This is a genomic window from Klebsiella sp. P1927, from assembly GCF_018204675.1.
GTDB classification, from domain to species: domain Bacteria; phylum Pseudomonadota; class Gammaproteobacteria; order Enterobacterales; family Enterobacteriaceae; genus Klebsiella; species Klebsiella pneumoniae.
On sequence record NZ_CP073377.1, the window covers coordinates 3786487 to 4013948 of the forward strand.

219 protein-coding genes, 1 tRNA gene, 1 other RNA gene, 3 pseudogenes and 1 other annotated feature (2 of these 225 only partly in view) are annotated in these 227462 nt (G+C 57.8%); of the genes and pseudogenes, 98 read left to right on the forward strand and 126 right to left on the reverse strand.

What is annotated here, in order from left to right:
- The 3 genes from KB892_RS19115 to KB892_RS19125 all read left to right on the forward strand — a co-directional run.
- Positions 1 to 940: the 3' portion of an ABC transporter substrate-binding protein gene (locus KB892_RS19115; RefSeq protein ID WP_004151804.1), read on the forward strand. 179 nt of this gene lie to the left of the window's left edge; only the last 940 of its 1119 coding nucleotides appear in the window; its start codon lies off the left edge, out of view; it ends in the stop codon at positions 938 to 940.
- A 61-nt stretch (positions 941 to 1001) separates the two neighbouring features.
- Positions 1002 to 2030: a FecCD family ABC transporter permease gene (locus KB892_RS19120; protein WP_004217904.1), complete on the forward strand. Its 1029-nt coding sequence runs from the start codon at positions 1002 to 1004 to the stop codon at positions 2028 to 2030.
- Positions 2027 to 2824, forward strand: coding sequence for an ABC transporter ATP-binding protein (locus KB892_RS19125; RefSeq protein WP_002892698.1), 798 nt, complete (start codon positions 2027 to 2029; stop codon positions 2822 to 2824). The genes KB892_RS19120 and KB892_RS19125 overlap by 4 nt, the downstream gene beginning before the upstream one ends.
- A gap of 40 nt (positions 2825 to 2864) precedes the next feature.
- On the opposite strand, the gene KB892_RS19130 is transcribed toward KB892_RS19125, so the two are convergent.
- The 3 genes from KB892_RS19130 to KB892_RS19140 form a co-directional block, all read right to left on the reverse strand.
- The gene (locus KB892_RS19130; protein WP_002892697.1) at positions 2865 to 4007 is read right to left on the reverse strand and encodes an HlyD family secretion protein; all 1143 of its coding nucleotides are present in this window, start codon (positions 4005 to 4007) and stop codon (positions 2865 to 2867) included.
- Positions 4007 to 4351: a DUF3302 domain-containing protein gene (locus KB892_RS19135; protein ID WP_002892695.1), complete on the reverse strand. Its 345-nt coding sequence runs from the start codon at positions 4349 to 4351 to the stop codon at positions 4007 to 4009. The genes KB892_RS19130 and KB892_RS19135 overlap by 1 nt, the downstream gene beginning before the upstream one ends.
- 135 nt (positions 4352 to 4486) lie before the next feature.
- Positions 4487 to 5128 carry a helix-turn-helix domain-containing protein gene (locus KB892_RS19140; RefSeq protein WP_004151802.1) on the reverse strand — a complete coding sequence of 214 codons (642 nt, stop codon included), beginning with the start codon at positions 5126 to 5128 and terminating at the stop codon, positions 4487 to 4489.
- 238 nt (positions 5129 to 5366) lie between these two features.
- On the opposite strand from KB892_RS19140, the gene KB892_RS19145 reads away from it, so the two are divergent.
- The 4 genes from KB892_RS19145 to KB892_RS19160 all read left to right on the forward strand — a co-directional run bounded on the left by KB892_RS19145 (position 5367) and on the right by KB892_RS19160 (position 10847).
- The gene (locus tag KB892_RS19145; protein WP_004151801.1) at positions 5367 to 6290 is read left to right on the forward strand and encodes an aminoimidazole riboside kinase; all 924 of its coding nucleotides are present in this window, start codon (positions 5367 to 5369) and stop codon (positions 6288 to 6290) included.
- A gap of 164 nt (positions 6291 to 6454) precedes the next feature.
- On the forward strand, positions 6455 to 7972 hold the full coding sequence (locus KB892_RS19150) for a carbohydrate porin (RefSeq protein ID WP_004147437.1): 1518 nt from the start codon (positions 6455 to 6457) through the stop codon (positions 7970 to 7972).
- Between the two features lie 104 nt (positions 7973 to 8076).
- Positions 8077 to 9447: a sucrose-specific PTS transporter subunit IIBC gene (locus tag KB892_RS19155; protein WP_002892640.1), complete on the forward strand. Its 1371-nt coding sequence runs from the start codon at positions 8077 to 8079 to the stop codon at positions 9445 to 9447.
- The gene (locus tag KB892_RS19160; protein WP_004199626.1) at positions 9447 to 10847 is read left to right on the forward strand and encodes a sucrose-6-phosphate hydrolase; all 1401 of its coding nucleotides are present in this window, start codon (positions 9447 to 9449) and stop codon (positions 10845 to 10847) included. The genes KB892_RS19155 and KB892_RS19160 overlap by 1 nt, the downstream gene beginning before the upstream one ends.
- A gap of 261 nt (positions 10848 to 11108) precedes the next feature.
- Here KB892_RS19160 and KB892_RS19165 read toward each other — a convergent pair whose 3' ends face one another.
- Positions 11109 to 12371 carry an IS1380-like element ISEcp1 family transposase gene (locus tag KB892_RS19165; RefSeq protein ID WP_000608644.1) on the reverse strand — a complete coding sequence of 421 codons (1263 nt, stop codon included), beginning with the start codon at positions 12369 to 12371 and terminating at the stop codon, positions 11109 to 11111.
- 187 nt (positions 12372 to 12558) lie between these two features.
- On the opposite strand from KB892_RS19165, the gene KB892_RS19170 reads away from it, so the two are divergent.
- Positions 12559 to 13542, forward strand: coding sequence for a LacI family DNA-binding transcriptional regulator (locus KB892_RS19170; protein ID WP_096753170.1), 984 nt, complete (start codon positions 12559 to 12561; stop codon positions 13540 to 13542).
- Positions 13543 to 13589: 47 nt separating this feature from the next.
- On the opposite strand, the gene KB892_RS19175 is transcribed toward KB892_RS19170, so the two are convergent.
- The 5 genes from KB892_RS19175 to KB892_RS19195 all read right to left on the reverse strand — a co-directional run bounded on the left by KB892_RS19175 (position 13590) and on the right by KB892_RS19195 (position 19313).
- The gene (locus tag KB892_RS19175) at positions 13590 to 14198 is read right to left on the reverse strand and encodes a hypothetical protein (RefSeq protein WP_004151798.1); all 609 of its coding nucleotides are present in this window, start codon (positions 14196 to 14198) and stop codon (positions 13590 to 13592) included.
- A gap of 183 nt (positions 14199 to 14381) precedes the next feature.
- Positions 14382 to 15404 carry an ABC transporter permease gene (locus KB892_RS19180; protein WP_170932064.1) on the reverse strand — a complete coding sequence of 341 codons (1023 nt, stop codon included), beginning with the start codon at positions 15402 to 15404 and terminating at the stop codon, positions 14382 to 14384.
- 19 nt (positions 15405 to 15423) lie between these two features.
- Complete coding sequence (locus KB892_RS19185) at positions 15424 to 16908, reverse strand: sugar ABC transporter ATP-binding protein (protein WP_004142660.1); 1485 nt, start codon at positions 16906 to 16908, stop codon at positions 15424 to 15426.
- 32 nt (positions 16909 to 16940) lie between these two features.
- A complete protein-coding gene (locus tag KB892_RS19190) occupies positions 16941 to 17864 on the reverse strand; it encodes a sugar ABC transporter substrate-binding protein (protein WP_002892597.1) in 924 nt (307 codons plus the stop codon).
- A 429-nt stretch (positions 17865 to 18293) separates the two neighbouring features.
- Positions 18294 to 19313, reverse strand: a complete 1020-nt coding sequence (locus tag KB892_RS19195; protein WP_004151797.1) for a LacI family DNA-binding transcriptional regulator — start codon at positions 19311 to 19313, stop codon at positions 18294 to 18296.
- A 101-nt stretch (positions 19314 to 19414) separates the two neighbouring features.
- Here KB892_RS19195 and KB892_RS19200 point away from each other — a divergent pair, with 101 nt between their 5' ends.
- Positions 19415 to 20422, forward strand: coding sequence for a Gfo/Idh/MocA family oxidoreductase (locus KB892_RS19200; RefSeq protein WP_002892558.1), 1008 nt, complete (start codon positions 19415 to 19417; stop codon positions 20420 to 20422).
- Between the two features lie 523 nt (positions 20423 to 20945).
- Here the strand turns inward: KB892_RS19200 and KB892_RS19205 are convergent.
- Genes KB892_RS19205 through iolE form a run of 3 tightly spaced genes read right to left on the reverse strand, consistent with a single transcriptional unit; the run spans position 20946 to position 24076 of the window.
- The gene (locus tag KB892_RS19205) at positions 20946 to 21977 is read right to left on the reverse strand and encodes a Gfo/Idh/MocA family protein (RefSeq protein ID WP_002892501.1); all 1032 of its coding nucleotides are present in this window, start codon (positions 21975 to 21977) and stop codon (positions 20946 to 20948) included.
- A 9-nt stretch (positions 21978 to 21986) separates the two neighbouring features.
- The gene (locus tag KB892_RS19210) at positions 21987 to 23159 is read right to left on the reverse strand and encodes a Gfo/Idh/MocA family protein (RefSeq protein ID WP_004151796.1); all 1173 of its coding nucleotides are present in this window, start codon (positions 23157 to 23159) and stop codon (positions 21987 to 21989) included.
- Positions 23156 to 24076, reverse strand: a complete 921-nt coding sequence (gene iolE / locus KB892_RS19215) for a myo-inosose-2 dehydratase (protein WP_002892496.1) — start codon at positions 24074 to 24076, stop codon at positions 23156 to 23158. Before iolE ends, KB892_RS19210 begins: the two co-directional genes overlap by 4 nt.
- A 571-nt stretch (positions 24077 to 24647) precedes the next feature.
- Between iolE and KB892_RS19220 the strand changes: the two genes are divergently transcribed.
- Positions 24648 to 25073 (forward strand): hypothetical protein, encoded by a 426-nt coding sequence (locus KB892_RS19220; RefSeq protein ID WP_002892494.1) that lies wholly within the window; start codon positions 24648 to 24650, stop codon positions 25071 to 25073.
- 76 nt (positions 25074 to 25149) lie between these two features.
- On the opposite strand, the gene lysS is transcribed toward KB892_RS19220, so the two are convergent.
- From lysS to KB892_RS19255, 7 genes are all read right to left on the reverse strand, one after another.
- Positions 25150 to 26667: a lysine--tRNA ligase gene (gene lysS / locus KB892_RS19225; RefSeq protein ID WP_002892491.1), complete on the reverse strand. Its 1518-nt coding sequence runs from the start codon at positions 26665 to 26667 to the stop codon at positions 25150 to 25152.
- 331 nt (positions 26668 to 26998) lie between these two features.
- The gene (gene dtpD, locus KB892_RS19230; protein ID WP_004151795.1) at positions 26999 to 28474 is read right to left on the reverse strand and encodes a dipeptide permease DtpD; all 1476 of its coding nucleotides are present in this window, start codon (positions 28472 to 28474) and stop codon (positions 26999 to 27001) included.
- A gap of 59 nt (positions 28475 to 28533) precedes the next feature.
- On the reverse strand, positions 28534 to 30681 hold the full coding sequence (gene cadA / locus KB892_RS19235) for a lysine decarboxylase CadA (protein ID WP_062955045.1): 2148 nt from the start codon (positions 30679 to 30681) through the stop codon (positions 28534 to 28536).
- Between the two features lie 82 nt (positions 30682 to 30763).
- Positions 30764 to 32098, reverse strand: a complete 1335-nt coding sequence (gene cadB / locus KB892_RS19240; protein ID WP_002892484.1) for a cadaverine/lysine antiporter — start codon at positions 32096 to 32098, stop codon at positions 30764 to 30766.
- Positions 32099 to 32463: 365 nt separating this feature from the next.
- A complete protein-coding gene (gene cadC, locus KB892_RS19245; protein WP_004151794.1) occupies positions 32464 to 34032 on the reverse strand; it encodes a lysine decarboxylation/transport transcriptional activator CadC in 1569 nt (522 codons plus the stop codon).
- A gap of 292 nt (positions 34033 to 34324) precedes the next feature.
- A complete protein-coding gene (locus tag KB892_RS19250; RefSeq protein ID WP_002892402.1) occupies positions 34325 to 34597 on the reverse strand; it encodes a YdgH/BhsA/McbA family protein in 273 nt (90 codons plus the stop codon).
- A gap of 100 nt (positions 34598 to 34697) precedes the next feature.
- The gene (locus KB892_RS19255) at positions 34698 to 35618 is read right to left on the reverse strand and encodes a Kdo(2)-lipid IV(A) acyltransferase (protein WP_002892400.1); all 921 of its coding nucleotides are present in this window, start codon (positions 35616 to 35618) and stop codon (positions 34698 to 34700) included.
- 510 nt (positions 35619 to 36128) lie between these two features.
- Here KB892_RS19255 and KB892_RS19260 point away from each other — a divergent pair.
- A complete protein-coding gene (locus KB892_RS19260) occupies positions 36129 to 36995 on the forward strand; it encodes a GNAT family N-acetyltransferase (RefSeq protein WP_002892397.1) in 867 nt (288 codons plus the stop codon).
- A 22-nt stretch (positions 36996 to 37017) separates the two neighbouring features.
- Here the strand turns inward: KB892_RS19260 and KB892_RS19265 are convergent, their stop codons facing one another.
- From KB892_RS19265 to KB892_RS19280, 4 genes are read right to left on the reverse strand one after another with little or no spacing between them, the layout of a single operon-like run.
- The gene (locus tag KB892_RS19265; RefSeq protein ID WP_002892389.1) at positions 37018 to 38043 is read right to left on the reverse strand and encodes a fimbrial protein; all 1026 of its coding nucleotides are present in this window, start codon (positions 38041 to 38043) and stop codon (positions 37018 to 37020) included.
- A 1-nt stretch (position 38044) separates the two neighbouring features.
- The gene (locus KB892_RS19270; protein ID WP_002892386.1) at positions 38045 to 40480 is read right to left on the reverse strand and encodes a fimbria/pilus outer membrane usher protein; all 2436 of its coding nucleotides are present in this window, start codon (positions 40478 to 40480) and stop codon (positions 38045 to 38047) included.
- A 10-nt stretch (positions 40481 to 40490) separates the two neighbouring features.
- Positions 40491 to 41186, reverse strand: a complete 696-nt coding sequence (locus KB892_RS19275) for a fimbrial biogenesis chaperone (protein WP_002892383.1) — start codon at positions 41184 to 41186, stop codon at positions 40491 to 40493.
- Between the two features lie 58 nt (positions 41187 to 41244).
- Positions 41245 to 41805 (reverse strand): fimbrial protein, encoded by a 561-nt coding sequence (locus KB892_RS19280; RefSeq protein ID WP_004151792.1) that lies wholly within the window; start codon positions 41803 to 41805, stop codon positions 41245 to 41247.
- 471 nt (positions 41806 to 42276) lie between these two features.
- Between KB892_RS19280 and KB892_RS19285 the strand changes: the two genes are divergently transcribed.
- Positions 42277 to 42939 carry a LuxR C-terminal-related transcriptional regulator gene (locus tag KB892_RS19285; protein WP_002892378.1) on the forward strand — a complete coding sequence of 221 codons (663 nt, stop codon included), beginning with the start codon at positions 42277 to 42279 and terminating at the stop codon, positions 42937 to 42939.
- On the forward strand, positions 42917 to 43222 hold the full coding sequence (locus KB892_RS19290) for a hypothetical protein (protein WP_002892375.1): 306 nt from the start codon (positions 42917 to 42919) through the stop codon (positions 43220 to 43222). The genes KB892_RS19285 and KB892_RS19290 overlap by 23 nt, the downstream gene beginning before the upstream one ends.
- Positions 43223 to 43274: 52 nt before the next feature.
- On the opposite strand, the gene KB892_RS19295 is transcribed toward KB892_RS19290, so the two are convergent.
- Positions 43275 to 44579: a citrate synthase gene (locus KB892_RS19295; RefSeq protein ID WP_004198770.1), complete on the reverse strand. Its 1305-nt coding sequence runs from the start codon at positions 44577 to 44579 to the stop codon at positions 43275 to 43277.
- A 45-nt stretch (positions 44580 to 44624) separates the two neighbouring features.
- A complete protein-coding gene (locus tag KB892_RS19300) occupies positions 44625 to 44765 on the reverse strand; it encodes a hypothetical protein (protein ID WP_004142684.1) in 141 nt (46 codons plus the stop codon).
- Between the two features lie 324 nt (positions 44766 to 45089).
- On the opposite strand from KB892_RS19300, the gene KB892_RS19305 reads away from it, so the two are divergent.
- Complete coding sequence (locus tag KB892_RS19305; RefSeq protein ID WP_002892370.1) at positions 45090 to 45260, forward strand: hypothetical protein; 171 nt, start codon at positions 45090 to 45092, stop codon at positions 45258 to 45260.
- Positions 45261 to 45338: 78 nt separating this feature from the next.
- Here the strand turns inward: KB892_RS19305 and uraH are convergent, their stop codons facing one another.
- Together uraH and KB892_RS19315 are read right to left on the reverse strand one after the other, a co-directional pair.
- Positions 45339 to 45740: a hydroxyisourate hydrolase gene (uraH, locus tag KB892_RS19310; protein ID WP_002892366.1), complete on the reverse strand. Its 402-nt coding sequence runs from the start codon at positions 45738 to 45740 to the stop codon at positions 45339 to 45341.
- A gap of 395 nt (positions 45741 to 46135) precedes the next feature.
- Positions 46136 to 46429, reverse strand: coding sequence for a hypothetical protein (locus KB892_RS19315; protein WP_002892360.1), 294 nt, complete (start codon positions 46427 to 46429; stop codon positions 46136 to 46138).
- A 298-nt stretch (positions 46430 to 46727) separates the two neighbouring features.
- Here KB892_RS19315 and KB892_RS31225 point away from each other — a divergent pair.
- A pseudogene (locus KB892_RS31225) lies at positions 46728 to 46872 on the forward strand (integrase); the annotation flags it as partial.
- A 19-nt stretch (positions 46873 to 46891) separates the two neighbouring features.
- On the opposite strand, the gene KB892_RS19320 reads toward KB892_RS31225, so the two are convergent.
- Positions 46892 to 46968, reverse strand: a tRNA-Arg gene (locus KB892_RS19320).
- Positions 46969 to 47306: 338 nt separating this feature from the next.
- Between KB892_RS19320 and folD the strand changes: the two genes are divergently transcribed.
- Together folD and ybcJ are read left to right on the forward strand one after the other, a co-directional pair.
- Entirely contained in the window at positions 47307 to 48173 is an 867-nt protein-coding gene (gene folD, locus KB892_RS19325) for a bifunctional methylenetetrahydrofolate dehydrogenase/methenyltetrahydrofolate cyclohydrolase FolD (protein ID WP_004143017.1), read from the forward strand.
- Position 48174: 1 nt separating this feature from the next.
- Positions 48175 to 48387: a ribosome-associated protein YbcJ gene (ybcJ, locus tag KB892_RS19330; RefSeq protein ID WP_004143016.1), complete on the forward strand. Its 213-nt coding sequence runs from the start codon at positions 48175 to 48177 to the stop codon at positions 48385 to 48387.
- 45 nt (positions 48388 to 48432) lie between these two features.
- Here the strand turns inward: ybcJ and cysS are convergent, their stop codons facing one another.
- Positions 48433 to 49818 (reverse strand): cysteine--tRNA ligase, encoded by a 1386-nt coding sequence (gene cysS, locus KB892_RS19335; protein ID WP_004143010.1) that lies wholly within the window; start codon positions 49816 to 49818, stop codon positions 48433 to 48435.
- 175 nt (positions 49819 to 49993) lie between these two features.
- Here cysS and ppiB point away from each other — a divergent pair, with 175 nt between their 5' ends.
- The 6 genes from ppiB (at position 49994) to mnmH (ending at position 54518) form a co-directional block, all read left to right on the forward strand.
- A complete protein-coding gene (ppiB, locus tag KB892_RS19340) occupies positions 49994 to 50488 on the forward strand; it encodes a peptidylprolyl isomerase B (RefSeq protein WP_004151319.1) in 495 nt (164 codons plus the stop codon).
- 3 nt (positions 50489 to 50491) lie between these two features.
- On the forward strand, positions 50492 to 51214 hold the full coding sequence (gene lpxH, locus KB892_RS19345; protein ID WP_004151320.1) for a UDP-2,3-diacylglucosamine diphosphatase: 723 nt from the start codon (positions 50492 to 50494) through the stop codon (positions 51212 to 51214).
- Positions 51215 to 51321: 107 nt separating this feature from the next.
- Positions 51322 to 51660, forward strand: a complete 339-nt coding sequence (locus KB892_RS19350; RefSeq protein ID WP_004151321.1) for a hypothetical protein — start codon at positions 51322 to 51324, stop codon at positions 51658 to 51660.
- A gap of 96 nt (positions 51661 to 51756) precedes the next feature.
- A complete protein-coding gene (purE, locus tag KB892_RS19355) occupies positions 51757 to 52266 on the forward strand; it encodes a 5-(carboxyamino)imidazole ribonucleotide mutase (protein ID WP_004151322.1) in 510 nt (169 codons plus the stop codon).
- Complete coding sequence (gene purK, locus KB892_RS19360) at positions 52263 to 53330, forward strand: 5-(carboxyamino)imidazole ribonucleotide synthase (RefSeq protein ID WP_004143002.1); 1068 nt, start codon at positions 52263 to 52265, stop codon at positions 53328 to 53330. The genes purE and purK overlap by 4 nt, the downstream gene beginning before the upstream one ends.
- A 111-nt stretch (positions 53331 to 53441) precedes the next feature.
- Positions 53442 to 54518: a tRNA 2-selenouridine(34) synthase MnmH gene (gene mnmH / locus KB892_RS19365; protein ID WP_004151323.1), complete on the forward strand. Its 1077-nt coding sequence runs from the start codon at positions 53442 to 53444 to the stop codon at positions 54516 to 54518.
- 107 nt (positions 54519 to 54625) lie between these two features.
- Here mnmH and KB892_RS19370 read toward each other — a convergent pair whose 3' ends face one another.
- Positions 54626 to 55771, reverse strand: a complete 1146-nt coding sequence (locus KB892_RS19370) for a porin (RefSeq protein ID WP_004142997.1) — start codon at positions 55769 to 55771, stop codon at positions 54626 to 54628.
- 91 nt (positions 55772 to 55862) lie between these two features.
- On the opposite strand from KB892_RS19370, the gene KB892_RS19375 reads away from it, so the two are divergent.
- Entirely contained in the window at positions 55863 to 55976 is a 114-nt protein-coding gene (locus tag KB892_RS19375) for a hypothetical protein (RefSeq protein WP_004219504.1), read from the forward strand.
- On the opposite strand, the gene ybbP is transcribed toward KB892_RS19375, so the two are convergent.
- Both ybbP and ybbA read right to left on the reverse strand, forming a co-directional pair.
- Positions 55953 to 58367 (reverse strand): putative ABC transporter permease subunit YbbP, encoded by a 2415-nt coding sequence (ybbP, locus tag KB892_RS19380; protein WP_004147400.1) that lies wholly within the window; start codon positions 58365 to 58367, stop codon positions 55953 to 55955. The genes KB892_RS19375 and ybbP overlap by 24 nt on opposite strands.
- Positions 58364 to 59050: a putative ABC transporter ATP-binding protein YbbA gene (ybbA, locus tag KB892_RS19385; RefSeq protein ID WP_004151324.1), complete on the reverse strand. Its 687-nt coding sequence runs from the start codon at positions 59048 to 59050 to the stop codon at positions 58364 to 58366. Before ybbA ends, ybbP begins: the two co-directional genes overlap by 4 nt.
- Between ybbA and tesA the strand changes: the two genes are divergently transcribed.
- The 3 genes from tesA to KB892_RS19400 are packed head-to-tail and all read left to right on the forward strand — an operon-like array spanning position 59021 to position 61356.
- Positions 59021 to 59644 (forward strand): multifunctional acyl-CoA thioesterase I/protease I/lysophospholipase L1, encoded by a 624-nt coding sequence (tesA, locus tag KB892_RS19390; RefSeq protein ID WP_004196998.1) that lies wholly within the window; start codon positions 59021 to 59023, stop codon positions 59642 to 59644. The two genes, ybbA and tesA, sit on opposite strands and share 30 nt — an antisense overlap.
- Complete coding sequence (locus KB892_RS19395) at positions 59634 to 60443, forward strand: SDR family oxidoreductase (RefSeq protein ID WP_004221682.1); 810 nt, start codon at positions 59634 to 59636, stop codon at positions 60441 to 60443. Before tesA ends, KB892_RS19395 begins: the two co-directional genes overlap by 11 nt.
- Before the next feature lie 58 nt (positions 60444 to 60501).
- Positions 60502 to 61356 (forward strand): co-chaperone YbbN, encoded by an 855-nt coding sequence (locus tag KB892_RS19400; protein ID WP_002892263.1) that lies wholly within the window; start codon positions 60502 to 60504, stop codon positions 61354 to 61356.
- Positions 61357 to 61463: 107 nt separating this feature from the next.
- Here the strand turns inward: KB892_RS19400 and fetB are convergent, their stop codons facing one another.
- A complete protein-coding gene (fetB, locus tag KB892_RS19405; RefSeq protein ID WP_002892262.1) occupies positions 61464 to 62246 on the reverse strand; it encodes an iron efflux ABC transporter permease subunit FetB in 783 nt (260 codons plus the stop codon).
- Positions 62233 to 62910: an iron efflux ABC transporter ATP-binding subunit FetA gene (fetA, locus tag KB892_RS19410; RefSeq protein ID WP_002892260.1), complete on the reverse strand. Its 678-nt coding sequence runs from the start codon at positions 62908 to 62910 to the stop codon at positions 62233 to 62235. Before fetA ends, fetB begins: the two co-directional genes overlap by 14 nt.
- Positions 62911 to 63050: 140 nt before the next feature.
- On the opposite strand from fetA, the gene KB892_RS19415 reads away from it, so the two are divergent.
- Together KB892_RS19415 and KB892_RS19420 are read left to right on the forward strand one after the other, a co-directional pair.
- Entirely contained in the window at positions 63051 to 63968 is a 918-nt protein-coding gene (locus KB892_RS19415; protein WP_002892258.1) for an SPFH domain-containing protein, read from the forward strand.
- Positions 63965 to 64423, forward strand: coding sequence for an NfeD family protein (locus tag KB892_RS19420; RefSeq protein ID WP_004151325.1), 459 nt, complete (start codon positions 63965 to 63967; stop codon positions 64421 to 64423). The genes KB892_RS19415 and KB892_RS19420 overlap by 4 nt, the downstream gene beginning before the upstream one ends.
- On the opposite strand, the gene cueR is transcribed toward KB892_RS19420, so the two are convergent.
- Entirely contained in the window at positions 64420 to 64830 is a 411-nt protein-coding gene (cueR, locus tag KB892_RS19425; RefSeq protein ID WP_002892208.1) for a Cu(I)-responsive transcriptional regulator, read from the reverse strand. The genes KB892_RS19420 and cueR overlap by 4 nt on opposite strands.
- Positions 64831 to 64936: 106 nt before the next feature.
- Here cueR and copA point away from each other — a divergent pair, with 106 nt between their 5' ends.
- The 3 genes from copA to ybaK all read left to right on the forward strand — a co-directional run bounded on the left by copA (position 64937) and on the right by ybaK (position 69046).
- Positions 64937 to 67438: a copper-exporting P-type ATPase CopA gene (gene copA, locus KB892_RS19430; protein WP_004151326.1), complete on the forward strand. Its 2502-nt coding sequence runs from the start codon at positions 64937 to 64939 to the stop codon at positions 67436 to 67438.
- A 131-nt stretch (positions 67439 to 67569) separates the two neighbouring features.
- Positions 67570 to 68364: a TraB/GumN family protein gene (locus KB892_RS19435; RefSeq protein WP_004151327.1), complete on the forward strand. Its 795-nt coding sequence runs from the start codon at positions 67570 to 67572 to the stop codon at positions 68362 to 68364.
- 202 nt (positions 68365 to 68566) lie between these two features.
- Positions 68567 to 69046 carry a Cys-tRNA(Pro)/Cys-tRNA(Cys) deacylase YbaK gene (ybaK, locus tag KB892_RS19440; RefSeq protein ID WP_002892205.1) on the forward strand — a complete coding sequence of 160 codons (480 nt, stop codon included), beginning with the start codon at positions 68567 to 68569 and terminating at the stop codon, positions 69044 to 69046.
- A 105-nt stretch (positions 69047 to 69151) separates the two neighbouring features.
- On the opposite strand, the gene ushA is transcribed toward ybaK, so the two are convergent.
- Positions 69152 to 70804, reverse strand: coding sequence for a bifunctional UDP-sugar hydrolase/5'-nucleotidase UshA (gene ushA / locus KB892_RS19445; RefSeq protein ID WP_002892203.1), 1653 nt, complete (start codon positions 70802 to 70804; stop codon positions 69152 to 69154).
- A 295-nt stretch (positions 70805 to 71099) separates the two neighbouring features.
- Here ushA and KB892_RS19450 point away from each other — a divergent pair, with 295 nt between their 5' ends.
- Both KB892_RS19450 and ybaL read left to right on the forward strand, forming a co-directional pair.
- Positions 71100 to 72320, forward strand: a complete 1221-nt coding sequence (locus tag KB892_RS19450) for an MFS transporter (RefSeq protein ID WP_002892200.1) — start codon at positions 71100 to 71102, stop codon at positions 72318 to 72320.
- Positions 72321 to 72545: 225 nt separating this feature from the next.
- Positions 72546 to 74222 (forward strand): YbaL family putative K(+) efflux transporter, encoded by a 1677-nt coding sequence (gene ybaL, locus KB892_RS19455; protein ID WP_002892195.1) that lies wholly within the window; start codon positions 72546 to 72548, stop codon positions 74220 to 74222.
- Between the two features lie 35 nt (positions 74223 to 74257).
- Here ybaL and KB892_RS19460 read toward each other — a convergent pair whose 3' ends face one another.
- The 9 genes from KB892_RS19460 to KB892_RS19500 form a co-directional block, all read right to left on the reverse strand.
- Positions 74258 to 75562, reverse strand: a complete 1305-nt coding sequence (locus KB892_RS19460; RefSeq protein ID WP_002892192.1) for an inosine/guanosine kinase — start codon at positions 75560 to 75562, stop codon at positions 74258 to 74260.
- Positions 75563 to 75625: 63 nt separating this feature from the next.
- Complete coding sequence (hemH, locus tag KB892_RS19465) at positions 75626 to 76588, reverse strand: ferrochelatase (protein WP_206659706.1); 963 nt, start codon at positions 76586 to 76588, stop codon at positions 75626 to 75628.
- A gap of 128 nt (positions 76589 to 76716) precedes the next feature.
- Entirely contained in the window at positions 76717 to 77361 is a 645-nt protein-coding gene (gene adk, locus KB892_RS19470) for an adenylate kinase (protein ID WP_002892184.1), read from the reverse strand.
- A 222-nt stretch (positions 77362 to 77583) separates the two neighbouring features.
- On the reverse strand, positions 77584 to 79458 hold the full coding sequence (gene htpG, locus KB892_RS19475) for a molecular chaperone HtpG (protein ID WP_002892181.1): 1875 nt from the start codon (positions 79456 to 79458) through the stop codon (positions 77584 to 77586).
- 111 nt (positions 79459 to 79569) lie between these two features.
- Positions 79570 to 80175 carry a recombination mediator RecR gene (gene recR, locus KB892_RS19480; RefSeq protein ID WP_002892177.1) on the reverse strand — a complete coding sequence of 202 codons (606 nt, stop codon included), beginning with the start codon at positions 80173 to 80175 and terminating at the stop codon, positions 79570 to 79572.
- Positions 80175 to 80507 carry a YbaB/EbfC family nucleoid-associated protein gene (locus KB892_RS19485; RefSeq protein WP_002892173.1) on the reverse strand — a complete coding sequence of 111 codons (333 nt, stop codon included), beginning with the start codon at positions 80505 to 80507 and terminating at the stop codon, positions 80175 to 80177. The genes recR and KB892_RS19485 overlap by 1 nt, the downstream gene beginning before the upstream one ends.
- A 57-nt stretch (positions 80508 to 80564) precedes the next feature.
- Entirely contained in the window at positions 80565 to 82472 is a 1908-nt protein-coding gene (dnaX, locus tag KB892_RS19490; protein WP_004151328.1) for a DNA polymerase III subunit gamma/tau, read from the reverse strand.
- Positions 81168 to 81232 (reverse strand) — a sequence feature (DnaX frameshifting element). It overlaps the preceding gene by 65 nt.
- 92 nt (positions 82473 to 82564) lie before the next feature.
- Positions 82565 to 83116 carry an adenine phosphoribosyltransferase gene (gene apt / locus KB892_RS19495; RefSeq protein WP_002892145.1) on the reverse strand — a complete coding sequence of 184 codons (552 nt, stop codon included), beginning with the start codon at positions 83114 to 83116 and terminating at the stop codon, positions 82565 to 82567.
- 150 nt (positions 83117 to 83266) lie between these two features.
- Complete coding sequence (locus KB892_RS19500) at positions 83267 to 83644, reverse strand: DUF454 family protein (protein WP_002892144.1); 378 nt, start codon at positions 83642 to 83644, stop codon at positions 83267 to 83269.
- A gap of 69 nt (positions 83645 to 83713) precedes the next feature.
- Here KB892_RS19500 and priC point away from each other — a divergent pair, with 69 nt between their 5' ends.
- From priC to KB892_RS19515, 3 genes are all read left to right on the forward strand, one after another.
- Positions 83714 to 84241: a primosomal replication protein N'' gene (gene priC, locus KB892_RS19505; RefSeq protein ID WP_002892142.1), complete on the forward strand. Its 528-nt coding sequence runs from the start codon at positions 83714 to 83716 to the stop codon at positions 84239 to 84241.
- 12 nt (positions 84242 to 84253) lie between these two features.
- Positions 84254 to 84427, forward strand: coding sequence for a pleiotropic regulatory protein RsmS (gene rsmS, locus KB892_RS19510; RefSeq protein WP_002892136.1), 174 nt, complete (start codon positions 84254 to 84256; stop codon positions 84425 to 84427).
- Between the two features lie 67 nt (positions 84428 to 84494).
- A complete protein-coding gene (locus KB892_RS19515; protein WP_002892131.1) occupies positions 84495 to 85394 on the forward strand; it encodes an Rpn family recombination-promoting nuclease/putative transposase in 900 nt (299 codons plus the stop codon).
- Between the two features lie 35 nt (positions 85395 to 85429).
- On the opposite strand, the gene mscK is transcribed toward KB892_RS19515, so the two are convergent.
- The 5 genes and pseudogenes from mscK to acrR (KB892_RS19535) all read right to left on the reverse strand — a co-directional run.
- Complete coding sequence (mscK, locus tag KB892_RS19520; protein WP_004151329.1) at positions 85430 to 88777, reverse strand: mechanosensitive channel MscK; 3348 nt, start codon at positions 88775 to 88777, stop codon at positions 85430 to 85432.
- A 129-nt stretch (positions 88778 to 88906) separates the two neighbouring features.
- Positions 88907 to 89281 (reverse strand): annotated as a pseudogene (gene acrR, locus KB892_RS19525) (multidrug efflux transporter transcriptional repressor AcrR); the annotation flags it as partial.
- Positions 89265 to 89447, reverse strand: coding sequence for a hypothetical protein (locus KB892_RS31545; protein WP_119569651.1), 183 nt, complete (start codon positions 89445 to 89447; stop codon positions 89265 to 89267). The pseudogene acrR (KB892_RS19525) and the gene KB892_RS31545, both read right to left, overlap by 17 nt.
- Positions 89429 to 90409 (reverse strand): IS5-like element ISKpn26 family transposase, encoded by a 981-nt coding sequence (locus KB892_RS19530; RefSeq protein ID WP_000019445.1) that lies wholly within the window; start codon positions 90407 to 90409, stop codon positions 89429 to 89431. Before KB892_RS19530 ends, KB892_RS31545 begins: the two co-directional genes overlap by 19 nt.
- 69 nt (positions 90410 to 90478) lie before the next feature.
- A pseudogene (acrR, locus tag KB892_RS19535) lies at positions 90479 to 90757 on the reverse strand (multidrug efflux transporter transcriptional repressor AcrR); the annotation flags it as partial.
- Between the two features lie 142 nt (positions 90758 to 90899).
- Between acrR (KB892_RS19535) and acrA the strand changes: the two are divergent.
- The 5 genes from acrA (at position 90900) to maa (ending at position 97092) form a co-directional block, all read left to right on the forward strand.
- The gene (gene acrA / locus KB892_RS19540; protein ID WP_002892072.1) at positions 90900 to 92093 is read left to right on the forward strand and encodes a multidrug efflux RND transporter periplasmic adaptor subunit AcrA; all 1194 of its coding nucleotides are present in this window, start codon (positions 90900 to 90902) and stop codon (positions 92091 to 92093) included.
- Between the two features lie 22 nt (positions 92094 to 92115).
- Positions 92116 to 95262 carry a multidrug efflux RND transporter permease subunit AcrB gene (gene acrB / locus KB892_RS19545; RefSeq protein ID WP_020326861.1) on the forward strand — a complete coding sequence of 1049 codons (3147 nt, stop codon included), beginning with the start codon at positions 92116 to 92118 and terminating at the stop codon, positions 95260 to 95262.
- A 485-nt stretch (positions 95263 to 95747) separates the two neighbouring features.
- On the forward strand, positions 95748 to 96122 hold the full coding sequence (tomB, locus tag KB892_RS19550) for an Hha toxicity modulator TomB (protein ID WP_002892066.1): 375 nt from the start codon (positions 95748 to 95750) through the stop codon (positions 96120 to 96122).
- Positions 96123 to 96148: 26 nt separating this feature from the next.
- On the forward strand, positions 96149 to 96367 hold the full coding sequence (locus KB892_RS19555; protein ID WP_002892050.1) for an HHA domain-containing protein: 219 nt from the start codon (positions 96149 to 96151) through the stop codon (positions 96365 to 96367).
- A gap of 158 nt (positions 96368 to 96525) precedes the next feature.
- Positions 96526 to 97092 (forward strand): maltose O-acetyltransferase, encoded by a 567-nt coding sequence (gene maa, locus KB892_RS19560; RefSeq protein ID WP_002892030.1) that lies wholly within the window; start codon positions 96526 to 96528, stop codon positions 97090 to 97092.
- Here maa and KB892_RS19565 read toward each other — a convergent pair.
- Positions 97064 to 97204, reverse strand: a complete 141-nt coding sequence (locus tag KB892_RS19565; RefSeq protein ID WP_004147370.1) for a hypothetical protein — start codon at positions 97202 to 97204, stop codon at positions 97064 to 97066. The genes maa and KB892_RS19565 overlap by 29 nt on opposite strands.
- Positions 97205 to 97224: 20 nt before the next feature.
- On the opposite strand from KB892_RS19565, the gene KB892_RS19570 reads away from it, so the two are divergent.
- The gene (locus KB892_RS19570) at positions 97225 to 97695 is read left to right on the forward strand and encodes a YlaC family protein (RefSeq protein ID WP_002892026.1); all 471 of its coding nucleotides are present in this window, start codon (positions 97225 to 97227) and stop codon (positions 97693 to 97695) included.
- Here the strand turns inward: KB892_RS19570 and KB892_RS19575 are convergent.
- The gene (locus KB892_RS19575; protein WP_002892023.1) at positions 97670 to 99121 is read right to left on the reverse strand and encodes a MocR-like pyridoxine biosynthesis transcription factor PdxR; all 1452 of its coding nucleotides are present in this window, start codon (positions 99119 to 99121) and stop codon (positions 97670 to 97672) included. The two genes, KB892_RS19570 and KB892_RS19575, sit on opposite strands and share 26 nt — an antisense overlap.
- A 100-nt stretch (positions 99122 to 99221) precedes the next feature.
- Between KB892_RS19575 and KB892_RS19580 the strand changes: the two genes are divergently transcribed.
- Positions 99222 to 99920 carry a GNAT family N-acetyltransferase gene (locus KB892_RS19580; RefSeq protein ID WP_002892021.1) on the forward strand — a complete coding sequence of 233 codons (699 nt, stop codon included), beginning with the start codon at positions 99222 to 99224 and terminating at the stop codon, positions 99918 to 99920.
- Here KB892_RS19580 and ykgO read toward each other — a convergent pair.
- From ykgO to KB892_RS19595, 3 genes are all read right to left on the reverse strand, one after another.
- Positions 99917 to 100057, reverse strand: a complete 141-nt coding sequence (gene ykgO, locus KB892_RS19585; RefSeq protein ID WP_002892018.1) for a type B 50S ribosomal protein L36 — start codon at positions 100055 to 100057, stop codon at positions 99917 to 99919. The two genes, KB892_RS19580 and ykgO, sit on opposite strands and share 4 nt — an antisense overlap.
- The gene (locus KB892_RS19590; protein WP_002892011.1) at positions 100057 to 100320 is read right to left on the reverse strand and encodes a type B 50S ribosomal protein L31; all 264 of its coding nucleotides are present in this window, start codon (positions 100318 to 100320) and stop codon (positions 100057 to 100059) included. Before KB892_RS19590 ends, ykgO begins: the two co-directional genes overlap by 1 nt.
- A gap of 115 nt (positions 100321 to 100435) precedes the next feature.
- Entirely contained in the window at positions 100436 to 101506 is a 1071-nt protein-coding gene (locus KB892_RS19595) for a LacI family DNA-binding transcriptional regulator (RefSeq protein ID WP_002892007.1), read from the reverse strand.
- 270 nt (positions 101507 to 101776) lie between these two features.
- Here KB892_RS19595 and KB892_RS19600 point away from each other — a divergent pair, with 270 nt between their 5' ends.
- Complete coding sequence (locus tag KB892_RS19600; protein WP_002892005.1) at positions 101777 to 103048, forward strand: maltoporin; 1272 nt, start codon at positions 101777 to 101779, stop codon at positions 103046 to 103048.
- Between the two features lie 136 nt (positions 103049 to 103184).
- On the opposite strand, the gene KB892_RS19605 is transcribed toward KB892_RS19600, so the two are convergent.
- From KB892_RS19605 to KB892_RS19630, 6 genes are all read right to left on the reverse strand, one after another.
- Complete coding sequence (locus KB892_RS19605; RefSeq protein WP_002892003.1) at positions 103185 to 103499, reverse strand: glucose PTS transporter subunit EIIB; 315 nt, start codon at positions 103497 to 103499, stop codon at positions 103185 to 103187.
- Between the two features lie 64 nt (positions 103500 to 103563).
- Entirely contained in the window at positions 103564 to 105621 is a 2058-nt protein-coding gene (locus tag KB892_RS19610; protein WP_002892001.1) for a beta-galactosidase, read from the reverse strand.
- Positions 105622 to 105652: 31 nt separating this feature from the next.
- Positions 105653 to 106855: a glycoside hydrolase family 53 protein gene (locus KB892_RS19615; protein WP_002891998.1), complete on the reverse strand. Its 1203-nt coding sequence runs from the start codon at positions 106853 to 106855 to the stop codon at positions 105653 to 105655.
- A 4-nt stretch (positions 106856 to 106859) separates the two neighbouring features.
- Entirely contained in the window at positions 106860 to 107711 is an 852-nt protein-coding gene (locus tag KB892_RS19620; RefSeq protein WP_000079398.1) for a sugar ABC transporter permease, read from the reverse strand.
- 10 nt (positions 107712 to 107721) lie between these two features.
- Complete coding sequence (locus KB892_RS19625; protein ID WP_094890057.1) at positions 107722 to 108921, reverse strand: carbohydrate ABC transporter permease; 1200 nt, start codon at positions 108919 to 108921, stop codon at positions 107722 to 107724.
- 62 nt (positions 108922 to 108983) lie between these two features.
- On the reverse strand, positions 108984 to 110216 hold the full coding sequence (locus tag KB892_RS19630) for a maltodextrin ABC transporter substrate-binding protein (RefSeq protein ID WP_002891991.1): 1233 nt from the start codon (positions 110214 to 110216) through the stop codon (positions 108984 to 108986).
- Positions 110217 to 110572: 356 nt separating this feature from the next.
- Between KB892_RS19630 and KB892_RS19635 the strand changes: the two genes are divergently transcribed.
- Entirely contained in the window at positions 110573 to 111682 is a 1110-nt protein-coding gene (locus tag KB892_RS19635) for an ABC transporter ATP-binding protein (protein ID WP_002891989.1), read from the forward strand.
- A 233-nt stretch (positions 111683 to 111915) separates the two neighbouring features.
- Positions 111916 to 113475 carry an EAL domain-containing protein gene (locus tag KB892_RS19640; RefSeq protein ID WP_004199600.1) on the forward strand — a complete coding sequence of 520 codons (1560 nt, stop codon included), beginning with the start codon at positions 111916 to 111918 and terminating at the stop codon, positions 113473 to 113475.
- Positions 113476 to 113509: 34 nt separating this feature from the next.
- Here KB892_RS19640 and KB892_RS19645 read toward each other — a convergent pair whose 3' ends face one another.
- Positions 113510 to 113782: a metal/formaldehyde-sensitive transcriptional repressor gene (locus tag KB892_RS19645; protein WP_002891985.1), complete on the reverse strand. Its 273-nt coding sequence runs from the start codon at positions 113780 to 113782 to the stop codon at positions 113510 to 113512.
- 164 nt (positions 113783 to 113946) lie between these two features.
- On the opposite strand from KB892_RS19645, the gene KB892_RS19650 reads away from it, so the two are divergent.
- Entirely contained in the window at positions 113947 to 114828 is an 882-nt protein-coding gene (locus tag KB892_RS19650; RefSeq protein WP_004151333.1) for a nickel/cobalt efflux protein RcnA, read from the forward strand.
- Between the two features lie 44 nt (positions 114829 to 114872).
- Here KB892_RS19650 and KB892_RS19655 read toward each other — a convergent pair whose 3' ends face one another.
- Entirely contained in the window at positions 114873 to 115487 is a 615-nt protein-coding gene (locus KB892_RS19655; protein ID WP_002891981.1) for a membrane protein YczE, read from the reverse strand.
- A gap of 88 nt (positions 115488 to 115575) precedes the next feature.
- Between KB892_RS19655 and KB892_RS19660 the strand changes: the two genes are divergently transcribed.
- Positions 115576 to 117003, forward strand: coding sequence for a MocR-like transcription factor YczR (locus tag KB892_RS19660; RefSeq protein WP_002891980.1), 1428 nt, complete (start codon positions 115576 to 115578; stop codon positions 117001 to 117003).
- 134 nt (positions 117004 to 117137) lie between these two features.
- Here KB892_RS19660 and KB892_RS19665 read toward each other — a convergent pair whose 3' ends face one another.
- The 3 genes from KB892_RS19665 to ffs form a co-directional block, all read right to left on the reverse strand.
- Complete coding sequence (locus KB892_RS19665) at positions 117138 to 117353, reverse strand: hypothetical protein (RefSeq protein ID WP_004142688.1); 216 nt, start codon at positions 117351 to 117353, stop codon at positions 117138 to 117140.
- Positions 117350 to 117607: a hypothetical protein gene (locus tag KB892_RS19670; RefSeq protein WP_002891977.1), complete on the reverse strand. Its 258-nt coding sequence runs from the start codon at positions 117605 to 117607 to the stop codon at positions 117350 to 117352. Before KB892_RS19670 ends, KB892_RS19665 begins: the two co-directional genes overlap by 4 nt.
- Before the next feature lie 309 nt (positions 117608 to 117916).
- Positions 117917 to 118013: signal recognition particle sRNA small type (gene ffs, locus KB892_RS19675), an RNA gene on the reverse strand.
- A gap of 240 nt (positions 118014 to 118253) precedes the next feature.
- Here ffs and KB892_RS19680 point away from each other — a divergent pair.
- Together KB892_RS19680 and KB892_RS19685 are read left to right on the forward strand one after the other, a co-directional pair.
- Positions 118254 to 118661, forward strand: coding sequence for a dTDP-glucose pyrophosphorylase (locus KB892_RS19680; protein ID WP_004178755.1), 408 nt, complete (start codon positions 118254 to 118256; stop codon positions 118659 to 118661).
- 67 nt (positions 118662 to 118728) lie between these two features.
- Positions 118729 to 119040, forward strand: coding sequence for an MGMT family protein (locus KB892_RS19685; RefSeq protein WP_004142687.1), 312 nt, complete (start codon positions 118729 to 118731; stop codon positions 119038 to 119040).
- A gap of 37 nt (positions 119041 to 119077) precedes the next feature.
- On the opposite strand, the gene KB892_RS19690 is transcribed toward KB892_RS19685, so the two are convergent.
- On the reverse strand, positions 119078 to 119569 hold the full coding sequence (locus KB892_RS19690; RefSeq protein WP_002891903.1) for a YbaY family lipoprotein: 492 nt from the start codon (positions 119567 to 119569) through the stop codon (positions 119078 to 119080).
- Positions 119570 to 119785: 216 nt separating this feature from the next.
- Between KB892_RS19690 and tesB the strand changes: the two genes are divergently transcribed.
- Entirely contained in the window at positions 119786 to 120649 is an 864-nt protein-coding gene (gene tesB, locus KB892_RS19695; protein WP_002891899.1) for an acyl-CoA thioesterase II, read from the forward strand.
- A 54-nt stretch (positions 120650 to 120703) separates the two neighbouring features.
- Here tesB and amtB read toward each other — a convergent pair whose 3' ends face one another.
- The 5 genes from amtB to KB892_RS19720 form a co-directional block, all read right to left on the reverse strand.
- On the reverse strand, positions 120704 to 121990 hold the full coding sequence (gene amtB, locus KB892_RS19700; RefSeq protein WP_004152876.1) for an ammonium transporter AmtB: 1287 nt from the start codon (positions 121988 to 121990) through the stop codon (positions 120704 to 120706).
- Between the two features lie 33 nt (positions 121991 to 122023).
- Positions 122024 to 122362 carry a P-II family nitrogen regulator gene (gene glnK, locus KB892_RS19705; RefSeq protein ID WP_002891893.1) on the reverse strand — a complete coding sequence of 113 codons (339 nt, stop codon included), beginning with the start codon at positions 122360 to 122362 and terminating at the stop codon, positions 122024 to 122026.
- Between the two features lie 243 nt (positions 122363 to 122605).
- Complete coding sequence (locus KB892_RS19710) at positions 122606 to 124384, reverse strand: SmdB family multidrug efflux ABC transporter permease/ATP-binding protein (protein WP_002891880.1); 1779 nt, start codon at positions 124382 to 124384, stop codon at positions 122606 to 122608.
- The gene (locus KB892_RS19715; protein WP_002891876.1) at positions 124377 to 126149 is read right to left on the reverse strand and encodes a SmdA family multidrug ABC transporter permease/ATP-binding protein; all 1773 of its coding nucleotides are present in this window, start codon (positions 126147 to 126149) and stop codon (positions 124377 to 124379) included. The genes KB892_RS19710 and KB892_RS19715 overlap by 8 nt, the downstream gene beginning before the upstream one ends.
- Before the next feature lie 43 nt (positions 126150 to 126192).
- The gene (locus tag KB892_RS19720) at positions 126193 to 126651 is read right to left on the reverse strand and encodes an Lrp/AsnC family transcriptional regulator (protein ID WP_002891873.1); all 459 of its coding nucleotides are present in this window, start codon (positions 126649 to 126651) and stop codon (positions 126193 to 126195) included.
- Positions 126652 to 126766: 115 nt separating this feature from the next.
- On the opposite strand from KB892_RS19720, the gene KB892_RS19725 reads away from it, so the two are divergent.
- Positions 126767 to 127819 carry a PLP-dependent cysteine synthase family protein gene (locus KB892_RS19725; protein ID WP_002891871.1) on the forward strand — a complete coding sequence of 351 codons (1053 nt, stop codon included), beginning with the start codon at positions 126767 to 126769 and terminating at the stop codon, positions 127817 to 127819.
- Between the two features lie 44 nt (positions 127820 to 127863).
- On the opposite strand, the gene cof is transcribed toward KB892_RS19725, so the two are convergent.
- Positions 127864 to 128682 (reverse strand): HMP-PP phosphatase, encoded by an 819-nt coding sequence (gene cof, locus KB892_RS19730; protein WP_004151335.1) that lies wholly within the window; start codon positions 128680 to 128682, stop codon positions 127864 to 127866.
- 127 nt (positions 128683 to 128809) lie between these two features.
- Between cof and KB892_RS19735 the strand changes: the two genes are divergently transcribed.
- Entirely contained in the window at positions 128810 to 130510 is a 1701-nt protein-coding gene (locus tag KB892_RS19735; RefSeq protein ID WP_002891866.1) for an SgrR family transcriptional regulator, read from the forward strand.
- 66 nt (positions 130511 to 130576) lie between these two features.
- Positions 130577 to 131278, forward strand: coding sequence for a 7-cyano-7-deazaguanine synthase QueC (queC, locus tag KB892_RS19740; protein WP_002891863.1), 702 nt, complete (start codon positions 130577 to 130579; stop codon positions 131276 to 131278).
- A 111-nt stretch (positions 131279 to 131389) separates the two neighbouring features.
- On the opposite strand, the gene KB892_RS19745 is transcribed toward queC, so the two are convergent.
- From KB892_RS19745 to bolA, 9 genes are all read right to left on the reverse strand, one after another.
- Positions 131390 to 131791, reverse strand: a complete 402-nt coding sequence (locus KB892_RS19745) for a YbgC/FadM family acyl-CoA thioesterase (protein WP_002891860.1) — start codon at positions 131789 to 131791, stop codon at positions 131390 to 131392.
- Positions 131792 to 131902: 111 nt separating this feature from the next.
- Positions 131903 to 132271: a helix-hairpin-helix domain-containing protein gene (locus KB892_RS19750; RefSeq protein WP_002891859.1), complete on the reverse strand. Its 369-nt coding sequence runs from the start codon at positions 132269 to 132271 to the stop codon at positions 131903 to 131905.
- A 148-nt stretch (positions 132272 to 132419) separates the two neighbouring features.
- Entirely contained in the window at positions 132420 to 134294 is a 1875-nt protein-coding gene (gene ppiD, locus KB892_RS19755; RefSeq protein WP_002891856.1) for a peptidylprolyl isomerase, read from the reverse strand.
- A 214-nt stretch (positions 134295 to 134508) separates the two neighbouring features.
- Complete coding sequence (hupB, locus tag KB892_RS19760; protein ID WP_002444653.1) at positions 134509 to 134781, reverse strand: nucleoid-associated protein HU-beta; 273 nt, start codon at positions 134779 to 134781, stop codon at positions 134509 to 134511.
- 209 nt (positions 134782 to 134990) lie between these two features.
- Positions 134991 to 137345, reverse strand: a complete 2355-nt coding sequence (lon, locus tag KB892_RS19765; RefSeq protein WP_004151336.1) for an endopeptidase La — start codon at positions 137343 to 137345, stop codon at positions 134991 to 134993.
- A 183-nt stretch (positions 137346 to 137528) separates the two neighbouring features.
- Positions 137529 to 138803, reverse strand: coding sequence for an ATP-dependent protease ATP-binding subunit ClpX (clpX, locus tag KB892_RS19770; RefSeq protein ID WP_002891807.1), 1275 nt, complete (start codon positions 138801 to 138803; stop codon positions 137529 to 137531).
- Positions 138804 to 139053: 250 nt separating this feature from the next.
- A complete protein-coding gene (gene clpP / locus KB892_RS19775) occupies positions 139054 to 139677 on the reverse strand; it encodes an ATP-dependent Clp endopeptidase proteolytic subunit ClpP (RefSeq protein WP_002891804.1) in 624 nt (207 codons plus the stop codon).
- 309 nt (positions 139678 to 139986) lie between these two features.
- Positions 139987 to 141285: a trigger factor gene (gene tig, locus KB892_RS19780; RefSeq protein WP_004151337.1), complete on the reverse strand. Its 1299-nt coding sequence runs from the start codon at positions 141283 to 141285 to the stop codon at positions 139987 to 139989.
- A gap of 345 nt (positions 141286 to 141630) precedes the next feature.
- The gene (gene bolA, locus KB892_RS19785) at positions 141631 to 141948 is read right to left on the reverse strand and encodes a transcriptional regulator BolA (RefSeq protein WP_002891649.1); all 318 of its coding nucleotides are present in this window, start codon (positions 141946 to 141948) and stop codon (positions 141631 to 141633) included.
- 302 nt (positions 141949 to 142250) lie between these two features.
- On the opposite strand from bolA, the gene KB892_RS19790 reads away from it, so the two are divergent.
- From KB892_RS19790 to KB892_RS19825, 8 genes are all read left to right on the forward strand, one after another.
- On the forward strand, positions 142251 to 142829 hold the full coding sequence (locus KB892_RS19790) for a lipoprotein (RefSeq protein ID WP_002891647.1): 579 nt from the start codon (positions 142251 to 142253) through the stop codon (positions 142827 to 142829).
- A 43-nt stretch (positions 142830 to 142872) separates the two neighbouring features.
- Positions 142873 to 144348: a muropeptide MFS transporter AmpG gene (ampG, locus tag KB892_RS19795; RefSeq protein WP_002891644.1), complete on the forward strand. Its 1476-nt coding sequence runs from the start codon at positions 142873 to 142875 to the stop codon at positions 144346 to 144348.
- Positions 144349 to 144827: 479 nt separating this feature from the next.
- Positions 144828 to 145772, forward strand: a complete 945-nt coding sequence (gene cyoA, locus KB892_RS19800) for a cytochrome o ubiquinol oxidase subunit II (protein WP_002891641.1) — start codon at positions 144828 to 144830, stop codon at positions 145770 to 145772.
- 19 nt (positions 145773 to 145791) lie between these two features.
- A complete protein-coding gene (gene cyoB / locus KB892_RS19805; RefSeq protein ID WP_002891638.1) occupies positions 145792 to 147783 on the forward strand; it encodes a cytochrome o ubiquinol oxidase subunit I in 1992 nt (663 codons plus the stop codon).
- Positions 147773 to 148384, forward strand: a complete 612-nt coding sequence (locus tag KB892_RS19810) for a cytochrome o ubiquinol oxidase subunit III (protein WP_002891635.1) — start codon at positions 147773 to 147775, stop codon at positions 148382 to 148384. The genes cyoB and KB892_RS19810 overlap by 11 nt, the downstream gene beginning before the upstream one ends.
- Positions 148384 to 148713 carry a cytochrome o ubiquinol oxidase subunit IV gene (locus KB892_RS19815; protein WP_002891634.1) on the forward strand — a complete coding sequence of 110 codons (330 nt, stop codon included), beginning with the start codon at positions 148384 to 148386 and terminating at the stop codon, positions 148711 to 148713. Before KB892_RS19810 ends, KB892_RS19815 begins: the two co-directional genes overlap by 1 nt.
- Positions 148714 to 148724: 11 nt before the next feature.
- Entirely contained in the window at positions 148725 to 149612 is an 888-nt protein-coding gene (gene cyoE / locus KB892_RS19820) for a heme o synthase (protein ID WP_002891629.1), read from the forward strand.
- Positions 149613 to 149861: 249 nt separating this feature from the next.
- Positions 149862 to 150194 (forward strand): hypothetical protein, encoded by a 333-nt coding sequence (locus tag KB892_RS19825; RefSeq protein ID WP_002891626.1) that lies wholly within the window; start codon positions 149862 to 149864, stop codon positions 150192 to 150194.
- Between the two features lie 39 nt (positions 150195 to 150233).
- Here the strand turns inward: KB892_RS19825 and KB892_RS19830 are convergent, their stop codons facing one another.
- Positions 150234 to 150992 carry an IclR family transcriptional regulator domain-containing protein gene (locus KB892_RS19830; protein WP_002891624.1) on the reverse strand — a complete coding sequence of 253 codons (759 nt, stop codon included), beginning with the start codon at positions 150990 to 150992 and terminating at the stop codon, positions 150234 to 150236.
- A gap of 152 nt (positions 150993 to 151144) precedes the next feature.
- On the opposite strand from KB892_RS19830, the gene KB892_RS19835 reads away from it, so the two are divergent.
- The 8 genes from KB892_RS19835 (at position 151145) to KB892_RS19870 (ending at position 160966) form a co-directional block, all read left to right on the forward strand.
- The gene (locus KB892_RS19835) at positions 151145 to 151966 is read left to right on the forward strand and encodes a shikimate dehydrogenase family protein (RefSeq protein ID WP_002891619.1); all 822 of its coding nucleotides are present in this window, start codon (positions 151145 to 151147) and stop codon (positions 151964 to 151966) included.
- Positions 151963 to 153639, forward strand: coding sequence for an FAD-dependent oxidoreductase (locus KB892_RS19840; protein ID WP_004151338.1), 1677 nt, complete (start codon positions 151963 to 151965; stop codon positions 153637 to 153639). Before KB892_RS19835 ends, KB892_RS19840 begins: the two co-directional genes overlap by 4 nt.
- 13 nt (positions 153640 to 153652) lie before the next feature.
- Positions 153653 to 153973 carry an NIPSNAP family protein gene (locus tag KB892_RS19845; RefSeq protein WP_002891541.1) on the forward strand — a complete coding sequence of 107 codons (321 nt, stop codon included), beginning with the start codon at positions 153653 to 153655 and terminating at the stop codon, positions 153971 to 153973.
- Between the two features lie 10 nt (positions 153974 to 153983).
- On the forward strand, positions 153984 to 155681 hold the full coding sequence (locus tag KB892_RS19850) for an FAD-dependent oxidoreductase (RefSeq protein ID WP_004151339.1): 1698 nt from the start codon (positions 153984 to 153986) through the stop codon (positions 155679 to 155681).
- Positions 155682 to 155738: 57 nt separating this feature from the next.
- Complete coding sequence (locus tag KB892_RS19855) at positions 155739 to 156557, forward strand: sugar phosphate isomerase/epimerase family protein (protein ID WP_002891476.1); 819 nt, start codon at positions 155739 to 155741, stop codon at positions 156555 to 156557.
- 10 nt (positions 156558 to 156567) lie between these two features.
- Positions 156568 to 157932, forward strand: a complete 1365-nt coding sequence (locus KB892_RS19860; protein WP_002891473.1) for an MFS transporter — start codon at positions 156568 to 156570, stop codon at positions 157930 to 157932.
- Positions 157933 to 158263: 331 nt separating this feature from the next.
- Positions 158264 to 159442 carry a Gfo/Idh/MocA family protein gene (locus KB892_RS19865; RefSeq protein WP_002891468.1) on the forward strand — a complete coding sequence of 393 codons (1179 nt, stop codon included), beginning with the start codon at positions 158264 to 158266 and terminating at the stop codon, positions 159440 to 159442.
- A gap of 159 nt (positions 159443 to 159601) precedes the next feature.
- Positions 159602 to 160966 carry an MFS transporter gene (locus KB892_RS19870; RefSeq protein ID WP_004144660.1) on the forward strand — a complete coding sequence of 455 codons (1365 nt, stop codon included), beginning with the start codon at positions 159602 to 159604 and terminating at the stop codon, positions 160964 to 160966.
- A gap of 42 nt (positions 160967 to 161008) precedes the next feature.
- Here KB892_RS19870 and KB892_RS19875 read toward each other — a convergent pair whose 3' ends face one another.
- A complete protein-coding gene (locus KB892_RS19875; protein WP_002891465.1) occupies positions 161009 to 161500 on the reverse strand; it encodes a YajQ family cyclic di-GMP-binding protein in 492 nt (163 codons plus the stop codon).
- 191 nt (positions 161501 to 161691) lie between these two features.
- On the opposite strand from KB892_RS19875, the gene panE reads away from it, so the two are divergent.
- Genes panE through KB892_RS19890 form a run of 3 tightly spaced genes read left to right on the forward strand, consistent with a single transcriptional unit; the run spans position 161692 to position 163686 of the window.
- Entirely contained in the window at positions 161692 to 162603 is a 912-nt protein-coding gene (panE, locus tag KB892_RS19880; protein WP_002891462.1) for a 2-dehydropantoate 2-reductase, read from the forward strand.
- Positions 162566 to 163159 carry a protein deglycase YajL gene (gene yajL / locus KB892_RS19885; protein ID WP_002891460.1) on the forward strand — a complete coding sequence of 198 codons (594 nt, stop codon included), beginning with the start codon at positions 162566 to 162568 and terminating at the stop codon, positions 163157 to 163159. Before panE ends, yajL begins: the two co-directional genes overlap by 38 nt.
- A gap of 50 nt (positions 163160 to 163209) precedes the next feature.
- The gene (locus tag KB892_RS19890) at positions 163210 to 163686 is read left to right on the forward strand and encodes an SRPBCC family protein (protein ID WP_002891457.1); all 477 of its coding nucleotides are present in this window, start codon (positions 163210 to 163212) and stop codon (positions 163684 to 163686) included.
- A 66-nt stretch (positions 163687 to 163752) separates the two neighbouring features.
- Here KB892_RS19890 and thiI read toward each other — a convergent pair whose 3' ends face one another.
- Complete coding sequence (gene thiI, locus KB892_RS19895; protein WP_004151340.1) at positions 163753 to 165201, reverse strand: tRNA uracil 4-sulfurtransferase ThiI; 1449 nt, start codon at positions 165199 to 165201, stop codon at positions 163753 to 163755.
- 181 nt (positions 165202 to 165382) lie between these two features.
- Between thiI and xseB the strand changes: the two genes are divergently transcribed.
- The 4 genes from xseB to KB892_RS19915 are packed head-to-tail and all read left to right on the forward strand — an operon-like array spanning position 165383 to position 169441.
- Positions 165383 to 165625 carry an exodeoxyribonuclease VII small subunit gene (xseB, locus tag KB892_RS19900; protein WP_002891398.1) on the forward strand — a complete coding sequence of 81 codons (243 nt, stop codon included), beginning with the start codon at positions 165383 to 165385 and terminating at the stop codon, positions 165623 to 165625.
- Positions 165626 to 166525: a (2E,6E)-farnesyl diphosphate synthase gene (gene ispA, locus KB892_RS19905; RefSeq protein WP_004144656.1), complete on the forward strand. Its 900-nt coding sequence runs from the start codon at positions 165626 to 165628 to the stop codon at positions 166523 to 166525.
- Positions 166526 to 166543: 18 nt separating this feature from the next.
- The gene (dxs, locus tag KB892_RS19910) at positions 166544 to 168406 is read left to right on the forward strand and encodes a 1-deoxy-D-xylulose-5-phosphate synthase (protein WP_002891360.1); all 1863 of its coding nucleotides are present in this window, start codon (positions 166544 to 166546) and stop codon (positions 168404 to 168406) included.
- 60 nt (positions 168407 to 168466) lie between these two features.
- Complete coding sequence (locus KB892_RS19915; protein ID WP_002891359.1) at positions 168467 to 169441, forward strand: aldo/keto reductase; 975 nt, start codon at positions 168467 to 168469, stop codon at positions 169439 to 169441.
- A gap of 45 nt (positions 169442 to 169486) precedes the next feature.
- On the opposite strand, the gene pgpA is transcribed toward KB892_RS19915, so the two are convergent.
- The 6 genes from pgpA to nrdR form a co-directional block, all read right to left on the reverse strand.
- Positions 169487 to 169954 carry a phosphatidylglycerophosphatase A gene (pgpA, locus tag KB892_RS19920; protein WP_002891358.1) on the reverse strand — a complete coding sequence of 156 codons (468 nt, stop codon included), beginning with the start codon at positions 169952 to 169954 and terminating at the stop codon, positions 169487 to 169489.
- Positions 169955 to 169982: 28 nt separating this feature from the next.
- The gene (gene thiL / locus KB892_RS19925; RefSeq protein WP_002891357.1) at positions 169983 to 170954 is read right to left on the reverse strand and encodes a thiamine-phosphate kinase; all 972 of its coding nucleotides are present in this window, start codon (positions 170952 to 170954) and stop codon (positions 169983 to 169985) included.
- A gap of 71 nt (positions 170955 to 171025) precedes the next feature.
- Positions 171026 to 171445: a transcription antitermination factor NusB gene (nusB, locus tag KB892_RS19930; protein WP_002891356.1), complete on the reverse strand. Its 420-nt coding sequence runs from the start codon at positions 171443 to 171445 to the stop codon at positions 171026 to 171028.
- A 19-nt stretch (positions 171446 to 171464) separates the two neighbouring features.
- Positions 171465 to 171935, reverse strand: coding sequence for a 6,7-dimethyl-8-ribityllumazine synthase (gene ribE, locus KB892_RS19935; RefSeq protein ID WP_001021161.1), 471 nt, complete (start codon positions 171933 to 171935; stop codon positions 171465 to 171467).
- A gap of 87 nt (positions 171936 to 172022) precedes the next feature.
- The gene (gene ribD / locus KB892_RS19940; RefSeq protein ID WP_002890420.1) at positions 172023 to 173126 is read right to left on the reverse strand and encodes a bifunctional diaminohydroxyphosphoribosylaminopyrimidine deaminase/5-amino-6-(5-phosphoribosylamino)uracil reductase RibD; all 1104 of its coding nucleotides are present in this window, start codon (positions 173124 to 173126) and stop codon (positions 172023 to 172025) included.
- Between the two features lie 3 nt (positions 173127 to 173129).
- The gene (gene nrdR, locus KB892_RS19945; protein ID WP_002890417.1) at positions 173130 to 173579 is read right to left on the reverse strand and encodes a transcriptional regulator NrdR; all 450 of its coding nucleotides are present in this window, start codon (positions 173577 to 173579) and stop codon (positions 173130 to 173132) included.
- 147 nt (positions 173580 to 173726) lie between these two features.
- On the opposite strand from nrdR, the gene KB892_RS19950 reads away from it, so the two are divergent.
- On the forward strand, positions 173727 to 174266 hold the full coding sequence (locus tag KB892_RS19950) for a SadB/YajI family lipoprotein (protein WP_002890414.1): 540 nt from the start codon (positions 173727 to 173729) through the stop codon (positions 174264 to 174266).
- A 298-nt stretch (positions 174267 to 174564) separates the two neighbouring features.
- Positions 174565 to 175449 carry a nucleoside-specific channel-forming protein Tsx gene (locus KB892_RS19955; RefSeq protein ID WP_002890412.1) on the forward strand — a complete coding sequence of 295 codons (885 nt, stop codon included), beginning with the start codon at positions 174565 to 174567 and terminating at the stop codon, positions 175447 to 175449.
- Positions 175450 to 175503: 54 nt separating this feature from the next.
- On the opposite strand, the gene KB892_RS19960 is transcribed toward KB892_RS19955, so the two are convergent.
- The 8 genes from KB892_RS19960 to KB892_RS19995 all read right to left on the reverse strand — a co-directional run bounded on the left by KB892_RS19960 (position 175504) and on the right by KB892_RS19995 (position 182417).
- Positions 175504 to 176199, reverse strand: a complete 696-nt coding sequence (locus KB892_RS19960; protein WP_002890405.1) for a helix-turn-helix transcriptional regulator — start codon at positions 176197 to 176199, stop codon at positions 175504 to 175506.
- A 23-nt stretch (positions 176200 to 176222) separates the two neighbouring features.
- Entirely contained in the window at positions 176223 to 176588 is a 366-nt protein-coding gene (locus tag KB892_RS19965; RefSeq protein ID WP_002890404.1) for a VOC family protein, read from the reverse strand.
- Between the two features lie 136 nt (positions 176589 to 176724).
- A complete protein-coding gene (secF, locus tag KB892_RS19970) occupies positions 176725 to 177696 on the reverse strand; it encodes a protein translocase subunit SecF (RefSeq protein WP_002890403.1) in 972 nt (323 codons plus the stop codon).
- A 10-nt stretch (positions 177697 to 177706) separates the two neighbouring features.
- Positions 177707 to 179554, reverse strand: a complete 1848-nt coding sequence (secD, locus tag KB892_RS19975; protein ID WP_002890400.1) for a protein translocase subunit SecD — start codon at positions 179552 to 179554, stop codon at positions 177707 to 177709.
- A 26-nt stretch (positions 179555 to 179580) separates the two neighbouring features.
- On the reverse strand, positions 179581 to 179913 hold the full coding sequence (yajC, locus tag KB892_RS19980; RefSeq protein ID WP_002890398.1) for a preprotein translocase subunit YajC: 333 nt from the start codon (positions 179911 to 179913) through the stop codon (positions 179581 to 179583).
- Positions 179914 to 179935: 22 nt separating this feature from the next.
- Complete coding sequence (gene tgt, locus KB892_RS19985) at positions 179936 to 181063, reverse strand: tRNA guanosine(34) transglycosylase Tgt (RefSeq protein WP_002890395.1); 1128 nt, start codon at positions 181061 to 181063, stop codon at positions 179936 to 179938.
- 108 nt (positions 181064 to 181171) lie between these two features.
- Positions 181172 to 182236 (reverse strand): tRNA preQ1(34) S-adenosylmethionine ribosyltransferase-isomerase QueA, encoded by a 1065-nt coding sequence (gene queA, locus KB892_RS19990; RefSeq protein WP_002890390.1) that lies wholly within the window; start codon positions 182234 to 182236, stop codon positions 181172 to 181174.
- A gap of 64 nt (positions 182237 to 182300) precedes the next feature.
- Positions 182301 to 182417 carry a hypothetical protein gene (locus KB892_RS19995; protein ID WP_004218831.1) on the reverse strand — a complete coding sequence of 39 codons (117 nt, stop codon included), beginning with the start codon at positions 182415 to 182417 and terminating at the stop codon, positions 182301 to 182303.
- Positions 182418 to 182491: 74 nt separating this feature from the next.
- Between KB892_RS19995 and acpH the strand changes: the two genes are divergently transcribed.
- Both acpH and KB892_RS20005 read left to right on the forward strand, forming a co-directional pair.
- A complete protein-coding gene (gene acpH, locus KB892_RS20000) occupies positions 182492 to 183073 on the forward strand; it encodes an ACP phosphodiesterase (protein ID WP_002890388.1) in 582 nt (193 codons plus the stop codon).
- Between the two features lie 127 nt (positions 183074 to 183200).
- The gene (locus KB892_RS20005) at positions 183201 to 183803 is read left to right on the forward strand and encodes a peroxiredoxin (protein WP_002890386.1); all 603 of its coding nucleotides are present in this window, start codon (positions 183201 to 183203) and stop codon (positions 183801 to 183803) included.
- A gap of 123 nt (positions 183804 to 183926) precedes the next feature.
- On the opposite strand, the gene KB892_RS20010 is transcribed toward KB892_RS20005, so the two are convergent.
- Positions 183927 to 184094 (reverse strand): hypothetical protein, encoded by a 168-nt coding sequence (locus KB892_RS20010; RefSeq protein WP_004151344.1) that lies wholly within the window; start codon positions 184092 to 184094, stop codon positions 183927 to 183929.
- Positions 184095 to 184149: 55 nt separating this feature from the next.
- Between KB892_RS20010 and KB892_RS20015 the strand changes: the two genes are divergently transcribed.
- From KB892_RS20015 to fba, 5 genes are all read left to right on the forward strand, one after another.
- The gene (locus tag KB892_RS20015; RefSeq protein WP_002890380.1) at positions 184150 to 184593 is read left to right on the forward strand and encodes a PTS sugar transporter subunit IIA; all 444 of its coding nucleotides are present in this window, start codon (positions 184150 to 184152) and stop codon (positions 184591 to 184593) included.
- Positions 184594 to 184598: 5 nt separating this feature from the next.
- A complete protein-coding gene (locus tag KB892_RS20020) occupies positions 184599 to 184886 on the forward strand; it encodes a PTS sugar transporter subunit IIB (RefSeq protein WP_002890376.1) in 288 nt (95 codons plus the stop codon).
- A 20-nt stretch (positions 184887 to 184906) separates the two neighbouring features.
- Positions 184907 to 186298, forward strand: coding sequence for a PTS ascorbate transporter subunit IIC (locus tag KB892_RS20025; protein WP_004151345.1), 1392 nt, complete (start codon positions 184907 to 184909; stop codon positions 186296 to 186298).
- A 65-nt stretch (positions 186299 to 186363) separates the two neighbouring features.
- The gene (locus KB892_RS20030) at positions 186364 to 187326 is read left to right on the forward strand and encodes a carbohydrate kinase family protein (RefSeq protein ID WP_002890372.1); all 963 of its coding nucleotides are present in this window, start codon (positions 186364 to 186366) and stop codon (positions 187324 to 187326) included.
- Between the two features lie 35 nt (positions 187327 to 187361).
- Positions 187362 to 188216, forward strand: a complete 855-nt coding sequence (gene fba / locus KB892_RS20035) for a class II fructose-1,6-bisphosphate aldolase (RefSeq protein ID WP_004218830.1) — start codon at positions 187362 to 187364, stop codon at positions 188214 to 188216.
- Between the two features lie 58 nt (positions 188217 to 188274).
- Here fba and KB892_RS20040 read toward each other — a convergent pair whose 3' ends face one another.
- The 3 genes from KB892_RS20040 to KB892_RS20050 all read right to left on the reverse strand — a co-directional run bounded on the left by KB892_RS20040 (position 188275) and on the right by KB892_RS20050 (position 191541).
- Positions 188275 to 190143: an amidohydrolase gene (locus tag KB892_RS20040; protein WP_002890368.1), complete on the reverse strand. Its 1869-nt coding sequence runs from the start codon at positions 190141 to 190143 to the stop codon at positions 188275 to 188277.
- A gap of 24 nt (positions 190144 to 190167) precedes the next feature.
- The gene (locus KB892_RS20045) at positions 190168 to 190713 is read right to left on the reverse strand and encodes an antibiotic biosynthesis monooxygenase (protein ID WP_002890365.1); all 546 of its coding nucleotides are present in this window, start codon (positions 190711 to 190713) and stop codon (positions 190168 to 190170) included.
- A gap of 186 nt (positions 190714 to 190899) precedes the next feature.
- On the reverse strand, positions 190900 to 191541 hold the full coding sequence (locus KB892_RS20050) for a hydrolase (protein ID WP_002890357.1): 642 nt from the start codon (positions 191539 to 191541) through the stop codon (positions 190900 to 190902).
- 266 nt (positions 191542 to 191807) lie between these two features.
- On the opposite strand from KB892_RS20050, the gene KB892_RS20055 reads away from it, so the two are divergent.
- A complete protein-coding gene (locus KB892_RS20055; RefSeq protein ID WP_002890353.1) occupies positions 191808 to 192710 on the forward strand; it encodes a LysR substrate-binding domain-containing protein in 903 nt (300 codons plus the stop codon).
- Here KB892_RS20055 and malZ read toward each other — a convergent pair.
- The 5 genes from malZ to phoB form a co-directional block, all read right to left on the reverse strand.
- A complete protein-coding gene (gene malZ / locus KB892_RS20060; RefSeq protein WP_002890351.1) occupies positions 192707 to 194524 on the reverse strand; it encodes a maltodextrin glucosidase in 1818 nt (605 codons plus the stop codon). The two genes, KB892_RS20055 and malZ, sit on opposite strands and share 4 nt — an antisense overlap.
- A gap of 151 nt (positions 194525 to 194675) precedes the next feature.
- The gene (gene proY / locus KB892_RS20065; protein ID WP_002890348.1) at positions 194676 to 196049 is read right to left on the reverse strand and encodes a proline-specific permease ProY; all 1374 of its coding nucleotides are present in this window, start codon (positions 196047 to 196049) and stop codon (positions 194676 to 194678) included.
- An 86-nt stretch (positions 196050 to 196135) separates the two neighbouring features.
- A complete protein-coding gene (gene brnQ / locus KB892_RS20070) occupies positions 196136 to 197455 on the reverse strand; it encodes a branched-chain amino acid transporter carrier protein BrnQ (RefSeq protein ID WP_002890345.1) in 1320 nt (439 codons plus the stop codon).
- A 413-nt stretch (positions 197456 to 197868) separates the two neighbouring features.
- Positions 197869 to 199164, reverse strand: a complete 1296-nt coding sequence (phoR, locus tag KB892_RS20075) for a phosphate regulon sensor histidine kinase PhoR (RefSeq protein WP_002890344.1) — start codon at positions 199162 to 199164, stop codon at positions 197869 to 197871.
- Between the two features lie 21 nt (positions 199165 to 199185).
- Complete coding sequence (phoB, locus tag KB892_RS20080; protein ID WP_002890343.1) at positions 199186 to 199875, reverse strand: phosphate response regulator transcription factor PhoB; 690 nt, start codon at positions 199873 to 199875, stop codon at positions 199186 to 199188.
- 182 nt (positions 199876 to 200057) lie between these two features.
- On the opposite strand from phoB, the gene sbcD reads away from it, so the two are divergent.
- Both sbcD and sbcC read left to right on the forward strand, forming a co-directional pair.
- Positions 200058 to 201263 (forward strand): exonuclease subunit SbcD, encoded by a 1206-nt coding sequence (gene sbcD / locus KB892_RS20085; RefSeq protein WP_002890342.1) that lies wholly within the window; start codon positions 200058 to 200060, stop codon positions 201261 to 201263.
- Positions 201260 to 204397 (forward strand): exonuclease subunit SbcC, encoded by a 3138-nt coding sequence (gene sbcC / locus KB892_RS20090; RefSeq protein WP_004151346.1) that lies wholly within the window; start codon positions 201260 to 201262, stop codon positions 204395 to 204397. Before sbcD ends, sbcC begins: the two co-directional genes overlap by 4 nt.
- Before the next feature lie 73 nt (positions 204398 to 204470).
- Here the strand turns inward: sbcC and mak are convergent, their stop codons facing one another.
- Positions 204471 to 205385 carry a fructokinase gene (mak, locus tag KB892_RS20095; RefSeq protein ID WP_002890286.1) on the reverse strand — a complete coding sequence of 305 codons (915 nt, stop codon included), beginning with the start codon at positions 205383 to 205385 and terminating at the stop codon, positions 204471 to 204473.
- A gap of 91 nt (positions 205386 to 205476) precedes the next feature.
- On the opposite strand from mak, the gene rdgC reads away from it, so the two are divergent.
- Complete coding sequence (rdgC, locus tag KB892_RS20100) at positions 205477 to 206388, forward strand: recombination-associated protein RdgC (protein WP_002890285.1); 912 nt, start codon at positions 205477 to 205479, stop codon at positions 206386 to 206388.
- Between the two features lie 71 nt (positions 206389 to 206459).
- Here the strand turns inward: rdgC and ppnP are convergent, their stop codons facing one another.
- The 4 genes from ppnP to aroL all read right to left on the reverse strand — a co-directional run bounded on the left by ppnP (position 206460) and on the right by aroL (position 208549).
- The gene (gene ppnP / locus KB892_RS20105) at positions 206460 to 206744 is read right to left on the reverse strand and encodes a pyrimidine/purine nucleoside phosphorylase (protein ID WP_002890284.1); all 285 of its coding nucleotides are present in this window, start codon (positions 206742 to 206744) and stop codon (positions 206460 to 206462) included.
- Positions 206745 to 206821: 77 nt separating this feature from the next.
- Positions 206822 to 207502: an AroM family protein gene (locus KB892_RS20110; protein ID WP_004144619.1), complete on the reverse strand. Its 681-nt coding sequence runs from the start codon at positions 207500 to 207502 to the stop codon at positions 206822 to 206824.
- A 250-nt stretch (positions 207503 to 207752) separates the two neighbouring features.
- Positions 207753 to 207944, reverse strand: coding sequence for a YaiA family protein (locus KB892_RS20115; protein WP_002890278.1), 192 nt, complete (start codon positions 207942 to 207944; stop codon positions 207753 to 207755).
- Positions 207945 to 208015: 71 nt separating this feature from the next.
- Positions 208016 to 208549, reverse strand: coding sequence for a shikimate kinase AroL (gene aroL, locus KB892_RS20120; RefSeq protein ID WP_002890276.1), 534 nt, complete (start codon positions 208547 to 208549; stop codon positions 208016 to 208018).
- A 328-nt stretch (positions 208550 to 208877) separates the two neighbouring features.
- On the opposite strand from aroL, the gene KB892_RS20125 reads away from it, so the two are divergent.
- Positions 208878 to 209588 (forward strand): DUF2076 domain-containing protein, encoded by a 711-nt coding sequence (locus KB892_RS20125; RefSeq protein ID WP_002890273.1) that lies wholly within the window; start codon positions 208878 to 208880, stop codon positions 209586 to 209588.
- Here KB892_RS20125 and KB892_RS20130 read toward each other — a convergent pair.
- Entirely contained in the window at positions 209585 to 210043 is a 459-nt protein-coding gene (locus KB892_RS20130; RefSeq protein ID WP_002890230.1) for a YaiI/YqxD family protein, read from the reverse strand. The two genes, KB892_RS20125 and KB892_RS20130, sit on opposite strands and share 4 nt — an antisense overlap.
- Positions 210044 to 210159: 116 nt before the next feature.
- On the opposite strand from KB892_RS20130, the gene proC reads away from it, so the two are divergent.
- Positions 210160 to 210969 carry a pyrroline-5-carboxylate reductase gene (proC, locus tag KB892_RS20135; RefSeq protein WP_002890227.1) on the forward strand — a complete coding sequence of 270 codons (810 nt, stop codon included), beginning with the start codon at positions 210160 to 210162 and terminating at the stop codon, positions 210967 to 210969.
- Positions 210970 to 211036: 67 nt separating this feature from the next.
- On the opposite strand, the gene KB892_RS20140 is transcribed toward proC, so the two are convergent.
- The 5 genes from KB892_RS20140 to KB892_RS20160 all read right to left on the reverse strand — a co-directional run bounded on the left by KB892_RS20140 (position 211037) and on the right by KB892_RS20160 (position 215577).
- A complete protein-coding gene (locus KB892_RS20140) occupies positions 211037 to 211354 on the reverse strand; it encodes a PsiF family protein (RefSeq protein ID WP_002890225.1) in 318 nt (105 codons plus the stop codon).
- Positions 211355 to 211445: 91 nt separating this feature from the next.
- Positions 211446 to 212876, reverse strand: coding sequence for an alkaline phosphatase (phoA, locus tag KB892_RS20145; RefSeq protein ID WP_004232385.1), 1431 nt, complete (start codon positions 212874 to 212876; stop codon positions 211446 to 211448).
- An 89-nt stretch (positions 212877 to 212965) separates the two neighbouring features.
- Positions 212966 to 213226 carry an anti-adapter protein IraP gene (gene iraP / locus KB892_RS20150; protein WP_002890221.1) on the reverse strand — a complete coding sequence of 87 codons (261 nt, stop codon included), beginning with the start codon at positions 213224 to 213226 and terminating at the stop codon, positions 212966 to 212968.
- A 298-nt stretch (positions 213227 to 213524) separates the two neighbouring features.
- Positions 213525 to 214724, reverse strand: coding sequence for a multidrug efflux MFS transporter (locus tag KB892_RS20155; protein ID WP_002890219.1), 1200 nt, complete (start codon positions 214722 to 214724; stop codon positions 213525 to 213527).
- Positions 214725 to 214893: 169 nt separating this feature from the next.
- The gene (locus KB892_RS20160; protein ID WP_004151347.1) at positions 214894 to 215577 is read right to left on the reverse strand and encodes an extensin-like domain-containing protein; all 684 of its coding nucleotides are present in this window, start codon (positions 215575 to 215577) and stop codon (positions 214894 to 214896) included.
- 99 nt (positions 215578 to 215676) lie between these two features.
- Here KB892_RS20160 and ddlA point away from each other — a divergent pair, with 99 nt between their 5' ends.
- Positions 215677 to 216774 carry a D-alanine--D-alanine ligase gene (ddlA, locus tag KB892_RS20165; protein ID WP_004151348.1) on the forward strand — a complete coding sequence of 366 codons (1098 nt, stop codon included), beginning with the start codon at positions 215677 to 215679 and terminating at the stop codon, positions 216772 to 216774.
- 32 nt (positions 216775 to 216806) lie between these two features.
- Here ddlA and KB892_RS20170 read toward each other — a convergent pair whose 3' ends face one another.
- Entirely contained in the window at positions 216807 to 217010 is a 204-nt protein-coding gene (locus KB892_RS20170; RefSeq protein ID WP_002890215.1) for a DUF2754 family protein, read from the reverse strand.
- A gap of 252 nt (positions 217011 to 217262) precedes the next feature.
- On the opposite strand from KB892_RS20170, the gene KB892_RS20175 reads away from it, so the two are divergent.
- Complete coding sequence (locus tag KB892_RS20175) at positions 217263 to 217565, forward strand: YaiY family protein (RefSeq protein WP_002890210.1); 303 nt, start codon at positions 217263 to 217265, stop codon at positions 217563 to 217565.
- On the opposite strand, the gene KB892_RS20180 is transcribed toward KB892_RS20175, so the two are convergent.
- The 3 genes from KB892_RS20180 to KB892_RS20190 form a co-directional block, all read right to left on the reverse strand.
- On the reverse strand, positions 217562 to 218668 hold the full coding sequence (locus KB892_RS20180) for a DUF1615 domain-containing protein (protein ID WP_002890207.1): 1107 nt from the start codon (positions 218666 to 218668) through the stop codon (positions 217562 to 217564). The genes KB892_RS20175 and KB892_RS20180 overlap by 4 nt on opposite strands.
- Positions 218669 to 218686: 18 nt before the next feature.
- Positions 218687 to 219907: a peptide antibiotic transporter SbmA gene (sbmA, locus tag KB892_RS20185; RefSeq protein ID WP_002890204.1), complete on the reverse strand. Its 1221-nt coding sequence runs from the start codon at positions 219905 to 219907 to the stop codon at positions 218687 to 218689.
- Between the two features lie 117 nt (positions 219908 to 220024).
- Positions 220025 to 220537, reverse strand: coding sequence for an isochorismatase family protein (locus tag KB892_RS20190; protein ID WP_004151349.1), 513 nt, complete (start codon positions 220535 to 220537; stop codon positions 220025 to 220027).
- 218 nt (positions 220538 to 220755) lie between these two features.
- Here KB892_RS20190 and ampH point away from each other — a divergent pair, with 218 nt between their 5' ends.
- The 3 genes from ampH to KB892_RS20205 all read left to right on the forward strand — a co-directional run bounded on the left by ampH (position 220756) and on the right by KB892_RS20205 (position 225044).
- Positions 220756 to 221916 (forward strand): D-alanyl-D-alanine-carboxypeptidase/endopeptidase AmpH, encoded by a 1161-nt coding sequence (gene ampH / locus KB892_RS20195; protein ID WP_004151350.1) that lies wholly within the window; start codon positions 220756 to 220758, stop codon positions 221914 to 221916.
- A 106-nt stretch (positions 221917 to 222022) separates the two neighbouring features.
- Entirely contained in the window at positions 222023 to 222997 is a 975-nt protein-coding gene (gene hemB / locus KB892_RS20200; RefSeq protein WP_002890201.1) for a porphobilinogen synthase, read from the forward strand.
- Positions 222998 to 223325: 328 nt separating this feature from the next.
- The gene (locus tag KB892_RS20205; protein ID WP_004151351.1) at positions 223326 to 225044 is read left to right on the forward strand and encodes a bifunctional ornithine lipid synthase OlsF; all 1719 of its coding nucleotides are present in this window, start codon (positions 223326 to 223328) and stop codon (positions 225042 to 225044) included.
- Between the two features lie 155 nt (positions 225045 to 225199).
- Here the strand turns inward: KB892_RS20205 and tauD are convergent, their stop codons facing one another.
- The 3 genes in view from tauD to tauB are tightly spaced (each overlapping or abutting the next) and all read right to left on the reverse strand, a layout consistent with a single transcriptional unit that may run on beyond the window.
- Complete coding sequence (tauD, locus tag KB892_RS20210) at positions 225200 to 226051, reverse strand: taurine dioxygenase (protein ID WP_002890197.1); 852 nt, start codon at positions 226049 to 226051, stop codon at positions 225200 to 225202.
- Complete coding sequence (gene tauC / locus KB892_RS20215; RefSeq protein ID WP_002890196.1) at positions 226048 to 226875, reverse strand: taurine ABC transporter permease TauC; 828 nt, start codon at positions 226873 to 226875, stop codon at positions 226048 to 226050. The genes tauD and tauC overlap by 4 nt, the downstream gene beginning before the upstream one ends.
- Positions 226872 to 227462, reverse strand: the 3' portion of a protein-coding gene (gene tauB / locus KB892_RS20220) for a taurine ABC transporter ATP-binding subunit (protein WP_002890194.1). 177 nt of this gene lie beyond the right edge of the window; only the last 591 of its 768 coding nucleotides appear in the window; the start codon falls outside the window, past its right edge; it ends in the stop codon at positions 226872 to 226874. The genes tauC and tauB overlap by 4 nt, the downstream gene beginning before the upstream one ends.

Consider the following 227462-nt stretch of genomic DNA (forward strand, 5'->3'; position numbering starts at 1 on the left):
GCTGGACCGGGACAATCCGTTTAAACGGCTGGTGGCATGGAATAATCTGGCGAAAAAGCAGGATGTTGCCACCTGGCAGATGCTGAAAACGACGTGGCCCCAGTCGGCCACGATCCTTGACATGGGCTTCAGCGATAAAGGGAACGTCGATCTTGAAAGCGTCATCGCCCGTCAGCCGGATCTGATGATCGCCCAGCTGCGCGCCAGGCCAGCGCTGATGGAGAGCGGCGTCATCGACAAGCTCAGCGCCCTGCACGTTCCGGTGCTGTTTGTCGACTATGAGATCGCCCCGGCGAAAGATACCGCCCCCAGCATCGACCTGCTGGGCAAAGTCCTTAACCGCGAGAGCCAGGCCAAAGCCTTTACCGATTACTATCGTCAGCAGCTGCAGTCGATTCGCCAGAAGACCGCGACCATCACGCCGAAGGCCAACGTCTTCGTGGAAGCGCTGGCCGGCAACAGCGACGCCTGCTGCTTTACCCACGGCCACAGCGGCTGGGGCGGGCTGGTGGAGGCGGTCGGGGCGAACAATATCGGTTCGCAGCTGCTGCCGGGCGCCTCCGGGTTCGTTTCGCTGGAGAAAATCATCAGCATGAAGCCCGACGCCTGGATCATGACCGGCTCGAAGCGCGGCAACAGCCAGGTGTTGCCCCTGGGTTATGCGGTTAAGCCAGAGGCGGTGAAGGCCCAGGCGCAGACGCTGCTGGCGCGGCCTGGGGTCAGCCAGATCCCGGCGGTACAGGAAAAGCGGGCCTATGGCGTTTATCACCACTTCTATAACCACCCGTGGAATATTGTCGGCATGGAATACCTGGCGAAAGATATCTACCCGCAGGCCTTCGGCGATCTCAACCCGGATGAGACGTACCATTATATCGTGCGCCATTTCACCGACCTGCCGGACCAACCGTTCGTCTTCTCCTGGCAGCAGAGCGAGTAAATACAGCATGCGTTTAACCTCCGACTCCGTGCTCGACGGGCTGCCCGCCGGGACCTCTGGCATGATGAATGATTATCGCCGTATCGTGCGTCGCCGTCTGCTGCTGATCCTCCTGCTGGCGCTGTTGATTGTCGCGTCGCTGCTGCTCGATTTTATGCTCGGCCCCTCCGGTCTGCCGCTGCAGAGCCTGTGGCAGACGTTAACCGATCCGGCCAGCGCCGATCCGGGCACGCGCGCCATCGTCTGGGATATCCGCCTGCCCTATGCGGTGATGGCGATTATCGTCGGTCTGGCGCTGGGACTGGCCGGCGCCGAAATGCAGACCATCCTCAATAACCCGCTGGCCAGCCCGTTTACCCTCGGCGTCTCCTCGGCTGCGGCGTTTGGCGCCGCGCTGGCGATTGTGCTCGGTATTGGCCTGCCCGGTATTCCCGGCCAGTGGTTTATCTCGGCCAACGCCTTTATCTTCGCCCTGCTGGCGGCCCTGCTGCTGGACGGCATCACCCGCTGGACCCAGGTGGCCACCTCCGGCGTCATTCTGTTCGGCATCGCGCTGGTCTTTACCTTTAACGCTCTGGTCTCGATGCTGCAGTTCATCGCCAACGAAGACACGCTGCAGGGGCTGGTGTTCTGGACCATGGGCAGCATCGATCGCGCCTCCTGGAGCAAAGTCGCCATCCTGCTGGTCGCCCTGGCGCTGGTGATGCCCCTGTCGCTGCGCAGCGCGTGGAAGCTGACCGCCCTGCGGTTGGGCGAGGACCGGGCCATCAGCTTTGGCATTAACGTTCGCCGTCTGCGCCTGACCACGCTGCTGCGGATCAGCATTCTGTCAGCGCTTTCGGTGGCCTTTGTCGGGCCAATCGGCTTTATCGGCCTGGTGGCGCCGCATATTGCGCGGATGCTCTTCGGCGAAGACCATCGCTTTTACCTGCCCGCCAGCGCGCTGATCGGCGCCCTGGTGCTCTCCCTGGCCTCCATCGCCTCGAAAAACCTGATCCCGGGGGCCATTATTCCGGTGGGGATCGTCACTTCCCTGGTCGGGGTCCCGTTCTTTTTGAGCATCATTTTACGTCATCGGGGGCAGGTATGAGCGACCAGACATTATCCGGGCTGTCGCTGTCTCACTTCAGCGCCGGCTACCCCAGACGCAAGGTGATCGAGAACCTGACGGTTCCCCATCTGCCGCGAGGGAAAATCACCGCGCTGCTGGGGCCAAACGGCAGCGGTAAATCAACGTTAATGCGGGCGATGGCGGGTCTGGGCCCCTGCCGCGGCGAGCTGCTGCTGGAGGGGGAAAATCTGCTGACGCAGCCGTTCTCACGTCGCGCAGAGCAGGTGGTCTATCTTCCGCAGACGCTGCCCGCCGGCGTGCATCTGCATGTGCTGGAGTCGATTATCGTTGCCCAGCGCGCCGCCGGAGGACGCCACAGTCCGCAGCGCCAGGAGGAAGTGATGGCGCTGCTGCGACAGCTGGGGATTGCCCATCTGGCGATGAGCTACCTCGATCAGCTCTCCGGCGGGCAAAAGCAGCTGGTGGGTCTCGCCCAGTCGCTGATCCGCCAGCCGCGCCTGCTGCTGCTCGACGAACCGCTCAGCGCCCTTGACCTCAACTACCAGTTTCACGTGATGGATCTGGTGCGCCGGGAGACCCGGCGGCGCAACATCGTGACCCTGGTGGTGGTGCACGACATCAATATTGCCCTGCGTCACGCCGACCACGTGCTGATGCTCAAGGCGGGCCAGCTGCTCGGCGACGGCACCCCGGCCGCGGTCATCACCCCCGAGACTCTGGCGGCCGTCTATGGGGTGCGCGGGCGTATTGAACCCTGTTCGCAGGGGGTGCGGCAGGTGATTATTGACGGCCTGGTGGACAGCGAGGCCTGACCGCGGCGCGGGGCGGTTCGTCCGCCCCGCGCCCGCCGGCTTAGTGATCGAGATAGATATAGTTTTCCCAGCTTTTCATACGGATCAGGATCTTCCTGATCAGCGACAGCTCTTTCAGATGATCCGAGTAGACCGCCGCCTCGAGGGTGGCCCCCTGCGGCAGAGCGTATTCGGCAAAACGCGGATCGGTCACCTTCAGCACCACCAGCGCCCGGCCATGGGTATTGAGCGCGTCTGTGGTCAGCAGTTTGCCCTGCCCCTGGAACTGGCTCTCGCCAATCGCCGGCAGCACGTCGGCCACTTCTCCGCGAAAGACGGTGCCCGGGATAGCCGGAAACATCAGCTCCGCGGGCTCGCCTTTGTGCAGACGCTGCAGGGCGTTCTGGCGAAATGCCGCGACGTACTCCCGCGAGGCGGCGCCCTCCACCGGCACAAAGGTCATCAGCGGGATCATCCCCAGCGCAGTGGACATGGTGCCCGGCCGTAAGCCGACGGTACTGACATAGCCATCCTCCGGGGCGCGGACGACGGTGTTCTCCAGCTGAAACTGCGCCTTTTGCAGCTGCGCCAGCAGGGAGGCCACGGTGGTGTTTTTGCCCTTCACCACCGAGTCCAGCGCATTACGCGCCTGAACCACCTTTGCCTGAGCCGCGCTGACGCTGGCTTCATCGGCTTTCCACGTCTGCAGACGGGTATCAACCATTTGATCGGAGAAGGCGCCCTGGGCATGGCCCTCCCGATAGCGGGCATACTCTCGCCGCGACTGGTCACGCTGGGCCACCGCTCTGCTCAGCTCGGCCTGCGCCTGGCTTAACGCCGCGTTTAAGGAGAGCGCATCCTGACTGGCAGCTTTTATCTGCGCCTGCAGATCGTCCACTTTCGCCTGGAACGGCGTCGGGTCGAGGGTAAACAGCACATCGCCCTTATGCAGCATCTGGTTAGGCTTCACCGGTACGCTCTGCACCCGGCCGCGTACCTGCGACACAATCGGCACGGTGCGAAACACCTGGTTACCGACGTCGGTATAAGGGAAGTTGTAGTTCATCCCGAAGATCACCGCGCCAATCAGGGCGATACCGCCGAGCACCGCCGTCGGCACGGTCCACTTATTGAGCGGGATGCGAAAAACTTTAAACACCACGATGCATAGCGCGGCGTAGGTCAGCAACATTAACGTTTCCATTATTTTGCCTCCTTCGCTTTCAGAACGTCCACCTCGCGCTGGACCTGTTCCAGCTGCTGGACCACCGTTTCCAGACGCTGATGCAGCGCCTGCTGCTCGTCGGCAATGTGGCGCATCCCCCATCCGCGGTCTTCGCGCCACAGCGTCGCCCAGATCCATAACAAGGGCCACAGCGCGTGGAGGGTAAATAAGCTGACCCAACCGGCATAATGAATCGCATCCTGATGAGGATGACGCCGCTCTTTGGCGATTTCATAAGGAATATCGTGAATAACAATCACGCCATAAAAAAGTATTAAGGCCACGGCGATCAGAATGGCCAGCGCCACATAGTCCAGGGTCATAAAATAACTCCAGAGTGCAAGGTTAAATAAATAAAACAGCCAGATTCAGGCGTAACGGGGCCGGGGGAAAAAGCGCGCTTAGCGCTTTCCCTGGCGGTAATAGCAACGTGATGGCGTGAATCTGCCGAATCGGATTTAGAATTTCTCAGGAATATGACGGTCGATGGAGATCAGCTTGCCTTTTTTCACCGTGATATATCCCCCCTCGCGCAGCGCGGCCAGCACCTGGTACACATAGCTGCGCGAGAGATTGGTTCGTTTAATAATAAATGCCGACAGGCTCTCATGCTGACCCCCATCAATTTCGCCGCGATATAAATAGCGCGACAGCATCGATTTAATGGTCTGAAAGCTGGTCTGGCTGCCGCGTTCATAGTGGGCATCAAGGGCAAATATGCCCATATAGGCCAGGATCGTGGTCAGCTCTTGCATATAGCCCGGCGACGAATGAAAGAATATTCGCTCAAAATCGCTGGCGGTTATTTTCGCCAGCTGGCACTCGCCCAGACACTGATAATAGAGCGCGACCGACGGACAATAATGTTCCAGTAATCCTAACGGCATATGCGCGATAACAATCCCGACCAGGTTCTGCTCATCGCCAAAGGCCAATGTCATTTGCCCCTGCAGCAGAAAGTAGAGATAGCCCGGCTGCGGAATAAAGCCCTGGTCTTTGCCCAAACTCAGCGTTTCACTGCAGGCGATCACCGCCGGCAGATGCGTAGTCAGCGTCAGCTTCTGGTACCGATCGTAAATATCGCCAAAACTGGGGTTCATCGCGCTACGCACTCCTTTACCTTTGGCCACCGCGGCGGGGCTAACCGCGACCTGGTGAACTATACCTAAGCGGGTGGGGAAGGAAAAGTCCAGATCTGGAGTGGCGAAATATTCCGCCTGGCTCACATTTTTTACCCTCGCCTCCCTGTTTCGTGACCCAATCGTTCCGCTTACCGGTGGGCTGTGCTTTAATGAGCTAAACCGGTTTAATAAAGTTTAGCTTAGAGGAGCTTGTCGTATGAATGGAAAAATCTGGGTACTCGGCGATGCGGTCGTCGATCTCCTGCCCGATGGAGAGGGCCGCCTGCTGCAATGCCCCGGCGGCGCGCCGGCCAACGTGGCGGTCGGTGTGGCGCGGCTCGGCGGTGACAGCGGGTTTATCGGCCGCGTCGGCGACGATCCCTTCGGCCGTTTTATGCTTCACACCCTGGCGCAGGAGCAAGTGGATGTGAACTATATGCGCCTCGATGCGGCGCAGCGCACCTCCACGGTGGTGGTCGATCTCGATAGCCACGGGGAGCGCACCTTTACCTTTATGGTCCGTCCGAGCGCCGACCTGTTCCTTCAGCCCGAGGATCTCCCGCCGTTTGCCGCCGGTCAGTGGCTGCACGTCTGCTCCATCGCTCTCAGCGCGGAGCCGAGCCGCAGCACGACATTCGCGGCGATGGAGGCGATAAAGCGCGCCGGGGGCTATGTCAGCTTCGACCCCAATATCCGCAGCGACCTGTGGCAGGATCCGCAGGACCTTCGCGACTGTCTCGACCGGGCGCTGGCCCTCGCCGACGCCATAAAACTTTCGGAAGAGGAGCTGGCGTTTATCATCGGCAGCGACGACATCGTCAGCGGCATCGCCCGGCTGAACGCCCGCTTCCAGCCGACGCTACTGCTGGTGACCCAGGGTAAAGCGGGGGTACAGGCCGCCCTGCGCGGGCAGGTTAGCCACTTCCCTGCCCGCCCGGTGGTGGCCGTCGATACCACCGGCGCCGGCGATGCCTTTGTCGCCGGGCTACTCGCCGGCCTCGCCGCCCACGGTATCCCGGACAACCTCGCAGCCCTGGCTCCCGACCTCGCGCTGGCGCAAACCTGCGGCGCGCTGGCCACCACCGCCAAAGGCGCCATGACCGCCCTGCCCTACAGGGACGATCTTCAGCGCTCGCTGTGATCCCCTTGGGCCGGTTAACGGCCCACTTTGCTGGCGACATCACAATTCTTAAACCGGTTTAGCAATTTTTATTTTCACCGCGTTACCGACATGTTTACCATATCAACTAAACCGGTTTAGCAAACATTAGCACACTCACTGATTTACCTTTGGATGTCACCAACATGTATAAAAAACGGAAGTTAGCCATTCTTATTGCTTTGCTAACCGGCACCGCCGCCGCCCATGGGCAGACAGACCTGAACAGCATTGAAGCGCGTCTCGCCGCCCTGGAAAAACGCCTGCAGGACGCCGAGACCCGCGCCAGCACTGCCGAAAGCCGCGCCGCCTCAGCGGAGCAGAAAGTTCAGCAGTTAACCCAGCAGCAGCAGCAAACCCAGGCCACCACCCAGCAGGTGGCCAGGCGCACCACTCAACTGGAAGAAAAAGCCGAACGGCCCGGCGGCTTTGAGTTCCACGGCTATGCGCGTTCCGGGGTGATCATGAACGACTCGGCCGCCAGTACCAAATCCGGCGCTTATATGACCCCCGCCGGGGAGACCGGCGGCGCCATTGGTCGCCTGGGCAACCAGGCCGACACCTATGTGGAAATGAACCTCGAACATAAACAGACCCTGGACAACGGGGCGACCACCCGTTTCAAAGTGATGGTGGCCGACGGACAGACCACTTATAACGACTGGACGGCAAGCAGCAGCGATCTGAACGTGCGCCAGGCGTTCGTCGAGCTGGGCAACCTGCCGACCTTCGAAGGCCCGTTCAAAGGCTCGACCCTGTGGGCCGGGAAACGCTTTGACCGCGACAACTTCGACATCCACTGGATTGACTCGGATGTGGTGTTCCTCGCCGGGACCGGCGGCGGGATCTACGACGTGAAATGGAACGACAGCCTGCGCAGCAACTTCTCGTTATACGGCCGCAACTTTGGCGATATCGCCGACAGCAGCAACAGCGTGCAGAACTATATCGTCAGCATGAATAACTTTGCCGGCCCGGTGCAGATGATGGTCAGCGGGATGCGGGCGAAAGATAATGACGACCGCCAGGACGCGAACGGCAATCTGGTGAAAGGCGATGCCGCTAACACCGGGGTTCATGCCCTGCTGGGCCTGCACAATGAGAGCTTCTATGGCCTGCGCGACGGGACCAGCAAAACGGCCCTGCTGTACGGCCACGGGCTGGGCGCCGAGGTTAAAGGCATCGGCTCCGACGGCGCGCTGCGCCCGGGGGCCAATACCTGGCGCTTCGCCAGCTATGGCACCACGCCGCTGAGCGATCGCTGGTTTATTGCCCCGGCCGTGCTGGCGCAGAGCAGTAAAGATCGTTATGTCGATGGCGACAGCTATCAGTGGGCCACCCTCAACCTGCGTCTGATTCAGGAAGTGACGCAGAACTTCGCCCTCGCCTGGGAGGGCAGCTATCAGTACATGGATCTGCAGCCTGAAGGCTACAACGATCGCCATGCGGTCAATGGCAGCTTCTACAAGCTGACCTTCGCCCCGACCTTCAAGGTGGGCAGCATCGGCGACTTCTTCTCGCGGCCGGAGATCCGCTTCTATACATCGTGGATGGACTGGAGCAAAAAACTGGACAACTACGCCAACGATGACGCGTTAGGCAGCAACGGATTCAAATCGGGCGGCGAATGGTCGTTCGGTATGCAAATGGAGACCTGGTTCTGACGGCCACCGGGGCGACAGGGTAAATAACACATAAATATAAGGTTCGCGGCGCCTGCCACGGCTGGCGCCGCCCACGCCATATCATCATGCATTTAGAGGGTACTATGGATTTTGAACAGATTTCCCGCTCACTGCTTCCCCTGCTGGGCGGCAAGGAAAATATCGCCAGCGCCGCGCACTGCGCCACCCGCCTGCGGCTGGTGCTGGTCGACGACGCGCTCGCCGATCAGCAGGCGATTGGCAAAATCGACGGGGTGAAAGGCTGCTTTCGCAATGCCGGACAGATGCAGATCATCTTCGGCACCGGGGTGGTCAATAAAGTCTATGCCGCCTTTATCCAGGCCGCAGGCATCAGCGAATCGAGCAAATCCGAAGCCGCCGACCTGGCGGCGAAAAAGCTGAACCCGTTCCAGCGCATCGCCCGCCTGCTGTCCAACATCTTCGTGCCGATTATTCCGGCCATCGTCGCCTCCGGCCTGCTGATGGGCCTGCTGGGGATGGTGAAAACCTACGGTTGGGTCGACCCGAGCAACGCTCTCTATATCATGCTGGATATGTGCAGTTCGGCGGCGTTTATCATTCTGCCGATCCTGATCGGCTTTACCGCCGCACGCGAATTTGGCGGTAACCCCTATCTGGGCGCGACCCTCGGCGGGATCCTCACCCATCCGGCGCTGACCAACGCCTGGGGCGTCGCCGCCGGCTTCCATACCATGAATTTCTTCGGCATCGAAGTGGCGATGATCGGTTACCAGGGCACCGTCTTCCCGGTGCTGCTGGCGGTGTGGTTTATGAGCATGGTCGAGAAGCGGCTGCGCCGCGTGATCCCTGACGCGCTGGACCTGATCCTCACTCCGTTCCTGACGGTGATTATCTCCGGCTTTATCGCCCTGCTGCTGATCGGCCCGGCCGGTCGCGCGCTCGGCGACGGCATTTCGTTTATCCTCAGCACGCTTATCAGCCACGCCGGCTGGCTGGCGGGCCTGCTGTTCGGCGGCCTCTATTCGGTGATCGTCATTACCGGTATCCATCACAGCTTCCATGCCATCGAAGCCGGACTGCTGGGCAACCCATCGATTGGCGTCAACTTCCTGCTGCCGATCTGGGCGATGGCCAACGTCGCCCAGGGCGGCGCCTGCTTTGCGGTGTGGTTTAAAACCAAAGATGCCAAAATAAAAGCCATCACCCTGCCGTCGGCGTTTTCGGCGATGCTGGGGATCACCGAGGCGGCAATCTTCGGGATTAACCTGCGCTTTGTGAAACCGTTTATCGCCGCGCTGGTGGGCGGTGCCGCCGGCGGCGCCTGGGTGGTGTCGATGCACGTCTACATGACCGCGGTAGGCCTGACGGCGATCCCGGGGATGGCTATCGTGCAGGCCAGCTCGCTGCTGAACTACATTATCGGAATGGCGATCGCCTTCGCCGTGGCCTTCGCGCTCTCTCTGACGCTGAAATACAAAACGGACGCTGAATAATGTCATTACCGTCACGTCTGCCTGCGATCCTGCAGGCCGTTATGCAGGGCCAGCCGCAGGCGCTGGCCGACAGCCATTATCCGCAATGGCATCTGGCGCCGGTCAACGGACTGCTGAACGATCCTAACGGCTTTTGCCAGGTCGCCGGGCGTTACCACCTGTTTTATCAGTGGAACCCGCTCGCCTGCGACCATACCTATAAGTGCTGGGGACACTGGAGCTCTGCCGATCTGCTGCACTGGCGGCACGAACCTATCGCCCTGATGCCGGATGAAGAGTATGACCGCAACGGCTGCTACTCTGGCAGCGCGGTCGAGTTCGAGGGTGCCCTGACTCTGTGCTACACCGGCAACGTGAAATTCCCCGACGGCGGGCGCACCGCCTGGCAATGTCTGGCGACCGAGAATGCCGATGGCACCTTCCGCAAGCTGGGGCCGGTGCTGCCGCTGCCAGAAGGCTATACCGGCCATGTGCGCGACCCTAAAGTGTGGCGGCAGGACGGGCGCTGGTACATGGTTCTTGGGGCGCAGGATGTGCAACAGCGCGGCAAAGTGCTGCTGTTTACCGCCAGCGACCTGCGGGAGTGGCGCCTGGTGGGCGAGATCGCCGGGCACGACGTGAACGGCCTGGCGAACGCCGGCTACATGTGGGAGTGCCCGGATCTCTTTCCGCTGGCGGACACCCACCTGCTGATCTGCTGCCCGCAGGGGCTGGCCCGCGAAGCGCAGCGCTTTCTCAATACCTATCCGGCGGTGTGGATGGCAGGCCGCTTCGACGCCGAACGCGGGATCTTCGACCACGGCCCGCTGCACGAGCTGGACAGCGGATTTGAGTTCTACGCGCCGCAGACCATGCAGGCCGACGATGGCCGCCGCCTGCTGGTCGGCTGGATGGGCGTCCCCGACGGGGACGAGATGCATCAGCCCACCCGCGCGCAGGGCTGGATCCATCAGATGACCTGCGTGCGTGAGCTGGAGTGGCAGGCTGGCACTCTGTATCAGCGTCCGCTGCGCGAGCTGGTCGCCCTGCGCGGGGAAGCCCAGGGCTGGTGCGGACAGACCCTGCCCCTCGCCCCGATGGAGCTGGCCTTTGACATCGCCCCCAACAGCACGCTGGGGCTGGACTTTGCCGGCGCCCTGCAGCTCACCGTCAATCGCGACGGTCTGCGTCTGTCGCGCCGCGGCCTGCAGACGGCGGAGATGCATCACCGCTACTGGCGCGGCGAGGCGCGCCGCCTGCGGATCTTTATCGACCGCTCCAGCGTAGAGATTTTCATCAACGATGGCGAAGGGGTGATGAGCAGCCGCTTCTTCCCGGGCTATCCGGGGCAGCTCATCTTCAGCGGTGCGACGCCGGTGGCATTCTGCCGCTGGCTGCTGCGGCCATGCATGGTAGAATAAGCGTTTTGCTTTCAGGCTCCCGGGTGCTGATGAAAACCAAACGCGTAACTATCACCTAAATTCCACGTGTGTTTTTTATTAGCTTCAAAAATCACTATTTCACGAAGAATTTAGACTGCTTCTCACACATTGTAACATTATTTACAACCACCTTTCAATCATTTTTGATAAATCATTGATTTCATCTTTGCTGCAATGATACTTAATAAACTCTGCAAGTTATCCACAGAGCAACACTCAATTTTATTGATGATATTCTTATTATACCAGACATTTTTCATACACTCCCTTGTACGGATAGTTTTCCGACAACTTCATGATTACATATCTTGCGGTTTTGATTATTTTTGCTGCAAGAAATACATACTTCAAACGAAAGGTCTTTATTTGCTGTCTGTATTCTGAAGAGTCCAAGGAATCAAACTTGAACAACAAAAATAGGTTATATGAAAGCATCATCATTTGAAACACGGCTTCATTCGCCCAAAATGACTTTAGCAAGAGATGACCCACCGCCATGTCGTATTTGGCTTCTTTGATATAGTTTTCAGCATTACCACGCTTTTCATAGTATATAACTACTTTTTCAGAAAGCAAGGTAGTATTTGTTACAAAGAAAAAGTAGTCGTATTCGGAACCTTCTAAAAGTGATAATTGTGCTCTTTCTTTTTCTGGTTTCAGTACGCGAGATACGACAAATCTTCTGTCTTTTTCCCATTTAACTAATTTTGTATACAGTTCTGTAGTTTCTCTACCTTCTTCTCCTTTAACGAATACAATTGATGAATTCGTTGCTTGTGAGGTGAGTGTAGAATAACTTTTGGCTTTAATTAAATATTTGCATCCAAGAGATTCTATCGTTTCGATAATTTTTTCATCAAAGTAGCCACTATCCATTCGAAATAAAATTTCTAAATCGTCTGATTTGATGTTAGCAACAATTTCTTTGATCATTTCCGCAGCACCGTTTGCAGTGTAAGTATTGCCACTTCTTACAAATCCGGTAACATATGCTTTTAATTCGTCGCAAAATGCAAATTGGATATTGTAGCATCGGTTTCCCAGTTTCTTAGGATTATATCCTTTTGACGCACCTTCTTGATGACCTTCTACGTTAATTACACTACTATCAATATCAATCGTAATGGATGTCAATTTACTTTTAGTGAGCAGTTTTTTAAAGACTTTAAAATTAATGTCTCTAAACATTTGGGTTGTCTTGAAGTTGAAGTTTCCTAGAAACCGTGACACTGTTTCAGGTTCTTTTACGGAAATATCAAACTCGTTGACGAGGGGATCATTTTGAAGTAGCTTTAGACGTTCTAACTTATCAATGCCAATGAAGTGACCGCAGAGCATGGTCTTTATATGATTCATCTTGATTTTATTTGTTGAGTCATTATCAAATACGAGGTCATTTTCAATAAAATCAAAAATCCCATTGCTTTTTGCATTCTCAAGGAGCAGAAAAAGACCTGCATTTGATGTTAGATTCTTAGCTTTGAAATCAATTTTATTAATCATAATTAGAACCCCTTTTTACTACTTTTCTTACTATTATTTTACCATATATCGAGTCATAAAAGCTGATAATTTAACATATTTTTGAGCACTTTTCTTTCACCCAATGGGTGAAAGCTGAATTTCGAAGGAATGCATATTTATCAAGGCTTTGATTATGCTTTTTGAAGTACTGACGTAGAATCTAGGTATCAAAGATATCGCCGAACTGGCGGGCGTCTCCAAAGCGACCGCCAGCCTGGTACTCAACGGTCGTGGTAAAGAGCTGCGCGTGGCGCAGGAGACGCGCGAGCGCGTACTGGCGATCGCTCGCGAACAGCACTATCAGCCGAGCATTCACGCGCGCTCGCTGCGCGATAACCGCAGCCATACCATTGGTCTGGTGGTGCCGGAGATCACCAACTACGGGTTTGCCGTTTTCTCCCACGAGCTTGAGACGCTCTGCCGGGAAGCCGGCGTGCAGCTGCTTATCTCCTGCACCGACGAAAACCCAGGCCAGGAGAGCGTGGTGGTCAATAACATGATCGCCCGCCAGGTCGACGGCCTGATAGTCGCCTCTTGTATGCACAGCGATGCCGACTATCAGAAACTCAGCGAACAGCTGCCGGTGGTGCTGTTTGACCGCTTCCCCAGCGACAGCGCCCTGCCGCTGGTGATGACCGACTCGGTCACCCCAACGGCCGAGCTGATCTCCCGTATCGCGCCTCAGCATGCGGACGAGTTCTGGTTTCTCGGCGGCCAGCCGCGGCTGTCGCCGTCGCGCGACCGGCTGGCGGGGTTCACCCAGGGCCTGGCCCAGGCGGGGATCACGCTGCGCCCTGAGTGGGTGATCAACGGCAACTACCACCCCAGCTCCGGCTATGAGATGTTCGCGGCGCTCTGCGCGCGGCTGGGGCGTCCGCCGAAGGCGCTCTTCACCGCGGCCTGCGGGCTGCTCGAAGGGGTGCTGCGCTATATGAGCCAGCATCATCTGCTGGATTCCAATATTCATCTCGCCAGCTTCGACGATCACTATCTGTATGATTCGCTTTCCCTGCGCATTGATACCGTGCAGCAGGATAATCGCCAGCTGGCCTGGCACTGCTACGATCTGCTCAGCCAGCTGATCGACGGTCAGGCCCCGGAGCCGCTTCAGCGCTACCTGCCCGCCACCCTGCAGATTCGCCATCCCTGACGGCGCGGTTGGCAATTAGCGTTTTCGCCTGGCGCGCGCCGCCTGCCTCAGCGCCAGCAGCGCGCTGGCGAGCACCCGCCAAGGCCGATCGTTACCGGCCAGCGGTAAGCCACCAGCAACGAGGGCAATCCACCATCCGGCGCCAGCATCACCAGATTCCAGCCCGCCAGCCCCGCGTTGCCGTTCAGCGCCCGGCTTAACATCCTTTGATGCGGGGCGAATGGCTGAATGGTCTGGTAGTGGCTGCCGAACAGCGGGGGCTGCATCTCTCGCGGGAACTGCGCCTGCACTTGGGCCAGCACGCTGGCCGGCAGCGCGTGCGATGCCGCCAGCAGATGCCCGTCGCCATTCACCAGCAGCAGCTGATAATGCCGCTCCTGGGCGAGGGTCTGGAGAGCGGCGCGCATCGCCGCCAGCGGCCAGGTCGCTTCCCGCTGCGGCGCCGGAATGTTCATCCGCCGCTCAAGGCGTTCCGCCACCCACTGCGCATCCTCCTCCAGCTGGCGGATCTGCCTCTCACGGAAAACCTCTCTGGCCGGCAAATTCATGCCCCGACCGAGCGCCAGGATCGCCAGCCCCGCGAGCAGCGTGACGATAAGGCCCCTTTTTCCCGCTAGCCAGCGCGGCGAGAATTTGCCAAAGGATGGTGTATTCATACGACTCCAGAAACCGCAGGCCACGCGTGGCCCCTGACGAATGGGCAACGGAAGTGGCGAAACTGTACAGGATGCGCAGCGCGGGCAAAACAGACAGGCGGAGCCTGGCGGGGAGTATTTTGTTTATTTCTGGACAGGACGGGCGGCAACGGCATCCTTCGCCGTTGCCGCCCGTTGATAAGATTAGTGTTTTTTCCGGTTGCGACGCATATCGATGGTTACCGCCGCAACGATAATGATGCCTTTAATAATATCCTGCACATAGGCATCGACGCCGACAAAGCTAAAACCGCTTTTGATCAGGCCAAGGATCATCGCGCCAATCAGGGTGCCGGTAATGCGCCCCACTCCGCCCATTAAGCTGCTGCCGCCGATCACCGCGGCGGCAATAGCGTCCAGCTCGTAGGACATCCCCATGCTCGACTGGCCGCTGCTGACGCGCGCCGCCAGCACCACCCCCGCCAGCCCGGAGAGCGCCCCGGCGATGGTGTAGACGATCACCAGATATTTATTCACATTGATGCCGGACACTTTGGCCGAGGTCATGTTGCCGCCGATGGCATACACATATTTGCCATACCGGGTATGCTTCAGCGCAATGTGAAACACGGCGGCGATCACGAAGAAGATAATCACCGGCATCGCACCCTGGCCTATCGCCGTAAAGCTGTCGGAGAGGAAGCTGATCGGGTTGCCCTGAGTGTAATACTGCGCCAGACCGCGCGCCGAAACCATCATCCCGAGGGTGGCGATAAACGGCGGGATACCGGTCCGCGTCACCAGGAAACCGTTGGTCAGGCCGCACAGCAGGCCGACGCCGATCCCCGCGCAAATGGGGATCACCGCCGGCAGGTTGACCAGCGCCGGGAACATTGGCGACAGGCTATCGGAGGTTTGCGCCAGGCTGGCCGCCACCACCGCCGCAAGGGCAATAACCGAGCCGGAGGAGAGGTCAATCCCGGTGGTGATGATCACCTGGGTGACGCCCACGGCGATGATGCCGATAATCGCCACCTGCAGCACAATCAGCACCAGCCGGTTGGTATTGAGCAGGAACGACTGGTCGCGAACATACCAGCCGGCGATTTCAAAGGTCAGGGCAATCACCAGCATCACCACAAAGATGCCGGTATCTTTCGGCATTTTATGCCGCAAATTAGCGAAGAAGGAGGAACCCTCGCTGGCCGGAGCCGCCGTTAATTTCATATTACTCATTCTCTGTGCCTCAATGGGATGCCAACGACAAAATGGTTTCCTGGTCGGCTTCGTCTTTTTCCAGGATGCCGGTGATACGACCTTCATGCATCACCATGACCCGATCGCTCATGCCAAGGATTTCCGGCAGTTCAGAGGAGACCATAATCACCGCCACCCCCCGATTCGCCAGTTCACTGATAAGATGATAAATCTCCGCCTTCGCCCCGACGTCGATACCGCGGGTCGGCTCATCGAGAATTAAGATTTTCGGTTGCGCTAACAGCCAGCGCGCAATCAGGACTTTTTGCTGATTCCCCCCGCTGAGGTTATTAATAATTTGATCCATCGTCGGCGTTTTAATATTGAGCCGGCGTATTTGCTCCATGCAGTCTTCGGCCATTTTCACGTGCTGGACAAAACCGCTCTTGCCGATATATTCCGGCATTTTGACGATACTCATATTTTCCAGCACCGACAGCACCAGAAACAGGCCCGACTTTTTCCGGTCTTCGGTTAATAATGCCATCCCCTTTTCAATCGCCACGGAGGGGGAATCGATGGTCACCGGCGCCCCGTCGATCAGCACTTCGCCGCTGTCGAAGCGCTCCATACCGAACAGGCTTTCCATCACCTCGCTGCGCCCGGCGCCCACCAGCCCGGCCACGCCCAGGATTTCGCCACGGCGTACGCTAAAGCTGACGTCATGGAACACGCCCTGACGCGTCAGGTTGCGCACCGTCAGCACCTCTTCGCCGATGGTGTTATTAAATTTCGGAAACAGCTGGGTTAATTCGCGGCCCACCATCTGGGTGATCAGCGACTGCCGGGTAAATTCGGTGGTGTTTTTGCTCCCTACCCAGGTGCCGTCGCGAAAGACGCTGATCTCATCGGTGATGGCAAAGATCTCATCCATTTTGTGGCTGATATAGATGATCGCTTTACCCTGGGCGCGCAGGTCGCGGATGATGGTGAACAGGTGAGCCACCTCGCCTTCGGTCAGCGCCGAGGTGGGCTCATCCATGATCACGATATCCGCGTTCCATGAAACCGCTTTGGCAATCTCCACCATCTGCTGGGCGGCGATGCTCAGGTCGCCCACCAGCCGGTCAGCGGTTAAGCGGATATTGAGCTTATCCAGCAGCGCCTGGGTCTGGCGGGTCAGCTGGCCGTGGTCGACAAAGCCGTATTTCATCGGCTCGCGCCCCAGCCAGATATTCTCCGCCACCGTCATATGCGGCACCAGATTGAGCTCCTGGTGGATCATCGAGATCCCCGAGCGCAGCGCATCCATGGTGTCGGTAAACTCCACCGGCTCCCCTTTCACGCGAATCGACCCTTTATCGGGGCGATAGATACCGATCAGGCATTTCATCAGCGTGGATTTACCGGCGCCGTTCTCGCCCATCAGGGCATGCACCGTTCCCGGACGCACGCGCAATGAGACATTATCGAGCGCCTTCACGCCGGGGAAGAACTTACTGATACCTTCGGCTTCAAGGGCAAAAGCGTTCATACATCCACCTCCGTACCACAGGTTGGCCAGGACTATTTCTGATTACGGTTGGTAAATTCAGCCATGTTCTCTTTGGTGATCAGCTGATACGGCACGTCGATGATTTTTTCCACTTTCTCGCCGTTCGCCAGCTTGATGGCCGCGTCTACTGCGCCTTCACCCTGGCCTTTCGCATCCTGGAAGATGGTGGCGATCATCTTGCCGCTCTTCAGCATCTGCAGGGCATCCGGGGTGCCATCCACGCCGGCGATGAGAATATGGTTCGGGTTTTTGCCCAGCGCCTGCAGGGCGCCGATCGCCATTTCATCGTTGTTGGAGGCGATGGCCTGGATATCCTCACCGCTGGTCATCCAGTTGCTGACCACATCCACTGCGTCATTGCGGGTAAATTTCGCGGTCTGCTTCTGGACGATTTTGATGTTCGGGTATTTCGCTACCACCTCTTCCACCCCTTTGGTGCGGTCGCGAGTGGATTCATTCGCCAGGTCGCCGAGCAGGATCGCCACATTGCCCTTACCGTTCATCGCTTTCGCCAGCGCTTCCATCTGCAGACGGCCGGCGAGAATGGAGTCCGATCCCACATAGGCCATCTTGTCGGTCAGCTCCGCCTGCGGACGGCGGTTCACAAACACCAGCGGGATCCCGGCTTTGGTGGCCTGATCCATGATCGGTTTCACCGCGTTGGTATCCACCGGGTTGACGATAATGGCGTCCACCCCCTGGCCGATAAAGTTCTGTACCTGCTGCAGCTGCTGGGAGACATCCCCTTTCGCGTCCTCGATCTGCGATTTAACGCCATCTTTTTTCATCTCTTTTTGCATCGAGGTACGCAGGATCGTCAGGAAGTTATCGTCAAACAGCGCCATCGAGACGCCAATGGAGACATCTTTTGCCATAACCACCGCAGGCAGCATGCAGGCTAACAAAGAGGCAACAATCGTTTTCTTAATATTCATAGTTGATCCTTGATTTTGTAGGTACGCCGGTGAATGAAACAAAATGAAAAATTAATTTCAGTTACGTTGCGACAAATGTCTGCTGGTATATCGACGACGCTGCGGCACCTCTCGCACTCCATCGTGATCTAAATCACAAATAACGGCTGTTTTATCATCACTATTTTGAAACATCAGTCCATTTACGCCGCAACCTGGATTTCAGACCATTTATTTCATTAACAAGACATTTGAAACTTTTATAAGTAAATAACTGAAATGAAAATTTTAAAACTATGCAGTAACAGAATTTTGACAGACATCTAACATTGCCGCATAAATGAGCGAAAAATGAGAAGCAGACAACGCTTTGAAGCGATCCCTCCCGGCGGGGTTGGCATTTACCCGCCGGGGAAATCCGTGTTGTCAGGAAGGGAGGCGCCGTACGCCTTAGTCCACGTTCTCGGCGCTGTAGAGGATAAAGTCGACTTTACCGTCGGCATAGGTTTGCGGCTGGTAGCCGGACTCCAGATGGCGCAGCATCAGGTCGATCGCCAGCTGGGCGTGCTGGCGGGTGTTCTGATCGAGCGTTAACGCCAGGCTGCCCTTCGCCAGCTGCTGCCGGGTGGTGTTGTAACGCTCATGGGTGATCCAGCAGACGTCGCCTTCGCGGCGGTGGCGGGCCAGCGCCTCGGCAATCTGGGTATTGCCAAGCCCGGTGTTATAGATCCCAACAATATTCCGGCTGCGGCACAGGGCTTGCTCCACCAGGCGGGTGATCTGCTCCCGCCGCTCCTCGCCCGCCAGCACGTCGCTGAGCTGCAGGTGGGGAAAGCGCTGGCTCAGCACCTCGCGGAACCCCTGAATGCGCAGGCGATGCGCGCTGTAATCTTGCCGGCCGCTGACCATCAGCACCTCGCCGGGCCGCGGCGTCATTCTCCCCAGCATTAACCCCGCCGTGCGGCCAGCCTGTAGCTGATTGATCCCCACGTGGCAGAGTCGGTCGGCGCCGGGCAGGTCCGTCGCCAGGGTGATCGCCGGGACGCCAGCCTCCCGGCAGCGGTGCAGCGCGTCGTGCACCGCGGGATGGTCATTGCCGAAGACGATGATCCCTTGACGCTGCTGGCAGCTGCGCGCAATGCGCCGGGCCAGCGTCGTTGGCTGCGACTCCGGGACAAAGGTGCGGTGCAAGGTCAGACGGCGATAGCCGAGGCTATCCGCCACGGCGGCAAAATCCTGCGCCAGCTGCGGAAAGAAGAACGAGTCATTGCTGCTGAGAAAGACCTCAATCTGCCAGGGAAAGCGGTGCTCCTCCGGCAGGATCCGCTTCAGCCCCGCCTCGCGCGCCGCCTGCAGCACTTTGCGCGTGGTCTGCGGCGATACGCCGCCGCGCTCGTTCAGCACCCGGTCAACGGTGGCCACGCCGACGCCAATCTGTCTGGCCAGCATCGCCAGTGAAATGTTTTTCATCGCCCCTCTCTTCATGATGGAAATCCATCAAAACGGCAGTGTCAGTGAGTTTAGCAAACCGATTATGGTGGCAGCGTCCCCTCGCCATTCTGGAGAAAAAAATGATCTGCAAACGTTTTGCCCTGGTAGGCAGTGGTTTTATCGGTCAGGTTCATGCCGCCAGTCTTGCTCGTCATGAAGGAAGTGCGTTGACGATGGTGGCCGATGCCGCCCCGGAGCGCGCCCAGGCGCTGGCCGCCCGCTATGGCGCCCGGGCGGTGACCGTGAGCGAGGCGATCCATAGCGACGCCATCGACGCGGTGCTGATCGCCAGTTCAACCCCGTCGCATGCCGAACTGCTGGAAGCCGCCGCCAGGGCGGGCAAGGCGGTCTATTGCGAAAAACCGATCGACCTCACCCTGGCGCGCGCCCGTGAGGTGGTGGAGCGGGTGCTCCCCCTGAACGTGCCGGTCACTGTCGGCTTTAACCGGCGCTTCGATAGCAGCCATCAGCAGCTCCGCCGCCAGCTGGAGCAAGGGCTGATCGGCCGGGTCGAGCTGGTGCAGATGGTCTGCCGCGCCTCCAGCATGCCGCCGCTCGACTATCTGCGCAGCTCCGGCGGCCAGATGCGCGATCAGGCGATCCACTTCTTCGATCTCCTGCGCTTTCTCACTGGCGATGAAGTGCGCACCGTAGCAGCGATGGGCGCGGCGCTGGCCCTGCCGGACATTGCCGAATTTGGCGATGTCGACACCTCCATCCTGATGATGCAGATGCGCGGCGGCGCGCTGGCGCAGCTGGACAATACCCGCCGCACCGGCCACGGGTACGATGAACGGATCACCCTGCTGGGCGCCGAAGGCGCGCTGGAGTCCGGTAGCCAGTCGCCGGCGGGCCCTACCCTGTGGCGCGGCAATCAGCGCATTGAGCCGGGCCTGTGGCCGGACTGGTTCAGCCGGGTACAGGGATCTTATTACCAGCATCTTGACGCCTTTATTCGCTCCCTGAATGGTGAAACCGTCGCCGACCTGCCCGGCCTGCTGGACGGCCTGCAGGCGCAGGCCATTGCCGAAGCGGCAGTTCAGTCCCTGCAGCATGGCCAGTTTGTCGCCGTCGACGACTGTCGCTGAGCGGGTGCGAGGCAACCGCTATCAGGCGCTGTACCTGCCTTTATGCCGGGCGGCGGCGATGCCTTGCCCGGCCTACAGAAGACAGGCATTCATACACCGTAATATCAATCGGTTGCATTGATATCCCAGGCCCGTGCAAGCGCAGCGCCGCCGGGCAAGAACAGCGGGCGCGGAGCCGTTTTATGCCGGGCGGCGGCGCCGCCTTGCCCGGCCTACATAACACAGGCATTAATCTGATTTAATATCAAACGGTTGCAGTGAAATCGTAGGCCCGTGCAAGCGCAGCGCCGCCGGGCAAGAACAGCCGACGCGGAGCCGTTTTATGCCGGGCGGCGGCGTCGCCTTGCTCGGCCTACATAACACAGGCACTAATCTGATTTAATATCAAACGGTTGCATAGATATCCCAGGCCCGTGCAAGCACAGCGCCGCCGGGCAACAGACATCAGGCATCGTACGCGTCCTTTTGCCGGGCAATGGCAAATACGCTCGCGCTATCTGCAAACCAATGCCCGGCCGGCTCCTTAACGTTCTTCGTTAAACACCGCGCCCACCTGGCGCCGCACCTCATCCATCACCTGCAGATTCTGCAGCACCCGACTGAGCGGCCGCAGCGGCGAGTCCTGCACCCCCTGTCCGATGCACCAGGCAAAATGCTCCGCCTGCCAGAACAGCTGGTCGTAGCGATTGCGCGGCTCTTCCCAGCGCAGCACCTGCCCGCCCTGGCTGGCGGCGAGCGTGAAGCCGCCGGGGGCGTAAAACTGGCCGTCGATCGTCAGGGTCGCCTGGCGTCCGGCCACCACCGCCCCGCCCGGCGTGTTGCTGAACAAAGTGGTGTTTAACAACCCCTGCATCCCGTTCTGCCAGCTAAACAGCATCGACGTCTGACCGTTCAGCCCCTCCGCCGTGGCGCTGCCGCGGGCGACAATCTCCTGCGGCATGCCGCCCACCATCAGCGCAAACGAGGTCACATAGCTGCCGAGGTCCATCATCGGCCCGCCGGCAAGATCGGCATTGAAGATGCGGTGGTCGCGGGTGAAATACTCGCCGTGATCGGCCAGCAGGGTATGCAGGTCGCCGAGCGCCCCATCCTCCAGCAGCTGGCGGATCACATCATATTTCGGCGCGTAATCGCACCACATTGCCTCCAGCGCCAGCTTCTCCTGGCGGGCGGCTTCGGCCTGCAGCTCACGCCCTTCGCCGAGGTTGAGGGCGAAGGGTTTCTCTATCAGCACGTGTTTGCCCGCCTTCAGCGCCTGCATGCCGTCGGGAAAGTGATGGTTGTGCGGCGTCGCAATATACACCGCATCAATATCCGGACGCGCCAGCATCTCCTCCACCTGGCCGTAAGCCTGGGGGATCCCCCATTCCGCGGCCACCCGGTCGGCCTTCGCCTGGCTGCGGGAAACCACCGCCACCACCTGCTGCCGGCTGTAGGTTTTCAATGAGTGCACAAAGCGCTCGGCGATCCAGCCAGGACCGATAATGCCCCAGCGCAGGATGGGAATGCTCTGCGCCGCCGGGCGGCGCGGGGTTGGTAAGTGTGACGGAAACATAGCGGCTCCTTAGTCTTTAACCACGTTCACCCAGCGACGGCTGGCCATCGAGGCTTCAATCGCCGACAGCACGCGCTGATTCTGCAAACCAAATTCAAAGTTGGGATAGCAGTCGCCCTCCCCGCAAATCCCCTGCACCAGGTCATGCACTTCGATCACCTTGACGTCAAAATAGCCCAGCCCGCCGCCGCCAAAATCGAAGCCGAAGAAGCCGGCATAGGCCGGGATCTGGCTCCCGGCATACAGCGTCTTAAAGCCGCGGTCATGTTTATCATCGTTGAAGCGATAGACCTGCAGCTCGTTAAAGCGCTCCCCGTCCATATACAGCGTGCCTTCGGTGCCGGAGACCTCCCAGAACACGCCGAAGATCCGCCCGGCGGCGATGCGCGAGGCCTCAATCACCCCCGCGGCGCCGCTGTCGAAATTGACCAGGCACTGAACCTGATCGTCATTTTCCACTTCCCGCCACTCGGCATCGACCGCGACCCGGCTGGCATACCCGGCATCGGTCTGCGGCACCGGACGCTGGCGCAGGCAGGTTTGCGCGCTGGCGGTCACTTCACGGATCCCGCCCAGCAAAAACTGGGCGACGGACAGGGTATGGGCGCCGAGGTCGCCAAGCGCCCCGCTGCCGCCGAGGGTTTTCGAGCAGCGCCAGGACCAGGGCAGGTTCGGGTCGTTATAAAACCCCTGATCAAAGGTGCCGCGAAAGCGCACCGGTTCGCCAATATCTCCCCGGGCGATAATCTGCTTTGCCAGCAGCGCCGCCGGCGTTTTGATGTTGTTAAAGGCCACCATGGTCTTCACCCCCGCGCGCCGTGCCGCCTGCGCCATCTCCTGCGCCTGCTGCTCATTGACCGCCAGCGGCTTCTCGCAATAGACATGTTTACCCGCCGCGATCGCCGCCATCGCCATTGTGTAGTGCAGATGGTTCGGCGAGGTGATATCCACCACATCAACCTGCGGATCGTTTACCAGCTCGCGCCAGTCGCCGTAGGCCTTTTCCGCCCCCAGTTTCGCCGCGTGGCGTTCGGCCATCGCCTGATCCTGATCCGCCAGCGCGTAGAGATGCGGGCGCTTGGGCAGATCGGGATAGAACATCGCCGCGCGACGGTAAGCGTCAGCGTGTGCCTGCCCCATAAAACCTGAGCCGATAAGGCCGATATTTAACCGCGCGCTCATGATGCATACTCCTCTGACGATGAAGGGGAAGATAAATGGTGCGCCAGCCAGGCATAGGCGCGGCTGGCGGTGGCCAGCGGCGGCGCCATCGCCGGGTCCTGCTCGGCTTCGATAATCAGCCAGCCGCGGTAGTCGCTGTCCCGGACAAAGTCGAGGATCGGCGCATAGTCGATGCAGCCGTCGCCTGGGATGGTAAACAGCCCGGCGCGCACCGCCTCGTTAAAGCTCAGGTTTTCCCGATACAGACGCCCCAGCACCTGGGGACGCACGTCTTTCAGATGCAGATGGCGGATACGGTGGCCATATTTGTGCAGTACGCGCGGGATCTCGACCCCGGCGACAAAGGCGTGCCCGGTATCAAACGCCAGCCCGACGTTGTCATGGGTGTGAGACAGAAACCGCTCCAGCTCGTCATCGTGCTCCACCAGCATCATCAGATGATGGTGATAGGCCAGCTGGAGGTCATAGTCGCGCAGCAGCAGGTCAGCAAAGGTATTCAGCTTGTGGCAATACGCCGCCAGGCTGACGCGGCTTAACGGCGGCGAGAGCGAAATAGGCTCATCAAGCGGGGTTTCACCTGGCAGTTGCCCGCATTCGCCGTAAACCATCACCTTCGCGCCGAGCTGCCGGAGAAGCTGGGCGTGCTCCCGCACCGCCTCCAGCTCCGCTTCCACGCTGCGGTCGGCCAGCATGCCGCTGTACCAGCCGGACGCCAGGCGCAGGTCAGCCGCCGCCAGCAGCGGGCCCAGGGTTGATGCCTGGCGGGGAAATTTCCGTCCTAACTCAATGCCCTGATAGCCCGCCTCCCGCGCCTCGCGCAGGCAGGTATCCAGGGGAATATCACCGCCTAAATCCTCGAGTACATCGTTGGTCCAGCACAGGGGGCTCACGCCCCACCGCAGTTGCTCTGTCGCCATCTTGTTCTCCTTTCCACCCTGTGGTCTTGTCTGGCGTCACTATAAGCAGGTGACGACCGACGATGAAAACGGAGAAATGATGGAAATCCATCATTGCACTGGCGGTATATTCGCTATTTCAGGTAACCCTGAAAAATAAATGGAAATAATGCTTGCCGCCGGCTTATTTTGCGGATAAAAATTACTGGCTTAATAACCCGCTTCAGAGGTTATCCCTTTCATTCGAAATATGATGATAGCAATATGAAAAAAACTCAACACCGCACCAGAGCGGGCTTTTGCCGTGCGCCAAGGACAGGCCTGCTGTTATTTGCCTGAATGACACATAGCCGCTTTTAAAACATCAAATAATTAACATTCTCTCTGCAATAATATGACACGCAGTGGGAAGGTTGGCTTGCGAAATAAGCATGAAACTTTGATGCTTTACTAATAAATAACCCCACAGCGTCTTGCTAATTACTTATCAGGACTGGTTGGGTTATTTTATTCTGACGCCAACGGGAGAATACACCAACGTGTATCCCTCTCTATGGCCCGGCACGCCGCTATCGCGATGAGAAACAATAAGATGAATAAGACCTGGCTTTTCACCACCCTCACCCTGGCGCTGGTCGCCGCCGCGCCGGCCCACGCCATTAGCGCGAAATACCGGGAACAGCTTGAACGTTCCGGCTGCACGCAGATGACCGATGGGACCACCTGCGATATTCATAAAACCAAAGCCGAGAATGCCGCCGCCGCGCAGCACGCCAGCAGCGGCTTCGGCCCCTGGGTGGGCACCTGGTATGTTTATACGGAGTATGGCGATAAAATTGATGAGATTACCGTCACCGCTAAAACGGTGAAAACCCATGGTCATCTGGTCGAGGAGGCGAAAGCCAGCCAGGGTAAACTGACCTTCCGGGTGAAAAGCTCAGCCTTTACGCTGAACGACGCCTTTAACGGCGTATGGGCAAACGGCAGACAGCGCGGCTCCCTGCAAAAAGTCCTGTAATAACATCGCTCTGCCGACAGGCCGGGGATAATGCAGGGAGAACCTCCCGGCGCAGGCCGGGAGGGAGTGCAATGGATTACTTCTGCGGACGCATGGCCGGGAAGAGGATCACGTCGCGGATGGTATGGCTGTTGGTAAACAGCATCACCATGCGGTCGATACCAATACCCAGACCCGCGGTCGGCGGCAGGCCGTACTCGAGGGCGGTCACGTAGTCTTCGTCATAGAACATCGCTTCGTCATCGCCCGCCGCTTTGGCGTTCACCTGATCCTGGAAGCGCTGCGCCTGGTCTTCGGCATCGTTCAGCTCGCTGAAACCGTTACCGATTTCGCGGCCGCCGATGAAGAATTCAAAGCGGTCAGTGATTTCCGGGTTGACGTCGTTACGGCGCGCCAGCGGAGAAACTTCCGCCGGGTATTCGGTGATGAAGGTCGGCTGAATCAGATGCGCTTCCGCCACTTCGTCAAAGATTTCGGTAACTATGCGTCCCAGCCCCCAGCTTTTCTCTACCTGAATACCGATAGATTCCGCCAGCGCTTTCGCCGCGTCGAAGTTATCCAGATCCGCCATGTTGGTTTCCGGACGGTGTTTCTTGATCGCTTCCCGCATGGTCAGTTTTTCAAACGGCTTGCCGAAATCAAACACCTGGTCGCCATACGGCACTTCGGTTTTGCCCAGCACCGTCTGCGCCAGGGTGCGGAACAGCGACTCGGTCAGTTCGATCAGGTCTTTGTAGTCCGCATACGCCATATACAGTTCCATCATGGTGAACTCTGGGTTATGGCGTACCGAGATCCCTTCGTTGCGGAAGTTGCGGTTGATTTCAAACACGCGTTCAAAACCGCCAACCACCAGACGTTTCAGATACAGTTCCGGCGCGATGCGCAGGTACATATCCAGATCCAGCGCGTTGTGATGGGTGATGAACGGACGGGCGGACGCCCCGCCTGGGATCACCTGCATCATCGGCGTTTCGACTTCCATAAAGCCGCGAGCCACCATGAACTGGCGCATGGTGGCGAGGATCTGCGAACGGATACGGAACGTATGACGCGACTCTTCGTTGGCGATCAGATCCAGATAGCGCTGGCGATAGCGAACTTCCTGATCCTGCAGGCCGTGGAATTTATCCGGCAGCGGGCGCAGGGCTTTGGTCAGCAGGCGCAGCTCGGTGCAGTGGATCGAGAGTTCGCCGGTTTGCGTTTTGAACAGCTTGCCGCGGGCGGCGATGATATCGCCGAGGTCCCATTTCTTAAACTGTTCGTTGTAGACGCCTTCCGGCAGGTCATCGCGCGCCACGTACAGCTGAATGCGGCCGCCGACGTCCTGGAGGGTGACGAAGGAGGCTTTGCCCATCACGCGACGGGTCATCATCCGACCAGCCACCGCAACTTCAACGTTCAGGGAAGCGAGTTCATCGTTGTCCTTCGCATCGAATTCAGCATGCAATTGGTCAGAGGTATGATCGCGACGGAAATCGTTGGGGAAAGCTACGCCCTGCTCACGCAGCGCAGCCAGTTTTTCGCGACGAGCTTTCAGTTCATTATTAAGGTCAATGGCCTCATCGGCACCTTGTGCTTGTTGTTCAGACATATGGATTCCTCATAACCTTGCTTTCAAACTAGCTTCGATAAATTGAACCAGGTCACCCTTCCGCGCGGCCTGTCTCTGGGAAGACACCAGAGCACAATCTTAACGATCCTGGATTCACTCCAAGCTGATCTCACTCAGCTATGGCTTCAGTAACGGTATTTTTTATCGTTGGCCTCCGCGCATGCCAGAATATCCTCCTCCTGTTCACTAAGCTGTGCAAGGAGCGACTTCGCGCTCCGCTGTTGAGGTAATGTCCCCGGTCGCGCTGCGCTTACCGGGGCTACGAATCGCGGCCCGGACAAGGTGTTTACGCCACGAGCCGGGACGAGCGTCAGGCGCCGCCGCCGGTAATTTCACCGGCAGCCGCACGACGTTTGCCGACGCTACAGGCCGCGGCAAAGGCGATAATGACCATCACCGCCACGCAGCCAAGGGTCCATTCGCCCATCTGCGCGAAGAAATGCTGATAGGCGGCAATCGCCGTATCGCTGATTTGCGATTCGGTGGTTTGCTGGGCGACCACGCCCGCCAGCCAGTTGGCCACCGCGCCGGTGGCCAGCATATAAATGCCGGTCAATACGCCGGTGACGCCGGGCATGTTCAGACGGGTGATTTGCGCCATCGCCACCGGGTCGATAAACAGTTCGGCAAAGCCCATCATCGCCAGCCCGGCGACCATCATGCCCATTGAGGCCTGACCGTCAGCCGCGCCATGGCGGGCATTGAGCGCCAGCAGCATAAAGCCGCCGCCCATCAGCAGCAGGCCGAAAGAAAATTTCAGCCAGACGCGCAGCACAGAACGCACGCTGCCTTCCGGGCGCATCAGCCACGCCAGCACCACGCCGGCCGCCATCACCGCTATCGCGTTAACTGACTGGAACAGCGCGGTCGGCACGTCCCAGTTCAGCAGACGACGATTGACGAAGTGGTCGATAAACAGGCTAATCGAGCTTCCGCCCTGCTGCGCCAGCACCCAGAACAACGTTCCGGCGAGCATCAGCAGGACGATCTGCCACAGCGCGCGACGATGCTCCGGGGCTTTGATCATGATCCGCGCCACCATCTGGGCGGCGAACAGGCAGACGATCGCCAGCAGATAGCCGGACCAGTTGTTTTGCAGCAGCAGCGTGAAAAATACCGGCGCCAGGCAGAGCATCACCAGCAGCCAGCCCCAGGTCGGCAGCACGAACTTCACCGCCCGCAGCGCCGGTTTATCGACGCCGCGGGTATGCCGGAAGTGGCGGCTGCCGCTTAAGAAAATCATCAGGCCGATAAACATACCGATCCCCGCAAGGGCGAAGCCGATATGCCAGCCGTACCACTGCGCCGCCAGTCCGCAGGCGATGGGCGCGGCAATCGAGCCGACGTTGCCGGCGGCGTACAGCAGCGAGAAACCGCCGTCGCGACGCGGGTCGTCGTGAGCGTACAGTTCGCCGAGCAGGCAGCTGATATTGGATTTAAACAGGCCGTAGCCGCAGATGATGATCGCCAGCGCGACGTACAAACTCCATGCGGAGGTCGACTCAACGCCCAGCACCACATGGCCGAGGGTCATCAACAGCGCCCCGGCAATTACCGCCGTGCGGTTGCCGAGCAGGCGGTCGGCAAGCCAGCCGCCGAGAATAGGGGTAACGTAAACCAGAGATGCGTAAGCGCTGAACAGGCTGATGGCGTGGCTGTCGTCGAAGCCAAGCTGGTGGGTAAGGTAAAGGATGAGTAAGGCGCGCATGCCGTAAAAGCTGAAGTACTCCCAGATCTGGATCGCAACGATGTAGTAAATCGCGCGCGGCTGTGAGGGTGTTTTCATGTGTTCTCCTTGCAGCGTGAAAAAGGGAAGTGGCAAGCCACTTCCCTGGTGTGCGTCTATTACTTGTTATTCTCTTCTTTCAGCACTTTAACGGTGTAACGACCATCCGCCTGACGATAGGCGCCGTGGATATCGGTTTCGAAGCCTGGATAGTGGGCGCCGATTTCGCACAGCATCTGCAGGAACTCCAGCACCGGACGGCTCTCTTCGGTGATCATCTCACCCGGCATCACCAGCGGCACTCCCGGAGGATACGGCAGGATCATGTTGGCGTTGACGCGGCCGACCATCTCTTCGAGATACACTTCTTCCGTCTGACCGTGCAGCTCTTTCTGGAACGCGGCATACGGGGTCATCACCATCGATGGCAGCACTTCAAACGCGCGGAACATCAGATCCGGCAGGTTGTGATGCTCAATCAGTTTGTGAATGTTCTGCGCGAGGTCCTGAATACGCATGTTTTCATAGAATTCAGGATCTTCACGGTACAGCGACGGCAGCATGTTTTTCACCCGCAGGTTCAGGTCGAACGCGCGTTTGAAGTCGGTCAGCGCACGCAGCAGGCTCAGCGCTTTAGTCTTATCGATACCGATACTGAACAGGAACAGCAGGTTGTACGGACCGGTTTTCTCTACCACGATGCCGTGTTCGTCGAGGTATTTCGCCACGATGCTTGCCGGAATACCGAAGTCATCCATGGTGCCGTCTTTCTTCATCCCCGGAGTCAGCAGCGTGACTTTGATCGGGTCGAGGTACATGTGTTCATTATCGATGTTTTTGAAACCGTGCCATGCGCTGTCGGAACGCAGCGGCCAGCATTCAGGACCATCGATATGCTCCGGCTGCCAGACGTCGAAGAACCAGCCGTCAGACTCGCCTTTCAGACGTTTGATCTCTTTACGGAACTTGATGGAACGTTCAATAGAGCCGTCGATCAGACGCTTACCAGCGTTCCCCTTCATCATCGCCGCCGCGGTTTCGGTGGAGGCCACGATCCCGTAGTGTGGAGAGGTGGTGGTGTGCATCATGTAGGCTTCGTTGAAGGTCTCTTCGTTTACGTCGCCTTTCACATGGATCATCGACGCCTGGGAGAACGCCGCCAGCAGTTTGTGCGTGGACTGGGTTTCATAAATCACTTTCCCTTCGACGCGGCCGCCGCTCATCCCGCATTTGCCTTCATAGATCGGCGAGAAGTTGGTGTAAGGCACCCACGCGGAGTCAAAGTGGATGGATTTCACATCCAGGGTTTTCTTGATGAAGTCGGTGTTGTACAGCAGACCATCATAGGTTGAGTTGGTGATAACCGCGTGTACCGGCCAGGTCGCATTCGGCGTCTCTTTCACACGCTTGGCGATAGTCGCGTGCTGGAATTCGCTCTGCGGAATACCGCCGAGGATACCGTAGGCGTTACGGGTCGGACGGAAGTAGATCGGCGTAATGTCGCTCATCATCATCAGGTGAGTCAGCGATTTGTGGCAGTTACGGTCAATCAGCACGGTGCTGCCGGCCGGCGCGGAGTACATGCCGACGATTTTGTTAGCGGTAGAAGTACCGTTGGTCACCATGTAGCTGCATTCTGCGTTAAACACGCGAGCGATATACTCTTCCGCTTCTTTGTGCGGGCCGCTGTGGTCCAGCAGGGAACCCAGTTCAGAAACCGAAATGGAGATATCGGATTTCATGGTGTTGGAGCCAAAGAAATCGTAGAAGATGCTGCCTACCGGGCTTTTCTGGAACGCGGTACCGCCCATGTGGCCTGGGGTACAGAAGGTATATTTACCTTCACGGACATATTTGAACAGCGCTTTGGTCAGCGGCGGCAGAATGGTGTCGATGTATTCGTCAGTGTTCTGTTTGATTTTGTTCGCGATATCTTCCGCAGCGCCCAGCGCATATTCGAAGAAGCGAACCTGCATGCGCAGATCGTTCAGGCTAACGTCCAGAGTGGAGTAGGTGTTAGCGAACGCATACAGCGGCATGTACTCGTTCATTTTGCTGATTTCTTCGCACAGTTCGAGATTGTATTTATCCCAGTCGAAGATCACGCCGCACAGACGAGAGTTGTTTTCAATAAGTTTTAATAAGTCGTCACGGTCGTTCGGGTAGACAATACGGAAGTCCAGGCGTTCGAGAGCACGATGCAGTTCACGGATGGGTTCTTCTTTGAAGTAAACCCCCATGTGATTCATGATTGCAATAACGTTCATAGTCAAATCTCCAGATGTAGAAAGCCCCTCCCGTCGCGTGATGACAGGTGATGGAAGGAGCCTCAGGAAAACGGGTTGCTGATTAGTGCGCGTTAGCGGTGGTGTTGTTATCCGATGCGTTGTTCTGGCGCTGGTGCATTTTGCGACCGTAGAACATCAGGATAATCAGGCTAACGATGAAGGTGCCGGCCAGTTCGAAGGAGCTTGCGCCCATCAGCGCGATGAAGCAGAACACGCAACCCAGTACCGAACAAATCAGGCTAACGAAGTTACGGATGTTGATGCCTTCGAAACGAATCAGGTCAACACAGGAGTAGAAGTAAGGCAGCATGGTCAGCAGTACCGCGATACCGGTCAGTTCGCCGAACAGGTCAGAGGCTTTACCACCGGCGGAGTTCATCAGGGTAATCAGCACCATCAGCGCGGTCATTTTCACTGCGGCCAGCAGCAGGCCTTTTTTCGGAATACCGTTGTTATCAACTTCGCCATACACTTTCGGGAAGTTACCGTCGTTGGCGGCACGTACACCGGCCTGGCCAACCAGCATCATCCACGAGCCCAGAGAAGTCAGGCAGGCAAAGGCGGTGAAAGCGGATACCATCGGTGCAGCCCAGCCGCCGAGGATGGTAGAGGCGCTAATTGCGAACGGCGCACCGGACGCGGCCATCTGAGAAGCAGGATACATACCGGCGATAACCTGAGTCGCGGCGATATAGACGATACCGGCCATCGCTGTGCCCAGCATGGTAGCCAGCGGCACGGTACGTTTCGGGTTTTTCACCATCCCGGTACTCACGGCGGCGGATTCTACGCCAACGAAGGCCCACAGGCAGAGCAGGATACTTTTAATAACCGCGTGGCTATCGGTGGTGCTGGAGGTATTCCAGTTCGCCTGATAGGTAGCGACATCAAACCAGTGCCAGCCGACGACCGCGGTCATGACTACCGGAATAAGCACCAGTACCAGACCAATGGTGGTCAGACGGCTGACCCAGGTCCCGCCAAGCATATTAACGAAAGTAAAGATCCACACGATGGCAATACAGGCAATACCTGCTGGCACCGGGTTATTTAAAATTGGGAAGAACGTAGAGAGATAAGAAACTGCGGTAATCCCGATGGCCAGGTTACCAATCCAGTTTGCATGATAATAAAGGACACCGGTCTGGAAACCGAATGCCGGAGATATTTCGCCAGCGTAGGCAATAGGACCGCCCTGCTGCGGGTTTTTAGTGGCCAGTCGGGCATAAACATAAGCCAGAGACATCGCACCAATAATTGAAATTACCCAGCCCCAAATGGCAATACCACCGATGCTGGCCAGGTTCGCAGGTAATAATGCAATCCCGCTCCCCATCATATTACCGGCGACGACACCGGTACAGGCAAATAGCCCGATCTTCTTGGCAGAACTCATGGTTGTTTTTCTCCTAAGTTTATTTGGGAGGTACAGATCATGATACAGAACCATTAATTGACCCGACCAACTGCCAACAAGATTACTGATTTGTACGAGATAAGTCCTAAAGATAAAGTGATATAAAAACAAACATCAGACAAATGATATTTTGACCTTTTTCGCTTAACATATAAAAATGACAACAGGGTGTCATAAAAAGATAAACATCGTTGAATTACAGTGAGTTAGAAGAAGGAGAACGTGTTATCTGACTGTTATTTAAAGCCTCCTGAATGCTAAATAAAAATAACAACAAGAGGCTTCATGAGAAACATAAATTTAACCTCACCATGTCCAAAACCTTGCACATGATGAGGGTTTACTTATTCTGAAGAGAGAAAGTTGTCGAGATATGGAACTACTCGGTTAACCGATGTCTGGAAAACCCCATTTTCAATCCAGTACAGGGTATCTTCGCCAGGACGTAAATTAAACGCCGTGATGTAAGAATCGGCAGCCAGACGGTTCTCACCTTTCATCTCATAGACTTTCCCTAACAGCACATAATTTAGCCATGACATCTCTAAATCAATCGCACTATTAATTGCGGTATTTGCTTCGTCGACTTTGCCCTTCCCCAATGAATCCACCGCTTTTATTTGATAATAAATCGCCATGTCTTTTATACCCGGCATCGCCCCTACCCGCTCGAATTCACTGTAGAGGGCGGCCAGCTGTTTATCGTCAAGCGGCTGTTGCGAATGGCGCAATACATCCACCAGCGTTTTTTCGGCATAGGCGTAAATAAAATCCGGCGCCCGCTTAATCACATCATCCAGCAGGCTACTGGCCTTACTTAATGAATCGACATCGCCCTTCATTAACAGCTGATGCGACTGGTAGAAATAGGTTAACGCCACGCTTTGCGAGGGCTGATATTGCCTGAGCATCGCCTGCATTCGCGCCGGCCACGGCTGCGCCAGGGCATCCGACAGGCTGTTCATCAGATCGTTCTGGATGGTCAGCTGGTTATCGTTGGTCACAAAGTAGCGCTTATCCAGCATCGTCGAGCTGTCGGCGTTGTCCACCAGCTGGACCGACATAAAGCACTGCTGCGCCCGATAATGGCGCTGATTAACGAACTCAATGGTCAGCGTTTTGCCGGAACTGCTTGGTTCATTGATGTTGTAGTCCGTTTTGTCATGCACCATAAAGGTCGAGAAGGTGTTCAGCGAGGTGGTGATCAGGCTGGCCAGTCCTACGGCGTAGGAGTGCTGCGACGACCAGTTAGCGCAGGAGTTGCCATTCACCAGGTGGATATCGATATCGCGCGGATTGAGCAGCAGACGCGCCTTGTTGACCGGCGGCCGCGATTCCATGCTCGACAGCGCCACCAGCGCCACGCAGGTGCCCAGCGCCAACAGGAACAGCCCCCACACCAGGGCGGTAGTGAGGCGCTTGCGGCCTGACGGCGCGCTGGCCACGGTAGGAGCCGGTGGCGGCGCGGCGGCATCAGGGAGAGGGACAGAGACGTCGGATGGCGCACCGGCGGCCGGCGGCGCAGGAACGGCGGTCGACGGCGAAGGCGTCAGCGCCTCCATCGACGGGGCTAGCTCCTCCCCCTCTTCGGTGCACCAGATCACCGGCACCGTGAGCTTATACCCCCGTTTGGGTACCGTCGCGATGTACTCAAGGCTAACGTCGTCGCCGTCTTTGAGCGACTTGCGCAGTTCAGAAATACTCTGCGTGACGACGTGGCTGGTCACAACGTTCCGGGTCCAGACGTTTTCGATAAGCTCGTCCCGGCTAAGCACTTCCCCCGGATGGCGGGCAAAAAAGACCAGAAGATCGATTAAACGCGGTTCAAGGGTAAGCTGGCGCCCCTTCCTGCTGATTTGGTTTACAGAGGGGGTTACCAGCCATTCACCGACGCGAACAACAGGTTGTAGCATACAAGAAAGCCCCAGACAAAAAGGGAAAGGCGCGATGATAACACATTTGTCCTACCTATTTTTGCCAGGGGTCACTCCCTCAGGCATTAGGCCGGAATTGGCTCTTTATTAATAATAAAAAGCAATAATTCATTAACATCGTGATCATGAAATCTATATATAGCGATAAAAACGCATTTCCGCTGCCGCTATTGCCTAAGGCAATTCCGATAGCAGAAAAAAATAAGCCCGGAGGCTTAACGCGCTCCAGGCTCAGTGCGTTGCGCGCCGATACGGCACGCTTTAAAAAAGGTTATTTATACACTTCCGCTGTGGCTTCAAAGTTAGGGCCATGCTCACGCGCAGCGGTGATCACGTAGTACTTTCCGCCTTTCTCATCGGCCAGCTTGGAGAGCTGATCGTGCAGATCGGAAGGCGAAGAGAATTCGCCACCGGACGGCCCCACCGAGATCGGCCCGACTTTGGTCAGTTTGAAGTGTTTCACTTCTTCTTTGGTAATCAACTGCGCGGCGGAGGCGCCAAATGCAACGGCGGAAAGGGCTAACGCGACTATCACTTTTTTCATCCTGCAATCTCCTTGGAATTAGCCTTCAGTCAGGCCCTTTCAGTATAGACGGCGATTTACTAAGCGTGCTACCGATGCGCTTATTTTTTGGCCGAGGCGTTCAGTAACGCGGCGGTACTCCTTCCGGGCGGGTCTTAAAGCGCCGGTGCAGCCACATGTATTGCTCGGGCGCCATCAGGATGCACTGTTCGATAATCTGATTCATCCAGGCCGCCGTAACCTCGGCGCTCGCCAGCGGCGGCGTGCGCTCCGGCGTCAGGGAAATCAATTCATACCCCATGCCGTTGGGCTTGCGCCGCGGAACAAACGGCACAATCGTCGCCCCGGACATTTTCGCCAGCATCCAGGTACCGGTGGTGGTCGCCGCCTGTTCGACGGCAAACAGCGGGGCGAAGACGCTGCTGGCCGGACCGTAGTCATGATCCGGCGCGTACCAGAGAATTTCCCCCTCTTTTAGCGCCCTGACCATCCCTTTCAGATTTTTTCGATCCAACATGGTCTTGTTAGAGCGCAAGCGTCCCCAGGTTTGCAGCCAGTCAATCAGCGGGTTATCGTTGGGCCGGTAGACGCCAATGCCTGGGGTAAACATGCCGTACATTCGCGCACCCATTTCGAGGGTCAGAAAATGGATACCGATCAGTAAAATGCCCTGCTTTTCTTCCAGAAGCTCCACCACCTCGTTAACGCCGCTGGTCTCGGTCCAGCGCGCTACCCGGTGCGTCGGCCAGAACCAGGCCATGCCGGTCTCCATCAGCCCCATGCCCAGCGATTCAAAGTTTTTCACCAGCAGCGCCTCGCGATCGGCGGCGCTCATCTCGGGAAAGCAGAGTTCGAGATTACGTCTGGCAATCCGCGCGCGGCTTTTCATCACCCGCATTGCCAGCCGCCCAAGCGCCGTTCCCAGACGGTAGATCACCGGATACGGTAATTGCACCAGCAGCCACAAAAAGCCAATTCCCAACCACAACAGCCAGTAACGCGGGTGCAACAGCGCGCGGGAAAATTTGGGTAAATTTGACATAGTAATCCTGTTAATTCACTCAATAATAGCTGAGCAAAAACCGCGAAATAAAGTAGCGGATCCTGCACGTAGTATTTTTCCAATTCGTGCGGTAATACTCAATCACAAAGCGCGTTATTATAAGCCGATTCCAGGATAAATTCAGCCCTTACGCTGGGGACTACTCTATTATTAGACGCAACGCGTAAAATTTCCTGTTTAATGCATAAATAAATAAACCTAACCTCTACGGCTCGGCCGATTGTCGATAAAATAGCCAGTACATTTGCCTCAGCCTCTCGACCAATACCTCTTTTACTCACGCTTTATTATGGCGGTAGCGAATGCAAACAGGCCGTTCAGACCGGTCTGACACGGTCAGCATGCGGTTATTTGTGACTGGGGCAAAGGTTAAGCATCGACATTGCTGATCCTTTTCCCAGATATGCTACGTTTACAGCGCTCATTCGACGCAAGTGCCTTTGCCGACGTCGCCGCTTTCAGAAGCCATTGTGAGAAGGAACTATGACAATGAATTATCAATTAGTGAAGCAAGTCAGAGAAAATAACCCATTAAGAAAAAGCTTCATTGACCTTGCCGTTAAGACTTTTGACCTGTCTTTTGAAGAGTGGTATCAGCAAGGTTACTGGACCGATGCCTATATCCCCTATGCTTTTGTCGAACGCAATAAAGTTATCGCTAACGCTTCGGCCAACATCATCGACCTGCGCTGGCAGGGCGAGCCCCGGCGTTATATTCAGATTGGCACCGTGATGACCGAGCCGGACCACCGTAATAAGGGATTAGCCGGCCAGCTTATCCATCACATCCTGCAGGACTGGCAGCAGGAGGCGGACGCCTTCTTTTTATTCGCCAATCCCACCACGGTGGATTTTTACCCCAAATTTGGCTTCACCCGCAGCGAAGAGTATCAATATATTATGCCGGTCTCCCCGCGAGCCGGTGATTTTCGTAAACTGGATATGGACAGCCCTGACGATGTCGCCCTGCTCCGCCATTACTATGAAAAATCCAACCCGTTCTCACCGCTGCGGGTGGAGCATAACTTTGGCCTGCTGATGTTTTACTGCTCAGCCTTTATGAAGCATTTTGTCTATTACTCGGCAAAAAATGAGGCGGTGGTCATCGCCATGCAAAACGGTCCGGTGCTGATCTGCTTTGATCTGTTCTGCGACGTGGGTAAGAGCCTGTCGACGCTGGTCAACGAACTGGCCGATGACCACGTTTACCAGGCCATCCTCGGTTTTACCCCCAGTGAAGACCGGCTCGGCGAGTATGAGAAGATAGAGGGAGAAGATATCCTCTTCGTCTATGACCAGAAGGAAAACCTGTTTAAAGACAGGAAGTTGATGTTTCCTTTACTGGCGCATGCCTGACGGCGCCGCGCCGCCAGGCAGATCAGTTATAAGTCACCACGAAGGTCGCGCTGGCGTTCGCTTCGCCCGCAGTCACTGCGGGCTGCGTCTGGATATAGCGGGCCTGATAGGATAAACGATAGTTCGTCTGACTGCCTTTTTTCCCGGACCAGACCTGGCTCACCTGGTTTAGCGGCACCAGCGAGCCGCCGGCACTGAGGATCTGCACGCCAAGTCCGGATGCCCCTTCAGGTTGGTCATCGATTTTAATCACTTCGTTGGCGGCGACAGCGCTGTCCACCGTCGCGTTAAACTGCATAAACACGCTGCCGACATTTTCACAGTTCGTCAGGTTGATGTTAAAAGGAACCGGGGCGGTGGTGCTGTTGAGCCCGGTAAATGCGGTTTTGTTATGCCGTCCGAGGAAGACGTTAATGTTTTTACTGTCGTCAGTAATCTTGCAGGTGGGTGATTTGACCTGAATACAGAGCCCGCTGACGCTGAAGCGCATCGCCTGTACTCCGCCAAGATAAATATCGCCAAGGTAATCATTAAGGCAATATTCGCCCGGCAGCGGTAGACCGCCGTTATCGGCAATCCGCCAGAAATAGATGGTCGGTTTTTTATTCTCCGCCTGAAATGCGCGCTGGCCGGAAAATACCGGCGCGGAAGGCCAGGCCGTGAACAGGGGATCGAAATTAATGCCATCCTGTTCCCCCATCTGAAAGCTGTAGCCGATGCCCGGCAGGCGGTCGATGCTGTAGATATCCCCCGGCTTGCCGTCTCCCGCCGGGCCGACCCGGGAACCGCCAATGCTCTGAAACCCGCCGGGCTCGCTGCCGCTGCAGGCGATCTCCCAGCGTTCGTTATTAGTGATAATCATCCCTCCGTAGCTGTATAGCAGGGAGCCGATGGGGAGATCGCTGACGTCAAGGTTGATACTGGCCTGGCTGACGTTCACTGAATACTCGATAGTTTTGCCACTGACCATCTGACACGCTGCCGACAGCGAAGCGCAGTACCCGCCGGCCAGCAGAAGAGGTACCCCTGATGCGATGATTTTTTTCATATTACTTCTCCTTTATTCCCGGCCGGCAGACCTGATGCGGCGTGCCGCTGCTAACCTGCTGCACCGCGTCGTCGCGGATGGCATAGGCCAACCGGCAGCGTTGCCCGCTGCGTTCGCCCCATACTACCGAGACGCTGCCGTGGTCCTGCGGCACCCGGGCATACAGCAGCCCGCCCTGACCGACGGCGCCAACCGCCCGACCGTTGTCGTCGAACACCTCCGCGCCCAGCGGGGGCGCCGCGCCATCCGGCAGCGTGACATGGGCAAACCAGGCATAGCCGGTACGCGTGACAAATTTGACCTTCACCGCCGCGCCCGAATCGGGCACCACCGTCGTGCTGCTGGAGACAATCTCCACATGGTCGTTCAGACCCTGCGGATCGAGATCCAGCCAGTTAGCGGTAAAGGGATCGAGGTAAGGGATGATCGTAAAACCCTGGCGGTTAATCGGCTGTCCAAGGCGGTTAGCCACCCGGGCCCCCACCGCGCCGGGCGCTTCCACAATGGCGAAGGTTTCCCCCAGTTCGGGGGTGGCGGTCATGCCGCCCTGATGCGCTACCAGGGCGCCCGACGCCCCCAGCGAGTACTGCTGCTGATGGCGACCGGCGCTGGCGCTGGCGTTCAGGTACGCATAATCCGTCCGCAGGCTACCGTTGGCCGCAACGCTGGCTTCATTTGGGTTCTCCCGCGGCATGTCGTAGCTGGCGGTCAAACCGTAGCTGAAGGCGTTTTTCTCGCCTGCGCTGCCGGTATAGCTGGACTGCAGCTGGCTGCCGTAGTTTTTATCGTGGTTAAAGCGGGTGGTCAGGCTGCCCGCCTGCCCGAACGGCAGCGAAAAGGAGACGCCCACCACCTGATTATTGCGGTGATGGATATCCTGGCTCTGCTGGGCATACAGATAATAATTGAGCTGACCATAGCGGTTGGCATAGCCCAGCTGATATGAGCGCCAGCGGTGGTGGCGGACATCCTCACTCCAGATTCCGTTAAATGACAGACTGCCGCTGCCGGCCTGCTGAGACAACGTCGCGCTGTAGCGGGTCATCTCCCGCCAGTCGTTGGGGTGCCGGTCGTGCTCCCAGGCGGCATCGCGAATGGAGCGATAATTGCCGTCGTTGCTGTGGCTCATCGAGAGCAGCATTCGCGTATCGGATGTAAACGATTTTGATGCGGACACCCGCCAGCGGTAGCCCTCCTGCCAGCCGTGCTCCCTGCCCTTCGCCGCAGAACGGGAAAGATCGACCGCCAGCGCGCCCCAGTAGGTATTGAAGGCGCTGCCGACCAGCGTCGAGTAATAATCTGTCGTCGCGTTAGCGCCGGTATAGCCGCTGATATAGTCATTGAAGCCGTACTGCAGCGTGGCTTCGCCAAATCCCGGCCGCCCGGCGATCCCGTCCTCATCCAGATAGCCCAGCGACAGATCATAATAGACCGCGCCTGCCTGCACCAGGCCAGGCAGCGTGGCGTACGGCACGGTAAAGGTGTCCTGACTGCCATCCGCCTCGTGGATCGTCACCTGTAAATCGCCGCCTGCGTTGGTGGGATAGAGATCGTCGAAGGTGAATTTGCCCGGCGGAACCGTTGCCTCGTACAACAGAGCGCCGTTCTGGGTGACCGTTACGCGGGCGTTGGTGCGCGCCACGCCGCTGACCGACGGCGCAAAACCGCGGCGAGAGCCCGGCAGCATGCGCACATCGGTAGCCAGCCTGCCGCCGATAAAACTGACGCTGTCAAAGAAGGTTCCGTCGGTCCATCCCTGACCCAGCCGTAACGTGGACGCCCAGTTCACTACACTTCTCTCAGCCCAGGTGGCAATGCTATCCCAGTGCGTATTCCCTTCCTGCGCCTGGTAGCTGGACTGGTGATGTAACCGCCAGCCAAAGGCGCGCAGGCTGGCATCCAGCCCGAGATAATGATGGCTGCTGGTGTCCCCGTCGACGATGCTCTGATAGCTATTGGCCTGGTAGCGCAGCACCGCGGCGGGCACGCCGCTATCCACCTTTTTCAGGTTCACCGCCCCCCGATAATGGGGTTGCAGCAGCGCCTGGGGCATATTTACCCGCAGGACGTTTTCCCCGCTGTCATACTCCCAGCCGATCGCCTTATCGATCTGCGAAAAACGCAGGCAGGTGGCCGCGGTTGGCCACTGGGCATCCTTCAGCTGCAGAGCGTCGAACAGCGAGGGTGAGATGCAGGGCTCAAGCTGGCCATCGTGTTCCTGGATAACAAACGTTTCTTCCCCCAGGTCCCGGCCATTCACCGAGAGCGTGCTGCGGTACTGTCCGGCGTGTAGTGGATTACCGTATTGATATTTCTGGAGATCAACCTGCGCGGCGCCGTGCAAATGGGCGCGGTTAAAACTAAACGCCTCTGCCGCCCATGCCTCCTGCCAGGGAAGGAGCAGCATCAACCCAACCTTGATCTCCCTGAATTTCATAATAATGTCCTTACTGAGGATAATTATGATTCACTACCGCGCCGTAATCATTGATGGTGGTGAAGCTGAATTTGGCTGGCAGCGTGCGCAGCGCGACCCCTTTAGGCGCGATCTCCAGCGAGGAAAACGGGGCGACCATGCCGGCAGCGTGTTTTTTTCCGTTAAGGGTGATGCTGTCGATGGTGATATAGCGCGCTGAGGCATTGCTCACCCGCAGCCCGTTGCCCGTAGGAGCCAGCGCCCAGCTCAGGGCTTTTTCCGCGGCTATTTTTTCCGCCGCCACGCCTGCCGGACGGTAAAACAGCTTGATACGCGACCGTATCGCGAGCTGCAGGTAATTGTCAGTCTTGCCATTTTTCGGCTCAGGTGGGATATCCAGAAGATTGAACCAGAACAGCGATTCCCGATCCTGCGGCAGGCGGCTGCCGTTAAACACCAGGCGCCAGCTCTGGCCTTTTCCCGGTTCGATGCGCACAATCGGCGGCAGCACAATAAACGGCGCCGCATCCTTTTCCGGTTGATTTTGCACGCGGCCATCGTCGACCCAGACCTGCGTCAGAGAGGGGGTCTCCCCCATATTGGTGGCCCGGACGGCGATCTCTTTTTTGTCGCCGGAAAAAATAATCCGTGTGCCGTCAATAACCATGCTGGCGTCCGCCGAGGGTAAATAGCTGGACAGCAGCAGTGCCAGAACCATACGCCGCATATTCACCTCCTCCTTGCCGGGTGGATAAACGGCCCCTGAACGGGGCCGTGGACAGGGGTTACGGATAGACCACCGTAAAGTTGACGTAGGTAGCGACTTTTCCAGCCGTAGCGGCGTCGGTCGCATAGTAGCGGGCATAGAAAGGCAGCGAGGCGGAACCATCCTGCTCAGCCACCGCCACCGGGATCACGTCCGGGCGAGCAATGGTGCCGTCTGCAGCGACCGCCGGGGTCTCCGCGAGGTTAATCGGCGTAAACCGAGTGTTCAGCAGCTCCACATCGACGTTTTCTGCTTCCGTGCCGTCAGACAGAGTGTTTTTTAGTCGACCCTCCGTGGAAACGTATTGATCTTTCTCGAAGTACACCGAGACATCAGCCCCTGGGGTGCAGCTCGTCAGATCGATGGTGAAGGGAACCACGCCCGCCGTTTCACCCGCGCTGCTGAGCGCTGAACGCTGGACCGTCGGTAGGGTTACCGTCTTGTCTTTATTCACTACCGTACAAGTATTTTCGATGACTTCACCATTAAAGGTGACTTTGCCATCAGCAGCCTGTGCCGCTACCGGAGAAAGCATCATCATCACCACGAAAGATGCCATTCCTCTGCTGTATTTTTTCATCTTCACTCCTCATCACCACGCTTATGGAGAATCGTTCAGGAAATACCCTGACGTACTTTATACGTACAATTTATTAATGCTCAGTCCATTGGATTAACCTGTTATCTTTTAACCCCTTCCCTGCACTGACATCCTACTCACTTCATTATTTATTATTCAAATTCGCCACCAGGACCATTTCTACTTTTTATAGAAAAGTCTTAACACCACTTTGAAAAAGAAATAAAACTGACGCACAATAAAAACACAACTCACTGTAAATAAAAGGTAATTTTTATTTTTTATTTTCTAAAAAACATTCGAGAAATGCGATCTAACTATCTCACCCTCATTATTAACCACCTCCTCCCACGTTCTCCCCCCCTGGATTGAAAGCGCAGGGAGTATGTTATTTCAGGTGGGTATTCTCTACAGTAAATTGTCGAATCAGGCAGGACAGCATGCACAGCGTATTTATGCCAGGAGGTCATTATGTTGATCTGCATTGCGGATTCAGAATATTTTAATATTGCCCTGAAAGCGTATATTAATGAACCAAACAGCAAGCCTCTGGATATTAAAGAAATACTCTGTTACCCGTTTAGTGGACAGAGTGAGATGTTCTATACTTTTTTTGCGACCGATGCCGGAGCCCGGCTAAGCACCATCCTTATTGATTACAGCAGCGTCAGCATCGAAGTACTGCAGGTCGCGCTCAGTTTAAAATCGTTTAATCCCCTGATCCGGATCTTTATTTTTGCCAAATCAGGCTACCCGTTGAGCGAGCTCGAACGCAGCCTCGCCATTGTGCTCGGCGCAGAGTTCATCACCAGTTTTGCCGGGCTCAGCGCTGCCCTTGCCCGCGGTCCGCGCTTGACATCGCCCCCCGCCGACAAGCTCTATATCGCCATACCTGACAGCTATAACCTGACCCGTAAGGAAACTTTTTTAATCAGCCTGCTGATGGGGGGAATGCCGTTGTGTCACGTGGCCAGCACCATGCAGCTCACGATCAAACGGGTCTACTACTACCGTTCACGCGTCCTTAGCAAGCTGGCGGTGAAAAATAACGTGGAACTGATGAACAAAGTTCAGGGGATGGTGTTGCGCCACTACCGACAGGAGACAGGCCATGAAATCGTATCTCTACGCTAAAAATCGCCTCATGTTGATTATCCTGAGCTGGCTAAGCGCAGACGAGGCGTTGCCATCTCGTCATGATTTCCAGCAGACTGAAACCATCCTCAGCACCCTGCATATACCGTATGTGCTGAAGCCCGACCTTGATCAACTGAGAGCTACGCTACAGCAATTACTCGCCACGCCCAGGCCGCAGGCCTGTGAGGTAGGCGCTTTTCTCAGCGCCCTGTTGGCGCTGTATACCCGGTTAACCGAATATACCGCCGTCGAGCACTATCTGCTCTCCCGGCATCTCTGAGTAGTAACCCGCCTGGGCAGGAAGACGCCGCGCGCCTCCTGCCTGTAAGGCATTACCTTAGCTCAGCAGACCGCTCGCCGCGTCGGGAGACGTAATCCCGATAGCCCTCGCCAACGTAAATCTGCCGTGGCCGGTAGATGGTCAGCGGCGCCTGGTGCATCTCGTTCCAGTGCGCCACCCACCCGACCGTCCGACCGACCGCGGTGACCACCGCAAACATCGACGAAGGCAGATTCATCGCTTTAAGGATCACCGCGGTATAGAAATCCACGCTTGGCGACAGGCCATTGTCCACAAAATAGGGGTCGGTCAGCGCCACGTCCTCAAGGGCCATCGCCACCTGCAGCAGGCGGTCAGACATGCCTACCTCCGCCAGCACCCGATGGCTGGTTTCACGCAGGATATCGGCGCGCGGGTCACGGTGACGGTAGCGCGAGTTGCCAAAACCCAGCCGGCGAAATGCCTGCGGATCGCGCTTCGCCTGGCGCAGAAACGCCGGAACCTGATCGACGCTTTCAATCTCCTCCAGCATTCGCATGCTCGATTCATTTGCTCCGCCATGCATCGGCCCCCACAGCGACGCCAGCCCGGCGGCGACGCAGGCGAATAAGTTCGCCCCGGAGGAGCCCGCCGCGCGCACCGTAGTGGTCGAGGCGCACTGCCCGTGATCGGCATGCAGCACCAGGATCTGGTTCATCGCCTGCTCGATGACCGGATTCAGAACATATTTCTCCGCCGGGATAGCAAACAGCATCTGCAGGAAATTTCCGGCATAGGAGAGATCGTTGCGCGGATACGCGGCGGGTTGTTCAATGGTGTACTTGTAGCTCATGGCGGCGATAGTGGGCATTTTCGACAGCAGCCGGGTGGCGGCCAGCGCCCGGTGCTGCGGATTTTCCACATCCAGTACATCATGATAGAACGCCGCCAGCGCCCCCACCAGGGCGCACATCAGCGCCATCGGGTGCGAATCGCGACGAAAGCCGCTGCACATGCGGGCTATCTGCTCGTGGACCAGAGTATGGCGGGTGATGGTCTCGCGAAAGGTTTGATAGCTGGCCTCATCCGGCGCGTCACCGTTCAGCATGATGTAGGCCACTTCGAGAAAATCGCACTGGCGAGCCAGCTGATCCACCGGATAGCCGCGGTGCAATAGCACGCTGTTTTCCGTATCGATCCACGAGATCGCCGACTGGCATCCGGCGGTGTTGGCGAAGCCGGGGTCATAGCTGCAGAATCCGGACTGATCTAGCCCGCGCATGTCGACTCCCACCGGCCCCCGCGTTCCCGGCACCTGCGGCAGGGCGAGGGGCGGTTGTTGTCCGGCAAAAGAAAGCGTTAACGGTGTAGTGCTCATCCTGTTATTCCCCCAGCAAGCTTATCAGCGACCCGAAGTCATTCTTCAGGCGGAAAGACCAACATAACCAATGTGATGCAGCTTATTCATTGATGTCATCACTATAACCCTGACAAAGAGGATATTTTGCTGGCCTTCACGGGGAAACAGGCCGTCTTTCCCCAGCCCACCGCCGGATAGCGGCACAAATCGCCAAGGATAAAGGCGATCATCGCTGTCAAAATTTACGTTGAGTAAAGAAAGGATGAAGAGGAGCTACCATGAATTTTGTGCTGTCGATGACCCTTATCTGCATCGCCATCGCCTGGCTGATGATGAGCCTCCTGCCGGTGTAGATGCACCGCTAACCGCCACGCCAGTGGTCTGGATAACCCCTCCTTCAATTGATTTCCGCCGTGGTCTTCGCCTCAGAGGTTTCAAAAGAGCCATATAAGAAGTACTGGTTGCATATCAGGCTGTTGCGTTTTCCCGCCGAGGGGTAGGCTAAAGGCCCACTGTTAAGGAGGTGATATGTCTGGACTGATCAATCCACATGCGGCCCCGGAAGAAGCAGCCTATGCGCTGCTGATTGAGCTCGTTCGCGCCCAGCGCGTGCCGCAATATGAAGGCGAAATTTCCGGCCTGCTGGCGATGTACGACGAAGCCGTTAAACACTTTAAAGAGAAAGAGACCGAGCGTTAGGCATGGACATCGTGGTGCGAGAAAAGCGTGACGCCTGCGGAAGCCGCGCAGGCGTTGGCTGGATAGCGGCTTGGGTCATCAGCTGCCGCGGTAGGTAGAGTATCCGTACTGACTGAGCAGCAGCGGGATATGCAGTTTTTGATTTTGCTTTGTGACATTGAAAATAACCGGAATCACCGGGAAGAACGTATTCATATTTTGGCTTTTAAAATAGTCACCGGTTTTAAACGTCACTTTATACACCCCCGGCTCCATATTCTCCGCCTGCGGATAGAGCGATTTAATCCGCCCATCGGCATCCGTTTTACCGGTGGCGATATGCTGCCAGCTCTCCCCCTGCTGTTTATCCAGCTCAATCTGCACCCCCGGTGAAGGGAGCCCGGTTTGCTGATTAAGAATGTGTACGCTGAGCGTCCCCTCTGGCGCCGCCAGCGCGCTGAAGCTGAGCAGAGAAATTACGGAGGCGATAACTAATTTCATAATCGTGACCTTATTGGGCAAGTGAAAGTGCCCTAACTATAGTCAGCGCGGCGGGGAAAAAAATTAAACTTTTTGTTATCAGTTTGAGTTGATGGGTACTGTCTCCACACACAACACGCTGAACCGGTTTCCTCGTAAGAAGAGGAAGTGTCTTATGAGTAGGTAGCCCCGTGCTCTTAGTAACAGGATACGGTGACACTAAGTCTATCAGGCAGGGGAAATAGATTTGCTGGGTTCAAATATCACAAGGTAAAAAGATATACGCCGTGGCCTCTGCCGCCTCTACCAGAACAGTGCTTACTGCAAATGGGCTGCAGTATTCGAAATAATCATTTAATATTATTTAAACTACTATTCCAGTGTAAGTAATCACCTGGTTCAGATATTGATCGTTATCATTGATTCTCTTGTCGCCACGCCTTAACCATCTCCTTTGTTACCTCTTTCTTGTAGCAAATAGGTGAGTACCCACCAGCTTTGCTCCAGGCACTGCGGCCACCGCACGAGCTGCCGTTCCGGGCGGTATTGAAGGGACAGGCACAAGTACCGGGGTAGGATGCGACAGAATCATCAATAATCCTTTGACTGACCTGATCATCGCTTAAGGAATTCGATTTGGCGATGGAAATATCTGATGCAAAGACGCAAACAACAGCGAATACGGAGATGGCGACGAATTTGATGTTCATTCGGATCTTTCCAGGCAGTGGATGAACATCGAGGGTATGCTTTCAAATAGTGTTCAATATTGATCTATAACAACTGTACTTCACGCCAGCTTAAAATGCGATATTTAACCCAGTCAGACAGAACCTAAAGCTATAATGACTATTAGCCTGTTACCGGCAACATATTTTCACATTCCTGCAGAGCGCTTATTCTGCACTCAGCTATAACCAGCATTAACCATTCTGTTCGATATTACAGAGCAGTAATGCTGTACTCTGACTGGCCATCGTCCGACAGATACTACAAGACATTAGAATCATCGAAATGGTCCGTCGATATGCTCACCTGGCACCTAACCATTTAACTGAGCACGCACGTCAAATTGACTCAATTTTTGCAAATTTTTGCAGAAGATGTCCCAAATATGTCCCACAAGGAAAAATCAGCGACTGGAGGAAGTTGATAAGTGATTGATTATTAAATGGCACGCCCTACAGGATTCGAACCTGTGACCTACGGCTTAGAAGGCCGTTGCTCTATCCAGCTGAGCTAAGGGCGCCCTGAGAAGCGAGTGCTTCGCGGAGTGAAACGCGTGGAATTATACGGTCCACGTCGGTTGAGTCAATCCATTTTGCCAGGAAACTGCGGGCTTATACGACGCTGGCGAAATATCCCCCACCAACTGTACAAGAAGCATACCGCTGGGGCTCATGCGCGCGTAAATCGACTCAGTGGCCAGGCGCAACGCACCAATAACCATGTAATAACCATGGTCATAACAGGCTAAATTAGCCTCAGACAGGATAAAACAGCAAACGAGGACTGACAGCGAGGCCCGCTTCTGACAAAATATCCTCATCCCCCTTTCGTAAAGATACAGATGGAATCCTCTCTCTGATGGCAGCAAAAATTATTGACGGTAAAACGATTGCGCAGCAGGTACGCTCTGAGGTTGCGGAAAAAGTGAAGGCTCGCGTTGCGGCCGGAAAACGCGCCCCTGGGCTGGCCGTGGTGCTGGTCGGCAGCAACCCGGCCTCGCAGATTTATGTCGGCAGCAAGCGCAAAGCATGTGAAGAAGTGGGCTTCGTCTCCCGCTCTTACGATCTCCCGGAAACCACCAGCGAAGCCGAGCTGCTGGAGCTTATCGACACTCTGAATGCCGATAAGACCATCGACGGTATTCTGGTTCAGCTGCCCCTGCCGGCAGGGATCGATAACGTCAAAGTTCTCGAGCGCATCGCGCCGGATAAAGACGTCGACGGCTTCCATCCTTACAACGTTGGCCGCCTGTGCCAGCGCGCGCCGCGCCTGCGTCCGTGCACTCCGCGCGGTATCGTGACCTTGCTGGAACGCTACAATATCGACACCTACGGCCTCAATGCGGTGGTCATTGGCGCCTCCAATATCGTCGGTCGCCCGATGAGTATGGAGCTGCTGCTGGCCGGCTGCACCACCACCGTCACCCACCGCTTTACAAAAAACCTGCGCCATCATGTCGAAAACGCCGACCTGCTGATCGTCGCGGTGGGCAAACCGGGCTTTATTCCTGGCGAGTGGATTAAAGAAGGGGCGATTGTGGTCGATGTCGGCATCAACCGTCTGGAAAGCGGCAAAGTGGTCGGCGACGTGGTGTATGAAGATGCCGCCGAACGCGCGTCCTACATCACCCCGGTTCCCGGCGGCGTTGGCCCGATGACCGTCGCCACCCTGATCCAGAACACGCTGCAGGCGTGCGAAGAGTATCACGACGTTGAGGAGGCCTGAGATGGCGACATTTTCCTTAGGTAAACACCCGCACGTTGAGCTGTGCGATCTGCTGAAGCTGGAAGGCTGGAGCGAAAGCGGCGCCCAGGCGAAGATCGCCATCGCCGACGGGCTGGTAAAAGTCGACGGCGCGGTGGAAACCCGCAAACGCTGCAAAATCGTCGCTGGTCAGACGGTGAGCTTTGAAGGCCAGAGCGTGACCGTCACGGCCTGACAACGAAAATAAAAACGCCCGCTTTTGCGGGCGTTTTTTTATGGCTTACTTCCGGCGCCAGGTGGTGCCCTGCGGGCCATCTTCCAGCACAATGCCCATCTCGTTGAGACGGTCGCGCGCCGCATCCGCCGCCGCCCAGTCTTTCGCTTTGCGCGCGTCCAGACGCTGCTGGATGAGCGATTCGATCTCCGCCACTTCCGCGTCGTCAACCTGCGCGCCGCTCTGCAGGAACGCCTCCGGCTCCTGCTCCAGCAGACCCAGTACCGCAGCAAGCTTACGCAGGTGGGCCGCCATGGCGTTCGCCGCGGCCGCGTCCTCGGTTTTCAGGCGGTTTACTTCACGCGCCATATCGAACAGCACCGAATAGGCTTCCGGGGTGTTGAAGTCGTCGTCCATCGCCTCGATAAAGCGTGCTTCGAAGGCTTCGCCCCCCGCCGCGTCGACGGATTTGTCCGTCCCGCGCAGCGCGGTGTACAGACGCTCCAGCGCCGAACGCGCCTGCTTGAGGTTCTCTTCGCTGTAGTTCAGCTGGCTGCGATAGTGGCCGGACATCAGGAAGTAGCGAATCGTCTCCGCATCGTAATACTTCAGCACGTCGCGGACGGTAAAGAAATTACCCAGCGATTTCGACATCTTCTCGCGGTCAACCATCACCATACCGGAGTGCATCCAGTAGTTGACGTATTCACCGTCGTGGGCGCAGGTGGACTGGGCGATTTCGTTTTCATGGTGCGGGAACATCAGATCCGAACCGCCGCCGTGAATATCGAAGTGGTTGCCAAGCTGCTTGCAGTTCATCGCCGAGCACTCGATATGCCAGCCCGGACGGCCCGCGCCCCACGGCGACGGCCAGCTCGGCTCGCCCTCTTTCGACATTTTCCACAGGACGAAGTCCATCGGGTTACGCTTGACGTCAACCACGTCGACGCGCGCCCCCGCCTGCAGTTGATCGAGATCCTGGCGCGACAGCAGACCGTAGTTCGGGTCCGTCGGCACGTCGAACATCACGTCGCCGTTATCTGCCACGTAAGCATGGCCTTTGGCGATCAGCTGCTCGGTGATCTCAATGATCTCCGCAATATGGTGCGTTGCGCGCGGCTCGCTGTCGGGACGCAGAATATTCAGCGCGTCAAAATCTTTGTGCATTTCGGCAATCATGCGATCGACCAGCGCGACAAAGCTTTCGCCGTTTTCATTAGCGCGCTTAATGATTTTGTCGTCGATATCGGTGATATTGCGCACGTACTTCAGCTTATAGCCGAGAAAACGCAGATAGCGTGCCACGACGTCAAAGGAGACGAAGGTACGTCCATGGCCGATATGACAGAGATCGTAAACGGTAATACCACACACGTACATGCCGACTTCCCCGGCATGGATAGGTTTAAATTCCTCTTTCTGGCGCGTCAGTGTATTAAAAATTTTTAACATCGAAGATTCCGTGTAGACGTGTGTGGGTAATGAAGTCTCTATAATACCCATAATTCAGACCGGACGCAGCACACATTGCAAGGTGCATCGACCCCCGCGGTTATGCTATAACACCCCCCTATATCTCACCCGACACCGGGTGCTGGCACCACACTCATCGGAACAGGATGCAAAAATGGTTACTTTCCACACCAATCATGGCGATATCGTAATCAAAACGTTTGACGACAAAGCGCCGGAAACAGTTAAAAACTTCCTGGACTACTGCCGCGAAGGTTTCTACGACAACACCATTTTCCACCGTGTTATCAACGGCTTCATGATTCAGGGCGGCGGTTTTGAACCTGGCATGAAACAAAAAGCGACCAAATCTCCGATTCAGAACGAAGCGAACAACGGTCTGAAAAACACCCGCGGCACGCTGGCGATGGCCCGTACTCAGGCGCCGCACTCTGCCACCGCGCAGTTCTTCATCAACGTGGTTGACAACGACTTCCTGAACTTCTCCGGCGAAAGCCTGCAGGGTTGGGGCTACTGCGTCTTCGCGGAAGTGGTTGAAGGCATGGACGTGGTAGACAAAATCAAAGCGGTTGCCACCGGCCGCAGCGGCATGCACCAGGATGTGCCGAAAGATGATGTGATCATCAAAAGCGTCACCGTCAGCGAGTAATTCGTGGCGACACTTTTTATTGCAGATTTGCACCTGCAAACAGAAGAACCGGCGATCACCGCCGGTTTTCTGCGTTTTTTACAGGGAGAAGCCCGCCAGGCAGACGCTCTGTATATCCTTGGCGATCTGTTTGAGGCATGGATCGGCGATGACGATCCTAACCCGCTGCACCAACAAATTGCCTCGGCAATCAAAGCCGTCGTCGACGCCGGCGTGCCGTGCTACTTCATCCATGGCAACCGCGATTTTCTCGTCGGCCAGCGCTTTGCCCGCCAGAGCGGGATGATCCTGCTCGCCGAAGAAGAGCGACTGGACCTCTATGGCCGTGAAGTCTTGATCATGCATGGCGACACACTGTGCACCGATGACCAAGGCTATCTGGCGTTTCGCGCCAAAGTCCACACCCCGTGGATCCAGCGTCTGTTCCTGGCCCTGCCGCTGTTTATCCGCCGTCGCATCGCCGCCCGCATGCGCGCCGACAGCAAAGCCGCCAACAGCAGTAAATCAATGGAAATTATGGATGTGAATCCACAGGCGGTAGTTGACGCAATGGAGCGGCATCACGTGCAGTGGCTGATCCACGGCCATACTCATCGCCCGGCGGTCCATGAACTGCAGGCCAACGGCCAACCCGCATGGCGCGTGGTACTTGGCGCCTGGCACAGCGAAGGTTCGATGGTCAAGGTGACGCCGGACGACGTCGAACTAATCCACTTTCCGTTCTAATTCCTGCGCGAGCACAATTCCGAAAGCGCCTTTTGCCCGGGCGAAGGTGCGCGCTTCCCCCCGCCCTGCATGCTAGTCTTCCACAACGTCACTCTCAAGGAACGAGCATGAGCAGGAAAAAGTGGAGTCAGCCGCTGATGTGGGGAATGATCATCGCGATCCTCAATCCGTTAGGGGTAAGTTATATCGCCTTAATCGGCGTCGTTATCGGCAACACGCTGACGTTTGTCTGGTGTGCGATGCTGGCGTGGGCTATCTATTTTTATGCCATTTATTTGCTCTGCACCCGCCCTCACGATAGCCGGCTGGTACAAATCTATTTACTGCTTATGGGCACCCTGATGCTCCCGTGGGGGTTAGTGCTGCTTATCACCTGTATCATGAGGGAGATAAAGGTCAATCAGGCACTCCCGCCATCACCTCCAGGCGAGACAAAAGACGGCTAACCATGCGCACGCAACCGTTTTCCTTGCTGGCAGTTCATGCTATTCTCTGTGGCCTCTAAAGCAGTGTGAAACACACCCACAGGAGTTTTAAGACGCATGTCTTCCCGCAATAATTCGGCGCGTATCGCCATCGTGATGGGGTCCAAAAGCGACTGGGCTACCATGCAATTTACCGCAGAAATCCTTGATGCCCTGAACGTTCCGTACCATGTCGAAGTGGTCTCAGCCCACCGCACGCCCGATAAGCTGTTCAGCTTTGCTGAAAGCGCCGAAAGCCACGGTTATCAGGTGATTATTGCAGGAGCAGGCGGCGCGGCGCATCTGCCGGGCATGATTGCGGCGAAAACCCTGGTGCCGGTGCTCGGCGTACCGGTTCAGAGCGCAGCCTTAAGCGGTGTCGACAGCCTCTACTCCATTGTGCAGATGCCGCGCGGCATTCCGGTCGGTACCCTGGCCATCGGCAAAGCTGGCGCTGCGAACGCCGGCCTGCTCGCCGCGCAGATCCTTGCCCAGCATGATGCAGAACTGCACCAGCGCCTGAGCGCCTGGCGTCAGGCGCAAACCGATGAAGTGCTGGATAATCCGGATCCGCGGGGTGCGGCATGAAACAGGTATGCGTGCTCGGTAACGGCCAGTTAGGCCGTATGCTGCGCCAGGCCGGCGAGCCGCTGGGCATCGCCGTTTGGCCGGTCGGCCTGGAAGCCGACCCGGAAGCGGTGCCGTTCCAGCAGAGCGTCATCACGGCAGAAATTGAACGCTGGCCGGAAACCGCCCTCACCCGCGAGCTGGCCCGCCACCCGGCGTTCGTCAACCGCGATGTCTTCCCGATTATCGCCGACCGCCTGACGCAAAAGCAGCTGTTTGACAAGCTTGGCCTCGCCACCGCCCCGTGGCAGCTGCTGGCGGATAAAAGCGAGTGGCCGGCGGTGTTTGCCCGCCTTGGCGAACTGGCGATCGTTAAGCGTCGCGTTGGCGGTTACGACGGCCGCGGCCAGTGGCGTCTGCGGGAAAACGAAATCGATCAGCTACCGGCCGATAACTACGGCGAGTGCATCGTCGAGCAGGGGATTAACTTCTCCGGCGAGGTATCGCTGGTGGGCGCCCGCGCTCATGACGGTAGCACCGTCTTCTACCCGCTGACCCGTAACCTGCATCAGGACGGTATTCTGCGCGCCAGCGTCGCCTTCCCGCAGGCCAATGCCCGCCAGCAGGAACAAGCGGAAAGCATGCTGACGGCGATCATGAACGAGCTGAACTACGTCGGCGTGATGGCGATGGAGTGCTTCGTTACCGCCGAGGGGCTGCTGATTAACGAGCTGGCGCCGCGGGTGCACAACAGCGGCCACTGGACGCAGAACGGGGCGTCTATCAGCCAGTTCGAGCTGCATCTGCGGGCGATTACCGGCCTGCCGCTGCCGCCGCCGGTGGTCAACAGCCCGTCGGTGATGATCAACCTGATCGGCACCGATCTTAACTACGACTGGCTGAAGCTGCCGCTGGTGCACCTGCACTGGTATGACAAAGAGGTGCGCCCGGGTCGTAAAGTCGGCCACCTGAACCTCACCGACAGCGATACCGATCGCCTGAGCGCGACGCTGGAAGCGATCAAGCCGCTGCTGCCGCCGGAGTACACCAGCGGCCTGTTCTGGGCGCAATCGCAGCTCAGCTAAGCCCTTCGTGCCGGGGATTTGATCTATCCCCTTCCCCGGCACACCTTGAGGCGCGTACAATCCCCCCCTTGCTGTAAAGCTCATTTCTGTTTTGACTTCAGAGGATACCCCATGACCAATGGGACGGATTATCGCGCCATTCTTGCCAGCGATACGCCACTGATTGACGTACGCGCCCCGGTGGAGTTTAGCCAAAGCGCGATGCCGGCGGCGATCAACCTGCCGCTGATGAATGATGAAGAACGCGCCGCGGTCGGCACCTGCTACAAGCGTCAGGGGCCGGAAGCGGCGCTGGCGCTCGGCCATAAACTGGTCCAGGGTGACCTGCGCGCCAGCCGTACTCAGGCGTGGCTGGAAGCGTGCGCCCGTTACCCGCACGGTTACCTGTGCTGCGCCCGCGGCGGCCAGCGCTCGCATATCGTCCAGCAGTGGCTGAAAGAAGCTGGCGTGGATTACCCCCTGATCGTCGGCGGCTATAAAGCGCTACGCCAGGCGGCGATCCAGGCCACCGACGAACTGGTGCAGCGCCCGATCGTGCTGATTGGCGGCTGCACCGGCAACGGCAAAACTCAACTGGTCTGCTCGCGCCCGGACGGTATCGACCTGGAAGGGCTTGCTCATCACCGCGGTTCTTCATTCGGTCGAACCCTGCAGGATCAGCATCCGCAGGCCACCTTTGAAAACCACCTGGCGGTCAGCCTGCTTAAAAAAGCCGAACAGCAGACCCGCTGGGTGCTGGAAGATGAAGGCCATATGATCGGCGCCAATCATCTACCGGAGAGCCTGCGCCTCCGCATGGCGCAGTCGCCGCTGGCGGTGGTGGAAGATCCGTTTGACGTTCGCCTCGAACGGCTGCGCGAAGAGTATTTCGATCGCATGTATCGCGACTTTATCGCCGCGTATGGCGAAGAGAAAGGCTGGCAGGCATACGGCGAGTATCTGCATCACGGCCTGTTTGCCATCCGCCGTCGCCTGGGGCTGCAGCGTTTTGCTCAGCTCACTGAACGGCTCGATGAGGCGCTGGTGCAGCAGCAGCGCACCGCCAGCACCGAGGCGCACTTTGCCTGGCTGGTACCGCTGCTGGAAGAGTACTACGACCCGATGTATCGCTATCAGTTGGGGAAAAAAGCCGGGAAAATTCTCTTTCGCGGCAGCTGGCAGGAGGTCGCAGCCTGGCTGGCGAAGTAATCGCATGCTCTATTGTCCCGGCTTGCGGCGTAAACGCCTTAGCCGGGCTACCGGTCGGCGCGATTTGTAGCCACGGTAAGCGCGCGCGACCGGGGAGTTGTGACCGCTTAGAAGTCGTAGCGTAGACGGACCAGGTTCATATCGCCAAGGTTGTCGGTGCTGGAGGTAAACACGTGTTCGTAGTCAACGCGGAAACCGTAATCCAGCTGGAAGCTAATCCCCAGACCGTTATCGATACGCTGATAGTTGCGGCCGTTCACATATTCCAGACGGTCGCCCATAAAGTACGGCTGAATAGATTTAACAGCGTATTGATTGATCGGGAATTTATAGCCCGCAAAATATTCAATCCCCCAGGCGTCACCGGCAAAGTAATTATGCACATCGGTTTTCTTGGTGGTGAGGAAGTTCTGATACCAGCCGCCGCCGAAGGAGAAGGTCCAGTTATCCGGGGTCCAGCTCAGCGCGGTACCGACGATATTCTGGTCATAGGTTTTGCTGTCGGCGCTTGACGGGTCGCGCATTTCCGCGCGGGTGTAGTTCCACGCGGTACCCCAGGTCAGATCCTTCATGATGTGGTAGTCCGCGCCAACAGAACCACCGCCTTTACGCTTGTAGCGCAGGCCGTTACCCGGCAGGTATTCGCTGTCTTCGAACAGATAAGAGCCGTAAAGATCGACATCACCTACAGTTTTCTTATATTTCAGCATATTACGTGAACGATAGGAGCCATCGTAATCGCCATTAATACCGTTCCCCGGGGCCTGACCGATCATATCGTAGTCCCAGATATCGGTTTTCACCCCCACCACATCATAGTAAATGCTGTTCTGCTGCCCGTAGGTTAACGTACCCCAGGTATCGCTTTTCAGGCCGGTATACAGCATGCGGCGGGTGGTATTGTTCGCGCCTTCCGCGTAGTGGTTATCCCAGTCAAACAGCGCCGGAATGTTCACGCCCAGCTCATAGTAGCTGATCCAGCTAATATCATCGAACAGGTAGTAATCCGCCGCGAAGCGGAAGCGGGTGCCGCCGTCAAAACCGTTACGCTTATAGGAGCCTTTGTCGCCATCGCCGGTCATCATGTTGAACTGCGGCCGGATACTGCCGCCGACGGTAAAGTTAAGCCGGCTTAACGGATCGCCCGCCTGCGGATCTTGTTTCAGCAGCGTAATCTCCGCGTGGGAAGGCAATGACGTTAACGCTAATGCTGCGCCGATCGAGATCGCCAGCGCTTTTATTGTGTGTGCCATAGTTTTTCCTTGATTAATAAGCCACCTTATATTTTCCAGTTGAATATTAACCGCGAATCAGCATAGCGTGTTGTTGGGTTTTTAATGTTTTGTGCTCTTAAAAATCAATGATTTATCAATTTGTGCGTTTAAAATAAAAGCGCCGCCAAAAACGGCGGCGCATCATCAAAATGCAATATTCTTACTGGCTAAACTGGCGGAATAGCGCTTTTCCTTTTAACAGACGCAGCCCCAGCCCGCCGCCGCACAGGGATAACAACACCGCTCCCGTCAGCGGCAGCAACACCCACAGGCGCCAGTCCGGCGCCCAGGGAAAATCAAAGACTTTCGTCTGCAGCATCGCCAGCGCCACTTCCGCGCCTATCGCCGCCACCAGGCCGGAAACCAGCCCCAGCAGGGCAAACTCCGCCCACAGCGTAGCGCGCAGCAGCGATTTTCCTGCCCCCAGCGTGCGCCAGACCACCAGCTCCTGATGGCGTTGACGCATACCGACCTGCACCTGCGCCAGCAACAGCAGCACGCCGCAGGCCGTCACCAGGCCCACCATCACCTCCAGCGCCCGGCTGACCTGGGAGAGCACCTGGCCGACCTGACGCAGGATGGCGCCGATATCCAGCAGACTGACGGTGGGAAACTCGCGGTTCAGCTGGGTCAACATCGCGGGACCGTTATCCCAGCGGAAGCTGGTGAGCCAGCTCTGCGGCTGCCCGTCCAGCGCCCCGGCGGGGAAAATAAAGAAGAAGTTTGGCCGCAGGCTCTCCCAGTCTACTTTGCGCACGCTGCTGACCTTCGCGCTGAACTCCTGGGTATCGCCGGTAAAGGTCACTGTATCGCCGATCTTTATCCCCAGCCGCTGCGCCAGCCCCTCCTCAATCGATACCTCGCCCGGCTTCGGCGGCCAGCTGCCGGCCACCAGCGGATTATGATCCGGACGCTGTTCGCTCCAGGTGAGATTAAGCTCGCGATTCAGCGCTTCGTCTTTGTTCCCGTCCGTGGATTGACCGTTGATCTGCGTCAGACGGGCCCGGACGATCGGATAGAATTCCGCCGCCCGCGTCTGGTGTTCGGCGAGGAAGGTCTTCACCGGCACTATCTGCTCAGGGGCGATATTGATCAGAAAGTAGTTCGGGCTCTGCGGGGGCAACTGCTGCTGCCAGCGGTCAAGCAGATCGCCGCGCAGCACCAACAGGAGCGCCAGCAGCATAAACGACAGGGAAAACGCCGCCAGCTGGCTGAGGGTCGACCACGGCTGGCGCAGCAGGCGGTTCACCGCCAGACGCAGCGGCAAGGCTTTGAGCGTCAGGCGTTTGAGCAGCCACAGCAATCCCCAGCCCACCAGGCCGCACAGCAGCGCCAGCACCACCGCCCCGGCCAGCACCGACCACAGCAGCGGGCTGCCGCCCAGCAGCCAGGCCAACAGGCCCACCACCACGACGCTAACCGCCGGGATCCAGATTTTCAACGGCCAGACGTTAGCCACCACATCCTGACGCAGCACTCGCAGCGGCAGGGTCGCCAGCAGCAGTCGATAGGGTCGCAGGCCCACCAGCAGGGAAATGACGCCTGTCGCCCCGATAGCCCACAGCCACGGCCAACCGCTGGCAGCGGGTAACGCGGCGGGCAGCACCGGTTTGAGAACCAGCAGCAGCAGACGCTCCAGCGCCAGGCCCGCCACCCCGCCGGTTATCACCGACAGCGTCAACAGCAGCAGCCATTGGCCGACGATAAGCTTGCGCAGCTGCGACCTTCCGGCGCCCAGCGTCTTGAGTATGGCGACCAGATCATAGCGGCTGCGGCAGTAGTGGCTCATCGCTACCGCCACTGCGGCGACGGCCAGCAGCAGCGTCAACAGCGCGGATAACAACAGGAATTGCTGCGAGCGTTCGAGGGATTTGCCCAGCGCGCTGTCGTCCTGGTCAAGGCCAATCCAGCGATGCTCCGGGCCGAGCTTCGGCAGCAGCCACTGCTCATAATTGGCCAGCTGTTCAGCGTCGCCGGCGAACTTATAGCGCCATGCGACGCGACTGCCGGGCTGCACGGCCCCGGTTTTTGCCACGTCGGCCATATTCATCATCAGTCGCGGCGCCATCTGGAAGGGGTTAAACCCTGCATCCGGCTCCTGAATCACCTCCCCGGCAATGCGCAGCGTGGCATCGCCAACGTCAATCGTATCGCCGGTTTTCAGGTTCAGGAGCGCCATCAGCCTTGGCGCCAGCAGCACGCTCCCCGCCTGCGGCTTCAGCCCCGGCGGCTGCGTCTCGAGGGTGCCATACAGCGGATAGCGGTCGTCCACCGCCTTAACGTCCGCCAGCTGCGGCGTATCCCCGGCGAACGTCATGGTGGCAAAGCTCAGCTGCTCGCCGACGGTCAGCCCTGACTTCCGCGCCTGTGCGATCCACTCGGCGGGTACCTCGCGCGAACTGCGCAGCGTACGGTCGCCGGCCATAAACTCACGGCTTTGCTGGCTAAGGCCTTTCTCCATCCGATCGCTTATCGACCCCAGGGCCAGCACGCAGGCCACGGCGAGGCTTAACGCCAGCCAGACGATCAGCAGCGACGGCGAGCGCCATTCGCGCCAGAACCAGCGGGCGATCATGCTTCCTCCCGCAGCTGGCCATCCACCAGGCGCAGACGGCGATCGCAGCGCGCCGCCAGCAGCGGATCGTGAGTGACGAGGATCAGGGTGGTGCCGTGTTCGCGATTAAGCGAGAACAGCAGATCGGCAATTTTGTCCCCGGTCTGGCGATCGAGGTTGCCGGTGGGCTCATCGGCGAACAGAATGGCCGGGCGCCCGTTAAAGGCCCGGGCCAGCGCCACCCGCTGCTGTTCGCCGCCGGAGAGCTGCGCCGGCAGGTGGTGCAGGCGTCTGCCAAGTCCCAGCTGCTCAAGCAGCGCGCGGGCATCGCCCCGGCTCTGGCTATCGCTGGCGCCGCGCAACAGCGCCGGCAGCTCGACGTTCTCCAGGGCGTTGAGCGTCGGGATCAGCATAAACGACTGAAAAACAAAACCAACGTGCTGCGCCCGCAGCGCCGCCCGCGCCTCTTCATCCATCCGGTGCAGCGGTTTGCCCAGCATCGATACTTCCCCGCTGCTGCCATCGTCGAGGCCGGCGAGGATCGCCAGCAGGGTCGATTTACCGGAACCCGACTCGCCGATCAGGGCGATGGTCTGCCGCGGTTTGACAACCAGCTCAACTCCGGTAAGGATGGAGAGCTGATGCTCCCCCTGACCGACGGACTTCTTAAGATGATGAACTTCAAGTATGTTTTCCGCTGGCATGTGCCTTTCCTGTTGTTGTTCCTGTTTACCTGCCGCGCGATGGCGGCGGACACGCTGCTGATCCTCGGCGACAGCCTGAGCGCTGGCTATCGGATGGCGGCCAACGCCGCCTGGCCTGCGCTGCTCAATGAGCAGTGGCAGGCGAAAACGCCGGTGGTGAACGCCAGCATCAGCGGCGATACCTCGCAGCAGGGGTTGGCTCGCCTGCCAGCGCTGCTTAAGCAGCACCAGCCGCGCTGGGTGCTGGTTGAGCTCGGCGGCAATGACGGACTGCGCGGTTTTCCGCCGCAGCAGACCGAGCAGACGCTGCGCACCATTATTAAAGATATCAAAGCGGCCAACGCCGAGCCGCTGCTGATGCAAATTCACCTGCCGGCGAACTATGGCCGCCGCTATAATGAAGCCTTCGGCGCGATTTACCCGGCCCTGGCCAAAGAGTTCGCTATTCCTCTCCTGCCCTTTTTTATGGAGGAGGTCTATCTCAAGCCGCAATGGATGCAGGACGACGGCATTCATCCAAATCGCGACGCGCAGCCGTTTATCGCCGACTGGATGGCGAAGCGGCTGGCTCCCTTAGTTAATCATGACTCCTGAACGCCAGGGGTCGCTGACAGGTAAAGTTATGCAAAAAACGGTTTTAGTGACAGGCTGTTCCAGCGGAATTGGTCTGGAAAGCGCGCTGGATTTAACCCGCCAGGGCTTTCGCGTGCTGGCGGCCTGCCGCAAAGCAGAGGATGTCGCGCGGATGCAGGAGCTGGGGCTAACCGGTATTTTGCTCGATCTGGATGACCCGCAGAGCGTGGAGCGCGCGGCAGCGGAGGTGATTGCGCTGACCGATAATCGTCTCTACGGCCTGTTCAATAACGCCGGGTATGGCGTCTATGGCCCGCTGAACACCATCAGCCGCCAGCAGATGGAACAGCAATTTTCCGCTAACTTTTTCGGCGCGCATCAGCTCACCATGCTGCTGCTGCCGGCGATGACGCCGCACGGCGAAGGGCGCATCGTGATGACCTCCTCGGTGATGGGGCTTATCGCCAGTCCCGGCCGCGGAGCCTATGCCGCCAGTAAATATGCCCTCGAGGCATGGTCCGACGCGCTGCGCATGGAGCTGCGCCACAGCGGTATTCAGGTCAGCCTGATTGAACCGGGCCCGATCCGCACCCGCTTTACCGATAACGTCAACCAGACGCAAAGCGATAAGCCCGTAGAAAATCCGGGCATCGCCGCCCGCTTTACCCTCGGGCCGGAGGCGGTGGTGGAAAAAGTGCGCCATGCTTTTACCAGCGATAAACCAAAGCTGCGCTATCCGGTCACCCTGGTCACCCACGCGGTGGCGATGCTTAAGCGCCTGCTGCCTGCCCGCGCGATGGACAAAATTATCCACGGCTGAGTTGAAGCGCGGAATGCCGCCCCCATGTAAAACAGAAATCGACTAACGAGAAATGCCCATGTCCGAACAGAATATTGTCAACATTAGCGAAGCGAACCTGCAGCAGACGCTACAGCAGTCCATGAACGTTCCGGTGCTGTTTTATTTCTGGTCTGCCCGCAGTCAGCACTGCGAACAGCTGACCCCGGTGCTCGAGCGCCTGGCAGCCCAATACAACGGCCAGTTCACGCTGGCGAAGGTCGATTGCGACGCCGAGCAGATGCTCGCCTCACAGTTTGGTCTGCGCGCCATCCCTACGGTTTATCTGTTCCAGAACGGCCAGCCGGTGGATGGTTTTGAAGGCCCGCAGCCGGAAGAAGCGATCCGCGCCCTGCTGGATAAAGTCCTGCCCCGTGAAGAGGAGCTGAAAGCTCAGCAGGCGCTGGCCCTGATGCAGGAAGAAAAATACGCCGATGCCCTGCCGCTGCTGAAGGAAGCCTGGCAGCTGTCGAATCAGGAAAGCCAGATTGGCCTGCTGCTGGCGGAAACGCTGATTGCTCTGCACCGTTCCGATGAAGCGGAAAGCGTGCTGAAAACCATTCCTCTGCAGGATCAGGATACCCACTATCAGGGTCTGGTGGCGCAGATTGAGCTGCTCAAACAGGCCGCCGACACCCCGGAAATCCAGCAGCTGCAGCAGCAGGTGGAACAGAATCCGGAGGATGCGCAGTTGGCCTCCCAGCTGGCGCTGCAGCTGCATCAGGTCGGGCGTAATGAAGAAGCGCTGGCCCTGCTGTTCAGCCATCTGCAGAAAGATTTAGGCGCCGGCGATGGCCAGGCGCGCAAGATGCTGCAGGAGATCCTCGCCGCCCTCGGTACCGGCGATGCGCTGGCCGCCAAATATCGTCGTCAGCTCTATTCGCTGCTGTACTAATCCGTTGCCTTCCCCGGATAGCGCTGCGCTTATCCGGGCTACGCGAACTATGCGGAACGTAGCCTAAGTAGCCCGGGTAAGGCGTGAACGCCGCAACCCGGGATCGTTCACGGGCGCTTTTTCAGCTGCGTCACCACCAGCTGATGGCGGGCGTTGAAGAACTTCCGGTAGGTCAAATAGCCGGCGATAATCGTCGACAGGCTGGCGGTCGACAGCAGCATAAAGGTCACCATGATCTGGTACTTAATCGCCTTCACCGGGTCAATACCGGCAAAAATCAGCCCCGACATCATCCCAGGCAAGCTCACCAGACCGACCGTTTTCGCCGAATCGACGGTGGGAATCAATGACGCGCGAATGCTCTCGCGAATCAGCCGCGCTGAGGCCATCTTCGGCGTCGCGCCGAGGCTCAGTTTCTCCTGAATCTGCTGCTGCTCGCTGCTGAAGCGCTGGCCCATATTGTTGTAGCACAGCCCCACCGCCACCATGGCGTTCCCGGCCACCATCCCGGCAATCGGGATCACCTGCATCGGCACGAAGGCGATCAAGCCAGAAAACACCAGTACCGCCAGCGTTAGTCCAGCGCCAGTAGTGATGGCGATAAACGACGAGATAAAAGCTTTGTCGATATATTTACTGCGCTTCTTCGCATTCCATGCCGCGTTAAAGCAGATAAACAGCACCATCAACAGCGTCAGAACCGCATGATTGACGTTAAAGATATATTTCAGCACATAGCCGACGATTATCAGCTGCACGATCGCCCGGCAAATACTCCAGATAATATCTTTTTCCAGCGCCAGCTTTTCCCGATAGCTGACCAGAATAGCGATCAGCACCAGCACCATCGACAGCGCCAGCGATTCGTTCGTAATGTTATGCCCGTTCATGCTGTACCTCCTGCATATTTCCGCCGGCAGGTTGCAGCGTAATCACTTCATCGGCATGCGAAATTTCATTGCGATCGTGGGTGACCCACAGAACAGCGACCTGTTTTTCCGTTACGTAGCCATGAATAATTTCATTCACATTCTGTTTATTACTTTCATCCAGCGCGCTGGTAATTTCGTCCAGCAGCAGCACGCGCGGCAGAAATTGTAGATTGCGGATCAGCGATACGCGCTGCTTTTCCCCTCCGGACAGTTCGTTAATGGATTTTTCCAGCATATTTTCGTCAAGGCCAAAGCGCTGCAGGTCGGCCAGCAGCGCCTGCGGTTCCGGTTGTTTATTGCGGATCTGCCACGGAAAAATCAGATTATCGTAAACCGAATCACCGAACAGGGCCGGCGTCTGCGCGCAGTAAGAGACCTGTTGGCGATACCTTTCCGGCGACAGCGTCGCGACATCCGCATCGTCGAAGAACAGGCGCCCGGAGGTTGGGCTGAGCAGCGAGGCGATAATCTTCAGCAAGGTACTTTTCCCGCAGCCGGAAGGGCCGGTAATCAACTTGAATTCTCCGGCGCGAAGCTGAAAATTGATATTGTGTAAAATAACGGCGTCGTCGGTCTTAAACCCCACACCGTCGAGACGCAAAAGCGCGTTATTTTCCTTCATGAGTCTTCCTGATTATTTTCTGAAACACCGCTAGTTTATCGCACTTTCCTTTCTCCAGGATGAGGAGAAAGATATACTCAGTTTAAACATGCGCTATTTCCTTGTAGCGCCCCGCCAGGCAACAAGACAGGAGGTTTTTGATGCTAATTTTTATTCCTATCCTTATTTTCGTCGCGCTGGTTATTGTGGCCGCGGCGGTGAAAATTGTCCCGCAGGGCTACCAGTGGACGGTGGAGCGCTTCGGGCGTTTTACCCAGACGCTGCAGCCGGGATTAAGCTTAGTCGTGCCGTTTATGGACCGTATCGGCCGCAAAGTGAACATGATGGAGCAGGTGCTCGATATCCCCTCGCAGGAGGTTATCTCCCGGGATAACGCCAACGTCACCATCGACGCGGTCTGTTTTATTCAGGTGATCGACGCGCCAAAGGCCGCCTACGAGGTCAGCAATCTTGAGCAGGCGATCGTCAACCTGACGATGACCAACATCCGTACCGTGCTCGGCTCAATGGAGCTGGACGAAATGCTCTCCCAGCGCGACAGCATTAACACCCGCCTGCTGCATATCGTTGACGACGCCACCAACCCGTGGGGGGTGAAAATCACCCGCGTCGAAATTCGCGACGTTCGCCCGCCGGCGGAGCTTATCGCCTCGATGAACGCCCAGATGAAAGCCGAACGTACCAAACGCGCGTACATCCTTGAGGCCGAAGGGGTGCGACAGGCGGAAATTCTGAAAGCGGAAGGGGAAAAGCAGTCGCAGATCCTCAAGGCCGAGGGCGAACGGCAGTCCGCGTTCCTGCAGGCGGAGGCTCGCGAACGGTCCGCCGAAGCGGAAGCCCGCGCCACCCAAATGGTCTCCTCGGCGATCGCCTCAGGCGATATTCAGGCGATCAACTACTTCGTGGCGCAGAAATACACCGATGCGCTGCAGCAGATTGGCGCCGCTAACAACAGCAAAGTGGTATTGATGCCGCTGGATGCCAGCAGCCTGATGGGATCGATCGCCGGGATCAGCGAGCTGATCAAAGAAGGCGCTGGCGATCGGAAAAAATCATGATCGGCATGATCCTCACACACCCCCATCTGTTCTGGCTAAGCCTCGGCGGGCTGCTGCTGGCGGCCGAGATGCTGGGCGGCAGCGGATACCTGCTGTGGAGCGGCGTCGCCGGCGTGGTGACCGGCGCCCTGACCTGGCTCCTGCCGCTGAGCTGGGAATGGCAAGGCACGCTGTTTGCCGTTCTCACCCTGCTGGCGGCGTGGCTGTGGTCGAAATGGCTGCGCAAGCGCGTCAAAACGCAGCGCCCGGCCGATGCCCAGCTCAACCAGCGCGGGCAGCAACTGGTGGGCCGCCGCCTGACGCTGGATGCCCCGCTGGTGAACGGCCGCGGCCACGTCCGCGTGGGCGACAGCTCCTGGCCGGTGATTGCCGATGAAGACTTCGCGGCGGGCAGCAAGGTTGAAGTGATTGCCGTAGAAGGGATTACGCTACGAATCAGACCCGCCGTCCGTTAAGCCTGCGCCTTGCGATGGCAGCAGCCGGAAAGATTATCGATAATCGGGCACTCCGCGCTGTCGTCGCCGGGGCAGGATTCGGCCAGCGCCAGCAGGTGCGCGCGCATATTTTGCAGCTCGCGGATATGGTTCTCGATATCCGCCACTTTCTCCAGCGTGCGTTTTTTCACATCGGCGCTGTGCCGCGACGGGTCGTTGAACAGTGCCACCAGCTCGCGGCACTCTTCCAGGTTAAACCCCACCTGCCGCGCCTGGCGCAGCAGCGTCAGTTCATCGAGATGCTGCTGGCTATAGGTGCGGTAGCCGTTTTCGCTCCGCAACGGCGGCGTCACCAGCCCCTTCTCTTCATAAAAACGAATCGCTTTGCTGGTTAAGCCGGTTTTTTTCGCCACATCGCTGATATTCATTTTTTCTCCTTGACCTTCCCCTTGCTGGAAGGTTTAACCTTCTTAATACTCGATGAAAGAGTGGGTCTGGTCAATCGTTGACCGGAAAATTATTCAGGAGTTATTTATGTCTAACACTATCGACCTGACGCTGGATGGCCTCTCCTGCGGCCACTGCGTCAAACGCGTGAAAGAGAGTCTGGAGCAGCGTCCTGACGTTGAGCAAGCGGAAGTAACCCTCACTGAAGCCCATGTGACGGGCAGCGCCAGCGCGCAAGCGCTGATTGATACCGTTAAACAAGCCGGATACGGCGCGGAGCTCAGCCACCCAAAGGCTAAACCGCTGGCAGAATCATCAATCCCGTCGGAAGCACTGACAGCGGCCACTCCTGAGCTTCCGGCAGCCCATGACGAAGATGACAGTCAACAGCTGCTGATCAACGGCATGAGCTGCGCCAGCTGCGTCTCCCGGGTACAAAACGCGCTTGCCGCGGTGCCGGGCGTCTCACAGGCGCGGGTTAACCTGGCGGAACGCACGGCGCTAGTGATGGGCAGTGCGTCCGCCGCAGAATTAGTGCAGGCGGTGGAGAAAGCCGGCTATGGCGCGGAGGCGATCGAAGACGATCTGCAACGCCGCGAACGCCAACAGGAAACCGCCCTCGCGACGATGAAACGTTTTCGCTGGCAGGCGATTGTCGCCCTGCTGGTCGGCGTGCCGGTGATGGTCTGGGGCATGATCGGCGATAACATGATGGTCAGCGACGACAACCGTTCGCTGTGGCTGGTTATCGGCCTTGTCACCCTCGCCGTCATGGTCTTCGCCGGCGACCACTTCTACCGCAGCGCGTGGAAAAGCCTGAAAAACGGCACCGCCACCATGGATACGCTGGTGGCGCTCGGCACCGGCGTCGCCTGGCTGTACTCGATGAGCGTCAACCTGTGGCCGCAGTGGTTCCCGATGGAAGCCCGCCATCTCTATTACGAAGCCAGCGCGATGATTATCGGCCTGATTAACCTCGGCCATATGCTGGAGGCCCGCGCGCGTCAGCGCTCCTCGAAAGCGCTGGAAAAACTGCTCGACCTGACGCCGCCTTCGGCGCGGGTCGTCACGCCCGAGGGCGAGAAAGATCTGCCGCTCGCGGAAGTTCAGGCCGGCATGACGCTGCGCCTGACTACCGGCGACCGCGTCCCGGTCGACGGCATGATAAGCCAGGGCGAAGCCTGGTTTGATGAAGCGATGCTCACCGGCGAACCGGTGCCGCAGCAAAAAGGCGATGGCGACGCCATTCACGCCGGGACCGTGGTGCAGGATGGCAGCGTGCTGTTTACCGCCAGCGCCGTCGGCAGCCAGACCACGCTGGCAAGAATTATCCGCATGGTGCGCCAGGCGCAGAGCAGCAAACCGGAGATCGGCCAGCTGGCGGATAAAATCTCCGCCGTATTTGTTCCGGCGGTGGTCGTCATTGCGCTGATTAGCGCTGCGATCTGGTACTTCTTCGGCCCGGCGCCGCAGATCGTCTATACCCTGGTCATTGCCACCACAGTACTGATTATCGCCTGTCCGTGCGCCTTAGGCCTGGCGACGCCGATGTCGATTATCTCCGGCGTTGGCCGGGCGGCGGAGTACGGCGTGCTGGTGCGCGATGCCGATGCGCTGCAGCGCGCCAGTGAACTCGACACCCTGGTTTTCGATAAAACCGGCACCCTGACCGAAGGCAAGCCGCAGGTGGTGGCGGTGAAAACTTTCGCTGGCGTTGATGAGCATACCGCGCTGCGTCTTGCCGCCGCGCTGGAGCAGGGCTCAAGCCATCCGCTGGCGCGAGCGATCCTTGATAAAGCTGCCGACGGCCCATTGCCGGAAGTCAGCGGCTTCCGCACCCTGCGCGGCCTTGGCGTCAGCGGCGAGGCGGAAGGTCATCGTCTGCTGCTCGGTAACCAGGCGCTGCTCAACGAGCAGCATATCAATACCGCCGAGGTGGAAAGCGAGATGACAGCCCAGGCCTCACGCGGCGCCACGCCGGTGCTGCTGGCGGTGGATGGTCAGGCCACCGCGCTGTTCGCCATCCGCGACCCGCTGCGCGAAGACAGCGTCGACGCCCTGGCGCGTTTGCATCGGCAGGGCTACCGGCTGGTGATGCTTACCGGGGATAACCCCACCACCGCGAAGGCTATCGCCAAAGAAGCCGGCATTGATGAAGTGATCGCCGGCGTGCTACCGGACGGTAAAGCCGATGCCATTAAGCGTCTGCAGAGCCAGGGGCACAAAGTGGCGATGGTTGGCGATGGGATTAACGACGCCCCGGCGCTGGCCCAGGCGGATGTCGGGATCGCCATGGGCGGCGGCAGCGATGTCGCTATTGAAACCGCGGCGATCACCCTGATGCGCCATAGTCTTCACGGCGTGGCCGATGCGCTGGCGATTTCGAAAGCAACGTTACGCAATATGAAGCAGAACCTGCTGGGCGCGTTTGTCTACAACTCGCTGGGTATCCCGATTGCCGCCGGGATCCTCTGGCCGCTGACCGGCACCCTGCTCAACCCGGTGGTCGCCGGCGCGGCGATGGCGCTGTCGTCGATCACCGTGGTGAGTAACGCCAACCGCCTGCTGCGCTTTAAACCAAAAGAGTAAACGCTGTCAGATGAAACGGGCGCCGACGTTGTTCGACGCCCGTTTTTTTGCCGGGACAAGAAAAGCCCGCCGGAAGGGTGACGTGTATCACCATATGCGCTAGCATGAAGTCCTCACACTTCGGAGCGCGTATGGGCCTGTTAAACCGGATAAAAATGCTGTGGCGAGCCGCCGTCGGCTCGTCTTATTCCTGGCCTGCGATGGATATCGTCCTGCCCGGCGAACGCTATTTGCACCTCGTCGGCAGTATCCATATGGGCACCCGCGACATGGCGCCGCCGCCGGCAAAGCTTCTGAAAAAAATACGCCAGGCCGATGCGTTAATCGTCGAGGCCGATATCAGCGGCAATGAAACCCCGTTTAGCAATCTCCCCACTTACCCACCGCTGGCGGAACGCCTGAGCGATGCGCAGCTGAGCGAGCTAGAGGCGCGAGCCGGCGAGCTGGGCCTGTCGGTCGGGCTGTTCGACAGCCAGCCGCTGTGGCAGGTGGCGATGGTCCTGCAGGCCACCCAGGCGCAGAAGCTGGGGCTGCGACCGGATTACGGCATCGATTATCAGTTGCTGATGGCCGCCCGCGAGAGCAACATAGCGGTGATGGAGCTGGAAGGCGCCGACAGCCAAATCGCGCTGCTGCGCGATCTGCCCGACGGGGGGATGGCGCTGCTGGAGGATACGCTGACCCACTGGCGCACCAACGCCCGTTTACTGCAGGTCATGATCGGCTGGTGGCTGGAGCAACCGCCGTCGCGCGGCGCGGTATCGCTGCCGACGACCTTTAGCCAGTCTTTATATGATGTGCTGATGCACCAGCGCAACCTCGCCTGGCGCGAGACGCTGCTGGCCTTGCCGCCGGGGCGCTACGTGGTTGCCGTCGGCGCGCTGCACCTGTATGGCGAAGGGAATCTGCCGGATATGCTGACATAAAAAAAATGGCCAATATTGCTATTGGCCCGTCAAAGAGGAATTTCATCATTATTATTATCCCGGGATTTGCATCCCGGATCGTCTGATTGTCGCTCAAAGTGACCATCACTGCCAACACTATTGCGCAAGATGGTACTATTTTTTAGACAACCTGCGGGCGTATTCTGACGTCACGCAAAACCGGTTGGTAAGAAGGATAGCTATGACTCCCGCCGTTAAATTACTCGAAAAAAACAAAATTTCCTTTCAGATCCACAGTTACGATCACGATCCCAATGAGACCAACTTCGGAGATGAAGTGGTGCGCAAGCTCGGCCTCAATGCCGACCAGGTTTACAAGACCTTGCTGGTCGCCGTGAACGGCGATATGAAGCATCTGGCGGTGGCCGTCACTCCGGTCGCCGGGCAGCTGGATTTGAAGAAAGTGGCGAAAGCGCTGGGCGCTAAGAAAGTCGACATGGCCGACCCGATGGTGGCGCAGCGTATCACCGGCTATCTGGTGGGCGGCATCAGTCCGCTGGGGCAGAAGAAGCGCCTGCCGACGGTGATTGACGCCCCGGCGCAGGAATTTGCCACCATCTATATTTCCGGCGGCAAACGCGGGCTGGATATTGAGCTGGCGGCCAGCGATCTGGCGCAGCTTCTCGATGCGAAGTTCGCCGATATCGCCCGCCGCGATTGATAAAACGATCCCGGATAGCGGCGCACGCGCCTTATCCGGGATACCCAACTTGTAGCCCCGGTAAGCGTAGCGCCACCGGGGAAATAGCCAACCTGAAGCCCAGGCTTACTGCCAGCTCACCTCGCCTTTCGGCTCATAGGCGGCGGCATCCAGCGGCGAGTTCTTCTCGATATACTCTTTCAGCACTTCGGCATCGATAAAGCCGGTATTCACATACCCGGGTTTATCGGCGATGTTCGGATAGCCATCGCCGCCGGTGGCGTTAAAGCTCAGCGTCGCCATCCGATAGGTCTTCGCCGGATCCACCGGTTCGCCTTTGATTTTCAGATCGTTCAGCTTACCGTCTTTGGCCACGAAACTGACGTTGGCAAACTGCGGATAAGCGCCGGAATCCGGCTTCATCTGCGCGACGGCGGTCAGGTAATCCACTACCTCCTTGCCGTTCATATCGACATAGGTCAGCACATTGCCGAACGGCTGGACCTTCATCACATCTTTGTAGGTGATATCCCCCGCCTCAATGGAGTCGCGGATCCCGCCGCCGCTCATCACCGCGAAATCCGCGTTGCTGCGCGCCATTTGCGCCGCCAGCAGCAGGTGGCCCATATTGGTCTGCACAAAGCGCACTTTACTGCGGTCGCCCTCCAGATGACCATTCACGCTGCCGATTTTGACCTGCAGCTGCGCCTTGCCTTTGTTCTGGAACGGCGTCAGCAGCGACATCATCTGCGGGTTCTCGGCGATCTGCGGCGTATACAGCACCCGCTCGCTTTGGCCGTTATCGTAAGTCACTTTTTTCTTCAGGTTGACCGGGATCAGCTGATAGTGCACCAGCTTCATCTCGCCGTTGCGGAACTCAAAATCGGCGCGGCCGACGTATTTGCCCCACTCATGCGCCTGGACGATCCAGATGCCGTTCTGACGATCCGGAGCGCACGGGGTGCCTGGCACATAATCGACCTGCTTTTTATTTTCCGCCGCCATGCATACCGGATCCTGCGAGTGACCGCCGACGATCATCGCCAGCGATCCCGCAGGTAAACTCCGCGCCATTTCAACATCGCCCGGCGCGTTAGAGCCGTGGTTGCCATTGTCGTAATGGCCCATATGGGTGGTGGCCAGGATCACGTCCGGCTTTTCATTCTGCTGCAGCTCCTGGATAACCAGCTTCGCCTCTTCCGCCGGTTTGCGGAATTCAATATCGGTGAAATATTCCGGATTGCCAATCTTGGCCGTATCGTCGGTGGTTAAGCCAATCACCGCGATTTTCAGCCCACCGCGCTTAAACAACGCCCAGGGTTTGAACAGCCGTTCGCCGGTGCTTTTCTGATAAATATTGGCCGACAGGAACGGGAACTTAGCCCACTTTTCCTGCTGGCGCAGTACGCTCAGCGGATTATCGAATTCATGGTTTCCCACCGCCATCGCGTCGTAGCCGATCAGGTTCATGCCGCGAAAATCGGGCTCTGCATCCTGTAAATCAGACTCCGGTACGCCGGTATTAATATCGCCGCCGGATAACAGCAGGACGCTTCCCCCTTCCGCCGCCACCTCTTTACGGATGCCATCGACCAGCGTTTTCTGCGCCGCCAGGCCATATTCGCCGTAGTCATTGCGCCAGAAATGGCCGTGGTGATCGTTGGTGTGCAGGATGGTAATTTTATAGGTTTTATCCTGCTCATAGGCCTGTGCCGACAGGCTGCCCAGCGATAAAGCGGCGAATAGCGCCAGCGCTACGCTGTGTTTGAAATAATGCATGCTTCACTCCCTGACTTAATCCCAAGTGCCGAAAGTATAGCGAGTTAGTCGCGTTGACAAATATGTTTTCAGAATTGCGACTTCCTTCAAACCTTATCAACAGGTATGTTAGTCGGATAATAATTCTACCCGTCATACTTCAAGTTGCATGTGCGTTGGCTTTCCTCGCTCATCCCAGTCACTTACTTGAGTAAGCTCCTGGGGATTCGCTGCGTCGCCGCCTTCCTGCAACTCGAATTATTTAGGGTATCAACCTGCATTCTCTACAACAAATAGAACTCGCTGAAGTGAACCTATGACAACCAACCAATCCGCTCAACCCTTGTCCGGCCCCGCTGCGCCGCCGCAAAAAGCACGCACCTCGTTTGGCATCTTAGGCGCGATCAGCCTGTCCCATTTGCTTAACGATATGATCCAGTCGCTTATTCTCGCTATCTACCCGCTGCTGCAGGCGGAGTTCTCCCTTACCTTCGTGCAGATCGGCATGATCACCCTGACCTTCCAGCTCACCTCATCGCTATTCCAGCCGGTGATTGGCTACATCACCGATAAACGCTCGATGCCGTGGTCGCTGCCGGTGGGCATGTGCTTCACCCTCTGCGGTTTGATTCTCCTCGCGCTGGCCGGTAGCTTCGGCATGGTGCTGCTGGCCGCCGCGCTGGTAGGTACCGGCTCCTCGGTTTTCCATCCGGAATCATCCCGCGTGGCGCGGATGGCCTCCGGCGGCCGTCACGGCCTGGCCCAGTCGCTGTTCCAGGTGGGCGGCAATTTCGGCAGCTCGCTTGGCCCATTGCTGGCGGCGGTGATCATCGCCCCGTACGGCAAAGGCAACGTCGCCTGGTTTGTGCTGGCCGCTCTGCTGGCTATTGTCGTGCTGTCGCAAATCAGCCGCTGGTATGCCGCGCAGCATCGAATGAATAAGGGCAAACCGAAACCGGCCATCGTTAATCCGCTGCCGCGCAAGAAGGTTATTCTGGCGGTAGGCATTCTGCTGATGCTGATTTTCTCGAAATATTTCTATATGGCGAGCATTAGCAGCTATTACACCTTTTATCTGATGCATAAATTCGGCTTAACGGTGCAAAACGCTCAGCTTCATCTGTTTGCCTTCCTGTTCGCAGTGGCTGCCGGGACGGTAATTGGCGGGCCTGTTGGCGATAAAATTGGGCGTAAATATGTGATTTGGGGCTCTATCCTCGGCGTAGCGCCTTTCACCCTTGTTTTACCCTACGCCAGCCTTGAATGGACGGGGATTTTAACGGTGATCATTGGTTTTATCCTCGCCTCGGCCTTTTCCGCTATTCTGGTCTATGCGCAGGAACTGCTGCCGGGACGCATCGGCATGGTTTCTGGCCTGTTTTTCGGCTTCGCCTTTGGCATGGGCGGCCTTGGCGCCGCGGTGTTAGGCCTGCTGGCGGACCATACCAGCATCGATCTGGTTTATAAAATCTGCGCCTTCCTGCCGCTGCTGGGATTCCTGACGATATTCCTTCCTGATAACCGGCAAAAAGCCTGATTATTCGGCGGCCAAAGTGCAACCCTGGCCGCCGTTAACCCTTGTGTCATCAGCCTGTTCCACGATTTCCCCCCGCCATTTTCCCTTCTGTGCCTTTTCATCGGCTAATTGCATTTTTTTGCACAACTCAAGAATTATTCATAAACAAAGTGAACGTTTTTGTCATAAACTATTACCCGGACAGGGTAGCAAAATGGACCGATACACCACTGGAAAGGAGACGGAATGCACCACGCAACACCGCTTATCACCACCATTGTCGGCGGCCTCGTGCTCGCCTTTATTCTCGGCATGATTGCCAATAAGCTACGTATTTCTCCTCTGGTGGGATATCTCTTAGCGGGCGTGCTGGCCGGACCTTTCACCCCTGGCTTTGTTGCTGACACCAAACTGGCTCCGGAACTGGCGGAACTTGGCGTCATTCTGCTGATGTTCGGCGTCGGGCTGCATTTCTCACTTAAAGACCTGATGGCGGTAAAATCGATCGCCATCCCCGGGGCTATCGCCCAGATAGCCGTGGCGACGCTGCTGGGTATGGCGCTCTCCGCCGCCCTCGGCTGGTCGCTGATGACCGGCATCGTCTTTGGCCTGTGCCTCTCCACTGCCAGTACCGTAGTGCTGCTGCGCGCGCTGGAGGAACGACAACTGATTGACAGCCAGCGCGGGCAAATCGCCATCGGCTGGCTGATTGTGGAAGACCTGGTGATGGTCCTGACGCTGGTCCTGCTGCCGGCGATTGCCGGTATGGCGGAGAAAGGCAACGTCGGCTTCGCGTCCCTGGCCCTCGACCTCGGGATCACCATTGGCAAAGTGGTGGCCTTTATCGCCATTATGATGCTGGTCGGCCGCCGGCTGGTGCCGTGGATCATGTCGCGCAGCGCCGCCACCGGCTCACGCGAGCTGTTCACTCTGTCGGTGCTGGCCCTGGCGCTGGGCATCGCCTTCGGCGCCGTGGAGCTGTTTGATGTCTCTTTTGCCCTCGGCGCCTTCTTTGCCGGCATGGTGCTTAACGAATCCGAGCTCAGCCACCGCGCCGCCCATGACACCCTGCCGCTGCGCGACGCCTTCGCGGTGCTGTTCTTCGTCTCCGTCGGCATGCTGTTTGACCCGATGGTGCTGGTCCAACAGCCGCTGGCGGTGCTGGCGACGCTGGCGATTATTATCTTTGGTAAATCCGCAGCCGCCTTTTTCCTTGTGCGGATGTTTGGTCACTCGCCGCGCACCGCGCTGACCATCGCCGCCAGCCTGGCGCAGATTGGCGAGTTTGCCTTTATTCTCGCCGGCCTGGGAATGGCGCTTAACCTGCTGCCGCAGGCCGGACAAAATCTGGTGCTGGCCGGGGCGATCATCTCAATTATGCTCAACCCGGTGCTGTTTACCCTGCTGGAAAAATATCTCGATAAAACCGAAACCCTCGACGAGCAGACGCTGGAAGAGGTCCTGGAAGACGAGAAGCAGGTGCCGGTCGATATCTGCAACCACGCGCTGTTGGTCGGCTTCGGCCGCGTCGGCAGCCTGCTGGGCGAGAAGCTGATGGCCCAGGGGATCCCGCTGGTGGTGGTTGAAACCTCGCGCACCCGCGTGGATGAGCTACGCGAGCGCGGGATCAGCGCGGTGCTCGGCAATGCCGCCAATGAAGAGATCATGGAGCTGGCGCATCTCGATTGCGCCCGCTGGCTGCTGCTGACAATCCCTAACGGCTACGAGGCCGGAGAGATTGTCGCTTCCGCACGGGAAAAATGTCCGAATATCGAGATTATCGCCCGCGCCCATTATGATGACGAAGTGGACTACATTATCGATCGCGGAGCCAATCAGGTGGTGATGGGCGAACGGGAAATTGCCCGCGCCATGCTGCGGCTTCTGGAAACGCCACCGGCCGGCGAAGTGGTCACCGGCTGATGTACTGCCCTCTCCCCGCCGGGAGAGGGACGCGCTTACCGATCCCAGTACGCCTCTTCCAGGCTGTCCTCACGCTCCGGCAGGCCGCGGGTTAAACGCGGCGAGTGCTGGTTCAGCACCTGATAGCTCACGCGGTTGGCATATTTACACACCTGCGCCAGCGAGGAGTAGGTCAGCCATTTGCATTTGTGCTTGCTGGAGTTGGGTACGTTATTGCGGTGGTAGTTATTGGCGGTGATGTCATGCAGCAGCGCCGCCAGCGCGCCGTCGCCTGCGCCGTTGGTGTTCATGATCTTCTCGGGGCCGCCCATATAGGGAGCGATATGGGAATATATGCGCAGCGGATTAACGCAATCCTGGTGACGCATCGCGCGGCTGAATTCAAACTGGTTAAACTCCGGGATCGCCCCCGGCAGCAGCGGATGCTGGGTTTTACGCTTCGCCTCTTCTTCGGTGAAGCCCGCCATATACAGGCCCGCCGGGCCGGCGGTGCACAGCACCAGGTCGACCCAGTCCAGCGCCTTATTCGCCGCTGACAGCGGATCGGCAAAGCCGGTCAGCGCTTCCCCTTCCTCTTCGTTCATTGCCAGAATAGAGACATGCTCCTGCAGGAACTCCTGCCACCACGCCGGGTTATCGGCAATCACGTATTTGGTTCCGAGGGTTAACACCACCGGCACATCGTGCTTTTTGGCATACTCAATAGCCTTCATCGTCGCGTCCGGCATCGGCTCGCCCGGCTTGCAGCGGACCAGGTAAGAGGTCAGCACCAGCGCCGAGGCGCCGGCGATCACCGCTTCCGGAATGCTTTCCGGACGCAGCTTGTTCATGTGGCCCGGGCTGATGGCGAAGGTGCGCTCGCCGCTGTCACCGATCAGGGTAAAGCAGCGGCCAATGGCGCCGTCGACGCCCTGCAGATAGTTCAGATCGGTGCGGCTGGAGGTATTGCACAGGTAACGATAGGCGTAGCCGCCGATTTCGATATTGCTGCACATCACGCCAAGCAGCACCGAGCGATCGTCCGCCAGCACCGAGTAGTTGTGCATGGTATTGCCGATGGTGCCGCCGGCAAACTGATGGGTAATGAGATTGTTGCGCACCAGCTCCTGGTACAGCGCCTCGGCGACGTCATCTTCAATCACCAGCGAATGGCCCGCGCTCAGGCCGTAGCGCACGATAAACGCCTCATCCACTTTCGCTTCGATATCCACCAGCGTCTGGTCGATACCGACCACCCAGGAGACGCTGGATTCATTCTCCGGCTGAATTTGCTGCAGCAGCGGATCGCGGGCGTTAACGGGAAAATAGTGTTTAGATTTGCGTTTACCGGGAAATTTCATAGTGGCGCTTAAATAACAGGGAACAAGCGGGAAATAGTAGCATATTCCCCGCCCTGCGCGCGATCAGCGATAAGGCGCCGTCAGATTGACCATCATCTCAATATGCGCTGCGTCCGCATTAAGCGCCGGAATATATTCATATTGCTTGCCGCCTGCTTCGAGGAATATTTCCCGGTTCTGGACGGCGATTTCTTCCAGCGTTTCGAGACAGTCGGCGGCAAACCCCGGGCACAGCACCTGAATATGCTTCGTCCCTTTCTCGCCGAGCATCTTTAGCGTTTCATCGGTGTACGGGGTCAGCCAGGGTTCCCGGCCAAAGCGCGACTGGAAAGTCATCATCACCCGCTCCGGCGGCAGCCCCAGCGCGGAAACCAGTTCCCGCGTCGTATCGCGACAGCGCTGAGGATAATCATCGCCCTGGTTGGCATAGCGCTGCGGGATCCCATGATAGGAGAGCAGCAGCAGATCCGGTTCCCCATGGACAGCGAAGGAAGCGCGCACGCTGGCCGCCAGCGCATGGATATAGTCCGGATGTTCGGCATAGTCGCGAATAAACGAGATACCCGGAATGGCGTGCTTTTTCGCCAGAATCCGCGCCAGTTCGTCCCAGACGGCGGCCACCGTCGAGCAGGAATATTGCGGATACAGCGGCAGCACCACGATGTGCTCCACCCCCTGCGCCAGTAAGTCATCCACCGCGCTGGCCAGTGACGGTGAACCATAGCTCATGCCCAGCGCCACCGGGGTATCCGGCAGCCTGGCAGCCAGCGCCTGCTGCTGGCGACGACTATACACCATCAGCGGCGATCCCTCTTCCATCCACACGGACTGATAGAGCTTCGCCACGCGCGGGGAGCGAATCGGCAGTATGACGCCGCGCAGCAGCGGCCACCATAGCAGACGAGACGTATCCACCACCCGTTTGTCGCTGAGGAATTGTCGCAGATAGCGCTTCACCGCCCCGGGGGTGGGCGCATCGGGAGTGCCTAAATTGGCCAGCAAGATACCTGTTTTCGTCTGATGCATTACCGCCTCTTAACCATTTGAATCGCAGCCAATTGTAGCTGAAATGGCGCTAAACGGAACCAATCATAGCAAAAGGTAGAAATGAGAGGAGTTCTCATCCTGCCGCAGCAGGATGAGAAAGGGCTTTATCAGCCGAGGATTTTTTCCAGTTCGGCGCGCACGTCAGCTACCGCTTTGGTGCCGTCGACTTTGGCGTATTTGGTGTTGCCCGCCTGCGCTTCTTTGGTGTAGTAGCCGATCAGCGGCGCTGTCATCTGATGGTATTCTACCAGACGCTTACGCACGGTCTCTTCCTGATCGTCTTTACGGGTGGTCAGCTCTTCGCCGGTCACGTCGTCTTTGCCTTCCACCTTCGGCGGATTGAATTTGATGTGGTATACGCGACCGGATGCCGCGTGGACGCGACGGCCAACGATGCGGTCGACGATCAGTTCGTCCGGCACGTCGAATTCCAGCACGTAATCAACGGTAATGCCCGCCTCTTTCATGGCGTCAGCCTGCGGAATGGTCCGCGGGAAGCCGTCCAGCAGGAAGCCGTTACGGCAATCTTCCTGGGCGATACGCTCTTTCACCAGCGCGATGACCAGCTCATCGGTCACCAGCTTGCCAGCGTCCATAATGTCTTTCGCTTGCTTACCGAGCTCAGAGCCGGATTTTACCGCCGCGCGCAGCATATCGCCGGTGGAGATTTGCGGAATACCGTATTTCTCCATGATGAACTGAGCCTGAGTTCCTTTACCCGCGCCCGGAGCGCCAAGCAGAATAATACGCATTACGAAAATCCCCTCAAAAGTCGATTCAATTTTTCAAAAACGCTAAACCATACCACCAGAACGGCGATGGCTCAAGGAAGGCGGTGCGGCTGAAACGGTTAATGGTGAGATATTTTATGCAATCCAATGTGAAATGCCCCGCCTGAGCACATCGCTCAGACGGGGCATTTATCCCGTTCCCGGCGTCGCGTCGCTCGGCCGGGCTACTCGTTCAGGTTCGCGTCAGGAAGCCAGCAGCTGGTTCATACGGCGGATAAACTGGTTCGGATCTTCCAGCGTGCCGCGCTCGGCCAGCAGCGCCTGATCCAGCAGCAGTTCCACCCATTCGCCGAACTGGGCGTCATCCTGGGTATCAGCTGCGCGTTTCACCAGCTGATGCGCCGGGTTCAGTTCGAAGATGTATTTCACTTCCGGCGCCGCCTGGCCCGCTGCCGCGAACAGCTTCGCCATCTGGGTGCTCATCTCATCGGCATCGGTAGTGACAATCGCCGGGGTGTCGGTCAGACGATGGGTCAGACGCACCTCTTTCACCCGGTCGCCAAGCAGGTTTTTCACCCGCTCAACGAACGGCTCCAGCGCTTTTTCAGCTTCTTTGGTGGACTCGTCCACTTCATCCGCCAGCTTGTCCAGCGACTCGTCGGCTTTAGCGACAGACTGGAACGCTTTGCCGTCGAACTCGGTCAGGTAGCTCATCATCCACTCGTCGATGCGATCGGAGAGCAGCAGAACTTCAATCCCTTTCTTACGCAGCAGTTCGAGGTGCGGGCTGCTCTTCGCCGCCGCATAGCTGTCGGCAGTGATGTAGTAGATCTTCTCCTGCCCTTCTTTCATCCGCGAGACATACTCTTCCAGCGACACGGTCTGCGCGGAGGAGTCGGTATGGGTGGTTGCGAAACGCAGCAGTTTGGCGATCGCTTCCTGGTTGCTCGGATCTTCCGCCGGGCCCTCTTTCAGCACCAGGCCGAACTGTTTCCAGAAGGTTTGGTATTTTTCAGCGTCGTCTTTCGCCAGCTTATCCAGCATCTGCAGCGCGCGTTTGGTCAGCGCGGTGCGCAGGTTGCGGGTCACGCTGCTGTCCTGCAGGATTTCACGGGAGACGTTCAGCGGCAGATCGTTGGAATCGATCAGGCCGCGCACGAAGCGCAGGTAGTTCGGCATAAACTGCTCGGCGTCGTCCATGATGAACACACGCTGCACATACAGCTTCAGGCCGTGTTTATGATCGCGGTTCCACATATCCCACGGCGCCTGCGACGGGATATACAGCAGGCTGGTGTACTCCTGCTTACCTTCCACGCGGTTGTGGCTCCAGGTCAGCGGGTCGCTGTAGTCGTGAGCGATATGCTTATAAAACTCTTTGTATTCGTCGTCGTTAACTTCGGATTTGCTGCGGGTCCACAGGGCCTGCGCCTTGTTGATTTTTTCCCACGAAACCACGGTTTCGCCGTCTTTCTCTTCCCGTTTTTCAATCTCAACCGGCAGCGCGATATGGTCGGAATATTTGCTGATGATAGAGCGCACGCGCCAGTCGTTGAGGAAATCATCTTCGCCTTCGCGCAGATGCAGGGTGATTTCGGTGCCGCGATCGGCTTTGGTGATATCAGCTACGGTATATTCGCCTTCGCCGGCGGATTCCCAGAACACGCCGTTTTCCGGCTTGTCGCCCGCCGCACGGGTACGCACGGTCACTTTGTCCGCCACGATGAAGGCCGAATAGAAGCCGACGCCGAACTGACCGATCAGCTGGCTATCCTTCGCCTGGTCGGAACCCATCGATTCGAGGAACGCTTTGGTGCCGGATTTGGCGATGGTGCCGAGATGGTCGATAACTTCTTCCCGGTTCATACCGATACCGTTATCGGCGATGGTCAGGGTGCGGTTGTCTTTATCAAACGAAACCCGCACGCGCAGCTCGCCGTCTCCCTCATACAAATCCGGCTGCGACAGCGCGCGGAAACGCAGCTTATCGGCCGCATCAGAGGCGTTGGAAATCAGCTCACGCAGAAAGATTTCTTTGTTGGAATAGAGGGAATGGATCATCAGGTGCAGAAGCTGCTTTACTTCTGACTGAAAACCACGAGTTTCTTGTCCTTTCATCTGATTCAACCTCAACAATGCCATTTTAAATGGGTAAAAAACCGTTGAGTGGGAGATGGGGACAGCGGGGAAATTTTTCAAGCGGAGGCGGCGAAGGCCGCCTCCATTTGTTCAGAAAGTAATCTTGTGGCGACCGGCCAGGGAGTGGGACAGCGTGGTGCCGTCGACCATCTCCAGCTCGCCGCCCACCGGCACGCCGTGGGCGATTCGGCTGGCGTCGACGCCATACTGCGCGCACAGCTCTGCGATGTAGTTGGCCGTCGCCTCGCCCTCAACGGTCGGGTTGGTGGCGAGGATCACCTCGGTGATCGACTCCGCCTCCAGCCGTTGCTCCAGGCGATCGAGCCCGATGTCATCAGGCCCGATGCCGTCGAGCGGCGACAGGTGCCCCATCAGCACGAAGTAGCGGCCGGAATACTGCCCGGTCTGCTCAATGGCATAGATGTCCGCTGGACTCTCCACCACGCAGATCTGACCGTTTTCCTGGCGACGCGGGTTGCTGCAAATATTGCACACCTCCTGCTCGGTGAAGGTGCGGCAATCGGCGCAGTGGCCGATTTCCGACATCGCGCGCGTCAGCGCCTGCGCCAGGCGCATACCGCCGCTGCGATCGCGCTGCAGCAGAGTAAACGCCATGCGCTGCGCCGACTTCGGGCCAACGCCCGGCAGACAGCGCAGCGCTTCCATAAGCTGAGTTAACAGCGGGCTGGTTTGCATCAGAACGGCATCTTGAAGCCTGGCGGCAGTTGCATACCGGCAGAAACGGAAGCCATCTTCTCTTTCTGGGTCTCTTCGATACGGCGCGCGGCGTCGTTGAACGCGGCAGCCACCAGATCTTCGAGCATCTCTTTGTCGTCTTCCAGCAGGCTTGGGTCGATCTCCACACGGCGGCAGTTGTGCGCGCCGTTAATGGTCACTTTCACCAGACCCGCGCCGGATTCGCCGGTTACTTCCAGCTGAGCGATCTCTTCCTGCATCTTCTGCATTTTCTCTTGCATCTGCTGGGCCTGCTTCATCAGGTTACCCAGGCCGCCTTTTCCACCAAACATAGGCTTCTCTCTCAGTCAGTCATCGTTAAAGGTACTGAATGCCAGTCAGACTGGCATTCAAATGGGGCGAATACTCTCTTCATCCAGATCGGCGTCGAAGAAACGACGCAGGGTCTGAATGTTATTATCCGCGATAATGGCTTCGCGCGCCTGCGCGAGCTTCTCTTCATAAATAGCCTGCCGCCACTCCAGCGGCGTACGCATCGCGGGATTATCGTCTTCCACGATGGTCAATTCAACCGGCGTACCGTACAACACCCCCAGCGCTTCAGCCAGCTTTTGCTGCGCGCTGGCGGAATTGAGGTGGCGCTGGCTGGGACGCAGATGCAGACAGACGCGGCTGCCCTCCTGCTCTTTCCACGCGTTGAGCGCCACCTGCTCGACCAGCTTCGGTACCGCCAGCTGGCTCACTTCCGCCGCCCAGCTGTCGCGCTCGACCGCTTCTTCGGCGAGCTTGGCCGCCAGCTCCGGCGTCTTCTCATGCTCCAGCGCCTTTTTCAGCGCTTTGGGCGTGGCGACTTCGACTTTGCTCTCTTCCACCACCGTCGTCGCCTTCCAGCGATAGGCCTCTTTCTTCGCCGGGGCCTGCTCCAGCGCGGCCGCGGCCGGACGAGCCTGGACGCGCTCGGTAATCGAACTCAGTCGCTCCAGCGCAGCGTTATTCACCGGCCGCGCGCGGGAAGCGGCTGCCGGTTCACTCTTTTTTGGGGTGGTTGCTCCCTGGCTGCGCTGCAGGTGGCTGCGGGCCGCCAGCACCTGGCTGGTGGTCGGCGGCAAACTCTGCGGCGACTGTGGCGGCGGCGCGGCGGGGGCAACCGGCTGACGCGGCGCGGGCGCGGCGGCCTGTGCCGGCTGCGCCTCCGGCTCCGGCAGCGGCTTACGCGGATGAAACGCCAGGGCACGCAGCAGCGTCATTTCGACGCCCATCCGCCGGTCCGGGGCGTAAGGCAGCTCTTTGCGGCCAATCAGCAGCGTTTGGTAGTAGAGCTGAACGTCGCCGGGCGGTACGGTTCGCGCCAGTTCGCGCATCCGCACTTCGACCGCGGCCATGTCGGCGCCCAGCGCCGAAGGCGACAGCTGAACCATGGCGATGCGGTGCAGCAGGCTCTGCATCTCGACCAGCAGCGCCTCCCACTCGACGCCGCGTGCGGCGGCGTCATTGACGCTCGCCATGACCCGCTCGCCGTCGGCAGCAACCAGCGCTTCAATCAGCGACAGCGCCTGATCGTCATCAAGGGTGCCGAGCATAGTGCTCACCGATGCGGCCGTCAGCTGCCCTTCCCCACTGGCAATCGCCTGATCGGTCAGGCTTAAGGCATCGCGCAGGCTGCCATCGGCCGCCCGCGACAACAGCTGCAGCGCGCGGGGCTCAAAGGCAATCTGCTCTTCGCCAAGAATATGCTCCAGCTGATGGCGGATCTGTTCAACGTCCAGCGCCTTCAGGTGGAACTGCAGGCAGCGGGATAAGATCGTTACCGGCAGCTTCTGCGGATCCGTCGTCGCCAGCAGGAATTTGACGTGCGCCGGCGGCTCCTCCAGCGTTTTTAACAACGCGTTGAAGCTGTGACGCGACAGCATATGGACTTCGTCGATGAGATAGACCTTAAAGCGGCCGCGGGCCGGCGCGTACTGGACGTTGTCCAGCAGATCGCGGGTATCTTCGACTTTGGTTCGCGAGGCGGCGTCAATCTCAATCAGATCGACAAAGCGCCCCTGTTCAATTTCCCGGCAGTTATCGCACACGCCGCAGGGGGTGGCGGTGATGCCGGTTTCACAGTTTAACCCTTTCGCCAGCAGACGGGCGATGGAGGTCTTCCCGACCCCGCGGGTACCGGAAAAAAGATAAGCGTGATGAATGCGCCCTAACGACAAGCCGTTCGCCAGTGCGGTCAGCACATGTTCCTGGCCGACGACGTCAGCAAAGGTTTGTGGGCGCCATTTACGGGCTAAGACCTGATAACTCATGGGCTGGCTCTGAAACGCTGGAAGGTGAAATCACGAAGGGGTCATGCTATCACAGCCCCGCCCGATCGGCGAGGCTATGTGGAGGGATTTGCTTAGTGGCCCGGGAACGGCACCAGACTGTAGCAGTGGATCCCCAGCTTCTCCAGGCGCTGTTCGCCGCCCAGATCGAAGAGATTGATAATGAAAGCGGCATCGTGCACTTCGCCGCCGAGGCGGCGGATCAGTTTGACCGTGGCGTCGATAGTGCCGCCGGTCGCCAGCAGATCGTCAACCACCAGCACTTTATCGCCCGGTTTAATGGCGTCAACGTGGATCTCCAGCTGATCGGTGCCATACTCCAGCTCATAGGTCTCGGCGATGGTTTCACGCGGCAACTTACGCGGCTTGCGTACCGGAACAAAGCCCACGCCCAGCGCCAGCGCGACCGGGGCGCCGAACAGGAAGCCACGCGCCTCAGTCCCTACCACTTTGGTAATACCCGCGTCTTTGTAGCGCTCGGTCAGCAGTTCAATGCTAAGCGCGTAGGCCTTCGGGTCTTCCAGTAAGCTGGTGACATCGCGGAAAAGAATGCCAGGTTTTGGATAATCCTCGATACTCTGGATGCTGTTCTTCAGATATTCAAGCTGCTGTGCAGTTGCGGTCATAAGTGTATGCCTGATTGAAACGGTATTACCCACGGGCGTGCAAAAGGGGCCAAAGAAACATTTGTTTAACCTTTGACCAGGCTTGCCCGCGCTCGAAAACGCCAGAATTTACTGGCTGTCGGCAACAATTGCAACAGGCATTATTGCGCATCAGTGCTTTTGTTGCTTTGCGTCAACCACCGGAATGCGCCACATAAAGATCAGCAGACAGGCCAGAATGACCAACAGCATGATGCGCACCCACGTAAGCTTAACCAGCCATAGCGAAATAGCAAAAGTCACCACGATCATCGCAATGGCGCGCGGTTTAGCGCCGCGAGGCATGGCGCGGTACTGTTGCCAGTGGCGAAGATAGCCGCCAAACCAGGAGCGATACAGCAGCCACTGGTGAAAGCGCGGCGATGAGCGGGCAAAGCACCAGGCGGCGAGCAGAATAAACGGCGTCGTCGGCAGCAACGGTAAGAAGACGCCCAGCGTACCCAGCGCTACCGCCAGCCAGCCGATAATGGTTAAAATAACAGGTGGCATAATGCGAATCGTTATCAAACAGATGAGGCTACTGTAGCACAGTTGGCTGACGGAAAATGGAGGGGGTTGGTGAAAACTGCTCAACTTTTACAAACGCTGAACGACCAGCTGAGTGAGCTGGCCGCGCTGGTGGCGCCGCTGGCGGAGCACGCGACCCTCAGCCCGCGCTTTGACCGCCAGCTCTTCCACACCCGCAGCACGCTGATGCAGGCCTATCTGGCGGAAGCCCAACACAACTTTAACCAGCTCCGCCAGGCCGTCGAGCGCCAGCAGCTGCCGCAAGTGGTCTGGATTGCCGAGCGTCTGGCGGCACAAATCGCCGCGCTGCGCCGTGAAACCGCCACCTGGTCCTTGCGCAGTTGGGACCACGCGTCGCCAACGTTGAGCCGCTGGCAGCGCCGTCGCCTGCAGCATCAGGAGTATGAGCGCCGCCTGCTGGCGATGCGCGACCAACGCCAGCGTCAGCTGGCGCAGGCGACCAGCCTTGACGAGCAGCAGCGGCTGGGGAAAGAAGTTGAAGCCTACAGCGGCCGGTTGGCGCGCTGCCGACAGGCGCTGGACAAGATTGAAAACGTACTGGCGCGGCTGACGCGCTAACAGGAGAGCCCGATGTCGCTGGAAAATGCATCCGATGAGGTCAAACTGGCCGTCGATTTAATCATGTTGCTGGAATCGCATCAGATCCCGGCGCAAACCGTGCTGAGCGCGCTGGAAATTGTCCGGCGGGATTATGCAAACAAGTTAAAAAACGCGGAAAGCGGGTCGCAAAACCCAGAGAAGTAGGATGTTGTCTCCGGCAGTGTGCTGGCAGTCTGGTCCTCTGCGCATGACGCCCCTGGAGACAATATTGATGGAAAAAGTCAGTCAAACCCCACACGACGCGGTGTTTCGCCAGATGCTCATGCATCAGGCGGTCGCGAAGGATTTTTTGCAGTTGTACCTCCCCGCGCCGTTTCTGGCGATCTGCGAACTGGATTCGCTGCAGCTGGTCTCCGGTAGCTTTGTTGAAGAGGACCTGCGCGCCAGCTATTCCGATATCCTTTACTCACTGCGCACGCGTCATGGACCGGGCTATGTGTACGCGCTGATTGAGCACCAGAGTACCCCGGACAAGCTGATGACGTTTCGCCTGCTGCGCTATGCGCTGGCCGCCATGCAGCGTCATCTGGACGCCGGCCACGACACTCTGCCGCTGGTGGTGCCGATTCTGTTTTATCACGGCAAAGTGAGCCCCTGGCCCTGGGCCCGCAACTGGCAACAGCTATTCGCCGATCCGGCGCTGGCGAAGGCGCTCTATAGCAATGATTTTCCGCTGGTGGACCTCACCGTAATGCCAGATAATCAGATCGCCCGTCATCGGCGGATGGCCATGCTGGAGCTGCTGCAAAAGCATATCCGCCATCGCGATCTGGCCGAGCTGCAGGTGCCGCTGATTACGCTGATGACGCAAGGCTATCTGACAGAAGCGCAGCTGAATACGCTGCTGCGCTATATGTTGCAGGCGGGAACTACGGAACATCCGGGGGCGCTGATCCGCACGCTGGCGGCGCAGTCGCCCAGGCATAAGGAGCTGATGATGACCATTGCCGAATGGCTGGAAGAGAAAGGCCGTAAACAGGGACAGCAAGAGGGTGAGCAGGAAGCTACCCGCAGCATCGCCGCCAGAATGCTGGCGCGCGGCCTCGAACGTCAAACCGTGCAGGAGCTCACCGGGCTGAGCGATGAAGAACTCGCCGCGCTGGCGCCCTGATACAGCAGGGGCGGCTTTGCGCCGCCCCTCTTCGCTCAGGACGCGGTGGTGGGCGCCAGATCGTCGCCTTTCCCGTCCCGTTTCACTTCGGTGACTTCATCGCCTTTTTCATTGCGCAGATGAACTTCCAGCTGGTTAAAGGCAATGTTGATGTCATTCTCCCGGCACAGGCGGTCGATGGCGCGGTTGAGCTCATCTACCGTGTAGCTGCGATCGCGCAGTTCTCGAACATACAGACGCAGTTCATGATCCAGGGTACTGGCCCCGAAGGTGGTGAAGAAAACCGCTGGCGCCGGCTCCTGCATCACTTTCGGATGATCGTGCGCGGCCTTCAGCAGCACCTCTTTCACCTTATCCAGGTCTGAGCCATAGGCGACGCCGAGGCGGATCACCACCCGGGTCACGGTGTCGGAGAGCGACCAGTTGATCAAGCGCTCGGTAACGAACGCCTTGTTCGGGATAATCACCTCTTTGCGATCGAAATCGGTGATGGTGGTGGCGCGAATACGGATTTTGCTTACCGTCCCCGAGAAGGTTCCGATAGTGACCGTATCCCCAATGCGCACCGGACGTTCGAACAGAATGATTAGGCCGGAGACAAAGTTACCGAAGATCTCCTGCAGACCAAAACCTAAACCAACCGACAGCGCGGCCGCCAGCCATTGCAGTTTATCCCAGGAGACACCCAGCGCCCCGAATACCGTCATCGCCCCGATAGCGATAATCGCATAGTTGAGAATGGTGGTGATGGCGTAGGAGGTCCCCTGACGCATGTTGAGCCGCGACAGCACCAGCACCTCCAGCAAACCCGGCAGGTTGCGGATCAGCGCCCAGGCGACCATTGACGCCACAATGGCGAACAATAAACTGCCCATCGTCACGCTGCGCACCACGCTGGCCCCCGCCTCGGTGCCGTTGTAGTGCCAGAGGGTAATGCTGTCGAGGTAGGCGAAAACGGTGATCAAATCAGACCAAATCGCCCAGAACATCACCGCGAACAGCGCGACCATCACCAACATGGTGATGCGCAGCGTCTGCTGGTTGACCTGCTCGAGAGCGATAGTTGGCTCTTCCTGCGGCTCGGCGCCTTCCGCCCCTTCCTTCACCAGATGTTGACGGCGCGCCAGCGCGCGGCGCCAGGCGATACGCCGCGCCGCCACGCTCAGGCCGCGCAGCACGGTCTGGTACAGCAGGTTCCAGATCATCACCAGATACACGGTCTCGATCCAGCGTCCCGCCAGACGCAGCGTCGTGTAGAAGTAGCCGGTTGCCGTCAGCACCATCAGGGCCACCGGAACGATAGACAACACCGTGATCGTCAGCAGGCGCAGGCTGTGCGACTCTTTATCGCGCCAGCTTTCCCGGCACATCGGCCAAACCAGCACCGCGATCAGCAGTAAGTTGAAGAAAATCACCAACTGCCCCAGCGCGTCGTCCATCAGGTTCAGCGGCGACAGTTCGGAAATCACCGACCAGAAATTCAGCGGCAGCAGCGCCAGGCTGACGCGAACAATCTGCCGCCGCCAGTGGCTGGTCAACTGCGCCGGCATATTAAAGTGGTTGACCGCGACGCCGTTCTTTTCCAGCACTTTCCAGCACAGGCCAAACACCAGCCAGAACATAGCCAGCTTTTTACTGTACGCCCACAGCAGTCCGCTAATATTTAACTGCATGGTGAGTAAGATCAGACCGATAGCCAGAATCAACAGCACCACCGGTAAGGCGCGGATCAGATCGATCAGGATCGCCTTCGGCGTATGCAGTTGGGTATCGTTGCGCAGCTGTCCCACCTGGGAAGCAAGCTTTGCCTGATAATCCTTGAGCCACTGCAGACGCCAGCGGATGAGGCCGGCAATCAACAGCAGCGGTAAACCGGCCAGGAAAGCGACAAACACCGCAGGCCACGCTTTTTCCCAGTTCACGGTGATTTTCATCGCCTTAAACTGACCTTTCAGCGCCTCCGGGAAGGCCTTAATCCACTCCCAGTCCATCGGTTTATTGCTGTTCACCCAGAAAATTTGCTGGGTCAGAATTTCCTTCAGACTGCTCGAGACGCTCATCAGCTGCTGCTGGTTGATCTGCAGGTTGATGGCCATCATCAGCTGGTTGCCCAACTGTTTGTTGAACTGATCAAGCAGTTCGCGACGCATGTCGATCACTTCCAGTAGCGCGGCGTGGACTTCATCGTTCACTTCGCTGCTGTGCCCCTCCTCCAGTTTGGCGACAAAGGCATCGCTCTGGAACAGCGCGTCGCGCTGCTGGTTCACCTCAAACTGTTCAAGCCGCAGGTCGGCGATGCGGTTGGTCATATCCTGCAGCTCATCCGCCGACGGTAATGTCTGTTGCTGTTGGTAAAGAATACGCGACAGCAGCAGGCTCCCCCGCAGAACTGAAATTTGCTCTTTAATATCCCGTTCAGACTGCAGCGCGCGGTCGAGCCAGTTCTTGACCTGGATATTGCGCTGCACCAGCTGGTTACCGTTCTCTGTTGCCTGGATCAGCTTCTCGCTGAGCTGATGGTTAATATCCAGCTCCTGCTTGACCAGCGGGTTGGCCTGAATACGCGCCGTTTCGTCGGGGGTAACTGCCTCCTGGGCGGTTTTCTCGGTCAGGGTCAGCCGTTTGCTGTTCACGGCCTCCTGCAGCAGCTGTAGCTGATGCTCCAGCCGGTTGCTCCAGGCGGTGACGTAGTCACGCTGCTTCTGTAGGGTATCCTGCAGGATAGTGTTGCCTTCGAGGCTCTTGCGCTGTTGCTCGATCTGCGCGTTGAGCAATGCCTGTTGAGCCTGCAACAGCACCTGCTGGGTCGGGCGTAGGGTCTCGTCGCCCACCGAGGTGCCATTCAGACGATTGCGGATCTGCTGCAGCTGCTGGGAGGCGTTGAACATCGCATTTTGCACGCGTTCCGGCTGCGTTTGCAGGGAAACCAGTTGGCTGTTATAGGTCGCCAGATCATTTTGCGCATTCTGCAGATCGTCCAGCGTCTGGGTGACGCGCGACTCCAGCTGACGCAGGGAGAGCGTACTTAGCGTTTTGCGCGTCGCGTCGTCGTTCGGGACATCGCTCAGGTTATTGAGGCTCTCCACCGCCTGGCGCAGCTTCGCCGGCGCCTGCTCGACCTGCTGTCGCAGCTGTGCCGTCTCGCTTTTGATACGCTCGATTTTATCCAGCGTTTCCAGCGTCTGAGTCAGATCCTGCTGGACCAGTTTGTCCTGCGGAGTCAGTTCTTTTTGCTTGTTTAACGTATTGAGCTGGCTCTGCACCTCTGCCCGATCGGGGAGATCCGCGGCGCGGCCCTGGACTGGGCTGAAAAGGCCAATAAAACAGAGCAGCGTGATAATAAAGATGAACGTGGCGCGTTGCCTGGAGATCGTGTGCAGCATAGTTAATATGAATGAATGCAAATGCCGGAGAATACCGGGGGTCGTCGCAAGCGCGCAGAATAGCACTTCTCAGCGCTGGCGAATAGCGGCGGACGGCGCTAAAAATTCACGCCCATCCGCGCGCTACCTTTAAGCTGACAAGCTCTCCGGGCCGCGTAGCGTCGGGCAGAATTGATACATCTCCAGCAGAATAGCGACGTAGTCCCGCGCTTCCGCATGCAGGTCGAACGAATCGGGGGCAAACAGCCAGTTTTCCATCAGCCCGGAAAGGTAGCTGCGCATTAACACGGCCGCCCGCCGGGTGAGTAAATTGGCGGGCAGCAGCTTCGCCGCGATGCATTCTTTCAAGGTCTGCTCGATACGCTCATAACTCGCCAGGGAGAGCTGCCGCTGGGCCTGCTGCACCACGGTCATTTCACCGACGAACTCACACTTATGATAGATAATCTCCATCATTAATCGTCGACGTTCTTCTGTCACTGTCGCTTCAAGAACATAGACTAGGGAAAGTGCGAATAAGCAGGTCATTTCTTCCCAAGCTGACTCGTTGATTAAAATTTCGCGGATCTGGGCCGATTTTTTTCCCGCAAACACATCGAATCAGCCTATTTAGGCTATTTTTTCCACCATTTCTGGCGTTATTTCCGGTTTTTACTGAGATCTCTCCCACTGACGTATCATTTGGTCCACCCGAAACAGGTTGGCCAGGGTGAATAACATCGCCAGTTGGTTATCGTTTTTCAGCAGCCCCTTGTATCTGGCTTTCACGAAGCCGAACTGCCGCTTGATGATGCGAAACGGGTGCTCCACCCTGGCACGGATGCTGGCTTTCATGTATTCGATGTTGATGGCCGTTTTGTTCTTGCGCGGATGCTGCTTCAAGGTTTTTACCTTGCCGGGACGCTCGGCGATCAGCCAGTCCACATCCACCTCGGCCAGCTCCTCGCGCTGTGGCGCTCCTTGGTAGCCGGCATCGGCTGAGACAAATTGCTCCTCTCCATGCAGCAGATTACCCAGCTGATTGAGGTCATGCTCGTTGGCCGCGGTGGTGACCAGGCTGTGGGTCAGGCCACTCTTGGCATCGACACCAATGTGGGCCTTCATGCCAAAGTGCCACTGATTGCCTTTCTTGGTCTGATGCATCTCCGGATCGCGTTGCTGCTCTTTGTTCTTGGTAGAGCTGGGTGCCTCAATGATGGTGGCATCCACCAAAGTGCCTTGGGTCATCATGACGCCTGCTTCGGCCAGCCAGCGATTGATGGTCTTGAACAATTGACGGGCCAGTTGATGCTGCTCGAGCAGGTGGCGGAAATTCATGATGGTGGTGCGATCCGGCAGGGCGCTATCCAGGGATAATCGGGCAAACAGGCGCATGGAGGCGATTTCGTACAGGGCATCTTCCATGGCACCGTCGCTCAGGTTGTACCAATGCTGCATGCAGTGAATACGCAGCATGGTCTCCAGCGGATAGGGCCGTCGGCCATTGCCCGCCTTGGGATAAAACGGCTCGATGACAGCGGTCATATTCTGCCATGGCAGAATCTGCTCCATGCGGGAGAGGAAAATCTCTTTTCGGGTCTGACGGCGCTTAGTGCTGAATTCACTATCGGCGAAGGTGAGTTGATGGCTCATGATGTCCCTCTGGGATGCGCTCCGGATGAATATGATGATCTCATATCAGGAACTTGTTCGCACCTTCCCTAGAATCTCCCTGATAACTGAGAGTGGATCGTTGGGGAATTTTGCCCGATACTCAATTTCGAGATCGCTAATACTGGCGTCTGACAGCTCCCAAATTTCGTTGAATAAATCTGATTTATTCTTGAAATGCCAGTAGATAGCCCCCCTCGTTACACCCGCAGCTTTTGCAATTGTTGCCAACGAGGTAGATGATACGCCTTGCTGCGAAAACAGACGCAGAGCAACATCCAGAATCAGTTGCCGGGTTTCACGTGCCTGTTGTTTGGTTTTTCGTGCCATAGGTTAATGACTTTACAGAGGTTACGTTTACATACATTTGTGAATGTATGTACCATAGCATGACCATAATAGAAAGACTGTAGTGGGTTTGTGGTTGTTTGAGCCACTGAACATTTTGAAATTGGACACTCGAGGTTTACATATGAACAAAAACAGAGGGTTAACGCCTCTGGCGGTCGTTCTGATGCTCTCAGGCAGCTTAGCGCTAACAGGATGTGACGATAAACCGGCTCAACAGGGAGCCCAGCACATGCCGGAAGTCGGTATTGTGACGCTCAAATCCGCACCTCTACAAATAACCACCGAACTGCCAGGCCGCACCAGCGCCTATCGCATTGCGGAAGTCCGTCCTCAGGTCAGTGGCATTATTTTAAAACGTAACTTCGTGGAAGGTAGCGATATCCAGGCCGGCGTCTCCCTGTATCAGATCGATCCAGCCACCTATCAGGCCAGCTATGACAGCGCCAAAGGCGACCTGGCAAAAGCCCAGGCGGCGGCAAACATGGATCAACTGACGGTCAAGCGTTATCAGAAACTGTTGGGCACCAAATATATTAGTCAACAAGACTACGATACCGCCGTTGCGACGGCGCAGCAGAGCAATGCGGCCGTGGTCGCGGCGAAAGCGGCCGTTGAAACCGCGCGCATCAATCTGGCCTACACCAAAGTCACCTCGCCGATCAGCGGCCGGATTGGTAAATCCACCGTGACCGAAGGGGCGCTGGTACAGAATGGTCAAACGACCGCCCTGGCAACCGTTCAGCAGCTGGATCCGATCTATGTTGACGTCACCCAGTCGAGCAATGATTTCCTGCGCCTGAAGCAGGAGCTAGCCGACGGCCGCCTGAAACAGGAAAACGGCAAAGCGAAAGTGGAGCTAGTGACTAATGACGGTCTTAAGTATCCGCAGTCCGGCACGCTGGAATTCTCGGATGTCACCGTCGATCAGACCACCGGCTCAATCACGCTACGCGCTATTTTCCCGAACCCGGATCACACCCTGCTACCGGGGATGTTCGTCCGTGCCCGTCTGGAAGAAGGGATTAACCCTGACGCCCTGCTGGTACCGCAACAGGGTGTTACCCGTACGCCGCGCGGCGACGCCAGCGTCATGGTAGTGGGGGAAGGCGATAAAGTCGAAGTCCGCCAGGTCACTGCTTCTCAGGCGATCGGCGATAAATGGCTGGTCACTGACGGTCTGAAATCCGGCGATCGCGTTATCGTCACCGGCCTGCAAAAAATCAAACCAGGTGTGCAGGTAAAAGCGCAGGAAGTAGCTTCTGATGATAAACAGCAAGCCGCAGGCAACGCGCCATCAGAACAAACCAAGTCTTAACTTAAACAGGAGCCGTTAAGACATGCCTAATTTCTTTATCGATCGCCCCATATTTGCATGGGTGATCGCCATTATCATCATGCTGGCTGGGGGATTATCGATCCTCAAATTGCCGGTGGCGCAATATCCGACGATTGCGCCGCCAGCAATTTCCATTACCGCCATGTACCCCGGTGCTGACGCCGAAACGGTGCAGAACACCGTAACTCAGGTTATCGAACAGAATATGAACGGTATCGATCACCTGATGTACATGTCCTCAAATGGCGACTCCACCGGTACGGCAACCATTACGCTGACCTTCGAATCCGGTACCGATCCGGATATCGCCCAGGTTCAGGTTCAGAACAAGCTGGCGCTGGCGACGCCTCTGCTGCCGCAAGAAGTACAGCAGCAAGGGATTAGCGTTGAGAAAGCGTCCAGCAGCTTCCTGATGGTTGTCGGCGTCATTAACACCAACGGCACCATGAACCAGGACGATATTTCGGACTACGTGGCGGCCAACATGAAGGATCCGATTAGCCGTACCAGCGGCGTCGGCGACGTTCAGCTATTCGGTTCCCAGTATGCGATGCGTATCTGGATGGATCCAAACAAACTGAACAACTTCCAGCTTACGCCGGTGGATGTGATCAGCGCCCTGAAAGCGCAGAACGCCCAGGTGGCCGCGGGCCAGTTAGGCGGTACGCCGCCGGTGAAAGGCCAGCAGCTTAACGCCTCGATCATCGCGCAGACGCGTCTGACCAATACGGAAGAGTTTGGCAACATCCTGCTGAAGGTGAACCAGGACGGTTCCCAGGTTCGTCTGCGTGATGTCGCCAAAATTGAGCTGGGCGGCGAAAGCTATGACGTAGTGGCGAAGTTTAACGGCCAGCCGGCATCCGGTCTGGGTATTAAACTGGCTACCGGCGCGAACGCGCTGGATACCGCCAACGCTATTCGCGCTGAACTGGCGAAGATGGAGCCGTTTTTCCCGTCGGGGATGAAGATCGTTTACCCGTATGACACCACCCCGTTCGTGAAAATTTCTATTCACGAAGTGGTTAAAACGCTGGTGGAAGCGATCATCCTGGTGTTCCTGGTCATGTATCTGTTCCTGCAGAACTTCCGCGCCACCCTGATCCCCACCATCGCGGTACCGGTGGTCCTGTTAGGCACCTTCGCGGTGCTGGCGGCGTTTGGCTTCTCGATAAACACCCTGACGATGTTCGGGATGGTGCTCGCCATCGGCCTGTTGGTGGATGACGCCATCGTGGTGGTAGAGAACGTCGAGCGCGTGATGGCGGAAGAGGGTCTGCCGCCGAAAGAAGCGACGCGTAAATCGATGGGACAGATTCAGGGCGCGCTGGTTGGTATCGCTATGGTGCTGTCGGCGGTATTTATCCCGATGGCGTTCTTCGGCGGCTCAACCGGGGCCATCTATCGCCAGTTCTCCATCACTATCGTTTCCGCGATGGCGCTGTCGGTACTGGTGGCGTTAATCCTGACGCCGGCGCTGTGCGCCACGATGCTGAAACCCATTCAGAAAGGCAGCCATGGCGCGACCACCGGCTTCTTCGGCTGGTTTAACCGCATGTTTGATAAGAGCACGCACCATTACACCGACAGCGTAGGCAACATTCTGCGCAGCACCGGTCGTTATCTGGTGCTGTATCTGATCATCGTGGTGGGTATGGCATGGCTGTTCGTCCGTCTGCCGAGCTCGTTCCTGCCGGACGAGGACCAGGGTGTATTCCTGAGTATGGCGCAGCTGCCTGCCGGCGCCACCCAGGAGCGTACGCAGAAAGTGCTGGATGAGATGACGAATTACTATCTCACCAAAGAGAAGGACAACGTGGAATCCGTGTTTGCGGTTAACGGCTTCGGTTTCGCCGGCCGCGGCCAGAACACCGGTATCGCGTTCGTTTCGCTGAAAGACTGGAGCCAGCGTCCGGGTGAGGAAAACAAAGTTGAAGCGATCACCGCGAGAGCAATGGGCTACTTCTCGCAGATTAAAGATGCGATGGTCTTCGCCTTTAACCTGCCGGCTATCGTTGAACTGGGTACCGCGACCGGCTTTGACTTCGAGCTGATTGACCAGGGCGGTCTGGGCCACGAAAAACTGACCCAGGCGCGTAACCAACTGTTTGGCATGGTGGCGCAGCATCCTGACGTGCTGACCGGCGTGCTCCCTAACGGTCTGGAAGATACACCGCAGTTTAAAATCGATATCGATCAGGAGAAAGCTCAGGCGCTGGGCGTCTCCATCAGCGACATTAACACCACGCTGGGCGCAGCCTGGGGCGGAAGCTATGTCAACGACTTTATCGACCGCGGCCGCGTGAAGAAAGTGTACATCATGTCCGAAGCGAAATACCGTATGCTGCCGGAAGATATCGGCAAGTGGTATGTTCGCGGCAGCGATGGTCAGATGGTGCCGTTCTCTGCTTTCTCGACCTCGCGTTGGGAATACGGTTCGCCGCGTCTGGAACGCTACAACGGTCTGCCGTCACTGGAAATCCTCGGTCAGGCCGCGCCAGGCAAGAGTACCGGTGAGGCGATGGCGCTGATGGAAGAGCTGGCGGGTAAACTGCCTTCCGGTATCGGCTACGACTGGACCGGGATGTCTTATCAGGAGCGACTGTCCGGCAACCAGGCCCCTGCCCTGTATGCCATCTCGCTGATTGTCGTCTTCCTGTGTCTGGCGGCGCTGTATGAGAGCTGGTCGATTCCGTTCTCGGTTATGCTGGTCGTCCCCTTGGGTGTGGTTGGTGCGCTGTTAGCCGCCACCTTCCGCGGGCTAACCAACGACGTTTACTTCCAGGTGGGTCTGCTGACCACCATCGGCCTGTCGGCGAAGAACGCAATATTGATCGTTGAATTCGCCAAAGACCTGATGGAGAAAGAGGGCAAAGGGCTGATTGAGGCGACGCTTGAAGCAGTACGTATGCGTCTACGTCCAATCCTGATGACATCTCTGGCGTTCATCCTCGGGGTAATGCCGCTAGTTATCAGCTCCGGCGCCGGCTCCGGTGCGCAGAACGCCGTCGGTACAGGCGTAATGGGCGGGATGGTGACCGCGACGATCCTGGCGATCTTCTTCGTGCCGGTGTTCTTTGTGGTGGTTCGTCGCCGCTTTAGCAAAAAATCGGAAGATATAGAGCACAGCCATCAGGTTGAGCATCATTAATCTTCACTCCTGAACAAAGGGCCGCTACCGCGGCCCTTTTTTATCACTGGCTGGCAAGGCACATATTGCCATTGTTTATTTTTCGTTCTGCATTTAATATATATTGATATGGCGCAGGCTATTTTTAGCAGCTTGTTCAACAACTCGGGATCGGCAAACACTCATTTACCAGGAATAATCTTACTATCATTATCCACGGGTCGGCGGTTTCTGAACGCGACAGCTGCCTGCCTTAAACCAATGATTCATAAGATTTCTCTATTTCTCCGGCTGTGGGCCAGCGCCTGCGAAATTAATTCGTCTATTCTTAAGATAATTTCTCGCTGATAATTGTAATTTTTCGTAATAGCACGATGAAATCTGTTGGAGAGTGGATTATAGTTAAATCAGCAGGATTACTCAGTTAGTGTCAGGTCAGTTAGTCGTGTTCATCCCACAACGGTGTTTGCTAGTCGTCGTTTAAACCACTCAAAAGGGGATGCGTTATGGACGAATACTCGCCAAAAAGACATGATATTGCACAGCTACGCTTTCTCTGCGAAACGCTGTATCATGACTGCCTTGCAAACCTGGAAGAGAGCAACCATGGCTGGGTCAACGACCCGACGTCGGCTGTCAATCTCCAGTTAAATGAATTGATCGAGCACATTGCCACATTCGCTCTTAATTATAAAATTAAGTATGCAGAGGATAATAAGCTGATCGCTCAGGTTGACGAATATCTGGACGACACTTTTACGTTGTTCAGTAACTACGGCATTAACTCTACGGATTTGCAAAAGTGGAAAAAATCCGGTAACCGACTATTTCGTTGCTTTGTCAACGCCAGCCGGGAAAACCCGGCCAGTCTATCGTGTTAGAATTATTACAATCAAAAGGTGGAATTATGTCTGATAAGCCATTAACTAAAACAGACTATTTGATGCGCTTACGTCGTTGCCAGACAATTGACACGCTGGAGCGCGTCATTGAAAAAAATAAATATGAACTGTCTGATAATGAGCTGGCGGTATTTTACTCAGCTGCCGACCATCGTCTGGCGGAACTGACCATGAATAAGCTATACGATAAAATCCCGACTTCTGTCTGGAAATTTATCCGCTAATTTACGCGTACTACGTGGTCTGCTGGCCGGACGGTACGGGTCAGCCGCCATAGGGTATCTTTGTGATAGACATCACATCATTCAGCCAACAGCAACCCTGTAACCGGTTTCTTTTTTATACTGCTACGGCCATCAACAGTCAGGTATAAGGAAGACCCATGAGTGAAGAAAAACGCAAAATGATCGCCGGTGAGCTCTATTTATCTGGCGACCCAACGCTTCGCGCCGATCGCCTGCGCGCCAGACAGTTGTTGCACCGTTATAATCATTCCGCCCCGGATGACCAGGAACAACGTCAGCATATTCTGGCCGAGCTGTTCGCTCGCGCCGGCGATGCGTATATCGAGCCAAGCTTTCGCTGCGACTATGGTTATAATATTTTTCTCGGCGCCGGTTTTTACGCCAATTTTGACTGCGTGATGCTCGACGTCTGCCCTATCCATATTGGCGATAACTGTATGCTGGCGCCAGGCGTCCATATTTATACCGCCACTCATCCGCTGGACGCCGATGCGCGTAATAGCGGCCAGGAATACGGCAAGCCGGTAACTATTGGCCACAATGTGTGGATTGGGGGTCGGGCAGTGATCAATCCCGGCGTGACCATTGGCGATAATGCGGTCATTGCGTCCGGCGCGGTAGTCACCAAAGACGTACCTGCCTGTACCGTCGTCGGCGGTAACCCGGCGCAGATCATTAAGCGCCTTCCGCCGACAAATCCGTAACTGTTATGCTTTTCTGTAACTGATCTGTTACTTTCTCCGCAGAATATTGCAACATAAAATAGCCTTCAGGCTGAGCCTGCCGCGCCTGGTCCGCCGGGCGCGGCAGGCTCATTGCAGAATTCGAGGACCAAGATGACAGAAATACAACGCCTGCTGATTCACACCATTGACGAACTCAACGTCCAGGAAAAACGCGATAATCGCCCGCGTTTTAGCATCAGTTTTATCCGCAATCATCCGGGACTGTTTGTTGCCATGTATGCCGCGTTTCTGGCGACGCTGGTGGTCATGCTGCGCTCTGAAACGCTGGTAGACTCGGTCTGGTTGCTGGTGGTGCTGTTCATTCTGTTCAACGCCTTTTTCTTCTTTGACGTCTATCCACGCTATCGCTACGAGGATATCGATGTCCTCGACTTTCGCGTGTGCTACAACGGGGAATGGTACAACACCCGCTTTGTCCCCCGGCAGCTGATCGACCGTATCCTGCAGTCGCCAGACGTCGATAGCGAGCAGAAGGCGCAGCTCAAAAAGATGGTCGCCACCAAAGGCGAGCTCTCCTTCTACGACGTCTTTACCCTCACGCGCGCCGGTGCTGCGCAATAAGGCGATTTAGGGTCCGCAGCGCCGGGAGATAGCGAGAAGCAGAGGTATTGCCATACCCAAGCACCAGTCCGCTCCGCGCTCGCTGCGGGTCGAGATAGAAATGACTTAACGCGGCGGGCGCCAGCTGAAACTGGCGCGCCTGCTGCGCAAGCGTCCGGTCATTAACGCCCTCCATCGCCACCGTCAGGTGCATCCCCCCTCCCCCGCCGAGAACGTCGCACGGCACGGTTATCTCTTGCGCCAGCGCCTCGCGCAGCTGTTGCTGACGTTTACGGTACAGGCGGCGCATCGCTGCCAGATGGCGCGCATAGTGTCCCTTCTCGATAAAGCTGGCCAGCGCCCGCTGTTCAGCACGGTGTCCCCCGCGCAGCAGCGCGCCAATGGCGTCCTGAGCAGCATCCGCCAGCGCGGGCGGCATAACCATAAAACCGATACGCAACGCCGGAAACAGCGTTTTGCTGAAGGTGCCGAGATAGACCACCGGGGCATCAGGCACCATTCCCAGCATCGCCGGGATCGGTTCTCCGCTATGGCGAAACTCGCTGTCGTAGTCATCCTCCACAATCCACGCCCCGTGCCGGCGGGCATATTCCACGAGCGCCAGACGGCGCCCGGCGCTCATGATGCTCCCACAGGGATACTGGTGTGAAGGAGAGGTGAAAATGAGCCGGGGCGGCTCCGCGACGCCGTTGGCAATACACATCCCTTCATCGTCGACAGCCATTCCTCTGACCCGCAGTCCCGCCCGCTGAAAGCCACTCCTCGCCCCCAGGTACCCCGGTTCTTCCAGCCACACGCTGTCGCCCGGGTTGGTCAGTAGCGAGGCGCATAAGTTGACGCCTTCCAGCGCGCCTTCGGTGATGACGATCTGCCGGATATCGCACCGGATGCCCCGGGAGAGCGCCAGATGACGAGCGATAGCCTCTCGCAGCAAAGGATCGCCCGCGGCTTCGCCATAACCCAGCAGCGCGCTACCATCTTCGCGTAGCACGTTATCCATCAGTCGCCGCCACAGCGGCAGCGGGAAATAGTTTACCGCCGGCATGCCTGGCGTAAATGCCAGCGTCGGTGAGTCGCGGCGCATCGCGGCTGGCAGCCTTTGCAGCCGCTCAGGCAGCACGACGGGCGGCATCTGACCCGCCTCCTGGCGGCAGGAGGCGAGTGGTGCCACCTGCGTTCCCTGACGGCTCCGTGTCAGGTACCCCTCCAGCGCCAGCTGTTCCAGTGCCGCATTGACCGTATTCCGCGACAGGTGTAGCCGTTCGGCCATCACCCGCGATCCGGGTAAACGGCAGCGGGCCGTCAGGGTTCCCTGCAGGATAGCGTCACGTAAGGTGTGGTAAAGGGCGCGCTGTAAGGTTTCGACCGTGCGGTTCCGCATCCCCTGCGTCAACAGCGTAAAAAACCCCTCGTCCGGTATATTCATATTGCCTCCTCGTGGCCCCATAAAAACATACTCTAATGGCACTTTTTATGGAACCAGCGAGCGCGTACGCTGCCTGTAAATCCCCAATAAGGAAACCGCAATGTGCGAATATAATCAGTTTGGCCAGGCGCTCGGCGTCGCGCTGCCTGACTGGCAGCCGCGCCCCTGGCCGACACGACAGGTATTACAGGGCAGCCGTTGTCGACTCGAACCGCTGACTCTTGCTCATGCCAGCGATCTGTTCGCCGCTCACCAGCTGGCGCCAGACGCCCGCAGCTGGACGTGGCTGCTGCGTGAACCTGAGAGCAACCTTGCAGAATTCAGTGCCTGGGTGGAGCAGGTCGCCACGCTGGCAGACCCGATTCATTTTGCCGTCGTTGACCAGCAGCGAGGGAAAGCGGTCGGCTCGCTGGCGTTAATGCGTATCGATATCGCTCACGGTGTGGTAGAGGTGGGGCATGTGCATTTTTCACCGTTACTGAGCCGAACGGCCATGGCCACCGAAGCGCACTGGCTGTTGATGCAGTATGTCTTTGATACGCTCGGCTACCGTCGCTATGAATGGAAATGCAACAGTCTTAATATCCCATCAGCACGGGCGGCAAGGCGGCTGGGGTTTCAGTACGAAGGACGTTTTCGCCAGGCGCTGGTGAGTAAAGGACACAACCGGGACACGGACTGGTTTTCGGTGATAGACGGCGAATGGCCGGAGCTGGATAACGCCATGCGCCAATGGCTGGCCGCCGACAATTTTACCGCCGACGGCCAACAGCGCCGCTCGCTGGAGAGTTTCCGTTAACGGCGTTTTTTGCGCCCCTGCACCGCTTTGAAGCGGGGGTTGCTCTTACAGATAACGTACAGCCGCCCTTTGCGTTTAACCAGCTGGCAATCCGGGTGGCGCTGTTTAGCGCTACGTAATGAGTTGACGACCTGCATCATGCTTTCCTTTTCGCATCAATAAAGCCGCCGAAGCGCTGGCGGAATCGGGCTGCACTGCCTTCATTGGCGAAGGTTTTTTGTTTGCCCGTGTAGTACGGATGCGATTTCGAGGAGACGTCGATCGTCACATACGGAAAAGTTTCGCCATCGAGTTCAATCACGCGATCGGTGCGGATAGTTGAGCCGACTTTAAAATACTCATTCGCGCTGGTGTCGTGAAACACCACCGTACGATAGGGAGGATGGATATGGGCTTTCATGCTGACCTCTTCATTACGTTATAACATAACATTAAGGGTACGCCGTGCTGTGACAAAGATCAACCCTGCTCAATTTAAGAGTAAGGTGATAAGGCGAGTTTCCCCGCCTTTGGCGTCAGGGTGCCAGACGGTGGGCGATGGCGCGGAGCTGTTCTGCAATGGCCTGCAGATCTTTTCCCTGCTCGATTCGGGCGCCGCTGGAATGGCGTATCACCAGGCGCGCCGGCAGAATGGATGAGGTATGAGGCGCCCCGCTGGTGCTGGCGAGGATCCGCCGCACCGCCTCTTTCCCCTGCAGGTCGAGGTCGAGCGACACGGTACTCAGCGCCGGATAGAAAAAGGAGCTTTCGTAGGTATCGTCATAGCCAATAACCGACTTCTCACCCGGCACCGCCACCTGATGCTGATGGAAGGCGCTGAGCACCCCCAGCGCCATCTGATCATTACCCACCAGCACAGCGCTGAAATTAGGCGTTTCGCGCAGCATCTGCAGCGCGCCGGCGTAGCCGCTCTGCGCATCCCAGTTGCCGTGCAGGACGGTCACCGGCTTCAGACCGTAACCATCCAGGGTCTCCAGCCAGCTTTTTAACCGGAGTTTGGCCGAGACTGAGCTGTCCGGCCCCGCCAGCAGGGCGATCTCCCGATGCCCCATCTCATAGAGATATTTGACGCTGGCCCGGGTGCCGTCCGCCGGGTTAAACGAAACGTTAAACACGGAACTGTAGGGATCAACGTCGAGAAACAGGCAGACGATATCATCGTTGTCAGCAGCGATTTTCTGCGCCTGTTCGGTCTCCAGCGGCACGTTGATAATGACTTTATCCACCCGCTGAGATTTCAGCTCATTGATGGAATCCTGGATGCTTTGGTTGACGCTCTCATCGATCATCGAAATCAGAACCTGGTAACCTTCCAGGTTGGCATAGCGTTTTACCGCCGCCGCCACCTGGGAAGGCGCATGCCAGGCCAGAGAAATAGTCACCAGCCCGACCGTCTGGCTCTCCTTCCCCACCAGCTGCTGCGCCAGCCGGTTTGGCACATAGCGTAAGGCCTCTATCGATTTCTCCACCTTGCGACGCGTCGCTTCGGATACATTAGCTGATTTGTTGAGTACCCTGGACACGGTCTGGTAAGAGACGCCCGCATGGCGTGCGACGTCTTCCAGAGTAGCGCTTTTAGACTTCATGGTCCGGTTCCTTATGTTGTTATCCCATGATTGTAACAGGGGCCATTTGAAAAAACGCTCACCGCCACCTCTCACTGCAAAACAATAGCGATAAAAGTATTACGTTCACAATACAACGAATTGTGAATCATCTCACCCATCGCAACAAAAACCACCGTGATTATTTGCAGTTAGTCACACAATAATCATATCTCATTTGCCTGAAGTTACATTTAGGCATTTTATGACACCAGTTATGTGAACGTAATACAAAACAATAAGAGGATAGAGATGAACACTACACTGCGCGCCCTTTCAGTCGCGTTAGCCGCTGCGCTAATCGCTCCTTCCGCGTTTGCGGCCACCGCCGCGATCCCAACGATCGATTTCCATGGCTATATGCGCGCCGGGGTTGGGGTCTCCGGCGACGGTAGCGAAGCGGAATGGCAAAAAAATAAGCTAGGCCGTTTGGGGAACGAGTCGGATACCTACGGCGAGCTGGAGCTGGGCTCTGAGGTCTATAAGAAAGATGACGTCAGCTTCTATCTCGACAGTATGGTCAGCATGGTCTCCGACGGCTCTAACGATAATGAAACCACGCTGAACGATGATGCACAGTTCGGCTTACGTCAGTTGAACCTGCAGATAAAGGGGCTGATCCCTGGCGATCCGAATGCGGTGATCTGGGGCGGTAAACGTTACTACCAGCGCCATGATCTGCATATCATCGATACCAAATACTGGAACATTTCCGGCTCCGGAGCCGGGGTGGAAAACTACACCCTCGGCCCGGGCGCCGTCTCGCTGGCCTGGATCCGCGGCGATGCCAACGATGTTGACTATCGCGTCGATGGCGACAGCAACGTCAATATCAACTATATCGATTTACGCTACGCGGGCTGGAAGCCATGGACGGGCTCGTGGACCGAATTCGGTATCGACTACGCGATGCCAAACACCACCAAAAAACAGGATAGCTACGGCGGACTGTACGATGCTGACAACGGCGTCATGCTGACCGGTGAAATCAGTCAGGATATGCTGGGCGGCTATAACAAAACCGTGCTGCAGTACGCCAACAAAGGCCTGGCGCAGAACATGGTCTCCCAGGGCGGCGGCTGGTACGATATGTGGAACTACGTGAACGACGCCACCGGTTATCGCGTGATTAACACCGGCCTGATCCCGATTACAGAGAAGTTTTCTATCAACCACGTTCTGACCTGGGGCTCGGCGGATGACATTACCGACTATACCGACAAAACGCGGATGCTGTCGCTGGTCGCCCGCGGGCAGTACCAGTTCACCGACTACGTGCGCCTGATTGGCGAAGTCGGCGGTTTCTATCAGAAAGACAGCTACAACAATGGCACCAGCTACAAACAGGCCGGTGAGAAATACACCATTGCGTTGGGCCTGGCGGACGGGCCAGACTTTATGTCACGTCCGGAATTACGCATTTTTGCTTCATATTTGAATGATTCCGAAGATGGTAAACCGTTTGAAGACCAGACGGCGAATAATACCTGGAATTTCGGCGTGCAGGTTGAGGCCTGGTGGTAATTGCGCACGGCTAAGGCTCATACGTTATTTTTATCTCCTGCTGTAAGACTGTTAATTATCTTCCGGTAAACTTTATTGCCACTGCTGTCTTTGTCTTATTTTCGGGATAACCTGCTTTCAGGTTATCCCGTTTTATTTATTTCCGGGCGGCAAAATGTTCATCCAGAAGCTGACGCAGCGCATCGGACTGTTTACCGAAAATAGCATGCACCTGCTGACCAAGAATAATAACCCCTAGCGCGCCCTGCTGCTGTAATGCTTCGGAGTCCACGGCCGCAAGATGGCGAACGCTAACCCGCAGACGGGTAATACAGGCGTCCACTTGCGTAATATTCGCTTCGCCACCAAAGGCCTGAATCAGCGCCTCGATTTGCTGTTTTTCCGCCTCGCTTAATGGCTGTGCCGGACGCGCTGGGGAGAAATAGTGCAGGAAGGATTTTAAACTCACCATAATAAACTCCAGGTTTAAGATAAAAAAAAGCCTGCTCGTCAGAGCAGGCGTGGAGAAGAAGAAATTACGCGTGACGACGGAGAATACGGCAATCCCATGCCGACAGGGTCAGTGGAGCCGATACCGCCGCGTCGGTCAGGCAATCCCGATACCCTTGCGGCAGGGTCAGGGTATGGTTTTGCGCGCTGTAGTTCTGCAGGAAGATAAATGCGTTGTCACCGTCGGTGCGCGCAGTCGCCACCACGCCGGGTGGTAACTCCGTCGCTATCGCCCGCGGCAGGGCCAGCTCCTTGCTCAGGGCGGTAAAGAAATCGCGCTGGAAGGCTAAATCGTTGCGGGAGGCCACATGCCAGGCTTTGCCTTTCCCGAACGCGTTCACCGTCACAGCCGGCCGTCCGGCATAAAAATCATCCCGGTAGGTGGCCAGCGCCTGGGCGCTCTCGATATGGATCAGTTCGCAGAGATGGCGCACCTGATAAGGGCCCTGCAGACCGCACTGATTCCCGGCAAGCCCCTGCACCAGATTAAACTCGCCGTCATTCAGGCAGTCGATCTCTTCCGCCCAGATCCCCAGCAGATTGCGCAGCGGGCCCGGGAAGCCGCCGAGATAGCAGAGATCGGACTCATTGACGATACCGGTCCAGTAGGTGGTCACCAGGTGGCCGCCGTTGGCGACAAACGCCTCCGCCCGACCGGCAAAGCCGTCGCGCACCATATATAACATCGGGGCAATCACTAACTGATACGGCGTTAAATCGACATCGGCGTCAATCACATCGACGGCGATGCCCTGCTCCCAGAACGGGCGGTAGTGCTCGTTGACCGTCTTCTCATATTCCATCCCAAGATTACGCGGCCCCTGGGCGTCATCCAGCGCCCAGCGGTTCTGCTGGTCGAAGATAATCGCTACTTTCGCCTCGGTGCGACAGCCTCTCACCTCCGGCAGCTTGCTGAGGATCTCGCCGAGCTGGCAGACTTCGCGGCCAATGCGGGTATCAATATGTCCGACGTGGTCGACCACTGCGCCGTGAAATTTCTCAACCGAACCGCGGCTTTTCCGCCACTGGAAATACTGCACCGAGTCGGCGCCATGCGCCACCGCCTGCAGCGAGGAAAGAATATGCATTCCCGGCTTCTTCAGTTTGCTGGTCGGCTGCCAGTTGGTGGCGCCCGGGGTGGACTCCATCAGCACAAACGGTTTGCCGCCCTTCAGGCTGCGCATCATGTCGTGATACATCGCGGTGTAACAGGCCAGCGCGGTTTCGTCTTTATCGCGGTGCCACATCGGATAGCTGTCCCAGGAGATGAAATCCAGCGCCTCCGCCAGCTGCCAGTAGTCGTAATCGTAGAAATACTCCATAAAGTTGGTAGTCACCGGCAGGGAGGCATTCGCCGCCTTCAGCGGAGCAATTTCATGGCGGCAGAAATCGGTCACCTGAGCGGTGTTAAAGCGATGCCAGTCAAGATTGAGACCGTGGATCGACATCTCGCCCTGCGGCGCAGGCGATTCAATCTGCGACCAGTCAGTATAGGTATGACTCCAGAAGGTGCTCCACCAGGCCTGGTTGAGGTTCTCCAGGGTCTGGTAACGCGCCTTCAGCCAGTCGCGAAAACGGTTCTGGCAGAGATCGCAATGGCATTCACCGCCATATTCGTTGGAAATATGCCAGCCCAGCACCGCCGGGTGTGAGGAATAACGTTCTGCCAGCAGGGTATTGATTTGCAGGGTTTTCTCGCGATAGACCGGTGACGACATACAGTGGTTGTGACGGCCGCCGTGCAGGGCCGGCACCCGATCGCGCCCCACCCGCAGAACCTGCGGATAGCGCTGCGACATCCACGCCGGGCGCGCGCCGCTCGGCGTGGCCAGAAAGACATGAATGCCGGCGGCATACAGTTTATCGAGGATAATATCCAGCCAGGCGAAATTAAATACCCCTTCGCGTGGCTCCAGTTTCGCCCAGCTAAATATTCCCACCGACATCACATTGCATTTTGCCTGCTGCATCATGGCAATGTCTTTATCAATAATATCGGGGTCATTCTCCCATTGCTCCGGATTATAATCCGCGCCATGCAGCAGCGTACTAACCTTCGGATGTAAAGGTGCAAATTTATTCATAATAAACTTCCTGAAAAAGACGACAAAAAAATTAATTAAAAACTTTTACCGACGGCAATACTTTTCCCTGGCAATCAAATAGCGCCTGATTTTCACGTGCATTACCCTCTTTCCACTCGTCGTGGATATATTTCATCCCCGCCGGGGTGGCCCAGGTATTTCCCGGCACGGCAATCCATGTAGGCTCCCAATAGAAAATACCTTTGCCACGCTGCTCTGGCACATCAACCACCGCCTGCATTAAATCGTGAATATAGTTATATTGCCCCTGTACGCTGGCGGGATATCCCCCATCCTTTTCCTCTTTTGCCTGGAAACTATTTTCCGCGTTATCACAGTTGGCCAGGGTATAGGCATAGGCCGCCTCGACGACGATGACGTCTTTGTTATAGCGTTTGCTGATGTCATCCATATTGGCCTTCAGGGCGCTGATCGGGCCATTCCAGTAGGTGTACATCGACAGACCAATCACGTCATACGGTACATGGCGCTTGTCGATCTCATCAAACCACCAGCGGAAGGTATCGTTCTTGGTCCCTTCGGCCAGATGCAGCATGATTTTCACCTGCTCGCCCTGGCGCAGGTTCTCCTTCAGGCCAGCGATAGCCGCGTTCAGCAGGCCAGCCAGCCGGTCGAACTCTCCGCCGCCCTGCCCCCAGCTTTTCCCTTCCGGCCACAGGATGCCGCCGTTGATTTCGTTGCCGATCTGCACCATATCCGGCAGCACGCCCGCCTGCTTAAAGCGGGCGATGGTATCGCGGGTATAGTCATGAATCGCCGTTTTCAGCTGCGGGTAATCCAGCTTTTCCCAGGCTTTCGGCTTGAACTGCTTGCCGGGATCGGTCCAGAAATCGCTGTAGTGAAAATCAAGCAGCAGCTTCATCCCCTGGGCTTTCGCCCGTTTCGCCAGCGCCAGGGTGGTGGCCAGATCATTGTTCCCACCGCCATAGTCCTCGCCGCTCGCCGATTGCGGATCCACCCACAGACGGAGGCGGACATAGTTGACGCCGTTCTCTTTCAGAATGGCGATCGGATCCTTGCGCTGATTATTCTGATCGTAGAACGTCGCCCCGTGCTTTTCGGCGTCCAGCAGCGTGGAGATATCCGCGCCTTTGATAAAGTCCGCCGGCATGCCCTGAAACGCGCGGGTTGCAAGCGCGTCCGCGGCCAGAGAAGAAGTGGAGAAACTGCATGCCAGACAAACCGCAAGCCATGCGGGTGTGAATCTTTTCATGTGCTTATCCTTTAGTACTGCCCGAGGTCAGGCCGGAGACGAAGTATTTTTGTAGCGCCAGGTAGAGGATCGCCACCGGTACGGCGATCAGCACCGCCCCCGCCGCGTAGGTGGTGTAGCTGGCACCCATTTTTTGCGCCACCAGGTTATACAGACCGATAGGCAGCGTGTATTTATCCGGGGTACGCAGGATGGTACTGGAGAGGATGAAATCCCCCAGCGGCCCAGTGAACGAGAACAGCGCCACCACCGCGAGGATGGGCCTCGACAACGGCATGATGATCTCGATAAAGATGCGAAAGCTGCTGGCGCCGTCCATGCGAGCGGACTCATCCAGGTCTTTAGGGATCGCGTCGAGATACCCTTTCATCAACCAGGTATTCATCGGGATCATCCCCCCGACGTAGATCAGCACCAGCGCCAGGTGGCTGTTTATCAGGCCAAGCAGTTGCGACAGCACAAAGATGGCAATCAGCGCGGAAAACTGCGGGATCATCTGCAGCAGCAGGAACAGCATCAGCCCGTTCTGCCGCCCTTTAAAGCGGAAGCGGGAGAAGGCGTAAGCGGTAAAGCTAACGCTAATCAGGGTCAGCACCATGGTCAGGAAGCTGATTTTCATCGAGTTCCAGTACCAGGTGAGGTAATTCACATTGCCATTGAACAGATCGGCATAGTGCTGGAACGACACATTTTCTGGAATGATTGAGGTACTGAGCAGGCTATTGCCGGCGTTCAGCGACGCCCCGACCGTCCAGACCAGCGGATAGATAATCACCACTGAGACCAGAATAACCACCAGCCAGGTGAGAGAGAGCCGGATCCACTTTTCGCGTTTAATACTGGGTGATTGAGCCATGTTGCTTCCCTTACGCCATGTCGTCATTTTTGAAGGATTTGGTGGCGCGGAACTGCCACAGCGCCAGGCCGACGACAAAGATCGACAGCAGGATCGTGATGGTCGCCGCGATGGCGTACTGCGACGAAGACATCGTCAGCTTATAGATCCACGACACCAGAATATCCGTCCCGCCGGCGTTAGAGCCTGCCACCGCAGGGCCGCCGTTGTTGAACAGGTAAATGATATTGAAGTTATTAAAGTTGAAGGTGTACTGGGTGATGATGATCGGCGCGATCGCATACAGCACCAGCGGCAGGGTGATGGTGCGCAGACGGGTAAAGGCGCTGGCGCCGTCCATCGTCGCCGCTTCATACAGATCGTCCGGGATCGCCTGCAACACGCCGGTGGTCATGGCAAAGACAAACGGGAAGCCAAGCCAGGTCTGCATCATGATCAGCGCCGTTTTGGTCCAGAACGGATCGGTGAGCCATGCCTTCGGACTGATGCCAAAAAAGGACAGGATCGCGTTGTTGATGACCCCGAAGGAGTCGTTGAACATACCGGCAAAAACGAGAATGGTGACAAACCCCGGCACCGCCCACGGCAAAATAAAGATGGTGCGGATCAGCGGCTTAAAGCGCAGATCTTTTTGGTTCACCAGAATCGCCAACAACACGCCCACCGTACACTGCAGGGTGGTCGCCAGCAGCGTCCACACCACGGTCCACTGCAGCACATCCAGGAAAGTGGAGCGCCAGATGGAGAGGGTGAAAATATTAATAAAGTTTTTCAGCCCCACCCAGTCCACCAGCTTCGCCGGCGGGGTGTGGTACAGGTTGTAGTTGGTGAAGGCGATGGCGAAACCGAACAGAATCGGAAAGATCACCACAAACACCAGCAGAATAAAGCCCGGGGTGATCATCAGGTACGGAAAGCCGTCGCTCAGCAGCATCTGGTACTGCTTACGCACGCTGTTGAGGGCGATCCCCTCATCGCGTTTTTTGCCGTTGAGCCACGCATCCCGCAGCGAGAGAAAATAGATCAGCACGCCGAAAGCGACGATCAGCACGCTGATAATCCCCTCGGCTAACAGGAAGACCAGCCCTTTCAGCCACTGGCGATGATAAAACTGACCGAAACCCGGCACGATTGCCAGCAGCAGGCCGCACCATGCATGGCGCCCGGGCCCGCGTGCGTCGCTAAAATTTTCGCTGGAATGGATGCTCACACTCGACTCCTTCTACAAACGGGAGGTCCCCCTCCCGCTCGGTGACTTCACGTGACGGTGAATTACTGATTGCTGGCCTGCATCGCTTCGATCTGCATCGTGATCTGTTTCACCGCGTTATCGAGCGCGGCCTGCGGCGCCTGCTTACCGGTGAGGCTCAGTTCAAGCGCGGCGTTGGCCGGCCCCCACACTTCCCCCATCTCGGGAATGCCCGGCATCGCCACCGCTCGCGCCGACTGGATGGCGACGGCGCTGGCCTTTTGGTCGTTTTTAATCACCGGATCGTCAATCATCGCCTTCAGCGGCGGAATTTCGCCAGTGGCGACATAGCGGGCTTTCACATACTGCGGCTGGTTGATGAACTCGATAAACTGTTGCGCCAGCGCTTTGTCTTTACTCCAGGTCGATACTACATAGCCTTTGACGCCGAGGAAGGAGCTCATCGGCTTGCCGTCCGGCAGGGTCGGCAGGGGCGCCACGCCATAGTTAATGCCAGCGGCTTCATACGGCTGGAAAGCCCAGGGGCCGTTGATCACCGCCGCCGCTTTTTTCTCGGTAAACAGGGAATCGATGGCATTCAGCCCGTTATCGCCGAGGATCCCCGCCGGAAAGACCTTCTCGGCATAGAATTTTTTCAGGAAGGTGACGGCTTCGACGGCGCCGGGGGTATTGAGACCCACCTGCTGCGGGTTAAAGCCGCCGCTGTCGTTTTTAGCAAAGATATAGCCGCCCATCGGGCCAATCGCCCCCCAGCTGTAATAGATCTGGTCAAACTTGGCGAGCAGGCCGTATTTGTTCTGCTCGCGCTGGGTTTTCGAGTAGTCCAGCCAGGCCTGCAGGCTGTCCAGCGGCTTGTCGATCAGGTCCTTGTTGTAGATAAGCACCAGGGTTTCCACCGCCTTCGGGATCCCATACAGCGCGTTGTCCATGCGGAAGGCATTGATGGAGGCTGGCGTAAAGGCATCCTGTTTCGCCTGATCGACGCTGAGCGGCGAGAGTAGTCCCTGAACCACGGCGCCGCCGAGCTGGTCATTCGGGATCACCAGCACGTCCGGCCCAATGCCCGCCGGGCCGTCGAGGCGCAGTTTTTCCAGTTGCTGGGCGTAGGGCATCTCCTGGAGATTGACCTTCACGTTGTACTGCTTTTCAAAATCGCTAACCGCGGTTTTGATGCCAGCGGATTTTTTAATGTCCTCCCAGACGTTGAGCTGCCCGGCGGCATGCGCCTGCAGGCTGGCGAGTTGTCCCGCCGCCAGGGTGGTAAGGATCAGTGCAGCAAGCGTGTTCTTTTTCATTATCAACCTCATGTGAAGGTATAACAATTTAATGGTTTTTATTTGAATTCCGTCTGCCAGTTAGAAAAATAAATCTTTTCAAACTGCCGTATTATTTGGAAAACATGTTCTGATGCGCTTTTGTTATACGCTACGCTTTGATCGTTGATAAAACTACCATAAGCTGCCAGTTGTGTGATCATCCTTGCAGAAATGAAACGTCCCTGTATGGCGCAAAATCCGCGGAAGTTATAGTCAGGGCATGATTTTACTGCTGTTGAACATCGTCACACCGATTTGTTACACGTAATACAAATCACACTCAACATAGCGATAAGCCAACGGCAAATAACAGCTACTCACTCCGGGGAATGTGGATGTCCAATATACGACTGAGGAATGTCACCAAAAGGTTCGGCAGCACGGTGACGCTGCACCAGGTCAATCTCGATATTGAAGATGGCGAGTTTGCCGTCTTCGTCGGCCCTTCCGGTTGTGGAAAATCGACGCTACTGCGCATGATTGCCGGGCTGGAAGAGGTCAGCGAAGGAGAAGTACTGATCGGCGATGAGGTGATGAATGATGTCGTGCCCGCCCGCCGCGGCGTGGCGATGGTCTTCCAGTCCTATGCGCTCTATCCGCACATGACGGTGGCAGAGAACATGGGCTACGGGCTGAAGGTGAATAAAGTGCCGAAAACGGAGATCCGTCGCCAGGTGGAAATGGTGGCTAAAACGCTGCAGCTCTCGCACCTGCTGGATCGTAAACCGAAGCAGCTCTCTGGCGGCCAGCGGCAGCGCGTGGCCATTGGCCGGGCGATCGTGCGTAATCCCCGGGTATTTATGTTCGATGAGCCGCTCTCTAACCTTGATGCGGAGCTGCGCGTCGATATGCGCCTGCATATTGCCCGTCTGCACCAGGAGCTGAAGACCACTATGGTGTATGTCACGCACGATCAGGTGGAGGCGATGACGCTGGCCGATAAAATCGTGGTCATGAACTACGGGAAAGTCGAACAAATGGGTTCGCCGATGGCGCTGTACTACAATCCGGTCAACAAATTCGTCGCCGGCTTTATCGGCTCGCCGAAGATGAACTTTCTGCCGGCTATCGTCAGCGACTGGCAGCCGGAACGCTTAACGGTCACCCTCGCGCAGGACCATCAGCTGGCCCTGAATATCGCCACCCAGCCGCTGAAGCCCGGCGCTGCGGTGACGCTGGGGATCCGGCCGGAGCACCTCACCCCGGAAATCACCACCGGTACCGTGGTGGAGTTTCAATGTGAAGTGGTGGAGCGTCTGGGCAACAATACCTATCTGTTCGGCCAGTGCTACGGCCACGACAACGTCAAGGTTCTGCTGCCCGGCGACGTCCATTTCCGCCCCTGGCAGAAAATTAATCTGGCTTTCGATGAGCGCTTCTGCATGGTGTTTGATGAGAACGACCTGCGCATCAGCGCTGATATCCCGGCGCCGGATGCACACTAGCTAACATATTGCTGTCATCTGCGCAGCGTATGCTGCGACTGAATGCCGGAACACACCCTGCCCGGCATTCACACCCTCATTTTTATTCTGCTACATCGGAATCATCCTTCTCTCCCGGCATCGCAGCCTATTGTGATGCCGGCTTTTTCCCCAAACGACGCGTTTTCTCCCGCTGCGCCCGAATTATCTTTCGCATATACTGATGACACCCGGCGAACGATAAGGACACAGGCATGAGGACCCGGCATCTGATGGCGCTGTTTACAGGAGTGCTGATACTGGCCATCATCCTGCCCATTTCACTCAGCATCTGGCAGGCGGCGCGGCAGGCCAAAATGCAGTTCTATCGTGAACTGGATGACTATTCCAACCGTATCGTCGTTCGGACGCTGCAGGTTGCCGACCAGGCCCGGGAAGCGTTACGAGAGGCTGACGCACACACCGCCGCCTCCTGTAGCCCTGAACATCTGCTTACGCTCCGCCGCATCGCCTATACCCATCGCTACATTCAGGAAGTGCTCTGGCTGCGTGATTCCGTGCCGCAATGCTCCTCCCTGGAAGACCATAGCGTCGCGGTCACCTTCCCCCCGCCGGACCACATTGCCCCCGACGGCTATCGCACCTGGCTGACCTCAATTAACGATCTTGGCCTCGATCATCAGATGACGGCCATGGGCAGCCGGCAGCACATGGTGATGATCGACCCCGTCTCCTTTATTGATGTCGTTCCCGCCAGCGAAGAGAAGATCCATACCATGCTGTTTGGCCTGGACCACCAGAAAATGGTGATCAGCAGTCAGCCGCTGCCGGCGAAAGTCTGGCAACGCATTAAAGATCCGCATGTGGATATGCTTACTCTGGATAACACAGTCTACCGGATCCAGCGCATTCCCGAGCTGGGCTCTGGCATCGTAACCTGGTCTTCAACCTTGCCGCTGCAGCAGCGCATTCGACAGCAGCTGTTCTTCTGGCTCCCTGCCGGCATTTTCACCAGCCTGCTCGCCACCTGGCTGCTGCTGCGTCTGCTAAGGCACCTGCGCTCACCGCGCAACAGCATGCTGGACGCCCTCAATTCCGAAGCGATTCAGGTTTACTATCAGCCGATAATCTCGTTGCAGGACGGGAAAATCGCCGGGGCCGAGGCGCTGGCCCGCTGGCAGCAACCCGACGGCACCTTTTTATCGCCGGATATTTTTATTCCTCTGGCCGAGCAGACCGGGCTGATTACGCAGCTGACGGAAGATATCGTCAGGAAAATTTTTACCGATCTCGGTCCCTGGCTGCGGCAGCGGCCGGAAGTGCACATATCCATCAACCTGTCGGTAGATGATTTACGCTCGCCCACCCTACCGACGTTGTTGCACGATCAGCTGCAGCACTGGGGGATCGCCGCCGAACAGATCATCCTTGAAATCACCGAGCGCGGGTTTGTCGACCCGGAGACCACCATGCCGGTGATCGCTCACTACCGTCAGGCTGGCCATCGGATCTCGATTGACGATTTCGGTACCGGCTACTCCAGCCTGAGCTATCTGCAGAAACTGGACGTCGACACGCTGAAAATCGATAAATCTTTTGTCGATACCCTCGAGTACCGGCCGCTGACGCCGCACATTATTGAAATGGCCAAAGCGCTCAATCTGGCCACCGTCGCCGAAGGGGTGGAAACCGAAAGCCAGCGCGACTGGCTGCGCCAGCATGGCGTTCAGTACGCCCAGGGGTGGCTTTACAGCAAAGCGCTGCCAAAAGAGCAGTTCATTCTGTGGGCAGAGCATAACCTCCATGCGCATTAAGCGGCGGGTGGCTTGAGCGGAACGTCAGGGGGCGCTACTTCAGATAGGATTTAATCACCTGCATCACCGTCTCCAGATCCGCTTCGCGCTGCGTCTCGTCAGGCTCTTTCACCACATGGTCGGTAAGATGCCCCTGAATAACCTGCAGCATCATGCCGTTGACCGCGCCGCGGATCGCCGCCAGCTGCTGTAATATTTCAGCGCACTCATGCTCGCGATTAAGCATTTTCTCTAACGCGGTACTCTGCCCCTGAATTTTCTTCAGCCGGGTCAGTAACATCTTTTTGTGTCGAACTGTATGTGACATTGCACGATCCACCGTTTCATTCTGTCCGGGATTACCGACCTGCGTGGTCAGCAACGCCTGCCAGCATACCATGATCCTTTTTATTAGCCGCTTTATCTACTGGGGGGTAGTATTTTACTACTGGGGGGGAGTAGGATAATCGCACTTTTGGCAAGGATCCCGATATGAACGATTTCACTTCCCTTCTGCAGCAGGGCAATGCCTGGCTGTTTATACCCAGCGCAATACTGCTCGGCGCGCTGCACGGCCTCGAACCGGGCCATTCAAAAACGATGATGGCCGCCTTTATCGTGGCGGTACGGGGAACGTTAAAACAGGCGGTACTGCTGGGGCTGGCGGCCACGGTTTCCCATACGGCGGTGGTCTGGCTGATCGCCATGGCCGGCCTGTGGTTTGGCCGCGGCTGGAACGCCCAAACCTCTGAACCCTGGTTTCAGCTGGTCTCAGGGATTGTCGTTGTGCTGATTGCCTGCTGGATGCTCTGGCGCACCTGGCGCGAATCGCAGCCTCACACGCACCATGAGCACCACCATGAACATGAGCACCACCATGAACATGATCACCACCATGACCATGATCACCGCCATGACCATGATCACCGCCATGACCATGATCACCGCCATGACCATCACCATGCGTCCTCATCCGCCGCGCCGCTGGTGGCGGAGGAGTGGCAGGACGCGCATCAGCGGGCTCATGCTCAGGAGATCAACCGGCGCTTTGATGGCCGCCAGGTGACGACCGGGCAGATCGTGCTGTTTGGCCTGACCGGGGGGCTGATCCCCTGCCCGGCGTCCATTACCGTGCTGCTTATCTGTTTACAGCTGAAGAAATTCTCGCTGGGCGCCACGCTGGTGCTGGGCTTTAGCGTTGGTCTGGCGCTGACGCTGGTGGCTTCCGGGGCCATCGCCGCCCTGAGCCTTAAACATGCCACCCGCCGCTGGCCGTGGCTTAACGACCTCTCGCGCAAGGCGCCCTGGTTCTCAGGCTTACTGATTATTGTGGTGGGGATCTACATGATGCTTCATGGCCTGAGCGGCCTGTAAGCGATGAAAGGCCCTCTCCGTGATGAAGAGGGCGATGGGTTAATTCAGGAGACTATTTCCCGGGGAGGGCTGACCGCGTTGCGGCTGACGGGCTGGCTGAACCACGGTAGGCACAGCTGGATCAGCGGCCCAATCGACAGCGCGTAGATGACGGTTCCGACGCCAAATTTGCCCCCCAGCAGCCAGCCAATCAGCAGTACGGAAAGCTCGATCGCCGTCCGGATACCGCGCAGTGACCAACCAGTGCGAGCATGCAGACCGGTCATCAGGCCATCGCGCAGCCCGGGGCCAAAGCCCGCGCCAATATACATTCCGGTAGCGATAGCGTTCAGCACAATCGCTCCTACCAGCAGCGCACTGCGCGCCACCATCGACTCCAGCGGCGGCAGGACGGCCAGCGTGGCGTCCGCCGCTAGTCCCAGCACGATGACATTGCTCACCGTGCCGAGCCCCGGCATTTGCCGGATCGGGATCCACAGCAGCAGTACCGCCGCGCCGGTCAGGATAATCACCGTACCGAAACTGATACCCAGCTGTTTAGCCACCCCGAGATGGAAAACATCCCACGGATCGGCGCCGAGATTGGCATGCACGAAGAGCGCCGTGGACACGCCGTAAAGCACCAGACCAATATATAACTGCAGCAGGCGACGAAGCATATTTTTTCCTCAACATCATTGCGAATGCCCTCATCATCAGCAAAAATGGACTGATAATTAATGGCCAGTTTTGGAAAAGTGGATCGCTATGTCAGCCCGACGCTTTGGAACCCAATCGCTGGTACGCCTGCTCGGCAACTGGCAGGAGACCAGCTCACGCACGCCGCTATGGCGCCAGCTGGCGGAAGCGCTCCGCCTGCTGATCCTTGATGGTCGCCTGACGCTGCAAACGCGCCTGCCCGGCGAGCGCGAGCTGGCGGCGGCCCTGAACGTCAGCCGGACCACCATCGCCAGCGCCCTCGGCCAGTTGCGGGAGGAGGGCTTTCTCTACAGCCGCCAGGGGAGCGGGTCACGCATTGTTTTGCCGGAACGCCCCGCCGATCTTCCTCTGCCTGCCGGCATCTCATCTACGCTTAATCTATCTACCGCCGCCCTCAGCGCCGGGCCGGAGGTCCATCAGGCCTTCCAGCACGCTATGACCCTGCTGCCGCCCTATCTCGCACAGACTGGCTATGACCAGCAGGGGCTGCCGGTGCTGCGGGAGGCGATTGCCCGGCGCTACAGCGAACGCGGTCTGCCGACGCGGCCCGATGAGGTGATGGTGGTCAACGGCGCCCTCAGCGCCTTCGCGCTGATCCTGCGCCTGTTCACCGGGCCGGGCGATCGGGTGGTTATTGACGCCCCCACCTATCCGATGGCCATCAGCGCCATTCAGGGCGCCTCCTGCCGCCCCGTCGGGGTTGCGCTTCCGCAGCAGGGATGGGACTGCGATGGACTGGCGGCGACTATTGCGCAGACTGCGCCGCGGCTGGCGTGGCTGATGCCGGATTTTCACAACCCCACCGGACGCTGTATGGATGCCCCCACCCGCCAGCGGGTTGCGGACATCGCCGCCAGGACGCGAACAACGCTGGTAATCGACGAGACCATGGCCGACCTTTGGTATAACGCGCCGCCGCCCCCGCCGCTGGCCAGCTTCAATCCCGATGCCGCGGTGCTCACCATTGGTTCGGCCGGGAAAAGCTTCTGGGGGGGACTACGTATCGGCTGGATCCGCGCCAGCGCGCGGACCATCGCCTCGCTTATTCAGGCCCGCGATTCGCTGGATTTGGGTACGCCGCTGCTGGAGCAACTGGCCTGCAGCTGGCTACTGGAAAATGCCGCCACACTGCTGCCGCCGCGGCGGAATATGCTCAAGGCGCGCCGGGACATGTGCGAAACGCTGATGGCGGAATATTTTCCCCGCTGGCGGTTTTCGCCACCGGAAGGTGGGCTCTCTTTTTGGGTGGAACTTCCTGACATGCTGGCCACCCTGTTCTCTGCGCGTGCGGAAAGCCAGGGGATCCATATCGGCACCGGTACGCGGTTTGGGCTGGAAGGGGCGTTCGATCGCTATTTACGTCTGCCGTTTACGCTGCCGGATGAAGCATTGCGCCGGGCCTTCTCCACGCTACAACCGCTGTGGCAAAGCCTTGCTGAACAGAAGGAAAATACACGTTTGCGAAAAATAATATAAGAAAATAGCGACGGGCTGACTTCAGCCCGTCAAATGACCTTCATCCATGAGGTATATGAGATGTTTTTATAAAATTGCCTGGCTATCCTGCCCTCTGGTTATGGCAACCCAATGACAGAAAGAAGGCAATTTCATTAATGCTGGCGCGGAATAGGAAACCCTTTCAGGGAAATAATAAAGCCATCTTCATCTTTTTTGATTTTAGCGCCGGTGTCACACCAGTCGGAAGCAATGCGAAAGAACTCATCACTACCGATATTCCAGTTCAGGCGGACGTGTTTTACGTATCCTGAGCGCAACATATCGCAAGCTTCGCTATAGTTGCTGGCTGTAGAGAATTGTTGTTTCATTTTTTCTTCTTCAGAAGTTTTCTTAATGCTTTGATTTCTTTAGGGGTAAGTGGCGTCGCTTCCTCTTCGGTATGCTGGCTGTCAATGTCCTCTTCCGTCACCCCCGCCTCACCTGCTGACTCCTCCAGCTGAAAAGCCAGCTGCAGCAGCTTTTCCGTTGCCGTTCCCAGGTTCTCGTTATTAACTTCCGCATAATGACGCAACTTTTCTTTTAGCTCTGCGTCAATTTTTACATTCAAAACCACTGTGGTCATAGCTACGCTTCCCGTGCAATAAAATCATCATAATTAATACACGAAGTTAACATGCTGATCCAGAGATATATTTTACAGCATGAGCCTGGCAACAAATTCCCATCAGTAAGATGCGCTTTATTTATGACATGCAAATGACATTAATATTTCAGTAGTATTTCAGATTTATGACAAGTAAATATTATGGAATAAAAGCAGGGGGTTTTAACAACAAAAACTAATATGCGATCTTTATCAGAAATTAATTATTGCAGGAGTAAAAACCGGACAAATATAAGGGAAACACCAGGCGGGAGAAATGGGTGGGGGCCCTGCCAGCTACATCCCGGCACACACGTCGTCTGCTCTGGCTGCTTCCTTCCGGACCTGACCTGGTAAACAGAGTAGCGTTGCGGGAGAACCAACAGAGCCCCCATTGAGAGCGTTAGTTGCCTAACGCGCTGGCGCATTATCCCTGCTGACCTGGTGAATTGCAAGCTCACACCGTCCGCCTGCTGGTTTATTGCGCAATAACGCGAATAAAACCAGCCACTCACGGTCAGCCTGTGAGATTGCGAGCCCGCGCTCAGCACACATACGGGTTATCCACCATACTTATCCTCTTCGTCCTCTTTTATCACCAGTACATTGTCTCGACGGTAATCGAATGACTGACTCATCACCACAGACCATCACTCTGCCTTTACCTGCTATTGAAGGGATGACCATCGCCTTTCAGGGCGTAAACTACCTGCGTCCTGAAAAAATGCTCGACTTCGCGACCATCAGTCCCGCGCCGGTGCGGGCGGTTACGCCGCTGGCGCTGCTCTATTCCACCGTCGGCGTGCTGCGCCAGGTGGAGCTACGCAAGCTGCCGGTCTATATCAGCGGTCGGGTGGTGTACCCTATCTCGTCGTTAACCATGCCGGGCCTGCGCGCGAGGCTGATCATCAACGCCACTTCGCAGCGGTTGAAATTTCTTGAAAGTCTCATCGCCAGCTCAGCCTCCGACAATGTCCATGGCATGCAGATCCTCGGCCTCGCTCTGACGTTCACCGTCGAACAGGCCGCCTGACCCAGGCCGGCTGTACAGCTCCTGGCTTAGCGCTTATGCTGACGTTTTGCCGGTAACAGGACAGAAAATGGCTCCGCACGACACATTTCCCCAACGCGTCTGGCACATCGTGGCGTCGATACCGGAAGGGTATGTCACGACCTACGGCGAGGTCGCCCGGCTGGCTGGTTCACCGCGCGCGGCGCGCCAGGTGGGCGGCGTATTGAAGCGCCTGCCGGAAGGGTCCACCCTGCCATGGCATCGGGTGGTCAATCGCCATGGCGATATCTCCCTCACCGGCCCCGATCTACAGCGGCAGCGTCAGGCGCTGCTGGCCGAGGGTGTGCAGGTCTCCGGCAGCGGCCATATCGATCTCCAGCATTATCGCTGGGTTTATTGAAGGCAAAAAAAAGCCCCCATCCGGGGGCGTAGCGAGCTTACTGGGCGACAGGAACGGCGGTCTGCTGGACCGGAACCAGCGTCAGGTCGGCATGAGTGCCGCCCTGGTTTATTACCGTCTGCACGGTATCGGTAATAAACATCAACTGGCCGTTAACCGTGATCGCCGCGCTTAGCAGAATGCGAGCGTTCGGTTGAATATCTGCCGGGTTGTAAGGCAGCGCAAAGTTAAATGGCGCCTGTTTGCCTTCGGTACGCACCGCTTTTTGCGACAATACGCGGGCTGGCGCATCTGCCAGAGAAGCATCCGACAGGGTCACCGTCAGTACCGCATCCGGCGGTAAAGCGATTCTCTGGCGGATATTAATCGTCCCCGTGACGCTCGGCTGCTGCTGCGCCACGCTCAGCGTCGCGATACCGTAAGGGTCGGGCGCGGCCGCCTGCGTCGAAGAATTGTTCGAGTGGTGATTAGCACAGGCGGTCAGCGTCGCGGCGACGGCTAAGGCACTAAACATATAGGCAAATTTCATGATGTTCTCCTTATCATCCCTTAATACCCAGGAGGATGTTCCGCCGCTTCGCCGGCAGGAACTTTCGTGTCGTCAATAAGTGTGGCACAGATCTCAGATTTGTTCCTGTTAACTGGTCGTTATTCAGATTATTACACCCATCGGACCACTTGCGATTCCAGGTTATACTTGGCCACATTACGCGCGCTGCGCCGCTATTGTTAATTGAGGATAAGTATGAGTCAGGCACTCTCTAACCTGCTGGCATTATTAGATCTGGAAAAAATTGAGGAAGGGTTGTTTCGCGGGCAGAGCGAAGACCTGGGGTTACGTCAGGTTTTTGGCGGCCAGGTAGTGGGTCAGGCGCTGTATGCGGCAAAAGAGACCGTGCCCGTTGAGCGTCTGGTTCATTCGTTTCACAGCTACTTTCTTCGCCCCGGCGATAGCCAGAAGCCGATCGTTTACGATGTGGAGGTGCTGCGCGATGGCAACAGCTTCAGCGCCCGTCGGGTCGCCGCCATCCAGAACGGGAAGCCGATTTTCTATATGACCGCCTCCTTCCAGGCGCCAGAGAATGGCTATGAGCATCAGAAAGCAATGCCGGCCGCCCCCTCCCCTGACGGCCTGCCTTCGGAAACCGATATCGCTCGCAAGCTGGCGCATCTCCTGCCGCCGCAGGTGAAAGACAAATTCCTCTGCGATAAACCGCTGGAGATCCGTCCGGTGGAGTTTCATAACCCAATGAAAGGCCATATCGCCGAACCGGTGCGCCAGGTCTGGCTGCGCGCCAACGGCGCAGTCCCTGACGATCTGCGTATTCATCAGTATCTGCTGGGCTATGCTTCAGACTTTAACTTCCTGCCGGTGGCGCTGCAGCCGCACGGCGTTGGTTTCCTTGAGCCCGGCATGCAGGTCGCCACCATCGACCACTCTATGTGGTTCCACCGGCCGTTTAATATTAACGAATGGCTGCTTTATAGCGTCGAAAGCACCTCGGCCTCCAGCGCCCGCGGCTTCGTTCGCGGCGAATTCTACACCCAGGATGGCACGCTGGTTGCCTCAACGGTTCAGGAAGGGGTGATGCGCAACCGCAACGCATAAAAAAAGCCTCCCGGACGGGAGGCTTTTCGCTATCAGGAGAGAATGGCTTTTTTATCAGGCGTTATAGGCGTTTTCGCCATGGCTGTTGACGTCCAGCCCTTCGCGCTCCTGCTCTTCCGGCACGCGCAGCCCGACGGTCATATCCGCCACCTTGTAGCCGATAAACGCCACAACGCCGGACCAGACCACGGTGATGGCGATACTTTCCAGTTGCACCAGCAGCTGATGGCCCATGGTGACGCCTTCCGCATAACCGACGCCGCCCAGAGAAGTCGCCGCGAAGATACCAGTCAGGATACAGCCGACGATGCCGCAGACGCCGTGAACGCCGAAGACGTCGCAAGGATCATCCACACGCAGCCAGCGTTTCAGCGCAGTCACGCCCCAGATACCCGCCAGGCCAGAGGCGATACCGACGATCAGCGCCCCGCCGACACCGATATAACCACACGCCGGCGTAACGCCAACCAGACCGGCAATTGCCCCGGAGCAGGCGCCCAGCAGTGAAGGTTTGCCGCGCAGAGCCCATTCGCCAAAGGTCCACGCCAGGATAGCCGCAGCGGTCGCCACGACGGTGTTAACGAACGCCAGGGCCGCAATTTCATTCGCTGCGCTGGCAGAGCCGGCGTTGAAGCCGAACCAGCCCACGTAGAGGATAGCGGTGCCAGTGAACACCATCGGCAGGTTATGCGGTTTGAACGCTTCTTTGCCGAAGCCCACGCGTTTGCCCATCATATAGGCGCCCACCAGCCCGGCGACCGCGGCGTTGATGTGCACAACGGTGCCGCCGGCGAAGTCCAGCGCGCCATGGGTCGCCAGCAGACCGCCGCCCCAAACCATATGCGCAATCGGCACGTAGGAGAGTGTCATCCACACCACCACGAAGATCAGTACCGCGGAGAAACGAATACGTTCCGCCAACGCCCCGACAATCAGCCCGACGGTGATGCAGGCGAACGAGCCCTGGAATGCCACGTGGATATACTGATAGAAGGTGCCCATCAGCGCTTTCAGCTCAATATTTTTCAGCATCACCCAGTCAAAGCTGCCGAAGAAGCTGCCGCCGGTGCCGAAGGCCAGGGTATAGCCATAAATCACCCACAATACGCAGACCAGGCCAAAGGTGACAATCACCTGAGTCAGCATGGACAGAACGTTCTTACCGCGGATCAGGCCGCCGTAAAACAGCGCAATCCCCGGGATAGTCATAAACAGAACCAGCGCGGTGCAAATCATCATAAACGCGTTATCGGCTTTGTCCGCCACCGCAGGCGCGGCCATCGCCAGCCCCGGCAGAAGGGCTAATGCCCCCAGACCCGATTTCATTGTTGCCATTTTCATTGTTTCGTTCCCCATCACTGTGTGGTCTGGAAATTACAGTGCCGCTTCGTCAGCTTCGCCGGTACGGATGCGAATGACGCGCTGCAATTCAGCGACGAAAATTTTGCCGTCGCCAATTTTTCCGGTGTAAGCCGCTTTGCTGATGACATCGATGACTTCATCCAGCTGATCGTCGGCAATCGCCACATCAATCTTCACTTTTGGCAGAAAGTTGACGCTATACTCGGCGCCGCGGTAGAGCTCCGCGTGACCTTTCTGACGGCCAAATCCTTTGACTTCAGTGACCGTCAGGCCCTGAATGCCGATGGAAGACAAAGCTTCACGCACGTCTTCCAGTTTGAATGGTTTGATTACCACGGTAACCAGCTTCATAAGTCCCCTCCAGTCAGTATTCGGTAATGGCCGCAGCTAACACGATGGATATAAAGCAAGGGCTATGCCAGAAATGAAAAAAGGCCGCAAAGCGGCCCTTTGATGGCAAAAAACAGGGGACAGGTCAGGCAATATCCTGCGCAACGGCGCCTGGCGCGCAAAAATGCACCACAACGGTGCATTTGATGTAACGTTTTTGCACCATCGCAGGCCGCCCAGCGTTCCCTGCCTGCTGGTGGTGCATCAGGCGCTGAGCGACTCCTCTCTGGCGCTGGCCGCCAGCTCTTCGCCGGCCAGCTGCAGCTGATACATCTGCCAGTAGCGGCCTTTCGCCGCCAGCAGCTGCTGATGGGTGCCCCGCTCGACAGCCTGACCTCGATGCAGAACCAGGATGGTATCGGCCTCCACAATGGTCGACAGCCGATGGGCAATAACCACGAGGGTGGTATGCTGGCGGACCTTCGCCAGCGCCTGCTGGATCGCCTGCTCGGTACCGGAGTCGATGTTTGCCGTCGCCTCATCCAAAATCAGTACCTGCGGGGTGTCCACCAGCACGCGAGCCAGCGCCAGCAGCTGCTTCTGCCCGACGGAGAGATTATTGCCCTGCTCGCCCAGTTGGGTGTACAGCCCATCGCTCATGCTGCGCGCCACCGCCGCCAGCTGCACCGCCTCCAGCGCTTCCCAAACCTGCGCCTCACTGATGTCCCGGCCCAGCGCGACGTTGGCGTAGAAGGTATCCGCCAGCACTACGGGATCCTGTTGCACCATCGCGATGCCCCGACGCAACGCGCTGTGGCTGAGGGATGCGAGCGGTCGACCATCGATGCGGATCTCGCCGTGGGTTAACGGGTAATAGCCCATCATCAGACTGGCGAGGGTACTCTTTCCGCTGCCGGTATGTCCGACCAGCGCCACGAAGCTGCGGGAGGGAATATCCAGCGTGATATCCTGGAGAACCAGACGGTCCCCCCGGTAAGCAAAGGAGAGATGGTCAATTTCCACCCGACCGCTGCTCAGCGGCGCGTCATCCGTACCCCACGCCTGGCGCGGGCGATCCATCAGCTCGAAAACGCGCTCGCCGGCGACCACCGCCTGCTGCAGCATCGACTGCTGGGTGGTCAGCTCGATAAGCGGCTCGTTAAGGCGTCCAAGATAGCTGATAAACGCGTACAGGACCCCAACCTCGATCGTGCCCACCGCGCTAAAGCCGAACAGCATCAGCAGCCCGCACAGCACCAGCGAGGAAAAAAGGCTCAGCAGCGGGCGCAGCAGAAAACCGTCCAGGCGCAGCGTCTGCATCCGCGCCAGATAGTGGGCATAGCTGGCCTCGCGCATCCGTTCGCCAAAGCGCGCCTGCTGGCGGAACTGCTGGATGACGCCCATGCCGTTGATCACTTCGTTGAAGCCATCGTTGATGTCGGCAAGCCAGGCGCGCACCCGCCGCACGATCGGCGTGCTATAGCGCTGATAGATAATCATCACGATCAGCACCGCCGGGAAAATCGCGATCGCCACCAGCGCCATCCGCCAGTCGAGGCTAAACATCGCCACCAGCATCGCGCCGATCAGCGCTGCGCTGCGCAGTACCGTAGCCACCACCGTCACGTACAGATCGCGAATGACTTCCGTATCGTTGGTTACCCGTGAGATAAGCTGCCCAACCGGCTGGGTATCAAACTCGCTGAGCGGCTGATGCAGGGCGGCATCCATCACGTCGCTGCGCAACTGCTGGACGACGCCGACCGCGGCGCGGTTAAACAGCAGCGACTGGTTATAGTGCAGGAGCGCCGCCAGCAGCTGCAGGCCGATATAGGCTACCGCCAGACCGGCCACCAGCTTCAGCGGCAGCGTATGTTTCGCCACCATGTTGTCGATGAAATAGCTGATAAGCAGCGGGCCGCTCACTTCCGCCGCCGCCGCAATCCACATCATCGCCACCGCGATGGCCAACGGCTTGCGCCACGGTGAACCATAGGCCAGCAGGCGTTTAAGCGTCGGCCAGAGTTCGGTAAAGCTACGCATCCAGGGCCTCCTCTTGCGTCTGCGGAACCTCGTCGAGCGCGGCCTCCAGCTGCTGATATCGATACATGTCGCGGTACCAGCCGGGCTGCACGGCCAGCGCCTCGTGGCGGCCGCGCTGGGCAATATGCCCATGCTGCAGTACCAAAATTTCACTGGCCTCGGTGAGCGCCGACAGGCGGTGGGCGCTGATAATGACCGTCCGCCCCTCCCCCCACTGGCGCAGGTTATGCAGGATCTGGTGCTCGGTGCGGCCATCCACCGCCGATAAGGCATCGTCGAGGATCAAAATTTCGGCCTCCAGCAGCAGGGCGCGAGCAATAGAGATGCGCTGTTTCTGGCCGCCGGAGAGCATCACGCCGCGCTCGCCCACTTCGGTCTCGTAGCCCTGAGGCAGACGCAGAATGTCGTCATGCACGCTGGCCAGTTGAGCAACCCGCTCAATCTGCGCCTGCGTCGCGTCCGGTTTTCCCAGCGCGATATTATTGGCGACGGTATCGGAGAATAAAAATGGCGTCTGATTGACCACCGCCAACCGGGCGCGCCAGCTGTCGAGCTGCAGAATCGGCAGCAGCAGATCGTGAAAGCGGATCTCGCCGTGAGTGACGTCAAAATGGCGCTGCAGCAGCGCCAGAATGGTGCTTTTGCCGGCGCCCGTCGGCCCGCAGATGCCCAGCATTTGCCCCGGCTGGAGAGTAAAATTTACCTGCTCCAGCGAAGGTTTGCTCGCCTGCGGATAGATGAAATCGCGGATAGCAACCTGCAGGACGCCGCGGCCTGCCGGCACCGCCTCGGTCCCGTCATCCACCGCCGGCGCCTCTTCAAGCATCGTGCGGATACGACCATAGGCCGCGCTACCGCGCTCCACGATGTTAAACATCCACGCCAGCGCTAGCATCGGCCAGATCATCAGGCCAAGATACATCACGAAGCTGGTCAGCTGGCCCAGGGTCAGGCTGCCGTGGATCACCATCCAGCTGCCGCCGCCGATGGCCAGCAGGTTAGCGGCCCCGATGGCGATATAGATGGTGGGGTCGAAGCGGGCGTCAATGCGTGCCACGCGCATGTTTTTCGCGCCGGTATCGGCAGCATCGGCAGCAAACTGCGCCGACTGGCGATCCTCCAGCCCAAACGCCTTAATCATGCGGATGCTGGTCAGGCTCTCCTGCGTGCGATCGTTGAGGCTGGAAAAGGCCGCCTGAGCAACGCGAAAACGTTCGTGAAGCGCATCGCCGTTACGTTTGATCGCCAGGGCCATCAGCGGCATCGGCAGCAGCGCCAGCAGAGTAAGCTGCCAGCTAATCTGCGTCGACATTACAATCAATACCGCACAGCCCATCACCAGGGAATCCACCAGGGTTAATACTCCTTCGCCAGCGGCAAACACCACCCGGTCCACGTCATTGGTGGCGCGGGCGATAAGATCCCCGGTGCGATGGCGCAAATAGAACGCCGGATGCTGGCGGCTCAGTTGCCGGTAAAAATCTTCCCGCAGCTCAACCGCCAACTGGTAAGAAGCGCCGAACAACAGCACGCGCCAGACATAGCGCAGCAGGTAGACCATCACCGCGATCAGCACCAGCGCGCCGATCCACATCCACACCTTCTCCGCGGTGTAATGTTGTTGCGTCACGCCGTCGACCACAATGCCCACCACCTTCGGCGGAATAAGCTGCAGGACGGCAATAATGACCAGCAGGGCAATTGCGCCAAGATAGCGGCGCCACTCCCGGCGGAAGTACCAGCTGAGTTGAGCAAATAATCGCAAGCAATAAAATCCTGATTTTGTAATGGGTTACGGCGCAATACCGTTATTCGACAGGCAAGGCGGTGGTATATTTTATCTGTTCCATGGCAAAACTCGAAGTGACATCCGACAGACCAGGCACACTGTTCACTAAACGTTTATAAAAGTCGTCATAGCGTTTCATATCAGCCACCTGCACCCGTAGCAGGTAGTCATACTCCCCCGCCATCCGCCAGAAGCCGAGCACTTCCGCCATCTGCGTCACTTCGCTCACGAACTGACAGTACCAGTCGCTGCTATGATGCTGAGTCTTGATCAGGACGAACGCCGTCAGCCCCAGCCCCACCTTTTCCGCGTCCAACAGGGCGACGCGCCCGCGGAGAATACCCTCGTCTTCGAGCCGTTTCAGGCGTTTCCAGCAGGGCGTGGTGGTCAGATTAACGGCATCGGCCAGCGCCTGCAAAGAGAGGGTGCAATCTTCCTGCAGTAGCGCCAGCAGCTTACGGTCAATTTTATCTAGCATTGGGCATCCTCAGAGAAAATTTTGCTCTCATAATGGTAATCCACAGGTTAAATGGCAACAATTTTTCCTGCGCTTTCCGCTAAGCTAGGCACAAAATGACAAACAGGAAATCACGATGAATAGCGCCTGGGTTAAACATGCCATTAGCGAAATCAACGCTGACTATCAGCGCTCCGCCGACACGCACCTGATCCGTCTGCCGCTGCCCGCTTTTCCGGGCATCCACCTGTATCTGAAAGATGAAAGCACCCACCCCACCGGCAGCCTGAAGCATCGCCTGGCGCGGTCGCTGTTTCTCTATGGCTTGTGCAACGGCTGGATCAAAGAAGGCACGCCAATTATAGAGTCCTCCTCAGGGTCAACCGCCGTTTCGGAGGCCTATTTCGCCCGCCTGCTGGGGCTGCCGTTTATCGCTGTGATGCCTTCCTGCACCGCCAAGCGCAAAATCGAACAGATCGAGTTCTACGGCGGACGCTGCCATTTTGTGCAGAGCGCCGGCGAAATCTACGCGGCTTCCGAAACGCTGGCCCGCGAGCTGAACGGCCATTATATGGATCAGTTTACCTTCGCCGAGCGGGCCACCGACTGGCGCGGCAACAACAATATCGCCGACAGTATTTTCCGCCAGATGAGCCATGAGCCGCACCCGCAGCCGTCATGGATCGTCATGAGCGCCGGCACCGGCGGCACCTCAGCGACCATTGGCCGCTATATTCGCAGCCAGGGCTACGAGACGCAGCTGATGGTCGTTGATCCGCAGAATTCGGTGTTCCTCGATTACTGGCAGACCCGCGACGCCAGCCTGCGCAGCCCGGTCGGCAGCAAAATTGAAGGCATCGGACGGCCGCGCGTCGAGCCGTCGTTTATTCCCGACGTTGTCGATGAGATGCTGCGCGTGCCGGATGCGGCGAGCGTAGCCACCGCCCTGTGGCTGGAAACGCAGCTTGGGCGCAAGGTCGGCGCCTCGACCGGCACCAATATGTGGGGCGTATTGCAGCTGGCCGCGCGGATGCGCGAAGAAGGTCGCACCGGCTCGATAGTGACACTCCTGTGCGACAGCGGCGAGCGTTACCTGGAAAGCTATTACAACCCGCAGTGGGTGGCGGACAATATCGGCGATATTGCGCCCTGGCAGGCGGAGATCGCCGGTCTGGTCGAAAGGCGATAAAAAAAGCCAGATAGAAGCCTATCTGGCTTGCTGGAAGGGTCTCTCTATTCGGGGGAATAAGGAAGATCAGGATTATCCAGCCAATGAGTTAAAAAATGGGAGACTGCCTGATTCCGACAGTCGCCAATTACCGGCAGATGCGGCAGCTCGGCTTTCAGCTGCGGCATCGCGTTGCCCATGATGAACCCCCGCCCAACGCTGCCCAGCATCTCGCGGTCGTTCATCGCATCGCCGAAGGCCATGCACTCCTGCAGGGTGAAGCCTAAATGCTGGCTGAGCACCGCCAGCGCCGCGCCTTTATTGCAGCCAACCGGCAGCACCTCCAGACAGTCCATTGCCGAGAAGCAGAGAAATGCGCGATCGCCCAGCGTCTCATTCAGCTGGATCCGCAGACGGCGCAAATCGTCATGATCGCCGCAGAAACAGATCTTGGTGACATGCTGCGCCGACATGCGCTTCAGATCGCACAGTTGATAGTGAAAGCCGCTGAATACATGCGCTTGCAACAATTCAGGCCTTGCCTGGCCGGTGAACCAGCCGCCATCGTTAAAGACGTGCATGCTGGCCTGGGTATCCCATTTGCCGTGCAGCACCGCTTCTGCCGCCTCGGGAGCGAGATCCTGGCGATAAAGCTCCTCCCCTTCCAGCGAATGGATGCGCGTCCCGTTGCCGGTGATCAGAAATGCATCAAGGGAAAATTCGCCAATCACATGGTGCATCTCCAGCACATGGCGGCCGGTGGCGAAGGTCAAGGTGATATCGCGCTCACGCAGCCGTTTCAGCGCGGAAAGCGTCTTTTCTCCAAGACGATGGTCCGGCATCAGCAGGGTGCCGTCCATATCAAATGCCGCCAGTTTTGCCATGGTATATTCCCCGATGTGTGATGGGCTTCGCTTGTGTTGCAGTATCACCTGGGATATACGGAAGTAATAGTGAATAGATATTATTAATTGTTCCGGGTTTACAGCGGCCCGGTGGACGACGGCCCCCATGCGACTCTTACACCGTTTAAATCAATACCAGCGCCTATGGCAACCATCAGCCGGGGCGCCGCAGCAGGTCACCGTCGGCGAACTGGCGGAGCGCTGTTTTTGCAGCGAGCGCCACGTCCGTACTCTGCTGCGTCAGGCGCAGGAGGCCGGGTGGCTAAGCTGGCAGGCCAGCTCCGGGCGCGGCAAACGCGGACAGCTCTTATTTCACAAAACCCCGGAAAGTCTGCGCAACGAGATGATGGAGCAGGCGCTGAACAACGGTCAGCAACAAACCGCGCTGGAGCTGGCGCAGCTTGCCCCGGTGGAGCTGAAAGCCCTGCTCCATCCCTTCCTCGGCGGTCAGTGGCAAAACAATACCCCCACGCTGCGTATTCCTTACTATCGCCCGCTGGAGCCGCTGCGTCCCGGCTTTCTCCCCGGCCGCGCCGAGCAGCATCTGGCCGGACAAATCTATGCCGGGCTGACGCGCTTCGACGAAGGCGACAATATGCCGATCGGCGATCTGGCGCACCACTGGCAGGTCTCCCCGGACGGCCTGCGCTGGCATTTTTATATCCGCTCCACGCTGTGCTGGCACAATGGCGATACGGTGGAAACCGCGCAGTTGCGACAGCGGTTACTGCTGCTGCTTGAGCTGCCCGCCTTGCGGACCCTCTTCGCCAGCATCAGCCGTATCGATGTCACCCATGCCCAGTGTTTAACAATAACCCTGCATCGCCCTGACTACTGGCTGCCGTTCCGCCTCGCCAGCTACTGCAGCGTGCTGGCGCATCCCGACGATCCGGCCATTGGCTGCGGACCGTTCCGCCTGAAGCGGTTTAGTCCGGAACTCGTCCGCCTGGAAAACCATCCCCGCTACCACCTGCAGCATCCGCTGATCCAGGCGGTGGAGTACTGGATCACTCCTCAGCTCTTTGACCGCGATCTCGGCACCAGCTGCCGCCATCCGGTGCAGATCACCATCGGCGATCGCGAAGAGCTGCATAATCTGCGTCAGGTCAGCAACCGTATCAGCCTTGGCTTCTGCTATTTGACCCTGCGCCACAGCCCTCGGCTTAGCAAAGCGCAGGCCCAGCGGCTGGTGTCGATAATCCATCACTCGTCGCTACTGGATACGCTGCCGCTGGAGGAGGATCTGATTACGCCAAGCCATGAGGTGCTGCCGGGATGGTCCATCCCGCAGGGACCGGCAAACAACGCGGTACCGCTGCCGGCCAGGCTCACCCTGCTCTATCATCTGCCGGTCGAGCTACATGCGATGGCCGAACAGCTGAGGCAACGTCTGGCTCTGCTGGGCTGCGAGCTGACGCTCCTGTTCCACGACGCTAAAAACTGGGAAGGCTGCCAGCATCTGGGGCAGGCCGACCTGATGATGGGCGACCGTCTGATCGGCGAAGCGCCGGAGTACGCCCTGGAACAGTGGCTGCGCTGCGATATGCTGTGGCCTAATTTGCTGACCGGGGCGCAATATGCTCATCTGCAGGCGACATTAGACGCGGTGCAGTCTCAGCCCGACGCTCGCAGCCGCAACGATGCGCTGCGCAACGTATTTAACAGCCTGATGGAAGACGCCATCATGACGCCGCTGTTCAAGTATAACTATCGGATCAGCGCGCCACCGGGGGTCAATGGTCTGCGCCTCAACGCCCGGGGCTGGTTCGACTTCGCCAGCGCCTGGCTGCCGGCCTCGTCGACGTGAGAGAGCTGGTGATGGAGGGCGTCTGGCGCTACCATATCGCCTTTATTCATTTAGTCAGGAATTGCCATGAAACGCGCCGTAGTTGTCTTCAGCGGAGGACAAGATTCAACCACCTGTCTGGTGCAGGCTCTGCAACAGTATGATGAAGTGCATTGCGTCACTTTTGATTATGGCCAACGCCACCGCGCGGAAATCGACGTTGCGCGCGAACTCGCCCTGAAACTGGGCGCCGTCGCGCATAAAGTGCTGGACGTCACTCTGCTCAACGAACTGGCAGTCAGCAGCCTGACCCGCGATAACATTCCGGTACCGGACTATCAGCCTGATGCCGAGGGCATTCCCAACACCTTTGTCCCCGGGCGTAATATTCTGTTTTTAACCCTGACGGCAATCTACGCCTATCAGGTAAAAGCCGAAGCCATCATCACCGGCGTGTGCGAGACCGACTTCTCCGGCTACCCGGACTGCCGCGATGAGTTTGTCAAAGCGCTGCACCACGCCGTCAGCCTGGGGATGGCGAAAGACATTCGCTTTGAGACGCCGCTGATGTGGCTGAATAAAGCCGAGACCTGGGCGCTCGCCGACTACTGGGGTCAGCTGGATCTGGTGCGCCGGGAAACCCTCACCTGCTACAACGGCATTAAGGGCGATGGCTGCGGCCAGTGCGCCGCCTGTAACCTGCGCGCAAACGGACTCAACCAGTATCTGGCGGACAAGGTCGGGGTAATGGCGGTGATGCAGCAAAAAACCGGACTGGCGCAGGCATAATCTCCGGGGATCGATTTACCGGAGCTTTGACTCAAATTCCCCGGTGGCGCGATGCTTACCGGGGCTACGGGTTCATCACCTGCCGTGGGCCCGCCACTCGCACGACGGTTGTCAGCGCAGGTTCATCTGGTCAAGTTTCGCACGCAATTCCCCTTCCAGCGGCAGCGCCTTCTGGGTTTTCAAATCGATACAAACGAAGGTAATCAGCGCATCGGCCACTACTTCGCCATTGGGGTTGAGGGTGACCACCTGGCTTAGGGTGCCGCTTTTGCCGTTGAGTTGCTCCAGTTTGCTGCTCACCGTCAGCACATCGCCCAGTACCGCCGGACGACGATAGTTAATATTGATATTCACCACCACGAAGGCGATGTTTTTCTCCATCATCCACTGAAACGCGGGGCTGTTTTCCAGGCCGTCCCAGCGGGCTTCCTCAAGGAACTCCAGGTAGCGAGCGTTGTTCACATGCTGGTAGACGTCCAGATGATAGCCGCGAACTTTAATTTGTGTCTGCATAGCACCAATGCCTTTCTGTTATTGTTGTTTATGAGGTAAGAGGTCACACCACTTGATGCAACCTCTTTATCCTGGCAAAAAATCACCGCTGTGCAAGGTCTGGCATAAAATTTACAGCGTCAGATGGGCTAAATTGCGCTCCACCAACGCGCTCCCCATTCCCGGGACCTGCTTCAGATCATCGAGGGTTTTGAACGGCCCGTACTCTTCGCGGTAGCTGACAATAGCCTGGGCTTTTTTCAATCCTACGCCATTCAACGCCTGCGCCAGCTGTTCGGCGCTGGCGCGGTTAATGCTGACCTTTGTCGCCCCGATGTCAGACTCGCCGGGCACCGCTTCCGCCTTCGCCGAAGAGGACGCCTGCACATTTTCTTTATTCACCGCCGCTTTGCCGCTGGCGGGTGCCGCCAGCGCCCCCTGTACCCCTACCGCAAAAACCAGAACGCCCGCGGCCATCAGTGCTTTTATTCCATATTTCATGCTGATATCTCCTTGTGTGTAGACAGCAAGGTCACGATAGCGTCAGTGCGGATGGTCGACAAAAGGCAAATCACAGAAATGGAAAGGGCCGCGAAAGCGGCCCTTGAGGATTACATCGTGTTGCTCATTTTTGCGAGACGACGCGAAATTACTGCTGCTGGTCGATGCTGTCGCCGAGCTTAATTTTCGCCGCCTTGCGCAGGTTGCTCATCAGCGCTTCGAAAGCGATTTGGGCATTGTTCTGGGTGATCCCCTGAACCATGGCCTTCTTCTGCTCTTCCGGCATGCTGCCGGCTTTCACCTCATCCAGCGCTATCAGCACCACATCGCCTTGCATATTGCTGCCCACGCCGTAGACCGGTTTACCCTGCTGCGGCAGCGGCAGGGTAAATGCCAGCTGGCTCAGCGGATCCTGGCCGGTACGAGAAAGCGTCTGCGGCGCGCCAAAGCTCAGGCCAGCCGCCTTCATCGCTTCATCGCCTTTGCCGTCTTTCAGCGCCGCCAGCAGCTTGTCGGCCTCCAGTTTCGCCTGCTGTTCCGCTTTATTGTGCTTAACGATATCGCTAACCTGTGCCTTCACTTCGGCCAGCGGCTTCACCGCCTCGGCTTTGTGTTCGCTAATGCGCAGAACAAAAGCGCGATCGCCGTCAACGGTAATGATATCGGAGTTGCTGCCCGGCGCGCCGTTCTCACCCACCAGACCGCCGTTGAAAATAGCGTCAGCGACCGGTTTAAAGTTCAGCTCCTCCGGCAGGTTATCGCGGCCAAACCAGCCGGTTTCTACGACCTTCAGCCCGGCGACCTGCGCTGCGCTCGCCAGCGATTCATTATCGTTGCTGGCCGCATCGCTCACCTTCTGCTGCAGCGCGTAGTAAGCATCCAACGCTTTTTCCTGCTTCACTTTCGCCGCAATGTCATTACGCACGTCAGCCAGCGGCTTCACCTGCGCCGGCTGGACGTCGTCCAGACGAGCTACCAGGAAGCCAACCGAGGATTTGATCACGCCAGACAGCTGGCCTTTCTCTTTCAGCCCGGCATCTTTGAGCTCAGGCACGGTAGAGGCATCTTCCATCCACCCCATATCGCCGCCGTTGCGGGCAGAGATAATATCGGTCGATTTTTCTTTCGCCAGCGTGGCGAAGTCCGCTCCTTTTTGCAGCTCGGCCAGTACCGCTTTCGCATCGGCTTCAGTTTTGGTCTGAATCACGCTGTAGCGGTTGCGCTGCGGCTGAGTGAACTGATCCTTGTGCTGGTCGTACCATGACTGAATCTCGTCGTCAGAGGCGCTCTCCTGCATGCTGGCGGCATCCATTTTGATGTAGCTGACGCGGAACTGCTCCGGCGCCATAAAACGGGCCTGATTCTGCTGCCAGAAGGCGTTGATTTCCTCATCGCTGGCGGTCTGTTTTGCCGCCAGGGCATTTACGTTGATGGTCGCTTCGCGGACCACCCGCTGCTGAGATACCAGCGCCGCCAGCTGATCGGACTCGCCCGGCAGCATGAAGTCGGTACCCGCAATGGCGTTAATCAGCTGCTGCGTGGTCAGCTGGTTACGCAGCGCCTGGGCGTACTGATCGGTGGTCATCCCCATCTGGGCGACAATACCGCTGAAACGCTGGTTGTCGAACTTACCGTTCGTCTGGAACGCCTGGGTCTGGAAGATCGCCTGCTTCACCTGCTCATCGCTGATGCTGAGGCCCAGCTCGCGGGCATACTGATCCAGAAGCGACTCATCGATCAGGCGGTTCAGCACCTGCTGGCGCATGGTTTTCATGTAGTTTTCGTTCGCCGCCAGCTCGGAGAATTGATCGCCAAGCTGCTGCTGCATACGGTTACGTTCGCTGGCGACGGCGTTTTCAAACTGCCCACGGCCAATCTCCTGGCCATTCACTTTTGCGGCATAGTTTTTGCCACCGCCAATCAGGTAACCACTCACCCCGGTCAAAATGAACGAGACGATAATGATACCGAAAATAATCTTGAGCACGACGCTGTTGGCGGCCGTGCGTAGGTTGTCCATCATGGTGTAACAACGCTCCGCTGTAGATGACTTTAGCTCGCGCAGCATAGCACGTGATGGCCGCCGCGCGTGAGGACGTATTTTGACAAGAAAACAGGGTGATTGTCAGCCCACAAGTGGCGATAAACACACATAAAGTGGTCTGAAAAGACAATAAAAAAGGCACATCTCACGATGCGCCCTTGTACTTCGTCACATTCCCTGACGGGAAAGCCGATCAGTTCACCGCGTCTTTCAGCGCTTTACCAGCACGGAAGCCCGGCACTTTTGCGGCAGCGATAGTAATTTCTTTACCTGTTTGCGGGTTGCGACCAGTACGGGCGGCACGTTCTTTAACAGCAAAGGTACCAAAACCTACCAGCGCAACGTCATCCCCAGCCTGCAGAGATTCAGTAACAGAAGCGATTAAAGCATCTAACGCACGTCCAGCTGCAGCTTTAGAAATGTCCGCACCCGCAGCAATTTTGTCAATCAGTTGAGATTTATTCACTGTTCTCTTCCTCTCTTTATAATTTATATCGCACCTGAGTCCTTCATAGTGCGACCGCGCAGCAGTTATATCAGGACTGTCATGCCCTTACAACAGCAGTTGTCGATGACCCCCCTGCCAGCGATCTAAGTTAGCTACACAAAAAAAGGCTGGCAAGTCCGAAATGACTTACCAGCCCTATTTTTATTAGCGCAATTTGCGCAGAATCACTATTTCGCGGTCACAACCTGCATGCCGAACGGTTCGTTCTGCAGCGCAAGTGTCAGAACTTCCTCGATTCGTTTCACCGGATGGATATCCAAATCGGCGATAACGTTATCCGGAATTTCTTCAAGGTCGCGTTTGTTCTCATCAGGAATCAGAACAGTCTTAATGCCGCCGCGATGCGCCGCCAGCAGTTTTTCCTTCAGACCGCCGATCGGCAGCACCTGACCACGCAGAGTGATTTCACCGGTCATCGCCACATCAGCGCGTACCGGGTTACCTGTCAGGCAGGAGACCAGCGCCGTGCACATGGCAATACCCGCGCTCGGACCATCCTTAGGCGTCGCCCCTTCCGGCACGTGCACGTGAATGTCACGCTTCTCGTAGAAGTCGGCGTTAATGCCCAGCTTGTCAGCCCGCGAACGTACCACCGTCAGCGCAGCCTGAATCGACTCCTGCATCACCTCGCCCAGCGAGCCGGTGTAGGTCAGCTTGCCTTTGCCCGGCACGCAGGCGGTTTCGATGGTCAGCAGATCGCCGCCCACTTCCGTCCACGCCAGACCGGTCACCTGACCGACGCGGTTCTCACTATCGGCGCGGCCATAGTCGAAGCGCTGTACGCCGAGATAATCATGCAGATTCTCACCGTTAATTTCGATGTGTTTCAGCGATTTATCCAGCAGCAGTTGCTTAACGGCCTTGCGGCACAGCTTGGAGATTTCACGCTCCAGGCTACGTACCCCCGCTTCCCGCGTGTAGTAACGAATAATGCCGATAATGGCGCTATCGTCGACGGTCAGCTCGCCTTTCTTCAGCGCGTTACGTTCGATCTGCTTCGGCAGCAGATGACGTTTGGCGATGTTCAGTTTTTCATCTTCGGTATAGCCGGAGAGACGAATCACTTCCATACGGTCCAGCAGCGGCGCCGGAATGTTCATGGAGTTGGAAGTCGCCACGAACATCACGTCGCTGAGATCGTAATCCACTTCCAGATAGTGGTCGTTAAAGGCCACGTTCTGTTCCGGATCCAGCACCTCAAGCAACGCGGAAGCCGGGTCGCCGCGCATGTCGGAAGACATTTTGTCGATCTCGTCCAACAGGAACAGCGGGTTTTTGACCCCCACTTTCGCCATTTTCTGGATCAGTTTGCCCGGCATCGAGCCAATGTAGGTCCGACGATGACCGCGGATTTCCGCTTCATCGCGCACGCCGCCAAGCGCCATACGAACGTATTTCCGTCCGGTCGCTTTGGCGATGGATTGACCCAGCGAGGTTTTACCTACCCCCGGCGGTCCCACCAGACAAAGGATTGGCCCCTTGATTTTGTTCACCCGGCTCTGCACCGCGAGATATTCAAGGATGCGATCCTTCACGCGCTCCAGGCCATAGTGATCGGTATCGAGGATCTCCTGGGCCTGACGCAGGTCTTTTTTGACCTTACTGCGCGCATTCCACGGCACCTGCACCATCCAGTCGATGTAGCCACGCACGACGGTCGCTTCCGCAGACATCGGCGACATCATCTTCAGCTTCTGCAGTTCCGCTTCGGTTTTTTCTTTCGCCTCTTTCGGCATTTTCGCCGCATCGATCTTACGCTTCAGCGCTTCGTTTTCGTCCGGGGCGTCGTCCATCTCGCCGAGTTCTTTCTGAATCGCTTTCATTTGCTCGTTCAGATAGTACTCGCGCTGGGATTTCTCCATCTGCTTTTTGACGCGGTTGCGAATGCGCTTCTCAACCTGCAGCAGATCGATTTCCGATTCCATCATCGCCATCAGATATTCCAGACGTTCGTTAACGTCGGACATCTCAAGCACAGACTGCTTGTCAGCCAGCTTCAGCGGCATGTGCGCCGCGATGGTATCCGCCAGGCGCGCCGGATCGTCGATGCTGTTCAGCGACGTCAGCACTTCCGGTGGGATCTTCTTGTTCAGCTTGATATAGCCTTCAAACTGGCTGATAGCTGTGCGAACCAGCACTTCCTGCTCGCGTTCGTCAATCGCCGGCGAGTCGAGATACTCCGCTTTCGCCGAGAAATGCTCGCCATTATCAGACAGCGCAGAAATGCGAGCACGCTGCAGCCCTTCGACCAGCACCTTCACGGTGCCGTCCGGCAGCTTCAGCATCTGCAAAATAGACGCCACGGTTCCAACGGTGAAAAGATCGTTTACACCCGGCTCATCCGTCGACGCTTCTTTCTGCGCAACCAGCATGATTTTTTTATCATGGTCCATGGCCGCTTCGAGGCAACGGATAGATTTTTCCCGCCCTACGAACAGGGGTATGACCATGTGCGGATAAACCACCACATCGCGCAATGGCAATACGGGGATTTCAATGCGTTCAGAACGCTCAGGATTCATAGAGCTCTCTCTTAGTTTAAAGTCCGCCAGGTAGCCGACGACGCCACACTCCACTGCATCGTCGTTAATATGTAATCCAGTATATGGGGATGTATTCCACACATTCAACGGCGGGAATGCAGGAAAAATAAAAGGGGAGATAAAATCCCCCCTTTTTGTTAACTGCTTGAGTGAAATGGTTAATTATTCACCAGATGCCTGCTGAGCTTCCGGTTTGCCGTAGATCAGCAGCGGTTTGCTCTGACCGGCGATAACCGACTCATCAATGACCACTTTTTCGACATCTTCCATCGAAGGCAGGTCATACATGGTATCCAGCAGCGCCGCTTCCACAATTGAGCGCAGGCCACGGGCGCCGGTTTTACGCGCCATCGCTTTCTTGGCGATAGCGTCCAGCGCTTCGTCGCGGAATTCGAGCTCTGCGCCTTCAAGGCTAAACAGCGCCTGATACTGCTTGGTCAGGGCGTTTTTCGGCTCTTTCAGGATCTGGATCAGGGCTTCTTCGCTCAGCTCGTTCAGGGTCGCCACTACCGGCAGACGGCCGATGAACTCCGGGATCAGACCAAACTTGATCAGATCTTCCGGCTCGACCTGAGCCAGCAGTTCCCCTTCGCTCGCTTTGTCGGACTTCGCTTTTACCGTCGCGCCAAAACCAATGCCGGAGCCGGTTTCCACACGGTGGGAAATCACTTTGTCCAGGCCAGCGAACGCGCCGCCGCAGATAAACAGGATCTTGGAGGTATCAACCTGCAGGAACTCCTGCTGCGGATGTTTACGCCCGCCCTGCGGCGGAACGGCGGCAACGGTCCCTTCGATAAGCTTCAGCAGCGCCTGCTGCACGCCTTCGCCTGAGACGTCGCGCGTAATCGACGGGTTATCGGATTTACGCGAAATTTTGTCGATTTCGTCGATATAAACGATGCCACGCTGCGCTTTCTGCACGTCGTAATCGCACTTCTGCAGCAGTTTCTGAATGATATTTTCGACGTCCTCACCCACATAACCGGCTTCGGTCAGGGTAGTGGCGTCCGCCATGGTAAACGGCACATCCAGCAGGCGCGCCAGCGTTTCCGCCAGCAGCGTTTTACCGGAACCGGTCGGCCCGATCAGCAGGATGTTGCTTTTACCCAGCTCTACGCCATTGCTGGTATCGCCATTGCGCAGACGCTTGTAGTGGTTGTATACCGCGACCGCCAACACCTTCTTCGCCTGTTCCTGACCGATGACGTAGTCATCAAGGTGGTGGCGAATCTCGTGCGGCGTCGGCAGCGCGCTGCGCTCGCGGTGCGGCGCCACTTCTTTAATCTCTTCGCGAATGATGTCGTTACATAAATCAACGCATTCGTCGCAGATATACACGGATGGCCCGGCGATCAGCTTACGCACTTCATGCTGGCTTTTGCCGCAAAAAGAGCAATACAACAATTTGCCCGATCCATCTTTGCGTTTATCTGTCATGAGTCCAAACCTCTTTTTAAGTTCTTTGTGCCGCACACGACGACGCAAATGCCATTCTCAGGCGCAAGCCGCCATATAGCGTTGTGCCGCCCTTCATTAGTATATACACAAAATCCTTCGCGCTACATCGAGCCGGTAGCGAAGCCACCGGCCGCAAGCCTGCCAGACAAGCGGCCGAATAAAAGCCAACCGCTCGCACAGACGTGGCGAGAAGGATGAAGCGTAAAGCGGCACCCTTGCGCCTTGGGCATCAATTACGATGGGTCAAAATAGAGTCGACCAGCCCGTACTCCACGGCTTCCGCAGCAGACAGGAAGCGGTCACGCTCGGTGTCACGCTCAATCTGCTCAAGAGACTGGCCGGTATGATGCGCCATCAGCTCATTCATGCGTCCTTTCACCTTCAGGATTTCACGGGCGTGGATCTCAATATCCGTCGCCTGTCCCTGATAGCCGCCCAGCGGCTGGTGGATCATCACGCGGGAGTTCGGCAGGCAGAAGCGCTTGCCTTTCGCCCCGGCGGTCAGCAGGAACGCGCCCATAGAAGCGGCCTGCCCCATACAGATGGTGCTGACATCCGGCTTGATGAACTGCATGGTGTCATAAATCGACATCCCGGCGGTGATTACCCCGCCCGGAGAGTTAATGTACAGGTAAATGTCTTTTTCCGGGTTTTCCGCTTCCAGAAACAGCATCTGCGCCACGATCAGGTTTGCCATGTGGTCTTCGACCTGGCCGGTCAGAAAAATGACGCGTTCCTTAAGCAGACGGGAGTAGATATCAAAAGAACGTTCACCGCGTGAGGTCTGTTCAATGACCATCGGCACCAGGGCCATATGGGGTGCAAAGTTGTCTCGTTCGCCACTGTATGACATTTCCGTCTCCTGGAGTAATTTTAAAATACCTGCTGCACTGATTGTAACCTTACGGACGGATTATCAGCCACAGTTTCTATCCGCTGAATGCGTCACCGCCTCTTCAATACGCGTGCGATTGCGGATGCAGTTGCCTCCCCCGGTAATGGGGATGGTGTTGCCATATTTCAAGCATAACAAGCTTTTGCTGTAACGCTATCATGGTTAATGCGTTTTCGCACCGTGCCTGTGGCTATCATTATCTTAAAAAAAAACCCGCCGCCTTTCGGCAACGGGTTTTTGCTCGAACCTTAAACGATAGCGGCGAAATTACGCCTGCTGGTTCATCAGTTCGTTGAAGGAAGTGGCTTTTTCAGACACTTTGGCTTTCGCCAGCACGGCTTCAACAGCCTGCTCTTCCAGCGCCACGTTGCGCATGTTGTCCATCAGCTCTTTGTTCTTGCTGTAGAACTCAACGACTTCAGACGGATCTTCGTACGCAGAAGCCATCTCTTCGATCAGGGCTTTTACGCGCTCTTCGTCAGCTTTCAGCTCGTTGGTGCGGATCACTTCGCCCAGCAGCAGACCAACAACGACGCGACGTTTAGCCTGCTCTTCGAACAGCTCGCGCGGCAGTTCCAGAGCCTGTTTCTCGTTGCCGCCGAAACGCTGAGCAGCCTGACGACGCAGCACGTCGATTTCGCTGTCGATCAGGGCAGCCGGAACGTCGATCTCGTTGGCTTTAACCAGACCTTCGATAGCCTGAGACTTCACGCGGTTACGCACAGCGCCTTTCAGCTCGCGTTCCATATTTTTACGCACTTCAGCGCGCAGGCCAGCGACGGAACCCTCTTCCACGCCGAAACGTTTGATGAACTCTTCGGTCAGCTCAGGCAGTTCACGCTCTTCGACTTTCTTCAGGTTGATAACGAACTTAGCCGCTTTACCTTTCAGGTTTTCTGCGTGGTACTCTTCCGGGAAGGTCACGTCGATGGTGAACTCTTCACCCGCTTTGTGGCCTTTGATACCGTCTTCGAAGCCCGGGATCATGCGACCCTGGCCCATCGCCAGTACGAAGTCAGAGGCTTTGCCGCCTTCGAACTCTTCGCCGTCAACAGAACCGGTGAAGTCGATGGTTACGCGATCTTCAGCGTCAACCGCGCCTTCTTTTTCTTTCCAGGTCGCCTGCTGCTTGCGCAGAGTTTCCAGCATGGTATCAACGTCAGCGTCGGTGACTTCAACAACCGGTTTTTCAACTTCGATCGCGTCCAGACCCTGCAGTTCAACTTCCGGATACACTTCGAACTCTACCGCGTAGGTGAAGTCTTCGCCCAGTTTGTATTCGCCCGGAACGTAGTTCGGCGCGCCGGCCGGATTGATTTTTTCTTTGATGATCGCGTCAACGAAATGACGGCTCATCAGGTCGCCCAGCACGTCCTGGCGAACGGAAGCGCCATAGCGCTGAGCAACAATATTCATCGGCACTTTGCCTTTACGGAAGCCGTCAATGCGAACTTTTTTCGCTACGTTGACCAGCTCGCTTTTGACAGCATTCTCGATGCTGTCAGCGGCGATAGTAATCGTTACACGGCGCCCAAGGCCCTGAGTGGTTTCAACTGAAACTTGCATCTTGTTACCTCAAAAAAATCACAGTGCTCGGTCAACTCTGGAAGCGCGTGTAGGTGGCTTCGCAGAACCGGGATGCCCTCTTCAAATCAGAAACACATTCCCTGTCGTCAGAATCATCCCGAAGACATTCATATATAAGACGCGGCATTATAGCGGCATCACTTTTGTGAGTCGAGAACGGTTGTCGCCTGGTGCTGCGGCATTTTTCACATTTCCCGCTCAAATTTGCCCGCAAAAGCGCTGACTTTGCGCATTTTCCAGGCAAAACAAAACGGCCCGTAGGCCGTTTTTGCTAAATCTGCAAGCAACATACTGGAAAAGCGCCAGCGGTTGCAAATGGGATTTCTAAGCGATACTCCCTGCGCCGCGGCACGGCGGCGAAGCAAATACCGTATCCTGTAATGCTTCCCATTCTTTAATCGTGTAGGTGTGCAGCGCCAGGGCATGCACCGTATTCGACAGCTCCTCGGTTAGCGTGCCGTAGATCATACGGTGGCGATTGAGGAAACGCTCGCCAGTGAAGCGATCGCTCACTAACACCACTTTAAAATGACTTTCAGAGCCCGCAGGGACGTTGTGACGATAACTTTCATCCACGACTTCGAGATACATCGGGTCGAACGCTGCTCTAAGTTTTGCTTCGATCTGTTCACGTATCATCATGAATTTTCTCCTCCGACAACGCTGAGATGCCGCCACTCCATTTAAATGTTAGCCGCTTTTACCGCTTCCATTAGGAGAAAACAACAAAAAATTAGCATTGTTCTGATATTTTCATTCAAAAGTATCACGTTTACTGGCTCTGGTCGCCAGATCCGTCGGGGAACGAGCCATTAACCGTGGCGGGACGCTCAGAAAACCGCCAGCACGATGGATTTACACGCGTTGCCACTTCCCCTTGCCGTTGGCAATGCTATGATGGCGGTAATTTTCCTTATAACAACACCATGCGTTGAGACCTGAACATGCTTAAGAAGATTCTTTTCCCGTTGGTCGCCATGTTTATGCTGGCAGGATGCGCCACGCCGCCGACCACCATTGAAGTATCGCCGAAAATCACGCTGCCGCAGCAGGATCCAAGCCTGATGGGCGTGACCGTCAGCATCAACGGCGCCGATCAGCGTCCGGACCAGGCGCTGGCGAAAGTGACGCGTGACAATCAGCTGGTCACTCTCACCGCCTCCCGCGATCTGCGCTTCCTGCTGCAGGAAGTGCTGGAGAAACAGATGACGTCTCGCGGCTACATGATTGGCCCGAACGGCGCGGTCGATCTGCAGATCATCGTCAACAAACTCTATGCTGACGTCTCTCAGGGTAACGTGCGCTATAACATCGCCACCAAAGCCGATATCGCCATCATCGCCACCGCGGCAAACGGCACGAAAATGACCAAAAACTACCGCGCCAGCTACTCCGTTGAAGGCGCCTTCCAGGCCTCGAACAAAAACATCGCTGATGCCGTCAACAGCGTCCTGACCGATACCATCGCCGATATGGCGCAGGACACCAGCATCCACGATTTCATCAAGCAAAACGCGCGTTAATGCTATCGCGAACCCGGCCTCCGCCGGGTTCGTGCTTTATGCTATGTCCAGTCATTACTTACGCATTTTTCAGCAGCCGAAATCAGCCATTTTGCTGATCCTTGGTTTCGCCTCCGGTCTGCCGCTGGCTCTCACCTCCGGTACCCTGCAGGCCTGGATGACGGTGGAAAATATCGATCTGAAAACGATCGGTTTTTTCTCGCTCGTCGGCCAGGCCTATGTCTTTAAATTCCTCTGGTCCCCGCTGATGGACCGCTACACGCCGCCGTTTCTTGGGCGTCGTCGCGGTTGGCTGTTGACCACCCAGGTATTACTCCTGCTGGCGATCGCGACGATGGGCTTTCTTGAGCCGGTCACCCAATTACGCTGGATGGCGGCGCTGGCGGTGGTGATCGCCTTCTGCTCGGCGTCGCAGGATATTGTGTTCGACGCCTGGAAAACCGACGTGTTGCCAGCAGAAGAGCGTGGCGCCGGCGCCGCGATCAGCGTGCTGGGCTATCGCCTGGGGATGCTGGTCTCCGGTGGACTGGCCCTGTGGCTTGCCGACCGCTATCTCGGCTGGCAGGGGATGTACTGGCTGATGGCGGCGCTGCTGGTACCCTGCATTATCGCCACGCTGCTGGCCCCCGAACCGAGCGACGTTATCCCGGTCCCCAGATCGCTCGAGCAGGCGGTAGCCGAACCGCTGCGCGATTTTTTCGGCCGCAACAACGCCTGGCTGATTCTGCTGCTCATCGTCCTTTATAAGCTTGGCGATGCGTTTGCCATGAGCCTGACCACCACCTTCCTGATCCGCGGCGTGGGATTTGACGCTGGCGAAGTGGGAATGGTGAACAAAACCTTAGGCCTGTTCGCCACCATTCTCGGCGCCCTGTACGGCGGCGTCCTGATGCAGCGGCTGACGCTGTTTCGGGCACTGCTCATTTTCGGTTTGCTGCAGGGGGTCTCTAACGCCGGCTACTGGCTGCTGTCGATTACCGATAAGCACCTCTATTCCATGGCGACCGCGGTATTCTTTGAAAACCTGTGCGGGGGAATGGGGACGGCGGCATTTGTCGCGCTGCTGATGACGCTATGTAATAAGTCGTTCTCCGCCACCCAGTTCGCGCTGCTCTCGGCGCTCTCTGCGGTCGGTCGCGTATACGTTGGGCCGATTGCCGGCTGGTTTGTCGAGGCTCACGGCTGGTCGACCTTCTATCTCTTCTCTGTCGTTGCGGCGGTGCCGGGGATTGCCCTATTGCTGCTGTGCCGGCAAACGCTTGAGCATACCCAACGCACCGCAAGCTTTATGCCGCGTAGCGAGTTCCCGCAGGCCTATGCGCTGGCGCTGGGGATCCTGACACTGGGCTGCCTGCTGCTCGCGGCGTGGCTGGCGCTGCTGATCCTCAACGCGCTGGATTATACGTCGTTCTCCTTCCTGTCCGGCCTGCTGGAGGTTGCCGCGCTCACCGCCGTCGGCGGGATTTTGTTCGGCGGCCTGCTTGACTATCTGGCGCTGCGTAAAACCCGCCTGATTTAAGGATCCAGCATCATTATTAGCCGTTGTAATTACGAAACGTAATTATAACGGCTTATTAACGCTTTTATATTGTCCGCCGCGCTATTTGTTGTTTTGTGCGTTTTTGATTTCTGGAAATTATTGACAGTTTTCGTTCGATTCTTTAAATAATTTAACCGATTCAGCTCCGGGGATTTTATTTTTCGTTTTCACAATGTCTTTTATTTGATAATTAAATGTTAAACAATTGTTCTAATTTGTGGGTGGTTATGCCCATTAGCCGCTAAGCACTCCTTTTCTTATCCCTTTCGTTATCAATCCCGCGAAAATCAGGCTTTGCAAGCGATTAAGTAACACTACGTTACATATGTGACAAACCAAGCAGAAGCCGCTAACACAGAACTGACAGAGATCCAATCATGTTTACAGTAATGCAACCTTACCGTAAAATGCCCATACACTTTAAACGCCACCAGATCCCGTGGAATTGAGGTCGTTCAATGAGACTCAGGAAATACAATAAAAGTTTGGGATGGATGTCATTAATCGCAGGTACTGTATTACTCAGTGGTTGTGATTCTGCACTCCTTGACCCAAAAGGACAGATTGGACTGGAGCAACGCTCTTTGATTCTGACGGCCTTCGGCCTGATGATGATTGTCGTTATTCCCGCCGTCTTGATGGCAGTAGGATTTGCCTGGAAGTATCGCGCGAGCAATAAAGATGCGAAGTATAGCCCGAACTGGTCACACTCCAACAAAGTGGAAGCTGTGGTCTGGACGGTACCTATTCTGATCATCCTGTTCCTGGCCGTTCTGACCTGGAAAACCACTCACGCACTGGAGCCAAGCAAACCGCTTGTCCATGACGAGAAGCCAATCACCATCGAAGTCGTATCGATGGACTGGAAATGGTTCTTTATCTATCCGGAACAGGGTATTGCTACCGTTAACGAAATCGCCTTCCCGGCGAACGTACCGGTACACTTCAAAGTGACCTCTAACTCGGTGATGAACTCGTTCTTTATTCCGCGCTTAGGTAGCCAGATTTATGCAATGGCCGGTATGCAGACTCAGCTGCACCTCATTGCTGACGAAGCTGGTACTTATGACGGTATCTCCGCTAGCTACAGTGGCCCGGGCTTCTCAGGTATGAAGTTCAAAGCGATTGCCACCCCGGATCGGGCGACTTTCGATCAGTGGGTTGCAAAAGCGAAACAGTCTCCGAACTCCATGGACTCCATGGCCGCGTTCGAGAAAGTGGCTGTGCCTAGCGAATACAACAAAGTGGAATATTTCTCTAACGTGAAACCGGATCTGTTCAAAGATGTTGTGAACAAATTCATGTCTCACGAGAGCATGAACATGTCTAAACCTGAAGGCGAGCACGCTGCTCACGACGGGATGGAAGGCATGGACATGAGCCACGCGGAAACCGCTCACTAAGGGGCCGAGGAAGAAAACGATGTTCGGAAAACTTACACTGGATGCAGTGCCCTACCACGAACCTATTATCGTGGTAACGGTGGCTGCGATTATCATTGGGGGACTGGCGCTTCTGGCAGCCATCACTTACTTCGGTAAGTGGTCCTACCTATGGAACGAGTGGCTGACTTCTGTCGACCACAAACGTCTCGGTATCATGTACGTTATCGTGGCAATCGTCATGCTGCTGCGTGGCTTTGCTGACGCCATCATGATGCGTAGCCAGCAGGTGCTGGCTTCGGCCGGGGAAGCCGGCTTCCTGCCGCCTCATCACTACGATCAGATCTTTACCGCCCACGGCGTTATCATGATCTTCTTCGTGGCGATGCCGTTTGTTATCGGTCTGATGAACCTGGTGGTTCCGCTTCAGCTCGGCGCGCGCGACGTAGCCTTCCCGTTCCTCAACAACCTGAGCTTCTGGTTCACCGTTGTGGGCGTGATTCTGGTTAACCTGTCTCTGGGCGTTGGTGAGTTCGCGCAGACCGGTTGGCTGGCCTATCCGCCGCTGTCGGGAATTGAGTACAGTCCTGGCGTAGGGGTTGATTACTGGATTTGGGCGCTGCAGCTCTCCGGTATCGGTACTACCCTGACCGGTATTAACTTCTTCGTGACCATTATCAAGATGCGCGCCCCGGGCATGACCATGTTCAAGATGCCAGTATTCTCCTGGGCATCTCTGTGCGCTAACATCCTGATTATCGCCTCGTTCCCAATTCTGACCGTCACCATCGCGCTGCTGACCCTGGATCGTTACCTGGGCACCCATTTCTTTACCAACGATATGGGTGGCAACATGATGATGTACATCAACCTGATTTGGGCCTGGGGTCACCCGGAAGTGTACATCCTGGTTCTGCCGGTGTTCGGGGTCTTCTCCGAAATCGCCGCGACCTTCTCGCGTAAGCGTCTGTTCGGTTACACCTCTCTGGTATGGGCAACCGTCTGTATTACCGTTCTGTCGTTCATCGTTTGGCTGCACCACTTCTTCACCATGGGTGCTGGCGCGAACGTAAACGCCTTCTTCGGTATTACTACCATGATTATCGCGATCCCGACCGGGGTTAAGATCTTCAACTGGCTGTTCACCATGTATCAGGGTCGCATCGTCTTCAACTCGGCGATGATGTGGACTATCGGCTTTATCGTGACCTTCTCCGTAGGTGGGATGACCGGCGTGCTGCTGGCGGTACCGGGCGCGGACTTCGTTCTGCACAACAGCCTGTTCCTGATTGCGCACTTCCATAACGTTATCATCGGCGGCGTAGTGTTCGGTTGCTTCGCAGGTCTGACCTACTGGTGGCCGAAAGCCTTTGGCTTCACCCTGAACGAAACCTGGGGCAAACGCGCTTTCTGGTTCTGGATCATCGGCTTCTTCGTGGCGTTTATGCCGCTGTACGTGCTGGGCTTCATGGGTATGACCCGTCGTCTGAGCCAGCAGATCGATCCGCAGTTCCACCCGATGCTGGTTATTGCAGCTTGCGGTGCGGCGCTGATCGCCTGCGGTATTCTGTGCCAGCTGATTCAGTTCTACGTGTCTATTCGCGACCGCGATCAGAACCGCGACCTGACCGGTGACCCGTGGGGTGGCCGTACGCTGGAGTGGGCAACCTCTTCTCCACCGCCGTTCTACAACTTCGCTATCGTTCCTCAGGTTCACGAACGTGATGCCTTCTGGGAAATGAAAGAGAAAGGTGAAGCGTACAAACAGCCTGCTCACTATGAAGAAATTCATATGCCGAAAAACAGCGGCGCCGGCATCGTGATTGCCGCCTTCGCTACGGTATTTGGTTTCGCCATGATCTGGCATATCTGGTGGATGGCGATCGCCAGCTTCATCGGCATCGTAGCGACCTGGATTATTAAGAGCTTTGACGAGGACGTGGATTACTACGTACCGGTTGCAGAAGTCGAAAAACTGGAAAAACAGCATTTCGATGAGATTAACAAAGCAGGGCTGAAAAATGGCAACTGATACTCTTGCGCATACTGCCCACGCGCATGAACACGGGCACCATGATACAGGACCGATGAAGGTATTCGGTTTCTGGATCTACCTGATGAGCGACTGCATTATCTTCGCTACGCTGTTTGCTACCTATGCCGTTCTGGTGAACGGCACGGCCGGCGGACCGACGGGCAAAGATATTTTCGAACTGCCGTTCGTTCTGGTTGAAACCGCACTGCTGCTGTTCAGCTCCATCACCTACGGCATGGCGGCTATCGCCATGTACAAAAACAACAAAAGCCAGGTGGTTTCCTGGCTGGCGTTGACCTGGTTGTTTGGCGCCGGATTTATCGGGATGGAAATCTATGAATTCCATCACCTGATCATGGAAGGCTTTGGTCCGGATCGTAGTGGCTTCCTGTCCGCGTTCTTCGCGCTGGTCGGCACCCACGGTCTGCACGTGACCTCCGGTCTTATCTGGATGGCGGTGCTGATGTTCCAGGTTTCACGTCGTGGCCTGACCAGCACTAACCGCACGCGTATCCTGTGCCTGAGCCTGTTCTGGCACTTCCTGGACGTCGTGTGGATCTGCGTGTTCTCGGTTGTCTATCTGATGGGGGCGATGTAATGAGTCATTCTACCGATCATAGCGGCGCTTCTCACGGCAGCGTGAAGAGCTACATGACAGGATTTATCCTGTCCATCATCCTGACGGTCATTCCGTTCGCCATGGTGATGAGTGGCTCCGCCTCGCATGCGGTTATCCTTGGCACCATTCTGGTGACCGCTGTGGTGCAGATCGTGGTACACCTCGTGTACTTCCTGCATATGAACAGCAAGTCCGATGAAGGTTGGAACCTGACCGCATTTATCTTCACCGTAATCATCATTGCGATCGTGGTTGTCGGCTCCATCTGGATTATGTGGAACCTGAACTACAACATGATGATGCACTAAGAGCGGCGAGTATGTTTAAGCAATACCTGCAAGTAACGAAACCAGGCATTATTTTTGGCAACCTGATCTCCGTGATCGGCGGTTTCCTGCTGGCCTCCAAAGGCCACATCGACTATCCGCTGTTCGTCTGGACGCTCCTTGGAGTATCCCTGGTGGTCGCCTCGGGTTGTGTATTCAACAACTACATCGACCGGGACATCGATCGTAAGATGGAACGGACGAAAAACCGGGTGCTGGTCAAAGGGCTGATCTCGCCAGAAGCTTCGCTGGTGTACGCCACCTTGCTGGGTATTGCTGGCTTCATGCTGCTGTGGTTCGGCGCTAACCCGCTGGCCTGCTGGCTGGGGGTGATGGGGTTCGTGGTTTATGTCGGCGTCTACAGCCTGTACATGAAACGCCACTCCGTCTACGGCACGCTGATTGGCTCACTCTCCGGCGCTGCGCCGCCGGTGATTGGCTACTGCGCGGTCACCGGTGATTTCGACAGCGGTGCGGCGATCCTGCTGGCTATCTTTAGCCTGTGGCAGATGCCTCACTCCTACGCCATCGCGATTTTCCGCTTTAAGGATTATCAGGCGGCGAATATTCCGGTGCTGCCGGTGGTGAAAGGCATTTCGGTCGCCAAAAACCATATTACGCTGTACATCGTCGCCTTTGCCGTGGCAACCCTGATGCTCTCGCTGGGCGGCTACGCCGGGTATAAATACCTGGTCGTGGCGGCAGCGGTCAGCGTCTGGTGGCTGGGCATGGCGCTGCGTGGCTATAAAGTGGCCGATGATAAAGTCTGGGCGCGTAAGCTGTTCGTCTTTTCTATCGTCGCCATCACCGCGCTGTCCGTGATGATGTCCGTTGACTTTATGGTGCCGGATTCACATAGTCTGCTGGCTTACGTGAGATAATTACGCACTCCCGTACGATCTAAAGCCCCGTATTTACGGGGCTTTTTCTTTCCTGTTTCATCATCGCTTTCTTTCTCATTTCATACTTCCCTCCCCTCCCCCGTCGCTTTCCCGCTATCTTTCATATCAAAAAATGAGGAAAAATTGAGCCAGTACGCATCGGGCATCACTCGCGCCGCACGGTCCTGCAATGCTACCTTTCGCCGGGGCTCTTGCCCCTTTGGGAAATAATCACTACAAGGAATTGCAATGAAAGAGTTAACACTGAACGAAATGGAGTATATCTCCGGTGGCTTTAATCTGTTCGGCGCAGCCAGCAGCTTCGCCAGCTTTGTCGCCAACTCTGGCGTCGGCTTCACCTCTTTTGTTCTGACCTCCGGCACCGCATTTGCCTCCTTCGTCGGCGACAGCGCGATGGCGTTTGGTTCCTTCCTGACCGGACAGTCAAACTGGGAAACCTTTGTGACCGCCGGAAAGGAAAACTGGGGAAGCTTTGTTAACACCGCCGGCAACAGCTGGAATACTTTCGTGAATAACGCGGCCAGCGACTGGAACACCTTTCTGACCAAAGCGTCGGCCTAAGCGACGTCTATCTTAGGGCAGCGCCACTGGCTGCCCTGTTTAACCCACCAGCATCGCCTGCGCGCTGTAGAGCAGATCGAGGTGATCGCGGCATAACGCTTCCAGCGAAGTGCGCGATTGATGACTGGTCAGACTCAGCGCCCCCCACCAGGTCCCTTCCCTGTCGGTTAACGGCACCGCCAGCACCAGCATGCCAATCTCAAACTCCTGCTCAATGGTGGCGTATCCCTGGCGCCGTACCTGGGCGATTTTCTCCATCAGCGACGCGATATCGGTCACCGTATAGGGGGTACGTTGTTCCCGGGTTATGCGCTGCAGGACGGTCTCACACTCTGCTTCCGGCAGCGAAGCCAGCCACAGTCGCCCCCCGGCGGTACAGAAAATGGGCACCCGCTCCCCAAGCCGCACCGACGTAGAGTTGAACGGCGTATGCCGACTGCGGGCGATATAGACCAGTTCATCTTCATCCACCACCCCCACCGAGGCGTGCTCTTCGGTCCGGCTGGCGATGTATTCGACAATCGGCCGTACCATGCGAGGAAACTGCGCCGAATCGACATAGGCCTGGCCAAGCCGCAGCGTCTTTGGGGTAAGCCAGTAATAGCGCCCGTCGGTTTGCAGATAGCGCTCATGCAGGAGCGTCAGCAGAAAACGTCGCGCGGCGCTTTGCGTCAGGCCGCTCATTTTCGCCGTCTGGGCGACGGTGAGCTTTGGGCAGGTTTTGGAAAAAAGCTGAATTAGCGCCAGCCCTTTTTGTAAACCGACGATCAGATCGCGTGGATGAATGGTGTTTTGCATATTCGCTCACATTTTTGCAACATCATTATCGATTTCCTGCGATTATCGCAGCGTTCGTGCGATTAACAACCGACATGTCCGAATTCTGCGTTGTCGCTCCCAGCTTCCACTGAAATACTTTCACAACATTCATTTAACAAATGAGGTTTGAAATGGTCAGTGGAACTACCCAGGTTGTCGCCGTGATTGGTCATCCGATCGCCCAGGTGAAATCGCCAGATAACTTCAACCGCTACTTTGCCGAACAGCACATGGACAGCATTATGATCCCGGTGGATATCGTCCCGGACGCGGTGGCCGCCTACCTCAACGCCCTGCGCGGCTGGCAGAACATGACCGGCGTGCTGGTGACGGTGCCGCATAAACAACGCGCCGCCGCGCTGGTCGACGACCTCACGCCGCGCGCCCGCCGACTCAACGCCGTCAATGTGATCCGCAAGCTGGCGGATGGCCGCCTGCAGGGCGATATGCTGGACGGCGTCGGCTTTCAGCTCGCCGCCGAGGCGCAGGGTTTTCAGCCGGCAGGTAAGCAGGCGCTGCTCTCCGGTTGCGGCGGCGTCGGCAGCGCCATCGCCTGGGGACTGTGCGAGGCGGGGATCCGTCGGCTGGCCCTGCACGATCAAACCCCGGCCACCCGGCAGCGCCTGCATGACCTTCTGGCTGAGGCCTTTCCGGCGGTGCAACTGAGCGCGCTGCCAGACACCCTTTACGGCCTCGATCTACTGGTTAATGGCTCACCGGCCGGCATGGCCGGATTTGATGAGCTGCCTCTACCGCAGGCGCTGCTGGATACGCTCGACAGCACCACTCATGTGGCCGACGTTGTCACCGCCCCGGTGATGACGCCGTTGCTCACTTTCGCCGCCGCACGTGGTTGTAAAGTACAGACCGGGCCGGAAATGGCGCTGGCGCAGATGAGGCTGATGGGCCAGTTTATCGGCGCCATCCCACAGGCGCAGGGAGCGGCGGCATGAAGAGCTGGGATGTGATCGTCATCGGCAGCGGCGCGGCCGGTTTTGCCGCCGCGGTCACCGCCTGCTGTAAAGGGCTGTCGGTGCTGATGCTGGAGAAAGCCGGCCAGTTCGGCGGCACCTCGGCCATCTCCGGCGGCGCCGTGTGGCTGCACGATACCGACCAGGCGCGCGCCGAGGGCAAAAGCGGTAGCGCCGAGGCGATGAAAACCTACCTGCGAACCATTATCGGCGAGGGCCAGTACCGAGAAGATCTTGCCGAAGCGTTTGTCAGCGCCGGGCGGGAGGCGCTGGCCTTTCTCGAGCGTGAGGGGGCAGTAAAGTACAGCCTGCGTCCGCTCTCGCCCGATTACTATCCGGATGAACCCGGCGCAGTCGACGTCGGTCGTGCGCTGGAGGTGGTGGAGTATGACGGCCGTGAACTGGGGGACGCGTTTCGCGACCTGCGTTCACCGCCGCCGGGGATGCTGCTGTTTGGCGGGATGATGGTCAACCGCGTCGATATTCAACATTTTCTCGACATGCGCCGCTCGCTGCGCTCCCTGGCCCATTGCACCCGGCTGCTGCTGCGCTATGCCCGCGACCGGGTGAAGTACCCTCGCGGTACCCGCCTGGCGATGGGCAATGCGCTGATTGCCCGCATGGCGACTACGGCGCTGCGTAAAGGCATGAACCTGCGGCTGAATGTCAATGTTCTGACGCTGTGCGAAGCGCAAGGCGCGGTCCGCGGGGTGGAGATTGAGTATCAGGGGCAAAGAGAGACGCTGCACGCCCGCCGCGGGGTGGTGCTGGCCGCAGGCGGCTTCGCCGCGGGCGCGCTGGCGGCGCGCTATCGGCCGCACACCCGCGAGCATTTCACCATGTCGCCGCCGGCCAACGATGGCGCCGCGCTGCATCTCGCGGCGGCGTTTAACGCTCGCGAGGGAGCCGATCGGGCCTCCAACTTTTTCTGGGCGCCGGTATCGGTGCTGACCCGGGCCGACGGCAGCGAGGAGCGCTTCCCCCATCTGGTAACCGATCGCGCAAAACCGGGCGTGATTGCCGTCAATCAGCGGGCGGTACGCTTCGTCAACGAGTCCAGCTCCTATCACCATTTCGCCAGCGCAATGCAGGATGCAGCGGAAAATGCCCCCTGTTTTTTACTCTGCGACGCCCAGGCGATGAAGCGTTATGGCCTCGGGCTGGCGCGCCCGGCGCCGGTCAATAATGACGCCCTGGTCGCCGCTGGCTATCTGCACAAAGCCGATACCCTGGCCGCGCTGGCGCAACAGCTTGGTCTGGATGCCCAAACCCTGAGCGAGACGGTAGCCCGCTACAACCGTGACGCCGCGCAGGGCGTAGATCGGGAATTTGCTAAAGGCGGCAACAGCTATAACCGGGCGATGGGCGATCCGGGCCATCAGCCTGACGCCTGTAATGCCCCCCTGCTCAGCGCGCCGTTCTATGCCATCAAACTTTATACCGGCGATCTGGGGACCTCACGGGGCCTGGTCACCACCGCCGATGCCCAGGTCGTCAATACCCAAGGAAACCCCATCCCGGGGCTGTACGCGGTGGGAAACGACATGGATTCGCTGATGGCCGGCACCTATCCGGGCCCCGGCATCACCCTCGGCCCGGGGCTGACGTTTGGCTATCTCGCCGCCTGCCATCTGGCACAACACTCCACCCACTAATCAGGAAAACATCATGATCTACGAAAAACGCACGTACACCATCAATCCGCTGAAAATGGCCGACTGGCTGGCGCTGTACCAAAGCGATGCCCTGGCGGTGCAAACCGACCATCTCGGCCAGCTAATCGGCTTCTTTTTTACCGAGATCGGCGTGGTCAATCAGGTAGTGCATATCTGGGCTTATGAAAGCCTGGACGATCGTCTGGTGCGCCGCGCGCGGATGGCCCAGGACGAACGCTGGCAGACCTTCTCGCGCAAAAATCGCGAACTGGCCGCCGTGGAACGCCTCGAGTCGGTGCTGATGCGCCCCACCGCTTTTTCACCTCTGCAGTAAGGAGTCCAACATGAGCGGGCCTGTGAAGGTGGATGTGCTGGTGGTCGGCTCCGGCGCCGCGGGGCTCTCTGCCGCGGTGACTGCGGCGATGCACGGCGCCAGCGTCATGGTGGCGGAGAAAGCGTCAGTACTCGGCGGAACCAGCGCCTGGTCCGGCGGCTGGCTGTGGATCCCCCGCAACCCGCTGGCGCGGGCGGAGGGCATCGACGAAGCAGCCGACGCGCCGCTGACCTATCTGCAGCATGAGATGGGGGGCGAAGCCGCCGATATTCGTCTGCAAACCTTCCTGCGTTACGGGCCGGAGATGGTGGAATTTTTCCATCAGCGGACGGCGGTGCAGTTTCTCTCGGGCAGCGCCATGCCGGACTTTCACCCGTCGCCGGGTGCGGCGAACGGTGGGCGGTCGGTCACCGCGCAACCCTACGATGGCCGCCTGCTCGGCGACTGGCTCCATCGCCTGCGTCCGCCGCTGGAGACCATTAGCCTGGGCGGGATGGGCATCGCCGGCGGCGCGGATATGGCGCATTTTTTCAATGCCACCCGCTCGCCGCGCTCCGCGCTGTATGCTGCCCGCCGCCTGCTGCGCCACGGCTGGCAGCGGCTACGCGCCGGACGGGGGCAGCATCTGGTCAATGGCAATGCGCTGGTCGCCCGTCTGCTGCGATCCGCCCTCGACGCCGGCGTGCGTTTTCAGCTCAATGCCCCGGTGGTCCGGCTGCTGCAGGGTCCGCCGGGCGTGTCCGGCGCGGTGCTGCGCAGCGACGGCGGGGAGATTCACGTCGAAGCTGGCGCCGTGGTGCTGGCCTGCGGCGGTTTTCCCCACGATCGCCAGCGGCTGGCGCAGGTGGTGCCTCACGCTGCGGAGGGTTACGGCCATTTCTCCGCCGCACCGCCGGACAATCAGGGCGAGGGGATCAGGCTTGGCGAATCCGTCGGCGGCCAGTTCGACACTTCCCTGCGCCACCCGCTGGCCTGGGCGCCGGTGTCCCGCGTCACTCTGGCCAGCGGCCAGCAGCTAATGTTTCCTCATCTGGTGGAGCGCGCCAAACCCGGGGTGATCGCCGTCCTGCCCAACGGCAAACGTTTTGTTAACGAGGCCGACTCTTATCATGACTTTATCGCCGCCCTGCTGGCGGCCACACCCGCGGGCGACACGCCGCAGGCGTGGCTGCTGGCCGATCGTCGCGCGCTGCGTCGCTACGGCCTGGGCCACGCCAGACCGTTCCCGTTCACCCCCACCGCCTGGCTGCGTACCGGCTATCTGCAGCGAGGAAACACCCTGGCGGAGCTGGCGAAGCAGTGCGCTATCGACGCCAATGCGCTGGCGGAAACCGTTGAACGCTTTAACCACTTCGCCAGCGCTGGCGAAGACGTCGATTTTCACCGCGGGGCATCAGCCTATAACCGCGCCCAGGGTGACCATCAGGTGACGCTCGGACCGCTGCGCGAAGGGCCGTTCTACGCGGTGCGCATTCTGCCCGGCTCGCTGGGCACCTTCAGCGGATTGCAAACCGACGAACACGCCCGGGTGCTGGATGAACAGCAGCTGCCGATACCGGGCCTGTACGCCATCGGCAACGACATGTCGAGCGTGATGCGCGGCTATTACCCCAGCGGAGGGATCACCCTCGGGCCCGCCATGACCTTCGGCTATCTGGTGGGTAAAGGCCTGACAAAAAAAACAAATATAAACAATAATATAACTTGATTTCCACGAATGGATGCACCCTAACTCTCTTCACCTGCAACTGTACCGGAGCCCTTTATGAACAAGCGTACCCTATCGCTCGCCGCGCTGACCCTGCTCGATGTCCCTCCCCCCGAACAGGTGCGGATTGCGGCCAGAACCGGTTTTACCCACGTTGGGCTGCGACTGCTCCCCGCCACACCGACCGACCCGGACTACGACATGCTGGGCGATACCCCGGCCGTCCGGGCGACGCTCGCCGCGTTGATGGAAACTGGCATCCGCGTGTCGGACGTGGAGATCGTCCGCCTGACCCCCGGGTTTACCCTCGACGATCGGCTGCAGCGTTTTATGGAGACCGCCGCGCGTCTTGGCGCCGGACAGGTGTTAGTCGCCGGCAATGATGACAACCTTCAGCGCAGCGCTGACAACCTCGCCATCCTCGCCGCGGCCGGTCGTCCATTTGGGCTGACCATGAATCTTGAGCCGATGCCCTGGACCCAGTTGCGCAACATCGCCGCAGCGCAAGCACTAATCGCCGCCAGCGGGCGGGAAGACATCGGCATTCTGGTGGACGCTCTCCATTTCTGGCGCGCGGGAGAATCGCTCGCCGCCCTCTCCAGCCTGCCCGCGCATCATCTCAACTATATGCAACTCTGCGATGGCGCGGCGCAGAGGCCGGAGAGCGAGCAGGAACTTATCCGCCAGGCCCGCTCGGCGCGCAACGTGCCGGGGGAAGGCGGTCTGGATCTGCATGGTCTGATGTCGGCCCTGCCGGCGACGCTGCCGGTCTCTCTCGAAGTGCCGCTTGACGGCGAGCAAGGCGCCCTGCCGCCTCTTCAGCGGGCGCAGTTACTGTTCGATGCCGCGCAGCCCTACCTGCGCGCCTGCGCATAAGGAATACGCTATGACACAGACTCAACGCCTGGATGTCAGAGAGTTAATAAATCGTAACCCGCTGAGCCGATTTCAGAAGCTGATTATATTTCTCGGCTTTTGCGTCATCGCTCTCGATGGTTTTGATATCGCGATCATGGGCTTTATCGCCCCGACGCTAAAGCTGGAATGGGGGGTAAGCAACCACCAGCTGGGTCTGGTGATCAGCGCCGCGCTGATCGGCCTCGCGCTGGGGGCGATTTTCTCCGGCCCGCTCGCCGACTGGCTGGGACGTAAGAAAATCATCATCAACAGCGTTTTCTTCTTCGGTTTCTGGACCATCGCCACCGCCTTCTCGCACAACGTAGAACAGATGATGTTCTTTCGCTTTATGACTGGCCTCGGGCTGGGCGCCGCGATGCCGAATATCGGGACGCTGGTGTCGGAATACGCCCCGGAACGCCAGCGTTCATTTATTATCACCGTCATCTTTTGCGGCTTCACCTTCGGCGCGGCGGCGGGAGGATTTTCGGCATCGTGGCTGATCCCCCAGTTTGGCTGGCACTCGCTGATGGCGCTCGGCGGTATTCTGCCGCTGCTGTTTGCCCCCCTGCTCATCTGGCTGCTGCCGGAATCGGTTCGTTTTCTGGTGATCAAACAAGCGCCCGCGGCGCGCATACGCGCCATTCTTAACCGTCTCTATCCCGGACAAATCAGCGACAACGTGAGGTTTATCCTGCCGGCGCAGCCGGCGGCCGGCAACGCGATGCGCATTGTCCTCTCCCGCCAGTACGGTTTCGGCTCGCTGATGCTATGGCTGGTCTACTTTATGGGGCTGTTCCTGGTCTATATCCTCGGCAGCTGGCTGCCAACGCTGGTTAAAGCGGTAGGAATGACCGTTAGCCAGGCGGCCATCATGACGGCGATCTACCAGGCGGGCGGCACCCTCGGCTCGTTGTTTGCCGGCTGGCTGATGGACAGGATCAACCCCCATCGCGCGCTGGGGATAATCTACGCCGTTGGCGGCCTGTTCACCATGGCGATGGGCTACGCCGCGGGCAGCTTTGCCTTGCTCTGTATGCTGGCGTTTATCAGCGGCGCCTGCCTGAACGGCGCGAATACCGGCATGAACGCCCTCTCCGCCCGCTACTACCCTACACAGGCGCGGGCGACGGGCTCCAGCTGGATGCACGGCGTCGGGCGCATCGGCGCCATTCTCAGCGCCTTTGCCGGCGCCGAGATGATGGCGCTCAACCTGCCCTTTGAAAGCGTCTTTTTGATCCTCGGCATCCCGGCAGCCCTCACCGTCGCAGGCCTGGCGGCGAAGGGCATCTTTGCGGCCGGTCATCCTCCCGTCGCTTCAACTTCCCCCGCGTCTGTGCGCGGAGCGTCATAGCGGCATCTGGTCCCCGGTGCAATCGGCGGATTGCACCGCCTTCAGCAGCTAATAAAGAAAATTTATTTCATATTTTGTTGAAACGAAAAAACGCCCGCAACAATCTGGACGACTCCGGCAGGCGATATCCCGCCCTCACCTTTTCAACCAAGCGCAAAAGAAACTTTCGCTAATTCGATCCCCCTCGCATATATGGAAAATAAATTCCACAACACAATTGAAACAGAACAAACATTTCCTTAAGTTGAAGTCAGTCTATCCGGATGCGCGTTGCCGCAGGCGTCGGCATTGAGCGCCTCAGAGTGCAAATGATTTCAAAAAGGAGAGCACCATGTTAAACGGCCTGAAACCCTTATCCCGTTCCCTGCGCTGGGGCATGGTCGGCGGCGGGGGAACCAGTCAGATCGGCTACAGCCACCGCTGTGCGGCGCTGCGTGACAATGTTTATACCCTGCTGGCCGGCGCGCTTGACGTCAATGCCGAGCGCGGGCGAGCGTTCGGTGAGCAACTGGGCATCGCGCCGGAGCGCTGCTACGCCGACTACCAGACCCTGTTTCGCGAAGAGGCGCAGCGCCCTGACGGGATCGAGGTCGTCTCGGTCACCACCCCGAACAATACCCATTTCGCCATCACCAAAGCGGCGCTGGAGGCGGGACTCCACGTTATCTGCGAAAAGCCCCTCTGCTTTACCGCCGAAGAGGCGCGCGAGCTGGTGGATCTGAGCAAAAAACAGAACAAAATCGTCGGCGTTACCTACGGCTATGCCGGCTATCAGATGATCCAGCAGGCGCGGCAGATGATTGCCGATGGACTGCTCGGCGAGATCCGCATCGTTAACATGCAATTCGCCCACGGCTTCCATAACCAGGCCGTCGAGCTGCAGGCAGAATCCACCCGCTGGCGAGTAACGCCGAAGTTTGCCGGGCCCAGCTATGTGCTTGGGGATCTGGCCACCCATCCGCTGTTTGTCGCCGAGACCATGGCGCCGCAGCTCAATATCAAACGGCTGATGTGCTCCCGTCAGAGCTTTGTTCCCTCCCGCGCGCCGCTGGAAGATAACGCCTTTGTCCTGATGGAATATGACAACGGCGCGGTTGGCTCAATGTGGACCAGCGCGGTCAACAGCGGCGCCATGCACTCGCAAAAAGTGCGCATCGTCGGCGAAAAAGCAAGCATCGAATGGTGGGATGAGCATCCTAACCAGCTCAGCTATGAGGTGCAGGGCGAGCCGGCGCGCATTCTGGAACGTGGGATGCCCTACCTGTCGCCGAACGCGCTGGCGGATGACCGCATTGGCGGCGGCCATCCGGAAGGGCTGTTCGAAGCCTGGGCCAACCTCTATCGCCGCTATGCGCAGGCGATTGACGCCACGGACCGCGACGATCGCGCCTTCCTGCAAGACTTCTGGTATCCGGACGTCGAAGCCGGGCTGCACGGCGTCTATTGGGTAGAGCAGTGCGTCAAATCGGCTGACGCTGGCAGCCAGTGGGTTGACTTTACTTTACCTTAATTTTCCCCCTCGCCAGTGGAGTCCCCCTCCACTGGTTTATTGATTTTTACCAACTTGTCGCATCGCGCAACAGCCCCGTAATATCTGTTAAACAAACATTTATTTACGCTTCTTACCCCCCGCCGCTACACTAGGCGCAGTTTTTATATTGAGGTGGTAATGAACGATAACAAAATGACGCCAGGGGAACTGCGCGCGACCTGGGGTTTGGGGACAGTATTCTCCCTGCGCATGCTTGGCATGTTTATGGTCCTGCCGGTTCTGACCACGTATGGCATGGCGTTGCAGGGTGCAAGTGAAGCGCTGATTGGCCTGGCGATCGGTATCTACGGCCTGGCGCAGGCGGTGTTCCAGATCCCCTTCGGACTGTTATCTGACCGTATTGGCCGTAAGCCATTGATCGTCGGCGGCCTGCTTATCTTCGTGCTCGGCAGCGTCATCGCCGCGCTCACCGACTCCATCTGGGGCATCATTCTTGGCCGCGCCCTGCAGGGCTCCGGCGCCATCGCCGCCGCGGTTATGGCCCTGCTTTCCGATCTCACCCGCGAACAGAACCGCACCAAAGCGATGGCCTTTATCGGCGTCAGCTTCGGCGTCACCTTCGCCATCGCCATGGTGCTGGGGCCGATTGTCACCCACCAGCTGGGTCTGCACGCGCTGTTCTGGATGATCGCCATCCTGGCGACCGTCGGCATCCTGCTCACCCTGTGGGTGGTGCCCAACAGCCATAACCATGTCCTTAACCGCGAATCCGGGATGGTGAAGGGCTGCTTTAGCAAGGTGCTGGCGGAGCCGCGCCTGCTGAAGCTTAACTTTGGCATCATGTGCCTGCACATTATGCTGATGTCCACTTTTGTCGCCCTGCCCGGACAACTGGAGGCCGCCGGCTTCCCGGCCGCCGAGCACTGGAAGATTTACCTGGTCACCATGGTTATCTCGTTCATCTCGGTGGTGCCGTTTATCATCTACGCCGAAGTGAAGCGCAAGATGAAGCGCGTCTTCCTGCTCTGCGTCGCCATCCTGCTGATTGCGGAAATTGTCCTCTGGGGCGCCGGAGGCTACTTCTGGGAGCTGGTGGCGGGCGTTCAGCTCTTCTTCCTGGCGTTTAACCTGCTGGAAGCGCTGCTGCCGTCGCTAATTAGCAAGGAGTCTCCGGCGGGCTACAAAGGCACCGCGATGGGCGTCTACTCCACCAGCCAGTTTCTCGGCGTGGCGATTGGCGGCGCGCTTGGCGGCTGGGTCGATGGTTTCTTTGATTCGCAAACCGTGTTTCTGCTGGGCGCCCTGCTGGCGATGCTGTGGCTGCTGGTGGCCAGCACCATGAGCGAGCCGCCGTACGTCAGCAGCCTGCGGGTGGAGGTGCCGGACGGCGTGGTGGTCGACAGCGCGCTGCAGGCGCGTCTGCTGAGCGCCAGCGGGGTTCATCAGGCGCTGGTGGTACCCGAGGAGCGTTCGGTGTATATCAAAATCGACAGCAAGGTCACCAACCGCTTCGAGATAGAGCAGCTCATCAAAGGGGTATAAAAAAGCGGGGAATTCCCCGCTTTTTGCTGTCTGCCCGCCGCCTTAGTCGCGGAAGTTTTTGAACTGGAACGGCTGTCCCAGATCGCCACCGCGCACCAGCGCCATCACCGACTGCAGATCGTCGCGGGACTTACCGGTCACGCGGATCTCTTCGCCCTGAATCTGGGCCTGCACTTTCAGCTTGCTGTCTTTGATCAGTTTAACGATCTTCTTCTGCACCGCGCTTTCAATGCCTTGCTTCAGCTTCGCTTCAACAAACCAGGTTTTACCGCTGTGCACGATATCTTCCGGTACGTCGAGGGAGGTGCCTTCAATGCCGCGCTTGAGCAGCTTGGCGCGCAGGATATCCAGCAGCTGGTTCACCTGGAAGTCAGACTCGCTCAGCACTTTAATGGTCTTGTTGGCGTCGTTTAATTCAAAAGTGGCTTCAACGCCACGAAAATCAAAACGCGACTCGACTTCGCGGCTCGCGTTGTCCACCGCGTTACGGGCTTCCTGAAGATCAACTTCAGAGACAATATCGAAAGATGGCATCTTTTCCTCTCCTTCCGTTTCTTTTGCGTTGCATAATACCTGCAACGCGGCATAACTCAACTTGTTATCCCGGAAGCTTAGCTGATTACGCAACGCTCGCGCTATTTTCCCCGTGATGTCCGACGATGCGAAAAGCGACGAGATAGACTTTAGCCATCAGCGCCTGGGATAGCGGCAGATGAGGAGGAACAATGAAAGTAACCGTACTGGGATGCGGTGCGCTGGGACAACTATGGCTGACCGCGTTGTACAAACAGGGACATGAAGTCCAGGGCTGGCTGCGCGTACCGCAGCCATTCTGTAGCGTCAACGTCATTGAAACCGATGGCTCAGTGTTCAACGAATCGCTGACGGCCAACGACCCCGATTTTCTCGCCAGCAGCGAGCTGCTGATCGTCACCTTAAAGGCCTGGCAGGTGTCGAATGCGGTAAAGCACCTGGCCGGGATCCTGCCGGACACCACGCCAATTTTGCTGGTACATAATGGCATGGGCACCGTCGAGGAGCTGCGCGGCGTGAAACAGCCGTTGCTGCTGGCCTCCACGACCCAGGCGGCGCGGCGCGATGGGAATGTCATCATCCACGTTGCCCAGGGCACCACGCATATCGGACCGGCAAAAAGCTACGAGGGGGACTACAGCTATCTCGCAGAAGTTCTGCAGAGCGTGCTGCCGGATGTCGCCTGGCATAACAATATCCACTCGGCCATCTGGCGCAAGCTGGCGGTTAACTGCGTGATTAACCCTCTGACCGCGCTCAAAGGGTGTAAAAACGGCGATCTGCGCGACTATACGCAGGAAGTTGCGGCCATTTGTCGCGAGGTGGCGGCGGTGATGGAGCGCGAAGGTATTCATACCTCGGCGGAAAACCTGCTATTTTATGTCGAACAGGTAATTGAAAGTACGGCAGAAAATATCTCTTCCATGCTGCAGGACGTTCGCGCCCAGCGGCATACAGAGATCGACTACATCACCGGTTTTCTGCTCAACCGCGCCCGCGCCCACGGCGTCGCCGTACCGGAAAACGCCCGCTTATTTGAATTGATCAAGCGTAAGGAGAATGAATATGAGCGCGTCGGCACTGATTTGCCTCGCCCCTGGTAGCGAAGAGACCGAAGCGGTCACCACTATCGACCTGCTGGTCCGCGGCGGAGTAAAGGTGACCACCGCCAGCGTCGCCAGCGACGGCAGCCTGACCATCGTCTGTTCGCGCGGCGTCAAACTGCTGGCGGATGCGCCGCTGGTCGAGGTGGCCGATGGTGATTTCGATATCATCGTCCTCCCGGGCGGTATCAAGGGCGCAGAGTGCTTCCGCGACAGCACGCTACTGGTGGAAACCGTCCGCCAGTTTCATCTCTCTGGGCGCATTGTGGCCGCCATCTGCGCCGCCCCGGCGACCGTGCTGGTACCCCATAATCTGTTCCCGATCGGCAACATGACCGGTTTTCCGGCGCTGAAGGAACATATCCCCGCCGAGCAGTGGCAGGATAAAAGAGTGGTCTGGGATCCGCGGGTGAATCTGTTAACCAGCCAGGGTCCGGGGACTTCGATTGATTTCGCCCTGAAAATGATCGATCTGCTGGTGGGGCGCGAGAAAGCGTATGAGGTCGCCTCACAGCTGGTGATGGCCGCTGGCATCTATAATTACTACGAAGCCTGATAGCCGGTCCGCGCCGCGGGCTGGCTCCCCTTTTCCTGAGGAGTCGCAGCATGTCCCGGAGCGCAACCGATTCTCGCGATCTTGTAATCAGCCGCCTGCTCAGCGCGCCCGCCCCAGCCCTGTGGCGCGCGTGGGCCGACCCGGCATTACTCCGAACCTGGTGGTGCCCTAAGCCCTGGCAAACCGAGGTTCTGGCCTTTGATTTTCGCGCCGGCGGGGCCTTTCACACCGTGATGCACGGGCCTGACGGTGAACGCAGCGATAACCCCGGCTGTTTTCTTGAGGTTATCCCGCAACAAAAAATCGTCATGACCTCGATGCTGACGGCGGATTATCGCCCCGCCGTTTCCCCCTTCGCGATGACGGCCATCATCACCTTTGCCGATGAACAGGTCGGGTGTCGCTATACGGCTACGGTGCTGCATGCCGATGATGAAACCCGCGAGCAGCATGAGCAGATGGGATTTTTCGAGGGCTGGAATATTGTCATCGATCAGCTCAATGACCTGGCGCTGACCCTGCGCTAATATACTCCCCTGCCAATAGTAAAAAGGCCCTCCATCAGGGAAGGCCTTTTGCATCATAACAATCTGTTACGGGCGATAAACTTTCACGTTGCTGAAGCCCTGCTCGCGCAAATAAAGCGCCTGCAGACGGCTCATCACCCCGCGCTCGCACCACAGCAGCCAGGTTTTGCTCTGATCGAGATCGCCAAATTTGGTGCTTAGCTTGTAGAACGGCAGGGAAACAACCTCAACCCCCTCGACCTTCAGCGGCTTGTCTTCCTGCTCGTCGATGGAGCGAATGTCGAGGATCGCGTCGTTGGCGCCAAAGCCGGTCACGGTTTCCACTTCCACCACCGTCTCTTCCGTCTGCTGGGCGATCTCGCGGATATCGATATTGCTCGCCTCTTCTACCACTTTATCAAGGATGCTGAAATCGAAGTGTTCTTCTTCCGCTTCAATCTTCGCCTTCACCGCCTTCACGGTCGGGCTCTTGGAGATCACGCCGCAATATTCCGGCATGGTGCGGGCGAAATCTTCCGTGCCGATCTCACGCGCCAGGTCGATGATGTGCTCTTTATCGTGCGAAATCAGCGGGCGCAGGATCAGAGTATCGGAGACATTATCGATCAGGCGCAGGTTAGTGAGGGTCTGACTGGAGACCTGGCCGAGCGCTTCGCCGGTGACCAGCGCCTGCACGCCATAGCGTTCCGCGACTTTTGACGCGGCGCGGACCATCATGCGCTTGAGCACGACGCCCATCTGGCCGTCGTCCACTTTTTCAAGGATTTCGCCGACTACTGGCTCAAAGTTAATCGCCACAAAGCGAACGCGGTGTGAGCTGCCGAAGCGGTTCCACAGATAATGCGCAACCTGGCGGACGCCAATCTCATGGGCGGCGCCGCCAAGGTTAAAGAAGCAGTAATGAACGCGGCAGCCGCGGCGCATCAGCATGTAGCTGGAGACGCCGGAGTCAAAGCCGCCGGAGATCAGCGACAGCACATCTTCCTGGGTGCCGATCGGGAAACCGCCGATGCCTTCATAGCGGCCTTTCACCAGCAGCAGGCGATCGTTTTCAATCTCGAGATTGACAGTGACGTCCGGGTCGGTCAGCTTCACGCGCGCCGTTTCAATATGCTGATTCAGACCGCCGCCGACGTAACGTTCCACTTCAATTGAGGTGAATTCATGTTTGCCGCGACGCTTCACTCGCACGCAGAAGGTTTTGCCTTCCAGCGCCTCGCGCCACAGCGGCAGCGTCTGCTCGAAAATATCGTGCAGCGAGGTGAACGGCACGTCTTCGACTTCCAGAATATGGTGGATGCCGGGGATACGGGTCAGCGCATCGCGAATAGCCGGGCGCTGATTTTCATCTTTCGCGCGAACTTCGATATGATCCCAATGACGGACGACGGCCAGCGTCTCATCATAGTTTTTGAGAACGTTACGAATGTTCCCGGTTAAGATTTTAATGAAGCGCAACCGCACAGATTGGCTTTTGATGGTGATTTCCGGGAACAATTTAATGATAAACTTCATAGCGACAATAGTTCGTTGGCAAGCCCGACGGGGCTATAAGCAAAAGTTGTAAAGCAGCGCACACCGGTGCCTGCATCCTGGGCGCGGAGTATATCACCATTGCGCGTTATTTGCTTACACGCGTGACTTCGTTACCATACCCGGTATTGCCGTCGCGACATAACAAGAGTCTACATTCACTATGCCAAAGAAAAATGAGGCCCCGGCCAGCTTTGAAACTGCTCTGGGCGAACTGGAGCAGATCGTTAACCGTCTGGAAAGCGGCGATTTGCCGTTAGAGGAAGCGCTAAGCGAATTTGAGCGCGGCGTACAGCTGGCGCGCCAGGGGCAAAGTCAGCTGCAGAAGGCCGAACAGCGCGTGCAGATCCTGCTGGCGGATAGTGAAGATTCCCCGACCACGCCTTTTACGCCGGACGCTGAATAAATGGATTTCCCGCAACAATTGCAGGCCTGTGTGGAACAGGCAAACGAAGCGCTGCGCCGTTTCATCGCCCCGCAGCCCTTTCAGAACACTCCGCTGGTGGAAGCGATGCATTATGGCGCATTGTTAGGCGGTAAACGCCTGCGTCCCTTCCTTGTCTACGCCACCGGCGAGATGTTCGGCGTGTGCCGTACCACGCTGGATGCTCCTGCCGCGGCGGTCGAATGCATTCATGCCTACTCCCTGATGCATGATGATTTGCCGGCGATGGATGATGACGATCTGCGCCGCGGCCTGCCGACCTGCCATATTAAATTTGGCGAAGCCAACGCAATTCTTGCGGGAGATGCCCTGCAAACGCTGGCGTTCTCTATACTGAGTGATGCGCCGATGGTCGACGTTCCTGACCGGGACCGGCTGGCGATGGTTTCCGAACTGGCGCAGGCCAGCGGCGTGGCGGGCATGTGCGGCGGCCAGGCGCTGGATCTGCAGGCCGAGGGACAGCAGGTTGATTTACAGGCGCTGGAGCGTATCCATCGCCACAAAACGGGCGCCCTGATCCGCGCCGCCGTCCGGATGGGAGCCCTGAGCGCCGGCGAACGCGGCCGCGCTGCCCTGCCCGCGCTGGATCGCTATGCGGAAAATATCGGTCTTGCCTTCCAGGTCCAGGATGACATTCTCGACGTGGTAGGGGATACTGCGACCCTTGGCAAACGTCAGGGTGCCGACCAGCAATTGGGTAAAAGCACCTATCCCGCCCTCCTGGGTCTTGAGCAAGCCCGGAAGAAAGCGCACGACCTGATCGCTGATGCCCGCCGGTCGTTAGATGAGCTGGCCGCACAATCTCTGGATACTTCGGCACTGGAAGCGCTCGCGAATTACATTATTCAGCGCGATAAATAAACAAAAAATGAGTCTCTGATGAGTTTTGATATTGCCAAATACCCGACCCTGGCGCTGGTAGATTCCACCCAGGAGTTGCGCCTGTTGCCAAAAGAGAGCCTGCCGAAGCTATGTGATGAGCTGCGGCGCTATCTACTGGACAGCGTCAGCCGTTCCAGCGGTCACTTTGCCTCTGGCCTCGGCACGGTGGAACTGACCGTGGCGCTGCACTACGTGTATAACACGCCGTTCGATCGCCTGATCTGGGACGTCGGCCATCAGGCCTACCCGCATAAAATTCTGACCGGTCGCCGGGACAAAATCGGCACCATTCGTCAGAAAGGCGGCCTGCATCCCTTCCCGTGGCGCGGTGAAAGCGAGTATGACGTGCTGAGCGTCGGTCACTCCTCCACTTCCATTTCCGCGGGTATCGGGGTGGCTATCGCCGCCGCGAAAGAGGATAAGCAGCGGCGCGCGGTGTGCGTCATTGGCGACGGGGCGATCACCGCCGGCATGGCGTTTGAGGCGATGAACCACGCCGGGGATATCAAACCCGACCTGCTGGTGGTGCTGAATGACAATGAAATGTCGATTTCCGAGAACGTCGGCGCGCTGAACAATCATCTGGCGCAGCTGCTCTCCGGTAAGCTCTACTCCACCCTGCGCGAAGGGGGCAAAAAGGTCTTCTCCGGGGTGCCGCCGATTAAAGAGCTGCTTAAGCGTACCGAAGAGCATATCAAAGGGATGGTGGTGCCGGGCACGCTGTTTGAAGAGCTGGGCTTTAACTACATTGGCCCGGTGGATGGCCATGACGTGCTCGGTCTGGTCAGCACGCTGAAGAACATGCGAGACCTGAAAGGCCCGCAGTTCCTGCATATTATGACCAAAAAAGGCCGCGGCTATGAGCCTGCCGAGAAAGACCCGATCACCTTCCATGCGGTGCCAAAATTCGACCATACCAGCGGCGTACTGCCCAAAAGCAGCGGCGGCCTCCCTTCCTACTCGAAAATCTTCGGCGACTGGCTGTGTGAAACGGCGGCCAAAGACAACAAGCTGATGGCGATCACGCCGGCGATGCGCGAAGGTTCAGGGATGGTGGAGTTTTCGAAGAAATTCCCCGATCGGTACTTTGACGTCGCCATTGCCGAGCAGCATGCGGTCACCTTCGCCGCCGGGCTGGCGATTGGCGACTACAAGCCGGTGGTGGCGATCTACTCCACCTTCCTGCAGCGAGCCTACGATCAGGTGATCCACGATGTGGCTATCCAGAAGCTGCCGGTGCTGTTTGCTATCGACCGCGCCGGGATCGTCGGCGCAGACGGTCAGACGCATCAGGGAGCGTTCGATCTCTCCTTCCTGCGCTGTATTCCGGATATGGTGGTAATGACCCCGAGCGATGAAAATGAATGTCGCCAGATGCTGTACACCGGCTACCACTACAGCAACGGCCCCTGCGCGGTGCGCTATCCGCGCGGTAGCGGCACCGGCGCGACGCTCGAGCCGCTGGCATCGCTGCCGATCGGCAAAGGGGTGGTGAAACGTCAGGGCGAGAAAATAGCGATCCTCAACTTTGGCACCCTGCTGCCGGAAGCCGCGGCGGTAGCGGACAAACTCAACGCCACCCTGGTGGATATGCGCTTTGTGAAGCCGCTGGATACCGCGCTGATCCTCCAGCTGGCCGGCGAGCACGACGCGCTGGTGACGCTGGAAGAGAACGCCATCATGGGCGGCGCCGGCAGCGGCGTGAACGAAGTGCTGATGGCCCATCGCCGGGCGGTACCGGTGCTCAATATTGGCCTGCCGGATTATTTTATTCCTCAGGGCACTCAGGAAGAGATCCGCGCCGACCTCGGCCTTGATGCCGCCGGTATTGAAGCCAAAATCCGCGACTGGCTGGCATAATTGCCCCTTCCGCTCCTGCTATGCTTAAGGGATACCCTCGATGAATAGCAGGAGCGCACTATGCACTATATCCCCCTCGGTGATACTGCCTTACGTGTTTCCCGACTCTGCCTCGGCTGCATGACCTTCGGCGAGCCGGACCGCGGGAGGCACGCCTGGACGCTTCCGGAAGAGAGCAGCCGTCCGCTTATCCAGCACGCCATTGAAGGCGGCATCAACTTCTTCGATACCGCAAATAGCTACTCCGACGGCAGCAGCGAAGAGATCGTTGGCCGCGCCCTGCGCGACTTTGCCCGCCGCGACGAGGTGGTTGTCGCCACCAAGGTGTATCACCAGGTCGGCGATCTGGCGGAAGGACTTTCCCGGGCGCAGATCCTGCGCTCCATCGACGACAGCCTGCGCCGTCTCGGGATGGACTATGTCGACCTGCTGCAGATCCACCGCTGGGACTATACCACCCCGATTGAAGAGACGCTCGAAGCGCTGGACGAGGTGGTGAAAGCCGGCAAAGCGCGCTATATCGGCGCCTCGTCCATGCATGCCCGGCAGTTTGCCCAGGCGCTGGCGCTCCAGCAGCAGAACGGCTGGGCGCGCTTCGTCACCATGCAGGATCACTACAACCTGATTTACCGGGAAGAAGAGAATGAGATGCTGCCCCTGTGCCAACGTAACGGCGTAGCGGTGATCCCGTGGAGTCCGCTGGCGCGCGGCAGGCTAACCCGCCCCTGGGGTGAGACCACCGCCCGGCTGGTCTCAGATGAGTTCGGCAAATCGCTGTACAGCGCCAGTGAAGAAAACGATGCGCAGATCGCCGAGAATCTCGCGGACGTGGCGGAAGAACTCGACGCCAGCCGCGCCCAGGTCGCTCTCGCCTGGCTGTTAAGCAAACCCGGCGTCGCCGCGCCGATTATCGGCCCGTCGCGTCAGGAACAGCTCGATGATCTGCTGCAGGCGGTGGATTTGACGCTCTCCGCGGAACAGATCGACAAGCTGGAGGCGCCGTATCAGCCGCATCCGGTGGTGGGATTTAAGTGACGGGCGTGGTTTCCCCGGCAGCGTAGCGTTGCCGGGGAGAGGCGGTTAAAGCAGACCGATGGGCCAGTGATGGCCAATGATGTACAGCACGCCGGCGGAGATCACGCCGGCGACGATATCATCGACCATAATCCCCATTCCGCCGTGGATATTGCGATCAAACCAGCGAATCGGCCACGGCTTCCACATATCGAAGATACGGAAAATCACGAAGCCGGCGGCCACCCACTGCCAGTCCATGGTCGGCAGCGCCATCAGGGTGATCCACATCCCGACGAACTCGTCCCAGACGATGCTGCCGTGGTCATGGGTGCCCATATCTTTGGCCGTGCGATGGCACAGATAGACGCCGATACAGATGCTCATCATCACCACCAGCGAGTAAAGCTGCCAGGGGAGAAAGGTCATCAGATACCAGAACGGGATCGCCGCCAGCGAGCCCATCGTCCCCGGCACCACCGGGCTTAAGCCGCTGCCAAAGCCGGTCGCCAGCAGATGCCACGGATTACGCATACTCAGGCGGCTAAGCGCCTCGTCTCGACTACGCAAAGTGATCGTATCCCTTTAAATCAAGCGCGACCGGCTTACCGTCGCGGATAAACTGCAGCCCTTCGCTCTCCGGCGCAATCTGTCCGATACAGGTAAAACGCGCGCCAAGATGGCCAAGAGCCACGTCCAGCGCCCCGCGGTTCAGCTCCGGTACGGTAAAGCACAACTCGTAATCTTCCCCGCCGGCGAGCGCCCAGCGCAGCGCCTGCTCAGAATCAACCTGGCGCAGCATCGCATCGGAGTACGGCATGGCATCGAGATCGATACGTGCGCCGCAGCCGCTGGCTTTGAGAATATGGCCCAGATCGGAGATCAGGCCGTCGGAGAGATCGATAGCCGATGTCGCCAGGTCACGCAGCGCCTGGCCCTGCAGCACGCGCGGCATCGGCCGCAGATGACGGGCCAGCAGGTAGTCGGCGTCAGACGGTTCATCCACCGTTAGACGATTCTGCAGTACAGCCAGACCGGCGGCGCTATCTCCCGGAGTGCCGGTAACATAGATCCAGTCCCCCGGCTTCGCGCCAGCGCGTTTCATGGCGCGTCCCGGCGGCACAAAGCCGTGGATACCCAGCGTCATGGAGAGCGGGCCACGGGTAGTGTCGCCGCCAATCAGTTGCATAGCGTAATAGTCCAGCTGGACAAACAGGCTGTCGCTGAAGGCTTCCAGCCAGACTTCATCCACCTCCGGCAAGGTCAGCGCCAGCGTGAGCCACGCCGGCTCCGCGCCCATCGCCGCGAGGTCGCTCAGGTTCACCGCCAGCGCTTTATAAGCGAGGTCGGCCGGGTCGATATCGGGTAAGAAGTGATTGCCCGCCACCAGGGTGTCGGTGCTGATTGCCAGCGTTTTTTTCTCGGGAATATGCAGGAGCGCGCAGTCATCGCCGATGCCGGTTTCAACATCAAGGCGGGCGCTTTTAACGCGATCAAAATAACGGGCAATCAGGGAGAATTCGCCGCATGCCATACGTTATGCCTCAGCAAAATAATAAATAAGGCCGGGCTGCGAGGCGACCCTCGCAAAACCCGGCCTGCAGTTTACTTCTTGTGGGGACGAATTACCGGAGCCGCTTTGTCCAGCACGCCGTTAACGAACTTGTGGCTATCTTCAGCGCCGAAGGTTTTCGCCAGTTCGATAGCTTCATTGATGGCCACTTTATACGGTACGTCATCACGTTTGGACAGCTCAAACAGCGCGATACGCAGCACCGCTTTTTCAACCTGGCCCAGCTCTTCCAGCTGGCGGGACAGGTAGGGCTTCATCAGGCCGTCGAGGTACGCGCTGTTAGTCGCCACTCCGGACAGCAGTTCGCGGAAATACAGAACATCAACATCTTTTACGTCCTGTTCCGCCAGGAACTGGTATTCGACATCAGCGATGTCGTTGTGGGACAACTGCCAGGAGTAGAGCGCCTGAACGGCACACTCACGGGCGCGGCGACGAGCAGCAGGTTTCACGGAATTCCCCTTACAAAAATCAGGCCTTGATGGCTTTCAATACGTTAATCATTTCCAGCGCGGTCAGCGCAGCTTCTGCACCTTTGTTACCGGCTTTGGTGCCAGCGCGCTCAATGGCTTGTTCAATACTTTCAGTGGTCAGAACACCAAAGGCTACCGGGATTTCGCTGTCCTGAGCGACATGCGCCAGGCCATTGCTGGCACCGCCTGCCACATATTCAAAGTGGGCGGTACCGCCGCGAATCACCGTCCCCAGCGCGATCACCGCGTCATATTTACCGGTTTTCGCCAGTGCGCCAGCCGCCAGCGGCAGCTCATACGCGCCTGGAACCCAAACGACGGTGATGTTTTCATCTTTTACCTGACCAATGCGTTTCAGGGCGTCAATCGCGCCTTCCAGCAGGCTGTCATTGATAAAGTTGTTGAAACGCGCAATGGTGATGGCGACGCGAGCGTCCGGGGTAGCAACGTTAGCTTCAATAATGTTCATACTCTTCCTTCGGGTTCATGTGCCCCGCAAGGGGGGCGGATTTTATCATATTATTCTGAGCGCTGCTTCCTAATAATCAGGAAAGCCTCACGCAGTGGTTAAATGCAGGCAGACATCCGGGCCAACCTGACGTATCTCATTGAATTTAAAATGGGGGGCCTGGCTCAGCTCTTCAAGCCCCGGCAGCGCGCATAATCCACGCGCCGCATTGCCTAACAGTTTAGGCGCAATATAGACGATAAGCTCGTCGACCAGACCCGCCTGCAGCAGCGCCCCGGCAAGCGTAGCCCCTGCCTCAACCCAGACGCTGTTGATCTGCTGTTTGCCGAGCATCATCATCAGCAGCACCAGATCGAGATGGCCGTTATGCTCCGGAACCAGCAGCGTGCGGGCGCTTTCCGGCCACTGCCGTGCATCGGCGCGCAGGCGGGCAAACAGCGTTTCCCCCGCCTGCTGCACAATACGATGCTCAGGCGTGACGCGGTTCTGGCTGTCGATAACGACGCGCAGCGGCTGGCGCAAATTCTCTTCGGGATAAAGCGCCTGGGTATCGGCGCTCAGCTCCTGCCAGCGCACGGTCAGCGCCGGATCGTCCGCCAGCACGGTGGCGCTGCTGGTCAGGATGGCATGGCTCTGGGCGCGCAGACGCTGCACGTCGCGTCGCGCCTGCGGGGAGGTGATCCACTGGCTTTCGCCGCTGGCCATCGCCGTGCGGCCGTCCAGCGAGGCGCCCAGCTTCAGCTGCACCCAGGGAAAACCGGTGCGCATCCGCTTCAGAAAGCCCTTATTCAGCGCTTCCGCTTCGTTCATCATCAGCCCATGGCTGACCTCAATGCCGGCCTGCTGCAGGCGATACAAACCGCGCCCCGCCACCTGCGGGTTCGGATCCTGCATCGCGGCGACCACGCGGCTGACGCCGGCGGCAATCAGCGCATCGCAGCATGGCGGCGTACGGCCATGGTGGCTGCAGGGCTCAAGAGTGACGTAGGCGGTGGCGCCGCGCGCCTTTTCGCCAGCCATGCGCAGGGCGTGCACTTCAGCATGCGGCTCGCCGGCGCGATAGTGAAACCCCTCGCCGACGATCTCGCCGTCTTTCACAATGACGCAGCCGACGTTAGGGTTAGGATGGGTAGTAAAGCGACCGCGCGCGGCAAGCTTCAGCGCACGCGCCATGTACATTTCGTCCTGCATGGCTTAGTCCTGTAAGCGGGCGATCTCTTCGCCGAATTCTTTAATATCTTCGAAGCTGCGATAGACCGACGCGAAGCGAATATAGGCGACTTTATCCAGCTTTTTCAGCTGCTCCATCACCAGGTTGCCGATCATTTTGCTGGCCACTTCGCGCTCGCCGGTGCCGCGCAGATGAGTCTTGATATGGTTGACCGCCATTTCCACGTCGTCGGCGCTAACCGGACGTTTCTCCAGCGCTTTCAGCATCCCGCTGCGCAGCTTGTCTTCGTTGAAGGGTTCGCGCACATCGTTACTCTTCACCACCCGCGGCATCACCAGCTCCGCCACTTCGAAGGTGGTAAAGCGTTCGTTACAGACCAGGCACTGCCGACGGCGACGCACGGAAGAGCCTTCCCCCACCAGACGAGAGTCGATCACTTTGGTATCCACGGCGAAACAGAAAGGGCAATGCATAGCGCGTCCTGACAGGTAGTTAAACTGAAGAGTAGTTTACCGCGAAGTGACCGGACTACAAAGAAAGAGCTTTTGAGACAAAGGATCTATGGGAGATGAGGCCGGGTTGGCTACCATTAAGCATCCTCTGTAAACGGAATCCTGACCATGACAAGACGTTACCTGAAGCTCGCCATCGCGGGCTGCCTGTTCACCCTGACCGCCTGCGCCCAGCAAAGCGAAATCCGCCAGATGCACCAGAGCGTGAGTACGCTGAGCCAGGAGATGACCCAGCTCAACCAGCAAACGATCAAAATCACCCAGCAAAACGCGCTGAACGCCAAATCCACCCGCGGCGTCTATCTGCTGCCGGAGGCCAAGACCCCGGCGCGGCTGGAGAGCCAGATCGGCACCCTGCGCATGTCGGTGGGCAGTATTACCCCGGATGGCGATGGGTCACGCCTGACCTTACGCATTCAGGGCGAATCCAACGATCCGCTGCCGGCCTTTACCGCCACCGTCGCTTCCGGACAGATCACCGGCACCACCCACAGCTATCAGGAAGTCAATGTTCAGGATCAGCTGATTAGCGCGCCGGCCAGCACCCTCGCCCCCAGCGATGTCGATATCCCGTTGCGCCTCAATGTAACGCCAGATAAAGTCGGTTTTATTCGCGTACACGATATCCAGCCCGCCGCCGCCCAGTAAGCCTTCAGCCGGGCCTGCCCCGCCCGGCTACCTCCTGCCCCGTCTTTCTTATCCACTTACAACTTTTCGCAAGAGTTCATTAGAAATCGTTCTGCAGCGCGATTTTCAGTAGCATTTTGTCAAGAAATGCATAGAATCGTGAACGCAATCGATTACGCATGTTCTGGTTATGTGAAACAACACGTATTTTTGTGAGCAATGATTCCTATAATAGACCCCCACAGAAAGACGAAATATTTAGAAACGCTTCGGCACTTCTTTTAACGCCTTCAGGCTCAATTTAAACAGTGGCATTACTATGAAAAAAACATTACTGGCAGCGGGTGCGGTTGTGGCGCTCTCCACTACTTTTGCCGCGGGCGCGGCAGAAAACGACAAACCGCAGTATCTGTCTGACTGGTGGCACCAGAGTGTTAACGTGGTGGGCAGCTACCACACCCGTTTTGGACCGCAGATCCGTAACGATACCTACCTGGAATACGAAGCGTTCGCCAAAAAAGACTGGTTTGATTTCTACGGCTATATTGATGCCCCGGTATTCTTCGGCGGCAACAGCACGGCAAAAGGTATCTGGAACAAAGGTTCCCCGCTGTTTATGGAGATCGAACCGCGTTTCTCTATCGATAAGCTGACCAATACCGACCTGAGCTTCGGGCCTTTCAAAGAATGGTATTTCGCCAACAACTATATCTACGATATGGGCCGCAACGACTCCCAGGAGCAGAGCACCTGGTATATGGGTCTGGGTACCGATATCGATACCGGCCTGCCAATGAGCCTGTCGCTGAACGTCTACGCCAAGTACCAGTGGCAGAACTACGGCGCCTCCAACGAAAACGAATGGGACGGCTATCGCTTCAAAGTGAAATACTTTGTGCCGCTGACCGACCTGTGGGGCGGTTCGCTGAGCTACATCGGCTTCACCAACTTCGACTGGGGTTCTGACCTCGGCGATGACAACTTCTACGATCTGAACGGGAAGCACGCGCGCACCAGCAACTCTATCGCCTCCAGCCACATCCTGGCGCTGAACTACGCGCACTGGCACTACTCTATCGTCGCCCGTTACTTCCATAACGGCGGCCAGTGGGCTGATGATGCGAAGCTGAACTTCGGCGATGGTCCGTTCAGCGTTCGCTCGACCGGCTGGGGTGGTTACTTCGTGGTCGGCTACAACTTCTGATTGCTGATACAGCAAGACAGCGCCCGGGCCGCAGCTCCTGCTGCCCGGGCTTTTTTATTTCTCCCGCACCTCGCACCGGACCTTGCGCAGAAAATCGCTTAACGAGCGGTCGGCGCACTCGCTGAATCGACGTTCGGTCCTTCTGACCTCCAGACAACGGTCGAGGCGAAAATTGCGGTAATCATTGCGCAGTTCGCACCAGGCCACCAACAGCCAGCGTTCGCCCCAGAAAAACAGCCCCAGGGGCAGCACTTCACGCCACGTCACCTGACCGGATTCATCCTGGTAGTGAAGCTGTAATACCTGCTGATTGGATACGGCCTGGTGGATAACGTCAAAATGGGTTTTAGCATAGCGATGCGCGCCAAGGTCAGGGGCAAACAGGCGAGTCTGCTCCGCCTGGCGCCGACGCGCCTCCGGCAGGATCGCCAGCATTTTTTCCTGGGCGGACTCCAGCGACTGCGACAGCGCCTCACCGCCCCAGGTTTTTAGCAGCCGAATCGCAGCGATCATCGCCTCGGATTCTTTGGTGGTCAGCATCAGCGGCGGCAGATCGTAGCCCGCCAGCAGCCGGTAGCCGCTGCCCGCTTCGCCCTCCACCGGTACGCCGGAGAGGGAGAGATCGCGAATATCGCGATAGACAGTACGCTCCGACACGCCCAACCGCTCCGCCAGCAGCGCGGCGGTAGTGAGCCGCCTGCCGCGCAGGATCTGCACAATCTGAAATAAACGGTCGGCGCGTCGGGTCATGTCTCACTTCACAAAAGTTAAGGTTAAGCCGGCTGGTGCAGGCCGACGCGGTTGCCCTCGCTGTCGGTAAACAGGGCGATGGTGCCAATATCATTCGGCAGCGTCAGCGGGCCGAAGACACAGGCCCCACCCGCCGAGGCAACGCGCTCCAGCGTGGCGGCAAGATGATCAGTATGCAGATAAATAATAGCGCCCTGCGCCGAGGGCGCGATACCTTCAAATTTGGCCAGCGCGCCGCCGGGGGCCGGATCCTGATGCGGGAACACCGCCAGCTCGGCGCAGTCCATGGTTTCGCGACGCAGCGACACTTGCATCACCGGCTCATAAAACGCGACGGCGCGATCCATATCGGCGACCGGAATTTCAAACCAGTTAATCACGTTGTTCATACTTCCTCCTGCTCGTTAGTGAGTTCAGAGGCAGTGTATGGGAGGGCTCCTGACAGCATACTGTCAGCAGGTTTTGTCGCGGGCAAAAAAATCCCGGCCGCAAGGGCCGGGATAGCTTTATCTCAACTGAACCGGATTACGGCAGAATAGACGGCTGATCCGCCCCTTCTTTCTCAACCTTCTGCTGGATCAGATGCTCGCGCTTCATGCCCAGCTTCAACGCCAGCGCGGAGGCGACGTAGATAGAGGAAGCCGTACCGATGGAAACACCGATCAGCATGGTCAGCGAGAAGCCTTCCAGAATCGGGCCGCCGAACAGGAACAGCATCAGGATCACCATCAAAGTGGTACCAGAGGTGATCAAGGTACGGTGCAGCGTCTGGGTCAACGACACGTTAAAGATCTCGTACGGCGTACCGCGGCGGATCTTACGGAAGTTTTCACGGATACGGTCCGATACCACGATACTGTCGTTCAGCGAGTAGCCGATAACCGACATCAACGAGGCCACGATGGTCAGGTCGATCTCGATATGGAACAGCGACAGCACGCCCATGGTGATCACCACGTCGTGCGCCAGGGCGATAACCACCCCGGCGGCCAGACGCCATTCGAAGCGGAAGCCGACGTAGATCAGGATACAGACCAGCGCCGCAATCAGCGCCAGGGCGCCGGTTTGCGCGAGGTCCGCCCCGACGCTCGGGCCGACAAACTCAATACGCTTCACTGCCGCATTCTGGCTGGTCGATTCGTTAATCACCGTCACGACCTTGCTGCCCAGCTCCTGGCTGCCGTTGGCGTCATGCACCGGCGGCATACGTACCATGATGTCGCGGCTGCTGCCAAAGTTCTGCACCTGCGGCTCTTCAAAGCCCGCTTTCTGCAGGGAATCGCGCATCTGGTCCAGATCGACCGGTTTCTCAAGGGTAATTTCAATCACCGTACCGCCGGTGAAATCGAGCCCCCAGTTAAACCCGCGAACGCCGATGATGGCGATCGACACAATTAGCAGAAAACCTGAAATGCCGAAGGCCCAGTAGTCCCAGCGCATAAAGTCCCAGACTTTACGGCCGTGGTTCAATTGTTCAACAGTATATTCCTGTGCCACAACGCACTCCTCAGATAGACAGCTTTTTAACGCGCTTGCCGCCGTACAGCAGGTTCACGATGGCACGGGTGCCGACGATAGCGGTAAACATTGAGGTCGCGATACCGATACCGGTGGTAATCGCAAACCCTTTAATGGCACCGGTACCGACCGCGTACAGGATGATCACTTTGATAAGCGTCGTCACGTTGGCGTCGAAGATCGAGCTGAACGCGCCGCGATAACCTTCGTCAATCGCCTGCTGAACGGTACGCCCGTTGCTCAGCTCTTCTTTGATACGCTCGTTGATCAGAACGTTAGCATCGACCGCCACCGCAAGGGTTAACACGATACCCGCGATGCCCGGCATGGTCAGCGTCGCCCCCGGGATCAGGGACATAATGCCGACAATCAGTATCAGGTTGGCAATCAGCGCCGAGGTCGCAATCAGGCCGAACTTCTTATAGAAGAGGATCATGAACAGGATAGAGACCACCAGACCGGCCAGACAGGCTTCCAGACCCTGCTTGATGTTCTGCATTCCCAGGGTTGGGCCGATAGTCCGCTCTTCGACGATCTGAATCGGCGCAATCAGCGCGCCGGCACGCAGCAGCAGCGACAGCTGACGCGCTTCGTTCGGATTGCTGATACCGGTGATACGGAAGCTGTTACCCAGACGCGACTGGATGTTGGCGATGTTAATCACCTCTTCCTCTTTCGCCAGGATAGCGCGACCGTTAGCGTCTTTCTTACCGCTGTCTTTATACTCCACGAACAGGGTCGCCATCGGCTTGCCGATGTTGTCCTTAGTGAAGTTAGACATGATGTTACCGCCCGCGCTGTCCAGCGAGATGTTAACCTGCGGCTGGTTGTACTCATCCATGCTGGAGGTCGAGTCGGTGATATGGTCCCCGGTCAGGATCACCCGCTTGTACAGCACTACCGGCTGGCCTTCACGCGTCTGCTTCACTTCCGAGTCGCCCGGCACGCGGCCAGAGGCGGCGGCGGACTGGTCCACGTTAGTATTGACCAGACGGAACTCGAGGGTCGCGGTCGCGCCAAGGATTTCCTTCGCACGCGCGGTATCCTGGATACCCGGCAGCTCAACCACGATGCGGTCAGCGCCCTGACGCTGAACCAGCGGCTCGGCGACGCCCAGCTGGTTCACACGGTTACGCAGGATATTAATGTTCTGCTGAACCGCGTACTCACGGGCTTCTTTCAGGCGCTCATCGGTCATCACCGCTTTCAGGCTGTTGTCACCCTGAGAGGAAATAACCAGATCGCGATGGCGAGGGCTGAGATAAGAGATAGCCTGGTCGCGCGCCGCGCTGTCGCGGAAGACGATGCTCAGACCGTAGTTGTCTTCTTTACGCACGGTCGCGTAAGGAATGCCTTTGTCGCGCAGCTCGCTGCGCAGGCTATCGATGTTCTGTTCCTGCAGTTTGCCTAACGCGGTGTCCATGTCGACTTCCATCAGGAAGTGCACGCCGCCGCGCAGATCAAGACCCAGCTTCATCGGCTCGGCATAGAGCGCCGCCAGCCAGCGTGGGGTTGCCGGAGCAAGGTTCAGCGCCACGACGTATTTGTCACCCAGCACGTTAAGCAGCGCTTCGCGCGCGCGCAGCTGGGTATCAGTGGTGTCGAAGCGCGCAAGAATAGCGCCCTCTTCCAGTGCCACAGACTTCGCGGTTATTTTTTCTTCTTGTAAAGTTTTCTGGACCTGGATCAGCGTTTGCTCACTGGCGGCGACGCCGCGCGCGCCAGTGATTTGAACAGCCGGATCCTCACCATACAGGTTGGGAAGCGCATAGATCAGGCCGACGACAATGACGACGACCAGCATGACGTACTTCCACAAAGGATAACGGTTTAACACGGCAGTTCCCTTTGGGAAAAGTTAGATTACAGCGCCTTCATGGTGCCTTTCGGCAGAACGGCAGCAACGAAGTCACGTTTGATAACCACTTCAGTGGTATCGTTCAGCGCGATAGCAATGTAGCCAGTTTCCGCTACTTTGGTCACGCGACCGACCAGACCGCCGTTGGTCAGCACTTCATCACCTTTGGCGATGGAGTTCATCAGGTTCTTATGTTCCTTGGTGCGCTTCTGCTGTGGACGTAGGATCATGAAGTAAAAAATCAGACCGAACACCACCAGCATCAGAATCAGAGACATCGGGCTGCCCTGCGCCGGTGCACCCGTTGCCGCTACCGCATCAGAAATAAAAAAGCTCATTGAAATTCCCTCATTATTAAAATTAATCAACGTTCAAAGGAGGCACGGTGCGCCCCTGACGTTGGTAAAAATCGGTCACGAAGCTCTCTAATTTACCCTCTTCGATAGCCTTGCGTAAACCAGCCATTAAACGCTGATAGTAGCGCAGGTTATGAATGGTATTGAGACGCGCGCCCAATATTTCGTTGCAACGGTCGAGGTGATGCAAGTAAGCGCGTGAATAATTGCGACATGTATAGCAATCACACTCGGCGTCCAGCGGCGCGGTATCGCTTTTGTGCTTCGCGTTGCGGATTTTCACCACGCCGTCGGTGACGAACAGGTGGCCGTTACGCGCGTTGCGCGTCGGCATGACGCAGTCGAACATATCGATACCGCGACGTACCCCTTCCACCAGATCTTCCGGCTTCCCGACGCCCATCAGGTATCGTGGTTTATCGGCCGGGATCTGCGGGCAGACGTGCTCCAGAATACGGTGCATGTCTTCCTTCGGCTCACCAACCGCCAAACCGCCGACAGCGTAGCCATCAAAGCCAATCTCTACCAGACCTTTCACCGAGATATCGCGTAAATCTTCGTAAACGCTACCCTGAATAATGCCGAACAGCGCATTTTTATTGCCAAGGCTATCGAAACGGTCGCGGCTGCGCTTCGCCCAGCGCAGAGACATCTCCATTGAGCGCTTGGCGTAATCCCAGTCCGCCGGGTACGGCGTACATTCGTCGAAGATCATCACGATGTCAGAGCCGAGATCGTACTGAATCTCCATCGATTTTTCCGGATCGAGGAAAATCGGATCGCCGTTGATCGGATTGCGGAAGTGGACGCCCTGCTCGGTGATCTTACGGATATCGCCAAGGCTGAACACCTGGAAACCGCCGGAGTCGGTCAGGATCGGTCCTTTCCACTGCATAAAATCGTGCAGATCGCCGTGCAGCTTCATGATCTCCTGACCCGGGCGCAGCCACAGGTGGAAGGTGTTGCCGAGAATAATCTGCGCGCCGGTGGCTTCCACCTCTTCCGGCGTCATCCCTTTGACGGTGCCGTAGGTGCCAACGGGCATAAAGGCCGGTGTTTCCACCACGCCGCGCTCAAACACCAGGCGACCGCGGCGGGCGCGACCGTCGGTGGTATCCAGTTCAAATTTCATGCTTGCTCCTGCGTCAGAAAAACAGTCCGACGTTTTCATACTCGCCACGGAATGATTCCGTAGCTAAAAAATGCGTTATGGCGTCTACAAGCCGGCGTACCGGCCTTTTCAGGGACGCTCAGAAATAGCCTGCGGATTGTACGTGATAAACATCGCATCCCCGTAGCTAAAAAAGCGATATTTCTGCTCAACCGCCACCTTATAGGCGTTCATGGTGTGCTGATAACCCGCAAACGCCGACACCAGCATAATCAGTGTGGATTCAGGGAGATGGAAGTTAGTCACCAGCGCATCGATCACCTGGTACTGATAACCCGGGTAGATGAAAATCTGCGTATCGTCGAAGAACGGCGCGATCAGCGCGTCTTTCGCCGCCTGCGCCGCGCTCTCCAGCGAACGTACCGAGGTGGTGCCCACCGCTATCACGCGGTTGCCGCGCGCTTTCGCCGCCAGCACCGCATCGACCACCTCCTGCGGCACTTCGGCATATTCGGAGTGCATGGTGTGCTCTTCAATGCTGTCGACGCGCACCGGCTGGAAGGTGCCCGCCCCCACATGCAGGGTGACAAACGCCATCTCAACGCCTTTGGCGCGCAGTTTGTCCAGCAGCGGTTCGTCGAAATGCAAACCGGCGGTCGGGGCGGCTACCGCGCCCGGCCTGGTGCCATAGACGGTTTGATAGAGCTCGCGGTCGGCGTCTTCGTCCGGGCGGTCAATATAGGGCGGCAGCGGCATATGGCCGATCCCGTTAAGGATCTCCAGCACCGGGCGCTCGTCGTTAAACTCCACTTCAAACAGCGCGCCGTGGCGCGCCAGCATCGTGGCCTTAATGCTCTCGTCATCGCCCAGCAGCAGCTCGGCGCCCGGCTTCGGCGCTTTTGAGGCGCGAATATGGGCCAGGATGCGCTTATCATCCAGCATCCGCTCCACCAGCACTTCAATCTTGCCGCCGCTGGCCTTGCGGCCGAACAGACGCGCCGGGATCACCCGGGTGTTGTTAAACACCAGCAGATCGCCGGGATTGAGCTTATCGAGGATGTCGGTGAAGGTGCCATGCGTCAGCGCGCCCGTCGGCCCGTCCAGGGAGAGCAAGCGACAGCTACTGCGCTCAGGCATCGGATAGTGGGCGATCAGAGATTCGGGTAGTTCAAAAGCAAAATCGGTAACGCGCATGACGGTAACTCAGACTGAATAAAGAGGCGGGTAGTCTAGTGCCGGGGCGGTCTGGCTGCAACCTTTACCCCTCCGGATGAATGACATAATCTATATTCCAAATCATTCCGAATGCCGCCATGCGGCAACCGAATGCCTTACCGGTGGCAAAGGTGCCGCGCGCGGCAAGACAGCATGCCATTCGGCCACCGAGGCGGCGTTCAGCGCAACATCGGTGTTTCCACCTGCCCGCTCGTATTTAAAGGATGTCGTTTTATGAATTTTCTCGCCCACCTGCACCTGGCCCATCTCGCCGACAGTTCGCTGCCCGGCAACCTGATGGCCGACTTCGTGCGCGGCAACCCGCAGGGCGACTATCCGGCGGAGATCATCGACGGCATCTATATGCATCGCCGGATTGACGTGATGACTGACAACCTGGCGGAAGTCAAAGAGGCGCGGGAGTGGTTTCGCCCGCAGACCCGCCGCGTCGCCCCCATCACCCTCGACGTCATGTGGGATCATTTCCTGTCCCAGCACTGGACGCAGCTCTCCCCTGACCTGCCGCTGGACGAGTTCGTACGCTACGCCGAGCGGCAGATCGTCCCCATCCTGCCCGACTCGCCGCCCCGCTTCGTCAATCTCAATCAATATCTGTGGTCGGAGCGCTGGCTGGAGCGCTATCGGGAAATGGATTTTATTCAGCGCGTGCTGAACGGCATGGCCAGCCGCCGTCCACGTCTCGAGGCGCTACGCGACTCCTGGCAGGATCTGGATACCCATTACGACCGTCTGGAGACGCAGTTCTGGCGCTTTTATCCGCAGATGATGCGCCAGGCAGAAAACAAACAGCTGTAATAGCCACGTCATTGATAGGTAAAAACTGGCTGAACGATTGTTAGCGCCTCTTTGTGTTATTGCCGGGCAGGCTCTATACTTGCCCGCGTTGCGTTCCAAATAACCTTAGTAATTACAGGAGAATCAAATGGTTCTGGTCACTCGTCAAGCGCCGGATTTTACTGCAGCCGCTGTGCTGGGTAATGGTGAGATCGTTGAGAAATTCAATTTCAAACAGCACACCAACGGTAAACCTACCGTTCTGTTCTTCTGGCCGATGGACTTCACCTTCGTGTGCCCGTCTGAGCTGATCGCGTTCGACAAACGTTACGAAGAATTCCAGAAACGCGGCGTGGAAGTGGTTGGCGTTTCCTTCGACTCCGAGTTCGTGCACAACGCATGGCGTAACACCCCGGTAGACCAGGGCGGTATCGGCCCGGTTAAATACGCGATGGTTGCTGACATCAAACGTGAAATCCAGAAAGCTTACGGTATTGAGCATCCGGACGAAGGCGTAGCGCTGCGCGGCTCCTTCCTGATCGACGCCAACGGCATCGTTCGTCATCAGGTGGTTAACGACCTGCCGCTGGGCCGTAACATCGACGAAATGCTGCGTATGGTAGACGCCCTGCAGTTCCACGAAGAGCACGGCGAAGTCTGCCCGGCGCAGTGGGAAAAAGGAAAAGAAGGTATGGCCGCCTCTCCGGAAGGCGTTGCAAAATACCTGACCGAAAACGTTTCCAGCCTGTAATCGGCACGCGTTTTAATAAAAGGCTCGCTCAGGCGGGCCTTTTTTGTTAGCGGCGTCAAAATTTAAGAAAATGACCCGCCGATATTTGTGACCAGAGATAAACTTCTGGCGAAAAAATTCGCTTTACCTCTCACTTTTTCTCTGGCAAATTTCAGCGTCAAAATACAAAGCCTTCATAACAGACTGAAAAACATATAAATTATTTATATCGTTTTCTGCCGGTACTTTGCCGTCGATGTGATCCCCATCAATATTTAAAACCGCGGATGTGATCTCATCCATCATTTTCATCAATGTATTTGGTCATGATTTAACTCAGGAACAGGAATACGTTCAGGAGCTGAGGATGGAAATTATTTTTGACCCGTCGTTAATCGCCCTTAAGCAGAATATTTCCCGTGCGGAAGAGGCCATCGAACTGGCGGGTTCATTACTTGCCAGGCGCCAGATTTGCAGCGCCGAATATGTCAACGAGATGCTGACGGTATATGAAGATTTTGGCGCCGCCATCGTGATAGATGACGGGATTGCCATGCCGCATGCCCGGCCGGAAAAAGGGGCATTACAGACCGGGTTCTCACTTGTCACCACCGCCACGCCAATCTCCTTCGGCCACGATGAGTTCGATCCGGTTTCCGTGGTCATCGCGATCGCCGGCGCCGATGCTGACAGTCATATCAAAATGATCCAACTGATAGCCTCGCTGATCGAGTCAGATATTGTGACCTTTCTTCAGCAGGAAAATGACGTTAATTCAGTCTTACATTTCATTCAAAAACAAATGGAGTAGTCATTATGTTAGTTATCAGAACGGTTTGTGGTAACGGTATTGGCAGCTCATTGATGGCTGCGAATAATGTGAAAAAGATTTGTGACGAATTAGGCATCAAAGCGGACGTCGCCTCGGTCGATTTTGCTAACGCCGTCGGGGAAAAAGCCGACCTTTACGTCACGATCAAAGAACTGGCAAATCAATTTCCGGCCCACTGTCATGTCGCCATCATTCGCAGCTACGTCCATAAAGCGAAGATCGCCGAGGATATTACCGACGCGCTGATGAAAATTGCTGCGACTCACTCTTAATCAGCATAGAGGGAACGACCATGCAGGCTATTCTTAGTTTCTTAACGGAAATATTCAGTCAACCCGCCTTTTTAATGGGGCTTATCGCCTTTGTTGGTTTAGTGGCGCTGCGCTCCCCCGGTAACAAACTGCTTACCGGCACATTAAAGCCGATTTTAGGCTATTTGATGTTGAGCGCTGGGGCAGGCGTTATCGTTGCCAATCTCAATCCGCTGGGCGGTATTATCGAGGCCGGATTTAATATCCGCGGCGTTATTCCGAACAATGAAGCCATTGTCTCCGTCGCCCAGAAAATGCTGGGCGTGGAAACCATGAGTATTTTACTGTTAGGCTTTATTTTCAATCTGATTATCGCCCGCTGTACCAAGTATAAATATATCTTTCTGACCGGCCATCATTCGTTCTTTCTCGCCTGCCTGTTCTCCGCCGTTCTGCAGGCGGCGGAGTTCCAGGGCTGGATGTTGATCCTGATCGGTGGATTCCTGTTGGGCTCATGGTCGGCCATCTCCCCGGCCATCGGTCAGCGTTACACCAGGCAGGTAACCGAAGACGGCGGGATCGCCATGGGCCATTTCGGCTCTCTCGGCTACTACCTCTCGGCATGGATCGCCAGCCGGACCGGCAATCCGGCAAATTCCTTCGCCGATACCGAAATTTCAGAAAAGTGGGGCTTTCTGCGCGATACCACGGTCACCACCGGTATCGTGATGTTTGTTATCTACTTTGTCTGCAGCGCTGTCGCCGGGTCGGCGTACCTGAGCACCATCACCGACCAAAACATGCTGATCTTCTCGGTGCTGACCGGTCTGCAGTTCGCCGTTGGCGTAGCCATTGTCTATAACGGCGTGCGGCTGATCCTCGGCGATCTGGTGCCGGCGTTCCAGGGCATCAGCCAGAAGCTGATCCCGGATTCCATCCCGGCCGTTGACTGCGCGGTGTTCTTCACCTTTAGCCCCACCGCGGTGGTAGTGGGATTCATCAGTTCCTTTGTGGGCGGGCTGGTCGGGATGCTCTTGCTCGGCGGGCTGGGCATGGCGCTGATTATTCCCGGCATGGTGCCGCACTTCTTCTGCGGCGGCACGTCCGGCGTCTTCGCCGACAAACTGGGCGGTAAGCGCGGATGTATCATCGCCTCCTTTATCGGCGGGATCTTCCTGGCCTTCCTGCCGGCGATGCTGCTGCCGGCGCTCGGCAACCTCGGGTTTGAAAACAGCACCTTCGCCGATTTCGACTTCGCGGTATGGGGCATCATTATCGGGAATGCGTTCACCCAGTTTGGTCAGATCACTATCTATCTGATTTGTCTGGCGCTGCTCGTCGCGCTGCTGGCGCCTTTCTGCTTCCGTCACGTCCAGGTGGTGGGCAACACGCTCAGCTATGAGGAGCTTACGGCGAAGCAGAAAAATGAATAAGCGAGGTCATTTTTCCCGGCGGGAGGGCCACGCTTTCCGCCGCTGACAAATAATCAGGAGTGGTTATGGCTATTTTGTCCATTGGATTTGCTTGTTTCGATCAGTTTTTCTTTCTCAATGAATGGCCCCAGGAGAATACCAAAAACTTTTGTCATGATTTTATTGAAAGCGGCGGCGGTCCGGCGGCCAATGCGGCCTGGCTGCTGGGATTATGGGGCGAGGAGGTTTATTACATTGGTCATCTGCAGCAGGACCTTTACGGTCAGCGCATTATCGATGAGTTTGCCGAGGCGGGGGTGGATACCAGCCAGGTGGTTTTCTCCGATGACATGATCACCCCGCTGGCCTCGGTGCTGGTCAATCGCTTAACGGGTTCGCGGACGATTATTACCCGCAAGATGCAAACGCCGCCTTCCCTGACCTACGAGCAAAAGCTCAAACTGGACGACCTCGCCGAGCGACTGATTGCCAGCGAGGAGCCGGTTACCATTTTAATTGACGGCCATGAGGCGGAAATCAGTGAATATTTAATTAAGAAACTGCCCAACGCCAGGGTCGTGATGGACGGCGGGTCACTGCGCGCCAGCAATATTAAACTGGCGGCCTGGACTGACTATTTTGTAGTGAGCGAACATTTCGCCCGCGATTATATGAGCTATCGCTCGCTGAGCACCGAAGCAGAAATTAAAGCGGCCCTGATTGAGTTGAATAAAATTTGCCGCGGTGAAGCATTTATTACCCTTGGCGAAAAAGGCTGCGCTTTTTTAAAAAGCGGTATGCTGCAGATCGTCCCGTCCTGGCTGTGCAATGCCGTTGATACCACCGGCGCCGGGGATGTATTTCACGGCGCCTTCACCTATGGCGTCCATTACTCATGGCATATCGATAACATTATTTTATTTGCCAGCCTGACCGCCGCCATTTCTATTGAGAAAAAAGGGGTTCGGGAATCGATGCCTGACCTGGCGGTCGTCCACCACTCGTTAAATAGCTACGAGAGAAACTTAACGCAATATTTTGAAGAATAACTGCATTTAATAAATATCAAGAGGTGAATATGTTAGTGTCGATGAAGGACATGCTTCAGCATGCCCTGCGGGACGGCTACGCCGTCGGTCAGTTCAACATTAATAATCTGGAATGGGTCGGCGCCGTATTAAGCACCGCCCAGCAGTGCCGCTCACCGGTTATTTTGGGGGTGTCCGGCGGCACGGTTAAGCATATGCTCGGGTTAAAATGTATTCATGACATTGTGGTTAACGCCATGGAGTATTTGCATATTGATGTTCCGGTGGCGCTGCATCTGGATCATGGCACCTCCCGGGAGGCCTGCGAAGCGGCGATCGCCGCCGGCTTCAGTTCCATTATGTTTGATGGCTCGCATCTGCCGTTCAGGGAAAACCTGGCCATTACCCGCCACCTGGTGACGCTGGCCCACAGCAAAGGTATCTCTGTGGAGGCCGAACTGGGGACCATCGCCGGCAGTGAAGACGGCATTGTCAATTCCGAAGTCATCTACGCCGATCCCCAGGAGTGCTACACCCTGGTGACAGAAACCCAGGTGGATTGCCTCGCCGCCGCGCTGGGCTCCACCCATGGTCTGTATAAAGGTAAAGCCCGACTGGGATTTACCGAGATGAAAGCCATTGCCGAGCAGGTGAAGGTTCCGCTGGTGCTGCATGGCGGCACCGGTATTGCCGATGAGGATATGCGCCGGGCGATTGCCTGCGGCACCGCCAAGATTAACGTTAATACCGAAAATATGTACGCCTGGTGCCAACAGGTGAAAGCAATTTTCGCCGCCGACACCGGACACGATGTGAACGATCCGCGGAAAGTCATCGCCCAGGGACTGCAGCCGGTACGCGAGATGATTGCCCGCCGCATGGCGCTCTTTGGCTCAGAGCAGCGCTATTGACACCGGGCCTGCGGCTGAAACCACCGCCCCGACGCTGCCGGGGCGGTGGCGTCAGGTATCAAAAGGCAAAGCAGGAACAGCCCAGCACGCCCCAGAAGGCCTGCTCGTCAGAGACCGGAATCGACGACTTACGCGCAATATCATGCTGATGGCCGTGGACGCCACAGCTACCGCAGCACTGGTGCATCTGCACCATGGCGCCGATTTTAGCCGTCGCCGGCGGAGCGGAACGGTAATGGCCCGGGACCTTCACCACCGGCGACCACTCCGGCAGCACCGGAATAGGCGGCGGCGCCAGCGGCGAGAAGTGACCGGCGGCGTACACCACTTTGCCGTCAACCACCGTCAGCACCGACTCAATGCCTTTGATCTCCTCTTCCGCGACGCTGAAGTAGTCTTTCGACAGCACCACCAGATCGGCAAGCTGACCGGCGGCCAGACGGCCTTTCTTGCCCTGCTCGCTGGAGAACCAGGCGCTGCCCGCCGTCCACAGCTCCAGCGCGACATCGCGCGGCAGGCGGTTGGCGTCGTCATACATCGCCATCCCGCCAACGGTGCGCCCGGAGACCAGCCAGTACAGCGCGGTCCACGGGTTATAGCTGGCGACGCGGGTCGCATCGGTGCCCAGCCCCACCGGCACGTCCAGCGCCAGCATCTTTGCTACCGGCGGGGTATGTTTCACCGCCTCTTTGCCGTAGCGATCGACAAAATATTCGCCCTGGAAGGCCATCCGATGCTGCACCGCAATACCGCCCCCCAGCGCCTTCACCCGCTCAATGTTACGCTCGGTAATGGTCTCGGCATGATCGAAGAACCAGTGCAGGCCATTAAACGGGATATCGCGGTTCACCTTCTCAAACACGTCCAGCATCCGGCTGATGGACTCATCGTAGGTGGCATGCAGGCGGAACGGCCAGCGATGCTCCACCAGATGGCGTACCACCCGCTCCAGCTCATCCTCCATGCCTTGCGGCAGATCCGGCCGCGGCTGCAGGAAATCTTCAAAATCCGCCGCCGAAAATACCAGCATCTCGCCGGCGCCGTTGGCGCGATAGAAGTCAGTCCCCTGCCCCGGCTTCAGCATGTCGGTCCAGCGTTCGAAATCCTCCAGCTCCTGCTTCGGCCGCTGAGTAAACAGGTTGTAGGCGATGCGCACGGTCATCTGATCTTTCGCGTGCAGCTGTTCGATAATTTCGTAATCTTCCGGATAGTTCTGGAAGCCGCCGCCGGCGTCTATGGCGCTGGTCAGCCCCAGTCGGTTCAGCTCGCGCATAAATTGACGGGTGGAGTTCACCTGCAGATCCAGCGGCAGCTTCGGCCCCTTGGCCAGCGTAGCGTAAAGGATCATGGCGTTCGGTTTGGCGATCAGCATCCCGGTCGGGTTGCCGTGGCTATCGCGGACGATCTCGCCGCCCGCCGGATCCGGCGTCTCTTTGGTATATCCCACGGCTTTCAGCGCCGCACGGTTCAACAGCGCGCGATCGTAGAGATGGAGCACAAACACCGGCGTATCAGGCGCCGCCTCGTTCAGCTCTTCCAGGGTCGGCATCCGCCGCTCGGCGAACTGAAATTCGCTCCAGCCGCCGACCACCCGCACCCACTGCGGGGACGGCGTGCGATCCGCCTGATCCTTCAGCATTCGCAGGGCATCCGCCAGCGAGGGGACGCCCTCCCAGCGGAGCTCAAGGTTGTAGTTCAACCCACCGCGGATCAGGTGCAGGTGAGAATCGTTGAGGCCCGGGATCACCGTATGCCCTTTGAGATCGACGATTTGCGTCCCCTCGGCGGCAAAGCTCATGATCCGATCGTGACTTCCGGTGGCAACAATTTTTCCGTCGGCGATGGCCACGGCTTCCGCCAGGGGATTCGCACGATCGAGGGTATGAATCTGACCGTGGGTCAGAATCAGTGTGGCAGTTTGCGACATAACGCACTCCTTGAGGAGGCTGACTCAGTTTTTCTTCAACCAGCCAGCAAACAGGCGGGTCACGATGGGCATCCAGAACCAGACCACCAGCGCAACCACGCAGGCATCATTGATGAGGTGCAGCAGCAGGCTCCCCTTAAGCGACGGCAGCAGCATGCCGGTCACCGCAGGCACCAGGTTGGTGCTGGGGAAAATCACCAGCAGGGTGATCAGAAACTGTTTCCAGCGCCGCGGCTGGCGTACGTTCACCGTCGGCGGGGTAAACCAGAAGGCCGGTTCAGTCCGCACCTCAGTCCGATCGCCTTCCGTCAGCAGTGGGGCAATCTCAGCCACCAGTTGCCGACGGGTTTCCGACTGCGTCCAGGCGTAGAGGTGCTCCAGGGTATCGAAGCGGATTATGACGCTCCACAGATTCTGCCCTGCGGCGGGCCGGATCACATTCGCCCCAAGATGGCCGGGAAATTCTGCCGCAATGGGCATAATTTTACCGAGCCACTCTTCGTAGCGCTGGCTGTGTTGCGGATCGAGCAGATGGCTGATAACCAGGGTCACCGATTTTTGCTGCGCCATGACGAGTTCCTTGCTTCAGGGAAATGGCCGGTTTTCTCCTGCCACTCTCCATAAATGATCTGACACAACATCCTTCATGCTGCGTTGAAGCGGCAGGCGGGCACGTCCCCGTGAACTTGAATAAATTCAGTAGCTGGGGACGGACAAACGCAGCCAACAACGCAGCAGCCTGAAGGATGGAGTGATTTACGCTTTACGCTCCGGCGCGCCATGCACCATGGTATAAGCGTAATCGACGCCCATCCCGTAGGCGCCGCTGTGTTCGCGCACCAGGTCCATTACCGCATCGTAGGTCGCTTTGCGCGACCAGTCGCGCTGGTACTCCAGCAGCACCTGCTGCCAGGTCACCGGCACCGCCCCCGCCTGCACCATCCGGTCAATAGACCGCTCATGGGCGTCGACAGAGGTGCCGCCGGAGGTATCCGTCACTACATAGACCTCGTAGCCCGCCTCCAGCGCCATCAACGCCGGGAAGGTCAGGCAGACTTCGGTCCACAGAGCGGAGATCACCAGCTTTTTACGGCCGGTCGCTTTCACCGCTGCCACAAACGCATCGTCTTCCCAGGAGTTCATGGAGGTACGTTCAATCGGCTTGACGTCAGGATGCACGGCCAATAATTCCGGCCAGATATAGCCGCTAAAGCTTTTGGTCTCTACGGAGGTATAAATCACCGGTACATTAAAAATTTTGCCCGCTTTTGCCAGCGCCACGGTGTTATTTTTCAGGGTCTGGCGATCGATATTCGCCACGCCAAAGGACATTTGCGGCTGATGGTCAATAAAGATAAGCGCGGAATTAGTGGGATCGAGCAGTTCACGAATAGACATTAAATACCTTCTTAATCAATTAGTTAAAAAGATGACATGATGATTAATGCGTCGTGTGGATCCTGACTGATAAAGCATGGTGAGTATAGCCAGTTATTTCTAACAAGTTATTAAGGATTTTTTATGGTTTATATTTTTTGCCGCGACCAGGATTTATTCACGCCTGTTTTAATCAAATTTTTACGCCAAACTGTTCTGATTTATTCACTGGCTTTGATTATTGCGCTTAGGTACAACAGAGAAAACAAATTAATGGATAGCTTCATATGCGCGTAAACTTTGATGTTTTGATGATCCTTGATGCCCTTGACCGCCACGGATCCTTCGCCACCGCCGCGGAGTCGCTGTATAAAACCCCCGCCGCTCTGAGCTATATGATCCAGAAACTGGAGAGCGATCTGAACATCGTGCTGTTGGATCGTTCCGGCCATCGGGCAAAATTTACCGATACCGGGCGGCTGATGCTGGAGAAGGGGCGACAGCTTTTAAGTGCCGCCAGAGATCTGGAAAAGCAGGCCCAGCAGCTGAGCGCGGGCTGGGAGCGAGAGCTAGCCATCGCCCTTGACGCCTCATTTCCCTTTTCGGCCCTGCTGCCGCTGATCGCCGAGTTTTACGCGCAAAACCCACAGACGCGACTGAACTTCAGCCATCACACCCTCGCCGGTTCGTGGGAAGAGCTGACCCATCATGGGGCGGATATTATCCTCGGCGCCATCAATGAGCCGCCCACATCCGCGGAGTGGTCATGGCAAACCCTCGGCGCGTTGGATAACATCTTCGTCGTCGCCCCCCATCACCCGCTGGCTCAGGCGAAGGAGCCACTGGCCAATAAACAGCTCAGCCAGCATCGGGCCATCGTGATCCGCGACAGCGCCCGCTATTGCCATCCGCTCAACAGCAATCTCCTCGACGAGCAGCCGCAAATCGGCGTCGATGATTTCGCCAGTAAAGTCGAACTATTGTGCGCCGGGCTGGGCTGCGGCTTTCTGCCGCGCCATATCGCTCGCCCGTGGCTGGTAAAAGGCAGTCTGGTGGAGAAAAGCGTCGCCTGCTGGCGGGAAAAGGATATTACCTATATGGCCTGGCGCAGCGGGAATGATGGGCTGGCTCAGCGCTGGTGGCGGGAGGCGCTCCTCCGCGGCGACCTGCTGAGCCAGCTCTACCATTAACGGCCGGACCAGACGTTGGCGGAGATGGCCGGGAGGGTCAGCACCCCGTCCTGGAAGGCGCCGGCGCCCTCCTGCAGCGTCCACCCGGCCACGTTCAGCAGCGGGGAATCTTCGATAACCACCTCGCAGGCTTCCCCGCGGTTAATCACCACCAGCACCCGCTGCTGTTTGTAGACGCGGACAAACACCACCACGTTATCCTCGGCGTAAATCACCTGACAGCCGCCGTAGCGCAGCGCCTGGTGGGCCTTACGCAGTTTCGCCATCCGCTGATACAACGCCAGCAGCTGGGTATCCTGCAGCGCCGGATCCCACGGGAACGGTTTGCGGCAGAACGGATCGTTATTGCCATCCACGCCCACCTCGTCGCCATAGTAGATGCACGGTACCCCCGGCCAGCTGAACAGCCACACCACCGCCAGCGGCAGGCGCGCTACGTCTTTGCCAAGAAGAGATTTAAAACGCGCCGTATCATGGCTGTCGAGCTGGTTGAACATCCGCAGCTGCTGCTGATGCGACAGCCCGGCGCGATAATTATCCATCCACGCCATACAGGTCTGGGCGTCTATTTTCTGCGGATCGTAAGAGATATCGGTATTGGCGAGGAATCCCCAGATCGGGAAGGTGAAGCCACGATAGTTCATCGCCGCGTCTTCGGCATCCGCCTGCAGCCACTGGCGCGCGTCGCCAAAATGTTCGCCAAAGACAAAAGCTTCCGGCTGCGCTTGCTTCGCTGCCTGGGTAATGCCGGCGATATGCTGCAGGTTATTCCGCGCCCCGCCGCCTTCGCCCAGCATATGCACCACGTCAAGACGCCAGCCGTCCATGCTCCATGGCGCCTTCAGCCAGTGGCGTACGATACTGTCTTCACCGGCATAGATCTCGTTGACCAGGCTGGTCGACCGATAGTCGAGCTTCGGCAGACTGGCATAGCCCAGCCAGTTGTGCGCCTGCCCCTCCTCTGAGAAGGTAAACCAGTCGCGCCACGGGGAGTCCGGATCGTGGCCGGCGCCGCCGCTGCCCTGCTGGTGACGGTCGAACCAGGGATGGGAATCGCCGGTATGGTTGAACACGCCGTCGAGGATCATGCGCATTCCCGCCCGCTGGGTGTTGTGGCGCAGCCGGAGCAGCGCCGCGTCGCCGCCAAACTGCGGATCGACGCGCCGATAATCCTCGGTATCGTATTTATGCACGCTGGGGGCGGCGAAAACCGGATTCAGATACAGAGCGGTTACGCCGAGCTGCTTCAGGTAGGGAAGTTTTTCGCTGATGCCGTCGAGATCCCCGCCGTAGAACGTCGACCCGCCCGCCTCGCCGGTAAGCGGGTCGTCCCACGCCTTGCGCACAATCTCCCGTCCCGCCGCGTGATGGTAATAGACCGCATCCTGGTCGGCGTCACGCGCGGCGCTGCGGGCAAAGCGATCGGGGAAAATTTGATAGAACACCTGATCGGCCACCCACTGCGGGCCGGCGTCCGGCAGGTCAATGGCGAACTGCTCCAGTCGGGCCGGCGGGAATCGGGTGAAGCCTTGTGGCGTAAACCAGCGCTGATGGTCGGCCCACAGCAGCTTAAAGCTGTAGCGGCGGCGCGGCTGGCCGCTGGCGAGAGAGATTTCGCCGCGCCATGCCACCACGCCTGGCTGCGGCGCCTGGCGGAGCCGCTGCATCGGCAGCGACAGCTCTTCGTTATCCTCTTCCGCGCGCAGCGTGATCCGCTGCGGCAGCGACTCACCGCTTAACCACAGAGTAATAAACAGTCGGTCCTGTTGCACCTTGATAAAGGGTGCAACCGGAAGGTGCCATGCCTTCAACATCGTGAATCCTCATTGTGCAGAATGGGCACACCTTGCCATAGCCGCCGGGCGCAGAACTCATCATCTCAGAACTTTTTGGGGGAGGATAACGGGGGAGGACGCGGGACCGCAAGCCGCCCCGGCCGCGCGATGCTGACCGGGGCGATGTCGATTACTGAGCCTGCGCCAGGCGGCGCTCACGGCGGGTCTTAAAGACCCAGCCGAGCAGCAACAGCGCAATCCACGCCATACCGACGTACAGCGAGATGCGGGTGTCCGGATGATAGCCGATAAGGGCGATAATAAAGGCCAGGAACAGCAGGCCGATCACCGTGGTCACCACCCCGCCAGGGACTTTGAATTTCAGCGCCTTAACCTCTTCGGGCGACAGACGGCGGCGGAAGGCTATCTGTGACAGCAGGATCATAATCCACACCCACACCGTGGCGAAGGTGGCCAGGGAGGCGATCACCAGGAAAACGTTCTCCGGCATGATGTAATTTAGGTATACCGCAAACAGCAGCGCAATGGTCATCACCATCACCGTCACCCACGGAATACCGCGACGCGACGTTTTAGCGAACACCTTCGGCGCGCTGCCCTGCTCAGCCATGCCGTGCAGCATACGGCCCACGCCGAACACGTCGGAGTTAATCGCCGACAGCGAAGCCGTCAGGACCACGAAGTTAAGAATACTGGCCGCGAAGGTAATGCCCAGATGCTGGAAGGTCAGGACGAAGGGGCTGCCGTCGGTTCCCACCTGATTCCACGGGTAGATGGACATAATGACGAACAGCGTGCCGACGTAGAACACCAGAATGCGCATCGGCACCGAGTTGATTGCGCGCGGAATGGATTTCTCCGGGTCCTTCGCCTCACCGGCGGTAATGCCGATGATTTCGATGCCGCCGTAAGCGAACATCACCATCTGCAGCGACATAACCATTCCCAGCCAGCCGTTGCTGAAGAAGCCGCCGTTGCTCCACAGGTTATGAATCCCCGTCGGCTGGCCGCCGTTGCCGATCCCCCAGATAATGATGCCGAACCCGGCGAGGATCATGATGATAATGGTGGCCACTTTGAAGAACGAGAACCAGAACTCCAGCTCGCCAAACACCTTGACGCTCATCAGGTTGACGGCGCAGATGATCAGCACCACGCTGAGCACCCAGATCCAGTGCGGCACCGTCGGGAACCAGACGCCCATGTAGATGCCGAAGGCGGTAACGTCGGCGATGGCGACGATCAGGATTTCAAAGCAGTAGGTCCAGCCGGTGATATAGCCCGCCAGTCCGCCGAGGTTTTCCTGGGCATAGCGGGAGAATGAGCTGGCGGCAGGGTTATGCACCGACATCTCACCGAGCGCCCGCATAATGATATATGCCGCGACGCCGCCGATAATGTAGGCCAACAGTACGCTGGGTCCGGCCATTTTAATGGCGTCGGCCGAGCCGTAAAAAAGCCCGGTGCCGATGGCGGAACCCAGGGCCATAAAGCGAATGTGCCGGGTGCTTAGCCCGCGCTTAAGCTTGTTACTACTTTCCATCGTGGTTTTTCAATGCCGTTTAACACAAAAAATAAAAAACCACGGAACCCGAAGTCCCGTGGTTAAACGCTTGTCCTCACCGCCGGTTAATGCGCGCTGGAAGTCACCTGACGTCCGACTGCGCGATCCCAGATCACCGCGAGAATGGTCATCACGGCGGTGGGCATCAGCCAGGCCAGGCCCTGCTCCGCCAGCGGCAGACGCGCGGTCCAGTCCGGCAGAATCGCGGCAAATGCCGATGACTTAATCCCGTCAATGATACCAAACATCAGGCTGATAAACATGGCCGGCGCGATAACGCGGGACGAATTATGCCACCAACTGCGGGTAAAGCTTAATACAACCAGTGCGATACACGGCGGATAGATAGCGGTCAGCACCGGAATCGATACCTGGATCAGATGGCTAAGGCCCAAATTGGAGACCGCCATGGAGAACAGGCCGAGAACAAAGACCAGCGTGCGATAGGAGAACGGCAGATACTGGGCAAAGAACTCAGCGCAGGCGCAGGTCAGGCCCACCGCCGTCACCAGGCAAGCGATGAAGATCAGCGCCGCCAGCAGGAAACTGCCCGCCCCGCCGAAGGTGTGCTGCACGTAGGCATGGAGGATCGCCGCGCCGTTGGCGGACTGATCCACGAGAGTAGCGCTGTCAGAGCCCAGACGGAACAGCGCCAGATACAGCAGGGTCAGGCCGACGCCCGCCATCAGACCAGCCCAGACGGTATAGCGGGTCAACAGACGCGCTTCGCTGACGCCGCGTGAGCGAGCGGCATTAACAATCACGATGCCGAACACCATCGCGCCGAGGGTATCCATGGTCAGGTAGCCGTTGACGAAGCCATTGGAGAATGGCGCCGTACGATACGCTTCCAGCGCGTCGCTGATCGGGCCCGCTGGCCAGATGATGGCGGCGACCGCCAGCACAATCAGGGCGATAATTTTCAGCGGCGCAAGGAAATTGCCCACGGTGTCCAGCAGTTTGCCCGGATAGAGGGAGACCAGAATCACCAGCGCGAAGTAAATAACGCTGTAGATCAGCAGCGGCAGCGGGCCGTCGCCGGTCAGCGGCGCAATACCGACCTCAAAGGAGACGGTCGCGGTACGCGGCGTCGCGAACAGCGGTCCTACCGCGAGATAGCACACCACCGCCAGCAGGATACCGGCCACTTTACCAATCGGGGTGCTCAGGCTTTCAACGCCGCCGCCGACTTTCGCCAGCGCCACCACCGTCAGCACCGGCAGACCCACCGCAGTGATCAGGAAGCCGATCGCCGCCGTCCAGACGTGCTCGCCCGCCTGTAAACCAACCATCGGAGGGAAAATAATGTTGCCTGCGCCAACGAACAACGCGAAGGTCATAAAGCCCAACGCTATGATGTCGCGAGATTTTAACTGATGGGTCATAAATTCATTACTGCCTGTGGATGTGGTGTTGTAAAAAAATGGAAAAATACCGCGCTCCCCTCTCAGGGACGATACAGCGGCCATTGCCGGTAAACTCAGCGAGATATGCTCCCGAAGCGGCGTGGGAAAGAATTGTTTTTGGTATTACCACGCAAAAGCAGTCTGTCATCGACTGCGCAGGCGCAATTTAAACGCTTATAACGTTTTAAAGCAAGGCACGATCGCAAAAGCAGATGATTATGCTGGTTATGTCTTTCACACCAGAATCATTTACCATATTGATAGAAAACCCGTGGCTTATCATGCGAACAAAAAAGCAGCGCACGCTCATTAAATAGGCGAGAAAAAACGACTGCCAATGAAAATGACCAGCTGAAGCTGGTCATTGGCAAGATAAACTGACAGCGCGTCGATCAGGCGTCATTTTTGGCAATTAATCGTTCCGGGAGCAGGAAGCTAAAGCGGGTTCCCTTGCCCACCGTGCTGTCGATTTCCAGCCGGCTGTCATGATGGTTAACCGCGTGTTTGACGATCGCCAGTCCCAGGCCACTGCCCCCCGTTTGCCGGGAACGGGCTTTATCCACCCGATAAAAACGCTCGGTCAGACGGGGAATATGCTCCGGCGCAATGCCTGGCCCGTTATCCTCGACGCTGAACAGCGCTCCCTGCGGGGTTCGCTGCCAGCTGACGCGAATTTCGGTCCCCGGCGGGGTGTGGTTCACCGCGTTATAGACCAGGTTGGAGATGGCGCTGCGCAGCTGCTCCTCATTACCCAGCACCTTGAGCTGCTCATCGACGGTGAAGATCAGCGTCTGTTTCTCCTGGCTGAGAGTTTGCGCCTCGCGCTCCACCACCCGCAGCATCATCGGCACGTCGATGCGATCATTCATCGCCAGCGCCGGCGCGGCTTCAATACGCGACAGCGTCAGCAGCTGCTTCACCAGACCTTCCATACGCTGAGTTTGCTCCCGCATGGTGTGCAGGGCTTTTTCTCGGGTCGCCCCCTCCAGCACCTGCTCCTGCATCATCTCCAGATAGCCCTGCAGCACCGTCAGTGGGGTGCGCAACTCATGGCTGACGTTGGCGAAAAAGTTCCGCCGCGCCCCTTCCAGCTGATGCATCTGCGTCACGTCGCGCGCCACCATCAGCCACTGCTTGTCGCTGTAGGGCATCACGCGAATTTCCAGATGACGGGCGTTATTCAGCACCAGATTGAGCGGCTTTGAAAAATCGCGCTGTTTCAGATAGTTGGCGAACTCAGGATAGCGCAGAAGGTTAAGAATGTTTTGGCCACTGTCGTCCGGCCAGCGCAGGTTTAGAATCTGCTGCGCCAGGCCATTACACCAGAAAATAGCCCCCTCTTCCGTGGTCAGGACGACCGCATCCGGTAACGATTCCGCCCCGCTGCGAAAGCGTTTAATCAGGCTTCCCAGCTCGCGCCGACGCTTTTTATTACGCATCTGCATCTGGTGCAGACCATACAGCAGCGGCTCCCAACTGCCGCGGCCAGGCGGAGGAGTCATGCTCCGGTCCACCCACAGCCACCACGACAGGCGCATCAAATTCCAGAAATGCCAGATCAGCAAACCGGTCACTGCCGCCAGTAAAAACCACGGCAGATGACCCACAAACGCCCCCAGAATCAGGGCCGGAATACACGCTAAAAAGAGCTCCAGCGCCAGCCTTTTCCATGACAGCCGTTCCAGCACGGGTCACACTCCTGTCAAAATTCAGAAACGGGCGGAGAAACGATACCCCGTGCCGCGAACCGTTTGCACCATACGATCATGGCCACTGTGTTCCAGCGCTTTGCGCAGGCGGCGAATATGGACGTCCACCGTGCGGTCTTCCACATAAACGTTGGTCCCCCAGACGTGGTTCAGCAGCTGTTCGCGGCTGTACACCCGCTCCGGATGGGTCATAAAGAAGTGCAATAATTTAAATTCCGTCGGTCCCATATCCAGCGGACTGTCGCCGGTCATTACCCGGTGCGATGAAGGGTCGAGGCTCAGCCCCTGCATTTCGATCACCTCTTCCACCGCCATCGGTGAAATACGGCGCATCACCGCTTTGATTCGCGCCACCAGCTCTTTCGGAGAGAAAGGCTTGGTGATGTAGTCATCCGCGCCGGTCTCCAGGCCGCGAACGCGATCCTCTTCTTCTCCACGCGCGGTCAGCATCACTACCGGAATATCCCGCGTCATCGCCTCGCGCTTGAGCAGTTTAATAAACTGCAGCCCCGAACCGCCCGGCAGCATCCAGTCCAGGAGAATCAAATCAGGCCAGGGTTCATTGAGTTGATTCACCGCGCTGTCATAATCTTCCGCTTCGACAGGCTGAAAGCCATTTTGCTCCAGAACAAAGCAGACCATTTCGCGGATTGGAGCTTCATCTTCAACGACCAGAATTCTTCTCGCCATTATTTACCCTGTTTTTTTTAGCCATCAGTATAGAAGTGCGGCGTCATTATGCGTCACTTTTGTGACAGATTTATGAAAAAAATGACCGTCTGATGATCGGGTATTTTGAAGCACGACGCGGACTTACCCCTCACTAACAAGTGGTATACTGCCGCCCATGCTTTTTTCGCTAGGGAAGATTTATGCGCCTCCTTCACACCTCCGACTGGCACCTGGGCCAGAATTTTTACAGCAAAAGCCGCGCGGCCGAACACGACGCTTTTCTTACCTGGCTACTGGACCGCGCGCAGGAGCATGAAGTCGACGCCATTATCGTGGCTGGCGATATTTTTGATACCGGCTCGCCGCCGAGCTACGCCCGCGAACTGTATAACCGTTTCGTCGTCCAGTTGCAGCAGACCGGCTGTCGCCTGGTGGTGCTGGCGGGCAACCACGACTCGGTGGCGATGCTCAATGAATCCCGCGATATCCTCGCCTTTTTACACACCACCGTGGTGGCGAACGCCGGCTACGCGCCGATTGAGCTGCCGCTGCGCGACGGCACGCCGGGCGCCATCTTCTGTCCGGTGCCGTTTTTACGCCCGCGCGAGCTGGTGACCAGCCAGGCCGGTCACTCCGGTCGGGAAAAACAGCAGCTGCTGCTGCACGCCATCAGCGACTATTATCAGGAGCAGTATCAGCAGGCCTGCGCGCTGCGCGGCGATCGGCCGCTGCCCATCATTGCCAGCGGCCATCTGACCACCGTCGGCGCCAGCAAAAGCGATGCCGTCCGCGACATTTACATCGGCACACTGGATGCCTTTCCGGCGCAACACTTCCCCCCTGCCGACTACATTGCGCTGGGCCATATTCACCGGGCGCAGATGGTCGGCGGCTGCGAGCATATCCGCTACAGCGGCTCGCCGCTGCCGCTGAGCTTCGATGAAACCGGCAAAGCGAAATCGGTGCATCTGGTGAGCTTTAGCGAGGGGCGACTTAGCGCCGTGGAAACCCTGGAGGTGCCCGTGACCCAGCCTCTGGCGGTAATCAAAGGCGATCTGGCCGCCATCACCGCCCAGCTGGAGCAGTGGCGCGGCGTCGAGCAGGACCCGCCGGTGTGGCTGGATATCGAAATCACCACCGAGGACTATCTGCACGATATTCAGCGGCATATTCAGGCGCTGACGGAGGATCTGCCGGTGGAAGTGCTGCTGGTGCGCCGCAGCCGCGAGCAGCGCGAGAAAATACTGCTCAACGCCCAGCGGGAGACGCTCAGTGAACTGAAGGTGGAGGAGGTATTCGAGCGCCGGCTGGCGCTGACCGAAATTGACGATATGAAGCGCGCCCGGCTGCATGAGCTGTTCGCCCATACGGTGCATACGCTCACCGCGGAGGACGAAAACGTATGAAAATCCTCAGTCTGCGTCTGAAAAACCTCAACTCCCTGAAAGGGGAATGGAAGATAGACTTTACCGCCGAGCCGTTCGCCAGCAATGGCCTGTTCGCCATTACCGGCGCCACCGGGGCCGGGAAAACCACGCTGCTCGACGCCATTTGCCTGGCGCTCTATCATGAAACGCCGCGCCTGAATAAAGTCTCCCAGTCGCAAAACGACCTGATGACCCGCGATACCGCCGAGTGTCTGGCGGAAGTCGAGTTTGAAGTAAAAGGCATCGCCTACCGCGCTTTCTGGAGCCAGAACCGGGCCCGTAACCAGCCGGATGGCAATCTGCAGGCGCCCCGCGTCGAGCTGGCGCGCTGCGCTGACGGCAAAATCCTCGCCGATAAAGTCTCGGACAAGCTGGAGCAAACCGCGACGCTTACCGGCCTCGACTATGGTCGCTTCACCCGCTCGATGCTGCTTTCCCAGGGGCAATTTGCCGCCTTCCTGAACGCGAAGCCGAGCGATCGCGCGGAGCTGCTGGAGGAGCTGACCGGCACGGAAATCTACGGCCAGATTTCAGCCATGGTCTACGAACAGCACAAAGCCGCTCGCCACGCGCTGGAGAAGTTCGAAGCCCAGGCGGCGGGCATCGTCCTGTTGACGGAGGCCCAGCAGCAGGCGCTGCAGGAAAGTTTGCAGGTACTTACTGACGAAGAAAAAGCCCTGCTGGCCCAGCAGCAGAGCCAGCAGCAGCAGCTTCAGTGGCTGACCCGCCGCGACGAGCTGGCGCAGCAGCAGCAGCAGGCCGCCACCCGGCAGCAGCAGGCCCGCCAGGCGCTGGCGGACGCCGCCCCGGCGCTGGCGAAGCTTGAGCTGGCCCAGCCCGCCGCCCAACTGCGTCCCCTGTGGGAGCGCCAGCAGGAGCAGACGGCAGGCCTGGCGCAAACCCGGCAGCGGATCAGTGAAGTAAATGCTCGCTTACTTGCCAGCACGGCGCTGCGCGCGCGCATCCGCCAGGGCGCCTTGCGCGCTCAGCAGCAGCGTCAGGCTGAACTGGCCGATCTGGCGCAGTGGCTGGCCGCCCATGAGCGTTTCCGCTTATGGGGTCAGGAGATCGCCGGCTGGCGAGCGCAATTCTCGCAACTGACGCGGGATAAACAACAGCTAACGGCTCAGAGCACCCGCCTGGCCGCGCTACGCCAGAAGCTGGCCACGCTGCCAGCCAGCCCTCTCACCCTGAGCGCGGATGACGTTGCCGCAGCGATAGAACAGCAAACCCAATCGCGGCCGCTGCGCCAGCGCCTGCTCTCCCTGCATGAACAGCATCAGCTGCTGCGCAAGCGTCTGCGCCAGAACGCCGACAGCGTCCAGCAGGCGCAAGCGGAGCAGGTAAAACTTAACGCTACCCTGACGCTGCGCCGGGAACAATATAAAGACAAAAACCAGCACTATCTCGACCTGAAGGCGCTCTGCCAGCGGGAAGAAACGATTAAAGACCTGGAAAGCTACCGCGACCGGCTCGAGGCGGGAAAGCCCTGTCCGCTGTGCGGCGCCTGTGAACACCCGGCGATTGAACAATACGCCTCGTTGACGCTCACGGATAATCAGCGCCGCCGCGATGCGCTGGAAAAGGAGGTCGCCGCGCTGAAAGAAGAAGGCCTGCTGATCCTCGGGCAGGTCAAGGCCCTGACGCAACAGCTTCAGCGTGACACCGAAGCGGCCGGGCGGCTCGCAGAGGAAGAGCAAGCGCTTACTAAAGCGTGGCAGGAGACCTGCGCCTCTCTGCACATCACGCGGGATATTGCGCAAGAGATAAACGACTGGATGCAGGAGCAGGAGCGCTACGAGCAGCAGCTCTATCAGCTCAGCCAGCGCCTGATGTTGCAGAGTCAGCTTAACGATCAGCAGGCGCTGGAGCGCCAGGCCGAGCAGCAGCTGGCGGCCACGCGCCAGGGACTGGAAAGCGCCCTGCAGGCCCTAGCCCTGAGCCTGCCGGCAGAAGGGACAGAAGCCGCCTGGCTGCACGCTCGCGAAAGCGAATTTGCCCAGTGGCAGGCGCAACAGACCCAACATGATGCCATTCAGCAGCAAATCGCTGCTCTGCGGCCACTGCTGGAGACGCTGCCGACCAGCGACGAGACAGAGGTTGAAGCTGAGTCGGCCATCCCGGACAACTGGCGCGAAATCCACGAGGAATGCCTGTCGCTGCACAGCCAGCTTGTCGCCCAGCAGCAGCAGGAAACCCAGGAAAAGGCGCGTCTGGACCAGTCGCAGGCGCAATTCACCTCCGCCCTGGCCGCCAGCCGCTTTAGCGATCGGGAGGCGTTCCTCGCCGCGCTGCTGGATGACGAGACCGCCCAGCGGCTGACGCAGTTAAAACAGACGCTGGAGCAGCAGCTTCAGCAGGCGGCCGCGCTCTGCGAGCAGGCGACCCGGCAACATGAGGCGCACCTGGCGCTGCGTCCGCAAGGGGTGGACGCTGACGTCCCCACCCTGCAAACCCAGCTGCACGCCCTGGCCCAGCGGCTGCGGGATAACACTACCCGCCAGGGTGAGATCCGCCAGCAGCTCAGGCAGGACGCAGAGAGCCGTCAACAGCAGCAGGCGCTGGGGCAGCAGATTGCAGAGGCGGCGCAGCTGGCGGACGACTGGGGCTATCTCAATTCGCTGATCGGCTCCAGCACCGGCGACCGGTTCCGCAAATTCGCCCAGGGGCTGACGCTGGATAATCTGGTCTGGCTGGCAAACCAGCAGCTCAACCGCCTGCATGGCCGCTATCTGCTACAGCGCAAGGCCAGCGAGGCGCTGGAGCTGGAGGTTGTCGATACCTGGCAGGCCGACGCCGTGCGCGACACCCGCACCCTCTCCGGCGGCGAAAGTTTCCTCGTCAGCCTGGCGCTGGCCCTGGCGCTGTCAGACCTGGTGAGCCATAAGACGCGGATTGACTCCCTGTTTCTTGATGAAGGCTTCGGCACCCTCGACAGCGAAACGCTGGACACGGCGCTGGACGCCCTGGATGCCCTTAACGCCAGCGGTAAGATTATCGGGGTGATCAGCCACGTGGAGGCGATGAAAGACCGCATTCCGGTGCAGATCAAAGTGAAGAAGATTAACGGCCTGGGCTATAGCCGGCTGGACAAAGCGTTTGCGGTGGAGTGAGGTCTGAATTATGGCGATGTCCCCGCCCCCTAACCCTCTCCCGAGGGAGAGGGTTAGGGGGCGGGGAAGCGGTTCAGGTCCCCTGGAGCGGCCACAGCCAGGCCGCGCCGCGTACCCCGCTGGAGTCGCCGTGCATCGCTTTGCGGATCGGCGTTTCACACTCGCCGCCGAAGACCCACTGCTTCACCAGGTCCGGCACCGTCTGATACAGCCGTTCGACGTTGCTCATCCCGCCGCCCAGCACGATAACGTCCGGGTCGAGGATATTCACCACGTGGGCCAGCGATTTCGCCAGCCGCTGTTCATAGCGGCTCAGCGCCAGTTCAGCCTTTTCGTCACCTTCTCCCACCAGGCGCATAATCTCGCTGCCGGTTAACCCTTTGCCGCTCAGCCGCTGATAGTCGGTGGCGAAACCGGTGCCGGAGATAAAGGTTTCGATACACCCCTGTTTGCCGCAGTAGCAAGGGACTTCCGCACGGTAGCGCAGCTCATCGTCGTTCATCCACGGCAATGGGTTATGTCCCCATTCGCCAGCGTTACCATTGCCGCCGATATGCGCCCGCCCGTTGAGCGCCACCCCGGCGCCGCAGCCGGTGCCGATAATCACCGCGAATACCGTTTGCGCCCCCGCCGCCGCGCCGTCCACCGCTTCCGACACCGCCAGACAGTTGGCATCGTTAGCCAGCCGGACTTCCCGCTCAAGGCGCAGGCTGAGGTCCTTATCAAAGGGCTGGCCGTTGAGCCAGGTCGAGTTGGCGTTTTTCACCACCCCGGTATAAGGCGAAATTGAGCCAGGAATGCCCATCCCCACGGTACCCTGCTGTCCGGTCGCCTGCTCGGCCATCGCCACCAGGGTGGCGATGGTCTCGATGGTTTGCCGGTAGTCCTCCCGCGGCGTGGGTAACCGGTGGCGAAACAGCTGCTCTCCCTGGTCGCTCAGGGCTATCACTTCGGTTTTTGTTCCACCTAAATCAATACCAATACGCACGCTCAGCTCCTCACCCCGATTAACAATGCAAGCATAGCGACAATTCGCTATCATGCCCGCCTGATTTAACGACAAAGCCGTGGAAATTATCATGCTGTGGTTCAAAAATTTAATGGTTTACCGTCTCAGCCGCGATATCGAATTGCGCGCCGAGGAGATGGAAAAACAGCTGGCCGAGCTGACATTTACCCCTTGTGGCAGCCAGGATATGGCGAAAACCGGTTGGGTGTCGCCGATGGGATCGCACAGCGACGCGCTGACGCATACGGCAAACGGCCAGATCATTATCTGCGCGCGTAAAGAAGAGAAGATCCTGCCGTCGCCGGTGATTAAGCAGGCGCTGGAGGCAAAGATCCAGAAGCTGGAAGCCGATCAGGGGCGCAAGCTGAAGAAGACCGAGAAAGATTCCCTGAAAGATGAAGTGCTGCACTCGCTACTGCCGCGCGCCTTCAGCCGCTTCAGCCAGACAATGATGTGGATCGACACCGTCAACGGCCTGATCATGGTCGACTGCGCCAGCGCGAAGAAAGCGGAAGATACTCTGGCCCTGCTGCGTAAAACCCTCGGCTCGCTGCCGGTGGTGCCGCTGACCCTGGAGAATCCGATTGAGCTAACGCTGACCGAGTGGGTCCGCTCCGGCACCGTGGCGCAGGGCTTCCAGCTGCTGGACGAAGCCGAGCTGAAAGCGATGCTGGAAGATGGCGGCGTGATCCGCGCCAAGAAGCAGGATCTGGTTAGCGACGAAATCGCTGTACACATTGAGGCCGGGAAGGTCGTCACCAAGCTGGCGCTGGACTGGCAGCAGCGTATTCAGTTTGTGATCTGCGACGACGCGTCAATTAAGCGCCTCAAGTTCTGCGATGAACTGCGCGACCAAAACGAAGATATCGATCGGGAAGATTTCGCCCAGCGCTTTGACGCCGACTTTATCTTAATGACCGGCGAGCTGGCTGCCCTGATCCAAAGCCTGGTGGAAGGGCTCGGCGGCGAAGCGCAGCGCTAAGCGCCGCTTTCCTTCCTGCCGGGCAGGAAGGAAAAAACAACCCGGCGGCAGACGCCGGGCGTCACGCTGGCTTACAGATAGCGGCACAGATAAGAGGTTGGCTCAGCCACCTGCAGATGAAATTCGCTGTTGCCTGGCACATTGAAAACTTCGCCGGCAGCGTAAACTTTCCACTCAGTCTCACCCGGCAGCAGGACATTCAGCGCCCCGCTGACTACCGTCATCTCTTCCGGCTGCGCCGTACCAAAGGTGTATTCCCCTTCCGCCATCACGCCAACGCTGGCGCGACCGGTACTGCTGCTGGTGAAGCCAATGGATTTCACTTTTCCGTCAAAGTATTCATTGCTTTGAAGCATAAACAAGCCCTTCTGATCGTCGGTTAAAGGCTCAATATAGGGGGCGCTCCTTGCCCCTGTCACGCGAAATTAACACATTAGACCAATAGTTCTGCCGCCAGTCGGGAAACCAGCACATTCGACAGCAAAACCGGAACATCGAGGGCTTTTTGTAACACATCGCGATGATGCTGATAGTAACCGAGACAGTCGAGGACCAGCACGTCGGCGCCCTGCTCCAGCAGCGTTTTGCCGGCGGTTAATAGCTCGCTGTCGCTGCCGGTAAACGGATTGGCCAGCGCGTAGTATGGCGACTTTTCCAGCGAGAGCCACTTTTGCCGCTGCATGGGCATGATCTCTTCCACCGGCACGATCACCCCTACCTGGTGCCCATCGACGATCGATGCCACCAGCGGCGGGATGATCCGCTGCGGCTCGAGGAGGATCGCGTGGTGGGTGGTAAAACCGGTCAGCTGTTCGGAACTGAGCAGCAGGATCACATCATAATGTTGTCGATCCAGCATCGCGATCGCGCTGCGGACATCGCGCTCAATTTTCTGTCGCGACACCATCACCAACTGGTTATTACTGAGCAAGGTCAGGAGTCCTTTCTCGCCGTCACCTACGGCGTACTCGGCCATTACCTCGTCAGGCGTCATCTCGCCCAGCAGGCTGATGTGGGCGATCTGTTCTTCCCTGATATGTTCGGTCAGGAGCGGCAATACTCCCGCCAGCGGCACAACGCCGATGGTCAAAATTGCCATCGTTGCACTACTCATATCATGTACCTTTTCACAACCACTGCTTCAACACAGGCTTTCCACACACAGCATCCGCCCCCCTGGTGAGTAAAAATCAACCGTCGAGAAGCGTAGCAGCTCCACGCCGCGGTTGAATGTAAAGATTGCCGGGCGGCGGCGCCGTGCCTGAAAAATCCGTGTGTTAGATATTCATTAGTACGACTGATAAATAAAAAATGTGAGATACGCCCGATATTGCCAGCATGGCGGGCAATTCGGGCTCAGGGGATTACGACTTGTCAGGATCTTCATAACGCCGTTTGGCATCCACGGCTTCCTGCTCGGTAGGATGTTCGCTGATAAGCGAATCAGGCTCAGGATAATCCGCACGGAGCTGATACCAGGTCACCGTCTGACCCTGAGGACCTTTCTCTACCGCAACCACGCGCGCTTCTCTCGGATATGGGGGCCTGTTTGGCATAGTTCTTCCTTCTTCTGGTAGCAGAACTATTAAGTATAGGCGCCCCTCGCCGCCTTAATGTAAGTAAATTCTTAACTTACCGGGGTTGCCGTCGCGCTGCATAGCATGGACATAATCTGCTCCACCACCCGATCCGGCGAGGCCGTGGCATCCACAATATGGTGGGCAGCGTCCCGGTATAACGCTTCGCGCTGCGCCAGCACCTCGCCCACTTCCTCGCGCACCGGTTTTCCGGTCAGCGTCGGCCGCTGTTCGGCTTTCGGGTAGGCTTCCAGACGGTCAATCAGCGCCGACACCGAGGCCTGCAGATAAATCACCACGCCATTCTCCCGCATAAACTGACGGTTACCTTCCGCCAGCACAATACCGCCGCCGGTGGCGATTACCGTATTCGGCAGGGTCACGGCCTTCAGCGACAGGGTCTCCAGTTCGCGAAAACGCGCCCACCCTTCCGCCTGCACGATCTCAGCCACCGTCCGCTGCTCATGGGCCTGTAGCCGATGATCGGTATCGGAGAACTGAAAATGCCGCGCTCGCGCCAGCGCATGGCCGACGGTGGTTTTACCGCAGCCGCGTGGCCCAATAAGAAAGATAGGCTGTGTCATAACCGAAGACCCCCTGGTTCCGTCTGTCGCAAAAAAATGAAAACGAAAGCACGTATTATCGCTGTCTGTCCCGCAATGCATACGTAAAGAAAAAATTACACAACTTCTTTACACCCCATTACCACGGTGAGAAGAGGGGCTATTAATGTAAACTTATCATTGCATTTAGTGTTTAACCAGCTTTACTTTCCGCTTGGCGTTATTTTTTATCCACCGCTGGCGTAAACGGTAACACATTTATGCATAGCTTTACGAAGCAACATATTTACAACATCATGTTTCAGAAGCACCCTGATGCCTATTCGACAGTGTGACAGAGGAATGTAACATGCAATCTGAAGAACAACGCCTTATTGATGGACTGTTTTCCCGGCTGAAAGAGGCTGAGGCGCACAGCGCATCGCGCGATGCCAGCGCCGAGGAGCGGATTGCCCAACACGTGAGCGCGCAGCCGGCGGCCCCCTACTATATGGCGCAAACCATTCTTATCCAGGAAGCCGCGATTAAACAGCTTAACGATCGCATCCAGGCGCTGGAGAGTCAGGTCAGCCAACTGCAGGCGGCAAAGCCCAGCAGCGGCGGCTTCCTCTCTGGCCTGTTTGGCGGTGGCGGCTCGTCACGCGGTTCTGACCCTATCCCGGGCGCGGAGCAATATGGTCGCCCGCAGGCCAGCGCTCAGCCGCAGTATACGCCACCACCGCAGCAGAACTATGCCCCGCAGGCTGCCGCACGCGGCGGCGGCTTTATGGCGGGCGCGCTGCAAACGGCCGCTGGCGTGGCAGGCGGCGTGGTGCTGGGCAATATGCTGACCAATATGTTCAGCGGCTCGCACCCGCAGGAGATCGTCAATATCATCGAAGAGAAGCCGCAGCCTGATGCCGCCTCCGCGCAGGACAGCATCGCGCAGGACACCACCGCAGGTGACGATCCGTTCCGCCAGGGAGACGATCAGTTCCTTGCCGACAATACCTGGAACGACGACTTCGACGCCGGCTTTGGCGACGATGATTTTGGCAGCGATGACGATAGCTGGGTTTAACCCTGGCGACGCTTAACCGCCAGCAACCACTTCTCCAGCTCGGCGGCAAACTGTTGCCGATCGCGCTGCGATAAACTATCCGGGCCGCCGGTCTGAACGCCGCTGGCCCGTAATGTCTCCATAAAATCCCGCATCGTCAGCCGCTCGCGGATCGTCGCCTCGCTGTAACGTTCCCCGCGCGGATTCAGCGCCGCCCCGCCCTTCGCCAGCACCTCCGCCGCCAGCGGGATGTCGGCGGTGATCACTAAATCTCCCGCCGCGCACTGGCGAACGATTTCATTATCCGCCACGTCAAAACCCTGCTCAACCCGCAGGGTGCGGATGAAACGCGACGGCGGCACGCGCAGCGGCTGGTTCGCCACCAGCGTCAGCGGAGTCTGGGTCCGCTCTGCCGCGCGGAACAAAATCTCTTTAATCACGTTCGGACACGCGTCCGCATCCACCCAAATGGCCATGCCAGCTCCTGTTACCTGCAATAAGTGACGCCAATGTTACCTGCTTTTCTCCCCCAGGAAAGCGCCAGGATGGTAAGCTAATCAGATCGTAACGAAAAAAGCAGAGGGGAATGGTGATGGATAAGAAAATTGGCTTTATCGGCTGCGGCAATATGGGTAAGGCCATTCTGGGCGGGCTGATCGCCAGCGGTCAGGTACAGCCGGGACAAATCTGGGTCTACACCCCGTCGCCGGACAAGGTTGCAGCTCTGCGCGACCAGTATGGCATCAACGCCGCCAGCAGCGCCCAGGAAGTGGCGCAGATTGCCGATATCGTCTTCGGCGCGGTTAAACCGGGGATCATGACCAAAGTGCTGGGCGATATCGCCTCCAGCCTGAATAAAGAGTCGCTGGTGGTCTCTATCGCCGCCGGCGTTACGCTTGAGCAGCTGGCGCGCGCCCTTGGCCACGATCGCAAAATCATTCGCGCGATGCCGAATACGCCGTCGCTGGTTAACGCCGGTATGACCTCCGTCACGCCTAACGCCCTGGTGAGCAGCGAAGATGTTGCCGAAGTGCTGACTATTTTCCGTTGCTTTGGCCAGGCGGAGCAAATTGCCGAGCCGATGATCCATCCGGTGGTGGGGGTAAGCGGTTCGGCGCCGGCCTATGTCTTTATGTTTATCGAAGCGATGGCCGATGCCGCCGTCCTCGGCGGAATGCCGCGCGCTCAGGCCTATAAATTCGCCGCCCAGGCGGTGATGGGCTCCGCCAAAATGGTGCTGGAGAGCGGAGAACACCCAGGGGCGCTGAAAGATATGGTCTGTTCCCCTGGCGGGACCACCATCGAAGCCGTGCGCGTGCTGGAAGAGAAAGGGTTCCGCTCGGCGGTAATCGAAGCCATCACCCAGTGTATGGAAAAATCAGAGAAACTGAGCCGCTCCTGAAGCTGAGCCGGCGGGCTTCAAGCCCTGAGAGGTTAAAGAACAAGGGAGCGCGTGCGCTCCCTTTTTTTCAGGCTTTCTTCAGGCAGCTACTCATGAAGGTACTGCGTTCATCGCCCTTCAGTGATTTCGCCGTGGCCGCTTTGCTGCAGTCGCTCATTTTCTGCTGCTGAGGGGTGAGCGCCTTTCCCTGCGAGGTCGTGGTCTCTTTTTTCAGACACTGGCTCATAAAGGTTTTGCGCTCCTCACCTTTCAGCATTTTGGCTGACGCTTGCTGATTGCAGTCCGTCATCCTTTGCTGCTGAGGAGTGGGCGTTTTTTCTGCCGCGCCAACCGCGCTGATAAAGATCAAGCCAAACAGTAGGGTCATCAATAAAGTTATTTTCATCGCACCATCCTTCTGTGAGTGGAACGTTGTAAGTCTGGACGCAGATAGAAAAAAAACCAGCCGGTGACGCAATTTCGCCACCGGCAGCGACTTATTTGAGACTCAGGGCAGCTTTCATGGTCGTGAACAGGTCGGTCTGATCGGTCAGGCCGACGACGTTAGCCGCATGCGGACCGTAGGCCGCAATGCGCAGTTGGGTGCCGGTGTGCTCCATCGACTCTTCCTCAGAGTTGCCGTAGCTCATCACCATCACCGCGCCATCGTGCGTGTTCAGAGCCTGGGTCAGCCCCGGGGCTTTGCTATCCGCCGGGATGATCTGGCTGGCATGCGCATGGTCGGCGGTGACGATCACCAGGGTATTACCGTCTTTTCGCGCGAATTCCAGCGCCTTCTGCACCGCTTCGTCAAGATCAACCGTTTCGCCGATCTGGCCGCACGGATTGGCCGCATGGTCCTGCTTATCGATGGAAGCGCCTTCGACTTGCAGGAAGAAACCTTTCTCGTTGCGACTCAGCAGGTCAATCGCTTTCTCCGTCATTTGCGCCAGCGTCGGCACCGAGGCGTCACGCTTCGGGTTTGGCGTACAGGTCACCGGCGGCTTATCGATATTACCGTGATAAGACGCCTTCGGCCCTTCCCAGCGTACCGGCATATTGCCATCGGCAAAGAGTCCCAGCAGCGGTTTATCCTGACTGGCTTCCGTCGCGGCGGCAAGAGAAGCCGCGTCGGTCACAATCTGGTAGCCGCGCGCTTGCGCCTGCTCGCGCAGGGTTTTGCCCTGCCACTCGCCCGCCGTCGCCGTTTCGGCAAAGGTCTTCGCGCCGCCGCCCAGGGTGACATCCGGTCGGGCGTTCAGCAGCTGTTCGGTAATGGAGCCTTTGCCCCCTTTTTCCAGCGCATTGCTGGGGCATTTTTCGCTGGTGACCGTCGGGCCGTAGCATTTACGCGATGTCACATGCGCTACCAACGCCGCGGGGGTGGCGTCCTGCAGCTCGGCGGTGGAAACGTTGCCGGTGGCCAGCCCCGCCGCTTTCGCCAGCTCGAGGATGGTCTGATGCGCATTCTCATGAATATCGACGCCCAGCGCGCCGTTATAAGTCTTCACGCCGGTGGTCCAGGCGGTGGCGGAGGCCGCCGAGTCGGTCACGTAGTCCGGTTTCCCGGTTTTTTTATCCAGCGAATAATGCGTGTACTGCCCGGTTAACGGCAGAGCATCAATTCCTTTAAAGAAACCGCCCGCCCCCTCGGCATAGTTTCGCGCAGCGGTAATTTCCGAATCACCCATGCCATCGCCAATCAGCAAAATAACGTTTTTAGCTGGCTTATTGATTAACGAGGCGCGCAGCGCTTCGGTTTGATCGCCTGTTAAACGACGCGCGCCGCCAGGAGTGGTGATATCTCCCTGCGCAGCGCGATTTTCCAGAACCGGCGCAGCAGTAGTTTCTGCATGAATAACCGGCGAGCCCAGTAGAGGAATCAGGGCAATAAACAGGGCGCTTAATTTCACTTTTGTCATCTCCATGTAAAAAATACTTAAAAAAACAAAACGAGGGAGACTTTATAAAAGGGAGATGACAGAAAAATGACGGCATCCTTGTCGTGTCACAAAGACTAGCTACGAGGATGCCGCAACAGCTTCTTTAGATATTGCTGCAACAGCATCGCATCATGGTCGTTGACCGGTGGACAGGGGGTCACCTGGTCAATCGCCTGTTCAATATCCTGAATCAATGCCTGCTGGGCATCATGCTCCATATGGCGCAATAATGCGGTGACCACGATCTCCAGCGCTTCAACCTGCACCGTCAGTTCCTTTGCTTCTTCTTCCTTTTGCGCCAGTTTAACCAGTAACTCAGCAATGAGATTCTTCATAGCACCAGTTCCTTATGCGAGGCCTGTTTTGATTGGGATGTCATACGCGATGACGGACCTCAGAATTACTTAAATTAAGAATCATCGCAACACCCAATATACAGCGAAACGTTTTACCACAATAAAATACCACTATAAATAGTATTGTTTAATCATGACCGGGGTTGCTTATAACCAGATTGCCTGGAAAATAATAAAATGGAATAGCGTTCACGCCATGACGATAACAAAAAGTAATAGTAAATCCGCTGAGGCGAATAATGCTGACGGTATCGCGATAAATACCGTCAGCAGAGGTTCAGGCGTTAGCCCGGCGGGTTTGGCGCAGCATCCACGCCAGCTGCCAGAGGTTAATGAAAACGATAATGGCGGTGGCAATAAACACCCAGCGGAAGCCGGCCATGGCTGACACAGAGGCGCCAATTAGCGGCCCGGCGACGTTGCCCAGATACATAAACGACTGGTTATAGCCAAAGATACGCCCGGTGACGCTGTCGCTGCTGTACTTCAGCAATAAGGTCTGCACCGCCGGGAGCATCGCGCCATCGGCAAAGCCGAGCAGAAAACGCAGCGTACCCAATTGCAGCGGGGTGGTGACAAAGGACATGGCGAAGAACATCACCACCGCGCAGCAGAGCGTCGCCAGCAGGATCCGCGAGGTGCCGATGCGGTCGCCAAGCTTACCCAACCGTGGCGCAGAAATCAGTGCCGACACGCCGGGCACCGCGGCGATCATCCCGGCCAGAAAAGCGATATTGTTGCTGTCCGGCGCCATCGACTTAATAAACAGCGCCAGAATCGGGCCGATTGAGCCGTTGCACAATTGGATCACCAGGGTGGTGAAGAACAGGCTGATCACCAGCCCCGGATAGGGCAAAGAGGCAAAGACTTGTTTCCCGGTGAGACGCTCGCTTTTGCTGACCTGCGGGCGAACGCCCTCTTTAATCAGAAACAGGGTCACCAGAAAACTGATGGTCAGCAGGATCGCCGTAATAAAAAAGACCATCCGCAGCCCGACGTGGTCCGCCAGGAAACCGCCCAGCAGCGGACCGCCGATCACCCCGCTAATTTGCGCCGTCGACAGCGTGCTTAGCGCCCAGCCGCTGCGCTCGCGCGGCACCTGGGAGGCCACCAGCGCCATGGCGTTGGGAATATAACCGGAGGTTAAGCCCATGATCGCCCGCAGGATAAACAGCTGCCAGACGTTGGTGGCGAAAGCCTGCAGTAAAATGGCAATCGCCATCCCCAACGAGGCGCGCAGCAGCATGAGCTTGCGGCCTTTACGGTCCGCCAGGCTTCCCCACATTGGCGAGACGATCGCCGAGACAAGAAAAGTGACGCTGAAGGTCAGCCCCGACCACATCGATAGCGCTTCATGCGAGGTGACGCCGAGCTGGGAGACGTAGAGGGGTAAAAAGGGGAGAATTTGACTGATCGCCAGGCCGGTAAAAAAGCAACCAAACCAGACGGAGATGAGATTAACCTTCCAGGATTCCATAACTACGCGTATTCATTAATGATTTGCCAATTATTATCTAGCTTAGCAATTTCATCCCACTGGTGTACTACCATAGATGCGCTGGCGGTGAGTTTGGTGTTTTATGGCTGCGGATGAGAGCCTGACGAAGCATTTTCTGGTCATTTAGGCTGCTCATAGCGCTTTATGCTCAAAAGCAGAAGCCCTGCCCGCGCATGCCGAAATGAAAATGGTTGGCGTGAGCCGCGTTGTACTCTGGCCCCAGCGCGTTACCGAAGTAATGGCAACTGCTGCTCAACAGCGCCGCCAGCCAGGGGCGCGAAGTCTCGCTCCGCCAGCCCTGCAGGACGCTAACGCGTCTACCGTCCGCCAGACGGAAACCGCTGACGTCCAGCGCGTCCGCCGTGGCGTGTTCACTGCGCCGCGCCTGTTGACGATGGTAAATATTGCGGCAGGCAAAGCTGCCGAGATGATCGATCTGACGCAGATCGCTCGCCATCAGCTGCCGGGTCAGCGGCTTCGCCTGCTGCTCGATGTACAGCGCACTGCTCAGCGCCAGCGGGCAGCTGGCGAGAAAACTACTGCTCAGCTGCACCGAGCCAAAATTCGCCACCCGCACCACGTTACGCAGAGGGCAGCTTCCCTCGCTGTCGGCCACCGGCCGGCTGGCGATAAGCCGCCGGCGATTGGCTTCCGCCAGCAAGGAGGCGCACTGGTCTGCCGTCAGCCTGCGCAGCTTAAACGACGTCAGCCAGCCCGGGGGATCGTCCAGCGCCAGCGGCGCCAGCGGATTCAGGTGCGGCGGCAGATTGCGGTATCCCAACAGGCCCGCGCCGAGCAGCCCGGCCAGCACCAGCAGCGTCTTTCCTCTCACGCCCACTCCCGTCAATTGATCAGGTAAATATTATGGCAGCCAGGCAGCGGTTTCACATGGTATGTTATGCCCTTTGATGTTATCTGGATGGAAGTTGAAATGGCAAAGATGAGGGTTGGGATCGTTTTTGGCGGCAAGTCGGCGGAGCATGAAGTGTCGCTGCAGTCAGCGAAGAATATCGTGGAAGCGATTGATAAATCGCGCTTCGATGTGGTTCTGTTGGGTATTGATAAACAGGGGCTGTGGCATATCAACGACGCCGGCAACTACCTGCTCAACGCACAGGATCCTGCCCGCATTGCCCTGCGCCCTTCCACGGTGACTCTGGCGCAGATCCCGGGCCGCGAAGCGCAGCAGCTGATTAACGCCGAAAGCGGCCAACCGCTGGCGGCCATCGATGTGATTTTCCCGATCGTCCACGGCACGCTGGGTGAAGATGGCTCCCTGCAGGGGATGCTGCGCATGGCGAATCTGCCGTTCGTCGGCTCCGATGTGCTGGGCTCTGCGGCCTGTATGGACAAAGACGTGACCAAACGTCTGCTGCGCGACGCCGGGCTCGCCGTCGCCCCGTTTATCACACTCACCCGCGCCAACCGCGCGCAGTTCAGCTTTGCCGATGTCGAAGCGAAGCTTGGCCTGCCGCTGTTCGTTAAGCCGGCTAATCAGGGCTCGTCGGTTGGCGTCAGCAAAGTTAAAAACGAAGAGCAGTACCATCAGGCGGTGGCCCTGGCCTTCGAATTTGACCATAAAGTGGTGGTGGAGCAAGGCATTAAAGGGCGGGAAATTGAGTGTGCGGTGCTGGGTAACGACCACCCGCAGGCCAGCACCTGCGGTGAAATCGTCCTCAACAGCGAGTTTTACGCCTACGACACCAAGTATATCGACGATCAGGGCGCACAGGTGGTAGTCCCGGCCGCTATCGCCCCTGAGATCAACGACAAAATTCGCGCTATCGCGGTGCAGGCCTACCAGACCCTGGGCTGCAGCGGCATGGCTCGTGTCGACGTGTTCCTCACCGCCGACAACGAGGTGGTGATCAACGAGATCAACACCCTGCCGGGCTTTACCAACATCAGCATGTATCCGAAGCTGTGGCAGGCCAGCGGTCTCGACTACACCAGCCTGATCACCCGCCTGATTGAGCTGGCGTTGGAGCGCCATGCCGCGGACCGGGCGCTGAAAACCTCCATGAACTAAAACGCATTTTACCCCGCCTGGCAGCGGCGGCCTCAGGCCTCTTCTGCCGGGCGGCGGCGGATCACAAAGCCCGCAATCCAGAAGCTAATGACCCAGGTGATCAGACCGACGGCGTAGGATTGCCACCCCTGAGTTTCAAACCCCAGCAGCCCCACCACGCCATTAAGAATAAAAATCAACCCCAGCGCCACGGCGTAGTAGTGCCAATCGCGGCGAATTTTATCAGTGAGCTTCATGCGGCCTCCAACAGCAAAAAACGCATCTTCGCATAGCCGCCCGCGGCGGTCTGTAGCGATATGGAGAATGTTGCTGGATTGCGACGCCGCTCTCCCTTTTGTGCTCCTGTGGCGCGGTTAACACAACGGCGAAAACAGGATTATTCCTGGACGGCAATTACCAGCAATCTGATACTGATGATGGCCCCTGACTGCCAGAATACCTGACATAGAGCTGGAGAAAAAACCAGCAGCGCAGATGTGGGAGGGCCTATGGCTGAATTCAGTTTTTCAAAATCGCTTTTGGGAAATAAAAAAAGGGGGGCGCTGACCGGCAGCCATGTCGCCTACGGGCTGTTCGTGTTGATCTGCTGCTGGGCCGGCGCGCAGATGCTCAGCATGCTGATCCACGCCCCGGGGGTATTTGAACGCCTGATGCAAGCCCAGGACGCCAGCCGTCCGCAAGTCGACATCAGCCTCGCCGTGGGTACCCTCTTTGGTCTGATCCCTTTCCTGATCGGCTGCACGTTCATCGGGGTACTGGCGCTTATCGTGCGCTGGCGTCAGCGCCGTTAACGCCGCGCCATACAGTTTGCCCGCCGCTCATCAACCCGTTTCGCAAACCACGCCGTCGTCAGATTTCGGGTGATTTTTGGACTCTCCAGCTGGATCCCTGGCAACATCTCCCGCGGCAGGGTTTTGCCCGTCTTTTTCTCGGCGAGACGGAAAACCTGCTGATAGAGATCGGTCTTCTCAAACGCCAGGCTGTCGCCCTTTTTCAACTGACGATGGATCTCGCTGTCGCTCATCCCCAGCTGGCTCGCCAGGCGACGCACCGCCAGCTCGGTGCTGCCCGGCTCCTCGCTGTCGTAGCGGATAAGGTCGCCGTCGAGCGCCAGTTTTACCCCGCTGGCTTTCACCACCGCGTTCTGGAAGGCGGCGTTACGGCTGGCGTACCAGCCGGCGTTGAAGTCGGCAAAGCGGTACAATGGCGCACTATAACTGGCCGGATAGTTCAGCAGATGATAGGTGCCAAACCACAGGCCACCGCGCAGACTGAAGACCTCCTGGCGCACCGTGCCGTTCATTTTCCACGGGTAGCCGGAGGTGTGCTGCTCGGCAAAAGCAATGCTGACCTGCATCGGCCCCCCGGTGTGCACCGGGTTAAGGGAACCGAACAGCTTCTGCCCCATCGGCACCATCCCGATAAAGTCATCAAAAATGGCGCTCAACTGCTTTTCCGTCTTCACATTGTCCAGACGGTCGCTATAGCTTTTACCGTTTGGCGAGGTGATCTTCAGCGCGGTATGGACCAGAAACGGCGGAATGTGCATTTTTTCCGCCCGGCGGTCAATTTCCTGCCAGGCGATTTTATTCAGCCCCGGCACCACCGGATCGGACTGATAGTTAGACTCTTGCTGCGCGACCGCCAGCACCGAGCAGACGTTTTCTTCCGTCGGCGCCAGCTTCTGGCTGTCAAACGCGGTGGCGATGGCTTGCGCCCAGGCCTCCCGATCCTTGACGCTGGCCGGCATTTTCTGCCGCACCACCGACGCCACGTCAACAGGCTTCTCGCCCTCTTTCAGCGCCGGAGCCTGCTGGCTGGTACAGGCGCTCAGCGCCATGGCCGCCAGCAGCGTCAATGAAACGGGAATAATGCGCGATAAACGTGCGGCCATTATGCTTCCTTGTCTTGATTAACGTAATGTCGGGATCGCTTCCTGCAGCGGTTTGCCGTCCAGCTCGCGTTCAAAACTGCGCAGACGTTTGTAGATGGACATCAGTTCCACCAGCGTTGTCCACGAGCTGATCAGGTACTGGAACGAGCCGCGCACCTGGCCGAAGACGTTGGTAATTTGCGTCATCAGCCCGAGGGTAATCGTACCGGCAACGATCGACGGAAACAGCAGGAAAAGGCCGAAAACGTTATCCACCTGCAGATAGAGGATGCGGGCGATATTGAAATACATATAGTGGAAATAGAGACGGAAATAGTTGCGACGCACCGCGCGGAATAGCTCGCGCACCGTCGGCGGCGTGGCGCGAGTTTCATCGTCCTCGCCGTAAACCAGCTCTTTACGATAGGCCGCTTCCACGCGCTGGTTTTTAAACTCCAGGCCCGGCAGCTTAATCCCCACCACCGCCAGCAGGCCGGTACCCATCAGCGACCAGACGATAGCGGCAATCACCAGGCCATACGGCAGATGGCCGACGATAGGCAGGTCGGGAACATGTTCGGAGAGCGTCACCAGCACCGGCAGGAAGGCGATCAGGGTCATCACCGCGTTGATAAAGCTCACGCCCATATCTTCGAGGGTGGAAGCAAAACGCATGGTATCTTCCTGCACACGCTGCGCGGCGCCTTCGATATGGCGCAGATGCTGCCAGTGGGCCATATAGTGCTCGTTCATCGCCGTGCGCCAGCGGAAGACGTAGTGGCTGACGAAGAAGTTGTTCATCACGCCAATAATCACCGCGATGATCGCGATGCCGAGAAAGACGCCGATTTCCTGATAAAACTGGTTGATGCTGACCTTATGCGGGGTGGCCAGCGCGCTCTGGATCAGGTCGTAGAACGGCGCATACCAGGCGTTGATCGCCACCCCGACTTCCACCAGAAACCAGGTGACGAAGATGATGAGCGAGGTGCCGAGAATCGACCAGTACTGCCAGCGGTGCGGGCAGTAGACAAACCAGAACAGCGCGAACACGCCGACGCAAAACAGATAGTAAGCGTAGAACACCAGATAGTTGAGCGACCAGAAGCGCGCCGCGCTGATCGCCACATTTTGCGATGCCCCGGTGACCCGCAGCAGCCAGTCGCCGCCGCCCGCCTGCCAAAAGATCACGGCCAGCAACGACCAGATAAAGGCAGAAATAAAAAACGGCCCCGGTTTGGGGAAAAAAGATTTAAACATCATTGTCTCCTGCTAACTTCTTATCGTTCTGCTATTGCTGTGTACGACGCATACGTCGGCCGCCGCGTGGATGAGCCCTCGCGGGACAGACGAATGATAAGACCGGATATCAACAGCTTAGTTCTGCTGCCATGCGTGCAGAATTGTTTCTGTGGGTTTCACCTGTAAAGGATTGCCAGGAATGGTCAGGGTACGCCACACCTCATTGTAGTGGGCGATAAGCGTCGCGGCCTGCGCGGCGGGGCGGTCGGCGGTGGTGTGGGCATCTTCCGCGATAACAATAACGTACCCGCGGCTGGCGCCATTTTTAATGGTGGTATCGAGGCAGTAGTCGGTGGCGCAGCCGCAGATGACGAACTGCTGAATGTCGTGTTCGTCCAGCACCTGCGCCAGCGAGGTGTGATAGAAGGCATCGCAGGCGGTTTTGGTGACATACAGCGCGCCAGCCGGCTGCTCCAGCTCAGGAAGCAGGGCGAAGCCTTCGCTGCCGGCTTCGAGGCCGCCGGCTTCATCATGCTGAATGAAAATAACCTTGTCCGCCGCGCGCACCAGACGATTAATTTGCGCGACGCAGCGCTCGCGCGCCAGACGCGGCGTGGCGAACACGCCGTTTTGCATATCCACGACCATCACTACCCGTTGAGCCGTCATTGTTCTCTCCCACGAACCTTCAGCCAAACGGTCATCATACGCGCCGGCGAAAAAAGCCGGTATCCGAAAGCGTAAAAAAGTCTTTTTTACGCACCGTTACCTTTTTCCTGCAGGAATGTCGTGAATCCCGCTTTGTTCTGCGCCACTTCGTAGTATAAATACCCTCTTCTTTTTATTTATTTAATGGATGATCTCCGTTGAAACGTAGTTTGCTCATTTTTGCTGCGCTGTGCGCGGCGTCGTGGACCTCGGTGCAGGCCGCACAGCCTACCGTTGACCCGGTTTTCGCCTCGGATGTGGTCGATCGTTACGCCAATCATATCTACTACGGCAGCGGCGCCACCGGCATGGCGCTGGTGGTTATCGATGGCAATCAGCGTGTTTTTCGCAGCTTTGGCGAAACCCGCCCGGGGAATAATCAGCACCCGCAGCTCGACTCGGTGATCCGTATCGCCTCCCTCAGCAAACTGATGACCAGCGAGATGCTGGTGAAGCTGCTCGACCAGGGGGTGGTGAAACTCAACGATCCGCTGAGTAAATACGCCCCGCCGGGCGCCCGGGTGCCTGACTGGCAGGGAAAACCAATCACCCTGGTGAATCTCGCGACCCATACCAGCGCCCTGCCGCGCGAGCAGCCTGGTGGCGCCGCTCATCGTCCGGTGTTTGTCTGGCCGACCCGCCAGCAGCGCTGGAACTGGCTCTCTACCGCGACCCTGAAAGCCGCGCCGGGCTCGCAGGCGGCCTACTCCAACCTGGCCTTCGATTTACTGGCAGACGCGCTCGCCACCGCCGCCGGCAAACCGTATCCGCAGCTGTTTGAAGAGCAGATCACCCGGCCGCTGGGGATGAAGGACACCACCTTTACCCCGTCACCGGATCAGTGCCAGCGGCTGATGATCCCGGAAAAAGGCGCCAGCCCATGCAACAACACCCTGGCGGCGATCGGCAGCGGCGGAGTCTACTCGACGCCGGGGGATATGATGCGCTGGATGCAGCAGTTCCTGTCATCCGATTTCTATACCCGCAGCCAGCAGGCCGACCGGATGCAGACGCTGATTTATCAGCGTAACCAGCTGACCCGGGTGATTGGTATGGACGTGCCGGGCCGCGCCGACGCGCTGGGCCTCGGCTGGGTGTATATGAAGCCGAAGAACGGCCATCCGGGGATTATTCAGAAAACCGGCGGCGGCGGCGGGTTTATCACCTATATGGCGATGAATCCGCAGGCTAACGTTGGCGCCTTTGTGGTGGTAACCCGCTCGCCGTTGACCCGCTTCAACAATATGAGCGATGGCATCAACGACCTGGTCAGCGAGCTGAGCGGCGCACAGCCCAACATGCAGACGGCCAGCCAGTAAGCCCGGGGAAGGTTTCGCCGATGCGCCATAACGATCGTTTTGGCGAAACATCCCGCTGCCATTTCAGTTACACTATCGTCTTTCATTTCACAAAATCAGGCAAACCATGACAGATTTAATCACTCGCCCCCGCCGCCTGCGTCAATCCGCTGCGCTGCGCGCCCTGTTTGAAGAGACAACACTGAGTTTGAACGACCTGGTGTTGCCGATCTTTGTTGAAGAAGAAATTGATGATTACAAAGCGATCGAGGCCATGCCCGGCGTGATGCGCATTCCGGAAAAATATCTGGCGCGCGAGATCGAACGCATCGCCAACGCCGGGATCCGCTCGGTGATGACCTTTGGTATTTCTCATCACACCGATGCCACCGGCAGCGATACCTGGAATGAAAATGGTCTGGTGGCGCGTATGTCGCGGATTTGTAAGTCCACGGTGCCGGAGATGATCGTCATGTCCGATACCTGCTTCTGCGAATATACCTCCCACGGCCACTGCGGCGTGCTGTGCGACCACGGGGTGGATAACGACGCGACCCTGGAAAACCTCGGCAAACAGGCCGTTGTCGCCGCCGCCGCGGGGGCGGATTTCATCGCTCCTTCCGCCGCGATGGACGGACAGGTGCAGGCGATTCGCCGCTCGCTGGACGCCGCCGGCTTCACCAATACGGCGATCATGTCCTACTCGACCAAGTTCGCTTCTTCCTTCTACGGTCCGTTCCGCGAAGCGGCCGGTACCGCGCTGAAGGGCGATCGGAAAACCTATCAGATGAGCCCGATGAACCGCCGGGAGGCCATTCGCGAGTCGCTGCTCGATGAAGCCCAGGGCGCCGACTGCCTGATGGTGAAACCGGCTGGCGCCTACCTGGATATTCTGCGCGATATCCGCGAACGCAGCGATCTGCCGCTCGGCGCCTATCAGGTCAGCGGGGAGTACGCGATGATCAAATTTGCTGCCCAGGCGGGCGCTATCGATGAAGAGAAAGTGGTTCTGGAAAGCCTCGGCGCTATCAAACGCGCAGGCGCCGACCTGATCTTCAGCTATTTCGCCCTCGATCTGGCCGAGAAAAAGATCCTCCGTTAAACCCGCCCCTCCCCGGTGGCGCTGCGCTTACCGGGGCCCGCAGGCCTATCACGAATGTAGGCCAGGTCAGGCGCAGTCGCCACCCGGCACAAAAACGGCTCCCTACTCGTAGCCATTGCCCGGCGGCGCTGACGCTTGCGCGGGCCTACGAGATTGCCGGGCCCGCAGTCCCATCCCGCATGTAGGCCGGGTCAGGCACAGCCGCCACCCGGCACAAAAACGGCTCCCTACCCGTCGTCTCCCCCGCTGCGACCGAAACTTCACCCAACTGTAATCTGAACGACATCTCCACCTTCTACTGTCTGGGCAGGACGGAGGAGGAGCCACTATGTTTAGTCTCGACAACGTACTCGATGACCTGTGGCCTCAGGCGAGGCCCGCCCCCTGGCAAAAGAAACTGTTAAAAAAGCTATTTTATGAGGAAGAGTTTCAACAATTTGCCGACCGTCACCGCCACCTGAAGGGGCTTGATACGGTCGAACAGGTGCTGGAATACCTCAATATCCGCTGCGCCATCCCGGCGCACGATCTCGAACAAATCCCCGAATATGGCCCGCTGGTCATTATCGCCAACCACCCCACCGGCACCCTCGACGGCCTGGCGCTCCTGTATGCGGTATCCCGCGTGCGCCGCGATGTCAAAGTGGTCACCAACCGCATGCTCACCCACCTTGAGCCCCTGAGCTCGCTGTTTATCCCGGTAGATAATATTCATGGCCGCACCGCTAAAGCGGCGCTGCAGCAGATGGACCAGCAGCTGCAGGCCGGCGGGGTGCTGATCTTCTTCCCGGCGGGGGAAGTCTCCCGCCTCACCCGTCGCGGCATCCGCGATAAAAAATGGCACTCCGGCTTTATTAAGCTGGCGGCAAAATACCGTGCCCCGCTGCTGCCGGCGTGGATTAACGCCCGCAACAGCGCCCTGTTTTACGCCAGCACGCTGATATCAGACAACCTGCCGCTGCTCCTGCTGATGCAGCAGATGTTTCGCCGGCGCAACAGCAGCCTGCCGGTGCGTATCGGCCAGCAGATCCCCTGGTCGAACTGGTTCGATGCGCAGTCCAGCGCTCGCGAGCTTACCGGCCGCTGCTATCAGCACCTTGAACAGCTGCGCAAAGGGCTGCCGGGGCGGTTTAAAACCGAAAGCGCTATCGCCCGTCCGGAAGACCGGGCGCTGCTCAAACGCGAACTGCACAAGGCCGAATGCCTGGGCCGCACCGCCGATGGCAAAGCGATTTACCTCTGGCAGCGCAACGGCCAGGAGGACGCGCCGCTGCTGCGCGAGCTGGGACGCCTGCGGGAAATCGCCTTCCGCGCGGTCGGGGAAGGCAGCGGCAAACGGCGGGATATCGACGGGTATGACGACGACTATCTGCATCTGATCCTGTGGGATGAAGAAGACCTCGAGATCGTCGGCGCTTACCGCTTTATGCCGACGGCCATCCAGCTGGCAAAGCGCGGCCTGGAGGGGATCTACAGTTACAGTCTGTTCCATTACGACGGGCGGATGGACGATGTCCTGCAGCACGGCATTGAACTGGGGCGCAGCTTTATCCAGCCGCGCTACTGGGGGCGTCGCGGGCTGGACTACCTGTGGTCCGGCATCGGCGCTTATCTGGCGCGCTATCCGCACTATCGCTATCTGTTTGGTCCGGTGTCGATTTCTGGCGGATTGCCGCCCGCCGCCCGCGATCTGCTGGTGGCATTCTACCGGCTGTGGTTCCCGGCGACGCATCCGCTGGCGGAGTCGCGTCGACCTTATCCGGCGTCGCTGCCCGACGTGCTGGCGCAGTTTGGCGGGGAGGATTACAACGACGACCTGGCCCGGCTGAAGTCCCTGCTCGGCAACCTCGGCTGCGCGATCCCCCCGCTGTATAAGCAGTACTCGGAAGTGTGCGAGCCGGGCGGCGTGCAGTTTATCGATTTCGGCAGCGACCCGGATTTCAATAACTGCGTGGATGGTCTGGTGCTGGTGGATTTGACCTATCTGAAAGCGAACCGCTATCAGCGCTATATTGGCGCGCATCTGGGTGCGCAAAAATCGGCATAAACGCTTTTTCCCGGCTTGCGGCGCGTTGCGCCTTAGCCGGGCTACCGTTTCCGACGGATCGGTAGCCCGGAAAAGGCGCGTCAGGCGACGCCTCCGGAAAGCAGCGGGCAATGTTCTCCGCGGCTCGCGGCTGATGCCTTAACCGGCTACAAGCCTTACCCCGCCCGGTAATACGGCTTATCGCCGAGGATCGTCGCCCGGTGCATGATCCGCCGCTGCGGCAGATAGTCGGCGTTGGCGTAATGCTGGGTCACCCGGTTATCCCAGATAGCGACATCGTTCGGCTGCCAGCGCCAGCGCACCTGAAACTCCGGTTTAGTGACATGAGCAAACAGGAAGTTCAGCAGCGCTGCGCTCTCTTTCTCACTCACCTCGACAATTCGCGTGGTAAAGCCTTCATTAACGAACAGCGCCTGCTTGCCGGTCACCGGGTGGGTACGTACTACCGGATGCAGCAGCGGCGGATGCTTCGCCACCGCTTCCTGCCAGCGCCGATGCTCGGCTTCGGTCTTGTTGTACTTATACTCCTGGAACGATTTGCGGAAATCGTGTTCGGCATGCAGGCCGCTCAGCAGCTGCCGGAAAGGTTCTGACAGCGCTTCCCAGGCGGCGATGCCGCTGGTCCACAGGGTGTCCCCGCCGGTCATCGGCAGCTCTTTCGCCGCCAGAATGGCGCCGGCGGGCGGCGTGTCGATAAAGGTGACATCGGTATGCCAGTTGTCATTATCCGGCGGATTATCGTTGTGGGTATCGAGGACGATAATCTCCTCCACACCTGGGGCATGAGGGTAGACCGGATGGATATGCAGGTCGCCAAACCGCAGCGCCAGGTCGCGCTGTTGCGCCGGGGTGATATTCTGCTCGCGCAGGAATACCACCTGATGACGCAGCACCGCGTGATACAGCTGTTCAAACTGGTTGTCGCTCAGCGGACGGGTTAAATCCGCCCCGCTCACCTGCGCGCCAATATACGGCCCCAGCGGGGTAATGCTCAGACGTTCACTCATTGTACTTCTCCATGCCAGGGCGTCAGGCGCCGCTGCAGCGCGCGCAGACCCAGTTCCAGTAAAAAGGCGATAATGGCAATCACCGCGATCCCCGCCAGCACCACATCGGTGGCGAGAAACTCGCCGGCAGACTGCACCATAAATCCTAATCCGCGGGTGGCGGCGATCAGCTCAGCGGCCACCAGCGTTGACCAGCCCACCCCGAGACCAATGCGCAGTCCGGTGAGGATCTCCGGCAGCGCGCCGGGCAGGATCACCAGCCACAGCACCTGCGCCCGGCTGGCGCCAAGCGAACGGGCAGCGCGAATCCGCACCTGCTGCGCGCTTTTTACCCCTGCCAGCGCCGACATGGCTACCGGCGCGAAAATCGCCAGGTAGATCAGCAGGATCTTCGAGGTTTCACCGATGCCAAACCAGATCACCATCAGCGGTAAGTAGGCCAGCGGCGGCACCGGACGATAGAGTTCGATCAGCGGGTCGAGGATCCCGCGCACCGTCGAGTTGAGCCCCATGGCGATCCCCACCGGTACGCCAATAAGCACTGCCGCCAACAGGGCGATAACGATCCGCGTCAGGCTCGCCGCCAGGTGCTGCCAGAGCGTCGCATCCATAAAGCCCTGCGGCCCGGCGATGGTGATAAGCTTCTGCAGCACCTGGCCCGGCGGCGGCAGAAACAGCGGGCTAATCAGCTGCAACGCCGCGACCGCCCACCAGACGGCCAGCAGCACCGCCAGGGTCGCCACGCTGAGGGTGAGCTCACGGGAGAGCGGCCAGCGCCACTTCAGCGTCGACTGACGCGGTTTGTCGTTCAGTACCACGCTCATGAGAAAGCCTCCCGTTGGTCAAACACCCGGCTCAGAATGTATTCCCGCTGTTCAATAAAGCGCGGGTCGGATTTGATGCTGCGGCAGGATTCGCCCGCGACAAAGCGACGGCTGAAATCAAGCGGCAGCCTCTCCACCACCCGTCCCGGCCCCGGCGACAGCAGCACCAGCTCGGTCGCCATGAAGATGGCCTCTTCAATATCATGGGTGATCAGCAGCACCTGTTTGCCGGTCTCATGCCACAGTTTCAGCAGCAGCGTCTGCATCTGCTCGCGGGTAAAGGCGTCAAGCGCGCCGAAGGGCTCATCCAGCAGCAACAGCTGCGGATTCGCCGCCAGCGCCCGGGCGATGCCCACCCGCTGGCGTTGACCGCCGGACAGTTGCCAGATAAAGCGCTTTTCCGCCCCTTCGAGCCCCACCTTCTTCAGCATCTGCGCCGCCGCTTGCCGGCGCTGCGCTTTATCCACGCCCGCCAGCTGGAGGCCCAGCGCCACGTTATCCTGCACATTGCGCCACGGCAGCAGACCTTCGTTCTGGAAGACCACCCCGCGCTCTGCGCCCGGCCCGGCCACCCGCTGACCTTCGAG

Excerpts from the sequence above, each read along its gene's own strand:
- KB892_RS19120 (WP_004217904.1), top strand. The coding sequence starts at position 1,002 with ATGATGAATGATTATCGCCGTATCGTGCGTCGCCGTCTGCTGCTGATC.
- KB892_RS19125 (WP_002892698.1), top strand. The coding sequence starts at position 2,027 with ATGAGCGACCAGACATTATCCGGGCTGTCGCTGTCTCACTTCAGCGCC.
- KB892_RS19130 (WP_002892697.1), bottom strand. The coding sequence starts at position 4,007 with ATGGAAACGTTAATGTTGCTGACCTACGCCGCGCTATGCATCGTGGTG.
- KB892_RS19135 (WP_002892695.1), bottom strand. The coding sequence starts at position 4,351 with ATGACCCTGGACTATGTGGCGCTGGCCATTCTGATCGCCGTGGCCTTA.
- KB892_RS19140 (WP_004151802.1), bottom strand. The coding sequence starts at position 5,128 with ATGAACCCCAGTTTTGGCGATATTTACGATCGGTACCAGAAGCTGACG.
- KB892_RS19145 (WP_004151801.1), top strand. The coding sequence starts at position 5,367 with ATGAATGGAAAAATCTGGGTACTCGGCGATGCGGTCGTCGATCTCCTG.
- KB892_RS19150 (WP_004147437.1), top strand. The coding sequence starts at position 6,455 with ATGTATAAAAAACGGAAGTTAGCCATTCTTATTGCTTTGCTAACCGGC.
- KB892_RS19155 (WP_002892640.1), top strand. The coding sequence starts at position 8,077 with ATGGATTTTGAACAGATTTCCCGCTCACTGCTTCCCCTGCTGGGCGGC.
- KB892_RS19160 (WP_004199626.1), top strand. The coding sequence starts at position 9,447 with ATGTCATTACCGTCACGTCTGCCTGCGATCCTGCAGGCCGTTATGCAG.
- KB892_RS19165 (WP_000608644.1), bottom strand. The coding sequence starts at position 12,371 with ATGATTAATAAAATTGATTTCAAAGCTAAGAATCTAACATCAAATGCA.
- KB892_RS19175 (WP_004151798.1), bottom strand. The coding sequence starts at position 14,198 with ATGAATACACCATCCTTTGGCAAATTCTCGCCGCGCTGGCTAGCGGGA.
- KB892_RS19180 (WP_170932064.1), bottom strand. The coding sequence starts at position 15,404 with ATGAAATTAACGGCGGCTCCGGCCAGCGAGGGTTCCTCCTTCTTCGCT.
- KB892_RS19185 (WP_004142660.1), bottom strand. The coding sequence starts at position 16,908 with ATGAACGCTTTTGCCCTTGAAGCCGAAGGTATCAGTAAGTTCTTCCCC.
- KB892_RS19190 (WP_002892597.1), bottom strand. The coding sequence starts at position 17,864 with ATGAATATTAAGAAAACGATTGTTGCCTCTTTGTTAGCCTGCATGCTG.
- KB892_RS19195 (WP_004151797.1), bottom strand. The coding sequence starts at position 19,313 with ATGAAAAACATTTCACTGGCGATGCTGGCCAGACAGATTGGCGTCGGC.
- KB892_RS19200 (WP_002892558.1), top strand. The coding sequence starts at position 19,415 with ATGATCTGCAAACGTTTTGCCCTGGTAGGCAGTGGTTTTATCGGTCAG.
- KB892_RS19205 (WP_002892501.1), bottom strand. The coding sequence starts at position 21,977 with ATGTTTCCGTCACACTTACCAACCCCGCGCCGCCCGGCGGCGCAGAGC.
- KB892_RS19210 (WP_004151796.1), bottom strand. The coding sequence starts at position 23,159 with ATGAGCGCGCGGTTAAATATCGGCCTTATCGGCTCAGGTTTTATGGGG.
- iolE (WP_002892496.1), bottom strand. The coding sequence starts at position 24,076 with ATGGCGACAGAGCAACTGCGGTGGGGCGTGAGCCCCCTGTGCTGGACC.
- KB892_RS19220 (WP_002892494.1), top strand. The coding sequence starts at position 24,648 with ATGAATAAGACCTGGCTTTTCACCACCCTCACCCTGGCGCTGGTCGCC.
- lysS (WP_002892491.1), bottom strand. The coding sequence starts at position 26,667 with ATGTCTGAACAACAAGCACAAGGTGCCGATGAGGCCATTGACCTTAAT.
- dtpD (WP_004151795.1), bottom strand. The coding sequence starts at position 28,474 with ATGAAAACACCCTCACAGCCGCGCGCGATTTACTACATCGTTGCGATC.
- cadA (WP_062955045.1), bottom strand. The coding sequence starts at position 30,681 with ATGAACGTTATTGCAATCATGAATCACATGGGGGTTTACTTCAAAGAA.
- cadB (WP_002892484.1), bottom strand. The coding sequence starts at position 32,098 with ATGAGTTCTGCCAAGAAGATCGGGCTATTTGCCTGTACCGGTGTCGTC.
- cadC (WP_004151794.1), bottom strand. The coding sequence starts at position 34,032 with ATGCTACAACCTGTTGTTCGCGTCGGTGAATGGCTGGTAACCCCCTCT.
- KB892_RS19250 (WP_002892402.1), bottom strand. The coding sequence starts at position 34,597 with ATGAAAAAAGTGATAGTCGCGTTAGCCCTTTCCGCCGTTGCATTTGGC.
- KB892_RS19255 (WP_002892400.1), bottom strand. The coding sequence starts at position 35,618 with ATGTCAAATTTACCCAAATTTTCCCGCGCGCTGTTGCACCCGCGTTAC.
- KB892_RS19260 (WP_002892397.1), top strand. The coding sequence starts at position 36,129 with ATGAATTATCAATTAGTGAAGCAAGTCAGAGAAAATAACCCATTAAGA.
- KB892_RS19265 (WP_002892389.1), bottom strand. The coding sequence starts at position 38,043 with ATGAAAAAAATCATCGCATCAGGGGTACCTCTTCTGCTGGCCGGCGGG.
- KB892_RS19270 (WP_002892386.1), bottom strand. The coding sequence starts at position 40,480 with ATGAAATTCAGGGAGATCAAGGTTGGGTTGATGCTGCTCCTTCCCTGG.
- KB892_RS19275 (WP_002892383.1), bottom strand. The coding sequence starts at position 41,186 with ATGCGGCGTATGGTTCTGGCACTGCTGCTGTCCAGCTATTTACCCTCG.
- KB892_RS19280 (WP_004151792.1), bottom strand. The coding sequence starts at position 41,805 with ATGAAAAAATACAGCAGAGGAATGGCATCTTTCGTGGTGATGATGATG.
- KB892_RS19285 (WP_002892378.1), top strand. The coding sequence starts at position 42,277 with ATGTTGATCTGCATTGCGGATTCAGAATATTTTAATATTGCCCTGAAA.
- KB892_RS19290 (WP_002892375.1), top strand. The coding sequence starts at position 42,917 with ATGAAATCGTATCTCTACGCTAAAAATCGCCTCATGTTGATTATCCTG.
- KB892_RS19295 (WP_004198770.1), bottom strand. The coding sequence starts at position 44,579 with ATGAGCACTACACCGTTAACGCTTTCTTTTGCCGGACAACAACCGCCC.
- KB892_RS19305 (WP_002892370.1), top strand. The coding sequence starts at position 45,090 with ATGTCTGGACTGATCAATCCACATGCGGCCCCGGAAGAAGCAGCCTAT.
- uraH (WP_002892366.1), bottom strand. The coding sequence starts at position 45,740 with ATGAAATTAGTTATCGCCTCCGTAATTTCTCTGCTCAGCTTCAGCGCG.
- KB892_RS19315 (WP_002892360.1), bottom strand. The coding sequence starts at position 46,429 with ATGAACATCAAATTCGTCGCCATCTCCGTATTCGCTGTTGTTTGCGTC.
- folD (WP_004143017.1), top strand. The coding sequence starts at position 47,307 with ATGGCAGCAAAAATTATTGACGGTAAAACGATTGCGCAGCAGGTACGC.
- ybcJ (WP_004143016.1), top strand. The coding sequence starts at position 48,175 with ATGGCGACATTTTCCTTAGGTAAACACCCGCACGTTGAGCTGTGCGAT.
- cysS (WP_004143010.1), bottom strand. The coding sequence starts at position 49,818 with ATGTTAAAAATTTTTAATACACTGACGCGCCAGAAAGAGGAATTTAAA.
- ppiB (WP_004151319.1), top strand. The coding sequence starts at position 49,994 with ATGGTTACTTTCCACACCAATCATGGCGATATCGTAATCAAAACGTTT.
- KB892_RS19350 (WP_004151321.1), top strand. The coding sequence starts at position 51,322 with ATGAGCAGGAAAAAGTGGAGTCAGCCGCTGATGTGGGGAATGATCATC.
- purE (WP_004151322.1), top strand. The coding sequence starts at position 51,757 with ATGTCTTCCCGCAATAATTCGGCGCGTATCGCCATCGTGATGGGGTCC.
- purK (WP_004143002.1), top strand. The coding sequence starts at position 52,263 with ATGAAACAGGTATGCGTGCTCGGTAACGGCCAGTTAGGCCGTATGCTG.
- mnmH (WP_004151323.1), top strand. The coding sequence starts at position 53,442 with ATGACCAATGGGACGGATTATCGCGCCATTCTTGCCAGCGATACGCCA.
- KB892_RS19370 (WP_004142997.1), bottom strand. The coding sequence starts at position 55,771 with ATGGCACACACAATAAAAGCGCTGGCGATCTCGATCGGCGCAGCATTA.
- ybbP (WP_004147400.1), bottom strand. The coding sequence starts at position 58,367 with ATGATCGCCCGCTGGTTCTGGCGCGAATGGCGCTCGCCGTCGCTGCTG.
- tesA (WP_004196998.1), top strand. The coding sequence starts at position 59,021 with ATGAACTTCAAGTATGTTTTCCGCTGGCATGTGCCTTTCCTGTTGTTG.
- ybbA (WP_004151324.1), bottom strand. The coding sequence starts at position 59,050 with ATGCCAGCGGAAAACATACTTGAAGTTCATCATCTTAAGAAGTCCGTC.
- KB892_RS19395 (WP_004221682.1), top strand. The coding sequence starts at position 59,634 with ATGACTCCTGAACGCCAGGGGTCGCTGACAGGTAAAGTTATGCAAAAA.
- KB892_RS19400 (WP_002892263.1), top strand. The coding sequence starts at position 60,502 with ATGTCCGAACAGAATATTGTCAACATTAGCGAAGCGAACCTGCAGCAG.
- fetB (WP_002892262.1), bottom strand. The coding sequence starts at position 62,246 with ATGAACGGGCATAACATTACGAACGAATCGCTGGCGCTGTCGATGGTG.
- fetA (WP_002892260.1), bottom strand. The coding sequence starts at position 62,910 with ATGAAGGAAAATAACGCGCTTTTGCGTCTCGACGGTGTGGGGTTTAAG.
- KB892_RS19415 (WP_002892258.1), top strand. The coding sequence starts at position 63,051 with ATGCTAATTTTTATTCCTATCCTTATTTTCGTCGCGCTGGTTATTGTG.
- KB892_RS19420 (WP_004151325.1), top strand. The coding sequence starts at position 63,965 with ATGATCGGCATGATCCTCACACACCCCCATCTGTTCTGGCTAAGCCTC.
- cueR (WP_002892208.1), bottom strand. The coding sequence starts at position 64,830 with ATGAATATCAGCGATGTGGCGAAAAAAACCGGCTTAACCAGCAAAGCG.
- copA (WP_004151326.1), top strand. The coding sequence starts at position 64,937 with ATGTCTAACACTATCGACCTGACGCTGGATGGCCTCTCCTGCGGCCAC.
- KB892_RS19435 (WP_004151327.1), top strand. The coding sequence starts at position 67,570 with ATGGGCCTGTTAAACCGGATAAAAATGCTGTGGCGAGCCGCCGTCGGC.
- ybaK (WP_002892205.1), top strand. The coding sequence starts at position 68,567 with ATGACTCCCGCCGTTAAATTACTCGAAAAAAACAAAATTTCCTTTCAG.
- ushA (WP_002892203.1), bottom strand. The coding sequence starts at position 70,804 with ATGCATTATTTCAAACACAGCGTAGCGCTGGCGCTATTCGCCGCTTTA.
- KB892_RS19450 (WP_002892200.1), top strand. The coding sequence starts at position 71,100 with ATGACAACCAACCAATCCGCTCAACCCTTGTCCGGCCCCGCTGCGCCG.
- ybaL (WP_002892195.1), top strand. The coding sequence starts at position 72,546 with ATGCACCACGCAACACCGCTTATCACCACCATTGTCGGCGGCCTCGTG.
- KB892_RS19460 (WP_002892192.1), bottom strand. The coding sequence starts at position 75,562 with ATGAAATTTCCCGGTAAACGCAAATCTAAACACTATTTTCCCGTTAAC.
- hemH (WP_206659706.1), bottom strand. The coding sequence starts at position 76,588 with ATGCATCAGACGAAAACAGGTATCTTGCTGGCCAATTTAGGCACTCCC.
- adk (WP_002892184.1), bottom strand. The coding sequence starts at position 77,361 with ATGCGTATTATTCTGCTTGGCGCTCCGGGCGCGGGTAAAGGAACTCAG.
- htpG (WP_002892181.1), bottom strand. The coding sequence starts at position 79,458 with ATGAAAGGACAAGAAACTCGTGGTTTTCAGTCAGAAGTAAAGCAGCTT.
- recR (WP_002892177.1), bottom strand. The coding sequence starts at position 80,175 with ATGCAAACCAGCCCGCTGTTAACTCAGCTTATGGAAGCGCTGCGCTGT.
- KB892_RS19485 (WP_002892173.1), bottom strand. The coding sequence starts at position 80,507 with ATGTTTGGTGGAAAAGGCGGCCTGGGTAACCTGATGAAGCAGGCCCAG.
- dnaX (WP_004151328.1), bottom strand. The coding sequence starts at position 82,472 with ATGAGTTATCAGGTCTTAGCCCGTAAATGGCGCCCACAAACCTTTGCT.
- apt (WP_002892145.1), bottom strand. The coding sequence starts at position 83,116 with ATGACCGCAACTGCACAGCAGCTTGAATATCTGAAGAACAGCATCCAG.
- KB892_RS19500 (WP_002892144.1), bottom strand. The coding sequence starts at position 83,644 with ATGCCACCTGTTATTTTAACCATTATCGGCTGGCTGGCGGTAGCGCTG.
- rsmS (WP_002892136.1), top strand. The coding sequence starts at position 84,254 with ATGTCGCTGGAAAATGCATCCGATGAGGTCAAACTGGCCGTCGATTTA.
- KB892_RS19515 (WP_002892131.1), top strand. The coding sequence starts at position 84,495 with ATGGAAAAAGTCAGTCAAACCCCACACGACGCGGTGTTTCGCCAGATG.
- mscK (WP_004151329.1), bottom strand. The coding sequence starts at position 88,777 with ATGCTGCACACGATCTCCAGGCAACGCGCCACGTTCATCTTTATTATC.
- KB892_RS19530 (WP_000019445.1), bottom strand. The coding sequence starts at position 90,409 with ATGAGCCATCAACTCACCTTCGCCGATAGTGAATTCAGCACTAAGCGC.
- acrA (WP_002892072.1), top strand. The coding sequence starts at position 90,900 with ATGAACAAAAACAGAGGGTTAACGCCTCTGGCGGTCGTTCTGATGCTC.
- acrB (WP_020326861.1), top strand. The coding sequence starts at position 92,116 with ATGCCTAATTTCTTTATCGATCGCCCCATATTTGCATGGGTGATCGCC.
- tomB (WP_002892066.1), top strand. The coding sequence starts at position 95,748 with ATGGACGAATACTCGCCAAAAAGACATGATATTGCACAGCTACGCTTT.
- KB892_RS19555 (WP_002892050.1), top strand. The coding sequence starts at position 96,149 with ATGTCTGATAAGCCATTAACTAAAACAGACTATTTGATGCGCTTACGT.
- maa (WP_002892030.1), top strand. The coding sequence starts at position 96,526 with ATGAGTGAAGAAAAACGCAAAATGATCGCCGGTGAGCTCTATTTATCT.
- KB892_RS19565 (WP_004147370.1), bottom strand. The coding sequence starts at position 97,204 with ATGAGCCTGCCGCGCCCGGCGGACCAGGCGCGGCAGGCTCAGCCTGAA.
- KB892_RS19570 (WP_002892026.1), top strand. The coding sequence starts at position 97,225 with ATGACAGAAATACAACGCCTGCTGATTCACACCATTGACGAACTCAAC.
- KB892_RS19575 (WP_002892023.1), bottom strand. The coding sequence starts at position 99,121 with ATGAATATACCGGACGAGGGGTTTTTTACGCTGTTGACGCAGGGGATG.
- KB892_RS19580 (WP_002892021.1), top strand. The coding sequence starts at position 99,222 with ATGTGCGAATATAATCAGTTTGGCCAGGCGCTCGGCGTCGCGCTGCCT.
- ykgO (WP_002892018.1), bottom strand. The coding sequence starts at position 100,057 with ATGCAGGTCGTCAACTCATTACGTAGCGCTAAACAGCGCCACCCGGAT.
- KB892_RS19590 (WP_002892011.1), bottom strand. The coding sequence starts at position 100,320 with ATGAAAGCCCATATCCATCCTCCCTATCGTACGGTGGTGTTTCACGAC.
- KB892_RS19595 (WP_002892007.1), bottom strand. The coding sequence starts at position 101,506 with ATGAAGTCTAAAAGCGCTACTCTGGAAGACGTCGCACGCCATGCGGGC.
- KB892_RS19600 (WP_002892005.1), top strand. The coding sequence starts at position 101,777 with ATGAACACTACACTGCGCGCCCTTTCAGTCGCGTTAGCCGCTGCGCTA.
- KB892_RS19605 (WP_002892003.1), bottom strand. The coding sequence starts at position 103,499 with ATGGTGAGTTTAAAATCCTTCCTGCACTATTTCTCCCCAGCGCGTCCG.
- KB892_RS19610 (WP_002892001.1), bottom strand. The coding sequence starts at position 105,621 with ATGAATAAATTTGCACCTTTACATCCGAAGGTTAGTACGCTGCTGCAT.
- KB892_RS19615 (WP_002891998.1), bottom strand. The coding sequence starts at position 106,855 with ATGAAAAGATTCACACCCGCATGGCTTGCGGTTTGTCTGGCATGCAGT.
- KB892_RS19620 (WP_000079398.1), bottom strand. The coding sequence starts at position 107,711 with ATGGCTCAATCACCCAGTATTAAACGCGAAAAGTGGATCCGGCTCTCT.
- KB892_RS19630 (WP_002891991.1), bottom strand. The coding sequence starts at position 110,216 with ATGAAAAAGAACACGCTTGCTGCACTGATCCTTACCACCCTGGCGGCG.
- KB892_RS19635 (WP_002891989.1), top strand. The coding sequence starts at position 110,573 with ATGTCCAATATACGACTGAGGAATGTCACCAAAAGGTTCGGCAGCACG.
- KB892_RS19640 (WP_004199600.1), top strand. The coding sequence starts at position 111,916 with ATGAGGACCCGGCATCTGATGGCGCTGTTTACAGGAGTGCTGATACTG.
- KB892_RS19645 (WP_002891985.1), bottom strand. The coding sequence starts at position 113,782 with ATGTCACATACAGTTCGACACAAAAAGATGTTACTGACCCGGCTGAAG.
- KB892_RS19650 (WP_004151333.1), top strand. The coding sequence starts at position 113,947 with ATGAACGATTTCACTTCCCTTCTGCAGCAGGGCAATGCCTGGCTGTTT.
- KB892_RS19655 (WP_002891981.1), bottom strand. The coding sequence starts at position 115,487 with ATGCTTCGTCGCCTGCTGCAGTTATATATTGGTCTGGTGCTTTACGGC.
- KB892_RS19660 (WP_002891980.1), top strand. The coding sequence starts at position 115,576 with ATGTCAGCCCGACGCTTTGGAACCCAATCGCTGGTACGCCTGCTCGGC.
- KB892_RS19665 (WP_004142688.1), bottom strand. The coding sequence starts at position 117,353 with ATGAAACAACAATTCTCTACAGCCAGCAACTATAGCGAAGCTTGCGAT.
- KB892_RS19670 (WP_002891977.1), bottom strand. The coding sequence starts at position 117,607 with ATGACCACAGTGGTTTTGAATGTAAAAATTGACGCAGAGCTAAAAGAA.
- KB892_RS19680 (WP_004178755.1), top strand. The coding sequence starts at position 118,254 with ATGACTGACTCATCACCACAGACCATCACTCTGCCTTTACCTGCTATT.
- KB892_RS19685 (WP_004142687.1), top strand. The coding sequence starts at position 118,729 with ATGGCTCCGCACGACACATTTCCCCAACGCGTCTGGCACATCGTGGCG.
- KB892_RS19690 (WP_002891903.1), bottom strand. The coding sequence starts at position 119,569 with ATGAAATTTGCCTATATGTTTAGTGCCTTAGCCGTCGCCGCGACGCTG.
- tesB (WP_002891899.1), top strand. The coding sequence starts at position 119,786 with ATGAGTCAGGCACTCTCTAACCTGCTGGCATTATTAGATCTGGAAAAA.
- amtB (WP_004152876.1), bottom strand. The coding sequence starts at position 121,990 with ATGAAAATGGCAACAATGAAATCGGGTCTGGGGGCATTAGCCCTTCTG.
- glnK (WP_002891893.1), bottom strand. The coding sequence starts at position 122,362 with ATGAAGCTGGTTACCGTGGTAATCAAACCATTCAAACTGGAAGACGTG.
- KB892_RS19710 (WP_002891880.1), bottom strand. The coding sequence starts at position 124,384 with ATGCGTAGCTTTACCGAACTCTGGCCGACGCTTAAACGCCTGCTGGCC.
- KB892_RS19720 (WP_002891873.1), bottom strand. The coding sequence starts at position 126,651 with ATGCTAGATAAAATTGACCGTAAGCTGCTGGCGCTACTGCAGGAAGAT.
- KB892_RS19725 (WP_002891871.1), top strand. The coding sequence starts at position 126,767 with ATGAATAGCGCCTGGGTTAAACATGCCATTAGCGAAATCAACGCTGAC.
- cof (WP_004151335.1), bottom strand. The coding sequence starts at position 128,682 with ATGGCAAAACTGGCGGCATTTGATATGGACGGCACCCTGCTGATGCCG.
- KB892_RS19735 (WP_002891866.1), top strand. The coding sequence starts at position 128,810 with ATGCGACTCTTACACCGTTTAAATCAATACCAGCGCCTATGGCAACCA.
- queC (WP_002891863.1), top strand. The coding sequence starts at position 130,577 with ATGAAACGCGCCGTAGTTGTCTTCAGCGGAGGACAAGATTCAACCACC.
- KB892_RS19745 (WP_002891860.1), bottom strand. The coding sequence starts at position 131,791 with ATGCAGACACAAATTAAAGTTCGCGGCTATCATCTGGACGTCTACCAG.
- KB892_RS19750 (WP_002891859.1), bottom strand. The coding sequence starts at position 132,271 with ATGAAATATGGAATAAAAGCACTGATGGCCGCGGGCGTTCTGGTTTTT.
- ppiD (WP_002891856.1), bottom strand. The coding sequence starts at position 134,294 with ATGATGGACAACCTACGCACGGCCGCCAACAGCGTCGTGCTCAAGATT.
- lon (WP_004151336.1), bottom strand. The coding sequence starts at position 137,345 with ATGAATCCTGAGCGTTCTGAACGCATTGAAATCCCCGTATTGCCATTG.
- clpX (WP_002891807.1), bottom strand. The coding sequence starts at position 138,803 with ATGACAGATAAACGCAAAGATGGATCGGGCAAATTGTTGTATTGCTCT.
- clpP (WP_002891804.1), bottom strand. The coding sequence starts at position 139,677 with ATGTCATACAGTGGCGAACGAGACAACTTTGCACCCCATATGGCCCTG.
- tig (WP_004151337.1), bottom strand. The coding sequence starts at position 141,285 with ATGCAAGTTTCAGTTGAAACCACTCAGGGCCTTGGGCGCCGTGTAACG.
- bolA (WP_002891649.1), bottom strand. The coding sequence starts at position 141,948 with ATGATGATACGTGAACAGATCGAAGCAAAACTTAGAGCAGCGTTCGAC.
- KB892_RS19790 (WP_002891647.1), top strand. The coding sequence starts at position 142,251 with ATGCTTAAGAAGATTCTTTTCCCGTTGGTCGCCATGTTTATGCTGGCA.
- ampG (WP_002891644.1), top strand. The coding sequence starts at position 142,873 with ATGTCCAGTCATTACTTACGCATTTTTCAGCAGCCGAAATCAGCCATT.
- cyoA (WP_002891641.1), top strand. The coding sequence starts at position 144,828 with ATGAGACTCAGGAAATACAATAAAAGTTTGGGATGGATGTCATTAATC.
- cyoB (WP_002891638.1), top strand. The coding sequence starts at position 145,792 with ATGTTCGGAAAACTTACACTGGATGCAGTGCCCTACCACGAACCTATT.
- KB892_RS19810 (WP_002891635.1), top strand. The coding sequence starts at position 147,773 with ATGGCAACTGATACTCTTGCGCATACTGCCCACGCGCATGAACACGGG.
- KB892_RS19815 (WP_002891634.1), top strand. The coding sequence starts at position 148,384 with ATGAGTCATTCTACCGATCATAGCGGCGCTTCTCACGGCAGCGTGAAG.
- cyoE (WP_002891629.1), top strand. The coding sequence starts at position 148,725 with ATGTTTAAGCAATACCTGCAAGTAACGAAACCAGGCATTATTTTTGGC.
- KB892_RS19825 (WP_002891626.1), top strand. The coding sequence starts at position 149,862 with ATGAAAGAGTTAACACTGAACGAAATGGAGTATATCTCCGGTGGCTTT.
- KB892_RS19830 (WP_002891624.1), bottom strand. The coding sequence starts at position 150,992 with ATGCAAAACACCATTCATCCACGCGATCTGATCGTCGGTTTACAAAAA.
- KB892_RS19835 (WP_002891619.1), top strand. The coding sequence starts at position 151,145 with ATGGTCAGTGGAACTACCCAGGTTGTCGCCGTGATTGGTCATCCGATC.
- KB892_RS19840 (WP_004151338.1), top strand. The coding sequence starts at position 151,963 with ATGAAGAGCTGGGATGTGATCGTCATCGGCAGCGGCGCGGCCGGTTTT.
- KB892_RS19845 (WP_002891541.1), top strand. The coding sequence starts at position 153,653 with ATGATCTACGAAAAACGCACGTACACCATCAATCCGCTGAAAATGGCC.
- KB892_RS19850 (WP_004151339.1), top strand. The coding sequence starts at position 153,984 with ATGAGCGGGCCTGTGAAGGTGGATGTGCTGGTGGTCGGCTCCGGCGCC.
- KB892_RS19855 (WP_002891476.1), top strand. The coding sequence starts at position 155,739 with ATGAACAAGCGTACCCTATCGCTCGCCGCGCTGACCCTGCTCGATGTC.
- KB892_RS19860 (WP_002891473.1), top strand. The coding sequence starts at position 156,568 with ATGACACAGACTCAACGCCTGGATGTCAGAGAGTTAATAAATCGTAAC.
- KB892_RS19865 (WP_002891468.1), top strand. The coding sequence starts at position 158,264 with ATGTTAAACGGCCTGAAACCCTTATCCCGTTCCCTGCGCTGGGGCATG.
- KB892_RS19870 (WP_004144660.1), top strand. The coding sequence starts at position 159,602 with ATGAACGATAACAAAATGACGCCAGGGGAACTGCGCGCGACCTGGGGT.
- KB892_RS19875 (WP_002891465.1), bottom strand. The coding sequence starts at position 161,500 with ATGCCATCTTTCGATATTGTCTCTGAAGTTGATCTTCAGGAAGCCCGT.
- panE (WP_002891462.1), top strand. The coding sequence starts at position 161,692 with ATGAAAGTAACCGTACTGGGATGCGGTGCGCTGGGACAACTATGGCTG.
- yajL (WP_002891460.1), top strand. The coding sequence starts at position 162,566 with ATGAGCGCGTCGGCACTGATTTGCCTCGCCCCTGGTAGCGAAGAGACC.
- KB892_RS19890 (WP_002891457.1), top strand. The coding sequence starts at position 163,210 with ATGTCCCGGAGCGCAACCGATTCTCGCGATCTTGTAATCAGCCGCCTG.
- thiI (WP_004151340.1), bottom strand. The coding sequence starts at position 165,201 with ATGAAGTTTATCATTAAATTGTTCCCGGAAATCACCATCAAAAGCCAA.
- xseB (WP_002891398.1), top strand. The coding sequence starts at position 165,383 with ATGCCAAAGAAAAATGAGGCCCCGGCCAGCTTTGAAACTGCTCTGGGC.
- ispA (WP_004144656.1), top strand. The coding sequence starts at position 165,626 with ATGGATTTCCCGCAACAATTGCAGGCCTGTGTGGAACAGGCAAACGAA.
- dxs (WP_002891360.1), top strand. The coding sequence starts at position 166,544 with ATGAGTTTTGATATTGCCAAATACCCGACCCTGGCGCTGGTAGATTCC.
- KB892_RS19915 (WP_002891359.1), top strand. The coding sequence starts at position 168,467 with ATGCACTATATCCCCCTCGGTGATACTGCCTTACGTGTTTCCCGACTC.
- pgpA (WP_002891358.1), bottom strand. The coding sequence starts at position 169,954 with ATGCGTAATCCGTGGCATCTGCTGGCGACCGGCTTTGGCAGCGGCTTA.
- thiL (WP_002891357.1), bottom strand. The coding sequence starts at position 170,954 with ATGGCATGCGGCGAATTCTCCCTGATTGCCCGTTATTTTGATCGCGTT.
- ribE (WP_001021161.1), bottom strand. The coding sequence starts at position 171,935 with ATGAACATTATTGAAGCTAACGTTGCTACCCCGGACGCTCGCGTCGCC.
- ribD (WP_002890420.1), bottom strand. The coding sequence starts at position 173,126 with ATGCAGGACGAAATGTACATGGCGCGTGCGCTGAAGCTTGCCGCGCGC.
- nrdR (WP_002890417.1), bottom strand. The coding sequence starts at position 173,579 with ATGCATTGCCCTTTCTGTTTCGCCGTGGATACCAAAGTGATCGACTCT.
- KB892_RS19950 (WP_002890414.1), top strand. The coding sequence starts at position 173,727 with ATGACAAGACGTTACCTGAAGCTCGCCATCGCGGGCTGCCTGTTCACC.
- KB892_RS19955 (WP_002890412.1), top strand. The coding sequence starts at position 174,565 with ATGAAAAAAACATTACTGGCAGCGGGTGCGGTTGTGGCGCTCTCCACT.
- KB892_RS19960 (WP_002890405.1), bottom strand. The coding sequence starts at position 176,199 with ATGACCCGACGCGCCGACCGTTTATTTCAGATTGTGCAGATCCTGCGC.
- KB892_RS19965 (WP_002890404.1), bottom strand. The coding sequence starts at position 176,588 with ATGAACAACGTGATTAACTGGTTTGAAATTCCGGTCGCCGATATGGAT.
- yajC (WP_002890398.1), bottom strand. The coding sequence starts at position 179,913 with ATGAGCTTTTTTATTTCTGATGCGGTAGCGGCAACGGGTGCACCGGCG.
- tgt (WP_002890395.1), bottom strand. The coding sequence starts at position 181,063 with ATGAAATTTGAACTGGATACCACCGACGGTCGCGCCCGCCGCGGTCGC.
- queA (WP_002890390.1), bottom strand. The coding sequence starts at position 182,236 with ATGCGCGTTACCGATTTTGCTTTTGAACTACCCGAATCTCTGATCGCC.
- KB892_RS19995 (WP_004218831.1), bottom strand. The coding sequence starts at position 182,417 with ATGGCATGCTGTCTTGCCGCGCGCGGCACCTTTGCCACCGGTAAGGCA.
- acpH (WP_002890388.1), top strand. The coding sequence starts at position 182,492 with ATGAATTTTCTCGCCCACCTGCACCTGGCCCATCTCGCCGACAGTTCG.
- KB892_RS20005 (WP_002890386.1), top strand. The coding sequence starts at position 183,201 with ATGGTTCTGGTCACTCGTCAAGCGCCGGATTTTACTGCAGCCGCTGTG.
- KB892_RS20010 (WP_004151344.1), bottom strand. The coding sequence starts at position 184,094 with ATGAAAATGATGGATGAGATCACATCCGCGGTTTTAAATATTGATGGG.
- KB892_RS20015 (WP_002890380.1), top strand. The coding sequence starts at position 184,150 with ATGGAAATTATTTTTGACCCGTCGTTAATCGCCCTTAAGCAGAATATT.
- KB892_RS20020 (WP_002890376.1), top strand. The coding sequence starts at position 184,599 with ATGTTAGTTATCAGAACGGTTTGTGGTAACGGTATTGGCAGCTCATTG.
- KB892_RS20025 (WP_004151345.1), top strand. The coding sequence starts at position 184,907 with ATGCAGGCTATTCTTAGTTTCTTAACGGAAATATTCAGTCAACCCGCC.
- KB892_RS20030 (WP_002890372.1), top strand. The coding sequence starts at position 186,364 with ATGGCTATTTTGTCCATTGGATTTGCTTGTTTCGATCAGTTTTTCTTT.
- KB892_RS20040 (WP_002890368.1), bottom strand. The coding sequence starts at position 190,143 with ATGTCGCAAACTGCCACACTGATTCTGACCCACGGTCAGATTCATACC.
- KB892_RS20045 (WP_002890365.1), bottom strand. The coding sequence starts at position 190,713 with ATGGCGCAGCAAAAATCGGTGACCCTGGTTATCAGCCATCTGCTCGAT.
- KB892_RS20050 (WP_002890357.1), bottom strand. The coding sequence starts at position 191,541 with ATGTCTATTCGTGAACTGCTCGATCCCACTAATTCCGCGCTTATCTTT.
- KB892_RS20055 (WP_002890353.1), top strand. The coding sequence starts at position 191,808 with ATGCGCGTAAACTTTGATGTTTTGATGATCCTTGATGCCCTTGACCGC.
- malZ (WP_002890351.1), bottom strand. The coding sequence starts at position 194,524 with ATGTTGAAGGCATGGCACCTTCCGGTTGCACCCTTTATCAAGGTGCAA.
- proY (WP_002890348.1), bottom strand. The coding sequence starts at position 196,049 with ATGGAAAGTAGTAACAAGCTTAAGCGCGGGCTAAGCACCCGGCACATT.
- brnQ (WP_002890345.1), bottom strand. The coding sequence starts at position 197,455 with ATGACCCATCAGTTAAAATCTCGCGACATCATAGCGTTGGGCTTTATG.
- phoB (WP_002890343.1), bottom strand. The coding sequence starts at position 199,875 with ATGGCGAGAAGAATTCTGGTCGTTGAAGATGAAGCTCCAATCCGCGAA.
- sbcD (WP_002890342.1), top strand. The coding sequence starts at position 200,058 with ATGCGCCTCCTTCACACCTCCGACTGGCACCTGGGCCAGAATTTTTAC.
- sbcC (WP_004151346.1), top strand. The coding sequence starts at position 201,260 with ATGAAAATCCTCAGTCTGCGTCTGAAAAACCTCAACTCCCTGAAAGGG.
- rdgC (WP_002890285.1), top strand. The coding sequence starts at position 205,477 with ATGCTGTGGTTCAAAAATTTAATGGTTTACCGTCTCAGCCGCGATATC.
- ppnP (WP_002890284.1), bottom strand. The coding sequence starts at position 206,744 with ATGCTTCAAAGCAATGAATACTTTGACGGAAAAGTGAAATCCATTGGC.
- KB892_RS20110 (WP_004144619.1), bottom strand. The coding sequence starts at position 207,502 with ATGAGTAGTGCAACGATGGCAATTTTGACCATCGGCGTTGTGCCGCTG.
- KB892_RS20115 (WP_002890278.1), bottom strand. The coding sequence starts at position 207,944 with ATGCCAAACAGGCCCCCATATCCGAGAGAAGCGCGCGTGGTTGCGGTA.
- aroL (WP_002890276.1), bottom strand. The coding sequence starts at position 208,549 with ATGACACAGCCTATCTTTCTTATTGGGCCACGCGGCTGCGGTAAAACC.
- KB892_RS20125 (WP_002890273.1), top strand. The coding sequence starts at position 208,878 with ATGCAATCTGAAGAACAACGCCTTATTGATGGACTGTTTTCCCGGCTG.
- KB892_RS20130 (WP_002890230.1), bottom strand. The coding sequence starts at position 210,043 with ATGGCCATTTGGGTGGATGCGGACGCGTGTCCGAACGTGATTAAAGAG.
- proC (WP_002890227.1), top strand. The coding sequence starts at position 210,160 with ATGGATAAGAAAATTGGCTTTATCGGCTGCGGCAATATGGGTAAGGCC.
- KB892_RS20140 (WP_002890225.1), bottom strand. The coding sequence starts at position 211,354 with ATGAAAATAACTTTATTGATGACCCTACTGTTTGGCTTGATCTTTATC.
- phoA (WP_004232385.1), bottom strand. The coding sequence starts at position 212,876 with ATGGAGATGACAAAAGTGAAATTAAGCGCCCTGTTTATTGCCCTGATT.
- iraP (WP_002890221.1), bottom strand. The coding sequence starts at position 213,226 with ATGAAGAATCTCATTGCTGAGTTACTGGTTAAACTGGCGCAAAAGGAA.
- KB892_RS20155 (WP_002890219.1), bottom strand. The coding sequence starts at position 214,724 with ATGGAATCCTGGAAGGTTAATCTCATCTCCGTCTGGTTTGGTTGCTTT.
- ddlA (WP_004151348.1), top strand. The coding sequence starts at position 215,677 with ATGGCAAAGATGAGGGTTGGGATCGTTTTTGGCGGCAAGTCGGCGGAG.
- KB892_RS20170 (WP_002890215.1), bottom strand. The coding sequence starts at position 217,010 with ATGAAGCTCACTGATAAAATTCGCCGCGATTGGCACTACTACGCCGTG.
- KB892_RS20175 (WP_002890210.1), top strand. The coding sequence starts at position 217,263 with ATGGCTGAATTCAGTTTTTCAAAATCGCTTTTGGGAAATAAAAAAAGG.
- KB892_RS20180 (WP_002890207.1), bottom strand. The coding sequence starts at position 218,668 with ATGGCCGCACGTTTATCGCGCATTATTCCCGTTTCATTGACGCTGCTG.
- sbmA (WP_002890204.1), bottom strand. The coding sequence starts at position 219,907 with ATGTTTAAATCTTTTTTCCCCAAACCGGGGCCGTTTTTTATTTCTGCC.
- KB892_RS20190 (WP_004151349.1), bottom strand. The coding sequence starts at position 220,537 with ATGGTCGTGGATATGCAAAACGGCGTGTTCGCCACGCCGCGTCTGGCG.
- hemB (WP_002890201.1), top strand. The coding sequence starts at position 222,023 with ATGACAGATTTAATCACTCGCCCCCGCCGCCTGCGTCAATCCGCTGCG.
- KB892_RS20205 (WP_004151351.1), top strand. The coding sequence starts at position 223,326 with ATGTTTAGTCTCGACAACGTACTCGATGACCTGTGGCCTCAGGCGAGG.
- tauD (WP_002890197.1), bottom strand. The coding sequence starts at position 226,051 with ATGAGTGAACGTCTGAGCATTACCCCGCTGGGGCCGTATATTGGCGCG.
- tauC (WP_002890196.1), bottom strand. The coding sequence starts at position 226,875 with ATGAGCGTGGTACTGAACGACAAACCGCGTCAGTCGACGCTGAAGTGG.